The sequence below is a fragment of the Bacillus smithii genome, from assembly GCF_001050115.1.
Classification (GTDB): Bacteria; Bacillota; Bacilli; order Bacillales; family DSM-4216; genus Bacillus_O; species Bacillus_O smithii.
In genome coordinates this window covers 2,632,716-2,863,401 of record NZ_CP012024.1, presented here as the reverse complement: position 1 = coordinate 2,863,401, position 230,686 = coordinate 2,632,716, and the positions used below count along the sequence as shown (strand labels likewise).

Here is a 230,686-nt window from a genome sequence, read left to right as displayed (position 1 = left end):
TTCTACTTTTCCCTTTGTTTGGGGACGTTTCGGTCGACATGCTTTTGGAATAATACCGTAGTAGGCTAGAAAATCCTCAAATTTTCGGTTAAATCGTATTTCCACTGGAGTATGTTTGAGAACAACGGTTTTCATATTGTCATAGAGAATTTGTTCAGGAATACCGTTAAAGTAAGCAAATGCGTTCATATGGCACTTCATTAAGGTTTCCATATTCATATTGGTGGTAAACTCCACATATTTCATCCGAGAATAACCAAGTACCATAACGAATGCATAAATATCTTGGTATTGACTGTCCACCATATACTTTCCAACATAGGCCCAGTCCATTTGGGCTTGTTTACCTGGCGGTGTTTCATACCGTAAGGTAGCTTGTTTTTTTGGTTGTTCTCGATAAGGTCGAACAAAATCTCTTAATATCGTGATCTTGCCGGTGTAACCCATCGCTTGAATTTCCTCTAAGAGAACGACACAATTTGTGGTCCCTTCTTGTATTCGTTGAAGAAGATAGTTTTTATAAGGATCGAGTTTACTTTCTTTCTTTTTCTTACTGGCTTTGCGCTCTGGAAGCTTGTCCTCCTTGAGATACTTATGAATGGTTTTCCGATCAAACCCTGTTTCTTTGGCAATCGCTGTTTGTGTCCAGCCTTTCTGATACAACTCTCGAATCATAAAAAACTCCCCAATCTTCAGCATCGTTTCTCCACTCCATCTAAGACGTTGTTTCGAAACGATTATCTGTTATTTTTGGGGAATTTTAAACCGCTGTTATTGGGGATTTTATCACCGTTGATTACATTCATGTCCACTTTAAAATAGGTCACAAAGAAAAGGGGGGCTTTAGGGCACGACAAAACAAAGCTGGTTCTTATACGAAGAACTGAAAAGGTTGAATTTTAACACCCTATAAAGGGAGCTATTCAAAATTTATCTATCGATTACTTAAACAAATATAATAATCAGATTGAAAGAGGATTCAAATGGAATTTATCACCATTAAAGGAAGATAATTTTGTATAATTAAAGTAGTGAGATTTTTCTGCATTTAAGGAAGCTTTTCAATTGAAGAAAAAGAGTTTTGTAGGAGCTTTGGCATTTGCGGCTTTGCTGGCAGGTGCTATCCCTGCTGTTGGGGCGAGTGCGGCTAATACAAACTTTCGAGACGTTCCGAAAAATTCATATGCTTATTCGGATATTGAGAATATAGTAGAACGCGGTGTTATCACTGGCTATTCTAATGGTACGTTTCATCCAGATGAAAAGGTGACAAGAGGACAATTTGCCGGCATGATTGCCAGAGCTTTCAATCTGCCAAAAGGGAGCAGCCATTTTAAGGATGTTCCAAAATCGAAAGCTCTTTATGAAGAAATCAGCAAAGCAGCAGACGCTGGCATCGTAAAAGGAACAGGCGGCAATTTTTATCCTGATCGTCCCGTGACACGGGCTGATATGGCCGTTATGCTGGACCGGGCCATGAATCTCAAAGGGAATTTCAAAGAAGAAGGAAATTTGAAGTTTAAGGACAAGATTCCACCATACGCTTTAGAATCCGTCAAAAGAATGGTTCATTACGGTGTGATAAAGGGAAAAACAGATGGCACTTTTGCTCCTGGTGAAGACGCTGACCGTGCTTCATCCAGTGTTTTGGTGAGCCGGGTGCTGCAGGTTATAGAAAGGAATGAAACGAACCCAAGTAATCCGACTGAACCAAGCGATCCAACAGGTCCATATACACCGTCAAATCCTTCGGATAAAGTGCCTGATTATGTCAATATGTCATTGGCTCAACTTCATGCAAAATATGGAGACTGGATGTTGGTTCGGAGAATTGATGGCATGGTGCCAGGTGGAGGCATTGTAGCAGACGTTGATTTGTTAAAAGATTTTTACAACGAACTGCATCAATCAAAGGATGCGTATAAAAATCTTCCAGATCCTGAAACCTATTTAAAAAATGAAACACAGTCTTTACTATCTCAAAAAACGTTGATAAGCGCTCATTATCCTGACTATGAAGTGATTAGTTTTAATGGGAAAGCTTATAAAGACTCGGAGATTTGGATGGATGGAGCAGTAGATAAAGTCACAGATGTTGTTCTTCCGACCCAACCAAAAGAAGCAAATCAATATCTAATTGATCTGCATATTCCATATACTCAATTTGGTGTATATGGGCATGATAAGGTGACAGTGGGTCAAGTTCAACCAACCTATACAAAATCCGGTGTGGTGATGGTCGATGTCAAGGGGTTGTTTGCCCAAGTGCCAACCGTCACTGTGGCGAATGATGGAAAAACCGTTCAATATAACGGAACCACAATCAACCTTACGCCGGGAAGTAATCAAATTCAAGTAAATGGAGAAAGTAAAACTTTATCCGTCAACGTGGAAGCGAAAAATGGAACCGTTTATGCTCCAGGAAGAGAGTTGGCAAAGGAATTAGGATGGTATACTCGTTCTATTCCTATTTTTAAACGTTTGGAATTTTCCAGTTATCCGTTACCCCAATATGAAGGATTGACGGAATAATTGAGAATGTAAAATAAGAAGAGAGCATAGCCAAATGGCTGTGTTCTTTTTATCTACACCAGGTATGGGTGTAATCTCTATGGTGAAATACCTGATCCATGTAGACAGAAGTAATGGTAAAGATGAAGAGCAAGACTGTACTTTTACCTGGGGAGGTCTGACGGACACTGGTAACCCGTCTAGCGATAGATGGATGAACCGTCTGGTGGAGTCCTAGTATGAATAAGGTCGCTTTGTTTTTTGTTTTCGAAGGTTGAATAAAATTTTTTCATAGCGTCATCTTGCCGGCATAATTCCTGATTTTTTTGGTGCGGTAAGTCAACTTGAAATACGAATAAAGGTGGATTTAGTCGAAACATTCTATAAAAATCTTTTCAGAAAAGAAGGACAACAGTAAAATGGAATTAGTACATATTACTTATTGCTTAATAGGAGGATAATCAATGGACAAGAAACATTTCGTTACAATTGGAAAAATCAGTAATGTGAAATTTGGTGAAGGCAACATTCAAATCCAAGTGGTTTCTTTAAGTGAATATTCAATTAACACAAGTAAGATTAGTCATAAAGGGATTTATAATGTATGGATATTAACAAAAGATGAAGAAAATCAAAAAGTTGATCAAAATAATAAAGATGATCTATGTTGTAAAGTTAAAAGGCAAAATAAGTGGTATAAAGTAAGTAATGAGGGTATGGAAAATTACCTGGCAGATCTGATTTACACCCTTTATAAGAATCAAAATATTGTAAAGCTGACACTAAGAGAAGATAGTTGCAATAAAAATGATGAAAGCGAAGTTATCACAGCTATTGAATTAGGTGTAGAGTATGAAAAACAGCTATGAACCGTATTGGCCTGAAAATGTAATTTTTTGGGGGTCCGGAGCAACTGCCCCTCTTGGTATGCAGACAACATTTAAAATAGGGGAAACACTTTTTTGTTTATCGAAGGATCATGAAATGAGTTTAGATGAACGCCTGAATCGTGTTTTTCCTAGTGTAAATGATACGATAAAAAAACAGTTTGGTGCGTTGCTGGCTCTTCTGTCAAACCGGGAAGATTCGGAAAGACAAAAAGCGGCTGAACTGCTAGGTTTTTCTACAGCAAGAGTAAGTGAAATTCGCAATTTGTATGATTGGGATACGTTGAAGTTGGTGATTAAAAGATGTCCGCAAGAAAACGGCCAACTACAATTGCAAGATGTTTATAATTTATTGGATATGCATATACAATCGGGCAATGGGTTTTATGGGATGGACCAAACATTTATTCGCCCGGAAAAATTGATAATGGCGAGAAGAACATTGGATATGTTGGTCATTACTTTTCATAAAATCGGCTATCAGCAATTATTGTCGGATGCGAAAAAGAAAAAAGTATATAGTCAATATTATGAATTTGCAAAAGTTTTGACCGAATTCATGATTGAAGAGGGGTTAATGAAAGAAAAACAATTTCGTTATAGTGATCGGAATTTTTACTTATTCAGTTATGCGGTTGTTTCTATGAACTGGGACCCACTGCTTCTATGGCTCATTTTTAATGCGCATAGAGAAATGAATAAATCGGAAATGAAACCTTACATTGGTATTCCGCCGCAGCCTATGAAGCTTTTTAATGATTTTGCCCATTTTATGGCCGTGAGAAAGATAGATTCAGATACACCCGGACCTTGGTTCCCGATGAATGAAACGGCTGTCCAACGATTGAATGATCCAGACCACAATTCCAGAAGAGTACGGATCGGCAAATTTTATTTTCCGCACGGATCTCATGGATTTCGTCAATGTCCTAACTGTGGAAAATTGACGTTTTATTTGGGCAATCAATGGAAGGTTGATTCGGATGATTTGTTTCCTCCGTTGCTCTTGCCTTCTTTATCTCCAAGAAAACCGCGATCGGTGGAAGAACAAAGGGCGTTGGAAGAGGGGAAATATGATGCAGTACAATGTACGCACTGTGGCTCTATCACAGAACTGCATCATACTTCAATTGTAATGCAGACAAATTTTAAAAACGGCTATCCGCCGTTTATTGAGGAAATACAGAGAGATATGAAAGTAGCGATTGAAAAAGCAGAACATTTAATATTTGCCGGATACTCTTTGCCATCGGACGATTTTATTTACCGGAGTATTTTCACGGCGAAAAGAAATATAAAAGAGCGCGGTACTAAATGTTCGATCATTGGTTATTTGGGCGAAGAAGGAAAAGACGAATGGTTGGAAGGAGATGCGCTTGAGGAGTTCATGAAACAACACCCCGATACTTCTTTTACAAACACTTGCCAAAGAATTATAGATATTTTTGGAAAGGAAAATGTAAGAGGCTATTCAGCGGGATTTCCCCAAGTTTTTATAGAAAATGGCCGCGTCAACGAGGGAAAAGTTAAAGAAATGTTATGGTGGCCTTCCAAAAGCTAGCCTTTTCCAACGATTGATTCATCGCCAATTTATGACGTACGTTGTCATCAAATCTGTAATTTCTTCTATTCGAGGAGTATCGGTAGGATGGAATAAACTGAAGCGAATGGGAAGTGTCGAGCAATCCCTTGGGCACGAAAAGGCATCATAGGAGAGCAGATGATCTGCTCTCCTTTTACTATGTGCGCCCGGCATGTACATGAACTATAGGGTGTAAGTCCCGAACCCCGAAGACAGAAGTAGAGGTTAGCCAAGAGCAAGGGTGTCCGTGGTGACGCGGAATCTGAAGGAAGCTGGAGGCAAAACACCGGTCCGAGGAACACGAACCTCATATAAGGCTAGGTATGATTGAGTGAGTTTGCATAACAAAACAAAGCTCTTTCTGTCGAAGGTCATATCGAGTAAATGAGGCGGATAGATGGTGTGAAAGTGCATGTACTTACCCGGGGAGGTCTGGCGGATATGTGAAGTACTCTTCATAACCTACTTAGTGATAAGTAGCTGAACCGTCAGAAGTCAGCAGAGGTCATAGTATTAGTTGGTCTAGAACAACTAAGAAGGACCGAACAATTAAGAGAGAATAGCCCTTGGTATTCAGTGAGTCATGATGAACACAGAAAACGTAGTACCTCACTTGAGGGAGGAAGCGGTGAATCCCGTGGGAGACCTCTTGGAGGGTGGAGTGACCACTGGCATAAAGAGAACAGCTATTCACGGAAGTTATAAAGACTTGCGTCAATTATCTTAATTGAACCGCCGTATACGGAACCGTACGTACGGTGGTGTGAGAGGACGGGAGTTAATCGCTCCCTCCTACTCGATTAGTTGTGGTACGGTTCCATAAAGTTGGTAATAACGAATATTGTTTCATTTTAGAGTAAATCGTTTCCAGGAACGTATCACATCGTCATGACTCATAAAGTTTCTTGAATATAAATTTTTAAGGAAATACAATAAATTTAACGAATCAAAATTTTGGATATGGGGGTGGAGAAAGTGAAATGGCAAGAAGTACGTGAAATTTATCCTGATCAATACGTTTTATTGTCAGTTTTAGATGCCCATGTAGTTGGAAATAAAAAGATTGTCGATGATGTCGCGTTGATTCGTCCAATCAAGGATTTACAAGAAGCAACGAAGGAATTATTAAAATCAAATAAAAATACCATTGTTTATCACACAAAGAATGATGAACTTTTTATTGAACTAAGACAACCATCTGCACTAAGAGGATTCAACAGATGAAGTTGCGGTATGAACGTTTTGACGACATGAATCAATATGAGGACTTCATTCAAAAGAAGCCCTTAACAATTGGCACGTTCATTTATGTTTTATTCCTCTTATTATGAAAGCTTTCAGAAATGATTATCCCTTCGGTTTGTAAATTCGGCTTCATTTACGAGCTCCTCTTCTAACACGTTTTTCATATAAACTACTTCATTTCTGGAATTAGCTGCAATTTTAAAAATTGATATCATACGATCTACTTTTAATTGATTTTGCCATCCTCTAACGCTACTAAGACACCCTCTTTTCCGAAGCTTTAGCTTGTTTTCGATAATAGTGGTCCACGATGTGTCCGTATGTGGAGGCGAGGATTTGCTGGAAGAGCATGCCGATCACAACGGGAACGGCGGCTTTTGCCGGGAAGTATGAAACAGCCACGACAGCGCCGGCGCTGATGTTGCGCATGCCTCCAAGGAATGTGATCGCGACCACTGTGTCTTTTTTCTGTTTGAATATCCGGCCGATAATAAAGGACAGGTAATAGCCGCTAAAAGCGATCAAAAATACGGCCGCCGCAATTTCGACCAGTTTCCAATCGATGTGGCGCAAATACGGAGCAATCACTGAGCTGTTGATTAAGACGACGATTCCTAAAAAGATTTTCGAAAACGGGGCCAAGCGAGGGGCAAGCACTTCCTTGGCTTTTCCTTTTGAAATTTGGTTGGCCAGCATGCCGATCAGCGACGGAATGACGATCATTCCGATCAGCCCGCTCATAATATCCATCGTGTTCATTTCCACTTTGGCTCCGATGAAGAAGGAAACCGTATAAGGAACGATTAACGGCGAGAGGAACGTGTCGATCAAAATCACCGAAAGAGTAAGAGGAATATTTCCTTTATAAATGGAAACCCATATAAAGCTTGTGATGCCGGTTGGAATGGCCATCGCTAAAGTGAGCCCCGTGATGGTGTAAAGATCGCCGTGAAAAGCAAGATGGCCAAAAGCCCATGCGCCAAGCGGCATGAAAATATGGAGGATGGCCAAAGTTAAAAAAATGGGTAGCGGGTGCAGAACGGCCTCTTTAAACGATCGAAAATTCGAACTCAAACTGCCGGCAAAGGTCATAAACGCAAAAAGCCACGGAACTAAAAAAGCAAAGGAATGCAAAGAATGGGCGAATAATACGCCAAGGATCACGCTGACCGGCGTGATAATCGGCATTCTTTTTTCCAGTTGTGCATTGAACTGTTGTAACATGATTTTCGCCTCTGTCATCCAAAATATCTGTTTCTTTATGAAAACGGATATTTCCATTTTATCGAAAAGACCGAAAAGAAAAAAGTTTTGATTCTTCCTATTCTTCTTTTTGGCCATGACGATAACGGTTCAACGAGTATATCCTTATTGTATCCTTGTGGGGAAAAAAGAGTGCTTTTGAAGCTTAAGAAGTTCAGAGATAATGGAAGAGATAGGTGCGAAATGAAGATGAGATTGGTTGGAAGAAGCAATAAACAAAACAGGCCGGCTTGTTAAGCCGACCTGTGAGGTGGTTATAGTCTTATGAAAAGCCAATCATGATTATCCGGAGATTTTTTTGCTTTCCACGGGGGCGATGGTGATGCCGGTGGATTCCTCAAAATTATAAAGATTGCTCGGAATGTCTGCAAATCGTTCTAAATCGTTGTAAGCCGGGATTCCATGGTAAGCCATGTCCAGCCCTTCGTCTTCTTCTCGTTCTTCGACGCGGAATCCCACTGTTTTCTCAGCTGCTTTCGCAATGACTGTGCCGCTGATTAGGCCCCAGGCGATGACCACGACGGATCCCAGCAGCTGAACGCCTAAAAGGGAGAAGTGCCCGGTGGTCAACAGCCCTTGCGTGGAATCGAACAAACCGACGGCGATCGTGCCGAATACGCCGTTAAAGCCATGGACGGCAACCGCGCCGACCGGATCGTCAATTTTTAAATTATCGATGAAAAGCGTCGCATAAATGACGATGATTCCGCTCACCGCACCGATGATGATTGCGCTCCATTCTGAAACATACGCACAGCCGGCTGTGATGGCGACTAATCCTGATAAAACGCCATTGATGGTTAAACTAGGATCCGCTTTTCCGTACTTTCCGATGCTGAAAAAAAGGGCGGAAGTACCGGCGCTTGCCCCGGCCAGCATCGTGTTTAACGCAATCGATGCAAGATGAGTGTTGGAGGCGTCTAATGTGCTTCCGGCGTTAAAGCCGAACCAGCCAAACCATAAAATGAATGCACCGCACGAAGCTAACGAAATATTGCTTGGAGCAAACACGTTGACGCTGCCGTCGGAGTTAAATCTGCCTTTACGCGGTCCCAGCCATTTGGCCATCGCCAACGCAGCAAATCCGCCGACCGCATGAATGGCCGCTGATCCGGCGAAATCTTTCATTCCCATTTTGGCCAGCCAGCCTTCGCTGTTAAAAATCCAGTGCCCGGAAAGAGGGTAGATGATGCCCGCAATCAGAGCGGCTGTTAACACATAGGCTTTAAAACTCATCCGCTCCGCTACAGCTCCTGAAATAATGGAAATGCAGGCTACTGCAAATCCCATTTGAAACAAAATATAAGCTGCGCTCGGTAAATGGAGAGTAAGGTGAATATTTTCAGGGCTGCCAAAAAGACTGGTGCCGATCAACCCGAAAGCGTCTTTCCCAAACATAATGCCGAAGCCGATGATCCAAAAGGCCAGAGCGCCAACCGTTAAATCAACAAAAATCTTCATCGTGACATTCACCGCGTTTTTCGTGCGAACGAAACCGGATTCCAGCAAACTGAATCCGCCTTCCATGAACATCACCATCGCCGCTGCGAGACAAACCCAAACGGTATTGATATAGGTTAGTTGCATCGATCTCATCCTCCTTGATTGGCTAAATCATCAATGCTCCAATCGGATGTACCGGTCCGAATATTATAAGCTTCCAAAATCGGGTAGACGTAAATCTTCCCATCGCCGTCTTCTCCTGTCTGAGCGCACTGAATAATCGTTTGAACGGTCGGTTGCACCATGTAATCCGATAGAACAATTTCTAATTTCACTTTAGGATGGAGCGTCACTTTGTAATTTTTTCCCCGATACACCCCTTGAGTATCTTTTTGTTTGCCCCTGCCGACTACTTGAGAAACCGTAAAACCTGTAATTCCTATATTTTTTAATCCCTTAATCGTCTCGGTTACTTTTTCCGGTCGAATAATGGCTTCAATCTTTTTCATTCCGTTACACCCGCTTCATGTTAGATTTTCTAACATTAATTTGATATTAATTATAACAATATTTTTGCTTCTGTCAACGACCAATGATTTGTAAAACGAGAAAAAAGCGAACTTGCCAGCCTGTCCTAGCCGGAAAGTCCGCTTTTTCATCGGAATAGATGAACATTTTGGCGAATTCTTTTTCGCTTTTTCGCGTTTATCGTTTTTTAGACGGACGGTTTAGTCCATTAAAACGGAGGTGATGAAAGATATTTGGATTTTTAGCAACATTATAAAAATTTAGTTTATAAAGCCGATAAAAATGAAGGATGAGTAGAATGGGCACTTTATGATTGAGCTGATTCAAGAAGGATAGGAACAACGCCGCCAATCCAATCCGTTCATAATGAAAGAATCTTTGTTATAGGAATCGCTGAAGTTGAAGGGGGATAGATGGTTTATCATGTTGAAGTAAAAGGCCATAGTGGTGTTTCTGTTCAATATCGTAATTCAAAAAGATTCTTGGAAGAGATGGCTGTTTTTATGAACCTTTCTCATCGATAAAAAAGGAAGTGAGAATCATGTTTAGTAGATTAAACCAAGAACAGATTGCCAATTTTCATTCTAATTGTCAGCTTTTGTTGCTTCGTTCTCTTTATGGATATAAAGGACATGTAATATAGAAGAAAAAAATAATTGGGTGATGTTAGATGGTAAAGGTTTTCGAGATATGATGGAAAATGCAACGGAACCCATTCATCCAGAGAATGTGATCCATATGTCAGCAGACGAAGAACGCCGACTTCGCAGCAATGGAAACAGCGAACTTCTGATTCAAGCGTTAAAAAGAGCTGGCGAATTAGGAATACTAGATCCAAATGGTCATCAAAAATCACCTGTCGCCCAACGAATCAATCAAAGTTTGGGATATAAAGCCTACGGATGATATTCAAGAAAAATGAAAAAAGGACGTTCCATTTAGTCATCAATGAACGTCTTCTTTTTTGGGCTTTCGTTGAATATACCAACACCCGTTACGACATCTATGATTTTGCTTTGGAAGTTTTGCTTCAAAAGATATTCAGATAAAAGAAAAATTCCTCAAATGACCGATTGCTCCACTAACCATCAGCGGGGTGACAGAAAAACCCCGCTGATGGAAGTTGCACCGTATTTAAGTGCTGCTGTTTTTTAAATTAGACAAGACATTGATGGCAAAAAGGATAACTGCAATGACCACGAGAATGAGTCCTACCAACGCTGCAGGTTCGGCTGACGGATATCCTGACTGCAAATAAGCGAGAGCAATTATCAACACTAGAAAACCAATGTTATAAAGCCAAAAATGTGTTTTTCCTAGAGCTGTGGTGCCGAGTTGAGGAAATTGATGATAAATCAGTCCGGCTAAGCCTAAAGATGTCCAGCCGAGCAAAAGAATGGATGTGTACACGTCGCTTAGGATGTATGAATGGGATAACGAAATGTATAATCCTAATAAAATGCCAATGACAAAATAAACAACCGCGATTTTAATAAATCGGATTCCCATGTTGTTCACCTCCTTTTTCCTTTACCATATTATGTTGTTTGTTCAAAAAGATGAGTTGGAGGATGACAAAAAATGGCTGGTTTTGAGAAATAGGTAAAAAGCCTTCGTTTTAGCGAAAAAAGGACAAAATGTGGAAAATACGTATTTGGATGGAACAGAAAATGGACGTACATACATTTGGGTGAAAGCAGATTGGGAATCCAAAATAACGGCGGACATTGTTAGAGGAAAGGGAAAACAACATGAGCCGGCCTGTTTTTTTCAACTGATTGGTATAGGGGATCCAAGATTTAAGCGGACAAAAAAGGATGCTGATACCTACTTGTCAGCATCATCCAAGTTCCTCATTTGGACGGAATCAAAATGTCCTTTCATCTATTTATCAAAATAAATTCAGCCTTTTCTTTATGGATGTTTTGTGAGGTTAAGCTTTTCAATACATACTCTGCATTTAAACTTTCTTTTATTCTTTTAATAGAAGAAGCGAATTCCTCGTATGTCAAATTTTTTGAGACCGAATGGATCATTTCTTTCGTTTCCTCGCTCGATAAATCATAATTTAAAATCATGTGAAAAAAGGAAAAGGTACCGTCAAGAATTTTGTGTAAGAGAGTATTCTCAGATACGTTTTTTTAATCTTGGAGGAGGTGTTTAGTTGTCTTATATGAGACTGAATATTCAGTCTCATATAAGACAACTTAGTCTCCCTAGACTCTGTTCTTCATGAACAAAATTTGGTCTTTCAGTATCTTTCTTCAAACATATCTTGAAGTGCCTTGTATGCCGTAGAAAACCCTTTAAGTTTTCTAGTGGACCATTTTTCATTCAAGTCCTGTACCGTTAAGAACGTGATTTTTTCTGCTGCTTCAATACTGGTTAAGCTGTTCATCGTTTTGAGTCGTTTACGTATATCTTTAATCGTTCGTTCAATCGCATTGGTCGTGTAGATGACACTACGAATACTGGTCGGATATTTCATGAATGTTAGGAGGACATCTAAATCCTGTTCCCAAGATTGGACTTCTCTAGGATACTTTTTAGACCACTTGTCTTTAAACTCATGAAAGGCTTGAATGGCTGCGTCTCTTGTCATCGAACGATAGATCAGCTTTAGGTCTTCAGCCACTTCAAATTGGTCTTTTTTCCTTACCTTGTTTAACGTATTTCTTACTTTGTGGACCACACATCGTTGAACATCGGCTTTCGGATAGACGGCTTTAAAGGCTTCTTCAAGACCTGGGAGTCCATCAAAAACACCAAGTAAGACTTCATGAGCACCGCGTGTATAAAGGTCTTGGAGAATCTCTTGCCAGCCATGCGCGCTTTCTTGACCTCCAACGTAAAAGCCAAGAATTTCACGATAACCTTCTTCATTGACACCAAGAACAACGTAAATGACTTCTTTGGCATACGTATCACGACGAACTTTTATATAAAACCCATCAAGATACAACACAGAATACCGTTTGTTTAATGGACGTTGTTGCCATTTTTGAATATCCTCCAACGCGGCATCTGTAATATGACTAATCGTGGTAGGAGAGTAGGTTGAACCAAGAATTCTTTCGATAAACTTCCCAATTTCTCGAGTGCTCATCCCACTTTGATACATTTTAATAATCGCCTGTTCCAGCCAGCCGTCTTGACGTTGATAAGGCTCAAACAGTTGAGTCTGGAAATCCCCGTTGCGATCTCTTGGAACCGTAAGAGCTTCTATTTTCCCGTACTTTGTATCAAGAGTACGGTGATAATAACCATTTCTTGAGTTTTGAACGTGTTCCTGTTCCACTTGGAGGAAATTTTTGATTTCTTCTCTCATGATGAATTCAAGCTTTTCTTGAACAAAATCTTTTATCATATTTTCCAGTTGATTTGCGAAATCTGAGTTGAGTATACTATTACTCATAAGGTAGGGTATCTCCTTTCAGTTTTGTTTGGTCGCAAATCTGAGAATACCCTGCCTTTTTCTTTTTTTCTAGTAGAAAAATTTGCTTACACAAAATAATTTACATCATCAAGGAAAAATCCGTATCTTCCTTATCTAAAAGCATCGTCAACAATAAACTTTGATGATACTTTAACTTTTCAATTTCTTGTTCGGCATTCAAAAAAACCTCTCCTTACATTCGGTTGATTTCATTGGGGCGAGCAGGCTCCAAAATCAGGGACGGCGTTTCGAGTAATAAACCAAGTTTTTCATGTTCACATATGGAAAAGACATGTACAGACGATCTTCTTCCAATCAAAAGTAAGTGCCGTTTCGTTAGTCCATCACCAATCCGCCGTCGACAACTAAGTTTTGGCCCGTGACGGCGCGGCTCCACGGCGAGGCGAAAAAGAGGACGGCATCTGCCAGTTCTTCCGGAGAATTCACACGTCTTAACGGAGTGGTTGCTTCAATTAGTTTAAATACTTCATCCGAAGTGGCTCGGCTGGCATCGGTTGTCTTAAGCAATCCGCCGCTCACCATATTGACGGTGATGTTATATGGGCCTAATTCCTGTGCCATGTTTCTCGTCAACGCAAGCAATGCCGCCTTGGCTGTTGTATAGTCATGATAGGAAACGACGGGATTTTGAAAAAGATTGGTTCCGATGGTGATGATTCGGCCGAATTTGGAGGCTTTCATTTTTTCTAAACCGGCTTGAATGATGTTCAGCGCTCCGCGTACGCTCCCTTCCAGCTGCTTTTGAACATCTTCCCATTCAATCGCAAAGGCGTCTTTTTTGTTATCGGAATCAAATTGAAAATCAATCAGGGCATTATGAATAATGGTCGTGACCGATTTTCCGAAATGCTCTTCTGCTTTTCGAAACAGGTTTTCCATATCTTCTTTGCTGCGAACGTCTCCTTGCAGCGCCAATGCACGAGGTCCGAGTTCCTCCGCCAATTTTTCAGCTCTTTCTTTGCTTTGGTAATAATTGATGATGACTTGTGCTCCTTCTCGGACAAAAGAACGGGCTATTGCCGCGCCAAGACCTCTGCTTCCGCCGGTTACTAATACGAGCTGCTCATTGATCTTCATTTGTTCTTCCTCCTCTTGGCAAAAATTTTTTGAAAGGTTCCTTCATTTATGATTATGGACCTTTTCAATCTGTATGGCAGGACTGCCGTTCAAGCAAAATAAAAACTGCTTTCCCGAGAAAGGAAAGCAGTGCATGAACGAACGGATTTGCTTCCCTCTGCCGATGCAAGCTGGTTCAGTATCAAGATTTGAAGTCTTCTTTATGCGGCCATTCCAGTACTTCCGTTAAAAGTGGCAAATAACACTTTGGCTGAATCAGCTAATAAATGAGGAATCTGACAACTGTGAATGAAAGGACGGTCTCGTTATGCTCCTTTTAGATGGGAAGCTCCTTCAAAAAAAGTTTGCAAAATTTTGATATTAGCGGATTCGTTTTTGCGAAGGGCGTCTTGAAAGTTTGGATCGAAATACTGATCGGGCGAGAATTTTGCTTCTCCGCAAATGTCCATTCCGTATACGTTTTTATATTGCAGCAGTGCCTCTATATGATGGAGCAATGAAGCGAGAGACATTTGTCCTTGATCCCAGTTGGTGATGGCGTCTGTTTTCTTGAGCACATCTTTATCGATGCTGATATAAACGGTGTTTGTTGGTATGTTGGAAAGAATCATCTTGGAAGAAACTCTGTGGCTGTTGTATGGAAAAATGGTCGCGTTAGGCAAAGAAGAATCCTGATTCTTAAGAGAGGTTGGTCCAATGATCACGGCTTTTTTCAGCATGGGAATGTTCTTTAGGGCATAGGATACCCATGATCCGCAAGAAAGCAACGTGTCTGATTCGTCGGAACGGCCGATGTCAGGATGGTGATCGAATAAGACAAGCGTAAAGGGCTCTTTGATTTCTTTTAACAAAGAGGATGTGACATAATGGTAGTTTCCGCTTCCGATCAGCGTCATCCCTTTTTTCCGTCTTTCGGCAAGACGTTGTTCAATTTTGGTTAAAGAATCTTGTTCGCAGTATAAGTTCACGTGTTGGAGATCGTAGAAGTCAATGTTTTCGTGAGGAAAAAGCTGAAGTTTTGACTGCAGTTTGTATGTTTCATCAAAATGTAAAACCGTCATACCCTTATTCACTAAACCCATTGTTTTCATCTCCCTTTGGTTGAATCATAGGTTTTGAGAATGAAGCGACATTCGGTTTTCTATTCTATTACTATAGCACAAAACTTACAGCGAATGAAAAAAGGACTCCTCCTTTATAAGGGGCTTGGAGGAGACCACGTGCTTATTTTCTTTTCGTTAAGTTTTCTTCTGCCAATTCAATCAATCTTTTCACCATATTTCCGCCGATCTTTCCTCCGATTTTTCCGGCTTGTTCAGATGTCAGATCGCCGTTATACCCTTTTTTTAACGGAACGCCCGCTTCTTTTGCCGCTTCAAATTTGGCATCTTGGGGACGAGAAGTGCCGGCGATATTCGCTTTCAGCTGATCGAGCGCTTTTCTGGCACCGGGTACAAGAGGTCTGTTGTTTCTTGCCATGATCGCATTCCTCCTTTCGTTGATAGTGTGTCCGATTCGAAAAAATTTTTGCTTCATAAATGGGAAAGTTTATACTTGAAGGGAGAAAGGCGTTCGGGAAGGGGAAATGATGAATGGCTGACATCCGGTTTGAACACGTTTCTAAAGTGTATCACGGCGGCATAAAGGCGGTAAGGGATTTTTCATTACATATTTCAGATCAAGAGTTTCTCGTGATTGTAGGGCCGTCTGGAAGCGGAAAATCAACGGTGCTGCGAATGGCTGCGGGGCTTGAAGAGATTACAAAAGGGAATTTATATTTAGACGGAAAATTAATCAACAACATTCCACCGAAAGACCGTGACTTGGCCATGGTGTTTCAACATTACGCTTTGTACCCCCATATGACCGTTTACGGAAATATGGCTTTCAGTTTAAAGCTGCAAAAACTCCCTAAATCAGAGATCGATAAGCGGGTGCGATGGGCGGCAGATGTGATGGGGTTAAAAGGAAAACTGGATCGGAAGCCGAGGGAGTTGTCGGGAGGCGAGCGGCAGCGGGTAGCGCTGGGAAGGGCCATCGTTCGTCATCCGCAGGCGTTTTTATTCGATGAGCCGCTATCCAATTTAGATGCGATGCTCCGGGTTCAAATGCGAAATGAAATTAAAAAGCTTCATCAACAACTAAAAACGACTTCTATTTATGTAACGCATGATCAGGTAGAGGCCATGACGTTGGGGACAAGGCTGGTTGTCATGAAAGAGGGAGAAATTCAGCAGGTGGGAACACCGCAAGAAGTGTATGAAAATCCGGCTAATCAATTTGTCGGCGAATTTATCGGTTCCCCCGCGATGAATTTTTTCGTTGGAAGGTTGGAAAATGGTTTCTTTCAGATCGGCGACCTGTTTTTTAAGCTGCCGGAACAGAAAGCATCGTTTCTGAAAGCACGCGGGTATGATCGGCAAACGGTCCTTCTAGGCATTCGCCCGGAGCACATTATCGCGTTTTCTGAGGGGATGACAGATTCTGCAACCGTGACGGCGAATATTCAATTAGTCGAGTTTATGGGGGCCGAAACCATCTTGTCTTTTCACGTCGGAGGTCAACCATGTTTAGCCAAAGTGCCTTCCGATAAAGGATGGAAAGCGGGAGAACAGGCGGCGTTTCGTTTTCAACTGGAGAAATCCTGCTTTTTTGATGCAAAAACGAAATGGCGGATCGATAAAGCCGGCTCCTAAGCAGGAACCGACTTTTTGTTCGACGTTGATCTATCCTGCTTTCAAAAGGGGATCATTTTTCTTCGGACAAAACCTCGTCGATGACTTGATCGAGCTTTTTATATAATTGGTAAAAGGTCATCAATTCCGCGTTGGAAAAATGAGAAAAAAAGGTGCCCATCAGTTGACTGAAAGATACACTGACAGTTTCCACCAGCTCTTCGCCGGCTTTCGTCAATTGCATCATGACTACTCGTCGATCTGTGTCGGAGTGGCACCTTTCGACAAGCCCGCGTTCAATTAATCGATCAATGATCACAGTAATGGCGCTTGGTTTCACATTCATCATGTCTGCTAATTGAGTCGCTCGGGCAGGACCTTCGCGCTTCAACATTTTCATGATATGATACTGGGGCCCGGTAATCCCGAATGGCTGCATATTTTTTTCTATCAATGGGCGCAGTTTTTTACTAATAGAAACCATAATCATTTCCATTTTATCTAAAAACTCTTTTTCGTATTGGAGCATCTTCATTCGTCCTCTCATATCCCTGCTGATATTTTACATAATTAAATATTAAACAATTTAAAAGGTGTTGTCAAACTTTCACAAGACAAATAAAAAGTAGGATGATTTGGCCAGAAGGTACTACTTTTATTTTTTTATTCTCATAAATGCGCTTTTATTGGGAGATCAGACGCATTTTTCTCGTTTCGAAAAGAGCAAGAATCCAAGAAAAAAATTGTGACAAAATGGTTGACATTGTGAACTTGTCTGTAATAATATTTAAATCGCTTAAATTTTTATTTAGGAAAGGAGTGAGCCGAGTGCCATCAACATGACCTGATTCATTCCATCGCCGAGGAGTAGGCATGATTGGATCGCTGTCATCCATCCATAAAAAATCAAGTGCTCACTTCAATAAGAATACTTGAACCGTTCACCATCGGTCGTTTCCATTCCGTATGGTTGACGAAATTTCAAAAGCGGCGACCTTTTATATGCAGACAATGGAAAAAAGGTTAACCATCCGTTTCAGTTCTTTAGCATGGTTTATGGCTAAAAAAGGGATTGTGAACTAATCCACAAATAGGAAGTTGGGAGATTGCTAGTTCTTTCGGAAATTTGTTTCAAAAGAATGGCTATGGGCGAAGAAATAAGCCTCTTGCGACTGGAATTGTTTTCGAACGGTTTGATTGAAACGGCGGATCCTGGGTGGAGGATTTTCAATCATTCAGGATTTTTAAAAACCAGTATCGCCAAAGAAGAAATGCGGTTTTTCAAAGGGGTGGCGATAAGGTGTCTTGAGCAAAAAAAAACCTTTCACAGGAATTTTTTTGTTCTAAGGGATGGAAATGACTCATTTATATTAGGATCGCTTCATGGAGGTTTTTTGTGAAAAACTTCCGGTTTCTATTTATGTTAAATGCATAGAGTAAGTATAAAGAGATGAAAGGAGAAAAAGAGAATGTCAAGAGGACGTTTAGTTCTATTGAATTTAGTAGGGATCATTGTCGTGATCTTGTTGTTGGCAGGAGGAGCTTATTATTACTATCAAACCACGAACTACTTGAAAACCGATGATGCAAAAGTATCAGCGGATATGGTTCCGGTTGTGGCGACAGCTTCCGGCAAATTAGTGGACTGGACCGGAGAAGAAGGAGATAAAGTTTTGAAGGACGATTTGCTTGGGAAAATTTCAGACGGCAAAACGACGATTCCGGTAACATCTCCTGAAAAAGGGACCATTATTAAAAATCAAGTGCAAAAAAATCAAATTGTTCAAGCGGGACAAACGTTGGCTCAAACAGCTGACTTGAGTCATCTCTACATTGTAGCCAATATTAAAGAAACCGATCTTAAGGACATTGAAAAAGGAGATAAAGTGACCATAACGGTGGATGGCGATCCGGATACAACATTTGATGGCAAAGTAGAAGAAATCGGCTATGCAACGAACTCTGTTTTCTCCTTATTACCTGAACAAAATTCCAGCGGAAACTACACAAAAGTTACACAAAAAGTTCCGGTGAAAATTTCGATCAAAGATCCATCGGATAAAGTTCTGCCTGGCATGAACGCAGAAGTGAAAATTTCTAAATAATCGTCATGAATTCAATCGGAAAGGAGGCAGTCGAGAATGGCTTCTGAATCAGCTGATACAACGAACCGAGGAATCCGACAGCATATCCCGTTATTGGCGGTCCTCATGCTGGGGCTGTTTTTGGCCATCTTGAATCAGACGCTTCTAAGCGTTGCCATGCCCCATATGATGACGGATTTTGGGGTTGGAGCTACGACGATCCAATGGCTGTCTACAGGATTCATGCTAGTCAACGGAGCGTTGATTCCGTTGTCAGCCTTTTTAATCGAACGTTTCGGCACCCGGATTTTGTTTTTAGTGGCCATGGTATTTTTTACGTTGGGGACTTTTATATGCGGAATTGCCCCTAATTTTTCCACCATGTTAATCGGTCGTTTAATTCAAGCGATTGGCGGCGGAGTGATGCAGCCTCTCGTTATGACGATCATTATGTTTGTTTTCCCTCCGGAAATGCGCGGAAGAGGGATGGGGATTTTCGGTTTGGCGATGATGTTTGCGCCTGCCATCGGCCCTACTTTATCAGGATGGGTGATTGAAAACTATTCTTGGCGTATTATGTTTTACGCCATGGTGCCGCTGGGAATTTTAATCATTCTGATTTCCTTCTTTACCTTGCGAAACATTATGGAGCCGAAAAAGATCAAACTCGATTATTTGGGAGCTTTATTGTCTTTAATAGGCGTGGCTTCGCTATTATATGGAGTCAGTGAAGCGGGAACAGACGGATGGACGGATCCTGTTGTCCTCACAACGATTGTCATTGGTTTGATAGGCATTGTAGCCTTTGTCATTCAACAATTAACATCGAAAAAACCAATTCTTGATTTTCGTGTCTTTAAATACGACATGTTTTCGTTATCCAATGTGATTAGCGCGATCATCACAGTGGCCATGTTTGCAGGCATTTTCTTGCTGCCGATTTATTTGCAAAATTTGCGGGGATTTACACCGCTTCAGGCCGGATTGTTAATGCTTCCGGGTGCACTTGTTATGATGGTGATGTCGCCCGTCTCAGGTATGCTGTTTGATAAAGTAGGACCGCGGCCGCTTGCAGCAGTTGGCTTAATTGTCACGATCTTGACAACCTATGAATTTACTCGCTTATCCATCCATACTTCTTATGAACATATTTTAGGCCTTTACATGATTCGTTCTTTTGGGATGTCTCTATTGATGATGCCAATTATGACAGCCGGAATGAATCAATTGCCTAAACATTTGAACAGCCATGGAACGGCGATGACGAATACGCTTCGCCAAATATCCGGTGCGTTAGGAACCAGTTTAATTACCACTATCTATTCCAACAGAACCAATTTCCATTATGCGAACTTGGCGGATGGCATGAGCACAGCTGATCCAACGTTTATGCAGTCGTTTCAAGCTTTTGTCCATTCGATGGCGGGGGCGACGCATTTGCCGGTGGAAATGGCTCAGCAACTTTCTGTTTTTTCGCTTTACAGCCAAATCTTGCTGAAAGCCAATGTGAACGGAATTAATGATGCCTTTTATTGGGCAACCGGGTTATGTATCGTCGGGCTCATCCTAAGTCTATTTTTGCGCGATGTCCGAAAAGACAAAGTACGCGATAAAGCGGCAAAAAGAAAGCGGAATGTTCCGATGCTTCCTTCTCCTTCTGAGCGGCCGAAGGAAGTGTAAGCTTAAGTTTCAAAGAACAGGAGGGTAGACCCAATGAAAATTTATGTGGTGTATGACAGCGAAGGCGGGCATACCAAAACTCTCGCTGAAGCCATTGCGGAGGGTGCGAAGAAAGTGCCCGGAGCGGAAGTCCTCATCGATCATGTGAAGGATGCCGATATTTATAAACTTCCGGAAATGGATGCCATTATTTGGGGAGGACCGGGACATTTTGGCACGGTCAGTTCAGGCTTGAAAACTTGGATTGACCGTCTCGGCTACCTTTGGGCGGAAGGAAAGCTGGTGAATAAAGTTGGAGCCGTTTTTTGCACGACTGCTACGATTCACGGCGGTGTTGAATCCACCATGCTGAATTTGATCACCCCCATGCTTCACCATGGAATGATTGTCGTCGGCTTGCCGGGTAATATTCCTGAAAATGCTTTTTACGGTTCATATTATGGCGTGGGAATCAGCTGTCCGCCTGACTCCCCTGAACCGATTGACAACAATGGGTTGGAATTGGGAAGGGCCCTTGGTGAGCGGGTGGCTCGGGTGGCCAAGAAAATGGCAGAGGAAGAATAGGGGGATGACCGGATGCTGACAACGATTATTTGTATCATCCTTTCGATTTTGGTACTCACCGGTTTAGTGACCGTCAATACCCGTGCCGTCACTAAGGAACCATCAGGCCGATCGGAGGAAGAACGTACTCAACGTCAAGAAGAGGAAGAGTCCGGAACAGATCGGCCGCCGCTCCCCCAATCTGACGATCATGTCCGGCATCACGAGGATGAAGATCTTCAATCGATCATGGCGGATGACGAGTATCGGCAAGTGCTGAAAAACTTTTGGAAGCAAGTTTCGAAAGACGCCGACCATTCAGATGAGGAAAATCCTTCAAAAGTGGAAGATCCCATAAAAGATGATCAATATCGGGAAGCTTTGCGTTTGATGAATAAAGATCAAGATGACCAATAAAAACCATCAGCAGAAACTTGCTTTTCTGCTGATGGTCCTTTTTTTGCCGTTTCACCAATGTGTTTGGCAGGGATCTTGTCTCAGTAAAATTTAATAGCAAAAGGATCGTTTCCGTAAAGGATAAAAAAACTTATCCATATTTTTCTGAATCGGAAAATGATAGTAAATTTTGCGTGAAAAGCAGTAAAAACGGCATTCCTTCATGTTTCATCCTGGAATAAGGAAAAAACAGGCGGAATAGAAGATATTGTATCTTTTTCTTGAAACGTATGAAACAACACTCGAAACCACCTATGCAATTGGTGTATAATTCAAAAGCAGATAAGTGCGTCATCTTCATATGATTTAGTGGTTTTTATGAAAAATTCCGTCTCCACACCTTGAATGGATGTTTTAAAAGTGTTGTGAATCATTTTGTGTCGGAAAGAGAGTGGAACTTCATGGGACGTAAATGGAATAATATAAAAGATAAAAAAGCTGCGAAAGATGCGAATATGAGTCGTATTTATGCGAAATTTGGACGTGAAATTTATGTAGCGGCCCGGCAAGGAGAACCGGATCCGGAAGCCAACCGTGCGTTAAAAGTGGTACTGGAACGTGCGAAAACGTATAATGTGCCTAAAGCGATTATTGAACGTGCGATTGAAAAAGCGAAGGGCGGTTCCGATGAAAACTACGATGAACTTCGTTATGAAGGATTCGGACCAAATGGATCGATGGTGATCGTGGACGCACTGACGAATAATGTGAATCGTACGGCGTCAGAAGTGCGTGCAGCGTTTGGAAAGAATGGCGGTAATTTAGGTGTGAGCGGGTCCGTAGCTTATATGTTTGATGCCACGGCGGTTATTGGAGTCGAAGGGAAAACAGCGGATGAAGTGCTGGAATTATTATTAGAAGCAGATGTGGACGTACGGGACGTATTTGAAGAAGATGACACGGTTATCGTATATGCTGACCCTGATCAATTTCATGCCGTTCAAGAAGCATTCAAGAATGTGGGAATAACGGATTTTAAAGTGGCGGAATTAACGATGATTCCACAAAATTACGTCACCCTTTCAGAAGAAGATCAAGCCAAATTTGAAAAAATGATTGACGCATTAGAAGATTTAGAAGATGTTCAGCAAGTGTACCACAATGTGGATTTAGGGGAATAACTTCCGAGTATTTGCCCAAAAAGAACGATCCAGCAACAACAAAGGTTGCTGGGTTTTTTTATGCTTTAAAAATGTACTAAAGGGAATAAATAGGATTTTTTCTCGAAGGATGGAGAGTAGACCAATCGAGGCATAAAGGGCGAGTGTTCTCAGCAGGATGTAATCAACGCTCTTTTCTTGTAAATAAGGGATAAATTTTCTTCCGTTTTTTGCACATATTAAGGAATGCATGTTACCTATATGCGAAGGAGGGAGTTCGTTGGCTAAGAAAAAAGACGGCGGAACGAAACAAAACAGCAAGCAAAAGCCGAAAGGAAAAACATCCGGTTCAGCTAATGGCCAAAACGGCTACCATTAGGTACATTTTAATGTGACGATCTCAAAATGGGCGAGACTCCTGCGGGAAAAGCAAGACTAGGCGATACCTAGCAGCGAGGGACGAGCGAGAAGGCTGCGGTTCGCTCGCGGAAAGCGAATGAAATTCGCGATCATACTATAAAAAGATTTACATTAAAAAGGGTGCCCCGGGTTATCTAACTGACTTCCGGGGCACCGTTTTTTTGCGAGAAAAAATCGTTCAATATTCATTCAAAATAGCTTGTAATCACACGATAAAACGATCGAACCTATACTCGACCGCTTAGCTCTTGGCGTATTCGATTAAAACGAAAACGCCAGAAAAAACAATAAAAACGATCAAAGAAACGTAACAGATATGTACGATGTGTGAAAGATAAGAGGTACACCACTGCTTATTTAAGCGGTTCGCCAAAGCTGCCTTCAAAGATGGATTCTTTCACAGGCCGGCGAGTGGATGGCACTTCTCTTTCTTGCAAGTGTAGCGGCAAAGCTTCCTTTTCTCCTTGATAGCCAATGGCGATAAGAGCATCGATCGCATAGTCTTCCGGAATATTCAATACTTCACGAGCTTTGTCAAAATCAATTCCTGTCATCGGATGCGTAATCAAGCCTTTTCTCGTTGCTTCCAAGGATAAATAACCCCAAGCGGCGCCTGCGTCGAAAGCGTGAGAACCGATATTGCCCCTTTCACTAGTCAATTGAGAGATAATCAAAGCGAATGCGGGAGCTTTTTTGCACCAAGTTTGGTTAAATTCACCGATGAACGTCATGAATTTTTCACGGTCTTCTTTAGTCCGAGCCAGAATGAAGCGCCATGGTTGAAGGTTGAAAGCAGACGGCGCCCATCGTGCCGCTTCAAACAGGCTAAGCAGGATATCTTCCGGCACCTCTTTTTCTAAAAATGAACGTGGAGACCAGCGCTCTAAAAATACAGAATCAATTTCGTATTCCGGCTGACGTACGACTTCCGTTTTCCCCATAGGGACCCCTCCTACCATGTCGATTATATGAATCTAATTCTATTGTAAAACAGTTTTATTTTTCAGACAAATAATTGGTTTTTTCTCTTTTTGTTGGATTTTTGTGAAAAATGAATGAAAATAGTATTGAAAATGATTCTCATTATTATATATAATACATTTGTAACGGTTTGATATTTTATTCGATTGATAGAATACATATTCATCTATGGAGGAGGAAAAAGAAAAGTGAAAATTTGGAAAGCTGCATTCGTGACATTGTTATCATCCAGCCTGTTATTCGGCTGTTCTCAATCTTCTAAAACAGACTCTGAGCCTAAGAAGACGGACAAAAGTGCTTCAACGCAGCAGTCAAAAGAATTGGCGCAAGTCACAAAAGAGTATCGTGGCTATGCCATTGGAGAAATAGATGAACTTGTAAAAGACACGGAACAATTTACAAACGCTGTCAAAAGCGGTGACATAGAAAAGGCAAAACAAATTTATCCGCTGGCTCGGATGCATTATGAGCGGTCAGAACCGATTGCAGAAGTATTTGGAGACCTCGATCCTGAAATTGACGCCCGTGAAGGAGATGTTCCGGCATCGGAATGGCGGGGATTCCATCGAATTGAAAAAGGTTTGTGGAAAGAGAACACGACAGTTGGCTATGAGCAATATGCAGACCAATTGTTGAAAGATGTAAAATTGCTGCGTGCCAAAGTAGAAACGGTCAAAGTGACGCCGGACATATTAATTACCGGTGCGGTTGATTTATTGAATGAAGTGTCGACATCGAAAGTAACGGGGGAAGAAGATCGCTATTCCCATACTGATTTATACGATTTTGCCGCAAATGTCCAAGGAGCTGAAAAAATTTATGAGTTGCTGAAGCCTGCTTTAGAGAAAAAAGACAAGAAGCTTTCGGATGAAATCGGAAGTCATTTTGATCAAGTCAACCAATTGCTCAATCAGCATAAAAAAGGCGACGGATATGTTCCATACACTGAGTTAACGTCCGCAGAGGTAAAAGAATTAAGCCAAGCGATTGATGCACTGGCAGAGCCTCTTTCCAAAATGGGCATTGTTGTGGAGGAATCATAATGACGGAACAATCGAAGAAACAACCGGAAGAACCAACTTTTTTGTCTAAGCAGATTTCCCGCAGAGATATGCTGAAAATAGCGGGAGCCGGAGGAATTGGCCTTGCGCTTGGGGCTAGCGGCGCCGGAAGTCTGCTCACGATGACGAACTTATTCCCGGAAGCGGCCGAAGAAGATAAAGAGGACGAAACCGTTCCTTTTTATGGTGCCCATCAAGCAGGAATTGCGACACCAATGCAAAATCATGTGTACTTTGCTGCAATGGATGTAACAGCTGAGAGCCGATCAGAATTAATTGATCTCTTTCAAGATTGGACGAAAGCCGCTGCGTTGATGACGGCCGGAAAGCCGGTCGGAGAGAATTCCGGCAACGACTTTTTGCCCCCTAAAGATACAGGAGAAGCAGAGGAGCTTTCGCCTTCTAATTTAACGATTACCTTTGGTGTGGGGCCCACGCTTTTTGTAAAAGATGGAAAGGATTGCTTTGGCTTAAAGCGTAAGCAACCCGGAGAATTAAAAGAACTGCCGAAGTTTCCTCTCGATGCGTTGGATGAGAAATGGTGCGGAGGAGATTTATGCATTCAGGCATGCGCAGACGACGCCCAAGTGGCCTTCCATGCGGTTCGAAATTTGGTCAGAATCGCCCGCGGCAAAGCGACGATCCGCTGGGCGCAAGCCGGATTTCAGCGTTCCAAGCAAGCGGCTTCTTCCAAAAAAGATACGCCGCGGAATTTATTTGGATTTAAAGATGGAACGGTCAATCCGGATGTGCACAATGCAAAAGAAATGAATCGGTATGTATGGGTTCAGCCGGGAGACGGGCCTAATTGGCTAATCAACGGATCTTATTTAGTCGTCAGAAGAATTCAAATGCATATTGAAGTATGGGACAGGTCCAGTTTGCGCGACCAGGAAGAGACTTTTGGCCGTCATAAAGCAAGCGGGGCTCCGCTTGGCCAAAAAGATGAATTCGATCCTCTTGATTTAAAGAAAAAACGGCCGGATGGTCAATATTACATTCCGGTCGATTCACATGTTCGGCTGGCGCATCATGACGGAACGGAAAAAATTTTGCGTCGTTCGTATTCTTATGCCGACGGGATGGATCCAAAAACCGGAAGTTTGGACGCAGGCTTGCTCTTTATGTGCTACCAACGCAAGCCTAGCCGGCAATTTATTCCCATTCAATCCAGGCTTTCTCAAAACGACAAATTAAACGAATATATTACCCATCGCGGAAGCGCCATTTTTGCCTGCTTCCCCGGTGTAAAAAAAGGCGGCTATATCGGAGAGTCTCTGTTTGAATAGAGTCTCGTTTGGAAATGAGGAGATGATATTTTGAAACGATCTCACATCATCATCGTCGTGATCGGCATATTGGTTTGTTTTCTAAAGATTTCTCCTGCTTATGCCGAGAAAGGGTATGATGAATTGTATGTTCCTATCGGTGATGCGTTAACGCATACGCAATCATCAGCTGACTGGGATGTCATTCAAAAGGATATCCAGCAATTTGAGCAAGAATGGAATACGCTTCAAAAACCAAGCGGCAAACAGGTAAAGCGGATCAACCAAGAATTGGAAAAGGCGAAAAAAGCTTTACACGAAAAAAATGCAGGGGATCTCCGTCATGCTCTCTCCGCTTTATCAAGCCAGCTGATTCTTTTGGAAGAACAGCAATCAAAAGGCAATAAAGAGGAAGAAAAAGATAAAGTCCGTCAACTGCAGCCGATGATGGAACAAATGAAAACTTTGATTGAAAGTAAAAAATGGGAACAAGCCTATAATCAATATCGCCAATTTGAGACCGTATGGAATCGAGAGGCGGAAATGGCTGTTCGACAACAAAGTGTTGCCTCTTATGGAGAAATCGAAAAAAATATGTCCTTTTTGCGAATTGCTCTTACCCAAGAGCCAGTGGATCAAAAAAAGGCAACAGACAGCCTTCAGTCATTGAAACAATCGGTTGATGACTTTTTATCCGGAAAGGCGTCCGCCAAAACGAACTCAAAAGAGTATACTCTTTCTGATTTAAACCGACTATTAAAGGATAGTGTCCAAGCGATCCAAAAGGATGATAAATCAAAGGCCGTTTCCTCCTTAAATGAGGTTTTAACGATTTGGCCGATGGTAGAAGGGGAAGTTCAAACTCGGGACGCTGCATTGTACAATGATATGGAGACGAAAGTACCGGCGGCAGTCAGTATTTTAAGCTCCAACAGCGGTGATATCCATAAGGCAGAAGCCATCATCAATGACTTACATTCCCGCCTCGAGTCTCTAATGAAACAAACAAGCTACAGCATTTGGGATGCCGCTTTGATTTTGCTGCGTGAAGGCATGGAAGCATTGCTTGTGATTGCGGCTCTTGTCGCCTTTTTGAAAAAAACGAATCAGGCGGAAAAACAAAAATGGATATGGGGAGGGGCCGGCGCTGGTATTCTCGCCAGTGCATTGTTTGCGATCGTGTTAAGTTTGGCCTTTTCCAAAATGACAGGTGCTTCCAGCCGTGAGTATATTGAAGGGTTTGCCGGAATCGCGGCCGTTGTGATGATGTTGACGGTGGGGGCATGGCTGCATAATAAGTCCAATGTTCGTCAATGGAATCAATATATTCAGCAGCAAATGAATCAAGCGCTTGAAGGCGGCCGTCTTTGGACGATGTCGTTGATCAGCTTTCTGGCTATTTTTAGAGAAGGAGCAGAAACCATCATTTTTTATGTTGGGATGGCTCCTTCGATGAGTGTCGGCCGATTGCTGGCAGGAATCGGAATAGCGTTGGTCATCTTGTTCATCGTTGGGTTTTTGATTATTCATTTCAGCGTCAAAATCCCGGTTCGACCGTTTTTCTTGGTTGCTACTGTGCTGATTTACTTTTTATCGTTTAAAATTCTCGGAGTAAGCGTCCATGCCTTGCAAGTTGCCAAGTTGCTTCCGGCGCATACTTTGGCATCTTTGCCTAATATTGAATGGATCGGTTTTTATCCGACAATGGAAACGATCCTTCCGCAGATTGTGCTGGTTGTCCTCATTGCAGGAGCGGCTTACTGGGTAGAGAAATCAAACCGTAAAAGTGAGAAGGCGGCTTAACCTAATAAGGGGAGCGTTCCGTATGAATCAGCGGTTGCCTTCTCTTGATGTCGATTCAATCCATATCGGAACATTCGCGCTCCCCGGATTTTTTAAGGTAAAACTTTCATCCGTAAAGGCTTGATTTATAAAGTAAATTATGGTAGTATAATAGATGTTCTTAAGAAGACGGGGCATTAGCTTAGTTGGGAGAGCAGCTGACTCTTAATCAGCAGGTCGCAGGTTCGAACCCTGCATGCCCCATTATAAAGTCCAAAAAAGCAAGGTGTTTTAAAGGCGCCTTGCTTTTCGTTTGTCGGCAAATCCGAAACCGGGATTTGCCGATAGCTTTTTTGTGTGTCATTAAAAAATAGAGATGGATGAAATGCTGGCAAAGATACTTTTGCTGCGATGAATGTGAATAAGGTGGCTTGCCGATCATCGAAAAGTCCGGTAATAGCATAAAATAAACTTTTTGGTCTGACCGCCATCTTTAAAAGCATGAAAATGACAAAAGACATCCGAATATGTCCATTCAGATGCCTTTTGTCTATACTCTGGAAGGATAATGCTTTGATTTCTGGTCATTTTTTATTGCTCATCGTTTTTTGTCATAGTTTCGAAGCAAAATCGCTATAACAAAGAACAAAACAAAAAGCCCCCATGCTGTCAGTCCTTGTCTTTTGATAATTCCGAATATAAGGACTGAAATGCCGGACAATACAAATGAAATTTGGCTTAAAGTGTTTTTATTCATCCTGTTCGCCATCCTATTGCAATTTTTTTTAATTGTCCCCTCATGTTTCATGTCCCTATCAGACCCCTTAAAAATCCCTTTTTATCAGCAGCAGTTTCAAAATACAAGGAAAATTTTTATCAAAAACAACTTTTTCCCAATAAGAATAGTCATTTTTTAACCATTCTGGTATATGCTCTCTTTCTTAAAGTTCCGATTTGGTAACATTGAAATGGATCGTTGCAATCATTTTCTCTTAACTTTCTAGTTCTTTTATTTCCGTTTTCCCTACTCACAATATAACAGATCTATTATTGTTATGTGTATTTTCTTAATATTTTTTGCATTAAGGGGGGAACGAATCCCCTTTATTTTATGAATTCTACCCTCTTTCGGACGTTTGTGATGGCAATAAAAAAGGGATCCAATATCAAATTCCATTATTGTCATAAGCTGCTATTTTGGAAGGGGCTGATGATAGTCCCTTTAATAATTTCAGAGGAATTGTGCATGATTATGGTCTCTGGCATATTAAGCGGGCGAAATTGCTATAATAAAGGCTGGTGGTGATTGAATGGAAAGAAAAATCAGAAGGATCGGCAACTCATTAGGTGTCAATTTGCCTGCTGATATGCTGAAAGAAATACAATTAAATGAGGGCGACACCGTTGAAGTCGAGTTGCGAAAAGACAAAGGTGAGATCGTACTAAGAAACAAAAAAATCACGCCTATCAATAGTGATTTTGAATCACGAGTGATAGACGTTGTGGAAAAATATTTTGACATAACAAGGAAGTAGAAACCTGTACGAATTCATGAGAATAGGGGGCGGGCAGACTCTATTCTCTAGTTATATGTTATTACATTGTTATAACATTGTAAATACTTTTTGTTTGAAAAATTATCCTCGGCTGTATTGAAGACTGATTAAGTTTGATGCGGCCTCAGAGAGTGTAGACAAAAAGGCGTCCGGTTATGCCCAATCGGATGCCTTTTGTCTACATTCTGAAGCAAGGCGTTTTAAAGGCAGGCGCCTTGCTTTTTTTAGGTTTTTTCTTTGTAATGAAAAGAGAAAGGTATTTCGATAATATTATCATGAAAGCTAGGAATAACAGCAAAGTGGAGGAAAAAGAAATGGAAGGGCATATGAAGTATCAACCATTGCCGATAGAATTTTTCCAGAAGCCGACCCTTGAATTGGCAAAAGCCTTGCTTGGCTGTCTGCTTGTAAAAGAGACGGAAGAGGGAATAGCCTCTGGCTTTATTGTAGAGACGGAAGCATATATGGGTCCGACAGACCGCGCAGCCCACAGCTATGGCAACAGGAGGACAAAACGGACGGAGATTATGTTTCATGAAGCCGGGGTGGCTTATACATACGTGATGCATACCCATTGTTTGTTTAATGTAGTAAGCGGCGGCAAAGAACAGCCGGAAGCGGTGCTGGTTCGTGCACTTGAACCTTATGAAGGCATCGATTTGATGTTTCAAAGAAGAAGCAAGATTAAGGACGTGCGCCAGCTGACAAACGGCCCCGGCAAATTGACGAAGGCTTTAGGGATTACAATGGCAGACTATGGCCGTCCTCTTCAAAAACCTCCCTTGTTTATTGCAAAAGGATTTGAACCTGTGGCAATTTCACAAGGAAAGAGAATCGGCATCGAAAATACGGGAGAAGCTAAAGACTACCCATGGCGATTCTGGGTAAGTGGAAACCGATTTGTTTCGAAATAGATAAAATTCCCACCAAAACCGGTGACAGAAGAAATGTGACGCAGGAATGATGATAAAAAATCGATGTGATGGAGAGGGGCGGTTTATCCGATCATTGGATTGTAAAAGAAGCTGAACTTTTGGGAATAATGAAAAGTCTTTTACGATAGAATGCTTCAAAATCAGGAGGAGTTCAAAGTTGCACTTATTGATCCATTTAATCGATCAATATGGATACATCGTCCTTTTCTTTTCGTTAATGCTGGAGCTGATCATTGTTCCTGTCCCGAACGAAATTCTTATGAGCTATGTCGGTTTTCTTGCTTATCAAGGAAAAGTCCATTTTGCTCTCGCTGTCCTTTTTGGGGGCTTGGGGGGAATTGTAGGAGTCACGATTTCCTATTGGATTGGATTTAAATTGGGAGCCCCTTTTTTCTATAAATATGGAAGCAAGTTTCATTTAGGACCGGAGAAAATAGAAAGAATTTCAAGATGGAATCAAAAATACGGAAGAAGATTATTGTTATTTTCTTTTTTTATTCCCGGCGTTCGTCATGTGACTAGTTTATTTTCGGGAATCACCCGCTTGCCTTTTCGATCTTTTGTTGTTTTTGCGTATATCGGCGTGTTTCTGTGGGTAGGGACGTTCATTTTTTTGGGAAAAATTTTCGGCCCAAAATGGGAGCAATTTCATCAAGAGGCCAAATTATATATGATCATTGGCTGCGTCGTAATTGGTCTTGTGTATGCTATATACTTGTACATTAAAGTAAACATCCGCAAGATTCGAGAAAACTTGATTTTGTTATTTGAAGCCATGTTTAAACGATTTCACAGCTTCCTTGGCATGAAGCTGCTGATTTTCGGGATGGCCATTGTGTTTATCGCTTTGTTCAGTCTGATGGTAGGGATGATTCAAGATTTTATCGAAAATGAATTTGGACAATTTAATACCATCACGAAGGCTGTCGTTTCGTATATAGTGGATCCTCGCTGGAAACAGCCGATCGATTCTATGTATTCCTTATTGTCGCGAAACTCTCTTTTGTTTGTGGGTTTTTTAACGATTATATGGATTTTCTTCAAAGGAAAAAACAAATGGTTGGAATTCCAATATTATGTCATTTGCATACTGGGAGCTCTTATTTTAAGCAAAGGCCTCCATATTTTGTTCAGCTATATTGCGGCTGCAAACATGTTCAGCCAATCTTTCCCGAGCGAATTAAGTTTTTTATGGGTTGTGCTTTACATCTTTTTTCTGTACATCGTGCTTCGGCATAGTCAAAGAAAAATAGGAAGTGTTTTGATTGTTGTATTAGAAATGCTGATATTTGCACTGATCTCAGTCAGCAGCATTTATTTAGGGTCGGAAAATCCAAGTGATTTAGTGGCTGGCTATACGTTTGGAGGAGTTTGGGTAAGCTTGATCATTTTGATGATCGAAATTTCCAGGCTCTTAAATATGATCAAAGCTTCCAAACGAAGTCATATGGAGAAAGCAGAATAAACGGGCGAAGAAGAAACTTCCCGCCCGTTTTCCAGAAAATTTTTATCTTTTTCGATGATGTTGGGAGCGTTTTGGGAGGACTTTCATAGGACGTTTATCGATCATTTCATCTAAACGGACAAATTGAATGTTACGCTGCCTCAATTCTTTCAAAACTTCTTTTAATGCTTTTAACATATAGTGAGGAGCGTCAATATGGGCGCCCGGCGTGTCTCCGCAATCATGCAGCAAAACGACGTCCCCGGGCTTAATCCTTTTCAGGAGCTTATTTTGTATGATCAAGCTCGTCCCTTTATTGCGCCAATCGCCTGCCATAACGGACCATAAAATAATGCGAAATTCCTTGTGCAGAAAAAAATCAAAGAGATTCATCAGACCCCAAGGCGGACGGTAATAAGACGGCCGAACGCCGGTGATATTTTGAACAATGGCCGCGGAGTCCCGCAAGTTGCGGACAACGGACCAAGGAGTCATCAGCCAATTGGATCGATGGACGTAATTATGAATTCCGATCAAATGGCCTTCTTTATGCATTCGTAAGATGAGTTTAGGGTATTTTTTCGCTTTCGATCCGACGACAAAAAAGGTGGCTTTGACCCCATATTTCTTTAAAAGATCAAGCAGTTGTGCTGTGTACACGGGATCGGGGCCATCGTCGAAAGTGAAAGCGACTTGGCTTTCACCGTTCCCTTTTCGAAATGCTCCAACACCGAACCAAAAGGATAATAGATAAGGAATAAACATATAAAAACATAAAAAGACAAAAAAGCAGATCATGATTTTCTCCATAAATCAAAATCCTTTCTTCTCTACAAGGCCTAGGAAGATTCATAGATGACACAGGAATCTCCCTATCTTTATCCTATTATAACGGTTCAGCCGTTGATGTGGAGGATAGACGTTCTTTTTTTAAAAAAACGTGCCGATTTCCGTTTTTTCAATTGGTGTCCATTTGCCACGATGTAAGTAGGGTGGCTTGTCATGGCCATTAGTTGATAAATGGCCAACACCGCATCGAATGCGGCGGCTTTTTTTTGGATTCTTTCAGAGTTCTTTTTCATCTTCAGCAGGAGCGGCTTATTTTTTATCAAATTGGAAATTTGAAAGATTAAGTCATCGGGATTTTCAGACAGAATGGCTGCTCCGGATTTTGTTAAATAACGAGCGTTTTCTTGTTCTTGACCGGGCAGAGGATGATAGAGAATCATGGGCAGCTCCATGGCCAAAGCTTCTGACGTGGTCACTCCTCCCGGTTTTGTGATAATGATGTCCGAAACTGCCATCAGTTCATGGACATATTCTACATAACTGAATAAATGAATCCGATGTTTAGACTGTTTTAGTTCTACTTCCAACTTTTGTTTTAATTTCTGATTGCGTCCGCACAAAATAATCAATTGCAGAGTTTCCGGGATGGATTCAAGCGTTGGCAAATTGAGAAAACCTTTGCCAAAAAGGCCATCTCCGCCTCCCATAATCAAAACGGTAGGAAGCTCGGCATCCAGTCCGTGCTTGACAATAAATTCATCGCGTTTATAAGGATAAAGAAACTTTGTCTGAATGGGGATTCCCGTACTGGCAATTTTCTCTTCCGGGACATTTCGTCTGAGCAATCTCTTTTTCCTTTCATTGGAACCTACTATGTAAAGATCCGTAAAAGGGTGAATCCAACAACTGTGATCCGTATGATCTGTAATCACGGTCACAAAAGGGATATTCGTTAATCCATATTCTTTCAGTTTAGAAAGTATTCCGGACACAAATGGATGGGTGCTGACGACGACCGCGGGTTTCTCTTTCTCCAGCAATTGGAGCATCTTTCTTAGTCCAACGAAAAACAACGACTGTATTCTTGTTGAAAATACGCTTTTTGGATGGGTTTTTTGATAAAAAAATCCATATAGTTGAGGAAAGACTTTCAATCCTTTTATGTAAAGATAATTGCTGATTGGATACATATGAGGATGAGCCCATGCAATAAAATCGAAAACAACAGGCTGCACATTTGGAAAACATAGCTGAACGGCTTCTTCCAGAGCTTTGGCAGCTTGGAGGTGTCCTTGTCCGAACGTACCCGAAAGAATAAGGATTTTGTTTTTCGTCACTTTTGACATTCTTCTTCCCCCAATAATCTTTGTGATCAATAGAAAAGACTGAGGTTGTCCAAAAAAAGTTCATGTCAGAAAAAGCGGGTCGAGGAAGAAAAAACAAAAACCCTTTATGAATTAATCAGAGTTTTTGCTTTTTCTCCTTTCAAAGAGCGGTTTTGAAAAAAGCCATGTCATGGCAATGCCCAATGAAAACCATATGAGCAAGAGCAGACAGACACTTCCAACGACAGGAAAATTAATCATAGAGACCGCCAGCGCTGAACCGAAGAGCAATTTCAGCCATTCAGGTTTGCCATCCATGAATTTCAATTGTTTGCCCAATTCTTTGCTGAATACAAGCAATCCGATAAAAAAGGAAAGAGCGCTTGCGACAAATATCAACAAGGCAACCGGTATGCCAATAATGGTGAGAGCCAGAAGCGTGCATAACGTTGTCAGCGCTAAACTTGCCATAAATCCAATGATCAACGTTTTACCGGGTCTTTTCAATAAAAGTTCTTCGTGTCTGAATGTTCTGCGTTTCAAAATAATCCCTAACAGTACGGTGCCAATCACTAATATAATACTAAAAGCAAGCCGTATGCCCCAAGTGAATAAATAAAGAAATCCGCCGAAGATAAAGCTGTTTTGCATGGGATCGTTTAGATTAACGGTGATGAGATGCTCGGAGATACGAGCCCCTTTTTCTTGATGAACATGACCGCCGATCACAATGACAGGACCGCCTACAACGGCTGTTTTGTTCATCGTAAGGTCACCGTTCACGACGATGACTCCGACTTTGACATGTCCGCTGATCTCGGCGTCATTTCCAAGTACAACCACATTTTCCACTTTTTCTTTTTCGGGAACGATGACATCTTTTTTGTCTATTATAAGTTTATCTGCTGCCAGAGCAGGGTGAACGATCAGCAAAGTCAAAACCATGATGGAAAGAAAGGCACTCAAAATGTTAAACCCTTTCATGTTCTACATCTCCCTATTCTAGACTTTTTACCCTGAGCAAAAACTGAATGGCCCAAATCGATGTTCCTAAAATAACCATGGAAATGATAACACAAGCGAGAAAGAGCAATGGAATGGACGAAAGAACCGAGGCCAGTGCATGAGTCACGCTTAATCCGATATGCACAAAGGAAGTGGCCAGTGTAATTCCTACATAAAACACGTTCCCCATTTTCGAGAGAATGAAGGCAGCCATTAGTAGGGCGATGAAACTCATAGTCCAACGAACATATCGATTCATTGGGCGATACGGCGAGGAGATTTGTTTTATTTTCCGGACAACAGAGTGTTCAAATTGAACATTCGGTATTTCGATGGAATGATAAACGGCAAACAGTTCTTCTTTCAGCCATTGAAGTTCTTTTAGCTCAGTGCTGCATTGACGGCATTCTGCTACATGGTCTGCTACTTTTTTTCTTTCCTCTTCGTTTAATTCTCCATCAATAAACGCTGACAGGAGTTCATGAACATGGTCATTCATTGTGCTCGCCTCCGAAAATTTCTTTTTTCAACGCGATTCTGGCCGAATGGATGCGTGATTTCACTGTACCAAGGGGAATGCTTAACATTTTGGAAATTTCATCGTACGAATATCCTTGGATGTCGCGCAGCGAAAGTATGGTGCGCTGGTCCGGGGATAATTTTTGCATCGCTTCCTGAATTTCAAGCTTCAATTGTGTCCGATCGATAGATGAGGTCATACTCATGTGTTCGGCTCGATCCTTGCTTTGCAGCTGCAATTTTTGTATTTTTTTTCTTTTTTTTAATTTGTCGTAACAAATATTCGTCACGATTCTTGTCAGCCAAGAAACAAAGGCAAAGTCATTATCCAGTTTGGATAGCGATGAGTAAGCTTTTACAAAAGCTTCCTGAGCGATATCTTCCGCTTCCATTCGGTCATTCACGATCGAAAAAGCATGGCGGAATACTTGGCCTTTATATTTGGAAACCAGTGTAGAGAACGCCTCCAAATCCCCGCTCCTGGCCTTTTGTATTAAATTGGTGAGTTCTTGATCCACCTTTTTTCAACCCCCTGTGAAGAAAAGCTCGAGCCTTCTATGGTTGATAGATCGGAACGACATTTTTTGCTAAAATAATGGGACGCCTTCTTATAGGAGATTTAAGGATCCATTTGCCGGTGCCGGAATTCAGATGCGGAAGATCGGGGAAAATCGGGTGGAAATCACTCAAATTTCCCTTATAATATGGACTGTTTCGTCTTTTTTCTCAAAAATCGATCGTCCGTTTCTGTTCTTTACAAAAGACGCCGTTCAAATAAGATAGGTTCATTTTTACCGAAAATCATTTTCAGCATTCTTGGGTAATGACGACGTGAAATACTTTTTTGAGGAAAGAAGGCAAATAAATAATTGAATAGAACGTTTTCTATGCTTTCAAAGCTGATTTTTCCATAAGGGATTTGTCGGATCATGGTGAAAATGGAAAGTATTTTATCATATTTCCTGAAAATTTACAATTCTATTTATTCTTGTCGTTTTCCTTTATATTTAGTGGGATCATAATATTTTAGGGGGGATTTTATTGAAAAAAGTTGCTGCCGTCATTATGTCTGCCGCTATTGTTTTGTCTGTAAATCCTTCGCTTGAGCTTGCTGCACCGCCAGAGAAAGAACTGACTCAATATCTTCAAAAAATAGGAATGTCGAAAGAAGTAGTCAATAGTCAATTGGAAAAATTTTATGGCGAAGATTTAGATTCATTTGATTCGGTGGAAGAGGTAAGACAAGTTCTTGGAAATCCGATTAACGATCATGATTTGCAAGATTTATTGACAAGGTATGGGTTTTCTTCTGAAGATGAATTGGAACAAATGCTTGTGGAATACGGCGAACTGGAAAAAGGCCAAGATATCCGCGATGTTTATAAATTTATGAACCCGTTGGAAGACACCGTTTCGTTTTATGCGCTTATGCCGGAAAACAAAGAAAATTGGCTGGATGTCGATTCGATTGCCGATGCCCTTTCCCCGTTTGGATTGACTAAAGAGGAGACACAACGGCTGATCGATCATTTGAAGTCTTTAAACTTAGACGAGCAACAGTTGCTGCCATCATTGGAAGAGTTGAATCGTCGGATGGAAGCGATTGGGGAATTCGATAGCGCCTCTGATCTAACGGACGCTCAACTTACCGAACTTGCAGATATTTTTCACGACTTCTTGAGTCTTTTTCATATGGATGCCCGTTTTTACTTAGAGAAAAACGGCCGGAAAACCCCGCTGTCCTGGAAGCAATTGATTACGTTGGAAAAAACGAATGGAAGCAATTTGCTCATTGAACTTTATAATGATCATGGAGAATTTTTGGCAGATATGATTTTTACGGCTGATCTGTTTGGCTCGGATGTGATTGAAAATACGGTGAATAAAGCCATAAATGGCAGCGCCGCAAAAGGGCAGCCGAAAGCACATCTGATCAAACATACTGTTAAAGGCGGACTGATGCCGAAAACGGCCGGCCATTATATGGAACAGCTACTCGCCGGAATTTTCGCATTGTTGATTGGTGCCGTATTACTGCGCAAATGGCGCGTGAACCATTCATGAATCTTTTTTTACAAAAAAATGGACTGATTTTTATCGCCGCTGTTGCTTTCCTGATCGGTGGTCTTTACCTAACCGGGAATAGTTTGAAATCTCTTTTCTTTTCTGAAAAATACGAAAATGAAAAGGCTGTTCAGGTCGACGCAAAACAAGCTGTACAGCCTCTAAAAGAAGAACCGTTCTATGCAGCCCGGCCAAAACAGGGTGAAAAGTTTGGCGAACTCTTTATTCCGAAGCTCCATGCCAGTATGCCGATTTACGAAGGGACAAATGAGGATGAACTGGCGAAAGGAGTCGGTCATTTTGCCGAAAGTGTATTGCCGGGGGAAAAAGATAATTGTGTGTTGAGCGGTCATCGGGATACGGTATTTCGAAAATTGGGAAAGGTTAGGGAAAATGATTTGTTGATTGCTGAAACATCTGCAGGAACGTTTACTTATAAAGTCTACAAAGTTCGCATCGTTCCAAAAAACGATCGTACAGTTATCGTTCCGAAGCCGCGGGCGACATTGACGCTGACGACATGCTATCCATTCCACTATATTGGCAGCGCACCGAAACGTTATGTGCTGGTGGCTGCATTAATCTCTGAAAAATTGAAGGAAAGAAGAATTCATCAAGAGAAGAAAGCGGGATAAGAAGGAGCTGTTCTGCTTTTTCCAAATGGAGACAGGATCTTTCATCATAATGACTTGCTCCGTAGAAAAAGATGATACATTTTTAAAATTCCCGAAAAAATATGCAACAACCCATTCAAATGGCATTATTTTATTGATATTTGAAGACGGACGATCAGTCCGTCTTCTTTATGTGCGCCCGGCATGTACATGAACTATAGGGTGTAAGTCCCGAACCCCGAAGACAGAAGTAGAGGTTAGCCAAGAGCAAGGGTGTCCGTGGTGACGCGGAATCTGAAGGAAGCTGGAGGCAAAACACCGGTCCGAGGAACACGAACCTCATATAAGGCTAGGTATGATTGAGTGAGTTTGCATAACAAAACAAAGCTCTTTCTGTCGAAGGTCATATCGAGTAAATGAGGCGGATAGATGGTGTGAAAGTGCATGTACTTACCCGGGGAGGTCTGGCGGATATGTGAAGTACTCTTCATAACCTACTTAGTGATAAGTAGCTGAACCGTCAGAAGTCAGCAGAGGTCATAGTATTAGTTGGTCTAGAACAACTAAGAAGGACCGAACAATTAAGAGAGAATAGCCCTTGGTATTCAGTGAGTCATGATGAACACAGAAAACGTAGTACCTCACTTGAGGGAGGAAGCGGTGAATCCCGTGGGAGACCTCTTGGAGGGTGGAGTGACCACTGGCATAAAGAGAACAGCTATTCACGGAAGTTATAAAGACTTGCGTCAATTATCTTAATTGAACCGCCGTATACGGAACCGTACGTACGGTGGTGTGAGAGGACGGGAGTTAATCGCTCCCTCCTACTCGATTGGTTTGATTCATGGAAAAAATGTTTATGGATAGACTGATGACTACGGCATCCGATGATTGAAGGGCGTCGTGCGTGGCCCTTTACTTGCTTGGAACGAAAAGAGATGTCTAAATCATCGAATGATGATGATTGGCCAAACGGCTTTTGAAACAATATAGAAGAAACGGGAAGAACCTATAAAATGTTTATTTTTTCATGGTGGAGTACATGTATTGATAGGCTTTTGCTTCTTCCGTCATTCCTAAATGACTATATATTTTGGCCAGCCACTGAACAGGTTTCGGATCGTTCGGGTGAAGCTCCATTTCCCAGCTGAAGCAGTCGATTGCTTTCTTGGGCTGTTGAAATTCATAATACAGTTCGCCAAGCAGAAACTGTTGATCAGGATCGTCTTGTATGGCCAGCATGCGATTGATTTTAGCTGCTGAAGGCAAAGGGATATGCTGTTCTTCAAAAGGCTGAAGCCATTTTTTTACATAGTTCAAATCGTGTTTTTTCAGCAGAAGAGGAATAATCAATCGGATCGTTTTTTCTATTGTCCCTGCGTTCTGTTTGTTGACAGGAAGGGTATTAATTTTTTCCAACTGAATTTCATCCATTTGAATGGCGGGATCAGCCAAGATAGAGGCAAATTGTTGAGATTGATATTCCGTAATCGGGGAGTGCTGATCAAAAAGAAAGTTGACCGCACGTTCATACCAATGAAGCTTGAGAAGCAGATCAAATAGATCATACTCAAGAGCCGGAAATGCTGCACCTTGTTGATGAAGCTGGAGCAAAACGAGGGCTGTATCTTGGTCGGATAGAAAGGTCGAGAGTGTCGTGCGCAATGATTCATAATCTTGCTCCGGTGTGCTGGAATGCAACAGGCGATGGATGGATAAAGCCGCTGCATCGATCAACCGATTTTGTTCGAGAAGCTCGGATTGAAGCTTTGCATAGGCTTTTTCATCATAGGCGGTACGTTCAAAAAAGAGTTGTTCAGCCATAAGCTTATCTTTTTCCCATAAGGCATCATCGTTTTGATAAATGTCGTCGTATTTTCGGAAATCCAGATCGTTGGCTATTTGTTTTACCCATGGATTTTCCGGAGCATACTGTTTTAACAGGCGTATGACTCGATAGGCAAGAAAGTATTTGCCGTTTCGCCGGTATTCATAAAAAATGTCTCGAATCAGCTTGATAATCGTCTCTTTTTCAAGAATGGAGTCGAATAAAGGGAGAATGTGGGCAATTTCGAGAGAAGAATATTGATGTTGCCATTGTTTCAGAAGATGTTGGAAACTTTGAATCGCAGAGGGGCGATTTTGGTGAATGAGGGTGTCTATAAAAGGATGAGGGGCCTGAAATACGATTCCGTTTTGAAAGGCTTTGTACAATTGGGAATGATCGTTGAAACGCAAAGGTTTTATAGCAGCAAGCAATCGGTTTTTAAAGTAAATCAGAAAGAAAGTCTGTTTTTTGGAATCCGACGCCTCGATCAACTTAAACATATGGTACACGGCCATTCTTTTTATATCCAACTTGTTCGCTTTATGATGATCGAGAACAGTTAGCGTATAATTTTCTGTCATTCTTTACCCCTCCAATAGTGAAAATACTTTTTATTTTCTTATTTGATTTTATTGTACCATGATTGCAACACAAACTCGAGCACAGTCTTTAAATCGTTTGGTATTGCCGCATGTCTGTTTACTCCCATTCCCCTTTGTGACATTTTGTACGCCTAAAATGATATTTTCAAGCACAACCGGAAGATTCCTTATGACGGTTGGATTGTCAGGAATTCATCGTCTAATCGTTGTTTTTCCGAGCACTCGCGGAAAATTCAAAACGAATAATCCTTCAAATTTCATCGCATTCTAAACAAGGGCATGCCGCCCAATCTTGAAAGGAGGGAATTCTAATGGAACAGCCAATCCATCAAAACAACGCTCCTTCTATGCAAAATATACCTGGACAAATGTATCACGGTGGTCATGAGTTGTTTGAAATTCATGAATTGCTTTCCAACACGATCAGCCTTCTCGACCAATATATGATATTGCGCCAATTGGCAAAAGATCCGGAATTAGTGGACATGATGAACCGTCAGTATCAATTTGTGTCCGATAGCTACAACATTACAGTAGAAGCTTTGAAAACGGGGAATAAACCGTCCCATCCAACGCAGACATATATGATGAAACAAGATCATAGCACCGTTTATGGGATAAAGCCTTCCAATCCGGCTAAAGCAGCGCAATCCGTAACGGAAATCAATGACCAAAAAATTTCTACTCAAATGCTGCAAATGATGAAATCGGCTGCCTTTCTTCACACGATAGCGGCATCCGAAACGGTCAATCCGGTTCTAAGACGAATATTGGCTGACAATGTTCCAAACTATTTGGAAATGGCGTATGAAATTTTCTTGTATCAAAATAAACGCGGTTATTATCAAGTACCGCAATTTGATAGACAAACGACGGAGACAACTGTCAATCGCTTTGCGCCGGTACAAACAAACCTTCCGCAAAATCAAGCGACAGGCTATAACCAAACACACTAAAAAGGATCAGTCCTAAAAGTGGGGCATCCTTTCATGTCAAGCTTTCTGTCGGGCGTTGTTGGATCGCGGAATTCACTTGCCTTCCGCGGGTGACCCGTGATCCTCCTCGCCCGTATCATGCCTGAAGTCTCACCTGGCTTGTTTTTCCTAGAGTAGTCTCGCACGTTTCGCGTTGATTTCGTTCAAATTTCGATTGGAGCTTCCTGCTAGGGGGCTCCGAATATTATGGGCTCGATGTTGTATACAGCTGTCTAATACACGGAATTTTAACTGTTGCATGATCAAGGGATTTTTGAATGAAAGGAGCATTTGGTTGCTAATTTTCACCTTGTATCGGTGATTTTACATAAAAAACCTTGATTATTCATTTTGAAAATGCAAAAAAGGTTGAAAAGTTCACATGAAAAGGATAGTGAAAAAGGCCATCGATTAATATAATAGCCGGGGGCAGTACATATGACGGCGTGAGAGGAGGGGGCTTTTTCCTCTCCTCTAATTTGATTTTCGGTGCATGGATGGCCATCGAGACGCCGGCAGGGAAAGATCAATTTCAGGAGACATAGTCACTTTAAACCTTTCCATCGTTCTGACAGATGTCTTAACTCTACAGCAAGATCCGCCACTTCTTTGATCCTGTTTGCCATTTCTTTTGTCGTCGCTGATTGTTCTTGAATGGAAGCGGCGGCTTGTTGTGAACCGGAAGCTAATGAAGCGGCAGCATATGATACCGCTTCCATCTCTGAAAAAACTTTTTCGATTCCTTTCAGCGTATCGTGGCTGGCATCCGTCATTTTTTTCGTTTCTTCTGATACAGTGTGCATGATATCAGAGATATTTTGAAAGGCGTTGTCAAGTTGTTTGGATAATTGTTCTTGTTGATTGGTTACTTCGTGTATCGCTTTGGATTCTAAAGCGGAAGTATGGACATAATGTTGTATCTGTTTCAGCATTTCGTTTACTTGTTCAACGGATTTGGAAGTTTCTTCTGACAAAGAACGAATTTTTTCGGCGACAACGGCAAATCCCTTTCCTTGATCTCCGGCTCTGGCTGCTTCAATGGCCGCATTTAATGCTAATAAATTAGTTTGATTGGCGATGTTGCCAATTAATTGCAGAATGTTGTTTGCCTTGGAGGAAGCTTGTTTCAGCTGGGAAGTGGCTTCGTTCAAAGATTCAGCCATTTTGACACTTTCCATGATCGTGGCATTGACTTGCTTGACTTTTTCTCTTCCTTCGTAGACACGATGATCGGCCGTGTTGACCACTTCGTTTAAATAATTAGACCCTTGTTCAACCTCTTTTATGTCTTTCACCATTTTTTCCATTGTCGTTTTTGAGATATCGGCTCGGTTGGCTTGATCGGTAATTCCGTTTGACAACTCTTCAATAACGGAGGAAAGGGTGTCAGCATTTCCTGCCAACATATGGCTCGCTTTAGCGATTTCGTCCGACTCATCAGAAAACCGTACGGCATACTCTTTTACATCCAATAAAATATTTCGAAGACCTTTCAACATTTTGTTCAATCCATGTGAAACGATCCCCATTTCATTTTGAGAGCGATACCCGGATCTTTTAGATAAATCGACTTTATCTGTGACGGAACGGATCGTTACATCGAACTCCCGCAGCGGCTGTTGAACATGTTTCGAAGTATAGGAAAGAAAAAAATAAGAAATCAGCAGTCCCCAACATAAGCAAAGAATCATAGCCGTTGTGACGGAAAAGGTTGTGAAGAGAAAAATGGTCAGTCCCATTGTCATAAAGACTAATAAAAAAACAGAAAAAACAAAAAAGGATCGTAAGCTTTTAAACAAATCGGTCCCTCCTCATATTTCTTTTTACCTATTTTTACTATTTTCATTATATCAAAACGATAAAATATAAGACAAAATTTTCCGAATAAAACAACTGGAGAAAATTATAAAAAAAGCTTTTTCTGAACTGTTACAATCAGGAGGTTTTTATGGCTATTTCTTACTTCGTTTATAGTAGAAAATGCAAATTATGACGAAAAATTTTAGAATACGGTTTGACTTTAGAATTTCTCAAACGGCGGAAAAAAATTATGTTGAATGATTGAAAGGCATTTTTTTGTGAAAGATATAGCCTTTTTCGTTACTAGCCGCCGAATGACATGATGGCATGGAATAAAAAAGGAGAGATGGATGCTTCATTTGTTTTTAAAAGAAGTGCGGTGGACTTGCACCCATATAGTCAAAGATTCATAAAATAAGAATATGAGGAAATCGTTTCATTTTCCGTTTTTAAACGAATGGAATTGCGGTCGTGGTTACTTAATTTATTTAAAACTTTTTAATGACAGTTAAATGTAAATATCGTTGCGCAGTGGCAGCAATATGATTCCCGGTAGCAAGCAATAAAAAAAGTTAAAGAAAGATATTGACTTTATTTAAATCGGGTGATATTATGCAATACGTCGCTTGATGAGTGACGCTCCATGGTAGACTTAAATAAACATGGTTCTACAGATGTTGACAAATTAGTATTATTGTAATAAAATATAATTCGTTATGATGATCCTTGAAAACTGAACAAAACGAAGCGTAAACCAATGTTTCGATAGAAACAAGCCAAGTCAAATTTCTTTTTGGAGAGTTTGATCCTGGCTCAGGACGAACGCTGGCGGCGTGCCTAATACATGCAAGTCGAGCGGACTTTCAAGAAGCTTGCTTTTTGAAAGTTAGCGGCGGACGGGTGAGTAACACGTGGGCAACCTGCCTGCAAGACGGGGATAACTCCGGGAAACCGGGGCTAATACCGGATAATATCTTCCTTCGCATGAAGGAAGGTTGAAAGGCGGCGCAAGCTGCCGCTTGCAGATGGGCCCGCGGCGCATTAGCTAGTTGGTGAGGTAACGGCTCACCAAGGCGACGATGCGTAGCCGACCTGAGAGGGTGATCGGCCACACTGGGACTGAGACACGGCCCAGACTCCTACGGGAGGCAGCAGTAGGGAATCTTCCGCAATGGACGAAAGTCTGACGGAGCAACGCCGCGTGAGCGAAGAAGGTCTTCGGATCGTAAAGCTCTGTTGTCAGGGAAGAACAAGTACCGTTCGAACAGGGCGGTACCTTGACGGTACCTGACCAGAAAGCCACGGCTAACTACGTGCCAGCAGCCGCGGTAATACGTAGGTGGCAAGCGTTGTCCGGAATTATTGGGCGTAAAGCGCGCGCAGGCGGTCTCTTAAGTCTGATGTGAAAGCCCACGGCTCAACCGTGGAGGGTCATTGGAAACTGGGAGACTTGAGTGCAGAAGAGGAGAGCGGAATTCCACGTGTAGCGGTGAAATGCGTAGAGATGTGGAGGAACACCAGTGGCGAAGGCGGCTCTCTGGTCTGTAACTGACGCTGAGGCGCGAAAGCGTGGGGAGCGAACAGGATTAGATACCCTGGTAGTCCACGCCGTAAACGATGAGTGCTAAGTGTTAGAGGGCTTCCACCCTTTAGTGCTGCAGCTAACGCATTAAGCACTCCGCCTGGGGAGTACGGCCGCAAGGCTGAAACTCAAAGGAATTGACGGGGGCCCGCACAAGCGGTGGAGCATGTGGTTTAATTCGAAGCAACGCGAAGAACCTTACCAGGTCTTGACATCCTTCGCTACCTCTAGAGATAGAGGGTTCCCCTTCGGGGGACGGAGTGACAGGTGGTGCATGGTTGTCGTCAGCTCGTGTCGTGAGATGTTGGGTTAAGTCCCGCAACGAGCGCAACCCTTGACCTTAGTTGCCAGCATTCAGTTGGGCACTCTAAGGTGACTGCCGGTGACAAACCGGAGGAAGGTGGGGATGACGTCAAATCATCATGCCCCTTATGACCTGGGCTACACACGTGCTACAATGGATGGTACAAAGGGTCGCGAAACCGCGAGGTGGAGCTAATCCCAAAAAACCATTCTCAGTTCGGATTGCAGGCTGCAACTCGCCTGCATGAAGCCGGAATCGCTAGTAATCGCGGATCAGCATGCCGCGGTGAATACGTTCCCGGGCCTTGTACACACCGCCCGTCACACCACGAGAGTTTGCAACACCCGAAGTCGGTGAGGTAACCCTTACGGGAGCCAGCCGCCGAAGGTGGGGCAGATGATTGGGGTGAAGTCGTAACAAGGTAGCCGTATCGGAAGGTGCGGCTGGATCACCTCCTTTCTAAGGATATTCTTAAGTACGCTTTCGTTTTGTTCAGTTTTGAAGGATTTCATCCTTCCAAGTTGTTCCTTGAAAACTAGATAGAAAAAAGAAGCAGCATAAACCGAGTATCGCCATCTAGGATAAAACCAACATGGTTAAGTTAGAAAGGGCGCACGGTGGATGCCTTGGCACTAGGAGCCGATGAAGGACGGGACTAACTCCGAAAAGCTCCGGGGAGCTGTACGTAAGCGTTGATCCGGAGATTTCCGAATGGGGAAACCCGCTGCCCGTAATGGGGCAGCATCCTTGCCTGAATCCATAGGGTAAGGAAGGCAACCCGGGGAACTGAAACATCTAAGTACCCGGAGGAAGAGAAAGCAACAGCGATTCCCTGAGTAGCGGCGAGCGAAACGGGAACAGCCCAAACCAGAAGGCTTGCCTTCTGGGGTTGTAGGACACCAATGGTGGAGTCACAAAGGAACGAGGTAGACGAAGAGGTCTGGAAAGGCCCGTCAGAGAAGGTAACAACCCTGTAGTCGAAACTTCGTTCCCTCCCTGGTGGATCCTGAGTACGGCGGGACACGAGGAATCCCGTCGGAAGCTGGGAGGACCATCTCCCAAGGCTAAATACTCCCTAGTGACCGATAGTGAACCAGTACCGTGAGGGAAAGGTGAAAAGCACCCCGGGAGGGGAGTGAAAGAGAACCTGAAACCGTGTGCCTACAAGTAGTCAGAGCCCGTTTACGGGTGATGGCGTGCCTTTTGTAGAATGAACCGGCGAGTTGCGATCTCATGCGAGGTTAAGTCGGAAAGACGGAGCCGCAGCGAAAGCGAGTCTGAACAGGGCGCATGAGTATGGGGTCGCAGACCCGAAACCAGGTGATCTACCCATGTCCAGGGTGAAGGTGAGGTAACACTTACTGGAGGCCCGAACCCACGCACGTTGAAAAGTGCGGGGATGAGGTGTGGGTAGGGGTGAAATTCCAATCGAACTTGGAGATAGCTGGTTCTCTCCGAAATAGCTTTAGGGCTAGCCTCAAGGAAAGAGTCTTGGAGGTAGAGCACTGTTTGGACTAGGGGCCCTCATCGGGTTACCGAATTCAGACAAACTCCGAATGCCAGCGACTTATCCTTGGGAGTCAGACTGCGAGTGATAAGATCCGTGGTCAAAAGGGAAACAGCCCAGACCGCCAGCTAAGGTCCCAAAGTATACGTTAAGTGGAAAAGGATGTGGAATTGCTTAGACAACCAGGATGTTGGCTTAGAAGCAGCCACCATTTAAAGAGTGCGTAATAGCTCACTGGTCGAGTGATTCTGCGCCGAAAATGTACCGGGGCTAAACGTATCACCGAAGCTGCGGGTGGACACCTTCGGGTGTCCGCGGTAGGAGAGCGTTCTAAGGGCAGAGAAGCCAGACCGGAAGGACTGGTGGAGCGCTTAGAAGTGAGAATGCCGGTATGAGTAGCGAAAGAAGGGTGAGAATCCCTTCCACCGAATGCCTAAGGTTTCCTGAGGAAGGCTCGTCCTCTCAGGGTTAGTCGGGACCTAAGCCGAGGCCGACAGGCGTAGGCGATGGACAACAGGTTGATATTCCTGTACCACCTCTTTTCCGTTTGAGCGATGGGGGGACGCAGGAGGATAGGGTAAGCGCACTGCTGGATGTGCGTCCAAGCAGTAAGAGGGGCAGCGAGGCAAATCCCGTTGCCACTAACCTCAAGCTGTGACGGCGAGGGAAATATAGTACCGAAGTTCCTGATTCCACACTGCCAAGAAAAGCCTCTAGCGAGGAAAAAGGTGCCCGTACCGCAAACCGACACAGGTAGGCGAGGAGAGAATCCTAAGGTGTGCGAGAGAACTCTCGTTAAGGAACTCGGCAAAATGACCCCGTAACTTCGGGAGAAGGGGTGCTTTTTGGGGTGCATAGCCCCGAGAAGCCGCAGTGAATAGGCCCAGGCGACTGTTTAGCAAAAACACAGGTCTCTGCGAAGCCGTAAGGCGAAGTATAGGGGCTGACGCCTGCCCGGTGCTGGAAGGTTAAGGGGAGCGCTTAAAGCTTTGCTTGAAGGTGCGAACCGAAGCCCCAGTAAACGGCGGCCGTAACTATAACGGTCCTAAGGTAGCGAAATTCCTTGTCAGGTAAGTTCTGACCCGCACGAAAGGCGTAACGATCTGGGCACTGTCTCAACGAGAGACTCGGTGAAATTATAGTACCTGTGAAGATGCAGGTTACCCGCGACAGGACGGAAAGACCCCGTGGAGCTTTACTGCAGCCTGATATTGAATTTTGGTACAGCTTGTACAGGATAGGTAGGAGCCTTGGAAACCGGAGCGCCAGCTTCGGTGGAGGCGCCGGTGGGATACTACCCTGGCTGTACTGAAATTCTAACCCGCACCCCTGATCGGGGTGGGAGACAGTGTCAGGTGGGCAGTTTGACTGGGGCGGTCGCCTCCTAAAAGGTAACGGAGGCGCCCAAAGGTTCCCTCAGAATGGTTGGAAATCATTCGCAGAGTGCAAAGGCAGAAGGGAGCTTGACTGCGAGACCTACAAGTCGAGCAGGGACGAAAGTCGGGCTTAGTGATCCGGTGGTTCCGTATGGAAGGGCCATCGCTCAACGGATAAAAGCTACCCCGGGGATAACAGGCTTATCTCCCCCAAGAGTCCACATCGACGGGGAGGTTTGGCACCTCGATGTCGGCTCATCGCATCCTGGGGCTGTAGTCGGTCCCAAGGGTTGGGCTGTTCGCCCATTAAAGCGGTACGCGAGCTGGGTTCAGAACGTCGTGAGACAGTTCGGTCCCTATCCGTCGCGGGCGCAGGAAATTTGAGAGGAGCTGTCCTTAGTACGAGAGGACCGGGATGGACGCACCGCTGGTGTACCAGTTGTCTCGCCAGAGGCATCGCTGGGTAGCTATGTGCGGAAGGGATAAGTGCTGAAAGCATCTAAGCATGAAGCCCCCCTCAAGATGAGATTTCCCATTTCTTCGGAAAGTAAGATCCCTGAAAGATGATCAGGTAGATAGGTCCGAGGTGGAAGCGTGGTGACACGTGGAGCTGACGGATACTAATCGATCGAGGACTTAACCAAAAGAAAGCGCGAAATCGGTGAAACTGCTTCTTCTATCTAGTTTTGAAGGAACAATCGTTCCGACAACTACATACCGTCTGGTGGCGATGGCGAAGAGGTCACACCCGTTCCCATCCCGAACACGGAAGTTAAGCTCTTCAGCGCCGATGGTAGTGAGGGGATTCCCCTTGCGAGAGTAGGACGCTGCCAGGCAAAAGAAAAGGAGAATAGCTTATATGCTATTCTCCTTTTCTTTTTACTCTGATTTCATGGTAAGATGATGGTAAAAGAGATGGATGTCTTTTCCATTAAACGATGTTCTTGCTTCATAAAGAACGGAAATTATTGGAGGGTGAACATATGCTTAAGTCATTTATTACAGGAATCATTGTAAGTCTTATCATTTGGATAGCAGGTGCTGTAAGCAATTTAAATGTAAGCCGAATCTTTTTTATTGTTTCTGTCCTTTTGATCGTATTAGCCGTAGTACTATCCGGATTGGGAGTAAGTGGAGATAGAATTCGTGCTAACGCAGCAACCGAAACAAAGGAAGATAGAAACTGGAGAATAGACACTTCTAAAAAGATCATCCTTATAGCTCTTCCAAGCATCATCGGATTTTTTCTTACTTACTCTTTACACTGAATTTTTTGTGTCACTCTTCTTCTTTTGTTCATGGACACTTCTCAGAGGAGATTATGGAAAACGATAGGAGAATCAATGTTGAAAAGAATTTTATTGATTCTATCCACGGTATTTTTAGTAATAATCCAATCGACTGTTTTCTACTTTTGGATAATGGATTGGAGAAAACTTGTAACATATGACGGGTTGATCGTTTGGAGTGCCTCTATTATTTTAGGAATAATCGTACACCGATTCTATTCATCGTTAAATTCTCGTGAAAAATCGTTCGAAATATTAAAAAAGGTTCATTTGATATCAACTTCAATAACGATATTTCTGGGAATTCTTTCGCTGCTTATTGAATCAGTAACAAGTTCAATGCCTTAAAAAGGAATACTGATACAAGCATCTGTGTATAGATTCAGAAATCGATTCATCGGTTCATGAAAGGGGAGCAAGGAATGTATCCTGAATCGCTGGTGAAAGAGTGCCAAAAAAGAATCGAAAAATATCCTTGTGAGGGTTTTGTTTATGGCCAGGGGCCGGAGAAGGCGGAGATTATGCTCGTTGGCGAAGCTCCGGGGGAAACGGAAATCCATAACGGAATCCCTTTCAGCGGTCGAGCGGGAAAACAATTATCCGAGTTTTTAGATTACTTGGGGATTTCACGTGAAGATGTATTTATTACCAGTGCTGTTAGAAGCCGTCCTTATAAGGTCGTGAAGAAAGAGAAAGATGGACAAATAATTGAAAAGAAATATAACAGGACGCCGACTCAAAAGGAAATTTTGGCTCATGCTCCTTTATTGGATTATAACATTTGTTCCATTCAGCCAAAAATTATTGTTACGTTGGGGAAAATTGCGTTGGAAAGAGTAACGGGGATGAAAGGAAACCTGGAAAAGATTCATGGCAAAATGATGATCACGCCGGTGCAAAAATTAAAAAGGTTGGATAGCAGCGAAATGGTATGGACAGATCGAAAATATAAGATTTTTCCGCTGTACCATCCCGCTGCCGTTTTTTATAATCGACGTTTGCTTCAGGAGATTTATGAGGACTTAGATCAATTGAAAAATTATATAAAAGAAGAAGGGATTCGTTTAAACGGTGCTATGTAAAAGGGGAGGATGAGAATCCTCCCCTTTATGAAAAGGTGATCTAATAGCCTCCGTATCCGCCACCTACAAAAGAGGCGCCTACGATAATCAACAAGATGAACAGCACGACAATCAAAGCAAAACCGCTTGCTCCATAGCCAGACATACTTTCACCCCCCAACAGATTGGTTTGTATAATTTATGAAATAGCTTGTCACTGTGTTTGGACAAGATAGCCAATTAAAAAAACTTAGTCATATGAAATATGATTTAGCGAGCTGAGCCCATCATTGTCTTTGAATTGGAATTCTTGCTTAGGTAAGGAATTTTGCTTCAAAAAAGCCATTAGCAAAGCATGCTAATGACTTTCAATTTACAAGTGTTTCCTTTTTTTTAAAAATCTTTGTTTTTTTTCATTAGGGAATATTCGTCCGTCAAGCAGGCGATGATCTTTCTCGCTTGCAGAGAGGAAAAGGAAGTGGAGGAGACATAAAGCCGACAAGCTCATTGCTTGCTGTTTTCCGGCAAAAATGAAATGGGAAGATGCTTTTTATTGGAGATAAGATATAGTGAAGGTTTATTTTTTCTCATGAGAGAGCTCGTTCTTATGATCGGCTGTCGACAATTGGTTCATCATTTCGGCTAACAGCTGTTTGGCCTCGTTATAAGTAAGGCCGGATTGAGCGTTAAGTCTTTTGACTTCTTCAATATCGGTACCGGCAACGGTATAGCGTTTATCCGTCAATTGGTTCACCTCTTTTCAGAAGGTTTACCAAAATTATTCCCGATTCAAACTACATTATGCGGAGTATGGGAGAGGTTCAATTCCATTCAAAAGTTAATAAATGTTCATTTCGAACGTATTCAGTCGTTTTAAATGGGATTGCCTGGCTGTCATCCTTAAATTCGGAAAAATTCTGGAAAAGCGTGTTTTTGCGGAAAATAATTCTCATCTCACCAACGAAAAAAGTCAAAAGAAAAAAGCGGTGAGACCGCTTGATAAATTAATATCTTTTTGCCGCGATATAAGCTTTCTTCCAATAAGGATTGCTTAATCGATCAATCCGCACACCTTTGGAGGCAGAATGAATGAATTGTTGCTTTCCGAGGTAAAGGGCAACATGAGAAGGACCTTTTTTATATGTACTGAAAAAGATTAGATCTCCTGGACGTAAACTTGATTTGGAAACAAATTTTCCCTTTTTGTACAATTGAGCCACTGTGCGAGGAAGAATTTTTCCGACCCGCTTATGCGTATAATAAATAAATCCCGAACAATCGAATCCACTTGATGTCGTGCCTCCATATTTGTAAGGAACACCTATGTATTTTTTGGCAATGCTCACTACGGCAGTTGGCGAATAAGCAGCATCCGCTTCTTTTACCGAAAACAGACTTCCAACAGACAACATCAATGCAAGTGCCACTGAAATTATAGCGTATTTCCTCATAGATTTCTCCCCGTCAAATATTGTCGTTTTTTCTTTCTTGATGACATTGTAACAAGAAAATAGGCTGTAACCATTTACAGATTAGTTTATTTTTCGTTACAGCTATATTACGGAAGAAAAACAATAAAAAGAGGAAAATAAAGGAATAAAAAGGTTTTTTCATCATAAAAGTACAAAGAAATCATCTTTTTACAGTCATGAAGGTTGTCGAAGGAGGATGGGAAATGGAAGATTCCAGCTTTGCAATTCATCCCGAAAATGAAAAAAACGACAAAAAGCAGCAATTTGTCGATATTGGAAAGATGAAAAAATGGTTCTCTGACGGAGAAACGGTCCGATTTCATTGTGAAAACGGCTTTGTCAACATCCGTTTTTATCGTGACGATATCGCTCGAGTAGTGATGAATCCCCAGAAGGAACCGACAATGGAACAAAGTTTTGCGGTCGTGAAATCACCGGAAAAGGTGTCATGGGAAGCGGAAGAAAGAGAAGGCATTGTGACTATAAGAAGCAGTAAACTAATTGTTACCGTCCATCCCCATCCTTTACGGATCCATTTTTATGGCTCCGACTCCCGCTTTTTATTAAAGGAAGGCAGGCGAGGAATGGCCTTTGGTGTAAAAGGAGAGGTCATTTGTTTTAAAGAGATGGCAGAAAACGATCATTTTTACGGCTTTGGGGAAAAAACAAGTTTTTTGGATAAACGCGGCGAAAAAATGACGATGTGGAACACGGATGTTTTTGCTCCCCACAATCCGGAAATTGATGCGATGTACCAGTCGATTCCTTATTTTATGACCATCCGCAACGGAAAGGCGCATGGCCTTTTTTTCGATAATACGTTCAAAACCGTCTTTGATATGAAATCAAACCGCAGCGAGTATTCTTTTTGGGCGGAAGGCGGGGAACTGGATTATTATTTGCTGGCCGGACCAAGCCCGAAAGATGTGCTCGACCAGTACACCACTTTGACCGGACGAATGGAACTGCCTCCCAAATGGGCGCTTGGCTACCATCAATCGCGTTACAGCTATAAAACGGAAGCGGAAGTTCGTGATCTCGTCAAAACCTTTAAGGAAAAAGAAATTCCGCTTGACGCAATCTATTTGGATATTCATTACATGGACGAATACCGCGTATTCACATTTGACAAAAGGCGCTTTCCGAACCCAAGAAAGCTGGTTCAAGATTTGAAAAAAGCGGGTATCCAAGTCGTGCCGATCGTAGACCCGGGGGTGAAAGAAGATCCGGAATATCCGATATATCAAGAAGGCATCCGCCTTGATCAATTTTGTAAATATATAGAAGGCGATGTTTATTTCGGCGATGTGTGGCCGGGAAAAAGCGCATTTCCTGATTTTTCTCAAGAAAAAGTGCGAAAGTGGTGGGGAAAAAAACAAACATTTTACACAGATCTCGGTATAGAAGGAATTTGGAACGATATGAACGAACCGGCCGTTTTCAACGAAACAAAGACGATGGACTTAAAAGTCATCCATGAAAATGACGGAAACCCGAAAACTCATCGTGAACTCCATAACGTCTACGGTTTATTTATGGGAGAAGCTACGTATAATGGATTGAAAAATCAGTTAAACGGCAAACGCCCATTTGTCCTTACACGTGCCGGTTTTTCGGGGATCCAACGATATGCGGCCGTTTGGACAGGGGATAATCGAAGTTTTTGGGAGCATCTGCAAATGACGATGCCGATGTGCTTAAATCTTGGCATGTCCGGGATAGCTTTGACCGGTTCGGATGTCGGCGGTTTTGCTCATGATGCAACGGGAGATCTGTTAGCCCGCTGGACGCAGCTTGGCGCCTTTATGCCTTTTTTCCGCAACCACAGCAATATTGATACCGTCCGTCAAGAACCTTGGGCTTTTGGAGAAGAAATTGAATCGATCGTGAAAACCTATATTCAGCTTCGTTATCGCATGCTCCCTTACTTTTACACACTTTTTCGCGCCGCTCACTTGACCGGTGTGCCGGTGATGCGTCCGTTGGTGATGGAATATCCGGATGATCCGAATGTGTTCAATTTATTCGATCAGTTTTTAGTCGGAGAACATCTTTTGGTTGCTCCGATCACGCTTCCAAGCACGTATCACCGAGTAGTGTATTTGCCAAAAGGGATTTGGTACGACTACTGGACAAACAAAACATACGAAGGCGGAACTTATATAATGGTGGAAGCGGACCTTGCTACTTTGCCGCTGTTTGTGAAAGCAGGATCGATCATTCCGGAAGAAGAAGGAAAAAAATCAGCTTACGAGAAAACAGATACGTTGACAGTAAACATTTATCTTCATTCCGAACCTTTTACGGGAACGATCTATGAAGACGACGGCGAAACATTTCAGTATCGAGAGGGGAAGTATTGGGAAGAAAGCATTTGTGTGAGGAAGGAAGAAAGAAACGTCCAAGTAGAATTTGAAAAAGTCCATAGAGGATATAAGCCGTATTGGAAGAACTTCACTTTGAAAATCCACGGAGCGGATGAATCAATAGAGATTTGGGTGAGCGGAAAGAAAGTGGAAGATACCTCCCTTGCCATCGTGGATGGGACAGTGACGGTCCATGTTCCGTTTTCTTAATCAGGTTATAGCGAAAAGGGATTTTGATTTGAATCCATACTTTTATTCGTTTCAATGAGCTTTTACTGTTGTCAAAATGTCATTAGGACAAATGGGCGCACAATTATTAACCTACTAAATAAACTGATCATCGCTAAGACGGGGAAGAAACACTTTTCTCCGTCTTTTTTCAAGTTTCAAATTGATTTACAAACCAGAGTGGAACAAAAAATTTTGTTTTCTGTCTAGGGGTCATCCTTTATTGGCCAATATATTTTTTAGATTGAGCATTTTGCATATTTTTTGACCCAAGAGCCATAAGGATTTCAAAGACACAAAAAAGGACTTCACCCCTAAAATGTAGAATTTTTGAAGTGACGAAACCACAAAAATTCAAAAGGAGGAAGTCACTTTGTATATTCTACAAGAAAGCCTATTTTCCTTTGAAGAACTGCAAAAATTAGAGTCAAAAGAGAAATTACCTATCTTTTTTAGCTCGCTTGATTTACGCCCTTATGCTAAACAGTTGAGAAGTTCTTCACCCCGAGGGGCTGACGGTCATTCCAGAGAAGGGATTCTAAGGGCTCTCATCGCTGCCCCACTCGAAGGCATCGACACCTTTACCGCCCTTCATCATCGATTGGATAAAGACCTTCGTTTCCGTTATCAATGCGGTTTATCGATTGATCGCCCCGCACCGTCTATCTCCACTCTCAGCCGGGTTTTTGCGGCACTTATCAAAAAAAAGCTGGCTGAAAAGATCTTCCTTGACTTGGTACAGTTAGCTCAGGAGGAAGGAATAATTGACGGCAGCCACCAGGCCATCGACAGTGCCGCCATTGATGCCTATGAAAAGAAACAGCCCAAAAAGCGTAGTGAACAAACGGGTAATGCCAATTGGGGCGCAAAATATGATTCCTTCGGCAATAAAATTACCTGGTTTGGCTATAAGATGCATCTTTCAGTCGATACCGCAAGCGAACTGCCAATGGCCATAAAAGTAACCCCTGCCCATGTGAACGATGGAGAAGTCGCACCAGAATTAATAGAGCAAGTGGCAGAGCGTACCAAATCCAAAATTGAATTTCTGATCATGGATGGCGGATATGACCAACTAAAAAACTATGAATCAGCCAAAAACATTGGAGCGCAAGCCATTATCCCGCTCAATTTGCGCAACGAAAAAGAGCCTCCTGAAGGGATTTCTTCCAATGGAACTCCGCGTTGTTCCATGGGTTATGAAATGACTTATTGGGGAGCTGATAAGGACCAGCTCAAGTTCAGATGTCCTCACGCAACCGGCAAAGTGGATTGCCCATTAGGAATGGCAGCCTGTTCATCTTCCAACTATGGAATGGTGGTAAAAGTCGACATCAAAAAGGATGTGCGCCGATATTCCAATCCGCACCGTGATACAAAACGTTGGAAAGAGCTTTACAACGAGAGGACAAGTGTAGAACGCTGTAATTCAAGAATGAAAAGCTACCTTACGGCGAACTCCCTACATGTATGGGGAATTGAAAAAGTAAAGACCCATATTTACCTGAACGCTATTGTATTACTTGTTTCAGCGCTAGCGATGGCAAAGGAAAATAAAGGGAAGAAAGCCGCTTAAAAAAATTCAATGTGAAAAATTCTGTAGGTATGCCCGAAAACAAGATTATTGTAATATTTTGTAAAATAACATGCTGGTAGCTATTTGTCGAGTGCTTTATTTTTTATACTTTTATCCAAAAAATCTAATTTTGCAAAATGCTCAGATTATAAAAAATTAAACAAATGGATCGATTTATTTTTTTAGATTTATCAATTGAAAATGAGTTTTACACATTTAGAAATTGTGTACGATTATTTTTTAGTAAATTTAGTTCATGTCGAAAATATTAAAATTTTGGCAATATAGGATTGAAATACTAGGTATAAAGTGCTAATTTTTACTTGAGAGTTTTAAATTGTAAAAATAGGAGGTGTCGTATGCGATTTTCTGTTAGTTATCGATTAAGCGAACTGGATAAGGCTTACCGTATGAGGGTGTATAGTTTAATAAAAGAAGCAGTTCGTTCGGTAAATGAGAGCTATTATAACAAGCTTTTTTTGCAATCGGAAAATAAGATAAAACCTTTTTCGTTCGCAACTTACTTGCACAATTTCACCCTTCATGATACTGCGATTAGTCTTGATGGAATAACCATCACTATCAGTAGTCCTGATATGGAGTTTGTTGTCCATGCTTTTAACGGTCTTCGACAAATGAAAGAATTCTTTGTACATGATCAAGTGTGGCGTCAATCAAACTTTCAATTGCTAAAGGAGCCTACCATTATAAGTCGCAAGGTAGTATTTCGGACGTGCTCCCCTATTTTAGTTGAAGATAAAAATGGAAAGCCGCTGGCTCCAACGGACCCTGGCTATGAACAAGAACTGAATTATTATGCAAATTTACAAATTCAACAATTTACGGGCAGAGATCTTTATGAACCTCTTCATTTTACCCCGATACAAATGAGGAAAATGGTGATTAAAGAAAGAAATCGACATATAGATAAAAATGTTTATCTATATTTCACTACTTATCGAGGTCTATTTATGTTGGAAGGAAATCCTCAAGACTTGCAATTACTTTATCAGTTGGGTATTGGTAAAAGAACTACTTATTTTGGTTTAGTGGAATATGAATGTGAGAAGGTGTAACAATGCAAATTCACATTGACGGGGAACAGTGGCCGATGGCTGCCGGATGTATAGGTTTGGCTAAGCTCTACTCGGAAGAAGAGTTACCGCGAACTTCCACCGGTGTTCAGTTAAATGATAAAATTCTTGATACTCTTGCTGAAAAATTTATCAGAGGTTTGATTGATCAGTTTAGTGTTGTAAAACGTGATGTCAGAAAAACGATGTGGTATTCCAATCAAGCCAAAAAACAACCGGAACGGACAAAAGAATTCGCAGCGGAAGTTCGAAAAATTCTAAACGAACAATATAAAAAAGTGAAAAAATATTTTTCTGAAACAGAGGAATGCCAGAGATTAAAAGAATTATTGGAAAAGCTAAAAGAAATAAAAAAGCCCGAGGAAGCTTCCTTCATTAAAGAATGCATAGAAGAATATGGCGACATTGCTTCTACTCCATTTATTAATGAAAAGCTAACGTTAAATTATGTAAAATCAATGATTTTAATCCCTTTTTATGGACAAACGTCCATTCTTCAGAAAAGTTTTTTTTCTAAAAGCATAGAAGAGCATATTCGAAAAATTGAAGCAGATTTTATTCAACCAGCAAAACTAGAGTTGATGTTCGCTGAAAAACTTGATTCAGCGACCCGCATTGAAGAGATTGTTGCTTTTCTTGAAGAACATAAAAACTATAAACCTTTTAAAAATTTGTTAAAGCCAATCAAGAAGTTTACAGATAAAGAACAAGTTATGGACTATCTTCATAATGAAATGTTACCTTGTTCTTTTATAGAAGGATTAATTGCGACTCAATCTTATGAAGAAAAGATTTTTTTACCTCTTGCTTTTTCAAAGGACAATGCTGTTAATTTCAACTGGAATTTTGATAAAAAACTCCCGGTTCCCATAAGTGCTGTGGCTCGATTAGTCATGTTTATGGCTCCTTTTGGTATGGCGTTCTATTCAAGAAGATTAGGAAATGAACAAGCGAGTGAAACTCTTCGCTACGCGGGAATGATTCTTTCGCAAAAACATTTTGCGGAAGTGATTAAAGAAAATCTTACTTACCAAAAGCTTCGAGGAGAAGGTTCCAGTTTTGAGGAAGCAATTGTTGGACTTTTGCAAGAATCAATTGATAAAGCGAAGAAAATAAAAAGTTCTTATTTTTTTCTTGAGTTTTATTCAAGTAATGATACAAAAATAAAAAAAACTTTACTTGATTATTATCATATGCCGGCCTATCTTACTCAATATATTGCGAATTATGGAAAATCGTTGGAATTACTTTATTACCGTGAATTTAAGGATGCATTTTTTAGAGCCATATTGAAAGGAATTGATCCGAAAGAAATTATTTTTGACTATTTGCGTGTGGCGATTAAGAATCCTTATCATGCAAAAGGAGCCCTTTTTGCAACACGTGAACGAAAACGAATTCTTCAAGCGAAGAAAGGAGTGGAAGATATGAAGAATTATGATAAAACGATATCTTATGTTTATTATCGCGGGTGCGATTTGCGAAATGAATTAATGAAAGACCGTATTGCTGAACAGGAGGGAGAGCCTTATCGAGCCAGCGGCAAGAAAAAGATAGATGGAATTGCTTATCGTTTGCTGAATGCGGCAAAAGCGGGGAATAAAAGTGGATTTATGGACACGATTTTCCGTATACATATGGCTGCGGGACTTGATGTACCTTCTATTTTTGTGGACTCGTTTAAAGAAGAGGGATTGGACTTTGAAACGATATCAAGTGCATTTATTGCCGGTCTAATTGGACAAGAACAAATCAAAAATGAAGGAGATGTAACAAATGGGTAAGGCATTATCTTTTACAGTCGTATTTCAAGGAAATTCTTTAAATTATGGCGAAGGAATTGCCAACATTTCAGAATTAAAGAAGATTCACAGGGGAAATGGAGATGTGTTAACTTTTGCTTCAAGGCAAAGCATTCGTTACGATATTGTCCGTCTTGGAAATGAGTGGTTTGGATGGAATCTTCAAACTGTTGATAAGACAAAAGGTACATTGCAATTTCGGGAGGATGTGACCATTGCTGATTCCGTGGAAATGGACTTTTTCGGTTATTTAAAGACAGGAAAATCATCTCAAAAACGTCCGGCCGTTGCTCGGCTTTCCCATGCCGTTTCCCTCGAACCATACCGTAGTGATATGGAATTTCTCAATAATATGGGGCTTGCCGAGCGGATTGATGAAACTCCGAATCTTGCCAATATTGAACAACATGAAAGTTTGTATACCTATACAATGACCCTTGATTTAGATAAAGTGGGGATCGATGGAGATATAGAGTTGAGTAAAGAAATCCGGTACACCCGTGTAGAACAGTTGCTTGAAATTATTAAATTATTAAACCGAAATATACGTGGCCGCCAAGAAAGTTTAGCACCTCTGTTTGTTATAGGTGGATTATATCCGATTGCTAATCCGTTTTTCTTAGGAAGGATCAAATTAGAGACTAAAGCACATAAATGGATGATGAATGTGAAAGGATTAAATGATGTATTAGAAACAACTTTTGTCGGCCAATCCATTCGAGATCAAACCTATATTGGATATGTCTCAGGCGTATTTGGAAATGAAGCAGAGTTTGACAGTGTATTAAACAGAAAGGCAGGATCAATAGAAGACTTTTTTACGGAGCTGAAAAATGAGGTTCGATCCCACTATGGAGTGAATCAATAATGAAGGCACTTCGTTTAGAACTTTATCAGCAAACAGCTTGTTATAAGAAGCCGTTTGCTTTCAAAGTGTCGGAAACGTATCCTCTTCCTCCTTATTCAACTGTCAAAGGGATGCTTCATGCGGTGTTAAAAGCAAATTCTCTCATCCCAATGAAAATCAGCATTCAAGGAAAATATGATACGTTGATCACTGATTATCAAACTCATTACTTTTTTAAGAAGGATCATACGAAGGAATTCGCTTTAACTTTTGATGGTCTAGGTTTTGAACCAAATTTGGCAGATGTGACCACTATGCCGCTCTATATGCATATGCTCTATAATGTTGAACTGCTTATTCATGTACAGGCTGATGAGAGAGTCCTGTTGGATCTTGAGCGAAACTTAAAAACCACTACCACTCATTTAAGTCTGGGAAGATGGGAAGATTTAGTTCGAATCGATCGTTGTGAAATGGTTGAATTAAGTGATTGCGAGGATGAACCTGTTTTAAAATACAATGCTTATGTTCCAATGAAAATGATAACAGATGAAACTTACTTTCCGTATAAGCTAAATTGGACGTACCGTATTATTCAAGGTGTAAGAGTTTGGAATAAAATTCCTGTTGGATATATGCTGGCTGGGGAACCTATTGAAAAGTTTGAATTAGTGTCACTGGATCCATATGGGGATTTGGTTCTTTTTCCGTAAACATCTTGTTATAGAGGAAAGTTTTCATCGCTTTCCTCTATAAAATAGGAGGAATTTTATGATTTTTTATGCGAAATCTTCTCCAGTGGAAACGATTCAAGAACATACCAATGAGCTACTTGTACGTTTAGAAGATTTTAAGAAATTATACCAATCTTCTATTCCGTTGTTGTCGGAACGAGATTGGGAGCTGCTTGAATGGGCGGTAAGATACCATGATATCGGAAAAGTAGATGCGGTTTTTCAGAATAAAATCCGAAAGGTAATAGGAAAATCCCTTTTATCAGAGGCTAGTTCGTACAATATCCCGCATAATTTGCTATCTGTTATGGCGATTCCTTTTCAGGAATTAGGCTTGGATAAAGAGGAAACCAAACTGTTAGCTCAAATTGTAGCCTATCATCATGAACGGGGAATTCTACCGGATAAACAACAAATCATAGCCAATTATGAGCAAAACATTTTGCCGTTAAAAGAGGAAATTGAGAAACAATTTGGTTTGCCCATTGATGGAAAAATTCGAAGATCCAAAATTAGTAAAATAGAGCGTAGAATTCTTCCTTCTGATGATATGTACTATCGGTACATACTATTAAAAGGCTTTTTACATCGACTTGATCATGCGGCTTCAGCCCACGTTCCCATCGAATTAGCAACCGAAATGGATGTAGGTGCCCATGTAACCCGATACTTCCGTGAGCGATTAAAAGTAAATAAAAACCCTCTTCAAGTCTTTACTGAGTCTCATCAAAATCATCATTTAGTGGTTGTCGCTCAGACAGGTATGGGAAAAACAGAAGCAGGTTTACTGTGGCTGGGAAAAAAGAAAGGTTTTTTTACTCTTCCTCTACGTGTGAGCATAAACGCTATGTATAATCGGATCACGAGAGAAGATAATATAGCTTTTACTAAAAAAGATGTCGATCTGGGAGAAGAAGCAACAGGCCTACTTCATTCCACGAGCCTCGATTATCTTTATGATCAAGTAGAAGGAAACGACAAAATTTTAGAAAAAGTACATAGCCAGTCAAAAGAATATGCGAATAAGCTCGTAATCTCAACAATCGATCAAATATTAAAGTTTCCCTTTTATTATCTAGGGTTTGAAAAAGAATATGCCACAATGGCTACATCAAAAGTTATTATTGATGAGCTTCAAGCCTATGATCCTAAAATTGCTGCTGTTCTGATTAGAGCCATGACCATGATTGATAAAATAGGAGGCTCTTTTATGATTATGACAGCAACTCTTCCAGACTTTTATTTTAAAGCACTTCAAAGAGAACTTTCATCATCAAATCTGCCTCTTATATATAAAGAATTTATTAACGATTCAGTTAAAAGACATAATGTATTGGTAAGAGACCAATCGATATTAGAAGATTCTGTTTTGGAGGAAATCGCCAACAATCATTTTTCAAAGCAGATTCTCGTCATTTGCAATACCGTAGATCGGGCTTGTGAAGTTTATGATCAATTGTCAAAAAGGGATACATCCGTTTGGTTACTGCATTCCCGTTTTACTAAAATGGATCGCGCCCGACTGGAGAAACAAATCATGGACTTTACAACAAGCAATGAATGTGGAATTTGGGTTACAACTCAACTTGTTGAAGCCAGTCTTGATGTAGACTTTGATTTACTGTATACAGAAATGTCCACACTAGATAGTCAATTTCAACGTTACGGACGGTGCAATCGTAAAGGGTTAAAACCTGTTGATAAAGCGAATATTCATGTTTTTACAGAGGATGTTTCCGGAATTAGTAAACATAAATCGGGTGGTGTGTATCATCGAGATATTTATGATCGCAGCCTTGCTTTGTTAAAAGAACATCCTGGCGGTTTGTTATTGGAGTCAGTAAAACAAAATATGATAAAAGAACTTTATGATGAGAGAACCTTGAAAAACAGTAGTTTTAAAAAAGAATTTGATCAAACATTAGAAGAATTAAAAAATCGACCTCATTATGATCCTGATTTCAAAAAAGGAAAGGCTCAGGAGTTATTGCGGGATATTCATCAAGTGCAGGCCATTCCTATTTCCTTTGCAAAACAAGAAGAATTTCAAGAAAAACTGGATGAATGGCAGAATGCTCAAACTTCACAAGACAAAAGAAGATATCGAAATAAAATTGAAGCATACAGTGTAGGAGTGAACAAGTTCCGGGCAGAAAAAGTCGGATTAACAGAGCTGGAAGGACTAAAGGGATTATATTATATTCACTGTGATTATAATCCTGAGAAGGGTTTAGTCCTCCAATCGGAATCAATTTGTCTGTAGAAAGGTGGCATGAAAATAAATGCAGCAAACGGCATCGGTGGGTGGAGTTGATCTTGCTTATTATCGTTTATGTAAACGAAAATTGTGGTTATACAAAAAAGGAATTGGAATGGAAGATGAATCTGACCGAGTATTGCAAGGCAGTGTGCTTCATGAAACCGCTTATCCTCGCCTAGAAAAAAAGGAACTTTTAATAGACAATGCTTTTAAAATTGATGCAATAGATGGCGAATATATCAGAGAAATCAAGCTTTCCAGCAAGATGATGGAATCAGATAAGCTGCAAATGCTCTTTTATTTATACCAGCTTTCATTAAGAGGAGTTGTGAAAAAAGGCTTAATCAGTTATACAAAGGAGAAGAAAACAGTGGAAGTCATTTTAACAAAAGAAATGGAGAAAAAAATGAAAAAGGCGATTGCCGAAATCTATCAAATTATCAATAAACCATCTCCGCCAGCTGTGATAAATGTTCCTTATTGCAAGTCTTGTGCCTATTATGGTTTTTGTTATGCAAAGGAGGTGGACGAAGATGATGCGTGATCATTATGTTTTTTCAAATGGTAGATTAAAAAGAAAAAACAATACGGTTTACTTTGAAGACGAGAAAGGAAATCAGATTCCTCTACCCATTGAGAAAATTAGAACGATACATTTGTTTGGCGAAATTGATTTAAATAGTAAATTATTAACATATTTAAGTCAGTATGGAATTTTACTGCAATTTTATAATTACTATGATTTTTTTGCTGGAACATATTATCCGAGAGAAAGAAAGGAATCAGGATATGTCATTGTCAAACAAAGCGAGCATTACTTAGATAAGTATAAAAGATTATATATTGCTTATCAATTTTTGCATGGGGCTGTTCATCATATGCTGCGAAATTTAAGAAATTATAAAGCACAGACGATGGAGTACATTCAGGACATTGAAGTTTTATACGATCAGTTGTCAAAGGCAACAACCATTCAGGAATTAATGGGAAGAGAAGGACAAATTCGACATATATACTATCAAGCCTTTAATCATATTTTTAAGCAAGATTTTGTACTAGAAAAACGGGAAAAAAATCCTCCTAGGGATCCTATTAATGCTCTTATTTCATTTGGGAATACACTAATGTATCGCACTGTACTTAGTGAAATTTATAAAACGCCATTGAATCCTACTATAAGTTATTTGCACGAACCATCTACAAAACGATTTTCTTTAAGTTTAGATATTGCTGAAATTTTCAAACCGCTTATTGTAGACCCAATTATATTCTCGCTTATAAACAAAAAACAGCTGACGAAAAAGCATTTTGATTATTTGGAAGGAGAAATATGCCATCTTAATGAAGAAGGGAAAAAGAAGTTTATTATGGCATGGGAAGAACGTTTAAAACAAACGGTTAAGCACAGAACCCTTAAACGAAGTACTTCTTACCGTTACTTAATTCGATTAGAATGCTATAAGTTAGTGAAGCATGTCATAGATGATGAAAAGTATAAACCTTTAAAAGCGTGGTGGTAAGGATGTTTGTGATTATTACTTATGATGTTGACAAAAAACGAGTTGGAAAAGTGTGCAAAAAACTTCGTGAGTATCTAGACTGGACACAAAATTCTGTGTTTGAAGGGGAAATTTCAACTGGAAAATTAACGAAATGTATGTTTGAATTGAATCAGATTATTAACAAAAAGGAAGATTCCATTTACTTATATCAAGTGAATAACCCAAGAAATATTAAGAAAGTGGTTTATGGTCAAGAGAAGAATCCTTTAGATTTATTTTTATAAACGCGATTCAATGTAATAAATACAATCCATGAAATGTGGAGTCGTCTTAAATTTAAAAAAAGTGACAGTAGGATCCACAAAGAATTTTAAAACTTTATAAAAAATGTTTCTGATCTCTTCAATTGATGTTTTGCAGCGAATCTCGTTTTTATAAAAATCACCCTAATCTCTTGCTGCTTAAGGGTTTTGATAGCTTTTAAAGATCTAGTGAAAAACACAACTACCGATTTGCTGCAAAACTAATATGTTCGTCGAAACATTGAAGTATCCCTAGTCCTTGATAAATAAGGATTTTTTGAGTGCCAAATTGTAGGGTTTTATCTGAACGTAGTGGGATATAAAGCAAGGGGAACTCTTCCCCTTGACCCCTCCCCAAAAACGTTTTATCTGAACGTAGTGGGATATAAAGGGGGCTGTCGGCTGCCGCCGAAGCAATGCTAAAGCGTTTTATCTGAACGTAGTGGGATATAAAGATTGCACATCGGACATAACCTCACTTTGCAGAACCACGTTTTATCTGAACGTAGTGGGATATAAAGGATGGAAGTTTAAGGTTCATACCACGTCCGTTGGATTTGGTTTTATCTGAACGTAGTGGGATATAAAGAAGAATGAATATGGTCCCCTCATAGTAGGCAAAAGCGTTTTATCTGAACGTAGTGGGATATAAAGCTCTTTATAACCCATTACCATACTTGCTGTTGGACGGTTTTATCTGAACGTAGTGGGATATAAAGTTATTCAGCTTCATAGCTTTTAGGTATCCTTATTTTGTTTTATCTGAACGTAGTGGGATATAAAGTTGCTTGCAAATGGAACATGTTCCCCTTTTCCGAACCGTTTTATCTGAACGTAGTGGGATATAAAGAGACTGGAACGATTTTCGCTTTTACGTTGATGAAGGTTTTATCTGAACGTAGTGGGATATAAAGGAGTTTGTTTGACAGTAAAGCCGGCCTTAGCCAGCTCGTTTTATCTGAACGTAGTGGGATATAAAGGTGAGTGCTTTCCAACCACTTTGAAGTCCGGCATCGTTTTATCTGAACGTAGTGGGATATAAAGGCATCACTGCCGCCGATTCCTTTTGTGCGTTCCATCAGTTTTATCTGAACGTAGTGGGATATAAAGCTGGTAAATTCTTTTCCTTCCACATCCGCAATTTGGTTTTATCTGAACGTAGTGGGATATAAAGACAAATAGCGATTAGAAGACTGTTAGATCAAGGAATTCAACGTTTTATCTGAACGTAGTGGGATATAAAGTAAGATTAGACTCGTGATCGGATGTATCTCGTATAGGTTTTATCTGAACGTAGTGGGATATAAAGAAAGAAGATCCCGCTATGTTAATCAAAAAAATAATATCGTTTTATCTGAACGTAGTGGGATATAAAGTTTGGTCATTATGCGTTTTGTAGATTTGTGAGTGTTGTTTTATCTGAACGTAGTGGGATATAAAGGATAATAAAAAGTCCGTTCATCTTCGATCACACCGTCGTTTTATCTGAACGTAGTGGGATATAAAGGACTGTGCGTGCTCAAGTAACTGTGCGATGTAAAGAACGTTTTATCTGAACGTAGTGGGATATAAAGCAGCGCACCCCGGTCCAATACAGGAAGATCGTTTTTCCCATTGGCATATTGCAAGCTAACAGCCGGAGCATCTTCTGTTTTATCTGAACGTAGTGGGATATAAAGGAAGTACGAAAATATGCGGCGGACCTTCGCGATAAAGTTTTATCTGAACGTAGTGGGATATAAAGCCACGGGGGAGCACCCCCTTCACACGCGGCAATTGGTTTTATCTGAACGTAGTGGGATATAAAGTTGGTTTAACTCTTTGAATATGCACGATTGGCGTATAGTTTTATCTGAACGTAGTGGGATATAAAGGGGCGGAGCAACGATATAAACCGTTGGTAGAAACGCCGTTTTATCTGAACGTAGTGGGATATAAAGTTGATTCTTCTTCATCATAATCAATGATTTCTGCCTTAGTTTTATCTGAACGTAGTGGGATATAAAGCACCGCAACAGCTCCGACATATGCCAAAGTCACATCGTTTTATCTGAACGTAGTGGGATATAAAGAAAGGTACAGCCGGTCTTGCGAATCAAGCGATATAGTTTTATCTGAACGTAGTGGGATATAAAGTCGGCGTTTCTGACTACAGACGCCGGAGAAGTATCAGTTTTATCTGAACGTAGTGGGATATAAAGAACCAATTAACTTTTGATATTTGGGAAGAACATGCCAGTTTTATCTGAACGTAGTGGGATATAAAGATAATAAAATCCGAACCACCCCGCCAAAAATACGCTGTTTTATCTGAACGTAGTGGGATATAAAGGAAATGCTATACCGTTTTTAATTTGATTGTAAGTAGTTTTATCTGAACGTAGTGGGATATAAAGGATTAGCAAAACAGGAATTAGCACGCCGTTCCTATAGGTTTTATCTGAACGTAGTGGGATATAAAGTCAACTCCCCAATCTTTAGTTGCAGCATTGGATTCTGGTTTTATCTGAACGTAGTGGGATATAAAGAAGAAGAATTTCAAATGAAAAGAAAAGAATATGAGGAAGGTTTTATCTGAACGTAGTGGGATATAAAGCAGCAATGGCTATAACAGGGGTTCCGGCCAAATATTGTTTTATCTGAACGTAGTGGGATATAAAGGGTGTTAAATCAGATTATCTAAGTAGACTTTTCATTCGTTTTATCTGAACGTAGTGGGATATAAAGAAATGAAATTTTTAGGAGGTGTTGGGGATGGCGCGACCGTTTTATCTGAACGTAGTGGGATATAAAGTGCACGAATTTTTAAAGTATTGGGCCGGTGAAATCGTTTTATCTGAACGTAGTGGGATATAAAGGTGAAATTTTAGAGGATTTAGTTCACAAAGAAATAAGTTTTATCTGAACGTAGTGGGATATAAAGAAAGTGTGGAGAGAATTGAAACAAAACTAGATTTACTGTTTTATCTGAACGTAGTGGGATATAAAGTCAATGAAGCCAATTGGTTTGATAAAAAATTGAAGTTGGTTTTATCTGAACGTAGTGGGATATAAAGTTACAATATTGTCAAATTTCACACGCTCAATATTCCGTTTTATCTGAACGTAGTGGGATATAAAGGAAGAAGGTGTCCCTTCAGCGTATCCAACATATCCGTTTTATCTGAACGTAGTGGGATATAAAGGAAATCAATTTGAACATCTATATCACTGGCTGATGCCTGTTTTATCTGAACGTAGTGGGATATAAAGATGGTCAATATCTATTGCAACCAAATCCGACAAATCGTTTTATCTGAACGTAGTGGGATATAAAGAGCTGCTTTCATAATTTCATCTTTCATGTATTTCACGTTTTATCTGAACGTAGTGGGATATAAAGCTTTTATAAACGTTGAAATTACCCAAGTTCCTTTGCGTTTTATCTGAACGTAGTGGGATATAAAGTTGGGATTGGCTATGTAATGGGAGTGAAAGCTGCTTTCGCGTTTTATCTGAACGTAGTGGGATATAAAGTCTTATGCGGAATATATCCAGCCGCATATTGCTGCCGTTTTATCTGAACGTAGTGGGATATAAAGAGGAAGAACAGCGGGAAAATATCAAAAAAGGCGTATCCGTTTTATCTGAACGTAGTGGGATATAAAGGGAGCCCGGGAACGTATGAGAATTCAAGACAGAGCGCGTTTTATCTGAACGTAGTGGGATATAAAGAAATGTCTGGGCTGTAATTCAAACAGTGTCTCAAGCGAGTTTTATCTGAACGTAGTGGGATATAAAGGCCGTTCAGTCCGAAGATGGTAAGCGTCAAATCTTGGACACCTTCTTGATGTGCTAATTTCATGAGATAATCTCCTCAAGATGAAATTGAAGGAGGTTTTTTTATGCCTAAGAATCCTGAATTACGAAAGGTTTGGGAACAACGAATCGCTGACTATCGTAAAAGCGGTCAAACTCAAGTAAACTGGTGCAAGGAAAATCAATGGAGTATTCACCAGTTTAAATACTGGTTAAGAAAAATTGAAAATCCAATAAAAAATCAAGGAAAGTCTACAAAATGGGCATCCGTTACCCTAGAAGATCATTCACAAACAGTTGAAAATTCATTACGGATTGAAATTAGTGGGATTTCAATTGAAGTAAAACCTGGTTTCGATCCGGCCTTTCTTTCAGAAGTGGTTAGGACGTTGAAATCAACATGTTAGTTGGTACAAGAGCTGAACGAGTTTACTTGGCAAAAGGAAGTACTGATTTGAGAAAATCCATTGATGGATTAGCTGCTTTGGTGAAAGAGGGATTTGATTTAGATCCCTTTTCATCAAGCTATTTTGTGTTCTGTAATCGAAAGCGAGATAAATTAAAAATTCTTCACTGGGACTATAATGGTTTTTGGCTTTATTATCGTCGATTGGAAAAAGGAAAATTTCAATGGCCAAATGAAAATGACACTGGAACGATACAAATTAGTTATCGGCAATTACGCTGGTTATTGGATGGCCTTGCAATGGAGCAAAAGAAAGCACACCCAGAAGTAAAGGCTAGAACAGTTATATGAATTTTTTACTTTTAACAAAAACCTTGGAGGAAAATAGCTAAAACCGTCGAATTATTACTACATGATGAAAAATTTAAAGAATCCTACCCAAAACCCATTTGAATTAATTGAAAAACTTCAACAGCAAATCGTTGAATTGACGGCGAAATTACGATGGTATGAAGAACAGTATCGTCTTAGTCAAAAACGAAAATTTGGCTCTTCAAGCGAAAAAACAAATCCTAATCAATTAGAACTACCTTTATTCAATGAAGCAGAGGTAGAGTCTAATGTAAAAGCCGAAGAGCCAACTGTTGAAACAATTACATATCGTCGTAAAAAGAAACGTGGTCAACGTCAAGCTACGTTTGAAAACCTGCCTATGGAAACGATTGAATATCGTTTACCCGAAGAAGAGCAGGTCTGTTCGTGTTGCGGTGAAAAAACACACGAAATGAGCACAGAAGTACGACAAGAATTAGTGATTATTCCGGCTCAAGTCAAAGTTTTAAAACACGTTCGATATGTCTATGGATGCCGTCATTGTGAGCGTAATGAAATAGAGACACCAATCGTTACAGCACCTGCCCCAAAATCTGTGTATCCAAAAAGTTTAGCTTCACCGTCAAGCATGGCATATATTATGAATCAAAAATATGTAGAGGGGCTACCTCTATATCGCCAAGAACAACAGTTCAAACGATTAGGTGTGATCTTATCCAGGCAAACCATGGCCAATTGGATGCTTTATGGTGCCGAAAAATGGCTTGCGCCAATTTATCAACGAATGAAAGAGCATCTCCTCTCTAAAGACATTCTACATGCGGATGAAACAACTGTTCAGGTTTTACATGAACCTGGAAGGTCAAGTACATCGAAATCTTACATGTGGCTTTATCGGACTGGAAGAGAGGATCCACCACTTGTCCTTTATGACTATCAGGAAACTAGAGCAGGAGAACATGCCAAAGAATTCCTAAAAGGGTTTAAAGGATACCTGCATGTCGATGGATATGCAGGATACCATAAGGTATCCGGCGTAACATTAGTTGGATGTTGGGCTCATGCCCGCAGAAAGTTCGATGAGGCTTTAAACGTACTTCCTGAATCCAAACGTCATTCAGCAGTCACAGTTCGGGAAGGACTCAATTTCTGTAATCAGCTATTTGCCATCGAGCGTGATTTGAAAGAATGTACACCAGAAGAACGATATAAAAAACGACTTAAACACAGCCAACCATTGTTGGAGGCTTTTTCAGCATGGCTAAAAACAGAGAAAAGCAATGTTTTACCAAAGAGTCTATTAGGTCAAGCCATTACATACTGCCTCAACCAATGGGAAAAACTCGTGGCATTTTTAGAGGATGGACGTTTAGAAATCGATAATAATCGAAGTGAACGATCCATTAAACCATTTGTGATCGGTAGGAAGAACTGGATTTTTAGCAATACTCCGAAAGGAGCTAAGGCCAGCTCAATCATTTACAGTATTGTGGAGACAGCAAAAGAGAATAAATTAAATCCATTTTATTATCTTCGCTACTTATTTGAAAGGCTTCCCAATATGGATATAAGCAATATGGATGAGCTTGATCAACTACTTCCTTGGTCCAAAACAATTCCTTTGAATTGTCGGGTTTTTAATAACTTATCACAATAATAGTATTTAATCCCTATCATTAAAAGGTGGGGATTATTTTACGCTTACATTTATCTCATCTTGTAGACGTGCTTGATAGGCTTTCGTTTCTTTTCGAACCACTTTCTTCTCAAATTTATGCTTATTCGCACTCGCTTTGACATGAGTAGAATCAATAAAGACATGCTCACTGCTTATCAGCTTCTTATCTGCAGCTTCTTTCAAAATGCGATAGAATATCTGTTCAAATAAGTCTGTATCCTTAAAGCGTCGCTCGTAGTTTTTCCCAAACGTTGAAAAGTGAGGTACCTTATCATAAAAACCAAATCCAAGAAACCAACGGTAAGCCAGATTCGTTTCGATTTCCTCTATAGTTTTTCGCATGGAACGAATACCGAAGGTATATTGGATGAAAGCCATTTTAATCAATACAACTGGATCAATACTTGGTCGACCTCTTTCCGATGAATACATGTCTTGAACAAGCGAATAGATAAATGAAAAATCAATAGCAGCGTCGATTTTACGAACCAAATGATCTGCAGGTACAAGTTGGTCTAAAGCTATCATTTCTATTTGATCACGATTCATCTGTGTATTTTTTGTTAGCACTTCATCCACCTCAATTCATTACGGTATCTTAATTATACAAAAAAAGACTGTCGGCAAATCCGGTTTTTTCGGATTTGTCGACAGTCTGAAACAATGAATACATTGGTTTTTTCACTTTTTGTTCATTTAAAGGAAATCATTTACAACCCAAAACCAATTTGTTAAAATTGGCTCAACCGCAAAGTTTTTTGGGGTTTTGATCTTACCTATGAGGAATTGAAATTATAAAATTCAAAAACATTTAATGGGTGAAAAAACGTTTTAATCTTACCTATGAGGAATTGAAACCAGCTACTTTTGGCACGTTGTTCGATTTTAAGACAGGTTTAGATCTTACCTATCAGAAAAGAAAACCTCTTAGCGCTTTTTCCTTCGCTCGGTGCTGCGCTTTTCGATGAGAAAATAAATGGTTCCCATATTAGCCCTCCTGATGATAGAAACGTACAGTACTTATCTTCAATGTCCTTTTCTGGGAATCATTCGTCAGGTAAAGAAGTGTTTAAATCTTTTTGAGAAAATAATGCAGATGTGACAAATGTCACTGCAGGATCCGCAGTAAATTTTGTATTTTCATTTTAGAAATAACCTCGTATTAAAAGAGCGAAATGTGAAGGGCATCATCTCGTAGCGCGACATTTTCCCTGCCGTCATGGAATTAATGAAACGAGGCTATTTTAAAGCGGAAAAACTCGTAACCAAACGGATTCAGTTAAATGATATCGTCACAGAAGGATTCGAAACGCTGATGAAAGAAAAAGAGCAAGTAAAAATTTTGGTCAAACCTGAATAAAAGCGGAAAGCGACTGCTGAAGGGATGATCCATCATGGATTATCCCTTTTTCAATGATCAAATCCTATAACTTGTTTTTGTCGCTTTATTTCTTTCATGAACGAGAAAAAGAAACAAGATAGGCAGGATGAGGATTGCTCCGATGAGACTCCAGAAAATTTCGGTTCCGCTAATGATGTGCTCGCTCAGCAGTCGATAGTAGGCATAAGAAGAATAGGGAAACACCAGAATGATAGCGGTGAGCACGCCAGGCGTATATCTTTTAAGAATAAGGGTTTGCCCTATGTGTGTGAACACATGGCCAAAAAAGACGGCGAGCAGCATCAAAAAGAGAAAGGTAAAAGAGAAAAGAACCGCCAGAACGGTTGACATCGTAATAGTCAGGAAAATCCAGAAGACATCATGAGCAAATTGAAGTGTTGTCATTTGAAAACTGCTGTAAAAATACTTGTGGATGGATTCCGGCAAAATCTTGAACACTTGTTCTTTATGGTGTTTCGTCCATTTTTCTATGGTGAGCATCTCCTCGAAATCGTGAAACATAAAGATAATGGGAAATAGCCAAAAAACAGTGAGAATTTGAAGGTGGGCGTCCAACCATTCCAAAATCATTTCAATCCCCTCTTTGTGAATGATCCAAAATCCCGCTCAAAAATAATTGGGCAACTTGTTTACCCAATTCCTTGGTCGTTTTTTCTCCAGTCAACAAATACCGATGGACCAGGCGTTCTGTGACGGCGACCATCGCTTCGGCGACTACCCATGTGTCTAATTCTCTTTTGACAATTCCGAGCCGCTGGTTATTGGACATGTTCTTTGCGATTTGCTCCACAATCTTTTTTCGTATCTGATCGCTTTCTGCGGACTGTTGAAGCGCAATCTTGGTCAGATTCGGATTCTTCCCAAGAAAAGCAAACAATTGGACAAACATAGTGGTCACAAAATGTCGGACATCCTGCGGCGGGAATTCCGCAGCTTTTTTTCCGGCGTCGCTAAAGTGTAATAACTGCTGGTCAAATTCCTGAAGCATTTGTTGAAAGATATCTTCTTTACTTTTGAAATACAGGTAAAAAGCCGCTTGCGTTAAACCCGCTTGTGTCACGATTTCACTGATTTTGGTACGATCAAAGCCTTTTGCCGCAAACAATTCTTCGGCTGCTTGCAGCAGTCTTCGTTTACTCTCTTCACCTTTGGTTCTGGACAACGTTCATCCTCCCTTTATATAACTAACTAATCAGTTAGTTATAATTTTAACGAAAATTCTTTTGTTGTAAACAGAAATTTTTTGTCTTTCGAACAAGGCAGGTTTGATTAGGAGCATGTGAGGGAAAAGGAGAGAATAAAGTGCGCGTCCACAGAGGACTAGCCCGAATATATCGTTACTTAACCTTTTTTTGTGGGAGGGTTAGGGGTACATTTTAGGTTGTTATAAAATAGTTTTGGCAGTTTTTTAATGGATAGTAAGGTTTAGGAAAATATATCATCAGCGTCTTGTTGTCATGACTTGTGGAGTTTTTATTGATACCTGAAAAAACAGGTCACTGGAACGTCAGGAAGCTAAAGAAAAAAACTATGAGAATGTCTATTTCATCAAAAGTTGGTTGAACGATTAGATCTGTATGTGTCGTCGATCTCCAGTAGCGTCAAAAACCCTTGGGATCGACGACATATTGTTTTTATAAATATCCTTGATGGGTCGGACTTTTTCAACAGGAAAAAATTTTTGTTTGAAAAGAAGGATTTATGATCTCAATGAAGAATACTGCAATATCAGCTTTTTTGGGGTTTAGATCTTACCTATGAGGAATTGAAACTTAATATAGCTATCTGGATTGCAGACACGATCAGCTTCGTTTTGATCTTACCTATAAGGAATTGGAAACTTCGAGGATTCGGGGAAATTACAGATATGTTTGATTCGTTTTTATTTTAACTATGGGGAATAGAAACGCATAATTTATATGTTGATTATTTTCTTGTTGTTTCTTAATTTGTATAGGGAAATTGGGATTAGTATTTGAAGTAAGGTATTGGAAAGTCTCTTATGATTGATTGGATTTTAGGAACACCTGAAAGGGGGGGCATCCACGATTGGAAAATTTAATAACTCAACTTTCGCAGTGAAAAATTTATGAATAATCCTTGATTTGATAGGTTTCTTTGGGTATCTCATATTCACTTGACACTGAAAAAATTCGTCTAAAAAACAAAAAGACACCTCTTTCTTTTGGTAAACTATTGGTGACCAAACCAAAAACCAAAGAAAGAAAGGTGTCACCATTATGATAACGAAAAAAGAGTATTTTGCGCAATTACCAAAAGAAATAAAAGACGGATTTTCTGAATTACAAATTGGTAATCATTTAAGAAAAGCAGGAATTATCAAGGCTTGTGGTTATTCTTGTTTATCGATTTTTCAACTATTATTTCTTCTTGTTTTTCAATACAGAAACTGGTACCACGCCTTACAAAGCAAAAAGGCTGCCGATTTACCAGGAAAAGATACCATTTATCGTTTTTTGAACTCGTCTACGTATAACTGGAGAACCTTTTTACTATCTCTGAGCTCCGAAGTGATTCGTCGTGTGAAACAAACGATTTCGAAGCGCCGTGTTACCGTGTTTATTGTAGACGATTCGATTTATTCTCGTAACCGTAGTAAATCGGTTGAGCTTCTAGCTAAAGTATTCGATCATTCCACTCGTCAGTTTGTCAATGGTTTTCAACTATTAACGCTCGGATGGTCCGATGGCTTTACATTTGTACCTATCGATTTCGCTCTTTTGAGTTCAGCGAACCAAAAGAATCGCTTGAACGAAATCCATTCGTCCATTGATAAACGAACCACAGGCTACAAACGACGGCTCGAGGCATTGGAAGCAAAACCAAACATGGTGTTGAAATTAGTAGAACATGCATTGGATAAAGGAATTTTCGCTGATTATGTGCTCATGGATACATGGTTTACTCATGCCCCGTTGGTGGAGAAGATTCACTCCAAAGGCCTTTTTGTCATTGGTATGGTCAAACAGCTGAAACAACGGTATCTTTTCAACGGAGAACGTTTAACCTTGGAACAACTGTATCGAAAAGCGAAACGAGACATTGGCAAAAAAGAAACACTCGGCTCGATTCACGCAACCCTTCATACGGGTTTACCAGTGAAAATCGTGTTTGTGCGGAATCGAAACAACCAAAGTGAATGGCTAGCCATTTTGAGTACAGATACCACGCTGTCTAATGAAGAAATCGTTCGAATCTATGGGATGCGTTGGGACATTGAAACCTTTTTTAAATTCAGTAAATCGTTTTTACATTTAGCCAAAGAGTTTCAAGGTCGTTCCTATGACATGATGATTAGCCATACTACCATTGTCTTCACTCGGTATATCTTGATTGCTTGGCAACTTCGGAAAGAAGAGGATCCGAAGACCATGGGCAACTTATTCTTGTTTCTATGTGACGAAGTAAAGGAGATGGACTTTAAAACGGCTTTACTACAATTGATTTCTCTTTTCCAAACTTTGGCTGAAGCTAAGGTTTATTTGAGTATGGACATTTTTCAGTGTCAACTGTCCAATTGGATTACTTCTTTACCTCGTTATATCAAGGACTGTCTCCATATTTCTGTGTGCGAAAGTTGAGTTAATAACTTTTTTGCAAGAAAATGAAGTTCAATTTGAAATTATGTATCACGAAAATCCAATCCGTACAGCACAGGAAGGCGCTGCATATTTTGGAATTGAAATAGGTCAAACAGCACCAACATTGATTCTTAAGTATGAAAAAGGTTATTTTGCGATGATTATTTCTGGAGGTCGTCGGCGTGTAAATTTAGAAGAAGTCTCAGAAATTCTGGGATGTAATCAACTAAAATTGGCAAAACCAAAAGAAATCAAGCAAATAACTGGATACACTGTTGGCAGTGTTCCTTTAGTAGGCCTTTCAATGCCTTGTATTTTAGATAGAAATATTTTTCGTTACCCATTTATTTATGGCGGAACAGGAGAACCAACTTCGACACTGAAAATTACTCCAAACGCTTTGGAAAAGCTGAATCAAGTTGTTGCTTTATTGGATTAAATTTAGTTTAAGTAAATCACCCGGTTTCAACGCAATATTTTTGGGGGTTAGATCTTACCTATAAGGAATTGAAACATCACATACATGGTAGGGAGAATACCAGCTACAATTAGTTTAGATCTTTCATATAAGGAATTGAAACAACTTTCACAATTAGCTTTTGCTTGGGTTTTACGTCAATCGAACGTGGCGAGCGCATTAATTGAAGCAAGCAAACCAGAGCAAGTAGAGGAAAACGTAAAAGCTGTGGATGTTCAACTTTCTGATGAAGTCATTGAAAAAATTGAAGAGATTCTTGCATAAGGATCACATTGGATGAGGCGAGCAACGGTTTTGTTTCGGTGTACGTTCGGTACAGAAGGCAAACTCTGAGGTTTGTTATTTGTACCGGATAACGAAGACGCCATTCTTTTAGATTGTCGAAAAGTTGTAGCTTAAAAGATAAGGAGATTTTATTCTCTCCTTAATTCATTAAAAGGCCCATTCATGACCGGTTCACCTCCGGCTGCCTATTTCACCCCTGTTCGTACCTCCTCATTTATTTATTTGATAAAGAACGTCTTTCGTGTGATTCTTGGAAGGATTCGCTTCTCGATCATTCAATTACCATAGAATATTTTCGCTAAATTCATCATGGAGAGATAATTTATAAAACACCCTTTCCGTTTTTCTTATCAAGGCTGCATGTTTACTTCTTTCCGCATTACCGATCGTTCCCATAAACCAAAAACAAAAATCAGATTTTTGTACCATTATGGATTTCAGGCTTGTCTTCTTTCTGTTCATTATAGGCGTCATAATGGTATATAAATTGACATTATAGATAAAGAAAAATGATTATTCTTATTTTGTTTGTCAGAAAATATGTCTGAATAGAAATCTTTTTGCCAAGATAAATCGCTTTTTAACAGATCTTAACGTTTAACCGGTTTTTTTGTGTAATATAATATAACACAAAAGATTGACTAATTAAACGCAAACAAATTAAAATGAATTTAAGTTTAGAAAATTAAGAAAATAATTCAGAGAAGGTTTTCCGTATATTCTCATGGTGTAAATAAGTAATAAAATAGTGGAGTTATAAAACTGACATTCTAATTAATAAAACTGCTTAGCCAATAGAGGACACCATCATTTTAGAATGTTCAAGAGGGGATGAGCGACATGTTCTCGCTTTCTGACAAAAAGATTAAACCTATCGTTTCCGTTTCAATCGATAATCATGTAGAAGATTGGTTCGACATCATTAGAAACTGTCAAGAACCGTTCCTTTTTCTAAAAAAGAAGAATCAATTATTTGCTTATATATATGTTAACGACTTTTTGTTGGACGGGGGACATAATGAGGTCATCACAACAGATGCCATGCTATCTCGTGCCGTCTTGCTAACCAGTGTGTGCAAATTGAGTCAAACCATTTCACTGCCCGTACTCTTCCAAATTATCGGCGAATCCATCGCGCTTGTACAAAACGACAAAGGTGAACCGATTGGCTATATCAGAAGAGAAGATGTTTTAGCGGAATTATTTAAACAAGAAACGAAAAGCGTTGATTTGCTAAAGGTCATCTTGACATCCATTCCAAGAGGGATATTTATTGTTGATCGTGAAAAAAGAATCGTCAATTATAATGAGTCGGCATTAAAGATGATTCGGGCAACTCCGGATAAAGTGCTCAATGTACCAGCAGAGAATATTTTCAACGGAAAACATATCGAAAACGTTTTTGCTACAGGTGAAACTGTGTTAAACCAGTTGCACATTTCAGAGGAGATGAGCGTGCTGGTTGACTACAGTCCGATTATTCATTTTAACAATGAAGTAGACGGAATGGTCATTATTGTTCAAGATTTGCCGATGGTTGAGGAAATGGCCATGGAAATTGAAGACATCAAAAATTTGAATAAAGATTTAAATGCCATTTTGTCCACCATTTATGACGAGATACTTGTTGTCAATCATAAAGGAGAACTCATTCGCTACAGCGATAATGTCATTTCGGAATTTTGGAATGTGGATCTAAAAGAACTTTTAGGTAAAAGTCTATTGGAGTTGGAAAATACAGGTTTGTTCAGCCCGTCGGTAACCAGGCTTGTAATGGAACAAAAGAAAAAAGTATCGGTTGTTCAAGAGACAAAGAACGGAAAGAAAATACTTGCGGTTGGCAACCCGGTTTTCAATGATGACGGGGAAATTTCCAGGATTATCATTGCTTCAAGGGATATTACGGAAACCACTAGACTTAAATCAGAATTACGCGAGATGAAAAAAATATCAGACCAATACAAACGAGAATTGGACAGCATCAAAAGCAAAGATCGATTTTTCAAAAAATTGATTTATTGCAGTCCGAAAATGGAAAAAATTATGAACCATGTAAAAAAGGTCGCTCATTTTTCATCGACCGTGTTGATATACGGAGAGTCAGGAGTAGGAAAAGAAGTCATTGCGCAGGCGATTCATCAGTTAGGAAGCCGTTCGGACAAGCCATTTTTAAAACTGAATTGCGGTGCAATCCCTGAAAACTTGCTTGAAAGCGAATTATTTGGATATACAAAAGGATCATTTACAGGGGCCGATAAAAATGGCAAAAAAGGGTATTTTGTACAAGCCGATGGAGGAATCTTGTTTTTAGATGAAATCGGTGAACTGCCGATGCACCTGCAAGTGAAATTATTGAGAGTTCTTCAGGAGCAAGAGGTCGTCCCGATTGGAAGCACTGCTCCGATCAAAATCAATGTGCAAATTGTCGCAGCTACAAATAAGCGGTTGGAAAAAATGGTTGAAGAAGGGACGTTTCGAGAGGATTTGTTTTATCGTTTAAATGTCATTCCGATTCACGTACCTCCGCTGCGTGAAAGACCTGAAGACATCCCGTTACTGGCATTTCACTTTTTGCAGCAATTAAATGAAAGATATCATAAAAACTATCATTTGACACCTGATGCGCTAAATTTGTTAGAAGCGTATTCATGGCCCGGAAATATACGGGAATTACAAAATATGATTGAACGGTTGGTTGTTTCCGCCGATGACGAAACGATCAATGCTCAATTTGTCAGCAAGTTTTTATCGCTTGGCAATGAATTCAACAAATCAAAGCTGATCATTTCTAAGGTTCTCCCACTTCAAGAGGCTCTGGATTATGTTGAAGAACAGCTAATATTATTGGCAATGAAACAATATAAAACGACGACGAGAGCTGCCAAAGCGCTTGGCATCAGTCAATCTTCCGTTAGCCGTAAATATCAGAAATTTATTAATAAAAAGAAAATGAAAAACGAAAGTATAGCATGGTATTAATCTTCCAAAAGAAGAAGGTTGCGACAAGTTGTTCAAATTTAGAAAAAAGCTAGTCACTTATGATTGAACAGCAGTTTTTAAGCGAAAGGAAGCAAAAATCATGCAAGTGTTGTGAAGTTATGCATTTTTGCATAACTTTTTCATTCAAAAACATTTCTGCGATAGAAATGCATATGTCCGTAGTGTGAAATCAAAAATTTTTCACAAGTATTGGGCGGTTAACTTTGATAAAAAGGTTCGCATCATACAAGTAAGTTTCATATGAAATTAGGAATCTCAATGCTTGGCATGGAAATTGCATAAATTTTGGTATAACTACAATTAATGGAGGAATGAAAACAGATGCAATATCCACTTACACCGGATGTAAAACCTGAGTTTTGCTCGACGGGCTCGTTTATGCGGTTACCCGCTTATCGTGAGAATGCGAAGCTCGCTATTTTAGGAATGCCGTTTGATACGGCTGCATCCTTCCGTGTTGGAGCAAGGTTTGCTCCTCAGGCAATTCGCCAAGCATCCATGACATTGTTTCCTTACCATCCCATCCATAAAGTATATCCTTTCGAAGATACGAACGGCATTGATATTGGTGATGTACCGGTGATTCAACAAAATATTCATAAAAGTTATGAACTCATGGAAAATGCCGTATTAGATCTTATGAAAAAGGGAATCGTTCCGATTGGATTGGGAGGAGATCATTCCATTACTCTCGCAAATTTGCGTGGAGCGGCTAAAATACATGGACCTGTTGCCTTGATACATTTTGATTCTCACACAGATACATGGGATACGTATTATGAAGAGAAATATTGGCATGGCTCGCCGTTTATGCGTGCACATGAAGAGGGACTACTAATACCGGATAAAGTATTTCAAATTGGCATTCGCGGCACACTGAATCATCCAGGAGACATAGGTGCCAGCCTTGAACTTGGATACAACGTGATTACAACCCAGGAGTTGGCTAAACGCGGTGTAAACGATCTCGTTCAAGAGATGAAAGAGACCATCGGGGATACTCCTTGTTTTTTAAGCTTTGATATTGACTTTGTGGATCCTTCGTTTGCGCCGGGAACGGGGACACTCGAAGTAGGTGGTTTTAGCAGCCGTGAGACCCTTGAAATCGTTCGTTCACTTACAGATTTTAACTATGTAGGATTTGATCTCGTAGAATTAATTCCTGCGTACGATCCAACCCAAATCACTGCACTTTTAGCAGCAACGCTTGTACATGATTTTGCAAGTATTGTAGCTTTAAAAGAAAAACGCAAGGCTCAAAATTAACATCAAAAAAGAAGTGCAGGAACGGTTTTCTTCCTCCTATTCCAGATGAATCCATACAATTCCTTAAACATCCTTAAACAATAATCCGCATTATAAATGGTCGGTGTAAAACGGGGTAGTAAGGTACTCCGTTTTTTTATGTTCATTTGATTAAGTATTAAAAGCTGAATAAAGTATGCAGAAATAAATGATTGGAATCAAAAAAAGCTATTCATTTTTTCAGATCTTTTTCACGTAAGGCAGTATGGAGCAATGAATGAATTTTTAATTGTTGGCACGAATATTGCATGATATCTTATGTAATCGGAATTTTCAGAATAAAAAGGTATTCTTTATTAACAGGTTGTTTGTATCGAAACATTGTCGCTAGCCATTTATTTTGAAAACAATAAGGGAGGAATGATACATGGAGAATGATGCACGGTTAAAGCGTACTTTAAAGTTGTGGCAAGTTGTAATGATGGGGTTGGCGTATATGACCCCAATGGTTGTATTTGATACATTTGGTATCGTATCCGGTATAACGGACGGACATGTCCCCACGGCATATATAGTAGCTTTGGCTGTAATGTTATTTACAGCGGCGAGCTACGGAAAGCTGGTGAAAGTTTTTCCCCAAGCAGGGTCAGCTTATACGTATACACAAAAAACGATTAGTCCTCATATTGGTTTTCTTGTCGGATGGTCTTCCTTGCTCGACTACCTATTCTTGCCGATGGTGAACGCATTATTGGCCAAGATTTACCTTTCCGCTCTATTTCCTGAGGTACCGTCTTGGATTTTGGTTGTCGGTTTTGTTGGAATTGTAACTTTTCTTAACTTACGGAGTGTAAATGTGCTGGCTAATTTCAATACGATATTAGTAATGATTCAAATTGCGATCATGATCGTATTTATCATATTGGTGATCAAAGGGCTTCATCAAGGGGAAGGTGCTGGAAAAGTATTAGCCATACAGCCATTTTTTACTGAAGATATGAAATTCACAGCATTGGTAGAAGGAGCGACTGTCCTTTGTTTTTCATTTTTAGGATTTGACGCGGTGACAACACTTTCGGAAGAAACACAAAATGCCTCCAAAACGATCCCGCGTGCCATCTTCCTTACTGCTTTGATCGGAGGGATCATATTTATAACAACATCGTTCTTTATCCAATTGTTTTTTCCTGATATTTCACGGTTCAAACATCCCGGACAAGCGTTGCCGGAAATTGCTCTATATGTCGGCGGAAAACTCTTTCAGTCTGTTTTTTTAGTCATAACATTTGTCAATACCCTTGCCTCAGGCCTCGCCTCCCACGCCAGCGTTTCCCGTCTTTTGTATGTAATGGGCAGAGACAATGTGTTTCCGTCTAAATGGTTTGGATATATCCATCCGCGTTGGAAAACACCTGCTTTTAACGTTGTATTAGTGGGAATTATTTCCTTGTCAGCTATTTTCTTTGACTTGGTGACAGCGACTTCTCTTATTAATTTTGGAGCATTAATCGCTTTTACGTTCGTTAACTTAAGTGTGATCAGTCATTTTGTTATCCGTGAAAAGAAACATAACACACTTAAAGGTTTTATGACTTATCTTGTTTCACCCTTGATAGGAGCAGCGTCGGTTGCCGTCTTATGGGTAAATTTAGAATCAAGTTCGTTCATTATGGGTCTGGTTTGGGCCGCCATTGGATTCTGCTATCTACTATACATCACAAAATTTTTCCGTTCAGCACCACCTCAAATGGAAATGGACGAATTGCAAATGTGACGACAGATACCAAGTACCCGGTATCTGTTTTATGGTTGGGCCTGCGAAAGTATGCACACGTTGCTAATCCTATGCAAAATTGCATAATTTCATGAATTGTATTTAATTGGAATACTCTTTTACACGTATAACGGTCGTCTGGCTATTGTTGGCATAAGTTTTGCATACATTTAAGACGAGGAGGAATGATGATGCTTGATTTAAAAATGTATATCAATGGAGAGTGGAGAGATTCGCGGAATAAGCAAAAGAGAAAAATCATAAATCCGGCAAATGGTGAAATTTTTGCCGAGGCAGCCGAAGGGACAGTGGAAGACACTAAAGAAGCAATCAAGGTGGCGAAAGAAACTTTTGAAAGCGGCATTTGGTCTGAAATGCCTGCATCTGAACGAGCATCCTATTTATTTAAGATCGCGGATAAAATTGATGAGTATTCCGATGAGCTTGTCCATCTTGAAACAACGGACAATGGTAAAACGCTTCGAGAAGCACGTTTTGACGTGGGGGATGCAGCAGCTTGCTTCCGTTACTATGCAGGGTTGATCACTAAGCCGGACGGACAAACGTATCATGTGGCAGACCCAGTGCAAGCGATGGTTGTACGTGAGCCGATCGGTGTATGCGGTTTGATTGTTCCATGGAATTATCCTCTCTTAATGAGTGTTTGGAAAATCGCTCCGGCATTAGCGGCGGGCAATACGATCGTTTTCAAACCGTCTGAAGTGACACCCGTAACTCCAACAAAGTTGTTTGAAATCTTGGAGGAAATTGAGCTGCCTAAAGGCGTTGCCAACTTGGTGTTGGGGGCAGGCCCTGTCGTTGGCAACGAAATTGCAGAAAGTCATGATGTCGACCTTGTGTCCTTCACGGGCGGCACGAAAACCGGGAAACACATCATGAAGGCAGCAGCCGGAAATGTGAAGAAAATCTCTCTGGAATTAGGCGGAAAATCGCCAAACATTATTTTTGCAGATGCGGATTTTGAAACGGCGGTTGATTATGCCTTATTTGGAATTTATTCCGGAGCAGGGCAAGTATGTTCTGCAGGTTCACGCATATTAGTTGAGGAAAGCATTTATGAAAAATTTGTTGAAAGATTTGTCGAACGAGCAAAACAAATCAACGTGGGTCCCGGGGATGATCCTGCTTCTGAAATGGGACCGCTTGTCAGCAAAGAACATATGGAAAAAGTTCTGAAATATATCGAGATTGGAAAAAAAGAAGGGGCTCGTCTCGTTTGTGGCGGAAACCGTATCACAAAGAATGGTTTAAATAAAGGGTTTTTTGTTGAGCCAACCGTATTTATCGATGTAAAACCCGATATGCGGATCGTACAGGAAGAAATTTTCGGCCCGGTTGTTGTTATTCAAAAATTCAAAGACGAGCGAGAAGCGATTCAACTTGCAAACCATACAGATTACGGACTTGCAGGAGGGGTGTTCACTGTTGACGGTGCAAAAGCATTACGGGTTATTAAAAAGCTCCGAGCAGGCATTACGTGGATCAATACGTATCACCCCACTTATAATGAAGCTCCGTGGGGCGGCTATAAACAAAGTGGAATCGGACGTGGACTCGGGACATACGGACTGGAAGAATTCCAGGAAATTAAACAAATCAACATTAATTTACAAGTTGAACCCATTGGCTGGTTTTCTAAATAAGTAAAACAAAACCTAAAAAGGGGAGATAATATGAGTCTAGAAATCGAAAACAATCAAACATTGCAGAAAGAAGTGCCTGTAAGGGAATACATTAAAAAAGTACTGGAGCTTATCGAAAAAGACGAGGTGACGGGCGAAGAAGCCAAGTGGATTACAAAACAAACAGTAGATAACTTTCGTGAACATGTTAATCCGGGATTTCTGGAATACCGCAAAACGGTTACACAAGGTGGACAGTTTGCGGCCGTTGAATGGACGGATGAAGGAAACTGTTTTAAAGATGTAAACGGGAAGAAATATATTGATTGTTTAGGAGGATTTGGGATTTACAATGTTGGACACCGAAATCCGAAAGTGATCAAAGCGGTTACCGATCAACTAAAGCGTCAAGCTCTTCACAGTCAGGATTTACTTGATCCGCTTCGCGCGGTGCTTGCGAAAATCTTAGCTGACATAACGCCCGGAGACTTAAAATACTCATTTTTTACAAACAGCGGAACAGAAAGTGTAGAGGCTGCGTTAAAACTTGCAAAAATGTATAGTGAGCGCTCGACTTTTATATCAACAACGCGGGCGTTCCATGGAAAGAGTCTTGGTTCATTGTCAGGTACCGCCAAAGGCGTGTTTCGAAAGCCATTTTTACCATTAATCCCGGGATTCCGTCATGTGCCGTTTGGCGATATTGACATGATGAGAAAAACATTTGAAACTTGTCACTTAGTAGGAGAAGACGTAGCAGCCGTCATTTTAGAACCGATTCAAGGGGAAGGAGGGATCATTCTTCCTCCTGAAGGCTACTTAAAACAAGTAAGAGAACTATGTGATCAATACGGTGCATTGCTCATTTTCGATGAAGTACAAACAGGAATGGGACGCACCGGGAAAATGTTTGCTGCTGAATTATATGATGTTGTACCGGACATTCTTTGCCTTGCAAAAGCTTTTGGCGGCGGGGTTATGCCGGCAGGAGCAGTTGTGGCTAAAGAAAAAGTATTCAAAAGCTGGTTTCCAAATCCGTTTATGCATACAACTACATTTGGCGGGAATCCGCTTGCATGTGCGGCGGCCATTGCGACCATAGATATTTTGTTAGAAGAAAAATTACCTAAACGCGCAGCCGAAGTCGGTAAGTATTTCTTGCAAGGTCTAAAAGATGCGGCGAAAGGTCATGAAGATAAAGTTCTTGAAATTCGTGGAATCGGATTAATGATCGGTATTGAATTCCATAAAGACGAAGTCGGATATGAAGTGTCTAAAGCAATGTTCGACAAAGGCATTCTTGTGGCCGGAACCCTTGTGAATTCCAAAACCATTCGTATAGAGCCTCCTTTAACGATCAGCTATGAAGAAGTCAACGAAGTTATTAGAGTCTTTAAAGAAGTATTGCCTAATGTAAAAATTAAGTAAAGAAAGCAAGAGAGTTCTTTTCTCATGGTGAAATTATTTTATGGATTATATGCCCTATGGCAGTATATGTGAAGCTTTAAAATAATCCGTGTAGGAAATGGCTGAAATGAACTGATTTTTTACCTCTTCATCATTGATTTGATTCAAACAGAGTTTTGACAATGAGTCAGCTAAAATGGGGCATACTCAACCCCAATCCTTCTTCAACCTGCTACAGACCGACGAGTTTTTGAAACAGTAAATAGAGCGGAAAAGGCGTTGAAAATTTGCAGACAGCACATGAACTGGATTCAAAACTAAGTGTTGGAAGGAGAATTTTCACAGGCTGACTATACAAAGGTTGAAAAAAGAATGGGAACTTTTACTAGAACCTTACGAAAGTTCGGTTATTTTTTACTCCTTCAAACTCAAAAATATCTAGAAGAAACGGGATTCAAAAAAGTATAGAACCTTTACATTGTCGTCGACCTTTTAAGAGGTAAAAAACCCCGGAGATCGACGACATTTTTCATATGTAAGAAAAACCGAGAAAATGAAAGAAAAAGAAAGAAAACTAAAGAAATTTTGATTATTTGCTCCAACTAAAAAAGTTGTTTTTAAAAAACACCGTTTGCTAAAATTCCCTTAAATTCAATCATGTTTGGGGTTTAAATCTTACCTATAAGGAATTGAAACTTGAGAACAACGGTGTCATTACCAATGCAATACGCGTTTAAATCTTACCTATAAGGAATTGAAACATTGTATTGCGGATGTCATTAGCATTGACTTCAGCAGTTTAAATCTTACCTATAAGGAATTGAAACCAGAACTAACTTGAGCTCAACAGAATTTGAAGCCAGGTTTAAATCTTACCTATAAGGAATTGAAACATTTTTGACTTTCCGCAAAATTTGCTACGGTTATGTTTAAATCTTAACTATTAGGAATTGAAACTTCTCCCGATCATAATATTTAAGCTCGTTAATATACGTTTAAATCTTACCTATAAGGAATCTTTTATTGATATACTGGCCGGCGGGGAGTTTTGTTCGTTAATGGATGGATATAATAAATTTCGTATGCAATCGTTTTGGTTCGGTGAAACTTATGCCTTAGGTCTATTTTTGTGCCTTAATAAGTAAGCGGTTTCACGAATCGTTAAACAATGATTGACTAGATACATGGACGGATCAACCATTTTGTTTTGGAAGTAAGTGGAATAACTGTACGTTAACTTAGCCTCAGACTATTTACGCAGTTAGAGTAATTAGAGCCAATTTTGACAAATTTAACATTCCGTTGTTGGTGTATCATGAATATGGGAAGAATAAAGGATTCAGAGTATATAGTATAAAAAGCGGCGTTCCTTTTTCTCGCGATAAAAAACTTCAATTTTGGAGGAACATGATATGGACCATAAAACGTTAAAACCTTTTCCAAAAGATTTTTTATGGGGCGCTTCTACATCTGCCTATCAATTTGAAGGAGCATGGAATGAAGACGGCAAAGGACCGTCCGTCATTGACAAAGCTCTCCATCCGGAAGGGACAGCGGATTTCAAAGTAGCCAGCGACCATTATCATCGTTATAAGGAAGATATCGCTTTACTGGCGGAGCTTGGATTGAAAGCCTATCGTTTTTCCATCGCTTGGACTCGGATTTATCCTAATGGAACCGGGGAAGTCAACCGAAAAGGAATTGAATTTTACAATCATCTGATTAACGAACTGATCGCACATGGGATTGAGCCGATTGTGACGATGTATCACTTCGATTTGCCGTACGCTTTGGAGGAAAAAGGCGGATGGTCCAATCGAGAGACGATTGACGCTTTTGAGAGGTATGCCAGAACCTTATTCAGAGAGTTCGGCGATCGTGTGAAGTATTGGCTGACGATCAATGAGCAAAACACGATGATTCTTCACGGCTCAGCCATCGGAACGACGGATCCCGGTATAGAAGATCCAAGAAAAATGCTGTACCAGCAAAATCATCATATGCTTTTGGCCCAAGCAAAAGCGATGAAGCTTTGTCATGAAATGCTCCCGAATGCAAAGATCGGGCCGGCTCCTAATATCGCTTATGTCTATCCGGCGTCTTCCAAACCGGAAGATGTGCTGGCGGCTCAAACTTTCAATTCGATCCGCAACTGGCTTTATTTGGATGCGGCGGTATTCGGACGCTACAACAGCACAGTCTGGGGATACATGGAAGAAAAAGGCTATACTCCTCATATGGAAGCGGAGGATATGGACATTTTAGCTGGCGCCAATCCGGATTTTATTGCGTTTAATTATTATAATTCGATTACGGTCAAAGCAAGCGAAGAGGAAAAAGAGGCGCACAGCACCGGAGACGAGCACATTGTCATTGGTGAACCGGGCGTTTATCAAGGATGTTCCAATCCATACTTGACAACAACAGAATTTGGCTGGGAAGTCGATCCGATAGGTTTCAGAATTACTTTGCGCGAATTGTACGATCGCTATCATTTACCGTTGATCGTGACGGAAAACGGATTAGGAGCTTACGATAAACTGGAGGATGGCGATGTCATAAATGACGATTACCGCATAGACTACTTGGCCAAACATTTGGAACAATGTCAGTTGGCTATTACGGACGGAGTAGAATTGTTTGGCTACTCGCCTTGGTCCGCCATAGACTTGGTCAGCACTCACCAAGGAATCAACAAACGCTATGGCTTCATTTATGTCAACCGCGATGAGTTTGATTTAAAAGATTTACGCCGCATCAAAAAGAAAAGTTTTTACTGGTATCAAAATGTCATAAAGACCAATGGCGCGATCATTTCCAACAGCAAATAAACCGATCATGAAAAAGACGGAGAAGGGAACACTTTCTCCGTCTTTTTTGTGTGCGCCCGGCATGGGTGTAATCTATAGGGTGAAAGTCCCGAGCTGCGAAGGCAGAAGTAGCAGTTAGCTTAACGCAAGGGTGTCCGTGGTGACGCGGAATCTGAAGGAAGCTGGAGGCAAAACACCGGTCCGAGGAACACGAACCTCATATAAGGCTAGGTATGATTGAGTGAGTTTGCATAACAAAACAAAGCTCTTTCTGTCGAAGGTCATATCGAGTAAATGAGGCGGATAGATGGTGTGAAAGTGCATGTACTTACCCGGGGAGGTCTGGCGGATATGTGAAGTACTCTTCATAACCTACTTAGTGATAAGTAGCTGAACCGTCAGAAGTCAGCAGAGGTCATAGTATTAGTTGGTCTAGAACAACTAAGAAGGACCGAACAATTAAGAGAGAATAGCCCTTGGTATTCAGTGAGTCATGATGAACACAGAAAACGTAGTACCTCACTTGAGGGAGGAAGCGGTGAATCCCGTGGGAGACCTCTTGGAGGGTGGAGTGACCACTGGCATAAAGAGAACAGCTATTCACGGAAGGAAGAATAACAATGCTTTTGAATCAAATCCTGTCACGGGAGAATATGCTTTTAGCTTTACAAAGAGTAGAAAAGAACAAAGGTAGCCATGGAGTAGATATGATGCCCGTACAAAACCTCCGTCAGCACATAGTCGAAAACTGGATATCCATTAAAGAGGCAATTCTCAAGGGTACCTATGAACCAATGCCTGTTCGAAGAGTCGAAATCCCGAAACCTGATGGCGGTGTTCGGTTACTAGGTATTCCAACCGTAACAGACCGTTTGATTCAACAAGCAATTGCCCAAGTATTATCGAGGATATATGACCCTATGTTCTCCGAACATAGTTATGGGTTTCGTTCAAATCGAAGTGCTCATGACGCAGTTAGGAAAGCAAAAGGCTATATCAGAGATGGTTATAGATGGGTAGTAGACATGGATTTAGAAAAGTTCTTCGATCGAGTGAATCATGACAGGCTGATGAGTACATTAGCCAAGACTATTAAAGAAAAGCCACTATTGAAGCTAATCCGCAAATATCTACAAGCTGGTATCATGATTAATGGTGTGATATCTAGGACAGAAGAAGGGACGCCGCAAGGTGGCCCCCTAAGCCCTTTACTTTCGAATATTGTACTAGATGAACTAGACAAAGAATTAGAGAAAAGAGGGCATAAATTTGTTCGTTATGCCGATGACTGTAATATTTACGTGAAGTCAAAACGGGCTGGTGAAAGAACCATGGCTAGTGTCAAACGATTTATTGAGGGAAAACTTCGTCTAAAAGTCAACGAGAAGAAATCTGCGGTTGACCGACCATGGAAACGAAAGTTTCTAGGATTTAGTTTTACACCTTCAAAAGAGCCAAAAGTTCGGATTGCCAAGCAAAGTCTAAAACGAATGAAGAAAAAGGTGCGAGAAATCACGTCAAGAAAAATACCATACCCAATGGAATATCGGATTAAGAAACTTAACCAATATCTACTTGGATGGTGTGGATATTTTGCATTAGCAGACACAAAGAGTATCTTTGAAGATTTGGATGGCTGGATTCGACGAAGACTCCGGATGTGTTTATGGAAAAACTGGAAAACCTCAAAGACCAGGATACGCAACCTCATAAAACTAGGAGTTCCTGAATGGAAAGCTTATGAATGGGGGAACAGTCGTAAAGGTTATTGGCGAATCTCAAAAAGTCCCATATTACACAGAACCCTTGGAAACTCCTATTGGAGTAACCAAGGGCTTAAAAGTCTACAGAAACGTTATGAATTCTTGCGTCATTTATCTTGATTGAACCGCCGTATACGGAACCGTACGTACGGTGGTGTGAGAGGACGGGGGTTAATCACCCCCTCCTACTCGATTGTTTCAAAGTGAACGGTGGAAAGAACGGAAACAACGCGTGATTCTGCGTACGGGTCACGTGTGGCAGAACATATTTTTTCACCATAATAAGTTCACCAAATGGATTGGTATATATCCCAGTCAATCCTTTGATTGAAATGATATTGACATTTAGTTTATATTATCGTTTCAAAATTCCTGTAGGATTTATGTACCAATGTTTCACAAAAGAGTTATTTTTATATAAAAAATAAATTCAAATATTGGGAATAAAGGATTGAAATACTAGGTACAAAGTGCTAATTTTTATTTAAAAGTTTGAAATAGTAAAAAATGGAGGTGTCATATGCGATTTTCTGTCAGCTATCAAGTCAACAAACTTGAAAAAGCTTACCGAATGAGGGTGTACAGTTTAATCAAAGAAGCCGTGCGCACGGTAAATAAGCCCTATTACAACAAGCTTTTTTTGCAGTTCGAAAAGAGGATAAAACCATTTTCGTTTTCTACATATTTGCACAATTTTACATTGGGTGACACCACGATTACCCTTGATCGAATCACCATCACCATCAGCAGTCCTGATATGGAGTTTGCCGTTCACGCTTTTAACGGTCTTCGAAAATTAAAGGAATATTCGGTGAATGGTGAATTGTGGCGTCAATTGAACTTTCAATTATTAAAAGAACCTGTCATTACAAGTCGTAAGGTCGTCTTTCGGACATGCTCCCCTATTTTAATTGAAGATAAAAATGGAAGACCATTGGCGCCGACAGATCCTCTTTATGAAAAAGAACTAAATTATTATGCTAATTTGCAAATTTATCAATTTGCGGGAAGAGATCTTTATGAACCGATCCATATTTCGCCTATACATATGAAAAAAATGGTGATTAAAGAAAGAAATCGACATTTAGAAAAAAATTCCTTTCTTTATTTCACTACATACCGGGGATTGTTCATGTTGGAAGGAAGTCCTCAAGACTTGCAGCTGCTGTACCAATTGGGGATCGGCAAAAGAACGACCTATTTTGGTTTAGTGGAATACGAGTATGAGAAGGTGTAAGAATGGAGATCCAAGTAGATGGAGAGCAGTGGCCGATGGCTGCCGGTTGTATAGGTTTGGCTAAGCTTTATTCGGAAGAAGAATTGCCAAGAACAGCAACAGGCATTCTGTTAAAGGATGACATTCTTGACTCGCTTGCTGAAAAATTTATTCGAGGTTTGATTGATCAGTTCAGTGTTGTAAAACGTGAAGTCAAAAAAAATGATGTGGTATGCCGACCAAGCAAACAAACAACCGGAACGGGCAGAGGAGTTCGCGGCAGAAGTTCGAAAAAACATGAACAATCAATATAAAAAAATAGAAAAATATTTCTCTGATACGGAGGAATGCAAGAGATTAAAGGAATTATTGGAAAGATTAAAAGATATCAAAGAGCCCGAGGAAGCTCCCTTTATTCGAGAATACATAGAACAGTACAGAGAAATCGCTTCTACTCCGTTTATTAATGAAAAGCTAACGTTAAATTATGTAAAGGCTGTCATTTTAAATCCTTTCTATGGACAAACCTCCATTCTTCAACCGGTTTTTAATTCTAAAAGTACAGAAGATCATATTCGACAAATGGAAGCCGATTTTATTCAACCGGCAAAATTGGAGTTGATGTTCGCTGAGAAACTCGATTCGGCGGCGAACATTCAAGAGATTGTTGCTTTTCTTGAAGAACATAAAGACTATAAACCTTTTAAAAATTTGTTGAAGACAATCAAGAAGTGGGCAAATAAAGATCAGGTCATCAGCTATCTTCGCCATGAAATTTTGCCTTGTTCTTTTATAGAAGGATTGATCGCGACTCAATCTTATGAGGAAATGATTTTTTCGCCTCTAGCATTTTCGAAAAAGAAAGCAGTAAATTTCAACTGGAATTTTGATCAGAATCTGCCGGTTCCAATCAGTGCTGTAGCAAGGTTAATCCTGTTTATGGCTCCTTTTGGCATGGCGTTCTATTCAAGAAGGCTGGGAAATGGACAAGCTAGTGAAACTCTTCACTACGCGGGAATGATTCTTTCGCAAAAACATTTTGCTGAAGTGATTAAAGAAAATCATGCTTATCAAAAGCTTCGAGGAGAAGGTTTAAGTTTTGCGGAAGCCATTGTTGGTCTTTTACGAGAATCGACGGATAAAGCGAAAAAAATCAAAAACTCTTATTTGTTTCTTGAAGTGTATTCCAATTATCAAATGAAAAAAACGCTGCTGGATTGTTATCACATACCGGCCTATCTTGCCCAATATGTTGCGGAACATGGAAAATCACTGGATTTTCTTTATTACCGTGAACATAAAGATTCCTTTTTTAGAGCGGTGTTAAAAGGGATTGATCCGAAAGAAACGATTTTTGCCTATTTACGAATGGCCATTAAGAATCCTCATCATGCAAGGGGAGCTTTTTTTGCAGTACGTGAACGAAAACGAATTCTCGAGGCAAAAAAAGGAGCAGAAAATATGACGAATCATGATAAAACGATCTCTGATGTTTATGATCTCGGTCGTCATTTGCGAAAAGTATTAATGAAAGAACGTATGGATGGACAAGAGAGAAGGCGTTATCGAGCCGGCGGGAAGAAAAAGATAGACGGGATTGCCTATCGTTTGCTTAATGAAGCGAAAGCGGGGAATATAAGAGGATTTATGGAGATGATTTTCCGTGTTTATTTGGCTTCCGGGCTTGATGTATCTTCCGTTTTTATAGATTCGTTTAAAGAAGAAGGGCTGGATTTTGAAACGATTTCAAGTGCCTTTATCGCCGGCCTGATAGGACAAGAACAAACTAAGAACGAAGGAGCTGTGACAAGTGGGTAAAGCGTTATCTTTTACCGTTGTGTTTCAAGCCAATTCTTTAAATTATGGAGAAGGGGTTGCCAACATTGCGGAATTAAAGAAGATTCACAGAGGAAATGGAGACGTACTGACTTTTGCTTCACGACAAAGCATTCGTTACGATATTGTCCGTCTTGGAAACGAGTGGTTTGAATGGAATCTTCAAACGGTTGATAAGACAAAAGGAACATTGCAATTTCGGGAAGATGTGACGATTGCCGATTCCGTTGAAATGGACTTTTTCGGTTATTTAAAAACGGGAAAAACCTCTCAAAAACGGTCGGCCGTTGTCCGGCTTTCCCATGCCGTCTCCCTTGAACCATACCGCAGCGATATGGAATTTCTCAATAATATGGGGCTTGCGGAGCGGATTCATGAAAATCCTAATCTTGCCAACATTGAACATCATGAAAGTTTTTACACTTATACGGTGACGATCGACTTAGACAGAGTAGGGATCGATGGAGAGATAAAACTGAGTACAGAAACTCGTTCCAATCGAGTAGAGCAGTTGCTGGAAATTATAAAATTACTAAACCGCAATATCCGTGGCCGTCAAGAAAGCTTAGCTCCTCTTTTTATCATAGGCGGCTTGTATCCGGTTGCTAACCCATTTTTTTTGGGGAGGATCAAGCTAGAGAACAAAGCTCATCATTGGATACTGAATGTTAAAGGATTAAAGGATGTATTAGAAACAACTTTTACCGGTCAATCCATCCGAGAGCAAACCTATATTGGATATGTTTCGGGCGTATTTGGAAATGAAACAGAGTTTAATGGTTTAGTGAACAGCAGCCAAACAGGTTCCATCGAAGACTTTTTTGCTGCCATGAAAAATGAGGTTCGATCCTACTATGGAGTGAACAATGAATGAAGGCTCTTCGTTTAGAACTATATCAGCAAACAGCTTGTTATAAGAAGCCATTTGCATTCAAAGTATCAGAAACGTATCCTCTTCCTCCCTATTCAACGGTAAAAGGAATGCTTCATGCGGTGATGGGGGCAAATTCTCTCATCCCGATGAAAATCAGCGTTCAAGGAAAATATGATTCGTTAGTGACGGATTACCAAACTCATTATTTTTTTAAGAATGATCGTACGAAGGAATTTGCTTTAATTTTTGACGGGCTGGGATTCGAATTCAATTTGGCAGATGTGACCACGATGCCGATTTATGTACATATGCTTTATGACATTGAATTACTGATTCATGTTCAAGCAGAAGATGAGGTCTTATTGGATCTTGAACGAAACATAAAAACAAACACCACTCATTTAAGCTTGGGAAGATGGGAAGATTTGGTTCGAATCGACCGTTGTGAGATTGTCGAATTGAGAGATTGCGAGGATGAGCCTGTTTTAAAATACAATGCTTATGTTCCGATGAAAATAATAACAGATGAAACTTATTATCCGTATAAGCTGAATTGGACGTATCGTATGATTCAAGGTGTAAGAGTTTGGAATAAAATTGATGTTGGATATATGCTGGCCGGAGAAGCTATTGAACAGTATGACTTATTATCGCTGGATTCATACGGGGATTTGGTTCTTTTTCCTTAAAAATCTTGTGTTTGAAGGAATCTATAGATATATTGGAATGGGATGAGCTTTTATGCAAATCTTTTCCGGGGAAACGATTCAAAAACATGACATGAGATACGGATATGTTTAGGAAATTTCAAGAAATTATGCCGTTCTTTTGTTTCGTTGTTGATAAAGCGAGATTGTCAATTGCTTGTATGGGCAGAAAAGTGATATGATGCCGGAATAGAGGATACGATTTTTCAAAATAAAATTCGAAACGTGAAAAAAACTTTCTTGATTGGGAACAGGTGCTTAAAACGTTTATCATTTGCCATCCGCTCCCGGCCATTCCTTTTTTAAAAAATTAGACCGGGATCAGGATTGATTTGATCTGAACGCAGAGGGATATAAAGTCTTATTCTACGCTTGATGTATTTTGATTGACCACAGGTTTTATCTGAACGTAGAGGGATATAAAGATGCTTTTATTGCTGTTTCTTGCAATGGATCATAAAGTTTTATCTGAACGCAGAGGGATATAAAGATAGAATAAATTTTATTTAACCAATTCATAAAAGGTTGTTTTATCTGAACGTAGAGGGATAAGGAGAACTCCGCATTCACGTATTGCGGCAGGGATGAAGCGAGTTTTATCGAATATATAGTAGGAAAGAGAGAGTTTCAAAAGCTGTATTTCTTTTGAAGTTTTAGGTTGTTGATTACGTTGGTTTATTGCATATGTCGTCGCACTTTTTGGCGATTAAGGGTTTCACCATTTTAAAGAAAAAGCTATGAAACGATGATTGTTATGGGATAGAGGCTATGATTTTTGCTTAATAATAAGGAAGATATTCCCTTTTCTTGACAAAGTGGAAAAATTTTCCTAAAATTTGTTCCAAAAGGAAATCCCTTTCAAAGATTTCACAGCGAATATTTAGTGGATGCAATGAAATGGAATTTTTTCTTAATCAATAACTAGAGAAAGATTAAAGGAACAACAAGCGGAAGTGTCTTATCGTTCTTTTATTCTGAATTTTCCGATTTGTTTACCAGCGATAAAAACATCCGCTTGGAAGAGAAAGGATTGGATAAGATGAGAAAACGGCTTCTTCTTATTTTTATAGTTGCGTTTGGGCTGGTTGCCACGGCATGTTCGGGAAATGGCAAGGAAAAAACGGAGAAGAGCGAAGCAAGCAGCACTCCCATTCCTCTCGATGTGTCCATTCGTTTGCCGAAGGCGATTCAGCCTAATCAAGAAGTGAAAGTGGAAGCGGTGGTGACGCAAGGGCGAGAGAAGGTGGATGACGCGGATGAAGTAAAGTTTGAAATTTGGAAAAAAGGACAAGCCAATCACAAAATGTTAACGGGTAAGCATGAGAAAGACGGGATTTATTCGGTCCAGACAAGATTTGCCGAAAAAGGAGCGTATTATGTTGTGTCCCATGTGACCGCAAGAGGGATGCACAATATGCCGCAGAAAGAATTTTGGGTAGGACAACTACAATAAAAAAGGCCGGCCTAAAAAGCCGGCTTCAGACTGTCGACAAATCCGAAAAAACCGGATTTGCCGACAGTCTTTTTTTGTATAATTAAGATACCGTAATGAATTGAGGTGGATGAAGTGCTAACAAAAAATACACAGATGAATCGTGATCAAATAGAAATGATAGCTTTAGACCAACTTGTACCTGCAGATCATTTGGTTCGTAAAATCGACGCTGCTATTGATTTTTCATTTATCTATTCGCTTGTTCAAGACATGTATTCATCGGAAAGAGGTCGACCAAGTATTGATCCAGTTGTATTGATTAAAATGGCTTTCATCCAATATACCTTCGGTATTCGTTCCATGCGAAAAACTATAGAGGAAATCGAAACGAATCTGGCTTACCGTTGGTTTCTTGGATTTGGTTTTTATGATAAGGTACCTCACTTTTCAACGTTTGGGAAAAACTACGAGCGACGCTTTAAGGATACAGACTTATTTGAACAGATATTCTATCGCATTTTGAAAGAAGCTGCAGATAAGAAGCTGATAAGCAGTGAGCATGTCTTTATTGATTCTACTCATGTCAAAGCGAGTGCGAATAAGCATAAATTTGAGAAGAAAGTGGTTCGAAAAGAAACGAAAGCCTATCAAGCACGTCTACAAGATGAGATAAATGCTGATCGAGAAGCACATGGAAAAAAGCCATTTCCTCCAGATAAATTTGGGAAAGAAGAATATAAAGAAATAAAAGAAAGTACCACTGATCCGGAAAGTGGTTACTACGTAAAAGACGAGCGAACAAAACAGTTTGCTTACTCATTCCATGCTGCTGCGGATCGAAATGGCTTTGTTTTGGGGGCTATTGTAACGCCAGGGAATATTCATGACAGTTCCGTATTGGAGCCACTTCTTGAAAAAGTCATAGAAAAACATGGAAAACCGGTTGTAGTTGCTGCTGACGCTGGATATAAAACTCCCGCCGTTGCCCAATACATATTTGAAAATGATATGACCCCTGCTTTACCTTATACTCGCCCTCGTACAAAGGATGGTTATTTCAAAAAACATGAGTATGTTTACGATGAATACTACGATTGTTATCTTTGTCCGCAAGGACAAGTGTTAAAATATGCAACTACGACGAAGGAAGGCTATCGTCAATATTTTTCTGATCCAGTCCAGTGTAAAGATTGTCCATTCCTTTCGAAGTGCACCCAAAGTAAGGAGCATAAAAAACTGATTCAGCGACATGTATGGGAATTTTATTTAGAGGAAGCTGATCATCTTCGGCATACACAAGAGAATAAGAGCATTTATGCAAGACGGAAAGAAACCATTGAACGTGTTTTTGCTGATGCAAAGGAAAAGCATGGTATGCGTTGGACAACCTTAAGAGGTCTAAAAAAATTGTCCATGCAGGCGATGCTAACTTTTGCTGCAATGAATTTGAAAAAGATGGCTTGCTGGACATGGAAAAGTCCAGCAATAACATAAAATAGACCCCTGGAGGGGTCTATTCCAAACATTTGAAAGCATAAAAGTGACAAAAGGCATCCGAAAGCGCACATTCGGATGCCTTTTGTCTACACTCTGAGGCCGGCCTAAAAAGCCGGCTTTTTCCATGAGACAGTCGCCTGCGATCCCCGTTCCATGGAGTTTTGGTCAACCCAAAAAGCTGATTCGTCCGGCAGGATCACGATTCTACTTCCTTCTATAGATTGGTTCTTTACTATTAAAATCGATTTCCTCTACTATTCTTTATTTCCGTTTTCGTTTCGGGATTGAATTGTTGTTTTAGTTTTTCCAACGCACCTTTCTTCCATTTTTTCACCGCGCTTTCGGATACACTTGCTTTATGAGCGATTTCTTTTGTTGTCAATCCATCGTAAAAAGAAGCGATGACCCAAAACTTTTGTTTAGACGTGAGTGTTTTACAATACGATAGCAGGATTTCTTTTTCAAATGGTTCATCATTTGCGGGAAATTCCGAAAATCCGGCATTTGTTTCCACTAATAAAGTAGATGCCGCTTCTTCCCACTTTCTGGAATTGGATAATTCGGTCAGCATTCTTCCTTTAATGAATGAATAAGCGTAGCTGGCAAAAGCTCCTTTTTCAGGCTGGAAATTTCTTTGCGCCTCCCAAAGGGCAATCAATCCGACTTGATAAAACTCCTGTTTATTTTTATAAATGTGCAGTTTGTTTATAATGGCGTGAATCATGGGTGAATATTTTTCAGCCAACTGCTCAAACGATTCCATTTTCCTTTCCTTTCCTTTCTGAAAAGCGCGCTTTTCAAATATTCCCGGGTGCTTTCACCTTATCGGGAACTTGGCTCTTTTACGAAAGGACAAAAATGAAAAAATAGGAAAATAATTAAGTGAAAATCCATTTTTTCATACGTTATTCTTTTGAAATGAGCAAAAATAAATAGTTTTTGGGCTCATTTAATCGTTTTTGTTTTTCATTCAATAGTCCTTTTCTTTTTGTGCTGAACATGCCATTATAGAGAAAAAGGAAAAGAAAAATCGGAATTTTCCGGAATAAGATGCCTTAAAGGGGGAGAACATCTCCATGTATATATGTGATACATAGAACTGAAGGCACTAATTTATAATCATTACATTTTGAAAATAATGTATAATAAAATAATAGAAAAAAAACGTTGAAAAAATGCGGGTTTCGGTTTATTATTTTAGTAACTTGACAACAAATAAAAATAAAGGAGTTTGCATAATTATGAATAAAGTAGGAGCTAAGTTTTCGTTGCTTCTTGCGGTTTGCTTCGTGTTTTTGCTGGCGGCATGCGGATCAAACCAAGGGAAAAGCGATTCTGATGGAAAGATCAAAACGCTAAAGGTAGGAACAAATGCCGCTTTTGCCCCATTTGAATATATGGAGAAAGGGAAAGTGACCGGATTTGATATCGATTTGATCCATGCGGTGGCGAAAGAAGCCGGATATCAAGTCGATGTGCAGCATGAAGGCTGGGATTCCATGTTGGCCAATTTGGAAAACAAACAATCCGATCTGGCTATTTCCGGCATTACGATCAATGATGACCGCAAAAAGACGTATGATTTCTCCCGCCCGTATTTTGAAGCAGCCAATGTCATTGTGGTGAAAAAAGGAAGCAATGTTAAAAATGCTTTGGACTTAAAAGGAAAAAAAGTGGGCGTTCAAAACGGAACGACTGGACAAGATGCTGCTGAAAAAATATTAGGGAAAAACAGTCAGAATGTGAAAAAATACGAGGATGTAACGGTAGCCTTTATGGCTTTGAAAAATAAAGAAGTGGATGCAGTGGTCATCGATAATGTCGTTGCCAATGAATATGTAAAAAACCATCCAAAAGAGAATTTAAAGGTCATTACGGACCGCAAAAACTTTGAATCCGAATTTTACGGCATCGCATTTCCTAAAGGCAGCGAGTTGACGCCGAAATTTGATCAAGCGCTTGACAAAGTGATGGAAAACGGCACCTATGAAAAACTTTATAAAAAATGGTTTGGAAAAGAGCCGGATATGGAAGTTCTAAAAAAAGCGAAATCATAACTTTCAGCATGCGAATGTGGCAAAAGAACAAGGCTGCCGCCTCATTTTGGGCGCAGCCGATTTTTGCTTTATGAAAACACGGGAAGAAAAGGAGAAGAATGATGGATTTTCAGTTTGATATCATCCGAGAATATTTGCCGTATTTTGCAAAAGGTACATTATTAACGATCGGAATGTCCTTGATTGCCGTGCTGATCGGCCTGATTCTCGGGCTGTTGATTGGACTTGGAAAAATGGCGTCCAACAAATGGGTGCGGCTTCCTTTTATTTGGCACATTAACTTTTACAGAGGAACTCCATTGTTTTTGCAAATTTTGCTGATTCATTTCGGGGTCATGCCGCTCTTTATGTCTCCTGTCAATCCGATTGTCTCAGGGATTGTGGCTTTATCTTTAAATTCGTCCGCATACGTTGCGGAGATTTTTCGGGCCGGTATTCAATCGATCGATAAAGGGCAAATGGAAGCGGCTCGTTCATTAGGAATGACGCATGTTCAAGCGATGTGGCACATCATTTTGCCGCAAGCGTTTAGACGAATGATTCCGCCGCTTGGAAACGAATTTATCACGTTATTGAAGGATTCTTCTTTAGCTGCCATTATTGCCGCACCGGAATTAATGTATTGGGGACGGGCTGCTCAAGGGCAATATTACCGTGTTTGGGAGCCGTATATTACAGTGGCAGTCATCTACTTAATTCTCACTCTTTCGTTAACATACTTGCTAAATTATATAGAGAGAAGGTTGGAAAAAGAATGATCTCGGTAAAAGGACTCAAAAAATCCTATGGCGATATAGAAGTATTGAAAGATATTTCGATTGACATCCATCCGAAAGAAGTGGTAGTGGTGATCGGTCCTTCCGGTTCGGGAAAATCCACCTTTTTGAGATGCTTGAACATGTTGGAAACCATTTCTGGAGGACATGTGATTATTGATGGCATGGACTTGGCAGATAAGAAAACGGATATTAACAAAGTTCGCACCGAAGTAGGCATGGTGTTTCAACAATTTAATTTGTTTCCGCATAAAACCGTTCTGGAGAATATTACCTTATCTCCTATCATCGTAAGAAAATGGAGCAAAGAGAAAGCAGAAAAAAAAGCGATGGAGCTGCTTGAGAAAGTAGGTCTTTCCGATAAAGCGCACGTATATCCTCATTCGTTGTCCGGAGGGCAAAAACAGCGTGTTGCGATTGCCAGAGCTCTTGCGATGGAACCGAAAGTCATGCTGTTTGATGAACCGACATCAGCTTTGGATCCGGAAATGGTCGGGGAAGTGTTGGAAGTGATGAAACAGCTTGCTCAAGAGGGAATGACCATGGTGGTCGTTACCCACGAAATGGGATTCGCTCGTGAAGTAGGGGACAGGGTTGTGTTTATGGATGGAGGCTATATTGTGGAAGAAAATACTCCGCAAGAATTGTTCGATCATCCTCAACATGAAAGGACAAAATCGTTTTTAAGCAAAGTATTGTAGAAGCAGCAGACAGCTGTTTCTTTTTTTCATGCCGGCGTGAAAGGTCGATTCTTGAAGTTTGTTCTTGACGGTGTTGGGTGAAAATTCTGTATTTACTTTTTGCAATCTGTCCTCTATGATGAAAATGTACAGGAAGAAAAATTATTTGGATAAGGGAGAATGAAATGTCAAATCCAAAATCGGAATGGCTTTCTTGGATAAAGTCGATCTTGTTTGCGCTAATCATTTCGTTTATCATTCATACGTTTCTTTTTTCTCCTTATATAGTAAAAGGAGAATCGATGTCTCCTACTTTGGAAGAAGGAAATAAGTTGATTGTAAACAAGATGAAAAATATAAAGAGATTTGACATTGTGGTGTTCCATGCGCCGGATTCTGATGAGGTGTATGTTAAGCGCGTGATCGGACTGCCGGGCGATACAGTAGAAATGAAAGATGATGTTCTGTATATAAACGGAGTAGCGTATAAAGAGCCATACTTAAATAAGCTGAAAAAGCAATATTCCTATTTGAACCGTTTTACCGGAGATTTCACATTAAAAGAAATCACAGGAAAAGAAAAGGTTCCTGATGGTAAAGTATTTGTTCTAGGCGACAATCGTTTAAGAAGCAATGACAGCAGAAGATTTGGATTTATCGACGAAAAGGATATTATTGGTTCGGCCGTTTTTCGTGCTTGGCCCATCCAAAAAATCGGCGTGATGAATTAAGCTGAAAATCAAATCTTCTTGGAGTTATTGGTACTTTGAGTCCGGAGGTAAGTCCAATCGTCGCAATGAATCCTGGAACGTGATATTGCTTACAGCAGCTGCTAAAGGGTTTTCGCCGTTTGTCTCTGTACTGCCGGCTTTCGTGTGCTAAAGGCTATTGAACGGTGATAACCCATTCCATCGCTTTTTCAGACAAAGTTTGATCAACAGACATGAAACGGAATAGTCTATTCCTAATGGATTTTATTGAAATAGCCATTTTACGCCTTGCTCCGTTCATTTTCTTGAAAAATGCCTCCGAAGATCTCTTTTCCATTTCATTCTTCTTGAATGTTTATGAAAGGAAATGTTCTAATTCCCTCTTCTTCCAACTTACTATTGCTAATTTATGAAGAAAGTGCATGCAAACACGAAGAGGGCCGCAGATCAATCGAAAATGTGAGGTCCCGAACCTTTTTTTGACTGGTACAGGGAGAAAATGACGAGGATTCTTGTAATAGTGAGAAAGATACATCAAATCCGGACCGGGTCAATGTTTTGGAAAAGAAAATTCTCAGGATCGTTGACAATGCAGAAGAAGCCGTTTATTCTAGAAGAGAATAGGCGAATCCGCCATTCAAGCTGAAAGAAGACTAGTTGTGTTTGACGGTTTATCACTGCCATTTTCTTGATGCCAATTGAACGAGCCGAAAATGTATAAATACGGTTGTTTTTTTGGTAAGACCGCACCTTTTCTTTTGAAGAAGAGGTTTTTCTATACAAATAAAACACACTATTTTAATAAGAATTATAAGAATTAAAAATTTAGGAGGTGCCTTGGGATGCAAAAACACGTAAGAATTCAATGGAAAGGCCATCATTTGGCTGCGACGATTCACTATCCTGCAGAGTGGACCGATCAGGAAAAAAATGCACGCTATCCTTTAGTCGTGATCTGTCATGGTTTTATTGGAAGCAGGGTAGGAGTAAATCGGTTGTTTTACAAAGCGGCACAAGAATTGGCGGAAGACCGGTATGTGGTGATCCGGTTCGATTATGCGGGATGCGGCGAAAGCGACGGAGACTATGGACAGACAGGCTTGGATGATTTCATCGATCAAACGAATCATGTGATTGATTTTGGGTTGCAATTAAACGGAGTGGACGCCGATCAATTGGTCCTTCTCGGGCATAGTCTAGGCGGGGCAGTTGCATCATGGATTGCCGCCAATGATTCAAGAGTGAAAAAATTAATCCTCTGGGCTCCTGTAGGTCAACCGTATAAAGATATTGTCGCCATTGTCGGCGAAAAAGAAGTGGAAAAACTGAAACAAAAAGCGTTTATTGATTATATGGGCTATCAGTTGACCTCCCGCTTCTTTCGTTCATTGTCATTGTACCATCCCCTCAAGGAAGCTTCCCGATTTCAAGGAGATGTAATCATTCTTCATGGAACGAATGATGAAGACATTTCTGCCGAATATTGTTTGCGCTACGATTCCGTATTTCAAACAAGAGAAAAGGGAACGTGCGAAAAACGGCTTATTGCCGGGGCAAATCATACTTTTTCCTCCTGTGTCGACCAAAGAGATCTGTTTTCGGAAACAAGACGTTGGCTTGCTGCTGTATTGAAAAGGGAGACGAGAAAAAAAGTCGTCTGACAGCTAATGAATCCAAAAATGGGTTTGACTTTAACATTCACCTTTCCGAAGAGAAAAGAAGTGGTTGGCCTCTCGGGATGGCTCCTGTTGTGAAAGATTTATGTTCATATGATTGCATTATTAAAAAGATGACGATTGACGGATTTGGATGGGCTGGTTCTAATAGGGAGAGCTGGCCTGTTTTATTTTTTTAAAAAGGAAAAAATCGTAATTTTTCTCATTATAACGGGCTGGAAGGTATGTTAAAATAATCGTATGGTTCCTTTGAGCAATAGATTGCTGTTTGAATTCTTTTTGAAAAGTAAGGAAAATGGACAATCGAAAGCCCATATTATGTTATAAAAAGATGAAAGGAAAACGGGACGCTGTTTAGGAATCCATCGGCGTGGCGTTGTTTATTGAACAGTGGACAAGCGGCTTGCCCCATTTTCCCTTTACGATTTAATAGCAACTTAAGAGACCTAAAAAGGGGGAAAAGAATGAGTCGATGGAAGACTACGTGAAACGATTTGCCAATTCGAAAACATGGCGAAGAATTGTGATTCTGGCCATTATTGTCTTTTTTCTCTATATAGTAAGAAGCATGATGAATGTTATTTTGCTTACATTTATTTTTACCTTTTTGATGGATCGATTGGAAAAAATGGTATCCGGATTCATTCGAATCAATCGAAAAATCACCGTCATCCTTTTATATACCATTGTGGTTGGTTTGCTTTTGTATGGAATTGTCAGGTATTTGCCGGTGATTGTTGCGGAAATTACCCAGTTGGTGAAACAAATCACTGAGTTTTACACGCGGCCGCAGCATAATGTCATCTTGAATTATTTGGTGGACTTCTTAAAAGAAAAGCAAATATCCAGTTATTTGCAGCAAGGCGTTACCTTCTTGCTGAAGTATTTTACGGATATCAGCAAAATCGTACTTCAAGTTTTGCTTGCCATTATTTTAAGTCTGTTTTTTTTGCTGGAAAAAGAGCGGCTTATTCGATTTACCCGTAAATTTAAGCACAGCAAATTGTCCATGTTTTATGACGAAATTGAGTTTTTCGGCCGGAAGTTTGTAAGAACGTTTGGCAAGGTGATTGAGGCCCAAGTCGTTATTGCGATCGTCAATACGATTTTGTCGATTGCCGGACTTTGGATTATGGGGTTTCCCCAATTGTTTGGCTTAGCGATCATGATTCTTTTTCTCGGCTTTATACCGGTTGCCGGAATGATTATTTCGCTTATTCCGCTTTCCATTATCGCATACAGCATCGGCGGGTATATAAAAGTATTGTATGTATTGATTATGATCGCTGTGGTTCATGCGGTCGAAGCCTATTTGCTGAACCCGAAACTCATGTCTTCTAAAACGAATTTGCCTGTTTTTTACACATTTATGGTCCTCATTTTTTCAGAACAATTTTTCGGTGTTTGGGGTTTGATCTTAGGGATTCCGATTTTTGTGTTTTTACTGGATGTTTTAGAGGTCACCGATTCATCCGACGACAAAGAAAAAGAATAAAAGGGAAAGTCTGCATCTCAAAAAAAGATGCAGGCTTTTTTGCAGACGACTATTATATGTGCCTTCCAAGTTCGGTATAATCTCTCCTCCTTCTTCATAGATTGGTATGGAAAAGCAGAATGGACCAGCTATAGAACCTGTAGGGAAGGAGATGGGAGATGTGAAGCACAAAAAGAAATGGCTGCTGATGGGGCTAGTGTTTGTACTGGCAGCGGCTTTATTCGCCGGATGCGGCAAATCGAAAGAAACGGGCACAACAGAAAAAAGCACATTGGATAAGATTAAAAAGCGGGGGGAATTAGTGGTCGGCGTTAAATATGATACGTATTTATTCGGCTATAAGGATCCGAAAACCGGTAAAGTAGAAGGCTTTGATGTTGATATTGCCAAAGCGCTTGCCAAGAAAATTTTCGGCGATGAGAAGAAAGTCAAGCTTGTAGAAGTAACGTCCAAAACGCGAATTCCGATGCTGCAAAACGGCCAAATTGATGCCATTATTGCGACGATGACGATTACGGATGAACGCAAGAAACAAGTCAATTTTTCCGATGTGTATTTTGATGCGGGACAATCTCTGCTTGTGAAAAAGGGCAGTCCGATTAAAAGTGTAAAAGATTTGAAAAAAGGAACGAAAGTATTGGCCGTAAAAGGAGCAACGTCCGGAGATAATGTGAAAGCTAAAGCTCCAGATACGCAAGTGTTGGAATTTGAAAATTACGCCGAAGCGTTTACCGCATTAAAATCGGGAAAAGGGGATGCCTTGACAACGGATAATTCGATCCTTTATGGCATGGCGGCACAAGATCCTAACTATGAAGTGGTTGGCGGAACATTTACGAATGAGCCATACGGCATTGCCGTTCGAAAAGGCGATGAGAAATTCACGAAATACATCAATTCTTTCCTAAAAGAACTGAAGGAAAGCGGAGAGTATGATCGAATCAAGAAAAAATGGATTAAACAACAATAATGCAATTTTGAGGCTGGACTAAAAATGGTCCAGTTTTTTTGGATTTTCTTATGATTTAGAGAGTCCTTCGATTCGTCCAATTTTGCACAAAAAACGATACTATATTTGGACTGTTTTTTTCTATTTTTCTGTAATATAGTGAAAACAGATAGAAAAAAATCTTGTTTTACACATATTAGAAAGCGATTACAAAAATCTGGAGGGAGGAATCATGACGCTTGACCACCGCTCCATGGCCGTGCTAACGAAATTGGTTCGATCTCCTTCTTTTGTCACCGTTCAAGAATTAACGGAAAGTTTAAATGTTTCAAAGCGAACAGTTTACTATGATATGAAAAAGATCAACTATTGGTTGGAAAAACAAAAACTTCCTTCCGTTCAGTACGTTCGCTCTCAAGGTTTCTACTTGGAAGAAAAATCAAAACGAGAAATTCCGAAGAAAATACCCTTTGTCTATCGGCATTATGAATATTCGCCGAAAGAACGAAAAGCCAAAATGATGGTTTCGCTTCTGATGAAGGAGCGCCCCGTCTTTCTAGCAGATTTATTGAAGATGGTGGATGTCAGTCGGAATACGGTGATAGAAGATATCAAAGGGTTGAAAGAAGAATGCAAAAAGTTTCATGTACAAATCGTTTCCACTAAAAAGAAAGGGTATATCCTCTTTGGGAAAGAACTGGATTTGCGAAATGCCCTTGTTTACTTCTTGTCCCAGCTAAGTGGCAATAAAGAATGGATGAATGGATTCTTTCCCGTTTTACATGAAATTACAACTGAACATTTAAATTTGATTTACAAAATGATTTCCGAAAGCGAAAGTATGTTAAATCTTCACTTTACGGATGAAGATGTTCAAACGTTAAGTTTGCGTGTTTATCTTTTTTCGAAAAGAATCAAGCAAGGGTATTTTGTGGAAATGGATCCGATTGAAAAAGACATTCTCCGTTCTACAAAAGAATATTTGGCCGCTCAACATATCGGCAAGCAGTTGGAGCGTTGTTTCAAGCTGGAGATACCGGAAGACGAGATCTATTTTTTGACTACTCACTTACTCAGTTCTAAAATTATCCATTCTCAAAATTTAGATGCGAGGAATTCTGACGTTGCTGCTCTGCGAGAAGTATGTAAAAAAATGGTGGACGATTTTCAAAAATACTCTTGTGTGTTCTTTCGAAATCGAAAAGCGGTGGAGAATCATTTGCTGCTACATTTGAAACCCGCTTTTTATCGGCTGAAATACGGGATCAAAGTGAACAATCCTCTCTTTGACTCCATTAAAACCAATTATGCGGACATATTTGCTTTAACCAAAAAAGTGATTGATCATTTTCAAAAACTGGTGGGAAAGCCTATTCCTGACGACGAAACAGCTTTGCTGGCCGTCCACTTCGGGGGATGGCTCAATCGTGAAGAGGCAGAAGGGCATCAACGTAAAAAAGCGGTGATCGTATGTGCGAATGGAGTAGGAACGTCTTTGATTATGCATAGACAGCTTAAAGAGCTGTTGCCAAACGTCGAGATTGTCGATAGCTTGACGAAAAGACAATATGATTCTGCAAGCCTTGATGTCGATTTTGTAGTATCTACTGTACCGCTTCAAGATCGCGGCATTCCTGTATTTTTGACAAATCCGATTATGAATGAAGCAGAAAAAAACAAGTTGCTGAAATGGACGAACCACTTTACAAATAACAGAGAAAATCTTTCCGTTCAAGCATTCATGAATATGATTGAAAAGTATGCAGATATCCACGACTATGAAGGTCTTGCACGAAAGGTAAAGGAATTTTTGTCCGTTCCTTCCCCGACGATGAAGGAGGTATACAAACCGATGCTCAATGAATTGATTGATGAAGACCACATTGTGTTAAAAGAGGAGGAGAAGAGCTGGGAAGATGCCATAAAAACGGCGGCGGAGCCACTGCTGAAAACGGGTGCGGTCACGGAAGGATATGTCGATGCCATGATTGAAAGCGTCCATGAGTTGGGACCGTATATCGTCATTGCACCAAAAGTAGCGATTCCTCATGCAAGGCCTGAAAAAGGAGTTAATCGACTGGGGATGACATTGCTGCGCTTAAAAAAAGGAGTACCCTTTGCAGAGGATGGTTCACGCAATGTTCATTTGGTTATTGTCTTGGCAGCCGTGGACAATGAAACGCACTTAAAAGCGTTGTCTCAATTATCTAATTTGCTGTCAGACTCTCAAAATATCGAGCAATTAATCAAGGCGGACACAAAAAAAGAGATTCTCGATTTAATCAATCAATATTCAAAAGAATAAGGAGAGATGGAATATGAAAAAGATTTTAGTCGTTTGCGGAAACGGATTAGGAAGCAGTTTAATTGTGGAAATGAATGTAAAAAAAATCTTGAAAGAAATGGGCGTAGAAGCGGAGGTCAGTCATACGGATCTGGCAACAAGCAAATCGGAACAAGCGGATATTTATCTTGGCTCTAAAGAGATTGTAGAAAACTTGGAGGATGGAAAAAGAACGGTTGTCGCATTGAAAAACATTCTCGATCAAAATGAAATCAGAAGAGAGCTTGAAAAATACTTTTAGGAGGAAAAAGCCATGCTGGACTTTTTAATGAAGGACATCTTAGGGACTCCCGCCATTTTAGTCGGCATATTTGCGCTTGTCGGTTTGCTGCTGCAAAAGAAAAATGCGGCAGAAACGGTGTCTGGAACGTTAAAGACGATTATGGGATTTGTGATTTTAAGCGGCGGAGCGAATATTCTCGTAGGCGCCCTTGATATTTTTAGTAAAATGTTTCAACATGCCTTTCGCATTCAAGGCGTTATTCCCAACAATGAAGCGATAGTGGCCATCGCCCAAAAAACATTTGGTAGTGAAACGGCATTAATAATGGTATTTGGTATGATCGTGAATATTATTTTGGCTAGGATTACCCCTTTTAAATACATTTTTTTAACCGGACATCATACTTTATTCATGGCTTGTTTAATTTCTGCCGTTCTGGCAACGGGCGGAATAACCGGAGTACCCCTTGTTATTATTGGATCGATCATTCTCGGATTATTAATGGTAATTTCTCCTGCGATTCTGCAGCCGTTCGTACGCCAAATTACGGGTTCGGATGATATTGCCGTAGGACACTTTGGTTCCTTTGGCTACTTTGTGGCCGGATTTTTGGGCAAAGTATTCGGAAACAAGGAACGTACAACGGAAGAAATAAAAGTCCCGAAATCACTGGGATTTTTGCGGGATACTTCAGTAGCCGTATCGTTGACAATGTGCATCTTGTTCTTCATCGTTGCCGGTTTCGCCGGTCCTGCATTTATCGAAAAGGAGCTAAGCGGCGGAACGAATTTCTTAGTCTTTTCTTTTATGCAATCGATTACCTTTGCCGCCGGAGTGTATATCATTTTATCGGGCGTTCGTTTGATCATCGCAGAAATTGTTCCTGCGTTTAAAGGGATAGCCGATAAGTTTGTAAAAGATGCGAAACCTGCGCTGGATTGCCCAACTGTTTTTCCTTTTGCGCCAAATGCCGTTATTATCGGATTTTTAACTAGTTTTGTGGCCGGGCTGGTTTCGATGTTTTTGCTTCCTTTGTTCCACTTAAAAGTTATTGTGCCCGGTCTTGTTCCTCACTTTTTCACAGGAGCAGCGGCGGGTGTGTTCGGAAATGCGACCGGTGGCCGAAGAGGCGCTGTGATCGGCTCATTCGCAAACGGACTGCTGATCTCGTTTTTGCCGGCTATTCTCCTTCCGGTCCTCGGATCGCTTGGTTTCGAAGGAACAACGTTCGGTGACGCTGACTTTGGCATTGTCGGTATTCTTCTTGGCTATTTGATGAAATTGTTTTCTTAATGAAAAGCTGATCTCTTCTAAAGTGAATCCCTTTTGTGCAGACAGTTTTGAAAAAGCTCATCCTGTCTCACAGGAGGGATTTTTCATGGTTTTCGACTGTCTGGTGATAGGGTGTCCGCTCTGGGGAACGAGTGATCAATCTAAATGACAAAATGACCTAGAGAGATGACCATTGCATTTATCTTCTTTCTTGCTGCCATCCTATTCTGACAAACCTATTTTTCTAGTTTATAATAAAACGAGGAAGATGAAATTTTTGGGGTGTGAGCAATGGGAAGAGCGGCGGCTTTGTTTTTGCTGGCGGGATTGGCGGAAATCGGCGGCGGTTATTTGATTTGGCTGTGGATTCGGGAACAATATTCATTCTGGTACGGGGTTATTGGAGCGATTGTACTTGTCCTGTATGGTATCATTCCAACGTTACAAAGCTATCCGGCATTCGGGCGAGTTTATGCCGCTTATGGCGGTGTCTTTATTTTTCTTTCTGTCCTGTGGGGATGGGGAGTCGATAGAAAAACGCCCGATTTATATGATTGGCTCGGTGCTTTGATTTGTTTAGTGGGAGTTGGCGTGATTCTTTGGGCGCCGAGGCATTAGGTTTTGTGATAGTAAAATAATAGATTTGTCACGCTGTTCGAATGAGCTTCTTGAGAACGGTCCTTGTTTGCAGAAAAATACAACATCGATAGATAGATAGGAGGAAAAGGCATGTTTCCAGCAAGATTGGAACCGGGGGATGAAATCCGTGTCATCGCTCCTTCGACCAGTATGGCGCTTGTCAAAGGAGAGCAGCTGCAATTAGCCAAAGAACGATTAGAGAATTTGGGCTTTCATGTTACATTTGGCCAACATGTCGAGGAGCATGATGAATTTTTTTCTACTTCGGTTGAACACCGTCTTGAAGATTTACACGAAGCTTTTCAAGATAAACAAGTAAAAGCGATATTAACGGCGGTCGGAGGCTATAACAGCAACCAGCTTTTAAAAGAAATGGATTACGACTTGATCAAAGAACACCCTAAAATTTTGTGCGGATGCGGCGACACTACCGCTCTTCAACTGGCGATTTACCGGAAAACCGGCCTTATTACGTACTACGGGCCTCATTTTTCAACATTGGGCATGAAAGTGCCATCCGATTATACGATGCAATGTTTTTTGGAGGCGCTCACAAATGATGCTCCTTTCGACATTGAACCTTCTAAGCAGTGGAGCGATGACAAATGGCATGTAGAGAAAGAGGACCGAATCTATTATCCGCAATCCGATTACGACATCCTTCAAGAAGGTGAAGGAGAAGGCACTCTTGTCGGCGGACATTTATCGACTGTAAATTTGCTGCAAGGGACGGAATTTATGCCTTCATTAAAGGACGCTGTGCTTTTTCTTGAGGACGATGAAGAATGCCATCCATTCGCGTTTGACCGACAGCTTCAATCTTTGCTGCATCTTCCGGACGTTGAAGGGATCAAAGCCATCATCATCGGCCGTTTTCAAAAAAATTCAAACATGACACTCGAAGCATTAAAGAAAATGATTCACAGCAAGAAAGAATTAAAAGGAGTGCCGGTTATTGCGAATGTCAACTTTGGGCATACCGATCCAATCGCCACCATTCCGATTGGCGGACAAGCTTCCATTCATGCTGAAAATGGCGAAGTCTCCATTTCGGTGTATCCGAACAGCTAAAAAAGAAAGCCATCTTTTCATATCCCCTTTCTTAAACGCGATTTGGAAGGGGATACAAGCTGATCTGTTGGATGAATGGACAGGAATTCCGCCTTTTTTGTTGAAAACATTCTCATATACAGTTTTGTACATTCCGAAGTACAGTACGCTTTAATTAGAAAATTTCAGCATATAATTGAAAAAGTAGAAAGGAGGAGGCGGCGTGATTGAGAAAGTGTTCAGCGAGCTGGATGCGATTTTTCCGGAAACGGTCTCATTAAGAAGATTTTTTCATCAATATCCAGAACTTTCTTTTCAAGAGGAAAAAACACCGGCTAAAATTTCGGAATATTTAAATGATTTAGGGGTTAAAACGAGAACGATGGTAGGCGGAAGAGGTGTAGTCGGCATCATTCAAGGAGAACAGCCAGGAAAAACAGTGGCGATTCGGGCTGATTTTGATGCACTGCCTATACAAGATGAAAAACAAGTTCCTTACCGTTCGAAAGTACCTGGCGTCATGCATGCCTGCGGACATGATGCCCATACGGCCCTGCTCTTGTCGGTCGCAAAAGCGTTTCAAACCTATCGTGGTCATATAAAAGGAAACATTGTCCTCATTCATCAGTTTGCTGAGGAAGTGCCTCCCGGCGGTGCTCTTCCGATGATTAAGGATGGCTGTCTGGACGGAGTGGATGCCATATTTGGCACCCATCTTTGGACACCGATTCCCGTTGGAAAAATAGCCATTCGAAAAGGACCGATCATGGCGGCAGCTGACAATTTTACAGCGGTGATCAAAGGAAAAGGAGGACATGGCGGCCAGCCGCATGAAACGATCGATCCCATCTTAATAGCAGCTAATTATCTTCAACTGCTTCAACAAATCCCTTCACGATCGATTAATCCAGTGGAGTCCGCTGTTATTTCCGTTGGTTCTTTTCATGCAGGAGAAACATTTAATGTGATTCCGGATCAAGCGGTGATCAAAGGGACGGTTCGAACGTTCAAGCCGGAAATTCAGAATTTGATCATCGAACAGATGGAAACACTTTTGCGAACTCTTTGCCTGGCGAAAAAAGCGGATTATGAATTCCGTTATGAAAAAGGCTATCCACCGGTAGTAAATCATTCAAAAGAAACCGAATTAGCAGCTGCATGTGCGAAAAAAGTGGTGGGAATCGAAAATGTTTTCGAAACAGACCCTTTAATGGTAGGAGAAGATTTCTCCTATTATTTACAAAAAGTACCGGGGACGTTTTTCTTAACCGGAGCCGGAAACCATGAAAAGCTCGCTTCTTTCCCTCATCATCATGCAAAATTCGACATTGATGAACGTGCCATGCTTTATGCAGCCAAGGTGCTGGCAGCAGCGGCCATCCAATATTTGCAAAATTGAATGAAATAGTAGGGCCTCAAAATCGTTGGAGGCCCCATTTTTTTGAAGAAAAAGGAACGCTGGACAATCGCCCTTGAATACATATAAAAAGAATGGATTGATTGGGAAAACAGAAAATAGGAAATGGATTCCATTTGGCGAACCTCTAATAGTCATCTTTAAATGGAGAATAGTGTGGGAATAAAGGTCGGGACGGTGGCAGAAAACAGAAGATGTCGTATCCATGATGCCAACATTTTTTCACCTTCAATAGAATAGGAGGTTGATAACATGAAAGCTTTAGTGTTAGGAGCAGGTCTTATGGGGAAAGAGGCGGCCCGGGATTTAGTGAATAGCGATGGGGTGGAGTTCGTAACGTTGGCTGATGTAGATACCGAAAAAGCTAAGCTGGCATGCGCCGATCTGCACTCGCCAAAGATTCATCCCGTTTTTGTAGATGCGGGCGACGAAACCCAACTGGTGCAATTGATGCGAAAGCATGATATTGCATTAAATGCATTGTTCTATTCTTTTAATTATGCGGTTGCGAAGGCGGCGATTGCTGCCGGCGTCCATTCGGTCGATCTTGGCGGGCATATCGGCCATGTGACCGATCGTGTTTTGGAACTGAACAAAGCGGCGGAGGGTGCCGGCGTTACTTTAATTCCTGATTTGGGGGTAGCGCCAGGTATGATTAATATTTTGTCCGGATATGGGGCGAGTCAATTAGACGAAGTAAAAGAAATCAAAATTTATGTTGGCGGCATCCCCGTTAAGCCTGATCCTCCCTTTGAATACAATCATGTATTTTCAATGGAAGGTGTGTTTGACCATTATACGGATCCTTCGCTGATAATCCGCAACGGACGAAAAGTGGAAGTTCCCTCATTGTCAGAAATAGAGCCAATTTATTTCGAAAAGTTTGGTCCCCTTGAAGCCTTTCATACGGCAGGAGGAACCTCTACTCTTTCCCGCACTTTTCCCCATCTCGATGTTTTAGAGTATAAAACCATCCGCTATCCGGGCCATGCGCAAAAATTCCAATTGCTCGTCGATTTGAATTTAACGAGGAAAGATTATGAAGTTGAAGTGAATGGACAAAAAATCAAGCCTCGGGATGTTTTTTTGAAAGTGATCGACCCGATTGTCGATTTAAAAGGCAAAGATGATGTCGTATTGTTGCGGGTTATCACTGTAGGAAGAAAGTATGGGAGAAGATCGGTTCATACATTTGAAATGACGACTTATAACGATCGAATTCATAAAGTGACTGCCATGGCGAGATCGACGGCTTACACTCTTTCCGTTGTTGCTCAAATGATCGGAACGGGTACGATTCAAAAGCGTGGGGTGCACCCGCCGGAGACAATCGTTCCCGGCAAGGAATACATCAAGGAAATGGCCAAAAGAGGGGTATTAATTAAGGAAAAAGTGCATTAAAGAGGAATTGGAGTTTAATAGGATACGGATAATAAGTATGAAAACTGCGAAACATGGCTAACGGATGAAAATAGTGGGAATGATGGATATAGATGGAGCATTTTTAGACATAACTCATGGAAAGCCGGTCCTCTGTAATTAGTTGCCGAGGACCGGCTTTTTTACATTCTTTTTCTTGGTTGAAAGTTGCGGCTTTGAATGGCCCAGTTTTGAGGAAACGGGTTGCCAAGAACCCAATAACTGATTCCGCGCAATCCGTATTGTTTAATGATATCCATTTTTGCCTGCATGCTGCGGGCATCTTCAAACCATACTTCATGCCGCTGGCCGGTTTCATCAGTGTAATGAAAGAACGGGGCCTGGTATGCCTCGCTATATTCGATGCTTGTTCGATAGCGAACGGCCAACTGAATGGCTTCCTGCGGACTGATGGTGCGTGCAATGGTCCCTTCCATCCATGGAATTCTCCAATCGCGGCCGTATAACGGTGCACCCATCATAATTTTTCTTCTAGGAATGGCGGTAACGGCGTAATCTAAAACTTGTTTGATTTTATTGATCGGTGCGATGGCCCATGGTCTTCCCCCGGCCCATCCCCACTCGTACGTCATTAAGATGACAAAATCGACGATTTCACCGTGAGCCCGGTAATCATGTGCTTCATATAATAAACCGGGCTGGTTTTCTCTTTCTTTAGGGGCGAGAGCCGTGGATACCGATATCCCTAATGGCCTGAGCCGGCTTACGACCCTCCGCAAAAATGCATTATAATTTTCTCTATCTTGAGGATAGATATATTCAAAATCAAAATTGACCCCTCTGTATCCTTTGGAACGTACTGCCGATAAAATATTGGTGATCAATGTTTCTTGCAGAGAGGGATTTCGCAAAATGGCAGCGGCTCTGTCCGAGTTGAAACTGCCGTTCACAAAATTGGTCAACACCAGCAAAGTCTCTGTTCGATTGGCTGTTGCTGCCTGAAGGAGTCTATCGTCGTTTAATGGTGAAAGGGTTCCATCTTCGCGTATGGAATGGCTGAAGGGGCTTAAATACGTAAAATATTTTCCAAGCCTCAACACCTCTTGCCGGCTGCTTTCGTCTGTACTAGCGGAATAGGCGTTCACTTCAATGACGGACCTTCTCGCGGCTGGAACGATGAGTCGTTGACCTGGTGAAAGCACATTCGGATTTGAAAGGGAGTTGGCTGAAAGAAGCTGTTGTACAGTGACTCCAAAGCGTGCAGCGATTCTACTAAGATTATCTCCTGGACGAACGGTGTAGATCGAGTAGGGAAAAAACAGAATTTGCCCGGCAAAAATAAGCGCCGGATTGGCAATTTGATTGTAATCTGCAAGCGCCTGTTCAGAAATGCCGAACCTGTCAGCGATTTGCCGGAGCTGATCTCCCTGTTTTACTACATATTCCCGTCCGGGGCTGTGAATAACTAGCGCTTGCCCGATCACAAGCTGATTTGGATTCGCCAATTGATTGGCAAGTGAAATATCTTCTACGGAAACTCCGTATCGACGTGCGAGGGTGAATAAGTTTTCACCGCGCTGAATGACATGAATGTGCAATATGCTCAGCTCCTATACTTGGATAAATTCCGTTTTTACCTGAGACGGAAAACACTTTCTTTGCTTTATTCTGAAAAGCAGATTTGAGAAGGACTGTCCGGTAAAATATACGTTTGATACCCATTATATTCAGGAAGGGGCTGGTCATATGTATGACCTTTCGGGTGAAAATCAGAAGAATGATTTGAATTTATAGAGGCGTTTTTTTTGTGAGCAGCTGAATTCCTTTGCGGTCCAGTTCTTTTTTTGGTACCCTTAAGCAAGGTCTATTGGAAAACATCATTATAGCGAGGATTTTTCGGCTCATTGAAAAAAATAGAAAAATAAGATCTTCTAGGAAAGGAAATGATGGAATGGCTGCTCTGCAAGCAGGAACGGTGGTAACGTTAAAACCGGATAAAGAGATGCCATACGGCTGGTTTTTAACGAATGGGAAAGATAGAGTGCTTTTACATAAAAGCGGCATAACGGACGGTTTTCGTCCTGATGAACAAGTTGACGTATTTATCTTTCAAGATCGACAAGGAAGATTAGCGGCCACTATGATCATCCCGGAGATTCAAATCGGTCGCTACGGCTGGGCTGAAGTGGCGGATGTCCATCGTGAACTGGGCGTATTTATTTCTATTGGCATTCATAAAGATATTTTGATCGCGAAAGGAGACCTTCCACCGATCATGAACGTGTGGCCGAAAAAAGGAGGACGTCTCTATTGCACCTTGAAAACGGACCGGAACGGGCTTCTTTATGCCAAACTGGCAACGGAAGAAGTGATGAAAAATTTATTTGTAGAAGCATCGGCGAAGGATTTCAATAAAGATGTAACCGGCGTCGTATATCGTACGTTAAAGTCAGGAACCTTTGTTTTGACAGAGGAAGGGTACCGCGGATTTATTCACGAATCGCAGAGGATGGAAGAACCCGGCCTCGGCGAAACGGTCCACGCCAGAATTATCGATGTGAAACCAGACGGATCGGTCAATCTCTCCCTTCTGAAAAGAACTCATGAAGCGATCGAAGAAGACGCCGCTGCCATATTGGCTTATTTGCAAACGCGTGGCGGCTCGATGCCTTATAGCGACAAAAGCCACCCCGAAGATATCCAAGCTCGCTTCCGTATGAGCAAAGGGGCTTTTAAACGAGCAATGGGCCGACTGATGAAAGAGGGAAAAATTTATCAAGAAGAAGGATGGACCTATTTAAAGGGTTCTGAAACAAGGGATCAATCGTAATGGTTCTGCAGATGACTTTCATAAAAGACAAAGACCGGACAGCTTCATAAAGAAGCCAACGGTCTTTTTTTGTAACAAAAACTGAATATTCTGATTATTCTGTTTACAGAGAGCGCATCGTATGGTAGTATGTCAAATAAAGGATGGTAATCAGTTTTATGGGAAAAAAATCATTGAAAGAAAAGATTATCGATACAGCGCTGATTCTTTTTGAAAAAGAAGGCTACCACGGGGTGACAGTTGATCGGATTGTAGAACAATGCGGCACATCCAAAGGCGGTTTTTATCACAACTTTAAATCGAAAGATGAATTGCTTTTTCACATTCATGATATTTTTATTTCTTATGTCATTGAAAAAGCGCAAGAAGCATATGATCGATATACGACGCCCGTTTCCAGAATGTGTGCCATCATTCAATCGTTTACGAAAGTATTTGGAATGTATAAACCCCACATCACTGTTTTTTACCAAGAAAGCACCTATCTTAAAGGAGAATTTGAGATCAACATCAATCGGAAGCGCAAACAATATAAAAATATCATTTTGCAAATTGTTCGGGAAGGGCAAGAATCCGGTGATTTTCGTTCAGAAGTCCCTGCTGAAATCACCGTCATGGCGGTCATCGGAATGGTGAACTGGTTGTATAAATGGTTTCATGAAGAAGGGCCGCTTTCCATTGAAGACATTGGAAAAATCTACGTTGATTTAATCTTTCATGCCCTTTTAACGGAAAAAGGCATGAAAGATCCGGCAGCACAAGAGCATCTGCTTCGAAATCAGCCGGTAAAGCGGTGAATGAATGGTACTAAAATGGCAAATAAAAAGGGCGACCTCGATCAGTTGGTTCACACGAATATAGACCGACTAGTCGGTTATTAAAAAGGGGGAATTTTCATGAATTTTGAGTTGACAAAAGAACAGCAAATGATCCGTGAAATGGTCAGTGATTTTGCTGAAAAGGAAATCAAACCTTATGCTAGAGAACTTGATCAAAAAGCGGAATTTCCATATGAAACGTTTAAAAAAATGGGCGAACTTGGCCTGCTTGGTATTCCGTTTCCGGAAAAATATGGGGGATCGGGAGGGGATACGATTTCCTACTGTATTGCTGTAGAGGAAATCGGCAAAGCGTGTGGGGGGACAGGTCTCAGTTATGCCGCCGCTATCAGCCTTGGTGCTAGTCCCATCTATTATTTCGGTACGGAGGAACAGAAGAAACAATGGCTCGTTCCAATGGCAAAAGGGGAAACACTGGGCTCTTTCGGTCTGACAGAACCTAATGCCGGGTCCGATGCTGGGGGCACGAGAACCACAGCGATTTTAGACGGAAATGAATATGTTATTAATGGAGAAAAGTGCTGGATTACGAATGCGGGATTTGCTAGACAAGTTATTGTAACCGCTGTCACAGGGAGGCGGGATAACGGCCGACCGATTGTTTCAGCCATCATTGTGCCTACGAATACGCCAGGTGTTCAAATCTCTTGTGACTATGAAAAAATGGGAGTAAGAGCGTCTAATACTTGTCAAATTGTACTCGACAACGTGCTTGTGCCGAAAGAGAATTTGCTCGGCGATCCAGAAAAAGGATTCAGCCAATTTCTTTATACACTGGACGGAGGTCGAATATCCATTGCGGCTCTTTCTGTCGGCATTGCACAAGCAGCGTTTGAAAAAGCTCTTCGTTATGCTAAAGAACGATATCAGTTTGGTCAACCCATTTCAAAATTCCAGGCTATTCAATTTAAATTAGCGGATATGGCAATGGAGATTGAACTCGCTCGCAACCAAGTTTATAAAGCGGCATGGCTGAAGGATCAAGGAAAACCGTTCTCAAAAGAAGCGGCAATCGCCAAATTGTTTGCCTCCGAAATCGGTTTTCGCGTTTGCAATCAAGCGATTCAAATTCATGGAGGATATGGGTATATGCGTGAATATGATGTAGAGAGACACTTGCGCGATATAAAATTAATGGAAATCGGCGAAGGAACATCCGAAATCCAAAGGCTCGTCATCGCGCGTCAACTTGGTTGCTAAAACCATTTTTAGGAGGAGAAAATGGCCGAATTACTACGTAAAACGGTTGGGCAGTTGTTGGAGGAAAAGGTGCATGATTTTCCGGATCACGAGGCATTAGTATATGCCGACCGCAATCTTAGATGGACCTACAGTGAATTGAACGAAGAGTGCAATTTGGTCGCGAAAGGCTTAATGGCGCTAGGGGTGGAAAAGGGAGATCATTTGGCTGTCTGGACCACCAATACCCCAGAATGGGTTGCGCTCCAGTTCGCCACCGGGAAAATGGGCGGCGTTTTAGTTACGGTTAATACGAATTATCGAACCATGGAACTGGAATACTTGCTGAGGCAATCCGATGCCAAGACTTTAATCTTAATAGAAGGATACAGGGGAATTTCTTATGTGGATACGATTTATGAAATATGCCCTGAGCTTCGCCATTCCCAGCCTGGAGAACTGCAATCGAAAAGACTGCCGCTCTTAAAAAATGTGATTGTTTTAAGCGAAAAACCATATAGTGGAATGTACAATTGGTCTCAATTGATAGAAAAGGGAAAAAGGATCAGTGATCAAGAACTGAAAGCACGGTCTCGATCTCTTCATCCTGATGACGTCATTAATATGCAATACACTTCGGGAACGACCGGATTTCCGAAAGGGGTTATGTTAACTCATTATAATCTCGTCAACAACGCCCGCAATATCGCTGAATGCATGAAGCTTACGAAAGATGACCGTTTATGCATTCCTGTTCCTTTTTTCCATTGCTTCGGCTGCGTGATCGGTACACTTGCCTCTGTAAGTGTCGGAGCGACGATGGTTCCGGTTCAGGAATTTGACCCTGAGGCTGTCCTGCAAACGGTAGAAAAAGAAAAATGCACAGCCCTTCATGGCGTTCCGACGATGTTTATTTCAGAATTGAATCACCCGAACTTCTCAAAATACAATTTAACGACTTTAAGGACGGGTGTGATGGCGGGTTCTAATTGCCCGATGGAAGTGATGAAGGCAGTCATGGAAAAAATGGGGATGAAGGATATTACCATATGCTACGGACAGACGGAATCTTCGCCTGTCATCACTCAAAGCCGCACGGACGACCCGGTTTCGTTGCGGGTGGAAACAGTAGGAAAAGCGTTGCCTCATGTCGAAGTAAAAATTGTGGAACCAGGCAGCAACCGCGTGCTGCCGCCGAACACACAAGGGGAACTCTGTACAAGAGGCTATCATGTGATGAAAGGCTATTATAAAAATCCGGAGGCAACAAAAGAAGTAATAGATGAAGATCACTGGCTCCATACAGGCGATTTGGCGGTAATGGATGAAAATGGCTATGTACGGATTACCGGTCGCCTAAAAGATATGATTATCCGCGGCGGGGAAAATATTTATCCAAGAGAAATCGAGGAATTTCTTTATCAACACCCGAAAATTTTAGATGTGCAAGTAGTGGGAGTGCCGGATGAGAAATTCGGGGAAGAAGTAGGCGCATGGATTATTTTGAAAGAAGGAGAAACAGCCGATGCCGAGGAAATACGAGCGTTCTGCAAAGGAAAGATATCACGGCACAAAGTTCCAAAATACGTTTTCTTTACAGATGAATATCCGATGACTGCTTCGGGAAAAATTCAAAAATTTAAACTTCGGGAAAGGTATTTAGAGGATATAAAGGGGAGATAAGATGTTTTCCAAAATTTTAATCGCCAATCGGGGGGAAATTGCTAGACGAGTCATTCGTACTTGCAAAAAGATGGGGATTGAAACAGTCGCCGTCTATTCGGAAGCGGACAAGGATTCACTGCATGTTCATGAGGCCGATGAAGCGTTCTGCATTGGAAAGCCTCCTGTCAATCAAAGCTATTTAAATATGGATGCTATCATCCGTGTCGCCAAGGAGTCCGGAGCGGAAGCGATTCATCCGGGATACGGATTGTTATCTGAAAATGGCGAATTTTCGAGGGTGTGCCACGATGAAGGACTTGTTTTTATTGGTCCCGGTTCCGATATCATTAAAGCGATGGGAAGCAAAATTGAAGCGCGAAAAACAATGAAACAAGCCGGAATGCCAATTATAGAAGGAATCGATATTCCCCTTCGGAATGAAGAGGAAGCTGTATTGGCTGCAAAAGAAATCGGCTATCCCCTTATGTTAAAGGCTTCTGCAGGCGGTGGAGGGATTGGCATGCAAGTGATTCGTTCTGAAGAAGAGCTGCGAAAAGCATTTGCCGGCAATAAAAAACGAGCGGAATCATTTTTTGGGGACGGGACGATGTATGTAGAAAAGTATATTGAAGACTCGCATCATATCGAGGTGCAAGTGTTAGCCGATTCATTTGGAAATGCTGTAGCGCTTTGGGAACGGGAATGTTCCATTCAAAGACGAAATCAAAAAGTGGTGGAAGAAGCCCCGTCTCCATTTATTAGCGAATCTACTCGGAAAAAAATGTTGGCGTCTGCGCTGCAAGCGGTTCGGAAAATCGGCTATACCAATGCGGGTACGATGGAATGTTTAGTCGATAAAAATCAAAATTTTTACTTTTTGGAAATGAACACAAGACTTCAAGTGGAACATCCTGTCACAGAAGAAATCACCGGACTGGATCTTGTTGAGCACCAAATCAAAATAGCAGCCGGAGAAAGGTTGGAATTTTCCCAAGAAGATATCAAAAGAGACGGCCATGCGATTGAAGTAAGAATTTATGCGGAAGATCCGAATACATTTTATCCATCGCCAGGCAAAATCACTTTTCTGCGATTGCCGGAAGGGGAGGGCATTCGGCATGAAACGGCCATCGAAAAAGGGACGGTGATCACTCCATTTTACGATCCGATGATCGGCAAATTGATTGCCTGGGGAAAAGACCGTCAAGAAGCGTGCAATCGGTTGATCGAGGCTCTGAAACACTATCAAATTGAAGGGATTAAAACCAATATCCCAATGCTTTTAAAAACGGTGTCCCATGAGCGGTTTTTAGCCGGAGACACGACAACGCAGTTTGTGAATCGTCATTATTTGCAAGAAAGCACCAAGCAGCCGAAAACGTCATAAGGGAGCTGATTGAAAAAGGAGAATCATACCTTGCCTTCATAGTTTTTCATTATGACCATCAGTAAGATGTATACGAAAAAATATCTGAATTTTCTATAAAAATAAAGGCCGCCTTTCCTTGTTTGCTATAGAAAATTGGGTAACGACGAGAAATGATGGAAAAGGAGGCAATAATTTGTTGGCGGAATACGAGAAATAGGATGTCAGGGGGATGAAAATATGAGTGCCATTCAAGCGAGCATGGCCGGAAGTGTGTGGAAAATACTAGTATCAGAGGGGGAGAAAATTACATCAGGTCAAGATGTGATCATTCTCGAATCAATGAAAATGGAAATTCCCATTTCTTCAGAAGAAGAGGGAATCGTAAAAGCCATTCATGTTCAAGAAGGGGATTTTGTCAACGAAGGGGACGATTTGATCGAAATGGAGTAGGGAGGGGATGTTTTTGAAATGGCCCAAGAAAGTACACATTAAAGAAGTTGGCCCCCGGGATGGTCTCCAAAATGAAGATAAAATTCTTTCTTCTGATGTCAAAGCGGAATGGATCAATCGGCTGTCTGAGGCGGGGCTTGTTTCGATTGAAGTGAGTTCTTTCGTCAACCCGAAATGGATTCCGCAGCTCGCCGATGCCGAAGAGGTATTTTCCAAGATCTATAGAAAAGAAGGAGTCAAGTATGCAGCGCTTGTTCCGAACTTGAGAGGATTGGAAAGAGCGTTGAAAGCGGACGTGGACGAAGTCTGTCTGTTTATGTCAGCCAGTGAAACGCATAATCAAAAAAATATAAACAAATCCATATCTGAAACTTTTCCGGTTTTAGAAGAAGTCGTGGCAGAAGCCAAATCTGCCGGAAAAACGGTGCGCGGATACGTATCCACAGTGATTGCTTGTCCGTATGAAGGGGAGATTCCGGTTTCTCAAGTCAAAAGGGTGGTAGATCGGCTTCTTGAAATGGGTGTGGATGAAATTTCTCTCGGCGATACGATTGGCGTTGGCGTACCGTCTCAAGTAGAAGCTTTGCTTTCAGAACTTTTGAAATCTTATAAAGCGGATCAGTTTGCGATGCATTTTCATGATACTCGCGGGACTGCGTTAGCCAATGTTCTCATTTCTTTGCAAATGGGGATAACCACTTTTGACAGTTCACTCGGAGGGCTGGGGGGATGTCCGTATGCCGAAGGAGCTACCGGAAATGTCGCAACGGAAGATTTGCTTTACATGCTTACGGGGATGGGGATTGAGACGGGAATTGATCGGAATCGTCTGCTTCAAGCGGCGCATTTTATAGAAGAAAAATTGGAAAAGCCGTTGTCAAGCAAACAAATGGAGTTGGCAAGACGGACGAGGAAGGAGTGAAAAAGCGATGGGTGAAATGGTTCGATGGGAACATAGGGAGAAGATAGCGATCATTATTTTAAACCGCCCGGAAGCAGCTAATGCTTTGTCAAAACAGCTGCTCAGTGAATTAAAACAGCTGCTGCAAACAATAAAAGGACAGAGCGATATTCAAACGGTCATTATTACGGGAAGCGGTCCGTTTTTCTGTGCCGGCGCTGATTTGAAAGAAAGAAAAGGGATGGATGAAGAAGAAGTGAAACAGGCGGTACAACAGATACGTTCCATCATCAACGAAGTGGAAAATGTTCCTCAGCCGACGATTGCCGCCATCAATGGTGCTGCGATGGGAGGAGGTTTGGAATTGGCGCTGGCATGCGATATTCGAATTGCTGCTCAAGATGCCAAACTGGGATTGACCGAGACTTCTCTCGGTATTATCCCCGGTGCGGGAGGCACTCAGCGTCTTCCAAGATTAATCGGGAAAGGAAGAGCAAAAGAATTAATCTTTGCGGCTCGTAAAATTTCAGGGGCAGAAGCCGAAACACTTGGACTGGTGGAATACGCGGTAGAAGCGGAACGAGTGCTGGAGAAGGCTTTTGAACTGGCAAAAGAATTTGTGGAAAACGCTCCGCTTTCTTTGCGGCAAGCCAAAATAGCCGTTAACAAAGGGATGGAAACGGACATCATGACAGGCTTAAAAATAGAAGAATTGGCTTATAACGCTCTTTTAAATAGTTCTGACCGAATAGAAGGACTCAAAGCGTTTCAGGAAAAACGACAACCCCGATACACGGGAAGATAAAGGAGGGGCACCCAATGTCGGAAATAAAAGCAGCTCTTACCAACTATCATGAGATAAAAGATGGAGTGCTAAAAGGTGGGAATGAAACATACCATCGGAAAAATAAAGCGAAAGGGAAATTATTTGTCCGTGACCGCCTCAAGCTTCTGTTCGACGAAGATATAATAGCGGAGGACGGGCTATTTGCCAATTGTCTTGCCGGTGACCTTCCGGCGGACGGAGTCGTGACGGCGATTGGAAAAATTCATGGACGCACTGTATGCGTAATGGCCAATGATTCCACTGTGAAAGCTGGTTCATGGGGAAAAAGAACAGTGGAAAAAATCATTCGAATTCAGGAAACGGCAGAAAAGCTTCGCTGTCCGCTCATTTATTTGGTTGATTCCGCAGGAGCCCGAATTACCGACCAAATAGAGATGTTTCCTGGAAGGAGAGGAGCGGGAAGAATCTTCTACAATCAAGTAAAACTTTCAGGGAAAATTCCGCAAATCTGTCTGTTATTTGGCCCTTCGGCTGCTGGCGGCGCTTATATTCCCGCTTTTTGCGATATTGTCGTGATGGTGGATGGAAATGCCTCCATGTATTTAGGATCGCCGCGGATGGCGGAAATGGTGATCGGCGAAAAAGTGACGCTTGAACAAATGGGCGGAGCCAAAATGCATTGCAGTGTTTCGGGCTGCGGTGATGTGCTCGTAAAAACCGAAGAGGAAGCCATCGAGTTTTCCCGCCGATATTTAACATACTTCCCGGACAATTACACGCAAAAGCCGAAACGAGCCGAAAAAAAATCTCTCAAATCTTTTGATCAGTCAATCGAAGACATCATTCCAAAAAACCAGAACGCTCCTTTTGATATGTATCAGCTTATTGACCGCATTGTGGATGAAGATTCTTTTTGTGAAATCAAAAAAAGATTTGCGGCTGAACTTATTACGGGTCTTGCTCGTTTAGAAGGGCAGCCGATTGGTATTATTGCTAATCAACCGCGTGTAAAAGGCGGCGTGTTGTTTCATGATTCTGCCGACAAAGCCGCTAAGTTCATTCATTTGTGCGACGCCTTCCATATTCCGCTCTTATTCTTGGCGGACGTTCCCGGTTTCATGATTGGAACGAATGTAGAAAAAGCAGGGATTATTCGCCATGGCGCCAAAATGATCGCGGCAATGAGCGAAGCAACGGTTCCAAAAATGACTGTGATTGTCCGCAAAGCATACGGAGCCGGCCTGTATGCCATGGCGGGTCCCGCTTTTGAACCGGACTGTTGTTTAGCTTTGCCGACTGCCCAAATTGCGGTGATGGGGCCGGAAGCCGCTGTCAACGCGGTGTACGCCAATAAAATAGAAGCGATGGAACCGGAAGAAAGAGCGGCATTTGTGGAAGCAAAGCGTGAAGAATATCGAAAAGATATTGATATATACCGGTTGGCGTCTGAGTTAGTCGTGGACGATATTGTGGAGCCGAATCGACTCCGTGAAGAATTATCCCGACGTCTGGAAGTCTATATGTCCAAGTATCTAGTTTTTTCCGAGCGGAAGCACCCGGTTTATCCTGTCTGATCCAAAAGGACGAAGACAGATGATAAAAAAAGCCGTACGCAGATGAAATATTATTAGATAAAACGTATTTTCAAAACTGACAAGCGGGGACTAACCTGGCCCTGCTATTTTTGTGCGTACAGTTTTTGATAACGTCCATTGCTCTTCTGAACTTTTTGTACGAGGGAAAGGCCTCCATACAGTTGGAAAAGCAATTTGAGCATATGTTTCATGAACATGAACATTGGGCGCTTTTTTGAATAAGATAGATCAACGAGCGAAAAGGATTTGGGAAAGGCAGACGGCTGTTTATGGTCATAGTTTGAAAATCAGTAGTGCATTCTTCATGATTTTGTGACGAGGAAAGACGGAAACCGATCATGCAGAAAACGACTAAAAGGCATTATGTTTTTAAGGGGAGATGAGAACGGAGATGGAAAAATGGAAAAAACGGCTGAATTTCGCTCATAAGGTCCAGGATGATTCTTTTTGGAAATCCGTGTTTCATTCCAGAAAACATGGTCGAGAAGATGGATATTCAGATAAAGAAGAGAAAATGAACTATAATCTTTATCAATGGAACGATTTCCTTGTTCTGGAACTGGAACTCCCCGGTCTGGATCAACATGAGTTTCAAATGTGGATGGACCATCAAAATTTACTGATAAAAACAAAAACCGCCTCATGGAAAAAGAAGAAAGAACCTATCTACTTTGTAAAAAAGCGAAGAGTTATTCCCAATGAGCAGCATATTCCACTGCCCGTCCCTGTTTTCACTCAACCAGTGAACATAAGTCAAAAAAATGGGCTATGGTATTTCCGCTTTAAACCGATTCCAAAAGAAGCAAAATCATACAATACTTGGGGAACTGATTCAAAATCAAACAAGTGATGAATGTTTTTCTTCGGAAAAAATACGTCTGGATTTAAGAAAATGAAACGGAATCGTGGCCGCGTTGAAACACCGAATGGAGCGATTCATTTTTTGGTTTCTGAATCGATGGAAGAAAAGAGTCTATAATAGACATCACTCATCAATTGATTGAATATTATATATAGAAAAAAGCAAGTTTTTGACAAAAAAAATAAAGGAGGGGGGACGACCAAATATGTTCAAGTATGTCCGTGAATTTTGGAATACAACGGAAATGATTGGTTTAGGCTTATTCTTATTTCTCGGATTGAGTTTATCGGTCTTTTATATTCGCTGGCCCCTTTTATTTATTTTTTTAATTGGAATCATATTTTTCGGTATTATGGAATATGTTATTCATCGTTTTCTTTTTCATGGGTCTTTGCCGGAAAAAATAAGATTTTTACAACCTGTAAAAGACTGGCATGATCATCATCACCAACATCCGAGCGAGCTAAAAGGCATTTTGCTGCCTGCTTGGCTGACTCTTCCAATGCTTTTGCTTCTGGTTCTCGCCGTTCAATTAATCATGCGGGATATCACATTTTCCATCGCTTTTGTCACGGGCGTTTCGGGAACGCTGCTTTATCATCAATGGAGGCATTTTTCCGCTCATCGTCCCATTGAGCCTTTCACCCCTATCGGCAAGCGGCTGAAAGTCTATCACTTGCAGCATCACACCATTAACAAAAAATATTGGTTTGGCCTAACGAATCCGCTGATGGATTTGCTGTTGGGAACGTACCGCAACCCGAAGAAACAGGCCCAAAAACAATCTTCACGACGAATGAGCCGCAGCCGAGCAACCGTTATAAAATAATTTCTTCGGAAACAAGCTTTCACCATGATCATTTTTCATGGCATCGAAAGGTCTTTTCTGTTCGGAGACGCTATGATTTGAAATAACCAGGGGCTGACTATTTAGTTGGCTCCTTTTTCCTTTTTTAATGATCATAAAATCTCCTTCTTGACGTGATCTATTATGAAAGATAAACTTTTAACAGTGCTTACTTAAAGTAAGTAATTTGATCATGGAGGGAAGAAATATGACAAGTCATTCTACAGATTTATCTACCGTTATAAAAGAACGCCATTCCGTCAGAAAATATGATCCTAATTATAAAATTGCGAAGGAAGAAATTGAAGAAATTTTAAAGGAAGCCACTTTGGCCCCTTCGTCCAGTAATCTTCAACCATGGCGCTTTCTTGTTATTCAAGATCAAGAAACGAAAAAAGAGCTCCGCGCCATCGCCAATAACCAAGAACAAGTAGAAACATGCTCAGCCGTCATTGCGGTTTTAGGCGATACGGAAATGTATAAAAACGCCGAAAAAGTGTATCGAAGCAACTATGAAGCAGGTTATATGGATGAAGAGAGAATGAGACTCATGATCGAAAACATTAACAAACTTTATCCATCTCTGTCTGCGGAAGACCGGAAAAATATAGCTTCATTTGACGCCGGCCTTGTTTCCATGCAAATCATGCTGATTGCGAAGGCTCGTGGCTATGACACGGTTCCGATGGGCGGTTTTAATAAAAAACAATTCGTTGAAAGATTTAACATTTCCGATCGCTTCGTTCCAACGGTGTTAATTGCCTTAGGAAAAGCGGCTGCGCCTGCTTACAAAACAACAAGAATTCCTGTTGAAGATATCGTTCGCTTCTTATAAAAGTCTTCCCCCGACAGAATAACGGGGGAAGACTTTTTATGTGCGCCCGGCATGTACATGAACTATAGGGTGTAAGTCCCGAACCCCGAAGACAGAAGTAGAGGTTAGCCAAGAGCAAGGGTGTCCGTGGTGACGCGGAATCTGAAGGAAGCTGGAGGCAAAACACCGGTCCGAGGAACACGAACCTCATATAAGGCTAGGTATGATTGAGTGAGTTTGCATAACAAAACAAAGCTCTTTCTGTCGAAGGTCATATCGAGTAAATGAGGCGGATAGATGGTGTGAAAGTGCATGTACTTACCCGGGGAGGTCTGGCGGATATGTGAAGTACTCTTCATAACCTACTTAGTGATAAGTAGCTGAACCGTCAGAAGTCAGCAGAGGTCATAGTATTAGTTGGTCTAGAACAACTAAGAAGGACCGAACAATTAAGAGAGAATAGCCCTTGGTATTCAGTGAGTCATGATGAACACAGAAAACGTAGTACCTCACTTGAGGGAGGAAGCGGTGAATCCCGTGGGAGACCTCTTGGAGGGTGGAGTGACCACTGGCATAAAGAGAACAGCTATTCACGGAAGTTATAAAGACTTGCGTCAATTATCTTAATTGAACCGCCGTATACGGAACCGTACGTACGGTGGTGTGAGAGGACGGGAGTTAATCGCTCCCTCCTACTCGATTCCCCATGAAGGGCAGTCAGTTCTCTTCTTCAAGACAAGCAGAACAGCAACTGTTCTTAAGCGAGGGAACACTCCCTAATCGTCTTCTTTGTTCATCCAACGATCAGTAGGCCCAAAGGTCCCACAGGTGGAAATCTCTTTTTATTCCGCTTGAAAGGACATGTCAGTCTCTTTTCTAAACTATGAAAATCGGCGAAACAGTCATGGCTAAGCTTTACACCTTTAGAGAGCGTTTATACCTCAAGCATGGCATCCTCACCATGATTGTCACCTCTGTTTATTTCAAATGAAAGTACAGTCGAAATTTCGGTTTATTTTGGAAAAAGAGCATGATTTATAGGCCATGATCCCATAATTTCATGATCGTTTTTTTCTCAAAAAGAAGTCACTTAGTCATAGTTCAGCAAATTCACGTTATGTGCTATCATAAAAAGCGGGAAATCGGACATGCAACAAACTTGAAATGAAATCAAAAAGAAATGGATGCAATCACCATCCGGATCATGATTTTGTATAAGTTTAAAAATAGCTGAGACATTGTTTTTAAAATGCTTTTTATTACTCATGTTGTCATTATGGAGAGAGACTTTCGTTATTTATCTTCAAAACTGTTGGATTTGAAACATTTTTCTATTGTGAAATTTACTTGAAAAGGTATAATGTTAGAGGTATATTGTAATTTTCTATGGGAAGAGGAGACATGGATGACTTCTCAAAATCAATCGCAAAGCCGTATTGATTATGGTCTTGTATTCATTTTGCTGTTGTTGTTGATCACTAGTTTAGTTGCGATTTACAGTTCGCAGTCAACTGGTCAATATAAAGAAAATTTCGTTGTCAAACAAATCATGTGGTATGGTGTCGGTATTGGCATCATTGCGTTAGTAATCCGCGTCGATGCCGATCAATGGATGAAGCTTTCATGGTTTACTTACGGTTTGGGCATATTGCTGTTGGCATTTTTAATCGTGGCGCCTTCCAGCATTGCTCCCGTCATCAATGGGGCAAAAAGCTGGTATAAAGTACCTGCCATGGGTTCGTTGCAGCCGTCCGAATTTGAAAAAGTGTTTTTGATTCTTGTGTTGTCTAGAATCATGGTTGAGCACCATCAAAAAAATCCCGTAAAAACAATCGAATCGGATTTTTGGCTCTTGATCAAGATGGGGTTGGCTACCTTTCTGCCGCTTTTTCTTGTGATGCAGCAGCCCGATTTGGGAACATCGCTCGTGTTAATTGCGATCCTGCTTGGAATGATTTTTGTCTCAGGAATTACGTGGAAAATCTTAGTTCCTTTATTCGGTTCAGCTGCTGTATTGATCGTTGGTATTTTCTATATGGTGCTGTGGCATCCGAAAATATTGGAAAAATATTTGGGAGTTAAACAGTACCAGTTTGGGCGGATCTATTCTTGGTTGGATCCGTACAGTTATCAAAGTTCGTCCGGATATCATCTAACCCAATCCCTGTTGGCCATCGGCTCAGGACAAACATTGGGAAAGGGTTTCGGCCAGCGGGATATTTATTTGCCTGAAAGCCACACTGATTTTATATTCAGTATTGTCGGCGAAGAATTCGGGTTTCTGGGCGCTAGTGTAGTCATCAGCTTGTTTTTCCTGCTCGTTTACCATTTGACGAAAATAGCGCTTCAAACGAAAAATCCGTTTTATTCTTATATGTGCGCCGGCATTATTTCCATGATTACTTTCCATGTGTTCCAAAACATTGGAATGACTGTCGGGCTTCTTCCAATAACAGGGATCCCTCTTCCGTTTATTAGTTATGGAGGAAGTTCGTTGATGGGAAATATGCTGGCGATGGGGCTGGTTTTTTCTGTGTATTACCATGAAAGACGGTTCATGTTTTCTTCCTATTAGATTATGAAAAAAGGCGTTTTCCAAGGTCTTCGAATCTTGGAAAACGCCTTTTTTTCGTCGTCCTAGTATCCTTTGTGATGAGTCGTGTCCGGTTTTCTTTTTATTTTCAATAACGGAAGAATTTCCGCAATAATGAGCGAGAGGACGAGCAGTGAAGCAATTAATCCGATCACCCCGATCCATCCGAATCGGCTCCAAAATGTGCCGCCCGTTGTACCGACGATGCTTGAGCCAGTATAATAAAACAACAAATATAAAGACGATGCTTGAGCTTTAAAGTTTAGAGCTCTTTGACCAACCCATCCGCTCGCGATCGAATGTCCGCCAAAAAATCCAAATGTAAACAAGGCCACGCCCATGAGCTTAACCGCCAGTATACTGTTGATCGTCACAATTCCCCCGAGAAGCATAATGCCAATGCTTGCGACAAGAGCTTTCGGCTTGCCAAACCGATCGGCCATTCGTCCCATAAATGTAGAACTGAATGTCCCTACCAAGTATATGAAAAAAATAAGTCCGACAATCGTTTGGCTCAAATGGTAAGGTTCACCCATTAACGGATAGTCGATATAGTTATATAATGTAACAAAACTTCCCATTAACAGGAAGCCCAGACTGTAAAGACAAAGCAGTCCGGGGTCTCTTAAACTTTGGCCAAGAGAGGAAAACAGCTTTCTTAAACTGGCTTTTTGAGCATGAAAATGACGGGAATCCGGAAGGGACTTCCAAAACCAAGCACTGACAAGAAGAGACAGGAAGGCGATGGCGCTTAAAGCAACATGCCAAGAAAACCAATCCGTCAGAGCATCTACGACCACGCGGGAAACCATACCGCCGATGGATGTTCCGCTTACGTACATCCCCATTGCAGTGCCTAGGTTTTTAGGGTGGAATTCTTCATTGATGTAGGTCATCGCAATGCTTGGAAATCCCGCTAAGGCAATGCCCATAATCGCTCTTGCCGTTAATAAAAACCAAAAATTTTGACTGAAAGCTGTGACGGCTGCACAAATGGAAGAAAACAGCAAAGAGGCCACCATGATTTTTTTTCTTCCGACTGCATCGGATAAGGCGGAAACGAGAATCATCGAAACAGCCAACAAGCCGGTTGTAAGGGAAAGAGACAGGCTTGCTCGAGCCGGACTTACATCAAATTCTTTTGAAAAAGTGGAGATCAACGGTTGGACGCTATACATCACGGCGAATGTAACAAAACTTCCTAAAAACAGGGAGAGAATCGTTTTTGAATATAATTTGCTCCCCTTTTCGATATATTCCATTGCTTTTACACCCTTTGCATTTGGAACACCAATCTGTTCCAGGTTTCTCTATTATTGTAACTCAAATTTTCCACTTTGATTGGAAAAAGATAATATAATGAAAATAGCAAAGATACAACGGGAGGAAACAATTTTGGAGTTTAAAAAAATAAAGCCGAAAAAAATATATGAAGAAGTGGCGAATGTCCTTCTAGAAATGATCCGCAACGGTGAGTTAAAACCGGGTGATAAATTACAATCGGTTCAGGCATTAGCCGAAAACTTTCAAGTGGGGCGCTCCGCCATTCGCGAGGCGCTTACTTCTCTGCGCGCAATGGGTGTCGTAGAAATGAGGCAGGGAGAGGGCACGTTTGTGAAAGAATTCAATCCGGATGGCATTATGTACCCTCTTTCGCAAGCGTATTTAATGAGTGATGAACAGATTGAGCAATTGCTGGAAATGAGAAAAATTTTGGAAACCGGAATAGTCGCCGCCGCTGCTGTTAAGCGGACAGACAGCGATTTGCGCCAAATTGGCGAGACCTTAGCCGAAATGAAAAAAGCGGTGGGGAATGAGGAATTGGGTGAAAAGGCGGATTTAGACTTTCATATGGCCATTGCTAAAGCTACGCAAAATCATTTGCTTGTTCGATTAATGCACCATGTTTCCGACTTAATGGCAGAAGCGATGAAAGAGACTCGCCGGTTGCTCCTTTATTCTGAGGACGCTACAATGGAGAAATTAAACGAGGAACATGAAAGAATCTATCAGGCTATTGTCGAACGTGATAAGGAAGCCGCACGAAAAGCGATGCTAAAGCATTTAGAAGGTGTAGAGCAAGTCTTGATGGAAGCCTTTGCTGATGAGAAGAAGAAAAACGAAATGTGAAAAGGGCAAGCCTTTTACATATAAAAAATATTGTTATAAGTTTGTGATGATAGGGCATTGACATGGAAGATAAAAGGTAGTATCGGGCTTTGATTAGAAAGCAGCAGCAGGCGGGGAACGAAGGTTTCCTTGCGTCTGGTGAGCGTATATCGGGCTTTGATTAGAAAGCAGCAGCAGGAAATGAACTACCTGTCATCTTCCATGGCGTGCTTGTGGAGTCATCATTATACATATATTTTGGCCATGAAAGCCATAAAAAGCCCCTTTATAAGACAACTCTTATCATTTTTCTTGACCCGACTCAATTTTGATCTTATGGATTGTCCTTGAAAGAATTAAAAAATTTTTTTGAATATTGTACTGATTTTGACATAATTATAGTTATGATATACTATATATCATAAGGTCATCAGATGACCAGTTCTTTAAAGAAGCGATTAGAAAAAGAAGGTGGAACCATTGAAAGTCAGTTTATTTGTTACTTGTCTGGTCGATCTGTTTAAGACGAATGTAGGAAAAGCAACGGTAGAATTGCTGGAACATTTAGGATGTGAAGTTGATTTTCCGGAAAGTCAGATTTGCTGCGGCCAGCCCTCATACAACAGCGGGTATGTTGAAGAAACGAAGGATGCCATGAAACATATGATTAAGACGTTTGAACATTCAGAGTATGTTGTCGCTCCGTCTGGTTCATGCGCTTTTATGTTTAAGGAATATCCTCATATTTTTAAGGACGATCCAATATGGGAGCCAAAGGCAAGAGAATTGGCCGATAAAACATACGAATTGACACAATTTATTGTCGAAGTTCTTGGTGTCGAAGATGTGGGAGCGAAAATGGAAGGAAAAGCCACTTATCATACTTCCTGTCATATGACCCGTCTTTTGGGGGTGAAGGAAGCGCCGATAAAGTTATTGCGTAACGTGAAAGGACTGGAATTTACACCGTTGCCGGGCGCTCATTTGTGCTGCGGATTTGGTGGAACGTTTTCAGTCAAGATGGGACCGATCTCCGAGCAAATGGTCGATGAAAAAGTTTCAAATGTGGAAAGTACGGGTGCGGATTATTTGATCAGCGCTGATTGTGGTTGTTTGATGAATATCGGGGGACGTATGGAACGTCAAGGAAAACCGATTCGAGTCATGCATATTGCGGAAGTCTTAAACCATAGAGGGTAAAAGAAAAGAGGGGAGAAATCTTGTCGATCAAAATTAGAGTGGGAGACTTTAAAGAACGTGTTCATGAGGAACTGAATAATGAGTTTATGCGCGGCGCGGTTCGTGGCGCTCAAGAACGGCTTCGCATAAAACGTCTGGATGAAGCGGAACAACTTGGAAATTGGGAAGAATGGCGTTCTTTAGGAGAGGAAATTCGTCAGCATGTATTAAATCATTTAGATTATTATCTTTATGAATTAAGCGAAAATGTAGCGAAAAGAGGCGGTCATGTCTTTTTTGCCCGAACGTCGGAAGAAGCTTCTCAATACGTAAAAGAAGTGGTTCAAAAGAAAAAGGCTAAAAAAGTGGTGAAATCCAAGTCGATGGTCACGGAAGAAATTAATTTAAATTCATATTTGGAAGAAGCGGGCTGCGAAGTGATAGAGACGGATCTCGGCGAGTACATTTTGCAAGTGGACGAAGATCACCCATCCCATATCGTCGCTCCGGCTCTTCATAAAAATAAAAATCAAATTCGGGAAGTATTCAAAGAAAAGCTTCATTATTCCAATACGGAAAAGCCTGAGGAAATCACCGCTTTTGTAAGAAAACATCTTCGAAACGAGTTTTTAACAGCCGATGTAGGGATTACCGGATGCAATTTTGCGATTGCCGAAACGGGTTCTATTACCCTCGTGACGAATGAAGGAAACGCTGACCTTGTCATGTCTATTCCCAAAACTCATATTGCCGTGATGGGAATGGAACGAATTGTTCCAACTTTCGAGGAAATGGAAGTTCTTGTAAGTCTGCTTTGCCGAAGTGCCGTTGGACATAAGCTAACCAGCTATGTGACGGCCATTACGGGTCCGAGAGAAGAAGGTGAAGCGGATGGACCGGAGGAATTTCATCTTGTCATCGTGGATAATGGTCGATCGGATATTTTAGGAACGGAATTTCAGCCGGTGCTTCAGTGCATTCGCTGCGCTGCTTGTATCAATGTATGTCCGGTGTATCGACATATCGGTGGACATTCTTACGGCTCCATCTATCCCGGACCGATTGGCGCTGTTCTTTCCCCACTATTGGGCGGATATGAGGAATATAAAGAACTTCCCTATGCTTCCTCGCTGTGCGGAGCTTGTACAGAAGCATGCCCCGTGAAAATTCCTTTGCATGAGCTACTTCTGAAACATCGGCAAGTCATTGTGGAAAGAGAAGGGAAAGCGCCTTTTTCGGAAAAAATCATGATGAAAGCCTTCGGGCTGGGAGCTTCCTCTGATATGTTGTATGGTTTGGGATCGAGAGCGGCTCATTCCGCTTTGAAACCGTTCACAAAAAACGCGCGTATTTCCAAGGGGCCCGGACCGTTAAAGGCATGGACGAAAATACGTGAATTTCCGGCTCCTGAGAAAGAACGTTTCCGAGATTGGTTTAAAAATCGGGAAGGTGGGAAGCAATCATGACGGGAATGATTCAAAATCGAACCTCGTTTTTGGAAAATATAGCTGAAAAATTGGGGCGAAACCCGATAACGAAGGGGGTGCATCGTCCGTCTTACAAGCATACGCCACAATATGAAGTGCTGAAAACAGCTACCCGAGATGAGCTTGTTTCGGTTTTGGCCAGTCAATGTTCGAATATCCATGTTCAATTGATGGAAACAACGGCAGATCATCTTGCTGAACAAGTCAAAGCGGCTGTTCGATCATACGGAGGAGGGCCCGTATCCGTTTGGAAAGATGAGCGCTATGCCGAATACGGCCTCACCGACTTGGTGGAAAAAGAATGGCCTCATGAACAGACATTGGTCCATGTTTGGAATGATGATCTGGGAGAAGAAAACATCCGTTTAAGCGAGAAAGCCAATGTGTCGATCGTTTTTAGCGATATCACGCTGGCGGAATCCGGGACGGTCGTATTGTTTACGGGAAAGAACAAAGGACGGTCCATGACATTGCTGCCGAAACACTTTATTGCTTTGATCCCGCAAAGCACCCTTGTTCCAAGAATGACACAGGCCGCTCAAATCATCCGTGAAAAAATCAAAAAAGGTGAAGCCGTTCCTTCTTGCATTCAATTTATTACCGGTCCGAGCAACTCTGCCGATATCGAGTTAAGTACGGTTTATGGAGTCCACGGACCAGTGAAGGCTACGTACATTGTCATCAGCGACCGGTAAAGCATTAGAGCCTGTCCTCTCCTCTCCAAATGGTATTTATTCAGAGGAAGAGATCAGGCTCTTTCTTTAGGCCTCTTTTTATTGAGATGGATTGTTGTACGGAAATTGGCTGGAGTAGCTTTGATGCTGCTGATAAGATTGCTGGATTTTTTGTTGGTCGGCGGCCTCTAATGAATACCAGCCTTTTTGAAACATTTTTAAAAATATATCTCTTTGAGCATTTTGTGTTTCTGTAAGAATGTTTTGCAAATCCCGACGGAGCGGATCAATCGAAATTTCGTTCAATGCAACAGCATACGAAGTAGTCATGTACTTTTCGGTTGCCAGCATATCTTGAATAAAATCGCGATCGTTCATTTGCGGGGTTTCCGGCACCTGTATTTTTGGATTTTGGATTTTTTGCTGTTGATTTTGCATTTCCATCTTGTTTCCCCTTTCCATCATTGCTGCATCCCGTTATTTGGTGATTGCAAATGCGACAAAATAGTTTGATAATGACGCTGATGCATTTGACCGTATGAATCTAAAGCAGATTTGATTTCCGGGTCTTGGCAATTTTGGGCGGCGAAATGAGCCTTTTTCATGGCTAATAAATTCCATGAAAGCATATCATTCACGTAAGAGAGATCTTTTGTCGTCATCACCGGCGGCGAAGACATGAAAGATTGCGGATTATTGGAATATGGTTGCTGCATTTGGTTCCCTCCTTTTTCCCTCTTAGCTTGTCTTTCTCCAGTAAAATTATGCAAATCGGAGCGTTTTTTGAATATATTTTTAAAAACAGGAAATGAAAAGACGAAAGTCTAAAGGCGATCGTGGAACTACACTTTGAAACGTCCGTGTTTTCCTTCGGTAGCTGAAGATTTACGAGAAAAGGGGGAATACGATGGAGAAAATGATGCGAAATTTCTTTTTATTTCTTTCAAGAAATCGCTCATTCACAAAGATTGCCCAAAAATATGGCTTGAAATTCGGTGCATCCCGATTTGTCGCCGGGGAAACACTCCATCAGGCAGTCAAAGTAATTCAAGATTTAAATCAAAAAGGTTTAAGCGTTACAGTCGATTATTTGGGTGAGTTTGTGGAAAATGAAAAAGAAGCAGCAGAAATGGCGAATCAAGCCATTCGTACGATTGAGGCCATAGGGAAAGAATCATTAGATGCCGAGATTTCATTAAAACTGACGTCGTTAGGAAGCGACATCTCTGAACAAACGGTAATGAGCAATATGCGCCGCATTTTGGAGGCGGCAAAAGAACGGTTTGTATTTGTGACCATTGATATGGAAGACTTTTCACGCTGTGAAAACACTCTTTCTGTCTATAAACAGTTAAAAACAGAGTATCCGCAATTGGGGACCGTCATCCAAGCGTATCTATATCGATCCGAAAAAGACATTGACGATCTTGCATCTTTCTCCCCTCATCTTCGACTGGTAAAAGGGGCATACAAAGAACCGGCTTCTGTAGCGTTTCCAAAGAAAACAGATGTGGATGAAAATTATAAAAAACTGGTGAAGAAGCTTTTGTTGAACGGATTTTATACAGCTGTTGCCACTCATGATGATGCTATGATTGACTACACGAAAAAGCTTGTAAAAGAGTACAAGATTTCAAATGAACAATTTGAATTTCAAATGTTGTACGGCATCAGACCGGAAAAGCAGCTTGAATTGGTTGAAGAGGGATATAAAATGCGTGTATATGTACCGTATGGATCGGATTGGTACGGATATTTCATGCGTCGACTGGCGGAACGTCCCGCCAATGTTGGTTTTGTTCTCAAAGGAATGGTCAAAAAATAATGGAAAAACGGGATTGGCTTTGTTCTTTTAGCAGAATCTCGATAACGGCCGCCGTAGTTATTCACGCAATCATTTGCCTTAATGAACAGAGCAAGTGAGTCCTTTCGCAGTATTCAAAATTTATTTTATTTCCGCAGACTATTTTCATTCCTTTTTTTAAAAGTAAAATCGAAAAGAAATGAATAATATGAAACAAATGATCGTCGATGATGTAAATTATTTTGTGTAAGCAAATTTTTCTACTAGAAAAAAAGAAAAAGGCAGGGTATTCTCAGATTTGCGACCAAACAAAACTGAAAGGAGATACCCTACCTTATGAGTAATAGTATACTCAACTCAGATTTCGCAAATCAACTGGAAAATATGATAAAAGATTTTGTTCAAGAAAAGCTTGAATTCATCATGAGAGAAGAAATCAAAAATTTCCTCCAAGTGGAACAGGAACACGTTCAAAACTCAAGAAATGGTTATTATCACCGTACTCTTGATACAAAGTACGGGAAAATAGAAGCTCTTACGGTTCCAAGAGATCGCAACGGGGATTTCCAGACTCAACTGTTTGAGCCTTATCAACGTCAAGACGGCTGGCTGGAACAGGCGATTATTAAAATGTATCAAAGTGGGATGAGCACTCGAGAAATTGGGAAGTTTATCGAAAGAATTCTTGGTTCAACCTACTCTCCTACCACGATTAGTCATATTACAGATGCCGCGTTGGAGGATATTCAAAAATGGCAACAACGTCCATTAAACAAACGGTATTCTGTGTTGTATCTTGATGGGTTTTATATAAAAGTTCGTCGTGATACGTATGCCAAAGAAGTCATTTACGTTGTTCTTGGTGTCAATGAAGAAGGTTATCGTGAAATTCTTGGCTTTTACGTTGGAGGTCAAGAAAGCGCGCATGGCTGGCAAGAGATTCTCCAAGACCTTTATACACGCGGTGCTCATGAAGTCTTACTTGGTGTTTTTGATGGACTCCCAGGTCTTGAAGAAGCCTTTAAAGCCGTCTATCCGAAAGCCGATGTTCAACGATGTGTGGTCCACAAAGTAAGAAATACGTTAAACAAGGTAAGGAAAAAAGACCAATTTGAAGTGGCTGAAGACCTAAAGCTGATCTATCGTTCGATGACAAGAGACGCAGCCATTCAAGCCTTTCATGAGTTTAAAGACAAGTGGTCTAAAAAGTATCCTAGAGAAGTCCAATCTTGGGAACAGGATTTAGATGTCCTCCTAACATTCATGAAATATCCGACCAGTATTCGTAGTGTCATCTACACGACCAATGCGATTGAACGAACGATTAAAGATATACGTAAACGACTCAAAACGATGAACAGCTTAACCAGTATTGAAGCAGCAGAAAAAATCACGTTCTTAACGGTACAGGACTTGAATGAAAAATGGTCCACTAGAAAACTTAAAGGGTTTTCTACGGCATACAAGGCACTTCAAGATATGTTTGAAGAAAGATACTGAAAGACCAAATTTTGTTCATGAAGAACAGAGTCTAGGGAGACTAAGTTGTCTTATATGAGACTGAATATTCAGTCTCATATAAGACAACTAAACACCTCCTCCAAGATTAAAAAAACGTATCTGAGAATACTCTCTTACACAAAATTCTTGACGGTACCATGATCGTCCACTTAAACAAGTAAAAAATTCATCTATTTTGTGCTAATTATTTATTGAAAAATTTAGAATATTAATATATATTGGAAATAGAAAAATGAATGACCATTCATTCAAAAAAGTGAAGGGGGAAATAGTTTTGGTATTACAAATCAAAAAGGCGGCTGTACTAGGATCCGGAGTTATGGGATCAGGAATTGCTGCCCATTTAGCCAATATTGGGCTGCCTACATTATTATTAGATATTGTTCCTCACGAACTGACAGAAGAAGAAAAAGCAAAAGGATTGACCCTTGCAGATAAGAAAGTCCGCAACCGCTTTGCAAGCGACGCTTTAAAAAAGCTTTTAAAACAAAAGCCCTCCCCGCTTACTTCTAAGAACAGCTTAAATCTCATTGAAGCAGGAAATTTGGAGGATGATTTAGAAAGACTCTCTGAATGCGACTGGATTATCGAAGTTGTGGTGGAAAGACTGGACGTAAAAAAGCAAGTATTAGAAAAAATTGATCAATATCGTAAACATGGAAGCATTGTCAGTTCCAATACTTCCGGCATTTCTATCGAAGCTATGGCAGAAGGCCGTTCCGCCGATTTTAAAAAGCATTTTTTAGGAACTCATTTCTTTAACCCCCCTCGTTATTTGAAGCTGTTGGAAGTGATTCCGACAAAAGATACCGATCCTGAAATTGTGCAATTTATAAAGCAATTCGGAGAAGAAACATTAGGAAAAGGGGTGGTAGTAGCCAAAGACACGCCCAATTTTATTGCGAACCGCATTGGCACTTACGGACTGCTCGTAGCTGTTCATGAAATGAAAAAAGCAGGTTTATCGGTTGGAGAAGTCGACTCGATCACCGGACCGTTAATCGGCCGCCCCAAAAGTGCTACTTTCCGTACGCTCGATGTAGTGGGGCTCGATACATTTGTGCATGTGGCCAACAATGTGTATGAAAAAGTCGAAGGAAAAGAAAAAGACGCATTTGAAGTGCCTGATTTTATGAATGAAATGCTGAAAAAAGGAAAACTTGGCGCTAAAACCGGGCAAGGTTTTTTTGTTAAAAAAGGAAAAGAAATACTCGAACTCAATCTGGAAACGCTGGAATATGAACCGAGAAAGTCTTTAAAAACGCCTACGGTAGAAAAAGCGAAGCAATTAAAAGGAACGGCAGAAAAAATGAAAGCGCTTATTTATGCGGATGATCAGGCCGGAACTTTTCTATGGAACGTGCTTGCTTCTACGTTAATCTATTCTGCCAAACTGCTAGGCGAAATCGCTGATACGATCGTGGCGATCGACAATGCTATGAAATGGGGATTTGGCTGGGAATACGGGCCATTTGAAACGTGGGATGCGATCGGAACGGAAACGTCGGTTCAAAAAATGGTATCGGAAGGAATGGACGTTCCCTCATGGGTAAAAGACATGATCGCCTCAGGCAATAAAACTTTTTATAAAGAGGAACAAGGAGAACGATATTTCTATCATAACGGCCGCTACGAAAAGGTTTCAGTGCATCCGAAAGTGATCGATTTGAAAAGCTTGAAAAAACAAGGAAAAGTCATCAAATCCAACAACGGTGCAAGTCTGATTGATTTGGGCGACGAAGTGGCATTGCTTGAATTTCATTCGCCAAACAATGCGATTGGTCCGGACATTGTGGAAATGATCTATTATTCGATTGATGAAGTGGAAAAAAACTATAAAGGACTTGTGATCGGAAATCAAGGGAAAAACTTCTGCGTGGGAGCCAATCTTGCCATGATGCTGATGGAAGCACAAGACGACAATCTGTTTGAACTCGATTTTATCATTCGTCAATTCCAGCAAGCGACACTAAAAATTAAATACAGCAGCAAGCCGGTAGTAGCGGCTCCGTTTGGAATGACATTGGGCGGCGGCGCGGAAGTTTGTTTGCCGGCGGCGCGTATTCAAGCTGCCGCTGAAACGTATATGGGGCTTGTAGAAGTTGGGGTCGGCTTAATTCCGGGAGGTGGTGGAACAAAGGAATTATATTGGAAACATTTATCCAATTTGCCAAGCGGTGTCGATTTTGATTTGCAAAAAATCGCCAATAAAGTTTTTGAAACCATTGCGATGGCGAAAGTGTCTTCTTCCGGTGAAGAAGCCCGCGAAAACAACTTCTTATCGAATGCGGACGGGATCAGCGTCAATCGTGATCATCAATTGTACGATGCAAAACAAGTGGTGCTTTCCCTTTATGAACAAGGATATCGTCCGCCGACCAGGAAAAAAGTGCCCGTTGTAGGAGAAACCGGTTATGCGATGTTGCTCTTGGCGGCTCAATCGATGTTTGAATCAGGATATATTTCCCAATATGATCGCCACATTGCCAAAAAGCTGGCGTATGTCATTGCCGGTGGAAAACTGCCATATGGAACGGAAGTAGATGAACAGTATTTGCTTGATTTAGAAAGAGAGGCTTTCTTGAGCCTGATTGCTGAGCCGAAATCCCAGCAGCGCATGCAGCACATGCTTGTAAAAGGCAAACCGCTGCGCAACTGACTTTTTTGGAGGCGAATCTTTTTGCTAGTCCGCTGGAACAAGAGAGTGAAAAAACAATGTTGAAGGAGGTAGTTTTATGCGAGAAGCGGTCATCGTTGCCGGGGCGCGTACGCCAGTGGGGAAAGCCAAAAAAGGAACATTGGCAACGGTGCGCCCAGATGATCTAGGTGCGCTGGTAGTGAAAGAAACGTTAAAAAGAGCAGGCAATTACGAAGGGAACATCGATGATTTAATTATCGGCTGTGCCATGCCGGAAGCAGAGCAAGGACAAAATGTGGCAAGGAATATTGGAGCTCTTGCCGGCCTTCCGCACACCGTTCCGGCAATTACGATCAATCGCTTTTGTTCGTCCGGTTTACAAGCCATTGCTTTTGCGGCCGAAAAAATTATGGTTGGTCATGCGGATACGATCATCGCCGGAGGAACTGAATCGATGAGCATGGTGCCGATGATGGGGCATGTGGTCAGACCGAATGCAAAATTAGCCGAAACGGCGCCGGAATATTACATGAGCATGGGGCATACCGCTGAACAAGTAGCGAAAAAATTTGGCGTCACTCGCGAAGATCAGGATGCTTTTGCCGTTAGAAGCCATCAGCGTGCCGCCAAAGCGATTGCTTCAGGGAAATTTGATGATGAAATCGTGCCAGTTGAAGCGACAGTCCGTTCAGTCGGACCGGACCATCGGCTGGTGGAAAAAACAGTCACTTTAACGAAAGATGAAGGAGTTCGCCCGAATACCAACATGGAAGTACTCGCCCAATTGCGTCCTGCCTTTTCGGCCAATGGTACGGTAACGGCCGGAAATGCTTCGCAAACGAGCGACGGAGCAGCGGCGGTTATGGTGATGGATCGCGAAAAAGCGGAATCACTCGGTCTGAAACCGATGGCGAAGTTTCGTTCGTTCGCAGTAGGTGGTGTACCTCCGGAAATTATGGGGATCGGCCCTGTCGTTGCGGTTCCGAAAGCATTGAAATTGGCAGGACTGGAAGTGTCGGATATAGGGCTGTTTGAATTGAATGAAGCCTTTGCTTCCCAATCGATTCAAGTTATACGCGAACTGAACCTTGATGAAGAAAAAGTGAACGTCAATGGAGGTGCAATTGCTCTTGGCCACCCGCTCGGTTGTACAGGAGCTAAACTCACCCTTACTCTCCTGCACGAAATGAAGCGCCGGAACGTCCAATTTGGCGTCGTTACGATGTGCATCGGCGGGGGCATGGGTGCTGCCGGAGTTTTTGAATTGATAGATTGATAGGATGAGTGATCCCGAAAAAGAATGGAAAGACTAGCAGGATATGTTATGAGAGTGAACAAAATCGAAACGGCTTCGTCAAATGAAAAATGAATAGGAGGAAGAAAGATGTCAAACCAAACAGATCGTGCCATTATAAAAGGCGGAAGCTTTTTAACGGATGAAATAGATGCAAGTCAAGTATTTACACCGGAAGATTTCACGGAAGAACAAAAAATGATTGCCAAAACAACGGAAGACTATGTAACTAATGAAGTGCTGCCTCAACTGGACTACTTGGAAAAGCATGAATTTGACCGTTCCGTCCAATTAATGAGAAAAGCGGGCGAGTTAGGCTTATTAAGTGCCGATGTTCCGGAAGAATATGGCGGTTTAGGGCTGGACAAAATCAGCTCTGCTTTGATCACGGAAAAAATGGCAAGTGCCGGCGGATTTTCCATTACTCACGGAGCCCATGTCGGCATTGGATCTTTGCCCATCGTATTATTCGGAAATGAAGAACAAAAACAAAAGTACTTGCCGGAATTGGCAACCGGTGAGAAAATCGCTGCTTATGCGTTAACAGAGCCTTCCTCCGGTTCGGATGCATTAGGTGCGAAAACGACTGCCAAGTTAAACGAAGCGGGTACGCACTATATTTTAAACGGGGAGAAACAATGGATTACCAACTCCGGATTTGCCGATGTCTTTGTCGTTTATGCCAAAATTGACGGAGAACATTTCTCGGCTTTTATCGTGGAGCGTGATTTTCCGGGCGTTTCGACAGGACCGGAAGAAAACAAGATGGGGATTAAAAGTTCATCCACCAGGACGTTGATCCTTCAAGATGCGGAAGTTCCGGTGGAAAATTTGCTTGGGGAAGCGGGCAAAGGCCACAAAATTGCCTTTAATATATTGAATATCGGCCGGTACAAATTGGGCGTCGGCACTGTCGGTTCTTCCAAGCGTGTACTGGAAATCACCATTCCGTACGTGAACCAACGTCGGCAATTCAATACACCGATCTCACAATTTCGTTTAACACAAGAAAAGCTTGCTACCATGGCTTCCAAAATTTATGCGAATGAAAGTTCCATTTACCGCACTGTCGGGTTATTTGACAAAGCGATGGGCGAGCTGTCGGAAGAAGAAGCAAAAGACGGAAAAGCGATTGCTGCTTCGATTTCGGAATATGCCATCGAGTGCTCGATTGGAAAATTTTTTGGTTCGGAAGTGCTCGATTACGTGGTAGATGAAGGATTGCAGCTGCACGGCGGCTACGGTTTTATGGAAGAATACGAAATTTCTAGAGCTTACCGTGATTCCCGCATTAACCGTATTTTTGAAGGGACAAACGAAATCAATCGTTTACTAGTGCCGAATACGTTTTTAAGAAAAGCGCTGAAAGGCGAATTGCCTTTGCTTCAAAAAGCGCAAGACCTGCAAAAAGAGCTGATCGTGCTGGCGCCGGAAGATCCGGGATCAGAACCGCTCGCGCGTGAACGATATTTATTAAGAAATGCGAGAAAAGCTGCGTTGCTTGTGTCCGGGCTTGCTGTGCAAACATTTGGCAAAGAGCTTGCGAACGAACAAGAAATCTTGGCGAATATTGCGGACATAGCCGCCAATATTTATGTAATGGAATCATCGATTTTGAGAACTCAAAAGGCATTGGACAGAACCGGCCTTGAAAAGAACAAGCAAAAGCTGCTTTACACAGAAATTTTTTGCCAAGAAGCGTTTGCTCAAATCGAACAAGATGCGAAGGAAACTGTTGCGGCAGTACAAGAAGGCGATGCGCTGCGCGTGACGCTTTCGGCCCTCCGAAAACTTACGCGTCATACGCCTGTCAACATCATTGCGAAAAAACGTGAAGCAGCGGCCAAGCTGATCGAGTCAGAACGATATATTGTGTAAGAAATAGAAATGGATGAGGCGGACAACGATGTCGGCCTCTTTGTTTTCTCTCGAGATTATTTTAAAATAAAGAGGAATTTTACTGTATTTGTCGAACTAAAAAAGGGAAAACTCGCAAAAGCAGCAGAATCTTTTATAAAAGGTGATCACATGAACGTAACATTTTATTGGTATCCGAAATGTGCAACATGCCGAAAAGCAAAGAAATGGCTTGAAGATCATCAAATTGATTTTCAAGAGATACATATTGTCGATAACCCTCCATCGAAAGAGGAGCTGGAAACGCTTTGGCGCAAGAGCGGATTGGAATTAAAAAAATTTTTTAATACGAGTGGGAGAAAGTACAGAGAACTAGGAGTTAAAGACCGTTTGAAAACGGCTTCGGAAGATGAACTTCTTGAATTGCTTGCTTCCGACGGCATGTTAATCAAACGCCCGATCGTGACGGATGGTACGCGTGTCACAGTTGGGTTTCATGAAGATGAATTTGAGAAAATATGGCTGAATAGATAAGGGTGTTTTCTTGCTTTTAGCAATGGAAATAAGTTAATGTAAATTATGAAAATATTGAGAGTGGAGGGATTTTCATGAGTTCGCCGAAAGAACTGAGGTACTCGGAAGAACACGAATGGGTAAAAGTAGAAGGGGACAAAGTGCGCATCGGGATTACGGATTTCGCTCAATCGGAATTAGGGGATATTGTATTTGTTGAACTGCCTGAAGTAGGAACGGAAATTAAATCAGACGAACCGTTTGGCAGTGTGGAATCCGTTAAAACCGTTTCTGAGCTTTATGCTCCTATCAGCGGGAAAATAGTGGAAGTCAATGAAGAATTGAACGACAATCCGGAGTATGTGAACGAATCCCCTTATGAAAAAGCTTGGATGATCGTGGTGGAACCTAGCGATATCAGCCAAGTAGATCAACTGTTGACGGCTGAACAATACGATGAAATGACTAGCGAAGACTAGTATGGCCCCCTGGGTGCTCCCTGGGGGTTTTTTCTATGTTTAAGTAGAGGCTTTTTGCTTTGAAATGGATCGCAAACATGGGACAATGAATGAAGAAAGAAATCAGGCAAGGATGGATAAAGATGAATGGGACGGATAAAGTGATTATTGTGGAAGGAACGTCGGATAAGAGAAAAATTCAAGCGATTATTAAGGAGCCGGTAGAGATTATTTGCACGAATGGAACCATCGGCCTCAGCAAAATGGATGATCTTGTCGATCGACTTTATGGCCGCGATGTGTATATTCTGGTGGATGCTGATACCGCCGGGGAAAAGCTGAGAAAGATGTTTAAACGAGAATTTCCCGAAGCCAGGCATCTTTATGTTGATCGAGCTTTTACGGAGGTCGAAAATACCCCTTTTCGGTATCTAGCCGCCATTTTACTTAGCGCCGGTATCGACATCGATACGAAGTATATTGAAAAGGATGATGAAAGTGGTATCTGATTGGACACAACAACCTCTCCATGAACAAATTTCCGAAACAGGCAAAACGGTATTATATTTTTATACTCCTTTATGCGGAACATGCGCGGTGGCAGGAAAAATGGTGGATGTGATTGAAAAGCTTTTTCCTGATTGCACTTTTGCCAAAGCGGATATCAATTATCATGAGGATTTTGCTCATCAATATGAAATTGAAAGCGTTCCTTGCCTGATGATTTTTGATAAAAAAGAATTAAAAGACAAAATTTATGCCTTTCATTCTGTACCTTTTCTATATGAAAAATTATCTCAATATCAAGCGGGGTAAAGGCATCCTTATGGGCCTTTATCCCGCTGTTATTTTGTGGATGTCCATTTTTGTCATTCAGCAATTCCATTCAGGCAGCGTTTCTAAGTGAAAAATGATTTTAGCCAATGATTGGCTTTCGTGTTTCGCCAACTTGCAAAAATGACATATTTCTTGGGAAATAATTCAAGAAACGTCCTTTTATTTGAAAAAGAGCGGTCGAATGTGAAGAAATGGGGGGAATTTGTCAAAGGGTTTTTCTTTATCTGTCGAATCCTTTTTAAAGGGAATTCACCTGAAAAATGGAACTATGTACAGTAAACATTCAGGTGAAGGGATGAGAAAATGGACAAGTTATTCGCAAGGATTCAAAGGGAATGTTTCGAACGAAAACATCTTTTCCCGATTCTTCCTTCTAATCCACTGACCGTTCTTTTTGATTCAAACGATGAAACATGGATGTTTTCTTTGTCCAAAAGCCAAATGGATTGGAAAAAAGGAACGATTTCAAGCCCGCACTTACATCTTTGCGGGACGGACGAGATTTTTCGAAATATTTTGTTGGGGGAAGAAAGATTGTTAACAGCTGTCAAAAGAAAAGACGTGAGCATATTTGGATCCTTTCGTTTGCAGCTGCAGCTGGAAGCTATTTTGTGGTTATGTAAGGAACGGGAAGAAACCGTCGTATTAGGTAGATTAGGATGAAAGTAACATATTTCTATCAATTTTATTTGACATTATTCGCATGAAAATGTATAATTTTCGAGAAACCAATTTCCGAACAATTTCATAAACACTTGCTCTTATCAAGAGAGGTGGAGGGATGTGCCCAATGAAACCCGGCAACCGTCAATCGTTCAGTTGACATGGTGCCAATTCACACAAAGCAGTTTGCTTTGAGAGATGAGAGAAAGGACGAAGAATACGTAACCTTTCTGCTCATTGGCGGAAAGGTTTTTTTCATTTCAAAAAAGAAAGCAGGTGAATGAATCAATGAGCGAACTGATCTCTTTATCGCAGGTGAAGAAAGTTTTTCGTACAAAAAACGGAAATGTGACAGCCGTTAATAATATAGATTTGCAGATTCAAGAGGGAGAAATTTTCGGTATTATTGGCTACAGTGGAGCCGGAAAAAGCACTCTGATCCGCATGCTGAACGGTTTGGAAATTCCGACAGAAGGCCAAGTGACGGTTGCAGGGCAAGAAATTTCGAAAATTCAAGGCGCTTCTTTACGAAAAGCACGCCAAGAAATCGGCATGATCTTTCAACATTTTAATCTATTATGGTCGCGCACAGTACGGGAAAATATTGCTTTCCCGCTGGAAATCGCCGGAGTGCCGAAAGAAAAACGAATGAAACGTGTAGATGAACTGATTCAATTAGTAGGACTCGAAGGAAGAGAAGACAGCTATCCTTCTCAATTAAGCGGCGGTCAAAAACAAAGAGTAGGCATTGCCAGAGCTCTCGCCAACGAACCGAAAGTATTGCTTTGCGACGAAGCCACTTCTGCATTGGATCCACAGACGACCGATTCGATCCTTGATCTACTTGTCGATATTAATAAACGGCTCGGTTTGACGATCGTGTTAATTACACATGAAATGCATGTAATCAGAAAAATTTGCCATCGCGTGGCAGTTATGGAAAATGGGCAAATCGTTGAAATCGGTCCGGTGCTGGAAGTGTTTAAAAATCCAAAACAGCCGGTAACGAAGCGTTTTGTTCAACAAGTTACCGAACCGGAAGAATCGAAGGAAACGATTGCTCATCTTCTCAAACGCTATAAGGACGGTAAAATTGTCAAACTTACCTTTATTGGCGATTCCGCTGAACAGCCGATCATAGCCAACTTAATCAGAGATTTTCCGGTTGAGGTAAATATTGTTCAGGGGAAAGTGTCCCAAACTCAAAATGGTGCATATGGCACACTGTTTATCCAGATTCAAGGATCGGAACAAGACGTACAAAAAGTGATCGCTTATTTACAAACACAACAAGTAGAGTCGGAGGTCATTACCCATGCTTGAAAAATGGTTTCCAAATGTGGATTGGGCAATGATGTGGCAGGCAACAGAGGAAACCCTATACATGACGGGAGTATCGGTAGTTGCCACCTTTATTCTTGGTTTAATCCTTGGACTTTTGCTTTTTTTAACATCGAAAGGGAACTTATGGGAAAATAAATTTATATATTCCATCGTTGCCGCAGTTGTGAATATTTTCCGTTCGATTCCTTTCATCATTCTCATCGTGCTGCTCATTCCTTTTACAAAAGCGCTTGTCGGCACGATAATCGGTGCGAATGCCGCCTTTCCGGCGTTGATTATTGGCGCAGGCCCATTCTATGCACGGATGGTGGAAATCGGACTTCGTGAAATTGACAAAGGAGTTATTGAAGCAGCTAAAGCGATGGGGGCCAAAACAAGCACGATTATTTGGAAAGTGCTTATTCCTGAATCGCTTCCCGCTTTGGTCTCGGGCATCACAGTGACAGCGATCTCGCTTGTCAGTTACACGGCAATGGCCGGAGTAATCGGTGCGGGTGGTCTTGGAAATCTTGCTTATTTGGATGGGTTCCAACGCAACCATAACGACGTAACTTTAGTAGCTACGATCATTGTGTTGATTATTGTGTTTGTTATTCAGTTTATTGGTGATTTTATCACTTCAAAAATAGATAAAAGATAAAGGGGGAAAATTTGGTGAAAAAGTTCTTTATAGCCATTATTGCATCTGTATTTGTATTGAGTCTTGCTGCATGCGGAAAATCTTCCAGCGAACCAAAAGAAACAACAGGATCCAATAACAAAACCATCATTGTGGGAGCATCTAATGTTCCACATGCTGTCATTTTGGAAAAAGCAAAACCTATCTTGAAAAAGAAAGGCTATAATTTAAAAATTGTCAAATTCCAAGATTATATTATGCCTAACAAAGCATTGGCTGAAGGAAAATTGGATGCGAACTACTTCCAGCACATTCCTTATTTCAAACAACAAATCAAAGAAAACGGCTATAAGTTTGCCAACGCCGGCGGCATCCATATTGAACCAATCGGCTTATATTCGAAAAAATATAAAAGCTTAGATCAGCTGCCAAAAGGTGCTGAAATCATTATGTCCAGCTCTGTAGCAGACCACGGCCGGATTTTAACGATGCTTGAGAAAAAAGGCTTGATTAAGCTGAAAAAAGGCGTGAATAAAGAAAACGCAACGGTTCAAGATATTGCAGAAAATCCAAAACATTTTAAATTTAAATACGATGTTGAAGCGTCCATGCTTCCACAAGTATATAAAAACGGCGAAGGCGATGCTGTGTTAATCAATTCCAACTATGCTCTTGACGCGGGATTAAATCCGTTAAAAGATGCGATTGCTTTGGAAGACAAAGATTCTCCGTATGTTAATATCATAGCTGTCCGCAAAGGCGATGAAAAGAAAGCGAAAATTAAAGCACTTGTCGACGTCCTTCATTCTAAAGAAATTCAAGACTTTATCTTGAAAAAATGGGGCGGCGCTGTAGTGCCTGTCAACAAATAAGAAAAGAAAGATGTATCGCTCCTCCTTTATTGTGGAGGAGCTTTTTATTTCACAGCGTCCGCTTGGCTTACATGTATTATTCGCATAGTCCCAATCGCTCAAGGAAAGAATAAGTTTGGATGTTTCAATGAAGGTTTAAAATGGTGAAGAGAGGTTAAATAACTATAGACGGCCGATAAGAACATTCATAACGAACATGACTCTTTCATATAGGTTTATTATTTGATTCTGTCGTTGGTTGAGAAGAACTTTAAACTTAGAGAGGACTGGTTCGTTATTTGTTCTTTAACACTTCAATATACGGAGAGCATGGAAAAGGCCATGTACTGTGCTCATGGTGTAGGGTATAAAGTTTACGGGAGCAATCATGAAGTGAGGATGAAAGTGGAAAAGCGAAGAGAAAAGGATCATTGCCAATCCAAACAAATTGTCGTTGAAATGAACGGAAAGCTGTACTGTCGAAAGCTTTATCATTTGGGAAAACCAGTGTGAGCCCCACGCTGGTTTGTTCTTTTCAATAATAAATTGCGTTAAAATAGTGAATATCGACTACCACCGCCGTTCTGCATAGAAAACAATTGTGAATTTTATAACTAAAGTCGAAATTATTCAAAAAAATACGGAAAAGAACTATTGGAAAAGTTGATATTAGTTTTCATTTGTTATAAGATTGTAATGATAATAAATTGAGAATGAAATGGGTATTCAGCATATATCGAAATTGACGGAGGTAGAAAAGAATGGCAGGTTCAACTCTAACAATTAAAGATTTACACGTTGAGATAGAGGGAAAAGAGATTTTAAAAGGAGTGAATCTTGAAGTAAAAACTGGAGAGTTCCACGCAATCATGGGACCGAACGGAACAGGTAAATCAACGTTATCATCCGCGATTATGGGACATCCAAAATACGAAGTAACAAAAGGCAGCATTACGCTTGACGGACAAGATGTTCTTGAAATGGAAGTCGATGAACGGGCTCGTGCCGGATTGTTCTTGGCGATGCAATATCCAAGCGAAATCAGCGGGGTAACGAATGCGGACTTTTTGCGTTCCGCCATTAACGCTCGCCGTGGTGAAGGCAATGAAATTTCGTTGATGAAATTCATTCGCCAAATGGATGAAAAAATGGAGTTTTTGGAAATGGATCCAAATATGGCGCAACGCTATTTAAACGAAGGTTTTTCCGGCGGTGAGAAAAAACGCAATGAAATACTTCAATTAATGATGATTCAACCAAAATTCGCCATTTTGGATGAAATCGACTCAGGACTTGATATCGATGCTTTGAAAGTCGTTGCCAAAGGAATCAACTCCATGCGCAGCAGCGATTTTGGATGCATTATGATTACGCACTATCAACGTTTGTTGAATTATATTACTCCTGATTATGTTCATGTCATGATGCAAGGACGGATCGTAAAATCCGGCGGACCTGAATTGGCTAAACAACTTGAAGAAAACGGCTATGATTGGATCAAAAAAGAACTGGGCATTGAAGACGAAACAGTCGGTCAAGAAGCGTAACAGTTAGGAGGATGAACATGACGGTGGAAACAAAATTACCAGTTAATCGGGAGTATATCCAGTCGTTTTCAAAAGAAAACGGCGAGCCGGAATGGTTTGCAGCTCTTCGAATCGAATCATTAGAGAAGGCTGAAACCCTTCCGTTGCCAAAGGCGGACAAAACGAAAATAGATAAATGGAACTTTACGTCATTTCAAACGCACTATGTAAAAAGCGATACATTTGAATCTCTTGAACAGCTGCCTGAAGACGCAAAAGCATTGATTCGTTTGGAAACCGAGAAAAATCTGTATATTCAACGAAACCAGACTCCGGCTTATCTGCAGTTAACGGATGAACTGAAAGAAAAAGGCGTCATTTTTACCGACATTTTGACAGCGTTAAGAGAACATGGGGATTTAGTGCAAAAATATTTTATGAAACATGTGAAAGCAGACGAAAATAAATTAACGTCTCTGCATGCAGCTTTGTTAAACGGCGGAGTATTCCTTTATATCCCCAAAAACGTGGAGTTGAAGGATCCTATTCAAGCCGTTTTCCTTCAAGACGACAACCAAGTTCCTTTGTTTAACCATGTGTTAATTGTTGCAGATGAAAACAGTTCCGTCACCTATGTGGAAAATTATATTTCCACTGTAGAAGTACCGGAAGGAATTGCGAATATCGTGACAGAAGTCGTTGCTGAAGCAGGTGCAAAAGTAACTTACGGGGCTGTAGACACCCTTGCCAGCGGCGTGACGTCGTATGTCAATCGCCGAGGCACAGCCGGAAGAGATGCACGGATTGAATGGGCTCTCGGGCTTATGAATAACGGCAATACGGTTTCTGAAAATACAACTTATTTGGAAGGCGACGGTTCTTATGGAGATACCAAAACCGTAACCGTAGGCCGAGGCAAGCAAGTGCAAAACTTTACGACAAAGGTTGTACACTTTGGAAAGAATACGCAAGGATTTATTTTAAAGCACGGTGTTGTGAAAGATGAAGCGACTTCGATCTTTAACGGCGTCGGTAAAATCGAGCATGGCGCTTCCAAATCGGATGCTGAACAAGAATCCAGAGTGCTGATGTTAAGCAAAAATGCCCGCGGGGATGCCAATCCTATTTTGTTGATTGATGAAGACGATGTAATGGCCGGTCACGCTGCTTCGGTCGGTCGTATGGATCCCATTCAGCTTTATTATTTAATGAGTCGCGGAATTCCGCGAAAAGAAGCTGAACGATTGATCATACATGGCTTCCTGGCTCCGGTTGTCAACCAATTGCCGATTGAAGGGGTAAAAGAACAGCTTATTCAAGTCATTGAAAGGAAAGTTCGGTAAAATGAATGTGAATGATATTCGAAACTATTTTCCGATATTGAATCAAGAAGTCAATGGCCATCCTTTAGTTTATTTAGACAACGCAGCTACTTCGCAAAAGCCGTTATCCGTCATTGAAGCAATCGAACAATATTACAAAGGCTATAATTCGAATGTCCACAGAGGTGTTCATACGCTCGGCACGAAAGCAACCGACGCTTATGAAGGGGCAAGGGAAAAAGTTCGCAAGTTTATCCACGCCAAATCAGTGGAAGAAGTAGTGTTTACAAGAGGAACGACTGCTTCCATTAATATGCTTGCGGCCAGCTATGGCGAGGAAAATGTGAAAGAAGGCGATGAAATCGTCATTACCTATATGGAACATCACAGCAATTTAATTCCATGGCAGCAGCTTGCCAAAAGAAAGAAAGCGGAATTGAAATACATTCCGTTGGAGGAAGACGGCACTATTACGCTTGAAAAAGTAAGGGAAACCGTTACCCCGAAGACGAAAATTTTGGCTGTCACCCTTGTTTCCAATGTACTTGGAACGATCAATCCGATCAAAGAAATAGCGAACATTGCTCATGAAAATGGAGCTGTCTTGGCGGTGGACGGTGCGCAAGGCGTTCCTCATATGAAAGTAGACGTTCAAGATCTCGATTGCGATTTTCTCTCTTTTTCCGGACATAAAATGTGTGGTCCTACCGGAATCGGTGTTCTTTATGGTAAGAAAGAGCTTCTGGAAAAGATGGAACCGGTAGAGTTTGGCGGCGAGATGATCGATTTTGTCGGTTTGTATGATTCGACATGGAAAGAGCTTCCTTGGAAATTCGAAGGAGGAACTCCGATTATCGCCGGAGCTATCGGTTTAGGCAAGGCTATTGAGTTTCTTGAAGAAGTTGGCTTGGATGAGATTTTAAAACATGAGCATCATCTCGTTGCATATGCATTGGACAAATTGAGTGAAGTGGAAGGAATCGAAGTTTACGGTCCGAAAGATCCGATGAAACGAGCAGGATTAGTGACTTTTAATATAAAAGGCGTCCATCCGCACGATGTAGCGACAGTGCTGGATGCGGAAGGAATTGCCATTCGCGCCGGACATCACTGCGCGCAGCCGTTGATGAAATGGCTCGATGTTTCGGCAACAGCAAGAGCCAGCTTCTATTTATACAATACGGAAGAGGATATTGACCGCTTTGTTTCGGGTATCTTGAAAACAAAGGAGTATTTCAATAATGTCTTTTAATAATTTAGACCAGTTGTATCGAAACGTGATCATGGATCATTATAAGAATCCAAGAAACAAAGGCAGTTTAGAAAACGGGAACTTGACGATCGATATGAATAATCCGACTTGCGGGGATCGCATTCATTTGACCATGAATGTAGAAGACGGTAAAGTGACAGATGCTAAATTCGAAGGAGAAGGCTGTTCCATTTCAATGGCTTCCGCTTCCATGATGACCGAAACGATTAAGGGGAAAAATATCGAGACTGCTTTAAAGCTGTCTAAGATTTTTTCTGACATGATGCAGGGAAAAGATTATCCTGATGATCTAGACCTTGGCGACGTGGAAGCACTTCAAGGCGTTTCTAAATTTCCGGCCCGCATTAAATGCGCTACATTAGCTTGGAAGGCCATGGAAAAAGGTTTAAAAGATCAAGTAGCTCATTAAACCTTTTGAAAATGCAATCATCATTTAGTGTTTGGGTTCAACCTCTTCCTGTAAGAAGGGGAGGTTGAAAAAGAAAGTTTTTGATGGGGCATAATCTCCAAAGGAGGGAAATGAATATGGCAAAAAAAATGCCGGAAATCGGTGATTATAAATACGGCTTTAGGGATAAAGACATCTCGATTTTCCGTACACAACGCGGATTGACTCGGGAAGTTGTGGAAGAAATCTCTCGAATGAAAGAAGAACCACAATGGATGCTGGAATTTCGGCTGAAATCCTTGGAACAATTTTATGCGAAGCCTATGCCGCAATGGGGAGGCGATCTTTCTGCACTAGACTTTGATGAAATTACGTATTACGTAAAACCAACGGAGCATCAAGGTCGTTCTTGGGATGAAGTGCCGGAGGAAATCAAGAAAACGTTTGATAAATTGGGAATTCCGGAAGCAGAGCAAAAATATCTTGCCGGAGTGTCCGCTCAATACGAATCAGAAGTTGTTTACCATAATATGAAACAAGATTTAGAAAAACTTGGGATTATCTTTAAAGATACCGATTCTGCTTTAAAAGAAAACGAAGATATATTCCGTGAACATTTTGCAAAAGTTGTCCCGCCTTCAGACAATAAGTTTGCTGCGTTAAATTCTGCAGTGTGGTCGGGGGGATCATTCATTTATGTTCCGCCGGGTGTAAAAGTGGATACTCCCCTTCAAGCTTACTTCCGCATCAATTCTGAAAATATGGGACAATTTGAACGAACGCTCATCATTGTGGATGAAGGAGCAAGCGTTCATTATGTAGAAGGCTGTACAGCACCGGTCTATACAACGAATTCGCTTCATAGTGCAGTGGTAGAAATTTTCGTGAAAAAAGGTGCTTATTGCCGCTATACGACCATTCAAAACTGGGCGAACAACGTTTATAATTTGGTTACAAAACGCGCCGTGTGTGAAGAAAATGCCACGATGGAATGGATTGACGGCAACATCGGATCCAAATTAACGATGAAATATCCGGCTGTTATCCTGAAAGGAGAAGGGGCTCGAGGAATGACCCTTTCCATCGCAATCGCCGGCAAAGGGCAAGTACAAGATGCCGGAGCGAAAATGATTCACCTTGCTCCAAACACTTCTTCCACTATCGTGTCTAAATCCATTTCTAAACATGGCGGTAAAGTAAACTATCGCGGTCTTGTTCATTTTGGACGGAAAGCGGACGGAGCTCGCTCCAATATTGAATGCGATACGCTGATTATGGATAATCAATCGACATCGGATACCATCCCGGCAAACGAAATTTTAAATGACAATATTTCGCTTGAACATGAGGCAAAAGTATCCAAAGTGTCGGAAGAACAATTATTTTATTTGATGAGCCGCGGAATTTCCGAAGAAGAAGCTACAGAAATGATCGTAATGGGCTTTATCGAACCGTTTACGAAGGAACTTCCAATGGAATACGCGGTAGAAATGAACCGATTAATCAAATTTGAAATGGAAGGAAGCATCGGATAACGTTGATATGATCAACGATTTATCAATTTATAGTAGGAGCTTCCACAATCCATCCACCATTTTATAACCATTTGTTACACCGCTGATACAATTCGAGCGCATCATCTTCAATGTGCAGATATGTGTCAGCGGTTGTTTTTATACTTGCGTGGCCAAGCCGTTCGGATACATATTTAATATTATCCTGGCTTCTACTATATGAAGCACGACTATGCCGCAAACCGGAATCTGCAACTCAGGGAGACTTCTTGAAACTTTTTGTGATCATTTGAATAAGTGATTATGAGGCGATACCGTTGAATACAAAATAGCCCTCATGGAATCCGTAGTATTTTCTGCGGATTCTTTTTTCTTCTAAGATATCTCCAATAAATTTTTTGGATAAAGAACGAACGCCTTACCTTGATTCTTCTTTTGTTGACATTGAACGTTTCTTCAACGTATCACTTATTCCGATCAAGATATAGAGTGGGGCATAACAATGGACATAGAAATGGTGCTGCCAGAGCATGTTGGAATGTTGCAAATGCCCAAACCTAAACCCATATCAGACACAGGATTTTGGGTGGAAAGGTTCACTACGCGATAGAATTATATTTTCTTGTCATATTCAAAGTTTGATATAAGTAAATTACGGAACAGGTAACTGGTTCCTTTCACGAATCTAGATCCAGTTCACAAGGAAATCCGCATCAAAGGCCATGAAAACATGAAGCGGGTGAGATTTGAAAGTGTTGTCAATGTCAGGGCAGTGGATACAAAAAATAACCAAAAAAGAGGATTTTACACTTTTGTGCCGAACTATTCTGAAAAATAAAGAGTTATATTGCTGCGTAATCTTGAAACTGAAATGATGGCCATTATCTTAATTTCTTAAAACCATTATCAATTTTTTCGAATGGCGACGGGGCGAAAGGGTGGGAGGACTTTCCCTTTATAAGTAATGGCAAGAAGGATTAATTTACAAAAAATAATGGACAGATTTGTTGGGTTGATATACAATTCATATTATATTTACCAAAAAATAACAACTGGTGATTTTTTTGGCAGTTGTGAGTATTATCATTTTTCAAAGGATATAAGAGATAACCGTTATATCAATCTAATAATTATCGAGGGGCAATAGGTCTGTTATATGATTATTTAGTGATTGCTCTAGCCATTTACTTAGGAAAAATCAGCATCATTTTATACCCTTTATCTGTACTGGTGATAGGAGCTAGACAAAGAGCATTAGCAACTATATTACATGATGCTTCCCATTTATGCTTAGCTAAAAACAGAAAGTTAAATTATATTTTAGGAACATATTTTTCTGGATATCTTATTGGACAAGAATTTAATATTTACAAGGAATCACATGTGAAAGGCCACCATATTCATCTAGGTGATCCGGAAAAAGACCCGGATTATCAATACCATATAGACGTTGGATTATATCAATTAAAAAACAATCAATCATCAATTTTTATTCAAATATGTATTGAAGCCATTATTTTTACTTAATATCCTTAGTTACGCCTATTATGTTTTTAAGTATAGAATGTTACAATTTAGAAAATATCCCAAGCAATACTTAGCTATGGTTATATATTGGCTGCTTATTCTTGGTACTTTGTTTTATTTCGGAGTATTGAATTACTTTTTATTGTACTGGTTAGTCCCATATTTTACTTCATTTATGGTAATCGGCTGGTTTATTGAACTAGCAGAACATTACCCGTTAGTTCTAACGAATAAAAAAACTATATACATGACCCGTAATCGATTCAGCCATTGGATAGAAGCGTTCTTCCTTAGTATTCATGCGGAAAATTATCATTTAACACATCATTTACAGGCTAGCATTCCTTATTGGAATATTGGGAAAGCTCACAAAATCATGATGGAGGATGAAACGTATCGAGAATGGAATTTACAAATGGGAGGGGTTTTCTTCTCGGCTAATTCCAACCCTCCATTAATTCAAGATTTACTCAAGAATCATAAACTTCCAATATTAAAACAGAAGGTGAATAATGCTTAATGAAAAAAACATATATAATGGGAGCCGTCTTTGCGTTATCTGCAGCCATCTTGAATGGAACAGTTGGAATTTTTAGTAAGGGATCCTTTCAAAGTAACCTGACACCAGCGGGAGTTTCTTTTTATAAATGTTTGATAGCTTTTGTTTTTATTTCCATACTGGCGTTAGGCAATAAAACACTCCGGACTAATATCATTCGTTTGAAAAGTAAAATAAAGCATATTTTGTTGTGTTCATTCCTGGGAATCTTTGTTTTGTATTTTTTTGAAACGACAGCGTATAAATATGAATCCGTATCCTTTGTAGTATTTATTTTGTTAGGATCTTCCGTCCTAACAACCTTCATATTCAGCTCCATCCTTCTGAAGGAAATAAAAAGAAAGTATCAGTATATTGGATTAGTTTTGCTTCTAATAGGATTACTCATCATGCATTTTTCGGAAGGGGACATTCACGGAGGATCAATTGGCACGGCTTTGGCCGCAATTGCAGGAATAGGATATGGTTTGTTCCTAGTGTTTACCAAAAAATTTGCACTAGACGGAGATTTAGCGCTCATCTGGTATTTAATGCTGTTTGGGAGTTTTTATCTGTTTCTTCCGTTTTATAAAGAAGGATTCGTATGGCCTAGCCTTGGATCCGTTCCATCGCTTATGGGGCTAGCGATTCTTCCAACGATAGGAGGCTTTTACTGTACCACAAAGGCACTAAATTATCTTGAAGCTAATAAAGTTCAGTTTTTTGAACTGACAGAACCTGTATTTGCTACTATATTTGCATTTATCCTTCTTAAAGAATTTGTTCAAGGGTTAGAGTGGTTAGGAGCTTTCTTCATTTTAGTCGCTATTTATTTATCTGAGTATAAGCCGAAACATAAAATAGAATTAGAGAGCCATGATCATCAGCAAACACTTTGATTTAAAAAATCAAGTGATCTAAAAAATAATATTGAAACTTAAATGGATCCAAAGGGAAAGTGAGCGGATGAGAACTTTGCAAACAGGAGCTAAAGAAGCGGAGAGCAAAAAATATTGCTCAAATCAAATATCATTTTTCTATGATCTTCCTTTTTTGTTTTTGACATCTGACATCCTAAACGCACTTTCCCGATGTATTGTTCCCATAAAAATGATGGACTTGCCCATTGATTGCCCACCAAAAATAAAAATTGTGATACTACTTTTGATACCAACATTGCTCAAAAATTCCACTTTGCGAAACCATTTTATGCACTTTCAAGTTTAGGTTTCGTTCTGTTATAATCGAAATGGAAGGATCCATCGGTTAAGACCTGTTCATCAGGTTCGTCATCCGGGCCAGATTCCTTATGAGCATAATCAATGGAAAAATTTTCTTCCATTATTATGTCTGAGGAAGTTAGGCCTTTTCTTTTTGTCTGGATTTATTTCGTTTCAAAAGGGTTATACAGAAAAAACACACTATACTTGAAGATAGCGAGGTATAAAATATGATTTGGATCGGGGTAACAGGCTGGGGAGATCATCATTCCCTTTATCCTGATGGCATTTCCCCACGTGATAAGCTAAAAGAATATGCGGCGCATTTTCCGATTGTCGAAGTCGACGCTTCGTTTTATGCCATTCAACCTTTAAAAAATGCGGAAAAATGGGTGCAAGACACGCCTGAAAAGTTTCAGTTTATCGTAAAAGCCTATCAAGGAATGACCGGACATGAACGTGGAAAGCTGCCTTTTTCGTCTAAAAAGGAAATGTTTGCAGCTTTTTTGGATTCTATACAGCCTTATCAACAAGCCGGAAAATTAGCCATGGTTCTTTTTCAATTTCCACCGTGGTTTGATTGCCAAAAGAAGAATGTCGATTATTTAAGATATTGCAAAGAGTGGATGAAGGATGTTCCAACGGCTCTTGAATTTCGCCACCAATCATGGTTTTCGAAAGCATGGAAAGATAAGACGTTAGATTTTATGCGACGAGAAGGATGGATTCATAGCGTTTGCGACGAACCACAAGCGGGCAGTGGTTCCATACCGGCTGTTATCGAAGCAACGGACCCTCAAAAGACGCTTGTCCGTTTTCACGGTCGGAATATCCATGGCTGGCGAAAGCCCAATCAAGGCAATTGGCGAGAGGTTCGATATTTATATCGTTATAATAAAGAAGAATTGCTTTCATGGAAAGAAAAATTACTCGATTTAGAGAAGCAAAGCAAAGAAATCTATGTCGTTTTTAATAACAATTCCGGCGGGGATGCAGCTGATAATGCCAAACAAATGATGGATTTATTAGGGTTAGAATATGAAGGACTGGCACCTAGGCAATTAAATTTATTTTAACACCAGAATTAGATTTTTGGACCAAGCTGTCAGAAATGTGTAAGATGGAAGTATTGAAAAAAATCACTTTAAGAAAAAGTGAATAATGATAGAGTTTTCTTACTCCTTCCACATATCCGACAGGCGACCGTTTCAGGAAAGGAGGTGGAAACCTGGTGGCTGCCAATGTATAATGTCATGATCGCATCATGAACGGAAAGGAAACAAAGTTTTCCTGTTTCTGGACTCACATGCCGCCTGACGGCCGGTGAATATGCCGAAAAGGTCGGCGATGTTATGTTTCGTATCCTTGCGGTTGGCATTTTCAGTTTTTAGTCATCAGGTAAGACGGTGAGCGAAACGATTCATATTTACCACACAAATGATTTTCACAGCCATTTTGAAAATTGGCCGCGAATCCGCCGTTTTCTGCAGGAAAGAAAAAAATGGCATGAAGAAGCGGGGGAAAGCGTGCTGATTTTTGATATCGGGGACCATATTGATCGTTCCCATCCTTATACAGAGGCTACTCTAGGAAAAGGCAATGTCAAGCTGTTAAATAAAGCGGGATATGATGGGGCAACGATCGGGAATAATGAAGGGATGACGTTGCCTAAAGAAGGATTGAATCATTTATATGAGGAGGCCGCATTCCCCGTCATTTGCGCCAATTTATATGATGAAAATGGAAAGAGACCCACTTGGTGTCGTCCTTATCATATTTATAAGCTGAAAAACGGCTGGAAAGTAGGCGTTACGGGCGTCACTGCCTATTTACCTGAATCTTATCATCTTCTCGGATGGAAAATAACGCTGCCTCTTGATGAATTAAAAGCGCAGGTGGAATATTTGGCGCAAGAAACAGATTTAGTAGTCGTTCTTTCCCATTTAGGCATGCATGAAGATGATAAAATTGCACAGGAAATGGAAGAGGTAGATATAGTGATGGGAGCTCATACCCATCATATTTACCATCAAGGGAAATGGGTCAACGATACACTATTAGCAGCGGCCGGAAAATTCGGGAATTACGTCGGACATATTGTAGTGGAGATCGAACCTGCATCGAAGAAAGGGATAGAGAAAAAAGCGCTGCTTTATGATGTCCATGAATTGAAGCCTGCTATTGGCGAGGAAGAAGAAACGGCCCGTTATCAAAGCGAGGGAAAGCGTTTGTTAAGCCAGCCTGTCGTAAAATTAGATCGCGAGCTCTCGATTAATTGGTTTAAAGCATCACCGTTAGCGGAATGGCTGTGCGAAGGCTTAAGAGAATGGTGCGATGCTGATTGCGCCATTATAAATGCCGGTCTTCTTCTTCGCCCGCTTCGAAAAGGAACGATTACAAAGTTTGATCTTCATCAACTATTGCCTCATCCGATTAATCCTTGTGCCATTACCCTCAACGGAGGAGTACTGAAAAAGATCATCGATCAAACTTTGGATGAAAAATGGCCTCATATGCAGGTAAAAGGATTTGGATTCAGGGGGAAAATATGGGGTGAATTTGTATATGATCGGATCGATATCGACAGAGACAACGGTTCCGTTAAAATAAATGGACAAGAGCTGAACTTGGACAAACAATATCGTCTAGCCGTACCGGATCTGTTTACATACGGCGCTTTTTTCCCGGAATTAGTTCGTGCTCAAGAAAAGCAATATTATATGCCGGAATTTTTGCGTGATCTGATGGAATGGAAATTAGTGCGCGTATTTGGGTAAGTACAACATTATCGAAGATATTTGGAATTGATAGACGGACAGTGCGGTGGCTGGCATTTCCCCATTTGATTGGCTCTCCCCTCTTATGCCCAATAGACCGATTTCAAATAGGAAAGCGATTCATTAAGGATATTCAGTGTTTTAGCCGTGTGAAAGTGAGCAAGAATGGGCTTCACGACGTTTGGCTCTTAAATGCATTCGGGGCAAGAAAGCGCATTTACATGTGAAGGTGCAAAATAAAAATGATTAATGAATTCCCTCTTTACGAGCATACATATAGCTTGTAAGGGGGGATTTTTTTGCCTGCATTGCGAAAGTACAAACCCCGGAGAGGACCTTTGCCTTTACGGTATGTTTTTGTCATCACGTTCATTCTTTTTGCCTGCTTTACTGCATTAAGCTTATGGCTGATTAATGCAGGGATTAAGCCTACTTTAATGAGCTATGCGGAATCAGAAACGAAAAAAATTGCTTCCATGGTCATTAATAATGCTATTAACCAAAAAGTGACCAACGTCATGGATATTAACGACATTATCGAAACCGTTCCGAATCGCGATCAAAGCAAGTCTTCTACGACTAGACTGAATACGGAAATTATTAATCGGATTTTGGGAGAGGTAACGAATCAAGTTCAAAACAATTTGCGGGAAGCGGAAAAAGGGAAACTCGAACCGTTGGACTATGCGGATGTCAAATTAGATCCTCAGCAATCAAAAAAACTGGAAGGGATCGTATTTTCCGTTCCGTTAGGCCAGGCAACGAATAACGCCATTCTCGGCAATTTGGGCCCGAATGTCCCTGTCCGTTTTCATGCGGTCGGCGATGTTCGTTCTGATGTAAAATCGACGGTAAGACCTTATGGCATAAACAATGCTTATGTAGAAGTGGCCATCCATGTTCAAGTTAATGTGCAAATCATTATTCCTTTTTCGACCAAAACAACCAAAGTGGAACAGGATATTCCGGTGGCAATGGGAATTATTCAAGGAGACGTGCCTCAATTTTTTGGCGGAAATGGCCATTCTTCTGTTGAAATTCCGGCGAAATAAAAAGCCAGGCGTTCCCATTCGGGCTAAGGAATCGGGAACGCCATGATATCTTTTTATGGTGCGCATATTTTAAGGAAGCTTTTTTGAACGGGATTTTTGAAGAAGGGGCAACGGTTAAGAGTTATTCTTTTTACGTTCTAATCGTTCCATTCGTTCCCATTGTTTTAAGTGAGGATACGGATCGAAAGAATAATCGGTCGTGCCCGTATCTTTATACATACCGTAATGAAGATGAGGTGGGAATTTTCCTGCCGTTCCCGGCGGACCGTATCCAGTGCTGCCGACTCCGCCAATGACCGTGCCGGGTTTTACGACTTTCCCAACTTTTAGATTTTTGGAAAAACCGCTTAAATGGGCAAAATAATGGTACGTATTATTGACATCGCGAATGCCGATTCTCCATCCGCCGTATCGATTCCATCCTTTCATCTCGACAATGCCGTAGCATGTAGAACGGACAGGAACACCATAATCAGCGAAAATATCGGTTCCTTCATGTATACGGCGGCCGCCCCATCCTCTTCTGTCTCCCCAAGTACTTTTATATGAATAATTGTAATTTAATGGAATCGGGAACGCTCTGTCATAAAGATCAAGACGATTGAAAACTTTGTAGATTTTAGCCTGTTCCATAATGATGCTTACCGCTTTATCTCTTTTATAATAAGCCCATAATGCGATGCGGATATTATCTTCATCGGTTCCGTACTTCAGAAAATGCTGGCCGATGGCTGCCAACAAATCTTCATCGTTGTTTCTGTCCGCCTTTCCATCACCATTTCCATCCACCCCATAGCCGTTAAAAAAGGCAATCGTTTTCGGATTGGTGTCTTCGCGATTCGGGTTTACCAAACCAGACCATTTTTCGGGGGGGATCCAAATCGAAATAGCTCCTTTAGGCTTAGGCAAGTCTTTTCGGAAGAGGCGTAAGTTTCGTTCATATTGGTCCAGCCCTGCATAGTAATACCAAGGAATGTTCGTTGCAGCTTGCATTTTTTTATATAACTCTATCCGTTGTTTGAAAATCTGCTTTTCCTTCATTGTCTGATTCTCTGCCGCCAAGGAATAAGAAGGGAAGAGGATCAGCAATAATAGCAGGAAAACCATTTTTTTCAAATGAAAGCCTCCCTTTCAAATAAAATAATCGATAACTATACTATTTGAAGAAAAAGGATTCTTTATGAGTTAAAATATTGGCAATCATGAATTCTGAATGCTTGTGTTTCCACTGGAAACTATGGTAAAGTGGCAACAAAGAGAGAAGTTTATTACATTGCCATTGTTTTCGGCTCTTTGGAAGCTACTAAAGAAATGGAGATGTTAAAAATGAGCAAAACGGAGGAATATTTAAGAAAACCCGATTGGTTAAAAATAAAACTAAATACAAACGAAAATTACAAAGGCTTAAAGAAAATGATGAGAGAGAAAAGCCTCCATACCGTCTGTGAAGAAGCGCGCTGTCCCAATATCCATGAATGTTGGGGAGTGAGAAGAACGGCAACATTCATGATTTTAGGGGAAGTATGTACGCGGGCTTGCCGGTTCTGTGCAGTCAAGACTGGTTTGCCGTCGGAACTTGACTGGCAAGAACCGGAACGGGTAGCTGATTCCGTTCAACAAATGAACTTAAAACATGTCGTTGTGACGATGGTGGCAAGAGATGATTTAAAAGATGGAGGAGCTGCCGTAATGGCGGAAACAGTACGCGCCATTCGCAGAAAAAATCCGTTTACAACTGTAGAAGTTCTGCCTTCTGATTTGGGCGGAGTGGAAGAAAATTTGAAAATTTTAATGGATTCCCGTCCAGATATTTTAAATCATAATGTGGAAACGGTGAAACGACTGACACCAAGAGTGCGGGCGCGGGCCACTTATGAACGGTCATTGGAGTTTTTGCGCCGTGCCAAAGAAATGCAGCCTGATATTCCGACAAAGTCGAGCATTATGATCGGACTTGGAGAAACAAAAGAAGAAATTATCGAAACGATGGATGATCTCAGGGCCAATCATGTGGATATTATGACGATCGGCCAATACTTGCAGCCGACGAAAAAGCATTTGCCTGTTAAAAAGTACTATCATCCGGATGAATTTGCGGAATTAAAAGAAATTGCTTTAAGCAAAGGTTTCAGCCACTGTGAAGCGGGACCGCTTGTTCGCTCTTCCTATCATGCGGATGAACAAGTCAACTTAGCTTCTAAAGCAAAAGAAATTATGGATCGGATTGAAGCGCAAAACGCCTAAAGTTTGAATTGATGACGAAATAGAAAATGTGAGTTCAGCGTAGTTTGCTGAACTCACTTTTTCCGCTAAATAAAACATGTTGAAATAAGGTGTCAGGGGGCATATAGCCGTCCAAACCAGAGCGAGTGAGAAAAACAAAAATAGCTGTATGGAAGTTTTTCCTTTCATCCGCTTTCAACTGATTCTGCCATTTTTTGGAGATTCAGATGATTCCCGCTAGACAGGATCCGTGCGAATGTCCTGTTGCCAGGAGAATGGATTCGCAAAACCGGATTTTCATGATCATTGATGTTTTCTTTTTTGTGCATGATTATCATCTTCGAGCGGGTCGTGAATGCGTTCGCCATTCGGATTTTCGCCGTCCACTATGGAGCGTCCTTGCGGTGAACGATCCAACATGAGGTTGATGGTCCGATTGATGTTTGTTTCAGAATTTCTCGTATTGGCATCCATGGAGGCAAGGTTTTCAACGTCTCTTCTCAAATTTGGATCGTCCGTGACATAAACATGGTACCAGCGAGGGACTACGCTCATGGCCGTTCTTTTCACTTGATCTGCCGTCTCAGAACGGGAAGTATGGGCGTTTTGCCGACGGTCATAGGCTACGAGCACTTCCTCATCTGTTACAAGCGTGGCGCAGTCTTTTACGTCCGGAAGTCCGACGCTCAGTCGGCTGATCGTATCAGCCACCTGCTCTCTGTCCATAGTGTACATGTCTCGATAAGAAATGGTTTTTCCTTGAATCGGGCTTTTTTGATGACGTACATAGCCAAATGCCTCATCACGGTCATCTGTCATGATATTGTATGGTTTTCGATTTTTATCAAAAAGATCTTGATCGTTATTGACATTGAGTGTGTTTCCGTTCCGGTCGTAAATTCCCGAACGATCGCGGTCAGCGGCTTCATTATTGCAGCCGGACAAAACCGCCAAACTTAATAAGCATCCTGCAAAGATGTTTTTTTTCATCTTTTTATCCCCCCTGGGCATAGGATAACCATCTTTTTTTAAATTCCCTTTAGTAATTTGTGGGGGATTCGTTATGTTATAATGGAACAAATAAATTTTTTGGCAGTGAGGAAAGGTTTCAGAATGAGGTGAAAAGCATGATTTGCGTCAATAATCATTGCTATGAAGTAATAGAGGATTACAAAAACGGCTTTCAAGAAGCGGCTTTTCGCCATCGCTATAGTGAGATATTAGGCAAGTATGATTATATTGTCGGTGATTGGGGATATGGCCAGCTGCGGCTGAAAGGCTTCTTTGATGATCAAAGCCAAAAGGCAACTTTTGATACGAAAATTAGCACTTTGAAAGAATATTTATATGAATACTGCAATTTTGGATGCGCTTATTTTGTCTTGAAAAAAGTAAAAAAATAAAACGGTTGCTGCCGTCCTTTTTTTGCTAATCGGCTGTACTTTTCAAATGCCTTTTTTAGAGGAAAAGTGATCCTGTGAAAAAGACTGCCCTTTTCAGCGGGAATTTTCTTTTATCCTCCTGGATGATAAGTTTAACTATCCATCCGTGTACCACGGATGGAAGTTTTATTTTGTCCCGCATGGCAGTAAGTCTCCTTCTCAAAAAAAGTCCAAGAAGGGTTCAACTGCCTCTGAATGCCCGATTGGTTCAACCAGGTAGTTGAACCTTATCCCGCATTAAGGGGCTGTAACCCCCACTTCAAGGGAAGAGAGACAAGAGCAGTCCGAGAACAGGGAACTGCCCCTAAAAGCCCGATTGGTTCCACTAACCCCTAGTGACCTTAAATGGTTAGTGGACCTTATCCCTCAGGATCTAAAGGGTCGGCGTTGCGGTTTGTAGTGTATGGCGGTTCTTCAGTGCGATCAGGGTCATCATGAGGAAGGTGGGCGTCGGGATATTGCCTTGGAAGCCCTTCGTGAAGCGATTTAAATTCATAATTGAACGCACTGTGATGCCGTTGGCCTTCTTCCCAAGGGGTCGATTTATTTTCAACAGGGGTATCTTGCCCTCTTGGAGATCCATAAGGTCCTTCCGGCACTTCTTCAGGTATTAGGAAATTTTTCATGGTTTCGACAACAGAAAAATCTGAATAGGCTTGATCTTCTTTGTCCACTTTTCCAACTCGACGAGACATGGCGGCACCTCCGTATTTGGTCTATACGGTTAGTATGGACGAAATCAGGGTGATCATTCGCTTAAATCATTTCATATAAAAGTTCACGGAGTTCTTGAGCATCTGCTTCACTAAGACGGTACACTTCTTCTAAATATCCGGGCTCTTCCAAATCATCCGTACCGATAATGGCAAAGCGGTTTCCGAGCAAATCCAGCACCAGTTTTTTTCCGTAGTATTTATCTGTTTGAATAATCGCTAGATCAAATCGCTGATTTTCTCCCATAAAACTGATATAGCGTATGTTTGTTTTTTCTGTTTCGTCATATAAAAAAAAGCGTTCCATTAACCAGATTCCTCCCCTTCAACTCAGTATTTTGATTTTACCATGAGACAGCGAAGTATGGTACAATGAAAGTGGCTGAGAAGAGATAAGGGCAGGTGTTGTACCGTGTACTTTGTAGATCGAAACAAAGTCGAAGACAGGCTGACGTATTTGGAAGTTCGTTTAAGCTTATTGGAAACACAGACTGACTGGAAGACAGGTATAGAAAAGGCCGCTTTAGAGCGTGTGGCGCATTCGATCATTGAAGCGGTCATTGATACCGGAAATGATATTATCGATGGATTTATTATGAGAGATCCGGGAAGTTATGACGATATTGTGGATATATTATTGGATGAAAAAGTGATAACAGAAGAATTGGCTGCCTCTTTAAAAGAGATCATCAGCCTCCGAAAAATGCTTGTTCAGGAATATACCACCATTGATCATCAGAAAGTGGACCAAGTATTCAAAAAAAATCTTGAATTATTAAAACAATTTCCAATCAAAGTTCGTTCGTATCTGAACAATGAATTAGGTCCGGTTTCTGCTTTTAAAAATCTATGATCAGCTCTTTCTTTATGGGAGCGTTTTTTTATGAATATGACTGACGATTTGGAAGGAGTTCATATGAAAGCATATAAGGGTTATTTAATAGACTTGGATGGAACGGTGTATAAAGGAACGGAAAAAATCGAAGCCGCCGGTGAATTCGTTCATCGATTGAAGAAAAAAAATATTCCTTATTTGTTTGTAACCAATAATTCATCTAGAACACCGGAACAGGTGGCAGCAAAATTGAGGGATTTTGATATTCCGGCCACCAAGGAGCAAGTCTATACGACAGCGATGGCGACTGCCAATTTTATGTATGAGAAAAAACCAGGTGCTTCTGTTTATGTGATTGGGGAAGAAGGACTCCGAGAGGCATTGACGGAAAAAGGATTTCGGTTTGTAGACGAGAATCCTGATTTCGTCGTAATCGGAATAGATAGATCGATCAACTACGAAAAATTGACTCTTGCCTGCCTTGGCGTCCGCAACGGGGCAACGTTTATTTCCACTAACAGCGATATTGCCCTTGTAACGGAGAGGGGTTTTCTTCCGGGCAACGGAGCACTAACATCCGTTATTTCTGTGTCGACTCAAACGGAACCTATTTTTATCGGGAAGCCGTCACCAATCATTATGGAACAAGCTCTTGAAGCATTAGGAACTTCCAAAGAAGAGACCATAATGGTGGGAGACAATTATGATACAGATATTCGTGCAGGTATTAATGCCGGTTTGGATACGCTCCTCGTCCATACTGGAGTTACTTTAAAAGAGCATTTGGAGCGTTATGAAGTAAAACCGACCTATACTGTTGATTCTCTTAGCGAGTGGGAAGTATGAAAACAAACAGCCGGGTTCTCCTTCGGACGTACAATGGGAAGGGGAGCCCGGCTGTCCGCTTTTTACACTACCTTTCATGAGTCAATCGTTTCATCGCCATTGCCGGCTCGGTGGGCAAGTCGGCTTGAAGCCGCCGCAGCAATGGCGCCGACAATGTCGTCTAAAAATGTGTTTACTTTTCCGGAAGACTTATCGTTTAAATATTCTAAAATACCCGGTTTGATTTTGTCGATATAGCCATAGTTTGTAAATCCTATCGAACCGTATACGTTTACGATGGAAAAAGCTAATATTTCATCGACTCCATATAGTCCTTCATCTGTTTGAATAATCGATTGTAATGGTTCTTCGAGCTTGCCTTGCTCTGCCAGAACATCTAATTGTATGCCTGTTAATATGGCGTTTTGAACTTCACGCTTTCCGAGAACAGCCTCTACATTTTGAATGCATTCTTCCAGCTGCAAATTGGGATGGTATTTTTTTTGTAAAAACAATACCAGTTTTGCGATATCCTCAATCGTTACTCCTCGTTTTGTCAGCCATTCGCGCGCCATTTTTTCTGTCATGTTTAATGCATCTCTTTTTTTCATTGTCATACCATCACCTTTTTTCTGTAATATTTGGAAAGTATATTCTTTGTCTTACGAGGTTGCTGTTTCTATTTTAATATACTCCATTAAAAAAGATGGAATATAAAGAATTCGATCGGTTTATTCATCTTTTGTAAGAAGACGAAAGAAATCAATCTTGAAAGTCCGTTTTCATTGATTTGCCAGATGAAAAGCGGGATCATAAATTCAATCAATAGACGCAATTATGGGAGCCAGATACATATATATTACTAGTATGTTCAAACTGCATGCTTTCAAAATTTTTTGTGGCTTATTTACACAGGTGAAACATGAAAGCTTTTGGCGCGGAAAGGAACGAAACGGGGCCAGTGGCTAAAGGAGGATGGAAATGGATTACTCTCAATTGTTAGAGCAATATTACGGCATCCAGACAGAAGCCCTCTATTCTAACCAACCCATCCGATATAAAGCAAAGGGTTATCTATATACTATTATAAATGCTACGAAATTGACACAAGAAATGCTCATCGAATTTCGCCAAATGTCTCTGCATCTTCAAAAGTTCGGTGAAAGAGGAGTATCTTCTTTTTGTTTGTCCAAAAACGGAAAATTTTTAGAAACGGTGGAAGGGCAGGACTTCATTGTTTTGCGTAATCCCGTTAAAAAAGGGAGAAGCTACAGCAACATGGGCAGAAAGCTAGCCAAATTTCATTACAGAGGCCGTTTTATCCAAGAAAAGATGGTTCAAACGAATCGAATGGGTACTTGGCGGTTTTTATGGGAAAAGAGGCTGGAGCAACTTGAAGGCTTTTATCACCGATTGCTTCAACAATCTCCAAGCGACCCGTTTGACATTTTATTCGTGGATATTTTCCCGTATTATATGGGAATGGCGGAAAATGCCATTCAGTATGTAGCCGATACAGAGTTGGATGAAGATCCAATGGAATCTGACGCGGGGACCATATGCCATGAACGTTTTCGACCGGATACTTGGGGAAAAACGGATATCATCAAAAATCCTTTTGATTGGGTTTTTGATCATGCGGCAAGGGATATTTCCGAGTGGATTCGATATCAATTTTGGCATCAACAAACGAGATATAAGGCGGAGATTAAACAATTTATAAAGGGGTATCAATCGATTCAGCCGTTGACGGTGTTTTCCTGGAGATTGATTTTTGCAAGGCTCATGTTTCCGCTTCACTTTTTTGAATGTGTAGAAGATTATTTTATGACGCCTTCTCCCCAAAGAAAAAAGGAACTGGAAGAACAATTAACACGATATATCCGAGATACCAAAGAATACGAACATTTTTTGGCTTCGTTTTATCAGCTGGCGGAAGTGCCTGTAAAAAGAATTCAAATTCCGGTGGTGCCGTGGCTCTTACGGTAACGAAAAAAACACTATGCCTAAAAAAGACCAACTTCCGGAATGTGAAAGTTGGTCTTTTTACTCTGCGTATTATTTTTGCTTTTGTGAAAACAATGGTGATGAAATCAATCAAGACTGCAATTCAAAAAAAAGCTGATTCAAGGAAAAGAATTTCTCCCTTCGGACATATGGATAAGGACAAGCGTTTTTTATGTCTTGTTCTGCTTAGTCAAGGGATCATCTTTCTCCTGATCAGCTTCAAATTCCATCGTTTTTAAAATACTTGTTCGACTTCCACGATTCCGGGGACTTCTTCCAACAAAGCACGTTCGATACCTGCTTTTAATGTAATAGTCGAGCTTGGACAACTGCCGCAGGCGCCCAATAACCGAAGCTTTACGATTCCATCTTCAACGTCCATCAATTGACAGTCGCCGCCGTCGCGAAGTAAAAACGGACGCAATTTATCCAACACTTCTTGCACTTGTTCTTTCATTGCCTGATCGGACATTTGTATCGACTCCTTTCCTACGTTTATTATAATGACTATCATGAAAAAAATCTATCGTCTTTGTTTCGTTTTTGAAAGATTTTGGATAAAATGAAGATGAGAAACGGACAAAGGTTTGGGTGGGGGGAGAGCGGTGCAGAAGCCGATTGAAATTGTCGTATATGGTGCAGAACAGATTTGTGCAAGCTGTGTTCATTTGCCTTCATCGAAAGATACGTTTGAGTGGTTGACGGCAGCTTTGGAAAGAAAGTTTCCACATCAGCCTTTCAAGATGACGTATGTGGATATTTATGATCCACCTGAAGACAAGGAGAAAAAAAGCTTCGCATCCCGAGTGATTGAGGAAGATCTTTTTTATCCTGTGGTGTTAGTTGAAGGAAAAATGGTCGGGGAAGGAAATCTGCGATTAAAAGTCATTTGCGAAGAAATGGAAAAATACGGATACAAAGCTCCATAAAACAATGAATGAGCTGAAAGAAAGCCGATCCACTTAAGGGGCCGGGAACCTCCTTCGTATTAAAAGATGCCCGAATATTTTCATTGCTGCAGTTACGGAGGGACGGCCTTTACAATACAAACTTTTGATTTTGAAAAGTCTGGTTTTCCCGGCCGTTCGTCTGTTAGCCGGGATTGTTTCGATTAACCGTTGTGATATTTGTACAGCCATAGAACCCCGGACTTTAAGAAACGGGCGACGCGGCCGGTAATGGCACGTTCGGCCAAGAAACCAAATCCTTCTTTTTTTCCTAAAGATCCCAAAATTCCTTTCAGTTTAATTTCAGGCATTTTTTCCGGAAGGGGTTCATTTTTCCAGCGTTTCAATAAGACTTGAACGATTTGCTCTGCTTGTTCTTCCGCCAATTGGGCGCTCGGTGCATAAGGAAGGCTTGCACAATCGCCTACTACATAAACATGTTCATTGTTCGGAATATTGTGGTATTGGGTTAACTTCACACGGCCGGAAGCATCTTTTTCCACATCCAATTGCCTGACCAGTCTGTTTGCTTGAATGCCGGCAGTCCAGACAATCGCATCACAAGCAATTTTTTCATCATGGTTGTATAATGTATTTGGCTCCACTTTCGTCACATTGGCGCCATTGATCACTTCTACTCCGTGTTCCGTAAACCAATTTTGTACATAGTTGCTCAATCGTTCAGGAAAAGTGGATAAAATTCTTGGTCCTCGATCAAATAATTTCACTTTTAAATCAGGACGGCTTTCTCGAAGTTCGCTTGCCAGTTCAATTCCGCTTAGACCTGCTCCCACGATGCCGACGGTTGAACCAGCGGGCATATTGTTTAAGCACTGATATGTATTTCTCGCTTTTTCAATCGACTGAATACTATGTGTGTACTCAGCCGCCCCCGGAACTCCATGATATTTGTCTTCGCACCCCAAACCTATTACCAGCTCATCGTACATAATCGGATCTTGTTCTCTCAAATGGATGGTTTTGTTCTCCAAATCGATTTCAGTAATTTCTGCAAAAACATGCGAAAGCTGTGGATGAGTAGGAAAGGGAACCCGTACATGCTGGTCGGAAGTTGTTCCGGCTGCCAAGGCATAATATTCAGTCTTTAAACAATGGTAGGGAACCTTGTCCACAAGTGTAACGGCGACATCCTCCGGAAGATTTGGCAACAGCCGGAGCAATATTCGCATATTCCCATATCCTCCGCCAAGTAAAACCAAGTTTCTCATAAAAAATTTCCCCTTTTGTTCTGCTAAGTCAGTTTTAAAACCCTTTCAATATGAAAAATGCAATAAGAAAAATTATCTATAAAAATACCCCATACAAGAGTATAACGAAAGTTCATGTTTTTCACAACAGCTTATTAAGGGGTTTCCATCATATGTCTATTGGCAAGATACATTTCTTTTCTGACCGGCGGAACAATAGTACAATCAATCCTGGGGTGATGATATGAATCCAATTATTGAATTCTGCGTCAGCAATTTAGCAAGCGGTGCGCAAAAAGCGCTTGAAATATTGGAAGAAGATCCTAATCTGGACATTGTCGAATATGGCTGTCTTAATTATTGCACTCTTTGTGGAGAATCCCTTTTCGCCCTTGTCAACGGCGATCCTGTAAGAGGGGACTCTCCGGAAGAGTTGGTGAAGAATATATATAAACATATCGAAGAAAACCCGATGTTTTAAAAGAGAGAGCTAAAGATGGGAGGCTTGGTGTGAAAAGGGGCGAGAGAAAACGGCAAAAATCATCGTACAAATAGAATATAGAGGCTGTTTAGAAAACAAATTTTGACAGAAGAACCGGGCTTTGCCGCCTTTCTATTCCATTGTTTGTCTGATCATTTGCCACTGATTTTTTGCCATTTCCAAAATCTTTGGTTCTGTAGCGAATTTTTGCCGTTCGATTACTTTGGAAAAATAAAAGGTCGCTTCTTTGTAGTGTCCCAGCCGTCTTTTTAATTCCCCGATCAAATATAAAAGTTTTATTTCAGACATTTTTGTTCGTGAAAAGTCTCCTTTTGAATAGGAATCTTCGTATTGTTTGACGGCCATTTCTAAAAAACGATTTTCTTCTTCTTGAATTTTCAAGAGACGGTATAACCAAGCCGTACGCAATGCCAGCCCGCCCGTTGTGATATTTTTTTCATGCTTTAAGGTGGCGCAATAATAAGCTAGTTTGTAGCTGTTAATCCCATCTTTTATGCTGCGGTGTTTGCCGTAGTCCTGGTACACCCAGCGCGAGCAAACTTTCTCTTTGATTTCATTTAAAACGGCCGGGGGGAAATATCGGGAAAATTCCTCTGTGTAAGAATAGCCGCAATGGGGGCACACGTTTACAAAGTAAATGATCGGGTTGATTTCAGAATCTTGATAGACAGGGGAAAAATCTGTATCATAAGAAGCCACTTTTATAAAGCGGGAACGTATTTTAGTGGTGGTGAAAATTTTTTTGCAAAGAGGGCATTCTTCAGTTTTTTCGTAAAATGGTGTGATTTCCGCCAAATTTGTTCACTTCCTGAGATGTTTTATTATTTTATTTGATAGGTCTTTTTCATTATACAAAAATTTTTAAAATAGGTCTTTATTCGTTGTAAAAAAATTTAAATAGGCCTTTTTTATTATGAGAATGTATTATCTGAATGGAAAATGAAAAGATGACCCCATAAACGGATTTTATTGTCAAATCATTCAGGGACTTATTCGTGTGTTTTCAAACGGATCTATTGAGGAAAAAAGAAAAACGGATTATACTACAAATAACATCGGAATCCGCTGTTTTTAATCGGGACGGTTTGTACTCCAAAAGAATGGAAATCCAATACAAAAGGAGGTTTTTTGTGATGGAGGGAGTCATTAGCCTTACGGAAGCTGCAGCTTTTCAAATAAAAGATATGATGAAAGAAAATGAAGAAGAAGGCGCTTTTTTGCGCGTGGCTGTCAGAGGCGGCGGCTGCAGCGGATTATCTTACGGAATGGGATTCGACCATGAAGCAAGTGAAGACGATATCCAATTTGAACAACATGGCATTCAAGTATTAGTGGATAAAGCAAGCGCACCGATCTTGCAAGGAACCAAAATTGATTATAAACAATCGTTAATGGGCGGGGGTTTCACAATCGATAATCCAAACGCTATTGCCACATGCGGTTGCGGTTCATCATTCCGTACGGCGCAAAACGTTGGAACGCCGGAAGAGTGCTAAGTTTTCCGGCACGTTTTGAAACGGCAACATAATCGGTAAGGGTTGTTAATTCCAGTAAAAAATCCGCAGTCCGTGCTTGTATTTTTGAATAAAAACAACCCCAAAATTTGCGATTTAGGGTTGTTAATTACGACCTCTTTTAACGGTTTATGTTAAATCGTTAAAGGAGGTCGTTTTTTTGATGTTAAAAGACAGATCTTTTATCTTTGGAATCGGTTATTTCTTTTTCCCTCTTGTCTTGGATGCAACTATGCCACCGCCTTACTATTCTATGATGACGCCCGGCTTGAGCCCATGCCTTTTTGAACAGCAGACATATATTGATCAAAGGGAAGGACCACGAGAAACCTTAAGAGGAGGTTGGATGACATGCAGGATTCCAAATACAACGGGACCGGTGACTGTCCGAGAAATGATGAGCGACAGTATTATTCTTCGCAGCTCTCCCCTTATCCAATGTATCCTTATCTGCAACATGCTTATCAACATCCTCATCCATACCAACGAGATCCTTATCGGCTGCGGTATTTTTTTCAAGACGAGAAAGGGAAAATCGGTCGCTATCAAATCCTCTTCCATTGGAACATTGGAACCATTTGGATTGGAATTTTCCAAATTTAAGGATGAAGCAGGTATTTGAGGCAAATCGATATTGGAGACATGCCATGCCTGCCGGTATTAAGGTTGATCAGCAAGGAAACTATTATGTATCTGTTCCCCGCTGGGCAGAAGGCATCCCTTCTACTATGAATCGCATTGTCATAAAAAACGGCAAACCGCTGTTAGAAGCTTTTCCAAGCTGGGAATGGAATAAGGCGGGCAACCCTGGAGTGCTGCAATCTGTCCTGGGATATGAAATTGATGAAAACAACCGGATGTGGCTGTTAGATCAAGGGAAAATCGCCTATGCCCCTTCGCGGGAAGGTTCACAAAAATTGGTTATATGGGATTTAAATACGAATCAATTGATTGATTCGATCAAAATACCGAATGAGATTGCTTCGTATCGAACTTCCTTTTTAAATGATTTGGTTGTAGACAATAAACATGGTTTTGTCTACATCACCGATTCCGGAAATGGTTGGCCCGACCATCCCGTTGTCGGTGGAATCATCGTATACAATATGAGGAACAAAACTTTCAGACGTGTGCTTGACCGTCATTACAGCACACAAGATTTTCCCGGATTTGTTTTTGAGATTGACTCGAAACCGGTCTTTAAAGACAGACCGATTAAAATAGGGAGCGATGGTATTGCGTTGTCCGCAGATCGTTCCACTTTGTATTATTGCCCGGTTACAGGTCGAAATTTATATGCGATCGATACAGCGCTTTTGAGAAACTTTCAAACACCCTTAGATGAAATCAGTCGAGCGGTTAAAGCGATTGGAAGCAAAGGGACGACCACCGACGGGATGCACGCTGACAACAGAGGAAATGTTTTTTATACGATGCTGGAGGGGAAAGGAATCGGGGTCTATTCTCCTAAGAACAATCGGTTCCATCGCTTCGTCTCTGATGATCGGATGCTGTGGGTAGACGGGGTGGCATTTGATCAAAAGGGGTCCATTATTTTTAACAGCAACCGTCTTCATCAGATGTTTGAACGAAATCAAGACGAAATCGATTGGAGTAATCCATATAATCTCATCGTTTGGAAAGCTTTTGTAGGCAAAAATGTAAAGTCGTACTTATATGCATAAAATAACTTTTTTACAGTCATCCAATAAGCCGGATTTTCATTCCATGACTAGAAATTGCGGCAAAACCAAAAGGCATGCCGTGAATGATGCATGCCTTTTGGTTTTGGACGAAACTATTTCCTGCTATTTTAGAGTACTGATTCCCCGGCGCATGTTCCATGGCTTTAAAATCAAAAACGAACCGTCTTTCAGCGATATTGGGCAAAGGACATATCGGCGGATTGTATATGTTTATGAGCTATCTGCACGATGAAGAAGTCGTTCGTTCTTGTTTTGACGAGCCGGTCCAATATGGAACTGTTCCGGTTGAACATCCGCTCAATCTTTTGTCCTGAAAGCTTGCTATTGTTCAAATAAAGACGTACTGTGCATTGGCTGAACGCGGGACTTTGGATCAATAAAAGCTTTTGCATTGCTGACGGCCGTAGGGGCTTCGCCGAATCCGCTTGCGATCAAATTTACTTTTCCTTCATATGTACAAACGTCTCCGGCCGCATAAACTCCGGGAATATTGGTTTCCATTTTGGAATTGACAACAATGGAGTTTTTAGCGATTTCGATTCCCCAATCTTTGATAGGACCAAGTGAAGAAACAAATCCATAGTTGACGATCAATTCATCCACTTCAATCGTTTCTTCCCGTTCTCCGCGTACTTCATTAAGAACAAGTCCATGGATTGTACGTCCGTCTCCGAGTATTTTCGACGGAACGAACGGTGTTTTGATCTCCACGGTAGAAGCTTTCAGTTGTTCGACGCTGTGTTCGTGGGCGCGGAACTTATCTCGGCGGTGAATGATCGTTACTTTTTTAGCGATCGGTTCCAGCATCAATGCCCAATCGACCGCTGAATCTCCTCCGCCGCATATCGCTACATTTTTTCCTTTAAATGTATCCAGATCGTTTACGAAGTAATGAAGGTGATTTCCTTCATACTGCTCCGCTTCTTCAAGCTCCAGTTTTCGAGGTTGGAATGCTCCAATCCCGGCAGTGATAATAACAGATTTTGTATAGTGTATTTCTTTATCTGTCGTTAATCGAAATGTTCCGTCATCCAATTTTTGAAGATCAGTGACCGTTTGTTCCAAGCAAATGGTGGGCTTAAACAGCGATAATTGTTCTTTGAGTTGTTCAACTAAATCGCGTGCTTTAATTTTGGGAAATCCGGCAACATCGTAAATGTATTTTTCCGGATAAAGAGTAGCCAGCTGGCCGCCAAGTTGGGGTAAGCTCTCAATTAATTTTACGGACGCTTGTCTTAACCCTCCGTAAAAAGCTGCAAACAAGCCGGTAGGTCCACCGCCGATAATCGTCATATCGTACATGTTTGAGTCTTCTTTCAAAACAATCTCCCCCATTTCCATATACTAGCAGATAGCCTTGCATTCATCGCTTTATTGACCAATGGAAGTTTTATTAAACACCATTTTATCATACTCCAATTCAGTGTTTCCATTTTTCAATACAACAAGAGAAAAACATTTCAAAAAATACCAAAATTCATCATTTTCTTTATAAGGGATATAATTTTGAAAACTTCCTTTTAATTGTAGGAAATGGGTTGAAAAGTATATGTAAAAGGAATATTATTTATAAGGGAATAATGTTAAGATTTTATGACAAATTTCGAAAAAGTTGTTGTATGCCCTCATTCGTGAAAAATATCACATGTGATATTTTTAATTGCAAAAAAGGAAATAAACTTTTTCGAATTCACTCATACTAAAAGAAAAAGGTGGAAGTGATAACAGTGACTAAGCCAAAAATCGTTGTACTTGGCGCGGGTTATGGTGGATTGATGACTGTAACGCGCCTCCAAAAGATGTTAAGCCAAAACGAAGCGGAAATTGTTTTAGTGAACAAACATGACTATCACTATGAAACGACTTGGCTTCACGAAGCCTCTGCTGGAACCCTTCATCACGACCGGGTGCGCTATGCGATCAGCAATGTAATTAACCGCAGCAAAGTCAAATTTGTTCAAGCTACTGTTGAAAACATTAAACCAAACGAAAATAAAGTAGTTCTTAATAACGGGGAATTGGACTACGATTATCTCGTTGTCGCTTTAGGACCTGAATCGGAAACATTCGGAATTAAAGGCTTGAAAGAGTATGCTTTTGCGATCACGAGCGTGAATGCTGCCCGCCGTATCCGCGAGCATATCGAAACTCAATTTGCTACTTACAACACTGAAAAAGATAAAAAAGAAGAACGTTTAACGATCGTTGTCGGCGGTGCCGGATTTACTGGCATCGAATTTTTAGGGGAATTGACCAATCGTGTTCCTGAACTTTGCCGCGAATACGACGTTGATTTCCAAAAAGTGCGTATCATCTGCGTAGAAGCAGCGCCAACTGTTCTTCCTGGATTTGATCCGGAACTTGTTCAATATGCAATGGAACAGCTGCAAAAGAAAGGCGTTGAATTCCGAATCGGCACGGCCATTAAAGAAGCGACTCCTGACGGTATTATCGTAGCGAAAGGCGAAAATGAAACCGAAGAAATTAAGGCAGGAACTGTTGTTTGGGCTGCGGGAGTTAGAGGAAACTCTGTCATTGAAAAAGCCGGTTTTGAAAACAATCGTGCCCGTGTAAAAGTAGAAGAAGATTTGCGAGCTCCTGGCTACAATAATGTGTTTATTGTAGGAGACTGTTCGCTTGTCATTAATGAAGAAACGAATCGTCCATATCCGCCGACTGCCCAAATTGCCATGCAGCAAGGTGTGGTGTGTGCGAAAAATATCGTAGCCTTATTAAAAGGACAAGAAACTCAAAAATTTGTATTTGATAATAAAGGAACGGTATGTTCTCTTGGCGATGACGACGCAATCGGAATTGTATTCGGCAGAAAGCTGAAAGGTACAAAAGCTTCCTTTATGAAAAAAGTGATTGACAACCGTGCTTTGTTTATGATTGGCGGTTTGTCCTTGGTACTGAAAAAAGGAAAGTTCAAATTTTTCTAAGACAGTCAGCTAAGCCTTTTACAGATAACAAAACGGCTGATTGTACAACAAATAAAAAGGTATTACAACGACAGAACGGCGTAATAAGCCGTTCTGTTTTTTTGTGTGATCGTTGAAACAAAAATCAACAGCAAGGACTACCCGTTCGCATTTATCCTTTTAAAATGGGAAACGCTGCTAGAAATCAAAAGGGACTGAAAAATGAGAGAATAATGAGATTGGAATGGAGGAATAATCGGGAAGATTGGCGTATATAAGAATATTCAGTATACTTTTTATTCCTGTGGGGTGTTTCCTAGTGCATATTGCTGTTTTATTTATATCGATGCTGCTGTTTTTTGTGCTTTTTTTCGGAATTGGATTTATTTTAAATATGCTGCTTCGAATGACATGGATCATGTCGATTTTATATCCTCTCGTTGTGTTGATCATTGTAGATGGGATTAGTACGCTTTCTTATATAACGCATACTAGAGAGGCTTTCACTACGTTAGGAGAAAGATTGATAGGACTGAAACCGGCCGATATGTTGATTTTGTTAAGCGGCTTAGCCGGGGCCGTTTTATCGGGAATTGTCATAAAGGAATTAAGAAAAAAAGGATATCGAATGTTTTGAAGGGCTGAATCCAAAAGGAAATCACTCTTTTGGATTCAGTCTCTTTTTTGCTCCAAAATCGTTAAAAGTTTTATGTTCACGGTTATTCGGAAGCAACTTGAATGTCTATTTCCAGTTCTATCTCCACATTTCCTTTGACGGCTCGTGAAATCATGCAGGACGATTCTGCTCTTTCAGCAAGACGTTGTGCTCGGCTGATTTCTTTGGCGGTTGCATCACGATGAAGGACTATTTTCGGACGATGGATGATTTTTTTATAAGTCAATACGCCATTGGTTACTTCAACGATCCCTTCTGATTCCAACGTTAACTGTTTCTTCTCCAGCCTGCTTCGTTCCAACATGGCGGCCAATGTAATGATATAACAAGTGGCTGCCGCCCCTAAAAGCATTTCATCCGGATTTGTCCCGACGCCTGGGCCGTCCATTTTCGCCGGAATCGAAACCTTTGTCCGTAAATTCCCAGCTTTTATTTCCCCAACATCATTTCGCAGGCCGGGCCAGTTTGCTTTTAAACGAAAGTGATGTTCCGCCATATACATGCCCCCAGATCATTTTTGGCATTATTGTAGCACAATTTGAAACAAAAAAATGAGGGAATGCCTTCGCAAAAGCTTCTAATAAGGCACTGATGGACTAATCGAAGAAAAGCCGGCTTTTTTCTTTTTAGGTCATCTCCTCATGGGTGATTTGTATAAAACGGGTTCTTCTCATTCTCATCATGGATTTTCTTCACGAAGCCTTTTTTGTTCACTCCAACCTTTACCAAGTTTTTTCTCCATTTTTGAATAATGTGGCCATCATTTGGAGACCAATAGGGTGAGGGGAGTGAAAGGATGGGACTAATAAAACGGACGTCCAAAAGAGTTTTTATGACCATCTTATTTTTGATCGCACTTATGGCCACTTTTAAAACGATTTCCGGAGTAGATGCGGCTATGATTGGAAATTGGGCTCTTAAACATACGATTTTATCAAAGATGGAAACGAGTGAGCGAAAGCTTGAAGGATTATCCACAAAAAGGGTCGATCAACTGCTTATGAAACCTGTGCAAGCGAATGCCCAACCGGAGAGGGAGAAGCAGCCCCGTATATTGGAACAAGATGTTGATTGGTCGAAATACCCCCAAAAAACGGTGATTGCGACAGGTTATACAGCCGGAAAAGAATCAACGGGGAAATCTCCCAGCCATCCCAGTTATGGTATTACATATTCAGGCGTCAAGGTAAAAAGAGATCTTTATTCGACCATTGCCGCTGATACAACGATCTTTCCGATTGGAACGATTTTGTTCATTCCCGGATATGGCTATGGAGTGGTAGCGGATACCGGGAGCGCAATCAAAGGAAATCGGATTGACCTATATTACGAGACAGTTGATGATGTTTATAAAGAGTGGGGGAAGAAAAAACTGGCCGTTTATATTGTCAAAATGGGAAAAGGAACTTTGACAGAAGAAACGCTGGCTTCTTTAAACCAAAATAAAGCTTTGCAAGTATACCGGCAGCAATATATAAAAACCCGCAATGAATAAAAATTTCGAGAGTCAAGTAGATCCCCTTTCCATATTGAGCCTGTACAGAAAGAGCAGTATGGAAGGGGGTCCTTTTGTCTTGTTCTTTTCTTTCCAGTAAATAACAGTTGGAAGTGAACAACTCCAAATATCCATGATCATTTCTGGTGGTTTATTTTCTGCCAGGGTTATAATGGTGTTGGAGGTGTTAAAAGATGTTTCAATTTAGTCATGAAAATCCGTTTCAAATAGAATTGCCTTGCTTGATCGTCGGTTTGTTGGATAAACCCCTTAAGTTTGGAGGAGTTCTCGGCGAATTGGATGAGGCGTTTCAAGGTCAGTTGACGGAACTTGTAAAGACCGGGGATCTTTCCGCCAAATATAAAAGCGTGCAACTGATCCATACATTTGGTTTTGTGCCTTCCAAAAGAATCTTATTTGTCGGTTTGGGAAAAGAAAAAGAACTCACGATTCAGAAATTAAAAATGGCTTTTGGAAAAGCCGCCAAATATATAAAAAATACGCCGGTTCAAAAGGCCGCTATTGCGCTTGATACGTTTATAACGGATAAATGGGATGCCGTTCAAGCTGCAGCGGCATTAGGCGAAGTGGTTCCGCTTTCTACATATGAATTCCGTGATTATAAGCAAAAACCCAATTTGCCGGAACCGCGGATTGAGGAAATGACTGTTTACAGCAGCCATACGATCGGAGAAATCGAACAAGCAGCCAAAGCAGGATACATACTTGGAAAAGCGACGAATTCCGCTCGTACGCTCGTCAATATGCCAAGCAACTTGCTGACTCCGTCCTATCTTGCTACGTACGCAAGCCAATTGGCAGAAAAATATGGATTGGAAGTAGAGATTCTTGGGAAAAGCGAAATCGAAAAACTAGGAATGGGCGCTTTTTTGGCCGTCAATCAAGGTTCCAAAGAAGAACCAAAAATGATTACGCTAAAATATCAAGGAAAAGAAAAGTGGGAAGATGTCATCGGGCTCATCGGAAAAGGCATTACATATGATTCGGGCGGCTACTCGCTCAAAACGAAAAACGGACTTGTCGGCATGAAAACCGATATGGCGGGGGCTGCCGCTGTACTTGGGGCAATGGAGGCGATCGCCGAATGGAAACCTAAACAAAATGTGGTGGCAGTCATTCCGGCTACAGACAATGTCGTGAGCGCGTCGGCATTTCGGCCTGATGATGTGATAACATCCATGAACGGAAAAACGATCGAAGTATTGAATACGGATGCTGAAGGGCGTTTAGTATTGGCGGATGCCGTCACTTATGCGAAACATCATGGCGCCGAATATTTAGTCGATGTGGCCACATTGACAGGCGGAGTAATCGTTGCGCTCGGGACAGATAAAACAGGAGCGGTCACCAATGATGAGTGGCTTTTTGAACAAATTTTAGAGGCTTCTTTTGAAGCTGGAGAATATATTTGGCGGCTGCCTTATACGGAAGAAGATAAAAAACGGGTTCGAAATAGCCGAATAGCCGATTTAAATAATTCTCCCGGCAGAGAAGGCCATGCGATCATGGGAGCTGCTTTTATTGGAGAATTCGTGGAAGGAGCTCCTTGGGTGCATTTGGATATTGCCGGAACGGCTGATACCGATAAGGACTACGACTTGGGGCCTGCAGGTGCAACGGGCGTCATGACGAGAACGCTTGCTTTATTTGTCGATCGATTTGATAAAGAGTAAGGATACGGCGTTTGATTTTCGTACCGCTGCTTTTCAAAGCTAAATTTTTTTGTGGGCCTATACAAAGATTTACGTCTTTGCATAAGGATAGGGTAGCATAGGAAAAGGAGGTTACCCTATATGTATTATCCGCATCGCTTTTTTCCGGGGGAACCGTTTATCGGTGGACTGCTGGGCGGCTTGCTAGGAACGGCGATAGCGGCATCATTGTTTAGACCGCCATATCCTTTTTACGGTCCGCGTCCGTTTTATCCATATCCGTATTTTTAAACAAGGAAAGAGGCTGATGAATGGAGCAAAGGAAGCCGCTCTATGAAACATGGATCGGCTTCCTAGTTATCAACAGCCTCTTTGAAAGGGATGGCTATTCTCTTGCATACTAAGCAGGTTTTCTATCAAAAAAATGCAGTGAAAAGTTAAAAACCTATATTATTTCTTCCAACGAAGTTCCAACAGTAATCGGCAGCATTCTTTTTTTTGATCTTCATCCATACGGGCAAAGCGAACTAAAAGCCCATCCGGATTAAAATAAATTTCCGGCCGAATTCTAATGCCAATCGATTGAATCATTTGTATCACTTTCGTTGTTTGCGAACGTTGAGCGGCGTCCATCAGCTCTCTTGCATAGGCACTGTTTGTGGAGACCGTATTCAAAAACAGTTGTGCGTCTCTTAACAGTTCCAATGATTTTCTGGCGGATTGAGTGAACTGGTTGATCTGGACGACTGGAAATTGTCGGTTGTTGGGAGGAATGTATGTTGGATGATTTGGACCATAAGGAATAGAATTTGGATCGTTATGAGGCGGGAAAGGAGGCTGGTGCATTTATAGATTCTCCTTCCTGATTCATAAATGTCATTCTGTGGAAAAGATATGTAGCACAGGGGGTGATTATGATAAAATAAGAGAAAATATTTAAAAAACAATGTATTTTCCGAAAAATAAAAAACGGGGGATAGTATATGGAAGAAAATTACGAACAAGGGTTGATAGCCAGTCTTGGCATGAAAATAATCGAAATGAAAAAAGGGAAAGTGGTCATGACCATGCCCGTAGATGACCGCACTCGGCAGCCAATGGGGTTTCTTCATGGAGGGGCTTCCGTTGCATTGGCGGAAACCGCTGCAAGCTTAGGAACAGCACAACTTATTGATCCGGAAACACAGATCTGCTTTGGACTTGAAATAAACGCTAATCATATCCGTTCTAAAACAGAGGGAATGGTGACAGCTCGTGCAGAAGCAGTGCATATTGGAAGGTCTACGTGTGTATGGGAGATCCGGATCGTCGACGAAAACGACCGTCTTATTTGTTTATCGAGATGTACGGTTGCCATTGTCAATAAACGATGATACATAAGAAAGCAAAGTAAACGTAGACCGTTTATTGTACAGGGCTTTTTAGAAACTCTCAAGAATGGCAGACGGTTGGGAGATGGAGAAAAGATTTTTGGACGATTGAAAATGGAGAAAAGGGATATTTTGACTGCCATTCTATAAATAAACGAAAAATCAATGTTTTTCTATAAAGCTCTTGTAAATGCAGAAAGGCTCTTGCATAATGAAAGTTGATTCGAGAAAAACAGGAGCGACTGATCATGAAAAATACTTATTTAACAGGTTATTTTCCTTTTTTGACCATTTTATTATTCAGCTTGTCACTGGCGATTTATGTGGAAGACACCATCATCAATTTTTTGAAACAGATTGGCATTTATCAAGGAATGCTGGGAATCATTTCGGAAACAGAATTGAAGCTGGCTGTCATAATTGGACTGATCGCAGTGTTTTTCATGGTGCTGTCGGCTTTAAAAGTAGTCGCTGAAACCATCAATGAACTGGCTTTGCTCTTTTTTTCCACGGATACGGACGGAGAAATTTTAAAAAACGTCCGAAATGGTTCACTTATTTTTTTGGCCGGCGGGTTGGTTTCGTTGTGCAGTTATGCATCCATCATTGGGATTATCGCCATATTTCTTTTAACCGTTTTAATCTATTTTATTTATTTTGTTTATAAAATCAGCCCTTCGTTGACAACATCGTTTAAACTCGTCGGTTTTATTTGCTTCCAAATTGTCGTTTGGGGCTTTATTACGTCCGCTCTGCTCTATATGATTCTGAAAATCTATAACACTGCGATGGCCGGATTGCCTATTTAAATCAAAAATGAGAAATGACGAAAAAAGGTCAGTTCCTTCCGATCCCATTCGGGTGACGGAGGAGCTGACCTTTTTTGCTTCAATGATTTTTCTGTTTCAAAAACGAAGAATATTGGATTATTGCATGATCTTCCGCCAAATGAGCAGCTGTGGTCCGTAATGTTCCAATGATTCGATGCTTGACGGTGTATCCCTTCCTACCCAGACACCTGCTGTATATTGATCCGTCAGCCCGACAAACCAGAAGTCGTGGTAATTGTTGGTCGTTCCGGTTTTCCCTCCCACATAAGGGCGGGCGATTTTCGCTTTTTTACCAGTACCGTTTTTTACGACTTCTGCCATTAATTCCCGGACTTTATATACGGTATCCGGCGACCAAATTTTGACAGGTTCATCTTTCCACTGATATAAAACGTGTCCTTTTAAATCCGTCACCTTTTGGATGGCTCTAGGCTTTTTATAGCTGCCATCAATAAATGAGGTGTAGGCGGATGTCATTTCCAGCGGAGTCATCCCGTAAGTAAAGCCTCCGATAGCTGCTGACGGATTCTCGTCCCTTTCTGATACTTTTTCAAAACCAAATTTGTTCAAATAGGAAAAAGAGTTTTTGATCCCGGTTTGCATGAAAATCCGGACGGCAGGAGTATTATACGAATTCGCAAACGCTTTTTTCAGAGTGACGTATCCATATTCTTTTTTGCTGTAGTTTGTCGGACAGTAATTGCCGATGCAGACGTTGTTGGCATTGACAAGACTGGATAAAGAAACATGGAAACGATCGATATACGGCCCGTAGTCGAGCAGCGGTTTAATCGATGATCCCGGCTGCCGGTAAGCAAGGTATGCCCGGTTGAAATCCGTATGGTGAAAATCTTTTCCTCCCACTAATGCGATTATGTTTCGGTGTTGATTGTCGATGACCGCAGCAGCACCTTCCACATTGGTATAAGACAAAACGGAAGAAACAGCGTGTTCCGCTTTTTGCTGTATGATTGGATTTAAAGAGGTATAAATCATAATTCCGGATGATAGCACTTTATTTAAGCGGTTTTCCAACTGTTTTTCGATTTGTTCTTTTTCCTTAGGATTTGCATTGGCCAGTTTTTCTTTATACCCTTCTTTTTCCGCAATCAGTTCTTTCAATTCTTCTTGAACATAAGTGGAATAATTGGGAAATTCATCTATTCGCTTTTTCAATTTTAATGTAATGGGTTCTTTTTTGGCTGCTTCAGCTTCTTCAGCTGTAAGAAAGCCGTTTTTCTTCATTAAATCAATCAATCGTTCCTGTCGTTTTTTCGTATTCGCAAAGTGAGTAAGAGGATTATATAAGCTTGGATTATTAGGTATCGCCGCCAGAAAAGCCATCTGTGCTTTCGTTAAATCCTTTACGCTTTTTTGAAAGTAAAACTGGGAAGCGGCTTCCACCCCGTATACTCCGTTTTGAAAATAAATGGTGTTTAAATAAAGATTGAGAATTTGATCTTTCGTTAATTTTTTTTCCAGTTCATAGGCATAAAACACTTCGGATAATTTTCGACTAAACGTTTTGTTGTAATTCAAGTATAAGTTTCGGGCCAGCTGCTGGGTGATGGTGCTTCCGCCTTGCTCGATTTGATGAGAATGAGAATTGACGATCATCGCCCTCAATACGGCGAAAGCGTCTATGCCGCCATGTTCGTAAAATTGCCGGTCCTCAGACTGCAAAAATAATTCCTTCATGAAATCGGGAATGTCTTTGTTGCTCACGACAATTCGATAAGGGTTGCGAATTTCCAGAAACGTACGGCCGTTCTGGTCCAAAAATTTGCTTTCTTGAGAAAGATCCACCGAATGTATCGGAATCTTCTTTTCTACAACTTTGTCAAAACTTTCGACATGCTGCGCTTCCTGATTGGCAAAATAAAAAAAGTAAATCGCAAGCGCCATCAGAACGGCAGTGAAGAAGTAGCCAAAAATGGTTTTCATCAATGCAGACCCGCCTTTTCATTCGTACTTTTTCGAGTAAAATGTCAATGTTCTTTACTCCACCAATGATAATAGAAAGACAGCTAAGAATAAAGTAGTAGAGACAATTTTTGCCTTCTGACAGAGCTCTTTTTTGAAATCTGTGATTCTTCCGAATGGCTAAAATAGCGGTCTCTTAAATCATGATCAGCCGCTTCAATCAGAGGCAGGAAGACGTCCATAAAAGTTTTCTAAGAGAAGAATGAAATGTTCATAAGGGATAATTCCTTTCATCTTAGAATACGGATCAGCAGCTTCTGGATGAAAAAAGTTGTGTGGCAAAATATGAAACCGAGGGTCGGCAGATAAGCAGCCGTCAGAGGGATTTGCTTATTTATGTTAACCTCTGATTGGATCGCCATTTAAAAATATTAAAATTTTTCCACAGAATAGGTATTATTTATTAGTATAATAGATTCAAGAAGGGAGAAGTGAATTTCATTTTTGGGGGCATTATGAAAACCATTTTATCTTTCGTCATTCCGATCATCGTATTTTCTTGTTTGTTTTATATGATTCCTTTATCTATGAGTAAACGCCATAAACGTTATTTGATCATAGCAAGTATTTTTTGCTTTTTGATTGCGAAGGTAGCGTTTTTGATTTTTCCGAATGCCGTTGCCGTGGTGATCGCGTTCTTATTTATTCTATGTTTAACCATTCTTTTATATCCAAGAGAACCGTGGTTTGAAGACAATCCGGGAGTGGATCCGTTTGAACTTGCCGAGCCGAAGTTTGACTACGATGAATTGAGAGAAAAAGCAGCGATGGCAGATAATCTTGACATCCCGATCCAACCTAATGGCGGATTGAAAGAAGATCGTCCCGATTCTTTGCGTGATGAATTAACGGCTCCTCCCCTTGACACGGAATATGATCTTTCAATGATTTCGGCCTTAAATGAAGATGAAAGCATGCAAGAAATGTATCAAAAACGGTTTGAAGCATTGAAAGAGGAAGCGGATCCTTTACAACAAAATGAGTCTTCATTTGAAGATATACTGGCTCAGCGCAACAATAAAACGGATGAAAAAGGTGATCTGTCATGAACAGAACAAACATGTTTCGCTTTTTCGCTATTTTGCTGATTTCGACAATTGTTCTGATGGCTCTTTCGAAGATCACCTCTTTGGCGATGGCTTCTTTTTCAAAAAAAGAACCTGTATTTGAAGAAGGTACATATATTGGGCCCATTAATATATCCTCTTTGAATAAAGCAGAAGCGGAATCGAAAATATCAGAAAATGTGTTGGATTGGCAAAAAAAATCGACAGTATCTTTTACTTTTTTTAATAAAACGATTTCCGTACCGATGAGTGTCGTGCATTTTAAAGTTGCATCTTCTTTGAACGCCTGTCTGGATGGCGAGAAAAATATTCTGTATACAGAAGTGGATGAACAATCTCTTAAAACGATTTTGTTCAAGAAATTAGAAAATCCTGAATTAGTCAATTTAATAGATTTGGAAAAGGTAAAGCAGCTGCTGAAGGAAAAAGCGGGTCGTTTAGATTCTTCACAGCAAACGGAGGATTTAGTCCAATATTTGAAAGCGTCTGAAAACAAACCGAAAATAATCGATTCCAAAAGGATTTTCGTAAATGATCCGGCTGACATGGAGGACTGGTTGTCGAGCAATTCCACCATGACGCTGAAGCCGGAGAAAATCTTTTCGTTGAATGATTATATCCAAAATCTGGACAATGATGACAAAGGCTTTTTCATCCAATGCGCTTCTGCCATCTATCAATTAACGTTGCCAACCAATTTACAAATCGTAGAAAGACATATTAGTGATACTTTGCCAGAGGGGATAGAATTAGGTTATGAGGCAAGGGTGGACGGTTCCAAAGCTGATTTAAAAATTTATAATCCCAATCATACAGCGTTTGTCATTAAAAGCGAGAAAATATCAGATCATGTATTAAAGCTCAGTTTAATCGGTCCTAGCGATCCTTTTACTTATCAATTGGTGAAGAAAAACGTAAAAACGTATGCGCCAAGAAAAGTCATACAATACCGACCGTTGGCAGAAACGGCGGCCAATCAAAACGGCAAATACGGGTATTCGGCGGAACTGTATAAACAAGTGGCATTGAATCATAAAGTATTTTATGAATCTCTTGTATCAAAAGATTTTTATTTGCCGATTCCGAAAATTGTTGTGGAAAACTTGAAACAACCAGAAAGTGACGCAACGGCCGATGGAAATTCCGGCACGGAGAATGATGCAACAGAGCACACAGCGAACGAAAAAATCGATCCTGCTTCACAAAATACAACAACGGGGAGTACGCCGAACAACGAAGCGGACAACCCATCTCAAACCAGTCAGAATGGCAGTTCCTCCAATCAAGAGAAACCGTCTTCTTCAACACAAAATACGAATCAGAGCCATTGCCGCCTTTGAAATTTTAATTAATAATCCGGCTGTACGTAATTTAATTCGCAATGAGAAAATTCATCAGATAAGAAGCGTGATGCAGACAAGCAAACATATCGGCATGCAGACGATGCAAATGTCTGTTCAATCTTTGCTGAATCAAAATCTCATTTCATTGGAAGATGCCAAACCTTATATGACAGATGGTGGTTATTGATGGCAGTTTTTCAGTACAGCGGCCGTAATCGCAAAGGGGAAAGAGTGAAAGGAACGGTGAAAGCAGATACTCGCAGCAAAGCGGTGCAAAAGTTGAAAGAAAATGGCATTGCCGTTGCCGCACTGGAAGAGATGACTGGCCTGCTTTACCGTGAAGTCAATATTCTCCCCAAAAAGGTCAAATACAAAGATTTAGTGATTTATATTCGACAATTTGCAACGCTCATAAAAGCCGGAATCAGCGTTGTGGAAGCGACAAAAATATTATCTGAACAAACAGATAATCGTCTGTTGAAAGATGCGCTTGTCGAAGTCGAAGAAGAAATTCGTTCGGGGATTGCTTATTCTGAGGCTGCCCGAAAATTTCCGAATATTTTCCCGTCCATTTATATAAATATGGTAAAAGCCGGAGAAGTCGGCGGACAGTTGGATGAAATTTTAGACCGGCTGGCGACTTATTTCGAAAAACAATACGAAATCAGGCAAAAAGTGAAATCGGCCATGGTGTATCCGCTGGCGATTCTTTTCGTTGCTATTATGGTAGTCTTTTTTATGTTTATTTATGTTGTGCCCATGTTTGAAGAAATGTTTGCTTCTCTTGGTGCCAATCTGCCGTTGATAACTAGATTGATGCTTATGATCAGTCACGTTTTAACGTCTTACGGTTGGCTTATTGTATTGATTGTGATGGCGTGCTCGCTTTTATTCTGGCTATGGATGCGTTCACCGAGAGGCAATTATTTGCTTGATTATATGAAACTTAAAATTCCTGTGTTCGGTAAAATCATTCAAAAATCGGCGCTTGCTCGGATGGCGAGAACATTAAGTTCATTGTTTTCCGCTTCAGTCCCGATTCTTGATTCATTAACCATTGTTGAACGTATAGTGGACAATCAAGTCATCATCAATGTGCTCAATCAATCGAAAGAATCATTGGAAGAAGGAAAATCAATGGCTGAGCCGATGATTGGACATTGGGCTTTTCCGCCTTTTGTTACAAGAATGATTATTTTAGGCGAAAGCTCCGGGACGTTAGATTTTATGTTGGAAAAAGTGGCGGATTTTTATGAATCGGAAGTTGAACAAGCAACTGAACAAGTGAAAACATTAATCGAGCCGATGCTCATTGTGTTTTTGGCGGTCGCGGTTGGCATCATCATTTTATCCATTTACGTCCCGATTTTTCGCATTTATCAAGGTTTTTAAAAGAGTAATGGATAGAGAGACTATTAATAGAAAATTCATACTTTTTTCACGGAAAAATTTAGTGACTTTCTACCTAAAAAACGTATAATAGAGTTGTAAACTTTCGGAATTTGGAGTGATGAAGAGTCATTTGTATCTGGGCACTTGAATGACTTGGAGCGAGTAGTGCAACCTCCCATTTTCTGTTTTCCTAATAAAAATAGTATTTGAGAGGAGTTGGGGCGATCGTTTAAACATGAAATGATGGCTCAAGTTTCTATTTTTCATTGATCGTTGGAAGAATTATTAGGAAAGAAAGAGGGAGTGTCATGAAAAAATTGCAAACTGTCGTGAAAAATCAAAAAGGTATGACGCTGATTGAATTATTGGCTGTTGTTGTCATTCTTGCCATTATCGCAGCGGTGGCTGTACCAAGCGTCGGAAAAATTATCGATAACAGCAGAGCCGATTCGAATCGATCCAATGCCTTGTTAATTATTAATGCAGCTAAATTAGCGATTGCCGATGATGAAAACAGTACAGTATCGTCGAAAATAAAAAGTTCAAATGGCGCCACTCTTCAAGATTTGGTGGATGCCGGCTATTTAGATGCGATTCCAAAAGATCCATATGATAAGTCAAAAACTTATGCGAGCGGTAGTTATGTAAAAAAGGATGATACAGGTTATTACATTCAATTAGTAACTAGTAAAGGTACATTTAAAGGCTCTGAAAAAGATATCAACTCAGGCAATTTTTAATCCAATTAATAAGGAATGATCGTTTTAAGGTCTGGATTACTATCCAGACCGTATCCTTATTTTCATTTACTTTCTGTATTGTGACACAATGGAAAGAAACAGCTTCTCTCTTAAGTAATGATAGTTTAGCAATGATCATGGCGTTTTTCGCTTAAGTGAGTATTTGCTATCACAAGGAATGAGAGGATCGAGAATGAATACGTTTTGGACTGTTTATTTTGCCGTAATAGGTCTTGTGTTCGGTTCGTTTTTTAATGTTGTGGGGCTTCGCGTGCCAAACCATGAATCGATCGTTTTTCCAAGCTCACATTGTCCTTATTGCCATCATAAACTGCGTTGGTTTGAAAATATTCCTTTGTTTTCTTTTTTCTTTCTCAAAGGCAAATGCCGGTCGTGCAAAAGAAAAATTTCATGGATCTATCCTATTTTTGAAGCTGTCACGGGTGTGCTCTTTGCTTTTTCTTTTTATCAATTTGGCTGGAGTATGAATCTGGTGATGGCTTGTTTGTTTACATCCTTGCTCGTCGTTATTACCGTTTCGGATTTAGCTTATATGGTGATTCCTGATAAGATTTTGCTGCCGTTTATGATTCTTTTTATCGTCATTCGACTCCTTTCGCCAACCGTACCGTGGTGGAGTTCATGGGCGGGTGCCGTGATTGGATTTGGACTTCTTTTTCTCATCGCGGTTGTGACAAACGGGGCAATGGGCGGAGGAGATATTAAGCTGTACTTTGTCATCGGGTTGATTTTAGGATTAGAAAAGACTCTATTGTCATTTTTTCTGGCTTGCTTGTTTGGATCGTTATTCGGATTGATTTTCCTGTTCAAAGGAAAATTTAAGAAAGGAAAACCGGTTCCTTTTGGCCCGTTTATAGCTGCCGGTGCCATTCTTGCCTTTTTTTATGGACAAGATATGATAGATTTCTACATAAGAACCATGTGGAGTTAAGGAGATCAGGAAATGAAGTCCTATACATATGGCAAACGAAAGAAATTACAAATGATCATAACGGATGATTATTTGCGTTTACTGGTGACAAAAAAAATACCATTCTCTCATTCAATCAAAAAGCATTGCCGGACGGAATCATTTCAGGCGGATTTATTGAGAATGAAGATTACTTGCTTGGTATGATCGAGGAACAGCTCATAGAATATGGCGCCAAAAAGCTGCCTGCCTTTCTTTGCCTTCCGGACGGGCATACTTTTTTGCGGAAAGTGGCCATTCCTGAAGATGTTCCGAGTGATGAAATGAAAGGATATCTTTATATGGCTGCCAATGATTCCATTCCGCTTCCTTTTGAAGATCCGATTATTGAAACGGTAGAATGGCAAGATGAGAGTGAAAATGGCCGAGAAGCATTGATGATTGCAGCGCGGGAGGCGATTGTGAACCAGTATGTCGGTTTATTGGAAAAACTAAAATTAAAGCCGAGAGTTATGGATTTATCGCTTTTATCGTTGTATCGTCTGTATTACCATTTGAATCGGGTTCGTCCGGATGACCGTATTTTATTGCTGCAAATCCATTATTCGTATATTCAAGTATCGATTTTTGAACAACATCAGCCGATTTATGTTCACTATGTAAACTTGCCTGCAAATAGAGAAGCGTATATCAACCGCTCACATATGGATTATGAATATTATATGCCGGAAGGAATTGAAGATTTGCTCGGTGAATATATTCGCACGATCGTTCAGGAAATAAGCCGATTGCAAAACTTTTACGAATTCACCATCATGCAAGGGGAAAAGCGATTGAATAAAATCGTCGTAGCGGGGGACCATCCTTATTTACAAACCATTTCCGAAGTTTTGCAAGAGCAAATTGAAATGGAGATCGATGATGCATTGACTGTGCCGTTATTTCAAAATAAAGAAAATATCAATATTCCGCCTGCTTTTTCTGACTGTATTGGACTAGCCCTCCACCCTGCAGAATGAGCATCAGAAGGTGAGTATATGTTAGTAGAAATCAATTTCATTGAAAAAAAGAAAAAACCTTCTTATCTCTTGATTGGCCTTTTTATCTTGCTCGTTCTTTTTATTTTTTTGCTTGTTTTTCTTCTCATCTATGGCCATTCATTGCAAAAACAAGAAGCCGAGCTGCAAGAGAAAGTGGATTTTGCCACAAAGCTGCAAGCTGCGAAAATGAAAGCGAACCATCAAAATCCTGAAGTCGAGTCCTTCCATCAATACGAAACGGCTGTGAAATGGGCGCAAAATCAACCCATTGAAACGACGAAAATATTGAAAGAACTCACGGAAAAGCTGCCGGAAAGAGGATATTTGTTGCTATTTTCACTGACAGATGATCAAGAAGCGGATATGATCGTTCAATTTGATACAAAAAGCGAGATTGCTTATTATTTGAAACGACTCAATGAAATATCATGGATCAAGAAAGCGACGTTAAAGAGTTTTGGCGTTCCGCCTCAAACAAATGATACAACCGGCAGCGTGAACGGTTATACAACCGATAATGCAACAGACAACACCGCTATTGATCCAACAACGTTGCCGCGCTATCAAGCGGAGTATGTTTTACAGCTTGAAACGAGTAAATTAAAGATCGATACAGAAAAGGATGAGTAGGCATGAGCAAACGAGTGAAAATGTTGATCCCGTTAATTCTTGTGATCCTTTTCTGTTTTTTAGACATTTTTTATTATTGGAAAGCAATCGTCCCTGCCAAAAAACAGATTGCTGCCCTTTCTTCGCAAATGGCTCATGTCAATGATTCATCGGAAAAGGTTCAATCTCAATCTGAAAAACAATTATCAGCAGACGATTTGAAAAAGGTCTATCAATGGCAGGCAGCGCTTCCTTGGAACGATTCTGTCGACCAATTTATTTTGGATTTGCAAAAGGCTGAAGCATCATCAGGCTGTACCATTATTCAATACGCCCTTGCGGAAGACTCTGACTCATCAACCGATGCCGGTGATGGTACGAATCAGGCGGATCAAATGACTGGAACAAACTCAAACTCCAATGCGACTAGTTTCAATACGGGTGAAACGACGAGTACAACTGCACAAAATAACGATACGAAACCATCAAAAACGGCCAAAACTTCATTGCCGTCGGGGGTAAAACAAGAAAAAGTCAATTTAGTCGTACAAGCGTCAACGTATCCTGAGATTTATCAGTTTTTAAAAAAATTGGAGCAAATGGATCGTGTCAATCGAGTGGAATCGATCCAATTTGCTGGAAATGACGAACCTGTTTCCACAGAGAATGAAGCGAATGCCTTAACGGTTAATATGACGATTTCCGTTTATTATGATTCAACGATTGCCAAAAAGTTAAAACTAACGCCGCCAAGTATCTCGACTCCGGATCCTTCAGGGAAAAGCAATCCATTAGTACCGGTGGCGCCGACCAATCAATCGACGGAAAACAATCAGAACAACGACCGGAACAACAATGGTACTGCTGATCATACGCAAACATCAGAAAACAATCAAAGCCAAACAACAAATGCCGATCAACCTTCGACGAGTGAAAACTCTCCTAATCAATCAAATGAAAAGATCCATCAGTCTCCATGATGGCAAACATGGAGAAGCGAAGGTTTGATGTGTAGAGAAAATACGAATTTTTGTACTGGATGATTAATTTGGGAAGGAAATCGAGTACATGAATTCGTATTCTTTTTGTATGGATGATAAACATTGGAGGCTTTTTTGGGCATATTCATTTTCCGGGTTTTGTTCCAGTTCCTGTTTATAAACGATAAAGGATTTCACCAATGATTCCGTGTAATTCGGCACTTTTCCGGTAAAAGGTTTCACCATTTTTTTAGGAATATTGGCTTGTTCTTTGAAAGCCAGCGCTTTGCGTTCGTGGAAAAAGCCTACATTTCCTTGTTTCGGATGATGAAGGTCTCCTTGCAGCGGGTGCTTTTCTACCGCTAATATTTGCACGGTATAATGTTCCGGTCGTTCGTCCGTAATTTTTCCGATATATTTTCCTGTTTTGTAAATGGCGGTTACCACATCTCCTATATCCATGATTCGTTCCTCCTGAAAAGTCTTTTTCATAAACATAACACAAAAAGAATGGAACGGGAAAAGAACTTTTTAGTCGGGAAGCTCCAGCCGAAGTTGCGATGTGGAAATTTCATCCGCAATAAGGTAAAGTAAGAGAGATAATAAAACGGAAGGAGAAAATTTATGACATTTCCGCAATTAACCAATCAAGTAGCAGAAAATGAGATCGTTGTTGAAATGAAGACCAATAAAGGCAGCATTAAAATCAAGCTGTTTCCGGAATACGCGCCGAAAACCGTGGAAAATTTTATTACTCACAGCAAAAACGGCTATTACAACGGATTAATTTTTCATCGTGTGATTCGCGATTTTATGATTCAAGGCGGCGATCCGAAAGGAAATGGAACAGGTGGAGAGAGCATTTACGGAAAGCCATTTGAAGATGAATTCTCGCCGAATTTGTTTAACATTCGAGGAGCGCTCTCGATGGCCAATGCGGGGCCAAACACAAATGGAAGCCAGTTTTTTATTGTCCAAAATCAAAACATCGATCCTGGTTTTCGGGAACAAATGGAAAAAGCCGGGTATCCGAAAGAAATTATTGACGTTTATATGGAGAAAGGTGGAACGCCTTGGCTTGACTTCCGCCACACTGTCTTTGGACAAGTGTTGGAAGGAATGGACGTTGTAGATGAAATCGCCAACGTGGAAACAGATCAACAAGATCGTCCTTTGGAAGATGTGATTATTGAAACGATATTGGTGGCCGAATAAATGAAAGTCCTCCGCGGGATGCTTCAATCCGGCGGAGGAACGATGGATTTCGAACATGATGATTTAAAGGTAGAATGTAAGAAATCAGAATTTTGGGAACAAAATGTTTGATGTGGCTGCTGTTTTCTCGTATTTGAATCGAGAATGGACGAAGGGGATAGAAGTTGGAATGGTGAAGAGAAATAGGGAGCTCATTACTATTAAGGGGGCTGTTTTGTTTTGATCGCTTTCATATTAGGTTTGTTTTTGTATTTTCCGGAAGATAAATCGGAGTATATTCCGGCGGCTATATCTATGACCATTTTTTTTATTTTGGCAGTGATCGCCTTCCTGTTGATTAAAAAAATCTCCAAAAAAGAAGAGGAAAAAACAAGGGAATTAGAAGAGCAAATTAATAAACAGAGACGCCATTTAAGGAAATAAGCTCATTATTTTAAATTGGCGAATTTATGTATCCAAACCATTGGGCGCCGGTTCAGATGACCGGCGCTTTCGTCCATTTACGGCAACGTGCTGCATGAAGTGAATTAGTCTTTCGAAAACGCAGCTTTCATTCGCTTCAAACCTTCCTCGACTAAGGAGCGCGGGCAGCCGACATTCATACGGACAAACCCTTCTCCGCCTGGTCCGTATTTAGGGCCGGACTCTAAAGCCAGTTTTCCTTTGAATAAAAGCCGCTCTTTTATTTCTTGATCCGTTAAGCCGGTTTCTCGGCAATCAATCCAAATCAGATATCCGCCTTGCGGTTCCATTACTTTTAATGATGGAATTTCTTTTTCAATAAACTGCTTCACAAGCTCCACGTTTCCACGAATATAGGAAATGGCTTCATCCAACCACTTTTCCCCGTAACGATAAGCAGCTTCCATCGCTGCCATTCCCATCATATTCAGCTGGAAAAAGCCTTGACGTTTTTGAACGCGGGATAATTGATTCCGAATTTTTGTGTTTGGCACAATGATACAGGAAGCTTGAAGTCCTGCTAAATTGAAAGTCTTGCTTGGCGCGATGCAAGTAATGACAAATTCGCGGTATTCTTCTTTTATGGAAGCGATGGGGATATGTTTGTTTGGGAGTGCCGTCAAATCACTATGGATTTCGTCAGAGACGATCCATACTTGATAAGTTTGACAGAGATCCGCTATTTTGGTTAATTCTTCTTTTGTCCATACCCTTCCGCCGGGATTGTGTGGACTGCACAGCAAAAACAATCGAATATTTCTAGTTTTTAACAACTGTTCAAACGCATCAAAGTTGATCTCGTATTGATTGCCCTTTAAGACAAGCGGGCAATAGGCCACTTTGCGGTTATTTGCTTTTACCATGTTGAAAAACGGCGGGTAAATGGGCGGCTGCACTAGCACTTCGTCACCTTCCTCCGTCAACGCTTGAATGGCTAAACTGATGGAAGGAACTACGCCCGGGCTGAAAAGCAGCCATTCTCTTTGAACGGGAAAATGATGACGCTTCTCCATCCATTGGCAAACAGCTTCGATGGCAGAGTACGGCATGGTCGTATAACCAAAAACGCCATGTTCGATTTTTTTCTTCAGAGCCTCGATCACTTCTTGCGGGGCGCGGAAGTCCATGTCTGCTACCCACATAGGCAACGCTTCTTCGGTTCCGAATATCGTTTTGATTTGGTCCCATTTTACTGAGGAAGTTCCTTTTCGGCCGATGATTTCGTCAAATTGCACCATTCCATATTTCCTCCTAGTTTTTGATTTCTCTACTCCATGGTAAAATAAGAAGCAAAAATGGTAAAACAAAAGGTGATGCAACTTGAATCCAATCGCTAAAACGAATCTGCAGCTGGCAGATATTTTAATGGGCTGGGATCCATTCCGCATTGGAGCAGGTCAATATGATACGGAAATGGCGGATATTATCCAAGCGGTTCATGAAACGGATAACCTTGAAACTCTTGTGCGAAAAATTCGTGCCATCTTTGAACTTTCATTTGAAGAACTTCTTCCGCGTGAAGAAATTGAACCCATAGCAAGCGCATTGTTAGCCGTCAAAGAAAATTCTTCGTGCGATCTCCCTTTTCAACGCTGACAAATTCGTTCAAGTGCCGGCAGATCTCTTCCGGATTTTCTTCCGGTAAAAGATGTCCGGCTTTTTCGATCATAACGAGACGGCTGTTCGGCAAATCTTGAGCTAACCGTTTGCCGATATGGAAAGGAACGATCTTGTCAAATTCCCCGTGAATTAAAAGAGAAGGGGTTTGTATGTTTTGAATTTCTACGGAAGAAAGATCGCCTTCCCTATGGCGCAGAAATCGGATCAGTTCGTGGAAAATATCCTCAGAAAGAAATGGTTCCATATAGCCTGCCACCATTTCTTGATCAATTTTTTCATGTTCATAGACAGCTGACCGCAAATTTCCCTCCACCCCTGTTTTTTCCAGCAAGCGTTTTACCAATCGATGGGCAAATGGCAGATAACTGGCCAAAATCAGAGATTGTTTGAACCTCGGAATATAAGCAGAGCCATTGATGAGTATCATTTTTTCCGCCGCATCCGGCTTTTGTTTCAGCATATTCAAAATCAACTGTCCTCCCATGGAATGACCCACGAGCACGACGGATTCGAATTGGAAAGAACGAAGCAGCCGGAGAATGGAGGCGGCAATATTTTCGTACGAGTAAAGAAATGCCTTTGATTTTTTGCTTTTTCCAAACGGCGGCCAGTCAATCAAAAGAAGTGCATAATCTGTTTTTAATAAAGGAATCAGTTTGCGAAAACTAAAAGAGGAAGAAAGAAAGCCGTGCAAAAAGACAAGCGTGTATTTGGCTGCACTATTTGGAATATAGCGGTAATATAAGCAAGAATCGTCTATTTTGATTGAAACTCTTTCTTTTTGATTGAACAATGTTGGTTCCCCCTAGTTGATGGAAATCCGTGAGAAACTTTTCTTGATTAAATGGAACTCTCTTCTTTATTTTCTCCTAAATTTGTTATAATAAAGTAGTCTTAATATTTCAAAAATGGGGGAGAATCATGGAGCTCAACGAGAAAGAACTGGAGATATTGGCGATTCTGGAAAAGGATGCCAGAACGACTCTCGAGAACATAGCAAAAATGACACAATTATCTGTCGAGGAAGTTCAAGAAGTGATTCAAAAATTAGAAAAAGAAAATATTATCGTCCATTATACAACTTTAGTAAATTGGTCGAAAGTAGATAGCTATCATGGAGTCACCGCCATGATAGATGTGAAAGTCACGCCAAAACGGGGAGTAGGTTTCGATGCCGTGGCTGAGCGCATTTATCGGTTTAAAGAAGTGAAATCCGTTTATTTAATGAGCGGCGCTTACGATTTGTCCGTGACGGTGGAAGGCCGTTCGATGAATGAAATTTCCCGCTTTGTTTCGGAAAAACTGTCCACGTTGGATTCGGTCGTTTCGACTACTACACATTTCCAACTGAAAAAATATAAGCATGACGGAATTATTTATGACCAAAACAATGATGATAGAAGAATTGTGGTGTCACCATGAATACAACGAAAAGCTATATAGCCAAATCAGTGGATAAAATTCCTCCGTCTGGGATTCGAAAGTTTTTTGATCTGGCGGCCAATATGGAAGGCGTCGTTTCACTAGGAGTGGGAGAGCCGGATTTTGTTACCTCTTGGTCCGTTAGGGAAGCGGCCATCTCCTCGCTGGAAAGAGGATATACTTCCTATACGGCCAATGCAGGTTTAATCGAACTAAGAAGGGCGATTGCCGATTATATGCGAGAACGGTTTCAAGCAGAATATGATCCGGAACAAGAAATTATCGTGACATCGGGGGGAAGCGAAGCGCTGGATATTGCCCTTCGAACGATTATTGACCCTGGAGACGAAATCGCGGTAGTAGAGCCATGCTTCGTTTCTTACGGACCCCTCGTTCAGCTGGCCGGCGGTAATGTCGTTTCCATAGGCACATTGGCGCAAAATGATTTTAAACTTCAGCCGGAAGAATTGGAACGGGCCATTACACCTAAAACGAAAGCGTTGTTGATCTGTTCTCCGAATAACCCGACCGGAACACAGCTGGCACGGGAAGACTTGATCGCCATTTGTGATATCGTAAAAAAATATGACTTATTGGTGATTGCGGATGAAATCTATGCTGAGCTGGCTTACGATATTCCGCATACCTCTTTTGCAAGCTTGGAAGGGATGAAGGAGCGGACGATATTAATAAACGGATTTTCGAAGGGATTTGCCATGACGGGCTGGAGACTTGGATTTACATGCGCTCCAAAAGAAATTTCCAAAGCGATGTTGAAAGTGCATCAATATACCATGATGTGTGCTTCCACTCCTGCGCAATATGCTGCGATTGAGGCTTTGCAAAACGGAATGGAGTATGTGGAAGAAATGAAAAACGATTATAGAAGAAGACGAAACTTCTTTGTCGAATCTTTAAATGAACTAGGATTGGATTGCCATATGCCGGGCGGTGCTTTTTATGCTTTTCCGTCTATCAAGGGAACGGGGCTTTCATCGGAGCAATTCGCTGAACAGCTTTTGCTTTCGGAAAAAGTGGCCGTTGTTCCCGGACATGTATTCGGCAAAGGCGGAGAAGGATATATTCGTTGTTCTTATGCTTCATCGATCGAACAGCTTCAAGAAGCGATTAAAAGAATGAAACGTTTTCTGGCTTCCCTTTAGATACGATCCAAAGGCTGAATTCCTTTAACGGGAAATCAGCCTTTCATTTTTGGCAAAAAAAAAAGAGGACGATCCACTCGTCCTGATAATAAGGGTAGGGGGAATACTATTAGAAAGCTTTGCTGCATTTTAAGGATGTCCAATGATGTGAAAATTTATTCTTATTTTTCCTAAAAATTTTGGATGATGGATAAATAAGACGTCTCTTGATGATGATTAGGCAAGTAATTGTTTTGACCGCCATAAACATGGAATGCTTATAGACGATCGATATGTATTCAGTTGAATATGGATGAAGTTTACAATCGTTTTTGCGGTGGAAGTATGATTATGCTATAATTGATCAATGCGTAAATAGGAGAAAAAATTTTATAGGAGTGTTTGCATGTCTGCAAAATATGAAGTTGGTGCCATAGTAACCGGAAAAGTCACCGGGATTCAACCATATGGGGCGTTTGTCGCCTTAGATGAGGAAACGCAAGGACTCATCCATATTTCGGAAATTACACATGGATATGTCAGAAACATTGAAGACTATTTAAAAGTTGGGGACGAGGTTCAAGCTAAAATTGTTGCGATTGATGAAGAAGATGGAAAAATCAGCCTTTCCATGCGTGAAATGGAATCCACCAAAACGGATCGGAAAATGTCTCGACGATACGGAAATATTAAATTGGACGATTCTTCCACCGGATTTAATACTTTAAAAGAGAAACTGAAAGAATGGATTGCTCAATCCGAAAAAAGCAATACGTATCAAAAAAAATAAAATCGAACGGCAAAGCCGTTCGGTTTTATTTTTGCATGAAAAAAAGCCTTTTTCGATATCATGTAATAAGCTGATTTCCAAACAAAAAGATGATTTTTATCTGAACTTCATGGATGATTGCCTGTTTTATCGTGTTCCGCTGATTCCAATTTCATGTTCAGGAGGGAAAAAGATGATAGCTTATCAACATGAACCGTTGACAGATTTTATGAATGAGAATAATCGGGAAGCGTTTCAAGAAGCTTTAAAGAGGACAAATCAACATTTGGGGCAAGAGTATCCGCTTGTGATCGATGGCAAATTCATCACAACGAAAGAGAAAATCATTTCCCGGAATCCTGCGAACAAAACAGAAGTGATCGGCTTCGTTTCCAAAGCCAATCAAGAATTGGCGGAAAAAGCGATTCAAGCAGCTGCAGAAGCGTTTGAATCTTGGCGGAAAACGAAACCTGAAATGCGTGCGGACATTTTGTTTAAAGCAGCGGCCATCATCCGCAGCCGGAAGCATGAATTCTCGGCTCTCATGGTGAAAGAAGCCGGGAAATCGTGGATAGAAGCGGATGCTGATACGGCGGAAGCCATTGACTTTATGGAGTATTATGGACGACAAATGCTGAAAATAAAAGATGGCGCTCCTGTCCTAAGCAGAGAAGGAGAACGCAATCGATATCATTATATACCGCTCGGAGTGGGAGTGGTGATCTCTCCGTGGAACTTTCCGTTGGCCATAACCGCGGGAACGACGGTTGCTGCACTTGTAACAGGAAATACAGTATTGTTGAAACCGGCTTCCACAACGCCTGTGGTGGCGGCAAAATTGGTGGAAGTGTTGAAAGAAGCCGGTTTGCCTGACGGTGTGCTTCAATTTGTTCCGGGAAGCGGTTCGGAAATAGGCGATTTTTTAGTCGATCATCCGAAAACGAGGTTTATTTCATTTACCGGTTCTCGTGATGTTGGACTTCGAATTTATGAAAGAGCGGCAAAGAAACAAACCGACCAAATTTGGCTAAAACGAGTCATAGCAGAAATGGGTGGAAAGGATACGATCGTGGTGGATAAGGAAGCCGATTTGGAGTTGGCTGCTCAATCCATCGTCGCTTCCGCTTTTGGTTTTTCCGGGCAAAAATGTTCTGCCTGTTCACGGGCTGTTGTATTGGAAGAGGTATATGACGAAGTTCTTCATCGGGCAGCCAACTTGGCGAAAACATGGAAAATCGGCGACCCCGCTTGTTTTGAAACCAAAATGGGGCCGGTTATTGATCCCTCTTCTTTTCAAAAAATTATGAGATATATCGAAATCGGCAAAACAGAAGGAAACATCATTCTTGGGGGCACAGGAGACGATTCAACAGGATATTATATAGAGCCGACCATTATAGCGGACGTGGAACCGGATGCTCGGATTATGCAGGAAGAAATTTTTGGTCCGGTTGTTGCGTTTGCGAAGGCGAAAAATTTTGAACATGCGCTGGAAATTGCGAATAATACGGAATATGGATTAACCGGGGCCGTTATTTCCAATGATCGACGAAACTTGGAAAAAGCGCGCGAAGATTTTCATGTAGGGAACTTATATTTCAACAGAGGGTGTACAGGCGCGATCGTAGGATACCAGCCTTTTGGGGGATTTAATTTGTCAGGTACTGATTCAAAAGCGGGAGGGCCGGATTATTTGCTTCTTCATATGCAAGCCAAAACAGTGTCGGAAGCGTTTTGAGTGAAAAAATGGTTTTGTCGCCATCAGCGGAAGAATTCGTTAATCATGCTTTTTTATAGAGAATTTTGAATTTCGCAATGATTACAATAATAAATGAGAGATAAAAGACGTCGAACGAAATCTCTGAAAGTAATGGAATGACTGGAAAGGATGGGAAATTTTTTTTGAAAAAACATGATAAAACCGTTATTCGTCTTGATGTTTCTGATCCGTAATGAAAAGAACTTTTCAAAGGGCGGTTGAACGAATCATCAAAATGTTATTATAATAGTAAAGATGAAAAAGGTGTAAAGAGGCGAAATTTATGACGGAAAATTTAAATCTATTTACTTCTACTCAAAGTGTAATCAAAGAGGCTCTTGTCCGATTGGGATATAATGAAGAAATGTATGAACTGTTGAAAGAACCAATGCGTATGCTGACGGTTCGGATACCGGTCCGCATGGATGATGGAACCACAAAAGTATTTACCGGCTACCGAGCACAGCATAACGATGCAACCGGCCCGACAAAAGGAGGAGTTCGCTTTCATCCGGATGTCACTGAAGATGAAGTGAAAGCGCTATCTATGTGGATGACGATCAAATCAGGCATCGTGAATCTTCCATATGGCGGCGGAAAAGGCGGGATTGTCTGCGATCCGAGACAGATGTCGATGGGAGAAATCGAACGATTAAGCCGCGGCTATGTCCGAGCGATCAGCCAATTGGTAGGACCGACAAAAGACATTCCGGCGCCTGATGTGTACACAAATTCTCAAATTATGGCCTGGATGATGGATGAATACAGCCGACTGCGCGAATTTGATTCCCCTGGTTTTATTACAGGCAAACCTCTTGTATTAGGGGGATCGCAAGGACGGGAAAAAGCCACCGCTCAAGGTGTGACCATTTGCATTAAAGAAGCGGCGAAGAAGCGAGGCATTGATATAAAAGGAGCGAAAGTCATTATCCAAGGTTTTGGCAATGCGGGAAGCTTCTTGGCCAAATTCTTGTATGATGAAGGAGCTAAAATTGTCGGAATTTCAGACGCTTACGGGGCTCTGTATGATCCGGATGGCCTTGATATCGATTACTTGCTGGATCGCCGTGACAGTTTTGGCACCGTCACAACATTATTTGAAAATACAATCACGAATAAAGAGCTTCTGGAATTGGAATGTGACATTTTAGTGCCGGCAGCAGTAGAAAATCAAATTACCTCAGAAAATGCACATAATATTAAGGCATCCATTGTGGTAGAAGCGGCTAACGGACCTACGACGATGGAGGCGACAAAAATTTTAACGAATCGCGGCGTCCTTCTTGTTCCGGACGTGCTGGCCAGCGCCGGCGGCGTAACGGTTTCTTATTTTGAATGGACGCAAAATAACCAAGGATATTATTGGACAGAAGAAGAAGTAAATGAGCGATTAAAAGAGAAATTAGTGAAAGCTTTTAACACGGTATACGATACCGCCCAATCCAGAAATATTGATATGCGCTTGGCTGCTTATATGATTGGAGTCCGCCGTACAGCGGAAGCGGCTAAATTTAGAGGCTGGGTATAAGTAAATAGATGAGTCAGATTTTTTAAACCGATGTAAAAGGAAGAAATATAAAAAGAAGAAGGACGAGCGCCTTCTTCTTTTTTGTGCGGAGAAAGGAATTCAGTTTGAGAAAGGAGCAGCGAAATAACTTTGGCAGGAGACGTTAGCGGCTGTTCGCTTCAAATGATGATAATGTCGTATGATTCAGCCGCCTTTTTGTTTTTATGTCTGTCCAAGCGATGCCTTTCGCTTTTGTCGAAAATTTCTTTCGTCTTCAAGACCAAAAATGTTTAATCAGCCGTGTTGGGTTCAGGATCGTGTTCAAGTGATTCGTTCGGCTTAAATAACAGACCGAGATTGATTAATCCGGCGATGCCTATAATGCCGTAAATGATTCGTGAAAGAGCCGAATCTTGTCCACCGAAAATGGCGGCTACTAGATCATACTGAAAAAAGCCAATTAATCCCCAATTGATGGCTCCTAATATAGTAAAGATAAGCGCCACTCTTTGAAGAGCACTCATAAGACAAACCTCCTTTTTTACGATTCTTTATTATAGTTTGCAGCAGAAGAAGACGTCCTATTCTTTTTGCCATCCGGTAAATTTTTCATTTCAAAACTTCCACTACTTTAAAAAGGTGGATGTTTTGAAAAATATATAGAAAATGTTACATAATAACATAGTTAGGATAGAAAGGAGAGTGCGGTATGGATAATTTTATTTTTTATAATCCGACGAAGTGGATTTTCGGGAAGGGACAACTGGAGGAGCTGAAAACGGAAGTTCCGAAATACGGAAAAAATGTGCTTCTTGTTTACGGGGGAGGAAGCATTAAAAGAAACGGACTTTATGACCGCGTGCTTTCTTTGTTGAAAGAAATCGATGTCCAAGTGCATGAGCTTTCCGGGGTGGAGCCGAATCCGCGGATTTCAACCGTTAGAAAAGGAGCAGATATATGCAAAAGAGAAGGAATTGATTTTATATTAGCGGTTGGCGGCGGAAGCGTTATTGACTGCACGAAAGCCATTGCGGAAGCAGCAAAGTTTGATGGAGATCCATGGGATATTGTCATGAAAAAAGTGGAAGTCGAGTCGGCATTGCCTTTTGGAACGGTGTTGACTCATGCAGCGACTGGATCAGAAATGAACGCAGGATCCGTCATCACCAATTGGGAAACGAAAGAAAAAGTGAGCTGGAAAAGCCCGCTCGTATTTCCGAAATTCTCTATTTGCGACCCGACCCATACGTTTACCGTACCGAAAGATCAAACCGTTTATGGGATTGTCGATATGATGACTCATATTTTTGAACAATATTTTCACGATGCCAAAGACACTCCTCTCCAAGACCGGATGTGTGAAGGGGCTTTAAAAACCATAATAGAAACAGCTCCTAAGCTTATCGAAGATTTGGAAAATTACCAGCTGCGCGAAACGATTATGTTTGCCGGAACGATCGCTTTAAACGGCATGCTGCAAATGGGCTACCGCGGCGATTGGGCTACTCATAATATTGAACATGCAGTTTCCGCCGTATATGATATTCCACATGCCGGTGGGCTGGCGATTCTTTTCCCAAACTGGATGAAACATAACTTGCATGTTCGTCCGGAACGTTTTCAACAATTAGCGGTCCGTGTCTTCGACGTGGATCCAACAGGAAAAACGCCGGAAGAAGCAGGATTAGAAGGAATCCAAAAACTGCGGGAATTTTGGAGTTCGCTTGGCGCTCCATCTCGTTTGGCTGATTACGACATTGACGATTCACGCTTGGAAGAGATTGCAGATAAGGCCATGTTCCGTGGGGAATTTGGCAATTTCCATGCTCTCAATCGCGACGATGTGCTTTCGATTTTAAAAGCTTCTTTATAAAGGGCATTTAAAATCTTTTTTGGCAGGGGCTGTATAGAACAGCCCCTGCTGATTTCATTATAAAAAATGGATATTGAACCATATAATAACTGATTATAGGAGTTTGAAATAATGTCAAATTTGTAATCGTTTCCTTCTTAAGGCTACAGCTTGATTATTTTTTTTTCATTCGATAAAGTTAAGTTGAAAATATTTCCTACGGAGGCTGCAATATGACACATATTCAATTCGATTACTCAAAAGCCTTAACTTTTTTTGGAGAACATGAAATTCGCTATTTGCAAGACGCTGTAAAAGTATTTCACCATGCTCTTCATGAGAAAACGGGACAAGGCAGTGATTTTACTGGATGGATCGACCTGCCTGTTGACTATGACAAAGAAGAGTTTGCTCGCATCCAAAAAGCGGCGGCAAAGATACAACAAGATTCCGATGTGCTGCTTGTGATTGGAATCGGCGGTTCTTATTTAGGCGCAAGAGCTGCCATTGAAATGCTCAATCACAGTTTTTATAACGCTCTTCCAAGCGAAAAAAGAAAAACGCCGCAAATTATTTTTACCGGCAACAATATTAGCTCCACTTATATGAAGGATGTCATGGATTTTCTCGAAGGCAAGGATTTCTCCATTAATGTGATTTCTAAATCGGGAACGACGACTGAGCCTGCCATTGCCTTCCGAATTTTCCGTAAGTTGTTGGAGGAAAAATACGGAAAAGAAGAAGCGCGCAAAAGAATTTATGCTACTACCGATAAAGCAAAAGGCGCGTTGAAAACAGTGGCCGATGAAGAAGGGTACGAGACCTTTGTGATTCCGGACGATGTCGGCGGCCGCTATTCTGTATTGACGGCAGTAGGACTTTTGCCGATTGCGGTAAGCGGAGCGGATATTGAAGCGATGATGAAAGGTGCTGCTCAAGCTCGTGAAGATTTCGGCCATTCCGAGTTGAAAAACAATTTGGCTTACCAATATGCAGCAGTGAGAAATATTTTATACAATAAAGGAAAAACGACCGAATTGCTCATCAATTATGAACCGGGACTGCAATACTTTGCGGAATGGTGGAAACAATTATTCGGAGAAAGCGAAGGAAAAGACCAAAAAGGCATTTATCCTTCTTCTGCAAACTTTTCCACTGATCTTCATTCATTAGGGCAATATATTCAAGAAGGACGCCGTGATCTTTTTGAAACGGTCATTAAAGTCGAAAATCCGCGCCATGAAGTGACCATCGAAGCGGAAGAAAACGATCTTGACGGCTTGAACTATCTTGCCGGCAAAACGGTTGATTTTGTGAACAATAAAGCGTTTGAAGGCACGATGCTCGCTCACACAGACGGCGGTGTTCCGAATTTAATCGTTCGCATTCCAAAAATGGATGAGTATACGTTCGGATATTTAGTGTACTTCTTTGAAAAAGCCTGTGCCATGAGCGGCTACCTGCTCGGAGTCAATCCGTTTGACCAACCGGGAGTGGAAGCTTATAAAGTCAACATGTTTGCCCTTCTCGGCAAACCAGGCTATGAAGAGAAGAAAGCGGAACTTGAAAAACGATTGAAATAACGACGTTTTTCGAAGAATCGAGAAAAGAGCAGATTTTCGGAGTACAAAAATAGTTTGACATGTACTCCGAAAATCTTTTTTTCGATTCTTTTTTTATTTTTCGTGTTTTACGTATCCGCCGTGATGGGGGTGCTTTCGTGCCCCAAATCGTGCCGGATTTGTTTGTTGTTCAAGTTGGTGAATAAGTTGAAACAAGAATGATCGCAAATGGGCCATTAAAAAAGCGCATTGAACAATTCGTAAAAGAAGGTAAGGAATCTGCTTTGTGAGCTACACATCTTTAGTTTATTTTTTTGAGGTGAAAATTGTTTTTAGTTTATAAGCAATTATTGAAGCATACACAATAATTAATATCCATAAATAAGTGGATGGCATATCATCCTTTATAAACCAATAAATAAAGAAAATTAAAAATACAGAATACATAACTAGATCCAATATATTTTGCTTTTTAGTCTTCATATTATTTTTTTCTCTCCCCTTTATTTTTTTAAAAATTTTAAAAAATTTTAATATTAAGAAGATGGAATATTTTAGGGTATATTAAAATTCATTCGGTAGATTATTACTTTTATTCAACCAGAAAAAGTATTAATCAGCAATACTGGAGAATGAACAATCAATTTCTAAGCTTAAATGAGATATAAAATAAGGGTCTTTTATATAGAGAAGTGTCAACTGTAAATCGGACTGAGTGAGGAACGAACGCGGGAGAGTTTAAGGAATTGACACGAACGCATGGAGAAGTCGAAAATAGGGCTTTTTTATTTTCTTTGAAATGGAGAGAGAGTAAGTGTTGTTTATAAAAGTTTCATGTCTGCCATTGGCGATATTGTCGGTTTTTTCTTCGGTGGCTGGACCGGACCTTTAACAACCTGGTTTTCCTTCTGCTGACTATACAGCGGGATTAATCGCAGGAGTGGTAGAAAAGAATCTTAGCAGCAAAATTGGATTAAAAGTATTGACGCTTGTAGGGGCAGGAATTTTAGTTGGCCTTTCGATTGGAAAAGTATATGTCTTTCTGACGCAATCATTTTCTTTTATATCTAAAACGAAGTGCTTTCTATCATAAAAAACGGCGGTCACATTTCAGTGTCAGTTTGCTAATGTAGCTCCTTCTTAGGATAAACCTAAGTCAAGGAGCTTTTTTATTGCCGCTTTCTATCGGGATATATCTTATCAAACTTTTGTCAAGAAATTCGAAAATGAAAATTCCGTTTATTGCTTTCTTGATTTTTCCTCCAATTTCTTGCCTTCACAAACAACAAAAGCTTTTTTTATTTTCTCCTCCTTCGTTTCATCAAACATTCGTTAAGAAAAAATTAAGGAAAATTTTATATGATCAACACGGTTTCAAATAAGGGTCGAACTGGGGCATAAGCGGGCTTTATAAAGATTCTCCGAAAATGTATTCATTGTAAGAATTTTATTATTTGAGAGCGGGATTCTCTACTTTAAAAAAGGAGCGAATAATAATTATGAGAATGAAATTAAAAGGAAGAATCGATTTTTTATTGTTAGGAATTCTCCTTCTCTCGATTTTTCTTAATTTTTATCGGTTAAAGGATGCCGGATCCAATACATATTATACGGTGGCTGTTAAAAGTATGTTGACAAGCTTCCATACGTTTTTCTATGCATCCTTCGATCCTGCGGGATTTATTACCGTGGATAAGCCTCCCGTTGCGTTGTGGATCCAAGCGCTTAGTGCGTATCTCTTTGGATTAAGCGACTTTAGTGTTCTGTTGCCGGAAGCACTTGCAGGGGTAATATCCGTATGGCTCATGTATGTCATTATCAAACCTCAATTTGGACGAAAAGCAGCTTTACTGTCCAGCTTAGTATTGGCATGCACACCCATCTTTGTAGCCGTTGTACGTACAAATAATGTAGACAGTATTCTCATTATGACGCTCTTAGTGGCCACATGGTCTTTAATGAAAGCAGTGGAAAAACAAAAAATTCGCTGGTTATTATTGAGTTTTTTTCTCGTCGGAATTGGTTTTAACATTAAAATGCTGCAAGCTTATATGGTATTACCGGCGTTTTATCTTTTTTATTTTATCGCGGCGAAATCAAAATGGACGAAACGAATGGTACAGTTGATTGCGGCAACCGTTGTGCTCCTTGTCGTATCCCTTTCATGGGCGACGATTGTGGACATGGTGCCGAAAGATAAGCGCCCTTACATCGGAAGCAGCCAGACAAACTCTGTACTTGAACTGGCTTTAGGCTATAATGGGATCTCACGTTTAACAGGAATGGACCATGGAAATGGCAGAGCTTTCAAAGGAATGCCGAACATGGAGCAAAATCAAAAGCAGTTTGAAAACGGAAACGGGAGTTCTCCACAAGGAATGCCCTATGGGAATAGAACACCGGGAAATGGAGAATTTCCTCCCTCCTTTGGCCAAGATGGCGGTAAACACTTGATGGGGAATGGAGGAATGGGAAGGGGAATGTTTGGAACCGGAAATCCCGGTGTAACCCGACTCTTCTCGAAAGAATTAGCCGGTCAAATTAGTTGGCTGTTGCCATTCGTCCTCTTTTCGGTTATTGGATTAATTGTATCGTATCGGAAAACGAGAGAATTTACGATGCAGCATAAATTTGCGATCTTTTGGCTGGCATGGCTTATACCGATGATGATCTTTTTCAGCATCGCGGGATTTTTCCATCAGTATTATTTAAGTATGATGGGTCCTGCCATTGCGGGGTTAGTCGGAATGGGCTGGATAATTTTATGGGATTTCTACAAGAAGAAGCAAGGATGGCCAAGTTGGCTTTTGCCTGCGGCTATTCTAGCTACCGCTTTCTTTGAAACATTGATCTTATTCCAAAATAGAGAAGCTGTATCGGAAACATGGATGGCTTTTACTGCGATAGTTGGAGTTATTTTATTCGTGTTCTTGACGATCATGCAAAATCGAGAAAAAGCTGCTTACTTCCTGTCTGTTGCGGGAATGCTTGCCGTGCTGATCCTTCCGTTTTATTGGGGACTTACGACCGTTTTACATGGGGGAAACAGCACAATTCCAGTTGCAGGACCTACGAGTCAATCATTTGGCCCGATGATGGATGAAAAAAGGAACTCTGCACAACCGGGTGAAGCACCAGCCGGGATGTTCCATACCGGACAAAGTGTCGGAAGGCCGAGTGGCCAAACAGATTTTAGACAAAGAGGCGGAATGATGGAAGAAGAAGTGAATACAAAACTCCTGAATTATTTAGAAAAACACTATCATGGGGAAAAATTTATGTTAGCTGTTGATAGTGCGACAACCGCCGCTCCATTCATGTTGAAAACCAATTATGCTGTGATGGCGATGGGAGGATTTTTAGGAAGTGATCCTGTTTTGACGCCTCAGAAGCTTGAAAAGATGGCAAAAGCGGGTGAAGTGAAATATTTCCTGATTTCTTCAGGCATGGGAATGGGACGCGATCAGAAAATCAACGAGTGGATTGAAAAGAATTGCAAAGAAGTTCCAAGCAGTGAGTGGGAATCGGCAAAGAACTCTGACAACAATCAACATTTTCGCCGAGATCAAAATATGAAACTTTACGTGTATAAAGGATAAAAGAGGGGGGAGTGAGTCTCTCCCCTAACTTTATCATAAGGAAAAAAATGGATAACAGCTTGTCGTACAAAACAATTACAGCATTCCAGACTGCCGAGTTTCAAAATACTTTATATTGGGTATGAAATGAATAACGAATAGCAAACCCTTGCAATGAAATGTTTTATTTTGTCTTTGCATAGCATGATAGAAGGAAACTCATCTACTAAAAATCTATACTTTTTTAGATAAAGTAAATTGGAGACTACCTGTTTAGTGGATTCTTAAAAACAAGTAGTTTATTATTCTGAACGGGTAGGTGATATTCATGTATTGGAAACGTACTTTATGGGTTTTATGGCCGGCTAATTTTTTACAAGCCGCCGGAATGAGTCTTATCATACCGTTTTTACCGTTATATATTGAAAAGCTGGGAGTTCATCATATTCAAAATGTGGAACATTGGACAGGATGGATTTTCTCAGCTCAATTTATCACTTCTTTTTTATTTCAACCATTATGGGGTTCTTTGGCCGATAAATATGGACGGAAAGTGATGCTGCTACGTTCTTCCGTCGGGATGGGGATTGTGACCATTTTAATGGGGATTGTGACAAGTCCTTGGCAATTGCTTGGTCTGCGACTAATCAATGGTTTATTTTCCGGTTTTATTTCGATGTCCATTTCATTGCAGGCTTCTGTGACGCCGGACAAAGACTCGGGAAAGGCGCTTGGAACGTTGCAAACGGGTCAAATTGTCGGTACGCTGATCGGCCCGCTGATTGGCGGAATATTGTCTGAGCTGGTTGGATTTGAAGGAGTATTTTTTCTCACAGGAAGCCTTATTTTATTAGCCGGGCTGGTGGTCATGATCTTTATAAAAGAGACAGCAACGGTTAAGAAAGAAAAGGCATCAAAACAAAAAAAGAATTGGAAATCGTTAAAACCGCTTCTCCCTGTCTTTATTGCGGCCACAATTACACAATTGGCCATGATGAGCATTCAGCCCATCATCACACTATACACAAAAACACTATATCACGGAAGACATTTGGCCTTTATAGTCGGACTTGTCAGTGCAGTTACTGGCATCGCCAATCTGATTGGCTCTCCTATTTTAGGGAGAATAGGAGATAAAATTGGGCAGCGAAAAATTTTAATCATATCCCTCACGATGTCTGCCTTGGCTTTCTTGCCGCAAGTGTTAGCTAAAAATATCACTCTTTTGCTTATTGGACGCTTTTTTCTAGGACTGTTTACCGGAGGAATGATCCCTTCGTTAAACGTTTTGGTCAAGAAATTAGCCCCCGCCAATCTCCAAGGAACGGCGTTTGGAATCAATTCTTCCGCACGGTTTCTTGGAAATTTGCTGGGGCCTTTGTTAGGAAGTTCGATTGCTGCGGCTTATAACATAAAGCTTATATTTTATGTCACTATGGCGTTTCTGTTGGTAAACATGGTATTGATATTGCGAAACAAAAGTCTGGAAGTTCCTGTTACCAAAATGAAAAACAGCTAGTTTCATACCAAAAGATGTAGATGGCGCAAACATTCGTTTTTTGTTTGTGCAGTCTCCAAAAAGCATATTCATCATCAGCTTCTTCCAAAGTCATGGAACTGCTGATTTGTCGATTATGGGTAATACTTTTACAGTAGCTGAAAACCTTGTCTCTTCCCCAAATTCAAAAGTCTGAACTTAGACCTTCTTTTACTTTGACCAGCTTCAGGGCAATCCAAGTGATGAATGATATCTCGTTCTTCATGCTGCTTGGTTTTCCCTGCAGCTATGATTGATTCTCCTCTTTCTTGATCTCCTAAATTGAAAACTAAAGATGCTTCAAGTTATAAGTGGCATGTTGTGCGAAAATTGGACCACTCACAAACTTTCCATCGAGATCAAAACTCCAAGACTGTGTAAGAATAAAGATCATAAAGCCGCTTATTTTATTCCAAAAACATGAAACACTGCCGCAACTGGCAAGCTAAAAAGAAACAAAACCATACATAATGAAGAAGCATAGTGTTAAAAACAAAATGACGGATTCTTTAAGATAAGCTGTAAATACTAAAAAGAAAGGAGGGAATTGCAATGATTCAAATACCTTCGAAAATAGAGGGGCGGCATTATTCTTTATATAATCTGGAACAATCATTAAAACCAAAAGGGTTTCAAATTGGCGGGAATTGGGATTATGATCATGGATCGTTCGATTATAAAATCAGCGATGATGAAGGTTATCAATTTTTACGCATCCCATTTACGGCTGTAGACGGCCAATTGGATTCAGCAGGTGTAACTGTGAAACTAGGGAGGCCGTTTTTAATGAATCATGTATATCAGCGCGGCTTGGACGATTATGCTTCCTCCGGAAATTTGGCCGCCTCTTTTAATCAATTTTCGGAACCGCAAGAGAAAGATGCTGAATTTCCGGAAGAATATATCCAGTTTGGAAAACAGCTTGTGCGTGACATCGAGTCTTTGTTGATAGACTAATCGGATATAATGATCAGCTGAAAACTTTTTTTCATTGTTAATTCAGGTGGAGGGTTGATGATTACGTCTTCTTCTCGCTTCACTCCGAGCAGAAGCATTCGTTTTTGGATGAGCACATTGCTTAACTGTCGAAAGGTCAACCCATCCCACTCGTCTTCCATTACGATCGTTTTGAAATGACTGCCATTCACATGATCTAATAGATCCATTACGGCGTCAGACATTCCGTGGCAAAGCAAGCTGTTCAACATAGCGAAACTTGCAAGCTGATTCGTATGAATCAATTCATCTGCACCGGCTCTTTTAGCATTTTCTACTTGTTCTGCCGTTAAAATTTCTGCTAAACAATAGACGTTTGGATTCATTCCTTTTACAGCGATAATCGTTAAGATGGTGGCCATATCCGCTTGACGTTCGTTTTTATCCTGATCTGCTGTAATCAAAACGAGATCGGCTTGCTTTACATTTCCTTTTTGCAAGGTGTCGTCTTGATAAGGAACTCCTTTAATAAAGTGCACTCTGCCATCTGAAAATGGATTTTGGTGCAAAGACTCATCGATCAACAAGATGGACTTGGAATTTTTTAAGAGAGACCAATGATGAATAAACGCACGCGATCGTTCATTCCAGCCGATAATGACGATATGGCGGTCTTCCTTAAATGTTTCTTTGCCATCTATATAGGCATTTTGACGAGTGACCGCGGTTGCTGCTAATGAGGCGAAATAAGTCGTTAAAAATCCGGCGCCGGCAAAAATTAGAATCAATCCGATTAGCCGCCCTTCTAATGTTGCGGGAACGTAATCTCCGTAGCCAACCGTGGAGGCGGTGATCACAGCCCACCAGATTCCTTCAAATATAGTAGGAAAAGTGACCGGTTCCAAGAAGTGAATAATGACTCCGGCTGCTACAATAATGGCTACAGAGATGGCTAATACACGGCCGACAAGCGGCCAGCGCAGAAAAATCCGGTAAAAAGCCATTCCGCATCCAGCTCCTTTATTTTCTGTCTATCAGTATGTCCGTTTTGTCGGCATTGCATAACTAGAGAACAAAGACTCTCAAGTCGGAGCATGTTTTTTTGGAACTTCGATAAACTAAAACTATAAACGAAACTTCTCCATATGGATAAGATCGCTTTTTATTAAACAAAAATTCTGGATTTATTGTCTTATGAGAGTTTTTCATCTAAACCAAAAAGATGAGAAAGGAGGGGCGGAAGATGGGAAAATGGAATGAAGAAGCGGCCCCAAACAATAATTTGAATTCGGCAGAGCTTCGATCTTCGAAAATGCCTTCTCAAGAACGAGACAGCCACCCGTTTGCAGAAGCACTGTCCGATGACGGTGAACGAAATAAATGGGCGGAACGACAAACAAAAAGATCATAGTCATAAAAGAAATAGTGAATGGAGATTTCCTTTGCGTAGCGTTGAGGAAGCGTGCCTTTTTCAACACATTTATTGTTTGAAAATGATCCTTACACGAACAATAACGACTCAGTCCGATCATAGTGTGTAAACTTTTATGATGATAGAGGACAACTCGTTATTTGATTTAAATAAAAAACCTTCCTTTTTTAGGAAAGGCCTTTTTTCATTCATTTATCCAGTATATATGGAGAATAAGGGAACTTAAGTAGAATCGATATTGAGGTAAATTGAATTTTTTTAGGTCTTCGTTGTCTTTATACGAACAGCATTCAAAGAGTGTTTGTTGAACAATCGTATAAAACTCCAATAAGCAAATAACAAAATGAATAAAAAAACAGTGCGGTTGCCATATGGTCAAACCGCACTAAATTCATGTTTTTATGATGGAGCATAGGGGGCTCGAACCCCTGACCTTCGCGCTGCCAGCACGACGCTCTCCCAGCTGAGCTAATGCCCCGTTTTTTTGTGACTCTTAAAACGAACAATTACATTATAATTATTTTGTTTTAAAAAGACAAGAGGTTTTTTATATTTTTTTATTCTTTCCATTGCTGCATTCATGGCGAAGAGGTCTTTGTTACACAACAATATAAGCGTCTAAAAAAACTAAAGACTTTCGATTTCCACGTTTTCCACTCCGGGAATTTCAGAAACAAAATAGTACAGTTGAGTAGTCCTTCTCCGGAAATCTACGGACACATTTAGTTCTAGGAGATGAGTATTTCCGTCTTTCAGGTCTTTAATATGAATATTGTCGATTGTAATTTTATCTTTTTGAATAATATCAATCACTTCTTGAATCTGTTCTTTATTTTTAATGGTCATTTTGAGCAATACTTCTTTTTCACGCAATTTTTTAGGCCCAATCACAAGAAAAACAAGGGGAATTATTTCTACGCTGATGATCAGTAAAACAACGCCAGCAATCGCTTCAACGTAAAATCCGGCTCCGACTGCAATTCCAATCCCGGCGGCACCCCAGATAATCGCAGCAGTTGTCAAACCTGATATACTGTCATTGCCTCTGCGCAAAATGACGCCCGCTCCTAAAAAACCAATCCCTGAAACAATTTGGGCTGCAAGACGGAGAGGATCCATCGTGATATTCACATCATGATTTGCGGGAAATACATAAGCAGACTCACTTGAAACGATCGTCAACAAGCAGCTGACGATCGATATAACCAAACTAGTTTTCAATCCGACCGGTTTTCTTTTTAATTCCCGTTCCAAACCAATGATTAGTCCTAATACTGCTGAAATGACAAGTTTCACTAATATATGAAAGTCCATCCAATCCATTCTCCTCATCCCTCCTTATCGAAATTTGGATCATTGGTATTTTCAATTCTTTTTTGGATTCTTTAAGCAATTTTAATTTTAATTTATTATGAAATTAAGTAAGTATCTTTATAAAATAAAATGAAGCTCTTATCGGCGTCAAGCATTTTGATTTAGAAATGAAGGAAGGATTGTTTCCTGTTTTTGCTCAAAAGCTTCATTTTCCGTTTCCGTCATAACCTAGAAGGGGCAAAGGCTAATTTGAACACTATTATTCTGATAAGTTATGTTTACAATCTGACGTTTATGACATGGAATTTTACAAATCACAAATTCCTATTCAATACAGCCTTCCAGTCCTCCTAAAGTAGAGACAGTTGATAGATGTTCTTTCGTATTTGGAGAGTCATCATATTATGAGTACACATTTCGTTTTGAACGGCTATTTTACGATGGTTGTTCCTATGTAGATAATTTTTTGTCTAGTTAAAAGGAGATTATGTACCAAATGGACTGAGTGAATAAAAACATTTTTACGATAAAATGAAAATGACCTATCTGTTTTTAAAGCAATATGGGATATTTTAAAAGTTAAAATGCATCATTTATTCGCCTAACCTAATTATTTAACGCCAAAAAGTAATGCAATATTGTATTCTTTTTTGACTTTAGAACAATGAAGAAAAATTTTTTTAAAAAAGTGGTTGCCAAGGGACTTTTTTCATGATATATTATTAATCGTCCGTTAGATACGGATGAAAAACTTGATGTTGATTTGAGTTTGTGATATAATAGAAAAGTCGCTTTTGATAGATCTTTGAAAACTGAACAAGACGAAGCGTAAACCAATGTTTCAATCGAAACAAGCCAAGTCAAATTTCTTTTTGGAGAGTTTGATCCTGGCTCAGGACGAACGCTGGCGGCGTGCCTAATACATGCAAGTCGAGCGGACTTTCAAGAAGCTTGCTTTTTGAAAGTTAGCGGCGGACGGGTGAGTAACACGTGGGCAACCTGCCTGCAAGACGGGGATAACTCCGGGAAACCGGGGCTAATACCGGATAATATCTTCCTTCGCATGAAGGAAGGTTGAAAGGCGGCGCAAGCTGCCGCTTGCAGATGGGCCCGCGGCGCATTAGCTAGTTGGTGAGGTAACGGCTCACCAAGGCGACGATGCGTAGCCGACCTGAGAGGGTGATCGGCCACACTGGGACTGAGACACGGCCCAGACTCCTACGGGAGGCAGCAGTAGGGAATCTTCCGCAATGGACGAAAGTCTGACGGAGCAACGCCGCGTGAGCGAAGAAGGTCTTCGGATCGTAAAGCTCTGTTGTCAGGGAAGAACAAGTACCGTTCGAACAGGGCGGTACCTTGACGGTACCTGACCAGAAAGCCACGGCTAACTACGTGCCAGCAGCCGCGGTAATACGTAGGTGGCAAGCGTTGTCCGGAATTATTGGGCGTAAAGCGCGCGCAGGCGGTCTCTTAAGTCTGATGTGAAAGCCCACGGCTCAACCGTGGAGGGTCATTGGAAACTGGGAGACTTGAGTGCAGAAGAGGAGAGCGGAATTCCACGTGTAGCGGTGAAATGCGTAGAGATGTGGAGGAACACCAGTGGCGAAGGCGGCTCTCTGGTCTGTAACTGACGCTGAGGCGCGAAAGCGTGGGGAGCGAACAGGATTAGATACCCTGGTAGTCCACGCCGTAAACGATGAGTGCTAAGTGTTAGAGGGCTTCCACCCTTTAGTGCTGCAGCTAACGCATTAAGCACTCCGCCTGGGGAGTACGGCCGCAAGGCTGAAACTCAAAGGAATTGACGGGGGCCCGCACAAGCGGTGGAGCATGTGGTTTAATTCGAAGCAACGCGAAGAACCTTACCAGGTCTTGACATCCTTCGCTACCTCTAGAGATAGAGGGTTCCCCTTCGGGGGACGGAGTGACAGGTGGTGCATGGTTGTCGTCAGCTCGTGTCGTGAGATGTTGGGTTAAGTCCCGCAACGAGCGCAACCCTTGACCTTAGTTGCCAGCATTCAGTTGGGCACTCTAAGGTGACTGCCGGTGACAAACCGGAGGAAGGTGGGGATGACGTCAAATCATCATGCCCCTTATGACCTGGGCTACACACGTGCTACAATGGATGGTACAAAGGGTCGCGAAACCGCGAGGTGGAGCTAATCCCAAAAAACCATTCTCAGTTCGGATTGCAGGCTGCAACTCGCCTGCATGAAGCCGGAATCGCTAGTAATCGCGGATCAGCATGCCGCGGTGAATACGTTCCCGGGCCTTGTACACACCGCCCGTCACACCACGAGAGTTTGCAACACCCGAAGTCGGTGAGGTAACCCTTACGGGAGCCAGCCGCCGAAGGTGGGGCAGATGATTGGGGTGAAGTCGTAACAAGGTAGCCGTATCGGAAGGTGCGGCTGGATCACCTCCTTTCTAAGGATATTCTTAAGTACGCTTTCGTTTTGTTCAGTTTTGAAGGATTTCATCCTTCCAAGTTGTTCCTTGAAAACTAGATAGAAAAAAGAAGCAGCATAAACCGAGTATCGCCATCTAGGATAAAACCAACATGGTTAAGTTAGAAAGGGCGCACGGTGGATGCCTTGGCACTAGGAGCCGATGAAGGACGGGACTAACTCCGAAAAGCTCCGGGGAGCTGTACGTAAGCGTTGATCCGGAGATTTCCGAATGGGGAAACCCGCTGCCCGTAATGGGGCAGCATCCTTGCCTGAATCCATAGGGTAAGGAAGGCAACCCGGGGAACTGAAACATCTAAGTACCCGGAGGAAGAGAAAGCAACAGCGATTCCCTGAGTAGCGGCGAGCGAAACGGGAACAGCCCAAACCAGAAGGCTTGCCTTCTGGGGTTGTAGGACACCAATGGTGGAGTCACAAAGGAACGAGGTAGACGAAGAGGTCTGGAAAGGCCCGTCAGAGAAGGTAACAACCCTGTAGTCGAAACTTCGTTCCCTCCCTGGTGGATCCTGAGTACGGCGGGACACGAGGAATCCCGTCGGAAGCTGGGAGGACCATCTCCCAAGGCTAAATACTCCCTAGTGACCGATAGTGAACCAGTACCGTGAGGGAAAGGTGAAAAGCACCCCGGGAGGGGAGTGAAAGAGAACCTGAAACCGTGTGCCTACAAGTAGTCAGAGCCCGTTTACGGGTGATGGCGTGCCTTTTGTAGAATGAACCGGCGAGTTGCGATCTCATGCGAGGTTAAGTCGGAAAGACGGAGCCGCAGCGAAAGCGAGTCTGAACAGGGCGCATGAGTATGGGGTCGCAGACCCGAAACCAGGTGATCTACCCATGTCCAGGGTGAAGGTGAGGTAACACTTACTGGAGGCCCGAACCCACGCACGTTGAAAAGTGCGGGGATGAGGTGTGGGTAGGGGTGAAATTCCAATCGAACTTGGAGATAGCTGGTTCTCTCCGAAATAGCTTTAGGGCTAGCCTCAAGGAAAGAGTCTTGGAGGTAGAGCACTGTTTGGACTAGGGGCCCTCATCGGGTTACCGAATTCAGACAAACTCCGAATGCCAGCGACTTATCCTTGGGAGTCAGACTGCGAGTGATAAGATCCGTGGTCAAAAGGGAAACAGCCCAGACCGCCAGCTAAGGTCCCAAAGTATACGTTAAGTGGAAAAGGATGTGGAATTGCTTAGACAACCAGGATGTTGGCTTAGAAGCAGCCACCATTTAAAGAGTGCGTAATAGCTCACTGGTCGAGTGATTCTGCGCCGAAAATGTACCGGGGCTAAACGTATCACCGAAGCTGCGGGTGGACACCTTCGGGTGTCCGCGGTAGGAGAGCGTTCTAAGGGCAGAGAAGCCAGACCGGAAGGACTGGTGGAGCGCTTAGAAGTGAGAATGCCGGTATGAGTAGCGAAAGAAGGGTGAGAATCCCTTCCACCGAATGCCTAAGGTTTCCTGAGGAAGGCTCGTCCTCTCAGGGTTAGTCGGGACCTAAGCCGAGGCCGACAGGCGTAGGCGATGGACAACAGGTTGATATTCCTGTACCACCTCTTTTCCGTTTGAGCGATGGGGGGACGCAGGAGGATAGGGTAAGCGCACTGCTGGATGTGCGTCCAAGCAGTAAGAGGGGCAGCGAGGCAAATCCCGTTGCCACTAACCTCAAGCTGTGACGGCGAGGGAAATATAGTACCGAAGTTCCTGATTCCACACTGCCAAGAAAAGCCTCTAGCGAGGAAAAAGGTGCCCGTACCGCAAACCGACACAGGTAGGCGAGGAGAGAATCCTAAGGTGTGCGAGAGAACTCTCGTTAAGGAACTCGGCAAAATGACCCCGTAACTTCGGGAGAAGGGGTGCTTTTTGGGGTGCATAGCCCCGAGAAGCCGCAGTGAATAGGCCCAGGCGACTGTTTAGCAAAAACACAGGTCTCTGCGAAGCCGTAAGGCGAAGTATAGGGGCTGACGCCTGCCCGGTGCTGGAAGGTTAAGGGGAGCGCTTAAAGCTTTGCTTGAAGGTGCGAACCGAAGCCCCAGTAAACGGCGGCCGTAACTATAACGGTCCTAAGGTAGCGAAATTCCTTGTCAGGTAAGTTCTGACCCGCACGAAAGGCGTAACGATCTGGGCACTGTCTCAACGAGAGACTCGGTGAAATTATAGTACCTGTGAAGATGCAGGTTACCCGCGACAGGACGGAAAGACCCCGTGGAGCTTTACTGCAGCCTGATATTGAATTTTGGTACAGCTTGTACAGGATAGGTAGGAGCCTTGGAAACCGGAGCGCCAGCTTCGGTGGAGGCGCCGGTGGGATACTACCCTGGCTGTACTGAAATTCTAACCCGCACCCCTGATCGGGGTGGGAGACAGTGTCAGGTGGGCAGTTTGACTGGGGCGGTCGCCTCCTAAAAGGTAACGGAGGCGCCCAAAGGTTCCCTCAGAATGGTTGGAAATCATTCGCAGAGTGCAAAGGCAGAAGGGAGCTTGACTGCGAGACCTACAAGTCGAGCAGGGACGAAAGTCGGGCTTAGTGATCCGGTGGTTCCGTATGGAAGGGCCATCGCTCAACGGATAAAAGCTACCCCGGGGATAACAGGCTTATCTCCCCCAAGAGTCCACATCGACGGGGAGGTTTGGCACCTCGATGTCGGCTCATCGCATCCTGGGGCTGTAGTCGGTCCCAAGGGTTGGGCTGTTCGCCCATTAAAGCGGTACGCGAGCTGGGTTCAGAACGTCGTGAGACAGTTCGGTCCCTATCCGTCGCGGGCGCAGGAAATTTGAGAGGAGCTGTCCTTAGTACGAGAGGACCGGGATGGACGCACCGCTGGTGTACCAGTTGTCTCGCCAGAGGCATCGCTGGGTAGCTATGTGCGGAAGGGATAAGTGCTGAAAGCATCTAAGCATGAAGCCCCCCTCAAGATGAGATTTCCCATTTCTTCGGAAAGTAAGATCCCTGAAAGATGATCAGGTAGATAGGTCCGAGGTGGAAGCGTGGTGACACGTGGAGCTGACGGATACTAATCGATCGAGGACTTAACCAAAAGAAAGCGCGAAATCGGTGAAACTGCTTCTTCTATCTAGTTTTGAAGGAACAATCGTTCCGACAACTACATACCGTCTGGTGGCGATGGCGAAGAGGTCACACCCGTTCCCATCCCGAACACGGAAGTTAAGCTCTTCAGCGCCGATGGTAGTGAGGGGATTCCCCTTGCGAGAGTAGGACGCTGCCAGGCGATGATGGAGGTTTAGCTCAGCTGGGAGAGCACTTGCCTTACAAGCAAGGGGTCGGCGGTTCGATCCCGTCAACCTCCACCATACATAACGAGCCGGCTTAGCTCAATTGGTAGAGCAACTGACTTGTAATCAGTAGGTTGTGGGTTCAAGTCCTACAGCCGGCACCATTTTGATTTGGATCGCTAGATCAATCGGAAAATAATAATATTTGAGAAACGTGTCGGGTTTACCACCCAATCAGATGATCCAGATTCCTAAATACAGCAATTGACCATTCAAATTTGTTATGAGCCATTAGCTCAGTCGGTAGAGCATCTGACTTTTAATCAGAGGGTCGGAGGTTCGAATCCTCCATGGCTCACTTTATGCGGGTGTGGCGGAATTGGCAGACGCACCAGAATCAGGGTCTGGCGCCGCAAGGCGTGGGGGTTCGAGTCCCTTCACCCGCACATGTAAATGCGGAAGTAGTTCAGTGGTAGAACACCACCTTGCCAAGGTGGGGGTCGCGGGTTCGAGTCCCGTCTTCCGCTCCATTATCATGCCGGGGTGGCGGAATTGGCAGACGCACAGGACTTAAAATCCTGCGGTGGGTGACCACCGTGCCGGTTCGAGTCCGGCCCTCGGCATTCATTTGCGCCCATAGCTCAATTGGATAGAGCGTCTGACTACGGATCAGAAGGTTAGGGGTTCGACTCCTCTTGGGCGCGCCATACGGGAAGTAGCTCAGCTTGGTAGAGCACATGGTTTGGGACCATGGGGTCGCAGGTTCGAATCCTGTCTTCCCGATTGAAATAAAAGTAATGGGGCCTTAGCTCAGCTGGGAGAGCGCCTGCTTTGCACGCAGGAGGTCAGCGGTTCGATCCCGCTAGGCTCCACCAATTACAAGTTTATATGACATATGGCGGTGTAGCTCAGCTGGCTAGAGCGTACGGTTCATACCCGTGAGGTCGGGGGTTCGATCCCCTCCACCGCCATTTAAAGGACCTTTAGCTCAGCTGGTTAGAGCAGACGGCTCATAACCGTCCGGTCGTAGGTTCGAGTCCTACAAGGTCCACCATTCATTCGTGGAGGAGTACCCAAGTCTGGCTGAAGGGATCGGTCTTGAAAACCGACAGGCGGGTTACACCGCGCGGGGGTTCGAATCCCTCCTCCTCCGCCATTCTGAATGATGATTATCGTCGCGGGGTGGAGCAGTTCGGTAGCTCGTCGGGCTCATAACCCGAAGGTCGCAGGTTCAAATCCTGCCCCCGCAATTGCTTTTCCTTCTTAGAATTTAAATATTTTGGCTCGGTAGCTCAGTCGGTAGAGCAAAGGACTGAAAATCCTTGTGTCGGCGGTTCGATTCCGTCCCGAGCCACCATTTTTGCCCATTGATTCTCATGTAATGTTTATGGCGGCTATGGCGAAGTGGTTAACGCATCGGATTGTGGCTCCGACATTCGTGGGTTCGATTCCCACTAGTCGCCCCATTGCAGTGTTCGCGGGTGTAGTTTAGTGGTAAAACCTCAGCCTTCCAAGCTGATGTCGTGGGTTCGATTCCCATCACCCGCTCCAATTCGTTCAGCATGGGCCTGTAGCTCAGCTGGTTAGAGCGCACGCCTGATAAGCGTGAGGTCGATGGTTCAAGTCCATTCAGGCCCATTTTGTTCCGCAGTAGCTCAGTGGTAGAGCAATCGGCTGTTAACCGATCGGTCGTAGGTTCGAATCCTACCTGCGGAGTCATTTTTGTATAAGGAGAAGTACTCAAGTGGCTGAAGAGGACGGTTTGCTAAACCGTTAGGTCGCAAATATGCGGCGCGCGGGTTCGAATCCCGCCTTCTCCACCATTTATATGAATATGGCCCGTTGGTCAAGTGGTTAAGACACCGCCCTTTCACGGCGGTAACACGGGTTCGAATCCCGTACGGGTCACTCTGAAAAATCGGCAGCATGTTGCCGATTTTTTTGTCTTATCTCCTATTCGTTTTTAGCCGCAGTGTTAAAGCCACTGCGGTTTTTTTATGTTCATATGAGTTTGAACCTCCATATATCTGTTAAGCACATAAATGCTCCCATATGGAAGATATAAAGACTATAAGATGTACTGTTAAAATGAAGTCTTTCCCTCTTTGACGCCTGTATCATTAGAAGCCCTTACATGCTAGACAACATTTTCCCGTGGTGAAATGGTTTGGATTTTGTCAGAAAACAGTGAAAAGTTATAAAAGGAGTTCTCTCTCTAACAGCAGAATTTAATCATGACACTAATTGGAGGAGGGGATACTTTTATGTCTGCATCTGCCCCTACGGATATGGATCATTATTTATTTCATGAAGGAAAACATTTTCATTGTTACGGTCTTTTTGGTGCACACATCCGAAAACGCCATGGTAAGGAAACGACAGAATTTTGTATTTGGGCCCCAAATGCAGTGGAAGTAAGGCTGATGGGTACTTTTAATGGATGGAATGGTGAGGGATACCGTTTGGAGCGTACCGGTCCGGATGGTATATGGTTCCTGTCAGTGAACGGAAATTTGGAAGGAGAGCTATATAAATATGAAATAACGACCCGGGACGGAGAACGTTTTTTGAAAACCGATCCATATGCTTTTTATACGGAAAAGCGTCCGAGAACCGCAGGGATTATTTATTCGTTGAACGACTATAAGTGGCATGATGAATCATGGCTGTTGGAAAAAGAAAAAAAGAGATTATATGACGAGCCCATGTTCATATATGAGGTTCACCTTGGAACGTGGCGAAAGAAAGAAAACGGTGATTTTTATTCTTACAAGGAATTAGCGGAAACTTTAATTCCGTATGTAAAAGAACAAGGATTTACTCATATTGAAATAATGCCGATAACCGAGCATCCATTTGATCTATCTTGGGGATATCAAACAACGGGCTACTACGCCGTGACAAGCCGATACGGAACCCCGCATGATTTTATGTATTTTGTAGATTGCTGCCATCAACACGGATTAGGGGTTATTTTAGATTGGGTCCCAGGTCATTTTTGCAAGGACGCTCATGGTCTGTCAAAATTTGACGGGAGTTTTTTATATGAATACGAACATGAATGGGATAGGGAAAATTATGTATGGGGAACAGCTAATTTCGACTTAGCTAAAAAGGAAGTTCACAGTTTTTTAATTTCCAATGCGTTATTTTGGCTAGATATTTATCATATAGATGGTTTTAGGATCGATGCCGTTGCGAACCTTCTCTATTGGCCAAACCGCCATGAAAATCAGTTGAATTCTTTTGGAGTTGAATTTTTGAAAAAGCTGAATGAATCGGTCTTTCAGTATGATGAAAATACGCTGATGATTGCAGAAGATTCTACGGACTTTCCTCTTGTTACTTCTCCTGTTTATTGCGGTGGTCTTGGATTTAATTACAAATGGAATATGGGATGGATGAATGATGTTCTTACCTACATGGAATTAGGATTTGAGGAACGTTCTCATTATCATTCTCTTATTAGTTTTTCTTTGATTTACGCTTTTTCTGAAAATTTCATTTTGCCTTTCTCCCATGATGAAGTTGTGCACGGCAAGAAATCACTGTTGGATAAAATGCCCGGAGACTATTGGCAAAAGTTTGCCCAGCTTCGCCTGTTAATAGGGTATATGGCGGCTCATCCTGGGAAAAAACTGTTGTTTATGGGCACTGAGCTGGCCCCATTTTCCGAATGGAAAGATCGGGAACAGTTAGATTGGCATTTGAGTCAATATGAGCTTCATGCGAAATTCCAACATTTCTCGAAAACACTGCTCTCCTTATATAAAAAAGAGACTCCTCTTTTTCAACTAGATCATTCCTCTGAAGGATTTGAATGGATTGATGTTCATAATTACAGCCAAAGCATCTTTTCATTTATACGGAAAGACAAAGATGGGAATCTACTTATCGTGATTTGCAATTTCAGAGAGTTTGTGTACGAGAAATATAAGGTAGGAGTGCCCTTTTTGGGAACCTATAAAGAGATTTTGAACAGCGATAGTGAGGAGTTTGGCGGCTCAGGAAGGGTGAATCATAGGCCATTATCGGCGAAAAAAGGGATGTATCATGGCAAACCCGCGTACATAGAATTAATCATACCACCTTTTGCAGTTCTTTATTTAAAACCGGAAACGCTTGAAAGGAAGGAATCAATCGATGGCAAAAGAAAAATGTGTTGCTCTAGTGCTAGCGGGAGGTCAGGGGACCAGGCTGTCCGCGTTGACCAAACAACTGGCAAAACCGGCCGTTCCGTTCGGCGGAAAGTATCGGATCATTGATTTTACTTTGAGCAATTGCTCGAACTCGGGAATTAATACGGTGGGGGTGCTTACCCAATATCAGCCGTTAGTCTTAAACTCTTATATCGGCATCGGAAGCGCCTGGGATCTTGACCGCAAAAACGGAGGAGTGACGGTTTTGCCCCCGTACAGCGAATCATCGACGATGAAATGGTATTCGGGAACAGCTAGTGCCGTTTATCAAAATCTTAATTATTTGCGGCAATATGATCCGGAATATGTATTGATTTTGTCAGGAGACCATATTTATAAAATGGATTACTGCAAAATGCTCGAGTTTCATATTGAAAAGGGTGCAGAGGCGACGATCTCCGTAATCGAAGTGCCATTGAAAGAAGCAAGCCGGTTTGGAATTATGAATACAAATGAAAAAATGGAAATAACCGAATTCGAAGAAAAACCTAAGATTCCAAAAAGCAATTTGGCATCTATGGGAATTTATATTTTTAATTGGGATTTGTTGCAAGATTGTTTAGAAAAAGATAATCAAGATCCTTTATCAAGCCATGATTTTGGAAAAGATATTATTCCGACTCTTTTACGCAAGCGGAGACGTCTTTACGCCTATCCATTTTCGGGGTATTGGAAAGATGTTGGTACGGTTCAAAGTTTATGGGAAGCGAACATGGATTTGCTGGAAGAAGAATGTGGATTAAACATTTTTGATCAATCATGGAGAATTTACTCTGTAAATCCAAACCAGCCTCCGCAATCGATTGGCGAACATGCCGTTATACAGGACTCATTAGTGAATGAAGGGTGCGTCGTGGATGGATATATTCATCATTCGGTTTTATTCCAAGGAGTAGTCGTCGACGAAGAGTCCTATATAAAAGATTCTGTCATTTTGCCCAACACGAAGATAGGAAAATATTGCACGATTGAACGGGCCATTGTTACTTGTGATTTGCCGGAACATACGGAAATCCGCGGTTATGATTTCATGGAAATTCCATTGATTACACAAGATAATCTACAGCAATGGATTGCTTAAAATTGAAAATGAAAATAGAGAATAATAAATAGGGAGGGGATCGATTGAAAGCTTCTTTGCTTGGTGTCATTGATGCAACCACTTATTTTGATTCTATGGAGGAACTGCTAACCCATCGTTGTTTAGCAGCCGTTCCGTTCGCGGGGCGCTATCGCTTGATCGATTTTATTCTTTCCAATATGGTGAATTCGGGAATCGAGAGTGTGGCCATTTTTCCGCGATTTCAGTTCCGTTCCTTAATGGATCATTTAGGATCGGGAAAGGAA

The 230,686-nt window shown here is 41.2% G+C and carries 197 protein-coding genes, 22 tRNA genes, 6 rRNA genes, 4 pseudogenes, 2 CRISPR repeat arrays and 2 riboswitches (2 of these 233 only partly in view); of the genes and pseudogenes, 179 read left to right on the top strand and 50 right to left on the bottom strand.

Annotation, left to right across the window (positions count from 1 at the left end; all coding sequences use genetic code 11):
* Positions 1-699, bottom strand: the 5' portion of a protein-coding gene (gene istA / locus BSM4216_RS13440; protein WP_082142214.1) for an IS21 family transposase. The gene continues 564 nt to the left of window position 1, outside the view; the window shows 699 of its 1,263 coding nt (coding positions 1-699); it begins with the start codon at positions 697-699; its stop codon lies beyond the left edge, outside the window.
* A gap of 366 nt (positions 700-1,065) precedes the next feature.
* Between istA and BSM4216_RS13435 the strand changes: the two genes are divergently transcribed.
* The 4 genes from BSM4216_RS13435 (at position 1,066) to BSM4216_RS13415 (ending at position 6,204) form a co-directional block, all read left to right on the top strand.
* Positions 1,066-2,532: an S-layer homology domain-containing protein gene (locus tag BSM4216_RS13435; protein ID WP_048624029.1), complete on the top strand. Its 1,467-nt coding sequence runs from the start codon at positions 1,066-1,068 to the stop codon at positions 2,530-2,532.
* 443 nt (positions 2,533-2,975) lie between these two features.
* Positions 2,976-3,380: a hypothetical protein gene (locus BSM4216_RS13425; RefSeq protein WP_048624027.1), complete on the top strand. Its 405-nt coding sequence runs from the start codon at positions 2,976-2,978 to the stop codon at positions 3,378-3,380.
* Positions 3,381-3,495: 115 nt separating this feature from the next.
* Positions 3,496-4,959: a hypothetical protein gene (locus BSM4216_RS13420; protein WP_156179263.1), complete on the top strand. Its 1,464-nt coding sequence runs from the start codon at positions 3,496-3,498 to the stop codon at positions 4,957-4,959.
* 996 nt (positions 4,960-5,955) lie between these two features.
* Positions 5,956-6,204, top strand: coding sequence for a hypothetical protein (locus BSM4216_RS13415; RefSeq protein WP_048624025.1), 249 nt, complete (start codon positions 5,956-5,958; stop codon positions 6,202-6,204).
* Between the two features lie 276 nt (positions 6,205-6,480).
* Here BSM4216_RS13415 and BSM4216_RS13410 read toward each other — a convergent pair whose 3' ends face one another.
* The 3 genes from BSM4216_RS13410 to BSM4216_RS13400 all read right to left on the bottom strand — a co-directional run bounded on the left by BSM4216_RS13410 (position 6,481) and on the right by BSM4216_RS13400 (position 9,440).
* Positions 6,481-7,449 carry a bile acid:sodium symporter family protein gene (locus BSM4216_RS13410; protein WP_048624532.1) on the bottom strand — a complete coding sequence of 323 codons (969 nt, stop codon included), beginning with the start codon at positions 7,447-7,449 and terminating at the stop codon, positions 6,481-6,483.
* Between the two features lie 321 nt (positions 7,450-7,770).
* Positions 7,771-9,075 carry an ammonium transporter gene (locus BSM4216_RS13405; RefSeq protein ID WP_048624024.1) on the bottom strand — a complete coding sequence of 435 codons (1,305 nt, stop codon included), beginning with the start codon at positions 9,073-9,075 and terminating at the stop codon, positions 7,771-7,773.
* A gap of 5 nt (positions 9,076-9,080) precedes the next feature.
* Entirely contained in the window at positions 9,081-9,440 is a 360-nt protein-coding gene (locus BSM4216_RS13400; RefSeq protein ID WP_048624023.1) for a P-II family nitrogen regulator, read from the bottom strand.
* 709 nt (positions 9,441-10,149) lie between these two features.
* Here BSM4216_RS13400 and BSM4216_RS13395 point away from each other — a divergent pair.
* A complete protein-coding gene (locus BSM4216_RS13395; protein ID WP_156179262.1) occupies positions 10,150-10,365 on the top strand; it encodes a hypothetical protein in 216 nt (71 codons plus the stop codon).
* Between the two features lie 228 nt (positions 10,366-10,593).
* Here the strand turns inward: BSM4216_RS13395 and BSM4216_RS13390 are convergent, their stop codons facing one another.
* The 5 genes from BSM4216_RS13390 to BSM4216_RS13365 form a co-directional block, all read right to left on the bottom strand.
* Positions 10,594-10,968, bottom strand: coding sequence for a heme-copper oxidase family protein (locus tag BSM4216_RS13390; protein WP_048624021.1), 375 nt, complete (start codon positions 10,966-10,968; stop codon positions 10,594-10,596).
* A 742-nt stretch (positions 10,969-11,710) separates the two neighbouring features.
* Positions 11,711-12,874, bottom strand: coding sequence for an IS256 family transposase (locus BSM4216_RS13380; RefSeq protein WP_048623008.1), 1,164 nt, complete (start codon positions 12,872-12,874; stop codon positions 11,711-11,713).
* Between the two features lie 357 nt (positions 12,875-13,231).
* Positions 13,232-13,993, bottom strand: coding sequence for a 3-oxoacyl-ACP reductase (locus BSM4216_RS13375; protein ID WP_048624019.1), 762 nt, complete (start codon positions 13,991-13,993; stop codon positions 13,232-13,234).
* A 305-nt stretch (positions 13,994-14,298) separates the two neighbouring features.
* Positions 14,299-15,075 carry an arginase family protein gene (locus BSM4216_RS13370; protein WP_048624018.1) on the bottom strand — a complete coding sequence of 259 codons (777 nt, stop codon included), beginning with the start codon at positions 15,073-15,075 and terminating at the stop codon, positions 14,299-14,301.
* A gap of 142 nt (positions 15,076-15,217) precedes the next feature.
* Positions 15,218-15,472, bottom strand: coding sequence for an alpha/beta-type small acid-soluble spore protein (locus BSM4216_RS13365; RefSeq protein ID WP_048624017.1), 255 nt, complete (start codon positions 15,470-15,472; stop codon positions 15,218-15,220).
* Between the two features lie 113 nt (positions 15,473-15,585).
* Here BSM4216_RS13365 and BSM4216_RS13360 point away from each other — a divergent pair, with 113 nt between their 5' ends.
* Positions 15,586-16,689 (top strand): ABC transporter ATP-binding protein, encoded by a 1,104-nt coding sequence (locus BSM4216_RS13360; protein WP_048624016.1) that lies wholly within the window; start codon positions 15,586-15,588, stop codon positions 16,687-16,689.
* Positions 16,690-16,741: 52 nt separating this feature from the next.
* Here the strand turns inward: BSM4216_RS13360 and BSM4216_RS13355 are convergent, their stop codons facing one another.
* Entirely contained in the window at positions 16,742-17,197 is a 456-nt protein-coding gene (locus tag BSM4216_RS13355; RefSeq protein WP_048624015.1) for a MarR family winged helix-turn-helix transcriptional regulator, read from the bottom strand.
* 940 nt (positions 17,198-18,137) lie between these two features.
* Between BSM4216_RS13355 and BSM4216_RS13345 the strand changes: the two genes are divergently transcribed.
* From BSM4216_RS13345 to BSM4216_RS13325, 5 genes are all read left to right on the top strand, one after another.
* The gene (locus BSM4216_RS13345) at positions 18,138-18,773 is read left to right on the top strand and encodes a biotin/lipoyl-containing protein (protein ID WP_048624013.1); all 636 of its coding nucleotides are present in this window, start codon (positions 18,138-18,140) and stop codon (positions 18,771-18,773) included.
* Positions 18,774-18,809: 36 nt separating this feature from the next.
* Positions 18,810-20,432: a DHA2 family efflux MFS transporter permease subunit gene (locus BSM4216_RS13340; protein ID WP_048624012.1), complete on the top strand. Its 1,623-nt coding sequence runs from the start codon at positions 18,810-18,812 to the stop codon at positions 20,430-20,432.
* A 33-nt stretch (positions 20,433-20,465) separates the two neighbouring features.
* A complete protein-coding gene (locus BSM4216_RS13335; RefSeq protein WP_048624011.1) occupies positions 20,466-20,996 on the top strand; it encodes an NAD(P)H-dependent oxidoreductase in 531 nt (176 codons plus the stop codon).
* A 12-nt stretch (positions 20,997-21,008) separates the two neighbouring features.
* The gene (locus BSM4216_RS13330; RefSeq protein ID WP_048624010.1) at positions 21,009-21,392 is read left to right on the top strand and encodes a hypothetical protein; all 384 of its coding nucleotides are present in this window, start codon (positions 21,009-21,011) and stop codon (positions 21,390-21,392) included.
* 440 nt (positions 21,393-21,832) lie between these two features.
* Entirely contained in the window at positions 21,833-22,552 is a 720-nt protein-coding gene (locus tag BSM4216_RS13325) for a YebC/PmpR family DNA-binding transcriptional regulator (protein WP_048624009.1), read from the top strand.
* A gap of 752 nt (positions 22,553-23,304) precedes the next feature.
* Here BSM4216_RS13325 and BSM4216_RS13320 read toward each other — a convergent pair.
* The gene (locus BSM4216_RS13320) at positions 23,305-23,892 is read right to left on the bottom strand and encodes a nitroreductase family protein (RefSeq protein WP_048624008.1); all 588 of its coding nucleotides are present in this window, start codon (positions 23,890-23,892) and stop codon (positions 23,305-23,307) included.
* 228 nt (positions 23,893-24,120) lie between these two features.
* Between BSM4216_RS13320 and efeO the strand changes: the two genes are divergently transcribed.
* The 4 genes from efeO to BSM4216_RS13300 all read left to right on the top strand — a co-directional run bounded on the left by efeO (position 24,121) and on the right by BSM4216_RS13300 (position 28,307).
* A complete protein-coding gene (efeO, locus tag BSM4216_RS13315) occupies positions 24,121-24,975 on the top strand; it encodes an iron uptake system protein EfeO (protein WP_003352620.1) in 855 nt (284 codons plus the stop codon).
* Positions 24,975-26,282, top strand: a complete 1,308-nt coding sequence (gene efeB / locus BSM4216_RS13310) for an iron uptake transporter deferrochelatase/peroxidase subunit (protein WP_048624007.1) — start codon at positions 24,975-24,977, stop codon at positions 26,280-26,282. The genes efeO and efeB overlap by 1 nt, the downstream gene beginning before the upstream one ends.
* A 30-nt stretch (positions 26,283-26,312) precedes the next feature.
* Entirely contained in the window at positions 26,313-28,064 is a 1,752-nt protein-coding gene (locus tag BSM4216_RS13305; protein ID WP_048624006.1) for an FTR1 family protein, read from the top strand.
* A gap of 170 nt (positions 28,065-28,234) precedes the next feature.
* Positions 28,235-28,307 (top strand) — tRNA-Lys (locus BSM4216_RS13300).
* A 334-nt stretch (positions 28,308-28,641) separates the two neighbouring features.
* On the opposite strand, the gene BSM4216_RS16910 is transcribed toward BSM4216_RS13300, so the two are convergent.
* On the bottom strand, positions 28,642-28,800 hold the full coding sequence (locus tag BSM4216_RS16910; protein ID WP_003352615.1) for a hypothetical protein: 159 nt from the start codon (positions 28,798-28,800) through the stop codon (positions 28,642-28,644).
* Positions 28,801-29,353: 553 nt separating this feature from the next.
* Here BSM4216_RS16910 and BSM4216_RS13290 point away from each other — a divergent pair.
* From BSM4216_RS13290 to BSM4216_RS13280, 3 genes are all read left to right on the top strand, one after another.
* Entirely contained in the window at positions 29,354-29,578 is a 225-nt protein-coding gene (locus BSM4216_RS13290; protein WP_003352614.1) for an AbrB/MazE/SpoVT family DNA-binding domain-containing protein, read from the top strand.
* Positions 29,579-29,925: 347 nt separating this feature from the next.
* Positions 29,926-30,513, top strand: coding sequence for a DNA-3-methyladenine glycosylase (locus BSM4216_RS13285; RefSeq protein WP_156179294.1), 588 nt, complete (start codon positions 29,926-29,928; stop codon positions 30,511-30,513).
* A 178-nt stretch (positions 30,514-30,691) separates the two neighbouring features.
* On the top strand, positions 30,692-31,999 hold the full coding sequence (locus BSM4216_RS13280; RefSeq protein ID WP_048624004.1) for a VTT domain-containing protein: 1,308 nt from the start codon (positions 30,692-30,694) through the stop codon (positions 31,997-31,999).
* Positions 32,000-32,041: 42 nt separating this feature from the next.
* Here the strand turns inward: BSM4216_RS13280 and BSM4216_RS13275 are convergent, their stop codons facing one another.
* The 5 genes from BSM4216_RS13275 to BSM4216_RS13255 all read right to left on the bottom strand — a co-directional run bounded on the left by BSM4216_RS13275 (position 32,042) and on the right by BSM4216_RS13255 (position 36,134).
* Positions 32,042-32,788: a polysaccharide deacetylase family protein gene (locus tag BSM4216_RS13275; RefSeq protein WP_048624003.1), complete on the bottom strand. Its 747-nt coding sequence runs from the start codon at positions 32,786-32,788 to the stop codon at positions 32,042-32,044.
* Positions 32,789-32,874: 86 nt separating this feature from the next.
* A complete protein-coding gene (locus tag BSM4216_RS13270; protein ID WP_048624002.1) occupies positions 32,875-34,113 on the bottom strand; it encodes an MGDG synthase family glycosyltransferase in 1,239 nt (412 codons plus the stop codon).
* 111 nt (positions 34,114-34,224) lie between these two features.
* Complete coding sequence (locus BSM4216_RS13265) at positions 34,225-35,076, bottom strand: hypothetical protein (RefSeq protein ID WP_048624001.1); 852 nt, start codon at positions 35,074-35,076, stop codon at positions 34,225-34,227.
* 13 nt (positions 35,077-35,089) lie between these two features.
* Entirely contained in the window at positions 35,090-35,596 is a 507-nt protein-coding gene (locus tag BSM4216_RS13260) for an anti-sigma factor family protein (protein WP_048624000.1), read from the bottom strand.
* Entirely contained in the window at positions 35,589-36,134 is a 546-nt protein-coding gene (locus tag BSM4216_RS13255) for an RNA polymerase sigma factor (RefSeq protein WP_048623999.1), read from the bottom strand. The genes BSM4216_RS13260 and BSM4216_RS13255 overlap by 8 nt, the downstream gene beginning before the upstream one ends.
* 523 nt (positions 36,135-36,657) lie before the next feature.
* Here BSM4216_RS13255 and BSM4216_RS13250 point away from each other — a divergent pair.
* Positions 36,658-37,680 (top strand): processed acidic surface protein, encoded by a 1,023-nt coding sequence (locus BSM4216_RS13250; RefSeq protein WP_048623998.1) that lies wholly within the window; start codon positions 36,658-36,660, stop codon positions 37,678-37,680.
* Positions 37,677-38,315 carry a class D sortase gene (locus BSM4216_RS13245; RefSeq protein ID WP_003352599.1) on the top strand — a complete coding sequence of 213 codons (639 nt, stop codon included), beginning with the start codon at positions 37,677-37,679 and terminating at the stop codon, positions 38,313-38,315. The genes BSM4216_RS13250 and BSM4216_RS13245 overlap by 4 nt, the downstream gene beginning before the upstream one ends.
* 999 nt (positions 38,316-39,314) lie before the next feature.
* Here BSM4216_RS13245 and BSM4216_RS13240 read toward each other — a convergent pair.
* A complete protein-coding gene (locus BSM4216_RS13240; RefSeq protein WP_048623997.1) occupies positions 39,315-40,703 on the bottom strand; it encodes a hypothetical protein in 1,389 nt (462 codons plus the stop codon).
* Positions 40,704-41,035: 332 nt separating this feature from the next.
* On the opposite strand from BSM4216_RS13240, the gene BSM4216_RS13235 reads away from it, so the two are divergent.
* The gene (locus BSM4216_RS13235) at positions 41,036-41,680 is read left to right on the top strand and encodes a spore coat protein (RefSeq protein WP_048623996.1); all 645 of its coding nucleotides are present in this window, start codon (positions 41,036-41,038) and stop codon (positions 41,678-41,680) included.
* A gap of 563 nt (positions 41,681-42,243) precedes the next feature.
* Here BSM4216_RS13235 and BSM4216_RS13230 read toward each other — a convergent pair.
* A complete protein-coding gene (locus tag BSM4216_RS13230) occupies positions 42,244-43,497 on the bottom strand; it encodes a methyl-accepting chemotaxis protein (protein ID WP_048623995.1) in 1,254 nt (417 codons plus the stop codon).
* Positions 43,498-44,288: 791 nt separating this feature from the next.
* On the opposite strand from BSM4216_RS13230, the gene BSM4216_RS13225 reads away from it, so the two are divergent.
* The 5 genes from BSM4216_RS13225 to BSM4216_RS13200 all read left to right on the top strand — a co-directional run bounded on the left by BSM4216_RS13225 (position 44,289) and on the right by BSM4216_RS13200 (position 50,638).
* Positions 44,289-45,843, top strand: a 16S ribosomal RNA gene (locus tag BSM4216_RS13225).
* A 135-nt stretch (positions 45,844-45,978) separates the two neighbouring features.
* A 23S ribosomal RNA gene (locus BSM4216_RS13220) occupies positions 45,979-48,911 on the top strand.
* Between the two features lie 76 nt (positions 48,912-48,987).
* Positions 48,988-49,103, top strand: a 5S ribosomal RNA gene (rrf, locus tag BSM4216_RS13215).
* Together the 16S, 23S and 5S rRNA genes form the textbook arrangement of a ribosomal RNA operon.
* Before the next feature lie 147 nt (positions 49,104-49,250).
* Complete coding sequence (locus tag BSM4216_RS13210; RefSeq protein ID WP_048623994.1) at positions 49,251-49,535, top strand: DUF5316 family protein; 285 nt, start codon at positions 49,251-49,253, stop codon at positions 49,533-49,535.
* A gap of 443 nt (positions 49,536-49,978) precedes the next feature.
* A complete protein-coding gene (locus BSM4216_RS13200) occupies positions 49,979-50,638 on the top strand; it encodes a uracil-DNA glycosylase (RefSeq protein WP_048623992.1) in 660 nt (219 codons plus the stop codon).
* Positions 50,639-50,678: 40 nt separating this feature from the next.
* On the opposite strand, the gene BSM4216_RS16495 is transcribed toward BSM4216_RS13200, so the two are convergent.
* The 3 genes from BSM4216_RS16495 to BSM4216_RS13190 form a co-directional block, all read right to left on the bottom strand.
* Entirely contained in the window at positions 50,679-50,783 is a 105-nt protein-coding gene (locus tag BSM4216_RS16495) for a YjcZ family sporulation protein (protein WP_082142338.1), read from the bottom strand.
* A 411-nt stretch (positions 50,784-51,194) separates the two neighbouring features.
* Positions 51,195-51,362 carry a hypothetical protein gene (locus BSM4216_RS16905; protein ID WP_048623991.1) on the bottom strand — a complete coding sequence of 56 codons (168 nt, stop codon included), beginning with the start codon at positions 51,360-51,362 and terminating at the stop codon, positions 51,195-51,197.
* A gap of 259 nt (positions 51,363-51,621) precedes the next feature.
* On the bottom strand, positions 51,622-52,068 hold the full coding sequence (locus BSM4216_RS13190) for a C40 family peptidase (protein ID WP_048623990.1): 447 nt from the start codon (positions 52,066-52,068) through the stop codon (positions 51,622-51,624).
* A 224-nt stretch (positions 52,069-52,292) separates the two neighbouring features.
* Between BSM4216_RS13190 and BSM4216_RS13185 the strand changes: the two genes are divergently transcribed.
* The 13 genes from BSM4216_RS13185 (at position 52,293) to tnpC (ending at position 70,994) form a co-directional block, all read left to right on the top strand.
* Positions 52,293-54,665, top strand: a complete 2,373-nt coding sequence (locus BSM4216_RS13185) for a glycoside hydrolase family 31 protein (protein ID WP_048623989.1) — start codon at positions 52,293-52,295, stop codon at positions 54,663-54,665.
* Between the two features lie 391 nt (positions 54,666-55,056).
* Positions 55,057-56,259, top strand: coding sequence for a transposase (locus BSM4216_RS13180; RefSeq protein ID WP_048623400.1), 1,203 nt, complete (start codon positions 55,057-55,059; stop codon positions 56,257-56,259).
* Positions 56,260-56,618: 359 nt separating this feature from the next.
* On the top strand, positions 56,619-57,335 hold the full coding sequence (gene cas6 / locus BSM4216_RS13175) for a CRISPR-associated endoribonuclease Cas6 (RefSeq protein ID WP_003352582.1): 717 nt from the start codon (positions 56,619-56,621) through the stop codon (positions 57,333-57,335).
* Positions 57,336-57,337: 2 nt separating this feature from the next.
* Positions 57,338-59,137: a hypothetical protein gene (locus tag BSM4216_RS13170; RefSeq protein WP_048623988.1), complete on the top strand. Its 1,800-nt coding sequence runs from the start codon at positions 57,338-57,340 to the stop codon at positions 59,135-59,137.
* The gene (gene cas7i / locus BSM4216_RS13165) at positions 59,130-60,023 is read left to right on the top strand and encodes a type I-B CRISPR-associated protein Cas7/Cst2/DevR (protein WP_048623987.1); all 894 of its coding nucleotides are present in this window, start codon (positions 59,130-59,132) and stop codon (positions 60,021-60,023) included. The genes BSM4216_RS13170 and cas7i (BSM4216_RS13165) overlap by 8 nt, the downstream gene beginning before the upstream one ends.
* A complete protein-coding gene (gene cas5b, locus BSM4216_RS13160) occupies positions 60,023-60,715 on the top strand; it encodes a type I-B CRISPR-associated protein Cas5b (RefSeq protein WP_048623986.1) in 693 nt (230 codons plus the stop codon). Before cas7i (BSM4216_RS13165) ends, cas5b (BSM4216_RS13160) begins: the two co-directional genes overlap by 1 nt.
* Positions 60,716-60,773: 58 nt before the next feature.
* Positions 60,774-62,999 (top strand): CRISPR-associated helicase/endonuclease Cas3, encoded by a 2,226-nt coding sequence (locus tag BSM4216_RS13155; RefSeq protein WP_048623985.1) that lies wholly within the window; start codon positions 60,774-60,776, stop codon positions 62,997-62,999.
* Positions 63,000-63,018: 19 nt separating this feature from the next.
* The gene (gene cas4, locus BSM4216_RS13150) at positions 63,019-63,540 is read left to right on the top strand and encodes a CRISPR-associated protein Cas4 (protein WP_048623984.1); all 522 of its coding nucleotides are present in this window, start codon (positions 63,019-63,021) and stop codon (positions 63,538-63,540) included.
* The gene (gene cas1b / locus BSM4216_RS13145; RefSeq protein WP_003352574.1) at positions 63,530-64,516 is read left to right on the top strand and encodes a type I-B CRISPR-associated endonuclease Cas1b; all 987 of its coding nucleotides are present in this window, start codon (positions 63,530-63,532) and stop codon (positions 64,514-64,516) included. The genes cas4 and cas1b overlap by 11 nt, the downstream gene beginning before the upstream one ends.
* A gap of 2 nt (positions 64,517-64,518) precedes the next feature.
* Positions 64,519-64,782, top strand: coding sequence for a CRISPR-associated endonuclease Cas2 (gene cas2, locus BSM4216_RS13140; RefSeq protein WP_003352573.1), 264 nt, complete (start codon positions 64,519-64,521; stop codon positions 64,780-64,782).
* 314 nt (positions 64,783-65,096) lie between these two features.
* Positions 65,097-66,374: direct repeats of the CRISPR family, unit length 29 nt; unit sequence GTTTTATCTGAACGTAGTGGGATATAAAG.
* A 75-nt stretch (positions 66,375-66,449) separates the two neighbouring features.
* A CRISPR array of direct repeats spans positions 66,450-68,581; the repeat unit is 29 nt; unit sequence GTTTTATCTGAACGTAGTGGGATATAAAG.
* Positions 68,582-68,684: 103 nt separating this feature from the next.
* Entirely contained in the window at positions 68,685-69,005 is a 321-nt protein-coding gene (gene tnpA / locus BSM4216_RS13135; protein ID WP_003352856.1) for an IS66 family insertion sequence element accessory protein TnpA, read from the top strand.
* A complete protein-coding gene (tnpB, locus tag BSM4216_RS13130; RefSeq protein WP_003352857.1) occupies positions 68,999-69,355 on the top strand; it encodes an IS66 family insertion sequence element accessory protein TnpB in 357 nt (118 codons plus the stop codon). The genes tnpA and tnpB overlap by 7 nt, the downstream gene beginning before the upstream one ends.
* 61 nt (positions 69,356-69,416) lie before the next feature.
* Positions 69,417-70,994 carry an IS66 family transposase gene (tnpC, locus tag BSM4216_RS13125; RefSeq protein WP_048623352.1) on the top strand — a complete coding sequence of 526 codons (1,578 nt, stop codon included), beginning with the start codon at positions 69,417-69,419 and terminating at the stop codon, positions 70,992-70,994.
* Between the two features lie 45 nt (positions 70,995-71,039).
* On the opposite strand, the pseudogene BSM4216_RS13120 reads toward tnpC, so the two are convergent.
* A pseudogene (locus tag BSM4216_RS13120) lies at positions 71,040-71,564 on the bottom strand (transposase); the annotation flags it as partial.
* Between the two features lie 601 nt (positions 71,565-72,165).
* Between BSM4216_RS13120 and BSM4216_RS16780 the strand changes: the two are divergent.
* Positions 72,166-72,375: pseudogene (locus BSM4216_RS16780) on the top strand (butanediol dehydrogenase); the annotation flags it as partial.
* Positions 72,376-72,432: 57 nt separating this feature from the next.
* On the opposite strand, the gene BSM4216_RS13115 reads toward BSM4216_RS16780, so the two are convergent.
* Positions 72,433-72,987, bottom strand: a complete 555-nt coding sequence (locus BSM4216_RS13115; protein WP_048623983.1) for an HXXEE domain-containing protein — start codon at positions 72,985-72,987, stop codon at positions 72,433-72,435.
* Between the two features lies 1 nt (position 72,988).
* The gene (locus tag BSM4216_RS13110; protein ID WP_048623982.1) at positions 72,989-73,579 is read right to left on the bottom strand and encodes a TetR/AcrR family transcriptional regulator; all 591 of its coding nucleotides are present in this window, start codon (positions 73,577-73,579) and stop codon (positions 72,989-72,991) included.
* Positions 73,580-74,657: 1,078 nt separating this feature from the next.
* Between BSM4216_RS13110 and BSM4216_RS13105 the strand changes: the two genes are divergently transcribed.
* From BSM4216_RS13105 to BSM4216_RS13025, 17 genes and pseudogenes are all read left to right on the top strand, one after another.
* Positions 74,658-76,019: an IS4 family transposase gene (locus BSM4216_RS13105; protein WP_003353499.1), complete on the top strand. Its 1,362-nt coding sequence runs from the start codon at positions 74,658-74,660 to the stop codon at positions 76,017-76,019.
* A 43-nt stretch (positions 76,020-76,062) separates the two neighbouring features.
* On the top strand, positions 76,063-76,458 hold the full coding sequence (locus BSM4216_RS13100; RefSeq protein ID WP_048624529.1) for an aminoacyl-tRNA deacylase: 396 nt from the start codon (positions 76,063-76,065) through the stop codon (positions 76,456-76,458).
* A 144-nt stretch (positions 76,459-76,602) separates the two neighbouring features.
* Positions 76,603-76,761, top strand: a pseudogene (locus tag BSM4216_RS13095) (aldo/keto reductase); the annotation flags it as partial.
* An 861-nt stretch (positions 76,762-77,622) separates the two neighbouring features.
* Positions 77,623-79,761 carry a sigma 54-interacting transcriptional regulator gene (locus BSM4216_RS13090; protein ID WP_048623980.1) on the top strand — a complete coding sequence of 713 codons (2,139 nt, stop codon included), beginning with the start codon at positions 77,623-77,625 and terminating at the stop codon, positions 79,759-79,761.
* 342 nt (positions 79,762-80,103) lie between these two features.
* Positions 80,104-81,048, top strand: a complete 945-nt coding sequence (gene speB / locus BSM4216_RS13085; protein ID WP_048623979.1) for an agmatinase — start codon at positions 80,104-80,106, stop codon at positions 81,046-81,048.
* Between the two features lie 406 nt (positions 81,049-81,454).
* Complete coding sequence (locus BSM4216_RS13080) at positions 81,455-82,801, top strand: APC family permease (RefSeq protein WP_048623978.1); 1,347 nt, start codon at positions 81,455-81,457, stop codon at positions 82,799-82,801.
* Positions 82,802-82,992: 191 nt separating this feature from the next.
* Positions 82,993-84,465, top strand: coding sequence for an aldehyde dehydrogenase family protein (locus BSM4216_RS13075; RefSeq protein WP_048623977.1), 1,473 nt, complete (start codon positions 82,993-82,995; stop codon positions 84,463-84,465).
* Between the two features lie 30 nt (positions 84,466-84,495).
* A complete protein-coding gene (locus tag BSM4216_RS13070; protein WP_048623976.1) occupies positions 84,496-85,872 on the top strand; it encodes a putrescine aminotransferase in 1,377 nt (458 codons plus the stop codon).
* Between the two features lie 1,391 nt (positions 85,873-87,263).
* Positions 87,264-88,682, top strand: a complete 1,419-nt coding sequence (locus BSM4216_RS13065) for a glycoside hydrolase family 1 protein (protein ID WP_048623975.1) — start codon at positions 87,264-87,266, stop codon at positions 88,680-88,682.
* Between the two features lie 599 nt (positions 88,683-89,281).
* Positions 89,282-90,544 (top strand): group II intron reverse transcriptase/maturase, encoded by a 1,263-nt coding sequence (gene ltrA / locus BSM4216_RS13060; RefSeq protein WP_048623974.1) that lies wholly within the window; start codon positions 89,282-89,284, stop codon positions 90,542-90,544.
* 400 nt (positions 90,545-90,944) lie between these two features.
* Positions 90,945-91,661, top strand: coding sequence for a CRISPR-associated endoribonuclease Cas6 (gene cas6, locus BSM4216_RS13055; RefSeq protein WP_048623973.1), 717 nt, complete (start codon positions 90,945-90,947; stop codon positions 91,659-91,661).
* 2 nt (positions 91,662-91,663) lie between these two features.
* Entirely contained in the window at positions 91,664-91,954 is a 291-nt protein-coding gene (locus BSM4216_RS13050; protein ID WP_048623972.1) for a hypothetical protein, read from the top strand.
* Entirely contained in the window at positions 91,938-93,458 is a 1,521-nt protein-coding gene (locus tag BSM4216_RS13045; RefSeq protein ID WP_048623971.1) for a hypothetical protein, read from the top strand. Before BSM4216_RS13050 ends, BSM4216_RS13045 begins: the two co-directional genes overlap by 17 nt.
* The gene (cas7i, locus tag BSM4216_RS13040) at positions 93,451-94,350 is read left to right on the top strand and encodes a type I-B CRISPR-associated protein Cas7/Cst2/DevR (RefSeq protein WP_048623970.1); all 900 of its coding nucleotides are present in this window, start codon (positions 93,451-93,453) and stop codon (positions 94,348-94,350) included. The genes BSM4216_RS13045 and cas7i (BSM4216_RS13040) overlap by 8 nt, the downstream gene beginning before the upstream one ends.
* Positions 94,347-95,039 (top strand): type I-B CRISPR-associated protein Cas5b, encoded by a 693-nt coding sequence (cas5b, locus tag BSM4216_RS13035; RefSeq protein ID WP_048623969.1) that lies wholly within the window; start codon positions 94,347-94,349, stop codon positions 95,037-95,039. Before cas7i (BSM4216_RS13040) ends, cas5b (BSM4216_RS13035) begins: the two co-directional genes overlap by 4 nt.
* A gap of 1,057 nt (positions 95,040-96,096) precedes the next feature.
* Positions 96,097-96,510 (top strand): FixH family protein, encoded by a 414-nt coding sequence (locus BSM4216_RS15920; protein ID WP_244878076.1) that lies wholly within the window; start codon positions 96,097-96,099, stop codon positions 96,508-96,510.
* Positions 96,511-96,624: 114 nt separating this feature from the next.
* On the top strand, positions 96,625-97,986 hold the full coding sequence (locus BSM4216_RS13025) for an IS1182 family transposase (RefSeq protein ID WP_048622333.1): 1,362 nt from the start codon (positions 96,625-96,627) through the stop codon (positions 97,984-97,986).
* 238 nt (positions 97,987-98,224) lie between these two features.
* Here BSM4216_RS13025 and BSM4216_RS13020 read toward each other — a convergent pair whose 3' ends face one another.
* Positions 98,225-98,752: a sigma-70 family RNA polymerase sigma factor gene (locus tag BSM4216_RS13020; RefSeq protein ID WP_048623968.1), complete on the bottom strand. Its 528-nt coding sequence runs from the start codon at positions 98,750-98,752 to the stop codon at positions 98,225-98,227.
* 478 nt (positions 98,753-99,230) lie between these two features.
* On the opposite strand from BSM4216_RS13020, the gene BSM4216_RS13015 reads away from it, so the two are divergent.
* The 14 genes from BSM4216_RS13015 (at position 99,231) to BSM4216_RS12950 (ending at position 114,678) form a co-directional block, all read left to right on the top strand.
* The gene (locus BSM4216_RS13015; RefSeq protein ID WP_048623967.1) at positions 99,231-100,046 is read left to right on the top strand and encodes a basic amino acid ABC transporter substrate-binding protein; all 816 of its coding nucleotides are present in this window, start codon (positions 99,231-99,233) and stop codon (positions 100,044-100,046) included.
* 101 nt (positions 100,047-100,147) lie between these two features.
* Positions 100,148-100,804: an amino acid ABC transporter permease gene (locus BSM4216_RS13010; protein ID WP_003352551.1), complete on the top strand. Its 657-nt coding sequence runs from the start codon at positions 100,148-100,150 to the stop codon at positions 100,802-100,804.
* The gene (locus tag BSM4216_RS13005; protein WP_048623966.1) at positions 100,801-101,523 is read left to right on the top strand and encodes an amino acid ABC transporter ATP-binding protein; all 723 of its coding nucleotides are present in this window, start codon (positions 100,801-100,803) and stop codon (positions 101,521-101,523) included. The genes BSM4216_RS13010 and BSM4216_RS13005 overlap by 4 nt, the downstream gene beginning before the upstream one ends.
* A 164-nt stretch (positions 101,524-101,687) precedes the next feature.
* On the top strand, positions 101,688-102,233 hold the full coding sequence (lepB, locus tag BSM4216_RS13000; protein WP_048623965.1) for a signal peptidase I: 546 nt from the start codon (positions 101,688-101,690) through the stop codon (positions 102,231-102,233).
* An 821-nt stretch (positions 102,234-103,054) separates the two neighbouring features.
* The gene (locus BSM4216_RS12995; protein WP_048623964.1) at positions 103,055-103,873 is read left to right on the top strand and encodes an alpha/beta hydrolase family protein; all 819 of its coding nucleotides are present in this window, start codon (positions 103,055-103,057) and stop codon (positions 103,871-103,873) included.
* A 487-nt stretch (positions 103,874-104,360) separates the two neighbouring features.
* Positions 104,361-105,383 carry an AI-2E family transporter gene (locus tag BSM4216_RS12990; RefSeq protein WP_048623963.1) on the top strand — a complete coding sequence of 341 codons (1,023 nt, stop codon included), beginning with the start codon at positions 104,361-104,363 and terminating at the stop codon, positions 105,381-105,383.
* Between the two features lie 151 nt (positions 105,384-105,534).
* Positions 105,535-106,353 carry an ABC transporter substrate-binding protein gene (locus BSM4216_RS12985; RefSeq protein ID WP_048623962.1) on the top strand — a complete coding sequence of 273 codons (819 nt, stop codon included), beginning with the start codon at positions 105,535-105,537 and terminating at the stop codon, positions 106,351-106,353.
* Between the two features lie 211 nt (positions 106,354-106,564).
* Entirely contained in the window at positions 106,565-108,637 is a 2,073-nt protein-coding gene (locus BSM4216_RS12980; RefSeq protein ID WP_048623961.1) for a BglG family transcription antiterminator, read from the top strand.
* 13 nt (positions 108,638-108,650) lie between these two features.
* Entirely contained in the window at positions 108,651-108,917 is a 267-nt protein-coding gene (locus BSM4216_RS12975; protein WP_003352540.1) for a PTS sugar transporter subunit IIB, read from the top strand.
* Between the two features lie 12 nt (positions 108,918-108,929).
* Positions 108,930-110,192, top strand: a complete 1,263-nt coding sequence (locus BSM4216_RS12970) for a PTS ascorbate transporter subunit IIC (protein ID WP_048623960.1) — start codon at positions 108,930-108,932, stop codon at positions 110,190-110,192.
* 270 nt (positions 110,193-110,462) lie between these two features.
* On the top strand, positions 110,463-110,789 hold the full coding sequence (locus BSM4216_RS12965; RefSeq protein WP_003352538.1) for a YnfA family protein: 327 nt from the start codon (positions 110,463-110,465) through the stop codon (positions 110,787-110,789).
* Between the two features lie 111 nt (positions 110,790-110,900).
* Positions 110,901-111,881, top strand: a complete 981-nt coding sequence (locus BSM4216_RS12960) for a S66 peptidase family protein (protein ID WP_048623959.1) — start codon at positions 110,901-110,903, stop codon at positions 111,879-111,881.
* 205 nt (positions 111,882-112,086) lie between these two features.
* Entirely contained in the window at positions 112,087-113,259 is a 1,173-nt protein-coding gene (locus BSM4216_RS12955) for a M20 family metallopeptidase (RefSeq protein ID WP_048624527.1), read from the top strand.
* A gap of 270 nt (positions 113,260-113,529) precedes the next feature.
* On the top strand, positions 113,530-114,678 hold the full coding sequence (locus BSM4216_RS12950; RefSeq protein WP_048623958.1) for a saccharopine dehydrogenase family protein: 1,149 nt from the start codon (positions 113,530-113,532) through the stop codon (positions 114,676-114,678).
* 161 nt (positions 114,679-114,839) lie between these two features.
* Here BSM4216_RS12950 and BSM4216_RS12945 read toward each other — a convergent pair whose 3' ends face one another.
* Positions 114,840-116,255, bottom strand: coding sequence for a glycoside hydrolase family 18 protein (locus BSM4216_RS12945; RefSeq protein WP_048623957.1), 1,416 nt, complete (start codon positions 116,253-116,255; stop codon positions 114,840-114,842).
* Between the two features lie 353 nt (positions 116,256-116,608).
* On the opposite strand from BSM4216_RS12945, the gene BSM4216_RS12940 reads away from it, so the two are divergent.
* From BSM4216_RS12940 to rodA, 13 genes are all read left to right on the top strand, one after another.
* Positions 116,609-117,487, top strand: a complete 879-nt coding sequence (locus tag BSM4216_RS12940) for a CvfB family protein (RefSeq protein WP_048623956.1) — start codon at positions 116,609-116,611, stop codon at positions 117,485-117,487.
* Between the two features lie 158 nt (positions 117,488-117,645).
* A complete protein-coding gene (locus tag BSM4216_RS12935; protein WP_048623955.1) occupies positions 117,646-118,284 on the top strand; it encodes a TetR/AcrR family transcriptional regulator in 639 nt (212 codons plus the stop codon).
* Positions 118,285-118,383: 99 nt separating this feature from the next.
* Positions 118,384-119,526: an acyl-CoA dehydrogenase gene (locus BSM4216_RS12930; RefSeq protein ID WP_048623954.1), complete on the top strand. Its 1,143-nt coding sequence runs from the start codon at positions 118,384-118,386 to the stop codon at positions 119,524-119,526.
* A gap of 21 nt (positions 119,527-119,547) precedes the next feature.
* A complete protein-coding gene (locus tag BSM4216_RS12925) occupies positions 119,548-121,188 on the top strand; it encodes an AMP-binding protein (RefSeq protein ID WP_048623953.1) in 1,641 nt (546 codons plus the stop codon).
* A 1-nt stretch (position 121,189) separates the two neighbouring features.
* Positions 121,190-122,557: an acetyl-CoA carboxylase biotin carboxylase subunit gene (locus tag BSM4216_RS12920; protein WP_048623952.1), complete on the top strand. Its 1,368-nt coding sequence runs from the start codon at positions 121,190-121,192 to the stop codon at positions 122,555-122,557.
* Between the two features lie 219 nt (positions 122,558-122,776).
* Positions 122,777-122,989, top strand: coding sequence for an acetyl-CoA carboxylase biotin carboxyl carrier protein subunit (locus tag BSM4216_RS12915; RefSeq protein WP_003352520.1), 213 nt, complete (start codon positions 122,777-122,779; stop codon positions 122,987-122,989).
* A 7-nt stretch (positions 122,990-122,996) separates the two neighbouring features.
* Positions 122,997-123,911, top strand: coding sequence for a hydroxymethylglutaryl-CoA lyase (locus tag BSM4216_RS12910; RefSeq protein ID WP_048623951.1), 915 nt, complete (start codon positions 122,997-122,999; stop codon positions 123,909-123,911).
* 7 nt (positions 123,912-123,918) lie between these two features.
* A complete protein-coding gene (locus BSM4216_RS12905) occupies positions 123,919-124,695 on the top strand; it encodes an enoyl-CoA hydratase (protein WP_048623950.1) in 777 nt (258 codons plus the stop codon).
* Between the two features lie 14 nt (positions 124,696-124,709).
* Positions 124,710-126,251, top strand: a complete 1,542-nt coding sequence (locus tag BSM4216_RS12900) for an acyl-CoA carboxylase subunit beta (RefSeq protein ID WP_048623949.1) — start codon at positions 124,710-124,712, stop codon at positions 126,249-126,251.
* A 412-nt stretch (positions 126,252-126,663) separates the two neighbouring features.
* Positions 126,664-127,122 (top strand): Hsp20/alpha crystallin family protein, encoded by a 459-nt coding sequence (locus tag BSM4216_RS12895; protein WP_048623948.1) that lies wholly within the window; start codon positions 126,664-126,666, stop codon positions 127,120-127,122.
* A 217-nt stretch (positions 127,123-127,339) separates the two neighbouring features.
* Positions 127,340-127,963 (top strand): sterol desaturase family protein, encoded by a 624-nt coding sequence (locus tag BSM4216_RS12890; RefSeq protein WP_048623947.1) that lies wholly within the window; start codon positions 127,340-127,342, stop codon positions 127,961-127,963.
* Positions 127,964-128,189: 226 nt separating this feature from the next.
* Complete coding sequence (locus tag BSM4216_RS12885; protein WP_048623946.1) at positions 128,190-128,816, top strand: nitroreductase family protein; 627 nt, start codon at positions 128,190-128,192, stop codon at positions 128,814-128,816.
* Between the two features lie 1,384 nt (positions 128,817-130,200).
* The gene (gene rodA / locus BSM4216_RS12880) at positions 130,201-131,370 is read left to right on the top strand and encodes a rod shape-determining protein RodA (protein ID WP_048623945.1); all 1,170 of its coding nucleotides are present in this window, start codon (positions 130,201-130,203) and stop codon (positions 131,368-131,370) included.
* Between the two features lie 62 nt (positions 131,371-131,432).
* On the opposite strand, the gene BSM4216_RS12875 is transcribed toward rodA, so the two are convergent.
* Positions 131,433-132,650, bottom strand: a complete 1,218-nt coding sequence (locus BSM4216_RS12875) for an MFS transporter (RefSeq protein WP_048623944.1) — start codon at positions 132,648-132,650, stop codon at positions 131,433-131,435.
* A 133-nt stretch (positions 132,651-132,783) separates the two neighbouring features.
* Between BSM4216_RS12875 and BSM4216_RS12870 the strand changes: the two genes are divergently transcribed.
* The 4 genes from BSM4216_RS12870 (at position 132,784) to BSM4216_RS12855 (ending at position 136,858) form a co-directional block, all read left to right on the top strand.
* Complete coding sequence (locus BSM4216_RS12870; RefSeq protein WP_048623943.1) at positions 132,784-133,518, top strand: FadR/GntR family transcriptional regulator; 735 nt, start codon at positions 132,784-132,786, stop codon at positions 133,516-133,518.
* A gap of 459 nt (positions 133,519-133,977) precedes the next feature.
* Positions 133,978-134,697, top strand: coding sequence for a (Fe-S)-binding protein (locus tag BSM4216_RS12865; RefSeq protein ID WP_003352507.1), 720 nt, complete (start codon positions 133,978-133,980; stop codon positions 134,695-134,697).
* A gap of 20 nt (positions 134,698-134,717) precedes the next feature.
* Positions 134,718-136,142, top strand: coding sequence for a LutB/LldF family L-lactate oxidation iron-sulfur protein (locus BSM4216_RS12860; RefSeq protein ID WP_048623942.1), 1,425 nt, complete (start codon positions 134,718-134,720; stop codon positions 136,140-136,142).
* Positions 136,139-136,858, top strand: coding sequence for a LutC/YkgG family protein (locus BSM4216_RS12855; protein WP_048623941.1), 720 nt, complete (start codon positions 136,139-136,141; stop codon positions 136,856-136,858). Before BSM4216_RS12860 ends, BSM4216_RS12855 begins: the two co-directional genes overlap by 4 nt.
* 78 nt (positions 136,859-136,936) lie before the next feature.
* Here BSM4216_RS12855 and BSM4216_RS12850 read toward each other — a convergent pair whose 3' ends face one another.
* Both BSM4216_RS12850 and BSM4216_RS12845 read right to left on the bottom strand, forming a co-directional pair.
* Positions 136,937-137,281: a spore coat protein gene (locus tag BSM4216_RS12850; RefSeq protein ID WP_147542741.1), complete on the bottom strand. Its 345-nt coding sequence runs from the start codon at positions 137,279-137,281 to the stop codon at positions 136,937-136,939.
* Positions 137,282-137,298: 17 nt separating this feature from the next.
* Positions 137,299-137,553 (bottom strand): hypothetical protein, encoded by a 255-nt coding sequence (locus BSM4216_RS12845; RefSeq protein WP_003352503.1) that lies wholly within the window; start codon positions 137,551-137,553, stop codon positions 137,299-137,301.
* Between the two features lie 191 nt (positions 137,554-137,744).
* Between BSM4216_RS12845 and BSM4216_RS12840 the strand changes: the two genes are divergently transcribed.
* The 19 genes from BSM4216_RS12840 to sufB all read left to right on the top strand — a co-directional run bounded on the left by BSM4216_RS12840 (position 137,745) and on the right by sufB (position 157,280).
* Positions 137,745-138,662, top strand: coding sequence for a proline dehydrogenase family protein (locus BSM4216_RS12840; protein ID WP_048623940.1), 918 nt, complete (start codon positions 137,745-137,747; stop codon positions 138,660-138,662).
* A gap of 315 nt (positions 138,663-138,977) precedes the next feature.
* Entirely contained in the window at positions 138,978-140,141 is a 1,164-nt protein-coding gene (locus BSM4216_RS12835) for an IS256 family transposase (RefSeq protein WP_048623008.1), read from the top strand.
* A gap of 295 nt (positions 140,142-140,436) precedes the next feature.
* On the top strand, positions 140,437-142,821 hold the full coding sequence (locus BSM4216_RS12830) for a 3-hydroxyacyl-CoA dehydrogenase/enoyl-CoA hydratase family protein (RefSeq protein ID WP_048623939.1): 2,385 nt from the start codon (positions 140,437-140,439) through the stop codon (positions 142,819-142,821).
* Between the two features lie 76 nt (positions 142,822-142,897).
* Positions 142,898-144,076, top strand: a complete 1,179-nt coding sequence (locus BSM4216_RS12825; protein ID WP_003352500.1) for an acetyl-CoA C-acetyltransferase — start codon at positions 142,898-142,900, stop codon at positions 144,074-144,076.
* Between the two features lie 108 nt (positions 144,077-144,184).
* Positions 144,185-145,972 carry an acyl-CoA dehydrogenase family protein gene (locus tag BSM4216_RS12820; RefSeq protein ID WP_048623938.1) on the top strand — a complete coding sequence of 596 codons (1,788 nt, stop codon included), beginning with the start codon at positions 144,185-144,187 and terminating at the stop codon, positions 145,970-145,972.
* Between the two features lie 150 nt (positions 145,973-146,122).
* Complete coding sequence (locus tag BSM4216_RS12815; RefSeq protein ID WP_040340845.1) at positions 146,123-146,485, top strand: arsenate reductase family protein; 363 nt, start codon at positions 146,123-146,125, stop codon at positions 146,483-146,485.
* Between the two features lie 74 nt (positions 146,486-146,559).
* Positions 146,560-146,943, top strand: coding sequence for a glycine cleavage system protein GcvH (gene gcvH / locus BSM4216_RS12810; protein ID WP_048623937.1), 384 nt, complete (start codon positions 146,560-146,562; stop codon positions 146,941-146,943).
* Positions 146,944-147,065: 122 nt separating this feature from the next.
* Entirely contained in the window at positions 147,066-147,431 is a 366-nt protein-coding gene (locus BSM4216_RS12805; protein ID WP_003352495.1) for a toprim domain-containing protein, read from the top strand.
* On the top strand, positions 147,421-147,738 hold the full coding sequence (locus tag BSM4216_RS12800; RefSeq protein ID WP_003352494.1) for a thioredoxin family protein: 318 nt from the start codon (positions 147,421-147,423) through the stop codon (positions 147,736-147,738). Before BSM4216_RS12805 ends, BSM4216_RS12800 begins: the two co-directional genes overlap by 11 nt.
* Positions 147,739-148,062: 324 nt before the next feature.
* Positions 148,063-148,422: a hypothetical protein gene (locus BSM4216_RS12795; protein WP_003352493.1), complete on the top strand. Its 360-nt coding sequence runs from the start codon at positions 148,063-148,065 to the stop codon at positions 148,420-148,422.
* Between the two features lie 95 nt (positions 148,423-148,517).
* Positions 148,518-148,627: riboswitch (SAM riboswitch) on the top strand.
* 92 nt (positions 148,628-148,719) lie between these two features.
* Positions 148,720-149,745, top strand: coding sequence for a methionine ABC transporter ATP-binding protein (locus BSM4216_RS12790; RefSeq protein WP_048624526.1), 1,026 nt, complete (start codon positions 148,720-148,722; stop codon positions 149,743-149,745).
* On the top strand, positions 149,738-150,406 hold the full coding sequence (locus BSM4216_RS12785; RefSeq protein ID WP_003352491.1) for a methionine ABC transporter permease: 669 nt from the start codon (positions 149,738-149,740) through the stop codon (positions 150,404-150,406). Before BSM4216_RS12790 ends, BSM4216_RS12785 begins: the two co-directional genes overlap by 8 nt.
* Positions 150,407-150,420: 14 nt before the next feature.
* Entirely contained in the window at positions 150,421-151,257 is an 837-nt protein-coding gene (locus BSM4216_RS12780; RefSeq protein WP_048623935.1) for a MetQ/NlpA family ABC transporter substrate-binding protein, read from the top strand.
* A 309-nt stretch (positions 151,258-151,566) separates the two neighbouring features.
* A complete protein-coding gene (locus BSM4216_RS12775; protein WP_048623934.1) occupies positions 151,567-151,749 on the top strand; it encodes a YuzK family famiily protein in 183 nt (60 codons plus the stop codon).
* 248 nt (positions 151,750-151,997) lie between these two features.
* Complete coding sequence (gene sufC, locus BSM4216_RS12770; protein WP_003352487.1) at positions 151,998-152,783, top strand: Fe-S cluster assembly ATPase SufC; 786 nt, start codon at positions 151,998-152,000, stop codon at positions 152,781-152,783.
* Between the two features lie 17 nt (positions 152,784-152,800).
* A complete protein-coding gene (gene sufD / locus BSM4216_RS12765) occupies positions 152,801-154,105 on the top strand; it encodes a Fe-S cluster assembly protein SufD (RefSeq protein ID WP_048623933.1) in 1,305 nt (434 codons plus the stop codon).
* A 1-nt stretch (position 154,106) separates the two neighbouring features.
* Entirely contained in the window at positions 154,107-155,336 is a 1,230-nt protein-coding gene (locus tag BSM4216_RS12760; protein WP_048623932.1) for a cysteine desulfurase, read from the top strand.
* A complete protein-coding gene (sufU, locus tag BSM4216_RS12755) occupies positions 155,326-155,766 on the top strand; it encodes a Fe-S cluster assembly sulfur transfer protein SufU (RefSeq protein WP_003352484.1) in 441 nt (146 codons plus the stop codon). Before BSM4216_RS12760 ends, sufU begins: the two co-directional genes overlap by 11 nt.
* Positions 155,767-155,882: 116 nt before the next feature.
* Positions 155,883-157,280, top strand: coding sequence for a Fe-S cluster assembly protein SufB (gene sufB / locus BSM4216_RS12750; protein ID WP_003352483.1), 1,398 nt, complete (start codon positions 155,883-155,885; stop codon positions 157,278-157,280).
* A 61-nt stretch (positions 157,281-157,341) separates the two neighbouring features.
* Here the strand turns inward: sufB and BSM4216_RS17395 are convergent.
* A pseudogene (locus BSM4216_RS17395) lies at positions 157,342-157,500 on the bottom strand (site-specific integrase); the annotation flags it as partial.
* A 926-nt stretch (positions 157,501-158,426) separates the two neighbouring features.
* Here BSM4216_RS17395 and BSM4216_RS17255 point away from each other — a divergent pair.
* From BSM4216_RS17255 to yunB, 6 genes are all read left to right on the top strand, one after another.
* Positions 158,427-158,786, top strand: coding sequence for a fatty acid desaturase (locus tag BSM4216_RS17255; RefSeq protein ID WP_048623931.1), 360 nt, complete (start codon positions 158,427-158,429; stop codon positions 158,784-158,786).
* Positions 158,764-159,306, top strand: a complete 543-nt coding sequence (locus BSM4216_RS12740; RefSeq protein ID WP_169799151.1) for a fatty acid desaturase — start codon at positions 158,764-158,766, stop codon at positions 159,304-159,306. Before BSM4216_RS17255 ends, BSM4216_RS12740 begins: the two co-directional genes overlap by 23 nt.
* Positions 159,306-160,223, top strand: a complete 918-nt coding sequence (locus BSM4216_RS12735) for a DMT family transporter (protein WP_003352481.1) — start codon at positions 159,306-159,308, stop codon at positions 160,221-160,223. Before BSM4216_RS12740 ends, BSM4216_RS12735 begins: the two co-directional genes overlap by 1 nt.
* Positions 160,224-160,774: 551 nt before the next feature.
* Positions 160,775-161,620, top strand: a complete 846-nt coding sequence (locus tag BSM4216_RS12725; RefSeq protein WP_048623928.1) for a DUF72 domain-containing protein — start codon at positions 160,775-160,777, stop codon at positions 161,618-161,620.
* 330 nt (positions 161,621-161,950) lie between these two features.
* Positions 161,951-163,321, top strand: a complete 1,371-nt coding sequence (locus BSM4216_RS12720) for a bifunctional metallophosphatase/5'-nucleotidase (protein ID WP_048623927.1) — start codon at positions 161,951-161,953, stop codon at positions 163,319-163,321.
* 299 nt (positions 163,322-163,620) lie between these two features.
* Positions 163,621-164,373, top strand: coding sequence for a sporulation protein YunB (gene yunB / locus BSM4216_RS12715; protein WP_048623926.1), 753 nt, complete (start codon positions 163,621-163,623; stop codon positions 164,371-164,373).
* Positions 164,374-164,487: 114 nt separating this feature from the next.
* On the opposite strand, the gene BSM4216_RS12710 is transcribed toward yunB, so the two are convergent.
* Complete coding sequence (locus BSM4216_RS12710; protein WP_048624525.1) at positions 164,488-165,480, bottom strand: M23 family metallopeptidase; 993 nt, start codon at positions 165,478-165,480, stop codon at positions 164,488-164,490.
* Between the two features lie 186 nt (positions 165,481-165,666).
* On the opposite strand from BSM4216_RS12710, the gene lipA reads away from it, so the two are divergent.
* Positions 165,667-166,617 carry a lipoyl synthase gene (gene lipA, locus BSM4216_RS12705; RefSeq protein ID WP_255287945.1) on the top strand — a complete coding sequence of 317 codons (951 nt, stop codon included), beginning with the start codon at positions 165,667-165,669 and terminating at the stop codon, positions 166,615-166,617.
* Positions 166,618-166,899: 282 nt separating this feature from the next.
* Here the strand turns inward: lipA and BSM4216_RS12700 are convergent, their stop codons facing one another.
* A complete protein-coding gene (locus BSM4216_RS12700; protein ID WP_048623925.1) occupies positions 166,900-167,586 on the bottom strand; it encodes a YhcN/YlaJ family sporulation lipoprotein in 687 nt (228 codons plus the stop codon).
* A gap of 137 nt (positions 167,587-167,723) precedes the next feature.
* On the opposite strand from BSM4216_RS12700, the gene BSM4216_RS12695 reads away from it, so the two are divergent.
* Positions 167,724-167,999 (top strand): YutD family protein, encoded by a 276-nt coding sequence (locus BSM4216_RS12695; RefSeq protein WP_048623924.1) that lies wholly within the window; start codon positions 167,724-167,726, stop codon positions 167,997-167,999.
* Between the two features lie 398 nt (positions 168,000-168,397).
* Here BSM4216_RS12695 and BSM4216_RS12690 read toward each other — a convergent pair whose 3' ends face one another.
* Positions 168,398-168,733: a hypothetical protein gene (locus tag BSM4216_RS12690; RefSeq protein WP_003352471.1), complete on the bottom strand. Its 336-nt coding sequence runs from the start codon at positions 168,731-168,733 to the stop codon at positions 168,398-168,400.
* A gap of 61 nt (positions 168,734-168,794) precedes the next feature.
* Positions 168,795-169,058, bottom strand: coding sequence for a DUF3055 domain-containing protein (locus BSM4216_RS12685; RefSeq protein WP_003352470.1), 264 nt, complete (start codon positions 169,056-169,058; stop codon positions 168,795-168,797).
* A 105-nt stretch (positions 169,059-169,163) separates the two neighbouring features.
* Between BSM4216_RS12685 and hepT the strand changes: the two genes are divergently transcribed.
* Positions 169,164-169,604 (top strand): type VII toxin-antitoxin system HepT family RNase toxin, encoded by a 441-nt coding sequence (hepT, locus tag BSM4216_RS12680; RefSeq protein ID WP_003352469.1) that lies wholly within the window; start codon positions 169,164-169,166, stop codon positions 169,602-169,604.
* Positions 169,605-169,667: 63 nt separating this feature from the next.
* Positions 169,668-170,432: a TIGR01457 family HAD-type hydrolase gene (locus BSM4216_RS12675; protein ID WP_048624523.1), complete on the top strand. Its 765-nt coding sequence runs from the start codon at positions 169,668-169,670 to the stop codon at positions 170,430-170,432.
* A gap of 74 nt (positions 170,433-170,506) precedes the next feature.
* Here the strand turns inward: BSM4216_RS12675 and BSM4216_RS12670 are convergent, their stop codons facing one another.
* A complete protein-coding gene (locus BSM4216_RS12670) occupies positions 170,507-171,022 on the bottom strand; it encodes a phosphatidylglycerophosphatase A family protein (RefSeq protein ID WP_048623923.1) in 516 nt (171 codons plus the stop codon).
* Between the two features lie 370 nt (positions 171,023-171,392).
* Between BSM4216_RS12670 and yutH the strand changes: the two genes are divergently transcribed.
* Positions 171,393-172,400 carry a spore coat putative kinase YutH gene (gene yutH / locus BSM4216_RS12665; protein WP_048623922.1) on the top strand — a complete coding sequence of 336 codons (1,008 nt, stop codon included), beginning with the start codon at positions 171,393-171,395 and terminating at the stop codon, positions 172,398-172,400.
* A gap of 253 nt (positions 172,401-172,653) precedes the next feature.
* Here yutH and BSM4216_RS12655 read toward each other — a convergent pair whose 3' ends face one another.
* Entirely contained in the window at positions 172,654-172,890 is a 237-nt protein-coding gene (locus BSM4216_RS12655; protein ID WP_003352465.1) for a NifU family protein, read from the bottom strand.
* Between the two features lie 133 nt (positions 172,891-173,023).
* On the opposite strand from BSM4216_RS12655, the gene BSM4216_RS12650 reads away from it, so the two are divergent.
* On the top strand, positions 173,024-173,347 hold the full coding sequence (locus tag BSM4216_RS12650) for a YuzD family protein (protein ID WP_048623920.1): 324 nt from the start codon (positions 173,024-173,026) through the stop codon (positions 173,345-173,347).
* Between the two features lie 182 nt (positions 173,348-173,529).
* Here the strand turns inward: BSM4216_RS12650 and BSM4216_RS12645 are convergent, their stop codons facing one another.
* Entirely contained in the window at positions 173,530-174,594 is a 1,065-nt protein-coding gene (locus tag BSM4216_RS12645; protein ID WP_048623919.1) for an NAD(P)/FAD-dependent oxidoreductase, read from the bottom strand.
* 223 nt (positions 174,595-174,817) lie between these two features.
* Between BSM4216_RS12645 and BSM4216_RS12640 the strand changes: the two genes are divergently transcribed.
* Positions 174,818-175,054, top strand: a complete 237-nt coding sequence (locus BSM4216_RS12640; protein WP_003352462.1) for a YuzB family protein — start codon at positions 174,818-174,820, stop codon at positions 175,052-175,054.
* A gap of 132 nt (positions 175,055-175,186) precedes the next feature.
* On the opposite strand, the gene BSM4216_RS12635 is transcribed toward BSM4216_RS12640, so the two are convergent.
* Positions 175,187-175,870 carry a DUF2225 domain-containing protein gene (locus BSM4216_RS12635; protein WP_048623918.1) on the bottom strand — a complete coding sequence of 228 codons (684 nt, stop codon included), beginning with the start codon at positions 175,868-175,870 and terminating at the stop codon, positions 175,187-175,189.
* Positions 175,871-176,208: 338 nt separating this feature from the next.
* Here BSM4216_RS12635 and erpA point away from each other — a divergent pair, with 338 nt between their 5' ends.
* From erpA to BSM4216_RS16770, 4 genes are all read left to right on the top strand, one after another.
* Positions 176,209-176,571 (top strand): iron-sulfur cluster insertion protein ErpA, encoded by a 363-nt coding sequence (erpA, locus tag BSM4216_RS12630; protein ID WP_003352460.1) that lies wholly within the window; start codon positions 176,209-176,211, stop codon positions 176,569-176,571.
* Positions 176,572-176,940: 369 nt separating this feature from the next.
* A complete protein-coding gene (locus BSM4216_RS16775; protein WP_156179257.1) occupies positions 176,941-177,192 on the top strand; it encodes a hypothetical protein in 252 nt (83 codons plus the stop codon).
* Between the two features lie 2 nt (positions 177,193-177,194).
* Positions 177,195-178,274, top strand: a complete 1,080-nt coding sequence (locus BSM4216_RS12625) for an L-dopachrome tautomerase-related protein (protein ID WP_082142333.1) — start codon at positions 177,195-177,197, stop codon at positions 178,272-178,274.
* Positions 178,275-178,432: 158 nt separating this feature from the next.
* Positions 178,433-178,609 (top strand): hypothetical protein, encoded by a 177-nt coding sequence (locus BSM4216_RS16770; protein WP_156179256.1) that lies wholly within the window; start codon positions 178,433-178,435, stop codon positions 178,607-178,609.
* Positions 178,610-178,616: 7 nt separating this feature from the next.
* On the opposite strand, the gene BSM4216_RS12620 is transcribed toward BSM4216_RS16770, so the two are convergent.
* On the bottom strand, positions 178,617-179,630 hold the full coding sequence (locus BSM4216_RS12620) for an NAD(P)/FAD-dependent oxidoreductase (protein WP_371836621.1): 1,014 nt from the start codon (positions 179,628-179,630) through the stop codon (positions 178,617-178,619).
* 383 nt (positions 179,631-180,013) lie between these two features.
* On the opposite strand from BSM4216_RS12620, the gene BSM4216_RS12615 reads away from it, so the two are divergent.
* Positions 180,014-181,237, top strand: a complete 1,224-nt coding sequence (locus BSM4216_RS12615; RefSeq protein ID WP_174521023.1) for an NAD(P)/FAD-dependent oxidoreductase — start codon at positions 180,014-180,016, stop codon at positions 181,235-181,237.
* A 325-nt stretch (positions 181,238-181,562) separates the two neighbouring features.
* Entirely contained in the window at positions 181,563-181,853 is a 291-nt protein-coding gene (locus tag BSM4216_RS12610; protein ID WP_048624522.1) for a YuiB family protein, read from the top strand.
* Between the two features lie 82 nt (positions 181,854-181,935).
* Here the strand turns inward: BSM4216_RS12610 and BSM4216_RS12605 are convergent, their stop codons facing one another.
* On the bottom strand, positions 181,936-182,388 hold the full coding sequence (locus BSM4216_RS12605; RefSeq protein WP_048623915.1) for an OsmC family protein: 453 nt from the start codon (positions 182,386-182,388) through the stop codon (positions 181,936-181,938).
* A 300-nt stretch (positions 182,389-182,688) separates the two neighbouring features.
* Between BSM4216_RS12605 and BSM4216_RS12600 the strand changes: the two genes are divergently transcribed.
* From BSM4216_RS12600 to BSM4216_RS16900, 3 genes are all read left to right on the top strand, one after another.
* Entirely contained in the window at positions 182,689-183,387 is a 699-nt protein-coding gene (locus BSM4216_RS12600) for a 3D domain-containing protein (RefSeq protein WP_048623914.1), read from the top strand.
* A gap of 194 nt (positions 183,388-183,581) precedes the next feature.
* On the top strand, positions 183,582-185,081 hold the full coding sequence (locus BSM4216_RS12595) for a leucyl aminopeptidase (protein WP_048623913.1): 1,500 nt from the start codon (positions 183,582-183,584) through the stop codon (positions 185,079-185,081).
* 120 nt (positions 185,082-185,201) lie between these two features.
* Positions 185,202-185,351, top strand: coding sequence for a hypothetical protein (locus BSM4216_RS16900; protein WP_003353567.1), 150 nt, complete (start codon positions 185,202-185,204; stop codon positions 185,349-185,351).
* 159 nt (positions 185,352-185,510) lie between these two features.
* On the opposite strand, the gene BSM4216_RS12590 is transcribed toward BSM4216_RS16900, so the two are convergent.
* Positions 185,511-185,906, bottom strand: coding sequence for a YuzC family spore coat inner layer protein (locus BSM4216_RS12590; protein WP_048623912.1), 396 nt, complete (start codon positions 185,904-185,906; stop codon positions 185,511-185,513).
* Between the two features lie 137 nt (positions 185,907-186,043).
* On the opposite strand from BSM4216_RS12590, the gene BSM4216_RS12585 reads away from it, so the two are divergent.
* Together BSM4216_RS12585 and BSM4216_RS12580 are read left to right on the top strand one after the other, a co-directional pair.
* Positions 186,044-186,433: a hotdog fold thioesterase gene (locus tag BSM4216_RS12585; protein ID WP_048623911.1), complete on the top strand. Its 390-nt coding sequence runs from the start codon at positions 186,044-186,046 to the stop codon at positions 186,431-186,433.
* A 245-nt stretch (positions 186,434-186,678) separates the two neighbouring features.
* Entirely contained in the window at positions 186,679-187,239 is a 561-nt protein-coding gene (locus tag BSM4216_RS12580) for a YufK family protein (RefSeq protein WP_048623910.1), read from the top strand.
* 117 nt (positions 187,240-187,356) lie between these two features.
* Here BSM4216_RS12580 and BSM4216_RS12575 read toward each other — a convergent pair whose 3' ends face one another.
* Complete coding sequence (locus tag BSM4216_RS12575) at positions 187,357-189,204, bottom strand: transglycosylase domain-containing protein (protein ID WP_048623909.1); 1,848 nt, start codon at positions 189,202-189,204, stop codon at positions 187,357-187,359.
* A 470-nt stretch (positions 189,205-189,674) separates the two neighbouring features.
* Between BSM4216_RS12575 and BSM4216_RS12570 the strand changes: the two genes are divergently transcribed.
* From BSM4216_RS12570 to BSM4216_RS12535, 8 genes are all read left to right on the top strand, one after another.
* Positions 189,675-190,292 carry a hypothetical protein gene (locus BSM4216_RS12570; RefSeq protein WP_048623908.1) on the top strand — a complete coding sequence of 206 codons (618 nt, stop codon included), beginning with the start codon at positions 189,675-189,677 and terminating at the stop codon, positions 190,290-190,292.
* Positions 190,289-191,650, top strand: coding sequence for a VanW family protein (locus BSM4216_RS17250; protein ID WP_048623907.1), 1,362 nt, complete (start codon positions 190,289-190,291; stop codon positions 191,648-191,650). Before BSM4216_RS12570 ends, BSM4216_RS17250 begins: the two co-directional genes overlap by 4 nt.
* A 189-nt stretch (positions 191,651-191,839) precedes the next feature.
* Positions 191,840-193,045 (top strand): type II secretion system F family protein, encoded by a 1,206-nt coding sequence (locus BSM4216_RS12560; RefSeq protein WP_048623906.1) that lies wholly within the window; start codon positions 191,840-191,842, stop codon positions 193,043-193,045.
* A 103-nt stretch (positions 193,046-193,148) separates the two neighbouring features.
* A riboswitch (cyclic di-GMP riboswitch) is annotated at positions 193,149-193,231 on the top strand.
* Positions 193,232-193,353: 122 nt separating this feature from the next.
* Entirely contained in the window at positions 193,354-193,785 is a 432-nt protein-coding gene (locus tag BSM4216_RS12555; protein ID WP_003354318.1) for a competence type IV pilus major pilin ComGC, read from the top strand.
* Between the two features lie 193 nt (positions 193,786-193,978).
* Entirely contained in the window at positions 193,979-194,737 is a 759-nt protein-coding gene (locus tag BSM4216_RS12550; protein WP_048623905.1) for a prepilin peptidase, read from the top strand.
* Positions 194,738-194,838: 101 nt separating this feature from the next.
* Positions 194,839-195,735, top strand: coding sequence for a type IV pilus biogenesis protein PilM (gene pilM / locus BSM4216_RS12545; protein WP_082142331.1), 897 nt, complete (start codon positions 194,839-194,841; stop codon positions 195,733-195,735).
* Positions 195,736-195,753: 18 nt separating this feature from the next.
* Complete coding sequence (locus tag BSM4216_RS12540; RefSeq protein WP_048623903.1) at positions 195,754-196,386, top strand: hypothetical protein; 633 nt, start codon at positions 195,754-195,756, stop codon at positions 196,384-196,386.
* Positions 196,387-196,388: 2 nt separating this feature from the next.
* Positions 196,389-197,345, top strand: a complete 957-nt coding sequence (locus tag BSM4216_RS12535; protein WP_048623902.1) for a hypothetical protein — start codon at positions 196,389-196,391, stop codon at positions 197,343-197,345.
* A gap of 63 nt (positions 197,346-197,408) precedes the next feature.
* Here the strand turns inward: BSM4216_RS12535 and kapB are convergent, their stop codons facing one another.
* On the bottom strand, positions 197,409-197,807 hold the full coding sequence (kapB, locus tag BSM4216_RS12530) for a kinase-associated lipoprotein KapB (protein ID WP_061778466.1): 399 nt from the start codon (positions 197,805-197,807) through the stop codon (positions 197,409-197,411).
* A gap of 162 nt (positions 197,808-197,969) precedes the next feature.
* On the opposite strand from kapB, the gene BSM4216_RS12525 reads away from it, so the two are divergent.
* Together BSM4216_RS12525 and BSM4216_RS12520 are read left to right on the top strand one after the other, a co-directional pair.
* Entirely contained in the window at positions 197,970-198,560 is a 591-nt protein-coding gene (locus BSM4216_RS12525; RefSeq protein ID WP_003354310.1) for a peptidylprolyl isomerase, read from the top strand.
* A 219-nt stretch (positions 198,561-198,779) separates the two neighbouring features.
* On the top strand, positions 198,780-198,983 hold the full coding sequence (locus BSM4216_RS12520; protein ID WP_003354307.1) for a hypothetical protein: 204 nt from the start codon (positions 198,780-198,782) through the stop codon (positions 198,981-198,983).
* Positions 198,984-199,087: 104 nt separating this feature from the next.
* Here BSM4216_RS12520 and BSM4216_RS12515 read toward each other — a convergent pair whose 3' ends face one another.
* Positions 199,088-200,260: a MalY/PatB family protein gene (locus tag BSM4216_RS12515; protein ID WP_048623900.1), complete on the bottom strand. Its 1,173-nt coding sequence runs from the start codon at positions 200,258-200,260 to the stop codon at positions 199,088-199,090.
* 82 nt (positions 200,261-200,342) lie between these two features.
* Here BSM4216_RS12515 and BSM4216_RS12510 point away from each other — a divergent pair, with 82 nt between their 5' ends.
* Complete coding sequence (locus BSM4216_RS12510) at positions 200,343-200,618, top strand: DUF1871 family protein (protein ID WP_003354304.1); 276 nt, start codon at positions 200,343-200,345, stop codon at positions 200,616-200,618.
* On the opposite strand, the gene BSM4216_RS12505 is transcribed toward BSM4216_RS12510, so the two are convergent.
* Positions 200,578-201,435 carry an alpha/beta fold hydrolase gene (locus BSM4216_RS12505; RefSeq protein WP_048623899.1) on the bottom strand — a complete coding sequence of 286 codons (858 nt, stop codon included), beginning with the start codon at positions 201,433-201,435 and terminating at the stop codon, positions 200,578-200,580. The two genes, BSM4216_RS12510 and BSM4216_RS12505, sit on opposite strands and share 41 nt — an antisense overlap.
* Positions 201,436-201,563: 128 nt before the next feature.
* On the opposite strand from BSM4216_RS12505, the gene BSM4216_RS12500 reads away from it, so the two are divergent.
* The 5 genes from BSM4216_RS12500 to BSM4216_RS12480 all read left to right on the top strand — a co-directional run bounded on the left by BSM4216_RS12500 (position 201,564) and on the right by BSM4216_RS12480 (position 207,262).
* Positions 201,564-202,064 (top strand): Lrp/AsnC family transcriptional regulator, encoded by a 501-nt coding sequence (locus BSM4216_RS12500; RefSeq protein ID WP_048623898.1) that lies wholly within the window; start codon positions 201,564-201,566, stop codon positions 202,062-202,064.
* On the top strand, positions 202,061-203,227 hold the full coding sequence (locus BSM4216_RS12495; RefSeq protein ID WP_048623897.1) for an aminotransferase: 1,167 nt from the start codon (positions 202,061-202,063) through the stop codon (positions 203,225-203,227). Before BSM4216_RS12500 ends, BSM4216_RS12495 begins: the two co-directional genes overlap by 4 nt.
* A gap of 385 nt (positions 203,228-203,612) precedes the next feature.
* Positions 203,613-203,996: a S1 domain-containing post-transcriptional regulator GSP13 gene (gene yugI, locus BSM4216_RS12490; protein WP_003354299.1), complete on the top strand. Its 384-nt coding sequence runs from the start codon at positions 203,613-203,615 to the stop codon at positions 203,994-203,996.
* A 172-nt stretch (positions 203,997-204,168) separates the two neighbouring features.
* On the top strand, positions 204,169-205,713 hold the full coding sequence (gene pruA, locus BSM4216_RS12485) for an L-glutamate gamma-semialdehyde dehydrogenase (protein WP_048624520.1): 1,545 nt from the start codon (positions 204,169-204,171) through the stop codon (positions 205,711-205,713).
* A 304-nt stretch (positions 205,714-206,017) separates the two neighbouring features.
* Positions 206,018-207,262, top strand: coding sequence for a Glu/Leu/Phe/Val family dehydrogenase (locus BSM4216_RS12480; protein WP_048623896.1), 1,245 nt, complete (start codon positions 206,018-206,020; stop codon positions 207,260-207,262).
* A 269-nt stretch (positions 207,263-207,531) separates the two neighbouring features.
* On the opposite strand, the gene BSM4216_RS12475 is transcribed toward BSM4216_RS12480, so the two are convergent.
* Complete coding sequence (locus BSM4216_RS12475) at positions 207,532-207,765, bottom strand: DUF378 domain-containing protein (RefSeq protein ID WP_003354296.1); 234 nt, start codon at positions 207,763-207,765, stop codon at positions 207,532-207,534.
* Between the two features lie 185 nt (positions 207,766-207,950).
* Here BSM4216_RS12475 and BSM4216_RS12470 point away from each other — a divergent pair, with 185 nt between their 5' ends.
* The 5 genes from BSM4216_RS12470 to BSM4216_RS12445 all read left to right on the top strand — a co-directional run bounded on the left by BSM4216_RS12470 (position 207,951) and on the right by BSM4216_RS12445 (position 216,727).
* Positions 207,951-209,114, top strand: a complete 1,164-nt coding sequence (locus tag BSM4216_RS12470; RefSeq protein WP_048623895.1) for an iron-containing alcohol dehydrogenase — start codon at positions 207,951-207,953, stop codon at positions 209,112-209,114.
* A 212-nt stretch (positions 209,115-209,326) separates the two neighbouring features.
* Entirely contained in the window at positions 209,327-210,676 is a 1,350-nt protein-coding gene (locus tag BSM4216_RS12465; RefSeq protein WP_048623894.1) for a glucose-6-phosphate isomerase, read from the top strand.
* Between the two features lie 1,478 nt (positions 210,677-212,154).
* Positions 212,155-214,254, top strand: coding sequence for a glycosyltransferase family 39 protein (locus tag BSM4216_RS12455; RefSeq protein ID WP_371836620.1), 2,100 nt, complete (start codon positions 212,155-212,157; stop codon positions 214,252-214,254).
* Between the two features lie 307 nt (positions 214,255-214,561).
* Positions 214,562-215,752, top strand: a complete 1,191-nt coding sequence (locus tag BSM4216_RS12450) for an MFS transporter (protein ID WP_048623892.1) — start codon at positions 214,562-214,564, stop codon at positions 215,750-215,752.
* A 570-nt stretch (positions 215,753-216,322) separates the two neighbouring features.
* Positions 216,323-216,727 carry a YugN-like family protein gene (locus BSM4216_RS12445; RefSeq protein ID WP_003354286.1) on the top strand — a complete coding sequence of 135 codons (405 nt, stop codon included), beginning with the start codon at positions 216,323-216,325 and terminating at the stop codon, positions 216,725-216,727.
* Here BSM4216_RS12445 and BSM4216_RS12440 read toward each other — a convergent pair.
* Entirely contained in the window at positions 216,724-217,710 is a 987-nt protein-coding gene (locus BSM4216_RS12440) for a potassium channel family protein (protein WP_048623891.1), read from the bottom strand. The two genes, BSM4216_RS12445 and BSM4216_RS12440, sit on opposite strands and share 4 nt — an antisense overlap.
* A gap of 239 nt (positions 217,711-217,949) precedes the next feature.
* On the opposite strand from BSM4216_RS12440, the gene BSM4216_RS16895 reads away from it, so the two are divergent.
* Positions 217,950-218,117, top strand: coding sequence for a hypothetical protein (locus BSM4216_RS16895; protein ID WP_169799149.1), 168 nt, complete (start codon positions 217,950-217,952; stop codon positions 218,115-218,117).
* Positions 218,118-218,543: 426 nt separating this feature from the next.
* Here BSM4216_RS16895 and BSM4216_RS12435 read toward each other — a convergent pair.
* Both BSM4216_RS12435 and BSM4216_RS12430 read right to left on the bottom strand, forming a co-directional pair.
* Positions 218,544-218,616 (bottom strand) — tRNA-Ala (locus BSM4216_RS12435).
* Positions 218,617-218,765: 149 nt separating this feature from the next.
* Entirely contained in the window at positions 218,766-219,452 is a 687-nt protein-coding gene (locus BSM4216_RS12430; protein ID WP_156179292.1) for an MgtC/SapB family protein, read from the bottom strand.
* An 869-nt stretch (positions 219,453-220,321) separates the two neighbouring features.
* On the opposite strand from BSM4216_RS12430, the gene BSM4216_RS12425 reads away from it, so the two are divergent.
* The 26 genes from BSM4216_RS12425 to BSM4216_RS12300 all read left to right on the top strand — a co-directional run.
* Positions 220,322-221,876: ribosomal RNA gene (locus tag BSM4216_RS12425) — 16S ribosomal RNA — on the top strand.
* Between the two features lie 135 nt (positions 221,877-222,011).
* A 23S ribosomal RNA gene (locus BSM4216_RS12420) occupies positions 222,012-224,944 on the top strand.
* Positions 224,945-225,020: 76 nt separating this feature from the next.
* A 5S ribosomal RNA gene (rrf, locus tag BSM4216_RS12415) occupies positions 225,021-225,136 on the top strand.
* 6 nt (positions 225,137-225,142) lie between these two features.
* Positions 225,143-225,218: transfer RNA gene (locus BSM4216_RS12410), tRNA-Val, on the top strand.
* Positions 225,219-225,228: 10 nt separating this feature from the next.
* Positions 225,229-225,304, top strand: a tRNA-Thr gene (locus BSM4216_RS12405).
* A 121-nt stretch (positions 225,305-225,425) separates the two neighbouring features.
* Positions 225,426-225,498 (top strand) — tRNA-Lys (locus tag BSM4216_RS12400).
* Positions 225,499-225,504: 6 nt separating this feature from the next.
* Positions 225,505-225,586, top strand: a tRNA-Leu gene (locus tag BSM4216_RS12395).
* Positions 225,587-225,595: 9 nt separating this feature from the next.
* Positions 225,596-225,670, top strand: a tRNA-Gly gene (locus BSM4216_RS12390).
* A gap of 7 nt (positions 225,671-225,677) precedes the next feature.
* A tRNA-Leu gene (locus BSM4216_RS12385) sits at positions 225,678-225,763 on the top strand.
* 7 nt (positions 225,764-225,770) lie between these two features.
* A tRNA-Arg gene (locus tag BSM4216_RS12380) sits at positions 225,771-225,847 on the top strand.
* 2 nt (positions 225,848-225,849) lie between these two features.
* Positions 225,850-225,923, top strand: a tRNA-Pro gene (locus BSM4216_RS12375).
* A gap of 16 nt (positions 225,924-225,939) precedes the next feature.
* Positions 225,940-226,015: transfer RNA gene (locus BSM4216_RS12370), tRNA-Ala, on the top strand.
* Between the two features lie 22 nt (positions 226,016-226,037).
* Positions 226,038-226,111: transfer RNA gene (locus BSM4216_RS12365), tRNA-Met, on the top strand.
* A 6-nt stretch (positions 226,112-226,117) separates the two neighbouring features.
* A tRNA-Ile gene (locus tag BSM4216_RS12360) sits at positions 226,118-226,194 on the top strand.
* A gap of 9 nt (positions 226,195-226,203) precedes the next feature.
* Positions 226,204-226,296, top strand: a tRNA-Ser gene (locus BSM4216_RS12355).
* 20 nt (positions 226,297-226,316) lie between these two features.
* Positions 226,317-226,390, top strand: a tRNA-Met gene (locus BSM4216_RS12350).
* A 31-nt stretch (positions 226,391-226,421) separates the two neighbouring features.
* Positions 226,422-226,497, top strand: a tRNA-Phe gene (locus tag BSM4216_RS12345).
* 33 nt (positions 226,498-226,530) lie between these two features.
* A tRNA-His gene (locus BSM4216_RS12340) sits at positions 226,531-226,606 on the top strand.
* An 11-nt stretch (positions 226,607-226,617) separates the two neighbouring features.
* Positions 226,618-226,691 (top strand) — tRNA-Gly (locus tag BSM4216_RS12335).
* Positions 226,692-226,704: 13 nt separating this feature from the next.
* Positions 226,705-226,778: transfer RNA gene (locus tag BSM4216_RS12330), tRNA-Ile, on the top strand.
* Positions 226,779-226,784: 6 nt separating this feature from the next.
* A tRNA-Asn gene (locus BSM4216_RS12325) sits at positions 226,785-226,856 on the top strand.
* A gap of 14 nt (positions 226,857-226,870) precedes the next feature.
* Positions 226,871-226,963: transfer RNA gene (locus tag BSM4216_RS12320), tRNA-Ser, on the top strand.
* Between the two features lie 13 nt (positions 226,964-226,976).
* Positions 226,977-227,048: transfer RNA gene (locus BSM4216_RS12315), tRNA-Glu, on the top strand.
* A 356-nt stretch (positions 227,049-227,404) separates the two neighbouring features.
* Positions 227,405-229,405: a 1,4-alpha-glucan branching enzyme gene (gene glgB / locus BSM4216_RS12310; RefSeq protein WP_244878009.1), complete on the top strand. Its 2,001-nt coding sequence runs from the start codon at positions 227,405-227,407 to the stop codon at positions 229,403-229,405.
* Positions 229,347-230,420 carry a glucose-1-phosphate adenylyltransferase gene (locus BSM4216_RS12305; RefSeq protein WP_244878008.1) on the top strand — a complete coding sequence of 358 codons (1,074 nt, stop codon included), beginning with the start codon at positions 229,347-229,349 and terminating at the stop codon, positions 230,418-230,420. Before glgB ends, BSM4216_RS12305 begins: the two co-directional genes overlap by 59 nt.
* Before the next feature lie 44 nt (positions 230,421-230,464).
* Positions 230,465-230,686 carry the beginning of a GlgC family sugar phosphate nucleotidyltransferase gene (locus tag BSM4216_RS12300; RefSeq protein WP_048623888.1) on the top strand. The gene runs 807 nt beyond the window's last position, so 222 of the gene's 1,029 nt are visible here — the first part of the coding sequence; its start codon is at positions 230,465-230,467; the stop codon falls past the right edge of the window.

Bases quoted from the DNA above. Each gene is read 5' to 3' on its own strand.
- BSM4216_RS13425 (WP_048624027.1), top strand. From the start codon at position 2,976: ATGGACAAGAAACATTTCGTTACAATTGGAAAAATCAGTAATGTGAAA.
- BSM4216_RS13420 (WP_156179263.1), top strand. From the start codon at position 3,496: ATGAGTTTAGATGAACGCCTGAATCGTGTTTTTCCTAGTGTAAATGAT.
- BSM4216_RS13410 (WP_048624532.1), bottom strand. From the start codon at position 7,449: ATGTTACAACAGTTCAATGCACAACTGGAAAAAAGAATGCCGATTATC.
- BSM4216_RS13405 (WP_048624024.1), bottom strand. From the start codon at position 9,075: ATGCAACTAACCTATATCAATACCGTTTGGGTTTGTCTCGCAGCGGCG.
- BSM4216_RS13400 (WP_048624023.1), bottom strand. From the start codon at position 9,440: ATGAAAAAGATTGAAGCCATTATTCGACCGGAAAAAGTAACCGAGACG.
- BSM4216_RS13395 (WP_156179262.1), top strand. From the start codon at position 10,150: ATGATGGAAAATGCAACGGAACCCATTCATCCAGAGAATGTGATCCAT.
- BSM4216_RS13390 (WP_048624021.1), bottom strand. From the start codon at position 10,968: ATGGGAATCCGATTTATTAAAATCGCGGTTGTTTATTTTGTCATTGGC.
- BSM4216_RS13380 (WP_048623008.1), bottom strand. From the start codon at position 12,874: ATGAGTAATAGTATACTCAACTCAGATTTCGCAAATCAACTGGAAAAT.
- BSM4216_RS13375 (WP_048624019.1), bottom strand. From the start codon at position 13,993: ATGAAGATCAATGAGCAGCTCGTATTAGTAACCGGCGGAAGCAGAGGT.
- BSM4216_RS13370 (WP_048624018.1), bottom strand. From the start codon at position 15,075: ATGGGTTTAGTGAATAAGGGTATGACGGTTTTACATTTTGATGAAACA.
- BSM4216_RS13365 (WP_048624017.1), bottom strand. From the start codon at position 15,472: ATGGCAAGAAACAACAGACCTCTTGTACCCGGTGCCAGAAAAGCGCTC.
- BSM4216_RS13360 (WP_048624016.1), top strand. From the start codon at position 15,586: ATGGCTGACATCCGGTTTGAACACGTTTCTAAAGTGTATCACGGCGGC.
- BSM4216_RS13355 (WP_048624015.1), bottom strand. From the start codon at position 17,197: ATGCTCCAATACGAAAAAGAGTTTTTAGATAAAATGGAAATGATTATG.
- BSM4216_RS13345 (WP_048624013.1), top strand. From the start codon at position 18,138: ATGTCAAGAGGACGTTTAGTTCTATTGAATTTAGTAGGGATCATTGTC.
- BSM4216_RS13340 (WP_048624012.1), top strand. From the start codon at position 18,810: ATGGCTTCTGAATCAGCTGATACAACGAACCGAGGAATCCGACAGCAT.
- BSM4216_RS13335 (WP_048624011.1), top strand. From the start codon at position 20,466: ATGAAAATTTATGTGGTGTATGACAGCGAAGGCGGGCATACCAAAACT.
- BSM4216_RS13330 (WP_048624010.1), top strand. From the start codon at position 21,009: ATGCTGACAACGATTATTTGTATCATCCTTTCGATTTTGGTACTCACC.
- BSM4216_RS13325 (WP_048624009.1), top strand. From the start codon at position 21,833: ATGGGACGTAAATGGAATAATATAAAAGATAAAAAAGCTGCGAAAGAT.
- BSM4216_RS13320 (WP_048624008.1), bottom strand. From the start codon at position 23,892: ATGGGGAAAACGGAAGTCGTACGTCAGCCGGAATACGAAATTGATTCT.
- efeB (WP_048624007.1), top strand. From the start codon at position 24,975: ATGACGGAACAATCGAAGAAACAACCGGAAGAACCAACTTTTTTGTCT.
- BSM4216_RS16910 (WP_003352615.1), bottom strand. From the start codon at position 28,800: ATGAATAAAAACACTTTAAGCCAAATTTCATTTGTATTGTCCGGCATT.
- BSM4216_RS13290 (WP_003352614.1), top strand. From the start codon at position 29,354: ATGGAAAGAAAAATCAGAAGGATCGGCAACTCATTAGGTGTCAATTTG.
- BSM4216_RS13285 (WP_156179294.1), top strand. From the start codon at position 29,926: ATGAAGTATCAACCATTGCCGATAGAATTTTTCCAGAAGCCGACCCTT.
- BSM4216_RS13275 (WP_048624003.1), bottom strand. From the start codon at position 32,788: ATGGAGAAAATCATGATCTGCTTTTTTGTCTTTTTATGTTTTTATATG.
- BSM4216_RS13270 (WP_048624002.1), bottom strand. From the start codon at position 34,113: ATGTCAAAAGTGACGAAAAACAAAATCCTTATTCTTTCGGGTACGTTC.
- BSM4216_RS13265 (WP_048624001.1), bottom strand. From the start codon at position 35,076: ATGAAAGGGTTTAACATTTTGAGTGCCTTTCTTTCCATCATGGTTTTG.
- BSM4216_RS13260 (WP_048624000.1), bottom strand. From the start codon at position 35,596: ATGAATGACCATGTTCATGAACTCCTGTCAGCGTTTATTGATGGAGAA.
- BSM4216_RS13245 (WP_003352599.1), top strand. From the start codon at position 37,677: ATGAATCTTTTTTTACAAAAAAATGGACTGATTTTTATCGCCGCTGTT.
- BSM4216_RS13240 (WP_048623997.1), bottom strand. From the start codon at position 40,703: ATGACAGAAAATTATACGCTAACTGTTCTCGATCATCATAAAGCGAAC.
- BSM4216_RS13235 (WP_048623996.1), top strand. From the start codon at position 41,036: ATGGAACAGCCAATCCATCAAAACAACGCTCCTTCTATGCAAAATATA.
- BSM4216_RS13210 (WP_048623994.1), top strand. From the start codon at position 49,251: ATGCTTAAGTCATTTATTACAGGAATCATTGTAAGTCTTATCATTTGG.
- BSM4216_RS13200 (WP_048623992.1), top strand. From the start codon at position 49,979: ATGTATCCTGAATCGCTGGTGAAAGAGTGCCAAAAAAGAATCGAAAAA.
- BSM4216_RS16495 (WP_082142338.1), bottom strand. From the start codon at position 50,783: ATGTCTGGCTATGGAGCAAGCGGTTTTGCTTTGATTGTCGTGCTGTTC.
- BSM4216_RS13190 (WP_048623990.1), bottom strand. From the start codon at position 52,068: ATGAGGAAATACGCTATAATTTCAGTGGCACTTGCATTGATGTTGTCT.
- BSM4216_RS13185 (WP_048623989.1), top strand. From the start codon at position 52,293: ATGGAAGATTCCAGCTTTGCAATTCATCCCGAAAATGAAAAAAACGAC.
- cas6 (WP_003352582.1), top strand. From the start codon at position 56,619: ATGCGATTTTCTGTTAGTTATCGATTAAGCGAACTGGATAAGGCTTAC.
- BSM4216_RS13170 (WP_048623988.1), top strand. From the start codon at position 57,338: ATGCAAATTCACATTGACGGGGAACAGTGGCCGATGGCTGCCGGATGT.
- cas7i (WP_048623987.1), top strand. From the start codon at position 59,130: ATGGGTAAGGCATTATCTTTTACAGTCGTATTTCAAGGAAATTCTTTA.
- cas5b (WP_048623986.1), top strand. From the start codon at position 60,023: ATGAAGGCACTTCGTTTAGAACTTTATCAGCAAACAGCTTGTTATAAG.
- BSM4216_RS13155 (WP_048623985.1), top strand. From the start codon at position 60,774: ATGATTTTTTATGCGAAATCTTCTCCAGTGGAAACGATTCAAGAACAT.
- cas4 (WP_048623984.1), top strand. From the start codon at position 63,019: ATGCAGCAAACGGCATCGGTGGGTGGAGTTGATCTTGCTTATTATCGT.
- cas1b (WP_003352574.1), top strand. From the start codon at position 63,530: ATGATGCGTGATCATTATGTTTTTTCAAATGGTAGATTAAAAAGAAAA.
- cas2 (WP_003352573.1), top strand. From the start codon at position 64,519: ATGTTTGTGATTATTACTTATGATGTTGACAAAAAACGAGTTGGAAAA.
- tnpA (WP_003352856.1), top strand. From the start codon at position 68,685: ATGCCTAAGAATCCTGAATTACGAAAGGTTTGGGAACAACGAATCGCT.
- tnpB (WP_003352857.1), top strand. From the start codon at position 68,999: ATGTTAGTTGGTACAAGAGCTGAACGAGTTTACTTGGCAAAAGGAAGT.
- tnpC (WP_048623352.1), top strand. From the start codon at position 69,417: ATGATGAAAAATTTAAAGAATCCTACCCAAAACCCATTTGAATTAATT.
- BSM4216_RS13115 (WP_048623983.1), bottom strand. From the start codon at position 72,987: ATGATTTTGGAATGGTTGGACGCCCACCTTCAAATTCTCACTGTTTTT.
- BSM4216_RS13105 (WP_003353499.1), top strand. From the start codon at position 74,658: ATGATAACGAAAAAAGAGTATTTTGCGCAATTACCAAAAGAAATAAAA.
- BSM4216_RS13100 (WP_048624529.1), top strand. From the start codon at position 76,063: ATGTATCACGAAAATCCAATCCGTACAGCACAGGAAGGCGCTGCATAT.
- BSM4216_RS13090 (WP_048623980.1), top strand. From the start codon at position 77,623: ATGTTCTCGCTTTCTGACAAAAAGATTAAACCTATCGTTTCCGTTTCA.
- speB (WP_048623979.1), top strand. From the start codon at position 80,104: ATGCAATATCCACTTACACCGGATGTAAAACCTGAGTTTTGCTCGACG.
- BSM4216_RS13080 (WP_048623978.1), top strand. From the start codon at position 81,455: ATGGAGAATGATGCACGGTTAAAGCGTACTTTAAAGTTGTGGCAAGTT.
- BSM4216_RS13075 (WP_048623977.1), top strand. From the start codon at position 82,993: ATGCTTGATTTAAAAATGTATATCAATGGAGAGTGGAGAGATTCGCGG.
- BSM4216_RS13070 (WP_048623976.1), top strand. From the start codon at position 84,496: ATGAGTCTAGAAATCGAAAACAATCAAACATTGCAGAAAGAAGTGCCT.
- BSM4216_RS13065 (WP_048623975.1), top strand. From the start codon at position 87,264: ATGGACCATAAAACGTTAAAACCTTTTCCAAAAGATTTTTTATGGGGC.
- ltrA (WP_048623974.1), top strand. From the start codon at position 89,282: ATGCTTTTGAATCAAATCCTGTCACGGGAGAATATGCTTTTAGCTTTA.
- cas6 (WP_048623973.1), top strand. From the start codon at position 90,945: ATGCGATTTTCTGTCAGCTATCAAGTCAACAAACTTGAAAAAGCTTAC.
- BSM4216_RS13050 (WP_048623972.1), top strand. From the start codon at position 91,664: ATGGAGATCCAAGTAGATGGAGAGCAGTGGCCGATGGCTGCCGGTTGT.
- BSM4216_RS13045 (WP_048623971.1), top strand. From the start codon at position 91,938: ATGAACAATCAATATAAAAAAATAGAAAAATATTTCTCTGATACGGAG.
- cas5b (WP_048623969.1), top strand. From the start codon at position 94,347: ATGAAGGCTCTTCGTTTAGAACTATATCAGCAAACAGCTTGTTATAAG.
- BSM4216_RS15920 (WP_244878076.1), top strand. From the start codon at position 96,097: ATGAGAAAACGGCTTCTTCTTATTTTTATAGTTGCGTTTGGGCTGGTT.
- BSM4216_RS13020 (WP_048623968.1), bottom strand. From the start codon at position 98,752: ATGGAATCGTTTGAGCAGTTGGCTGAAAAATATTCACCCATGATTCAC.
- BSM4216_RS13015 (WP_048623967.1), top strand. From the start codon at position 99,231: ATGAATAAAGTAGGAGCTAAGTTTTCGTTGCTTCTTGCGGTTTGCTTC.
- BSM4216_RS13010 (WP_003352551.1), top strand. From the start codon at position 100,148: ATGGATTTTCAGTTTGATATCATCCGAGAATATTTGCCGTATTTTGCA.
- BSM4216_RS13005 (WP_048623966.1), top strand. From the start codon at position 100,801: ATGATCTCGGTAAAAGGACTCAAAAAATCCTATGGCGATATAGAAGTA.
- lepB (WP_048623965.1), top strand. From the start codon at position 101,688: ATGTCAAATCCAAAATCGGAATGGCTTTCTTGGATAAAGTCGATCTTG.
- BSM4216_RS12995 (WP_048623964.1), top strand. From the start codon at position 103,055: ATGCAAAAACACGTAAGAATTCAATGGAAAGGCCATCATTTGGCTGCG.
- BSM4216_RS12990 (WP_048623963.1), top strand. From the start codon at position 104,361: ATGGAAGACTACGTGAAACGATTTGCCAATTCGAAAACATGGCGAAGA.
- BSM4216_RS12985 (WP_048623962.1), top strand. From the start codon at position 105,535: ATGGGAGATGTGAAGCACAAAAAGAAATGGCTGCTGATGGGGCTAGTG.
- BSM4216_RS12980 (WP_048623961.1), top strand. From the start codon at position 106,565: ATGACGCTTGACCACCGCTCCATGGCCGTGCTAACGAAATTGGTTCGA.
- BSM4216_RS12975 (WP_003352540.1), top strand. From the start codon at position 108,651: ATGAAAAAGATTTTAGTCGTTTGCGGAAACGGATTAGGAAGCAGTTTA.
- BSM4216_RS12970 (WP_048623960.1), top strand. From the start codon at position 108,930: ATGCTGGACTTTTTAATGAAGGACATCTTAGGGACTCCCGCCATTTTA.
- BSM4216_RS12965 (WP_003352538.1), top strand. From the start codon at position 110,463: ATGGGAAGAGCGGCGGCTTTGTTTTTGCTGGCGGGATTGGCGGAAATC.
- BSM4216_RS12960 (WP_048623959.1), top strand. From the start codon at position 110,901: ATGTTTCCAGCAAGATTGGAACCGGGGGATGAAATCCGTGTCATCGCT.
- BSM4216_RS12950 (WP_048623958.1), top strand. From the start codon at position 113,530: ATGAAAGCTTTAGTGTTAGGAGCAGGTCTTATGGGGAAAGAGGCGGCC.
- BSM4216_RS12940 (WP_048623956.1), top strand. From the start codon at position 116,609: ATGGCTGCTCTGCAAGCAGGAACGGTGGTAACGTTAAAACCGGATAAA.
- BSM4216_RS12935 (WP_048623955.1), top strand. From the start codon at position 117,646: ATGGGAAAAAAATCATTGAAAGAAAAGATTATCGATACAGCGCTGATT.
- BSM4216_RS12930 (WP_048623954.1), top strand. From the start codon at position 118,384: ATGAATTTTGAGTTGACAAAAGAACAGCAAATGATCCGTGAAATGGTC.
- BSM4216_RS12925 (WP_048623953.1), top strand. From the start codon at position 119,548: ATGGCCGAATTACTACGTAAAACGGTTGGGCAGTTGTTGGAGGAAAAG.
- BSM4216_RS12920 (WP_048623952.1), top strand. From the start codon at position 121,190: ATGTTTTCCAAAATTTTAATCGCCAATCGGGGGGAAATTGCTAGACGA.
- BSM4216_RS12915 (WP_003352520.1), top strand. From the start codon at position 122,777: ATGAGTGCCATTCAAGCGAGCATGGCCGGAAGTGTGTGGAAAATACTA.
- BSM4216_RS12910 (WP_048623951.1), top strand. From the start codon at position 122,997: ATGTTTTTGAAATGGCCCAAGAAAGTACACATTAAAGAAGTTGGCCCC.
- BSM4216_RS12905 (WP_048623950.1), top strand. From the start codon at position 123,919: ATGGGTGAAATGGTTCGATGGGAACATAGGGAGAAGATAGCGATCATT.
- BSM4216_RS12900 (WP_048623949.1), top strand. From the start codon at position 124,710: ATGTCGGAAATAAAAGCAGCTCTTACCAACTATCATGAGATAAAAGAT.
- BSM4216_RS12895 (WP_048623948.1), top strand. From the start codon at position 126,664: ATGGAAAAATGGAAAAAACGGCTGAATTTCGCTCATAAGGTCCAGGAT.
- BSM4216_RS12890 (WP_048623947.1), top strand. From the start codon at position 127,340: ATGTTCAAGTATGTCCGTGAATTTTGGAATACAACGGAAATGATTGGT.
- BSM4216_RS12885 (WP_048623946.1), top strand. From the start codon at position 128,190: ATGACAAGTCATTCTACAGATTTATCTACCGTTATAAAAGAACGCCAT.
- rodA (WP_048623945.1), top strand. From the start codon at position 130,201: ATGACTTCTCAAAATCAATCGCAAAGCCGTATTGATTATGGTCTTGTA.
- BSM4216_RS12875 (WP_048623944.1), bottom strand. From the start codon at position 132,650: ATGGAATATATCGAAAAGGGGAGCAAATTATATTCAAAAACGATTCTC.
- BSM4216_RS12855 (WP_048623941.1), top strand. From the start codon at position 136,139: ATGACGGGAATGATTCAAAATCGAACCTCGTTTTTGGAAAATATAGCT.
- BSM4216_RS12850 (WP_147542741.1), bottom strand. From the start codon at position 137,281: ATGGAAATGCAAAATCAACAGCAAAAAATCCAAAATCCAAAAATACAG.
- BSM4216_RS12845 (WP_003352503.1), bottom strand. From the start codon at position 137,553: ATGCAGCAACCATATTCCAATAATCCGCAATCTTTCATGTCTTCGCCG.
- BSM4216_RS12840 (WP_048623940.1), top strand. From the start codon at position 137,745: ATGGAGAAAATGATGCGAAATTTCTTTTTATTTCTTTCAAGAAATCGC.
- BSM4216_RS12835 (WP_048623008.1), top strand. From the start codon at position 138,978: ATGAGTAATAGTATACTCAACTCAGATTTCGCAAATCAACTGGAAAAT.
- BSM4216_RS12825 (WP_003352500.1), top strand. From the start codon at position 142,898: ATGCGAGAAGCGGTCATCGTTGCCGGGGCGCGTACGCCAGTGGGGAAA.
- BSM4216_RS12820 (WP_048623938.1), top strand. From the start codon at position 144,185: ATGTCAAACCAAACAGATCGTGCCATTATAAAAGGCGGAAGCTTTTTA.
- BSM4216_RS12815 (WP_040340845.1), top strand. From the start codon at position 146,123: ATGAACGTAACATTTTATTGGTATCCGAAATGTGCAACATGCCGAAAA.
- gcvH (WP_048623937.1), top strand. From the start codon at position 146,560: ATGAGTTCGCCGAAAGAACTGAGGTACTCGGAAGAACACGAATGGGTA.
- BSM4216_RS12805 (WP_003352495.1), top strand. From the start codon at position 147,066: ATGAATGGGACGGATAAAGTGATTATTGTGGAAGGAACGTCGGATAAG.
- BSM4216_RS12795 (WP_003352493.1), top strand. From the start codon at position 148,063: ATGGACAAGTTATTCGCAAGGATTCAAAGGGAATGTTTCGAACGAAAA.
- BSM4216_RS12785 (WP_003352491.1), top strand. From the start codon at position 149,738: ATGCTTGAAAAATGGTTTCCAAATGTGGATTGGGCAATGATGTGGCAG.
- BSM4216_RS12775 (WP_048623934.1), top strand. From the start codon at position 151,567: ATGGAAAAGGCCATGTACTGTGCTCATGGTGTAGGGTATAAAGTTTAC.
- sufC (WP_003352487.1), top strand. From the start codon at position 151,998: ATGGCAGGTTCAACTCTAACAATTAAAGATTTACACGTTGAGATAGAG.
- sufD (WP_048623933.1), top strand. From the start codon at position 152,801: ATGACGGTGGAAACAAAATTACCAGTTAATCGGGAGTATATCCAGTCG.
- BSM4216_RS12760 (WP_048623932.1), top strand. From the start codon at position 154,107: ATGAATGTGAATGATATTCGAAACTATTTTCCGATATTGAATCAAGAA.
- sufU (WP_003352484.1), top strand. From the start codon at position 155,326: ATGTCTTTTAATAATTTAGACCAGTTGTATCGAAACGTGATCATGGAT.
- sufB (WP_003352483.1), top strand. From the start codon at position 155,883: ATGGCAAAAAAAATGCCGGAAATCGGTGATTATAAATACGGCTTTAGG.
- BSM4216_RS12735 (WP_003352481.1), top strand. From the start codon at position 159,306: ATGAAAAAAACATATATAATGGGAGCCGTCTTTGCGTTATCTGCAGCC.
- BSM4216_RS12725 (WP_048623928.1), top strand. From the start codon at position 160,775: ATGATTTGGATCGGGGTAACAGGCTGGGGAGATCATCATTCCCTTTAT.
- BSM4216_RS12710 (WP_048624525.1), bottom strand. From the start codon at position 165,480: ATGGTTTTCCTGCTATTATTGCTGATCCTCTTCCCTTCTTATTCCTTG.
- BSM4216_RS12700 (WP_048623925.1), bottom strand. From the start codon at position 167,586: ATGAAAAAAAACATCTTTGCAGGATGCTTATTAAGTTTGGCGGTTTTG.
- BSM4216_RS12695 (WP_048623924.1), top strand. From the start codon at position 167,724: ATGATTTGCGTCAATAATCATTGCTATGAAGTAATAGAGGATTACAAA.
- BSM4216_RS12690 (WP_003352471.1), bottom strand. From the start codon at position 168,733: ATGTCTCGTCGAGTTGGAAAAGTGGACAAAGAAGATCAAGCCTATTCA.
- BSM4216_RS12685 (WP_003352470.1), bottom strand. From the start codon at position 169,058: ATGGAACGCTTTTTTTTATATGACGAAACAGAAAAAACAAACATACGC.
- BSM4216_RS12675 (WP_048624523.1), top strand. From the start codon at position 169,668: ATGAAAGCATATAAGGGTTATTTAATAGACTTGGATGGAACGGTGTAT.
- BSM4216_RS12670 (WP_048623923.1), bottom strand. From the start codon at position 171,022: ATGAAAAAAAGAGATGCATTAAACATGACAGAAAAAATGGCGCGCGAA.
- yutH (WP_048623922.1), top strand. From the start codon at position 171,393: ATGGATTACTCTCAATTGTTAGAGCAATATTACGGCATCCAGACAGAA.
- BSM4216_RS12655 (WP_003352465.1), bottom strand. From the start codon at position 172,890: ATGTCCGATCAGGCAATGAAAGAACAAGTGCAAGAAGTGTTGGATAAA.
- BSM4216_RS12645 (WP_048623919.1), bottom strand. From the start codon at position 174,594: ATGAGAAACTTGGTTTTACTTGGCGGAGGATATGGGAATATGCGAATA.
- BSM4216_RS12640 (WP_003352462.1), top strand. From the start codon at position 174,818: ATGAATCCAATTATTGAATTCTGCGTCAGCAATTTAGCAAGCGGTGCG.
- erpA (WP_003352460.1), top strand. From the start codon at position 176,209: ATGGAGGGAGTCATTAGCCTTACGGAAGCTGCAGCTTTTCAAATAAAA.
- BSM4216_RS16775 (WP_156179257.1), top strand. From the start codon at position 176,941: ATGCAGGATTCCAAATACAACGGGACCGGTGACTGTCCGAGAAATGAT.
- BSM4216_RS12625 (WP_082142333.1), top strand. From the start codon at position 177,195: ATGAAGCAGGTATTTGAGGCAAATCGATATTGGAGACATGCCATGCCT.
- BSM4216_RS16770 (WP_156179256.1), top strand. From the start codon at position 178,433: ATGGCTTTAAAATCAAAAACGAACCGTCTTTCAGCGATATTGGGCAAA.
- BSM4216_RS12620 (WP_371836621.1), bottom strand. From the start codon at position 179,630: ATGGGGGAGATTGTTTTGAAAGAAGACTCAAACATGTACGATATGACG.
- BSM4216_RS12610 (WP_048624522.1), top strand. From the start codon at position 181,563: ATGCTGCTGTTTTTTGTGCTTTTTTTCGGAATTGGATTTATTTTAAAT.
- BSM4216_RS12605 (WP_048623915.1), bottom strand. From the start codon at position 182,388: ATGGCGGAACATCACTTTCGTTTAAAAGCAAACTGGCCCGGCCTGCGA.
- BSM4216_RS12600 (WP_048623914.1), top strand. From the start codon at position 182,689: ATGGGACTAATAAAACGGACGTCCAAAAGAGTTTTTATGACCATCTTA.
- BSM4216_RS12595 (WP_048623913.1), top strand. From the start codon at position 183,582: ATGTTTCAATTTAGTCATGAAAATCCGTTTCAAATAGAATTGCCTTGC.
- BSM4216_RS16900 (WP_003353567.1), top strand. From the start codon at position 185,202: ATGTATTATCCGCATCGCTTTTTTCCGGGGGAACCGTTTATCGGTGGA.
- BSM4216_RS12590 (WP_048623912.1), bottom strand. From the start codon at position 185,906: ATGCACCAGCCTCCTTTCCCGCCTCATAACGATCCAAATTCTATTCCT.
- BSM4216_RS12585 (WP_048623911.1), top strand. From the start codon at position 186,044: ATGGAAGAAAATTACGAACAAGGGTTGATAGCCAGTCTTGGCATGAAA.
- BSM4216_RS12580 (WP_048623910.1), top strand. From the start codon at position 186,679: ATGAAAAATACTTATTTAACAGGTTATTTTCCTTTTTTGACCATTTTA.
- BSM4216_RS12575 (WP_048623909.1), bottom strand. From the start codon at position 189,204: ATGAAAACCATTTTTGGCTACTTCTTCACTGCCGTTCTGATGGCGCTT.
- BSM4216_RS17250 (WP_048623907.1), top strand. From the start codon at position 190,289: ATGAACAGAACAAACATGTTTCGCTTTTTCGCTATTTTGCTGATTTCG.
- BSM4216_RS12560 (WP_048623906.1), top strand. From the start codon at position 191,840: ATGGCAGTTTTTCAGTACAGCGGCCGTAATCGCAAAGGGGAAAGAGTG.
- BSM4216_RS12555 (WP_003354318.1), top strand. From the start codon at position 193,354: ATGAAAAAATTGCAAACTGTCGTGAAAAATCAAAAAGGTATGACGCTG.
- BSM4216_RS12550 (WP_048623905.1), top strand. From the start codon at position 193,979: ATGAATACGTTTTGGACTGTTTATTTTGCCGTAATAGGTCTTGTGTTC.
- BSM4216_RS12540 (WP_048623903.1), top strand. From the start codon at position 195,754: ATGTTAGTAGAAATCAATTTCATTGAAAAAAAGAAAAAACCTTCTTAT.
- BSM4216_RS12535 (WP_048623902.1), top strand. From the start codon at position 196,389: ATGAGCAAACGAGTGAAAATGTTGATCCCGTTAATTCTTGTGATCCTT.
- kapB (WP_061778466.1), bottom strand. From the start codon at position 197,807: ATGGATATAGGAGATGTGGTAACCGCCATTTACAAAACAGGAAAATAT.
- BSM4216_RS12525 (WP_003354310.1), top strand. From the start codon at position 197,970: ATGACATTTCCGCAATTAACCAATCAAGTAGCAGAAAATGAGATCGTT.
- BSM4216_RS12515 (WP_048623900.1), bottom strand. From the start codon at position 200,260: ATGGTGCAATTTGACGAAATCATCGGCCGAAAAGGAACTTCCTCAGTA.
- BSM4216_RS12500 (WP_048623898.1), top strand. From the start codon at position 201,564: ATGGAGCTCAACGAGAAAGAACTGGAGATATTGGCGATTCTGGAAAAG.
- BSM4216_RS12495 (WP_048623897.1), top strand. From the start codon at position 202,061: ATGAATACAACGAAAAGCTATATAGCCAAATCAGTGGATAAAATTCCT.
- yugI (WP_003354299.1), top strand. From the start codon at position 203,613: ATGTCTGCAAAATATGAAGTTGGTGCCATAGTAACCGGAAAAGTCACC.
- pruA (WP_048624520.1), top strand. From the start codon at position 204,169: ATGATAGCTTATCAACATGAACCGTTGACAGATTTTATGAATGAGAAT.
- BSM4216_RS12480 (WP_048623896.1), top strand. From the start codon at position 206,018: ATGACGGAAAATTTAAATCTATTTACTTCTACTCAAAGTGTAATCAAA.
- BSM4216_RS12475 (WP_003354296.1), bottom strand. From the start codon at position 207,765: ATGAGTGCTCTTCAAAGAGTGGCGCTTATCTTTACTATATTAGGAGCC.
- BSM4216_RS12470 (WP_048623895.1), top strand. From the start codon at position 207,951: ATGGATAATTTTATTTTTTATAATCCGACGAAGTGGATTTTCGGGAAG.
- BSM4216_RS12465 (WP_048623894.1), top strand. From the start codon at position 209,327: ATGACACATATTCAATTCGATTACTCAAAAGCCTTAACTTTTTTTGGA.
- BSM4216_RS12455 (WP_371836620.1), top strand. From the start codon at position 212,155: ATGAGAATGAAATTAAAAGGAAGAATCGATTTTTTATTGTTAGGAATT.
- BSM4216_RS12450 (WP_048623892.1), top strand. From the start codon at position 214,562: ATGTATTGGAAACGTACTTTATGGGTTTTATGGCCGGCTAATTTTTTA.
- BSM4216_RS12445 (WP_003354286.1), top strand. From the start codon at position 216,323: ATGATTCAAATACCTTCGAAAATAGAGGGGCGGCATTATTCTTTATAT.
- BSM4216_RS12440 (WP_048623891.1), bottom strand. From the start codon at position 217,710: ATGGCTTTTTACCGGATTTTTCTGCGCTGGCCGCTTGTCGGCCGTGTA.
- BSM4216_RS16895 (WP_169799149.1), top strand. From the start codon at position 217,950: ATGGGAAAATGGAATGAAGAAGCGGCCCCAAACAATAATTTGAATTCG.
- BSM4216_RS12430 (WP_156179292.1), bottom strand. From the start codon at position 219,452: ATGGACTTTCATATATTAGTGAAACTTGTCATTTCAGCAGTATTAGGA.
- glgB (WP_244878009.1), top strand. From the start codon at position 227,405: ATGTCTGCATCTGCCCCTACGGATATGGATCATTATTTATTTCATGAA.